201 protein-coding genes, 16 tRNA genes, 3 rRNA genes, 2 other RNA genes, 3 pseudogenes and 1 other annotated feature (1 of these 226 only partly in view) are annotated in these 230,686 nt (G+C 47.4%); of the genes and pseudogenes, 75 read left to right on the top strand and 150 right to left on the bottom strand.

What is annotated here, in order from left to right; genetic code table 11:
* From AC3AP5_RS03290 to AC3AP5_RS03225, 14 genes and pseudogenes are all read right to left on the bottom strand, one after another.
* Positions 1-2,014, bottom strand: a pseudogene (locus tag AC3AP5_RS03290) (DEAD/DEAH box helicase) (its annotated part extends 974 nt beyond the left edge of the window); the annotation flags it as partial.
* A complete protein-coding gene (locus tag AC3AP5_RS03285; RefSeq protein ID WP_487326986.1) occupies positions 2,014-3,444 on the bottom strand; it encodes an EH signature domain-containing protein in 1,431 nt (476 codons plus the stop codon). The pseudogene AC3AP5_RS03290 and the gene AC3AP5_RS03285, both read right to left, overlap by 1 nt.
* A gap of 26 nt (positions 3,445-3,470) precedes the next feature.
* On the bottom strand, positions 3,471-4,202 hold the full coding sequence (locus tag AC3AP5_RS03280) for an OmpA/MotB family protein (RefSeq protein ID WP_487326985.1): 732 nt from the start codon (positions 4,200-4,202) through the stop codon (positions 3,471-3,473).
* 3 nt (positions 4,203-4,205) lie between these two features.
* Positions 4,206-6,284, bottom strand: a complete 2,079-nt coding sequence (gene zorA / locus AC3AP5_RS03275) for an anti-phage ZorAB system protein ZorA (RefSeq protein WP_487326984.1) — start codon at positions 6,282-6,284, stop codon at positions 4,206-4,208.
* 356 nt (positions 6,285-6,640) lie between these two features.
* Entirely contained in the window at positions 6,641-6,868 is a 228-nt protein-coding gene (locus tag AC3AP5_RS03270) for a cold shock domain-containing protein (RefSeq protein WP_487326983.1), read from the bottom strand.
* 1 nt (position 6,869) lies between these two features.
* Positions 6,870-8,054, bottom strand: a complete 1,185-nt coding sequence (locus tag AC3AP5_RS03265; RefSeq protein ID WP_487326982.1) for a reverse transcriptase family protein — start codon at positions 8,052-8,054, stop codon at positions 6,870-6,872.
* A 562-nt stretch (positions 8,055-8,616) separates the two neighbouring features.
* Complete coding sequence (locus AC3AP5_RS03260; RefSeq protein ID WP_487326981.1) at positions 8,617-9,699, bottom strand: tyrosine-type recombinase/integrase; 1,083 nt, start codon at positions 9,697-9,699, stop codon at positions 8,617-8,619.
* A gap of 8 nt (positions 9,700-9,707) precedes the next feature.
* Complete coding sequence (xisR, locus tag AC3AP5_RS03255) at positions 9,708-9,890, bottom strand: excisionase family protein (protein ID WP_071462441.1); 183 nt, start codon at positions 9,888-9,890, stop codon at positions 9,708-9,710.
* Positions 9,887-10,231: a hypothetical protein gene (locus AC3AP5_RS03250; RefSeq protein WP_290486161.1), complete on the bottom strand. Its 345-nt coding sequence runs from the start codon at positions 10,229-10,231 to the stop codon at positions 9,887-9,889. Before AC3AP5_RS03250 ends, xisR begins: the two co-directional genes overlap by 4 nt.
* Positions 10,232-10,316: 85 nt before the next feature.
* Positions 10,317-10,568 (bottom strand): hypothetical protein, encoded by a 252-nt coding sequence (locus AC3AP5_RS03245; protein ID WP_071462439.1) that lies wholly within the window; start codon positions 10,566-10,568, stop codon positions 10,317-10,319.
* Between the two features lie 21 nt (positions 10,569-10,589).
* Complete coding sequence (locus AC3AP5_RS03240) at positions 10,590-12,071, bottom strand: replication endonuclease (RefSeq protein WP_487326980.1); 1,482 nt, start codon at positions 12,069-12,071, stop codon at positions 10,590-10,592.
* Between the two features lie 203 nt (positions 12,072-12,274).
* Positions 12,275-12,634, bottom strand: a transfer-messenger RNA (tmRNA) gene (ssrA, locus tag AC3AP5_RS03235).
* Between the two features lie 104 nt (positions 12,635-12,738).
* A complete protein-coding gene (gene elbB, locus AC3AP5_RS03230) occupies positions 12,739-13,392 on the bottom strand; it encodes an isoprenoid biosynthesis glyoxalase ElbB (RefSeq protein ID WP_272978616.1) in 654 nt (217 codons plus the stop codon).
* A gap of 9 nt (positions 13,393-13,401) precedes the next feature.
* Positions 13,402-14,514: an NADH:flavin oxidoreductase gene (locus tag AC3AP5_RS03225; RefSeq protein WP_006955690.1), complete on the bottom strand. Its 1,113-nt coding sequence runs from the start codon at positions 14,512-14,514 to the stop codon at positions 13,402-13,404.
* 203 nt (positions 14,515-14,717) lie between these two features.
* On the opposite strand from AC3AP5_RS03225, the gene AC3AP5_RS03220 reads away from it, so the two are divergent.
* The gene (locus AC3AP5_RS03220; RefSeq protein WP_487326979.1) at positions 14,718-16,538 is read left to right on the top strand and encodes a choice-of-anchor I family protein; all 1,821 of its coding nucleotides are present in this window, start codon (positions 14,718-14,720) and stop codon (positions 16,536-16,538) included.
* On the opposite strand, the gene AC3AP5_RS03215 is transcribed toward AC3AP5_RS03220, so the two are convergent.
* Entirely contained in the window at positions 16,535-17,668 is a 1,134-nt protein-coding gene (locus tag AC3AP5_RS03215; protein ID WP_487326978.1) for a peptidase C39 family protein, read from the bottom strand. The two genes, AC3AP5_RS03220 and AC3AP5_RS03215, sit on opposite strands and share 4 nt — an antisense overlap.
* Before the next feature lie 146 nt (positions 17,669-17,814).
* Between AC3AP5_RS03215 and AC3AP5_RS03210 the strand changes: the two genes are divergently transcribed.
* The 3 genes from AC3AP5_RS03210 (at position 17,815) to purN (ending at position 21,066) form a co-directional block, all read left to right on the top strand.
* Entirely contained in the window at positions 17,815-19,266 is a 1,452-nt protein-coding gene (locus tag AC3AP5_RS03210; protein ID WP_487326977.1) for a TrkH family potassium uptake protein, read from the top strand.
* A 92-nt stretch (positions 19,267-19,358) separates the two neighbouring features.
* The gene (gene purM / locus AC3AP5_RS03205; RefSeq protein ID WP_071462434.1) at positions 19,359-20,414 is read left to right on the top strand and encodes a phosphoribosylformylglycinamidine cyclo-ligase; all 1,056 of its coding nucleotides are present in this window, start codon (positions 19,359-19,361) and stop codon (positions 20,412-20,414) included.
* Positions 20,415-20,424: 10 nt separating this feature from the next.
* Entirely contained in the window at positions 20,425-21,066 is a 642-nt protein-coding gene (gene purN, locus AC3AP5_RS03200; protein ID WP_286682698.1) for a phosphoribosylglycinamide formyltransferase, read from the top strand.
* Here purN and AC3AP5_RS03195 read toward each other — a convergent pair.
* A complete protein-coding gene (locus AC3AP5_RS03195; protein WP_286682699.1) occupies positions 21,063-21,797 on the bottom strand; it encodes a DUF3108 domain-containing protein in 735 nt (244 codons plus the stop codon). The genes purN and AC3AP5_RS03195 overlap by 4 nt on opposite strands.
* A gap of 174 nt (positions 21,798-21,971) precedes the next feature.
* Between AC3AP5_RS03195 and fadE the strand changes: the two genes are divergently transcribed.
* Entirely contained in the window at positions 21,972-24,434 is a 2,463-nt protein-coding gene (gene fadE / locus AC3AP5_RS03190) for an acyl-CoA dehydrogenase FadE (protein ID WP_487326976.1), read from the top strand.
* Between the two features lie 73 nt (positions 24,435-24,507).
* Here fadE and AC3AP5_RS03185 read toward each other — a convergent pair whose 3' ends face one another.
* From AC3AP5_RS03185 to rnhB, 4 genes are all read right to left on the bottom strand, one after another.
* The gene (locus tag AC3AP5_RS03185) at positions 24,508-25,728 is read right to left on the bottom strand and encodes a multidrug effflux MFS transporter (RefSeq protein ID WP_487326975.1); all 1,221 of its coding nucleotides are present in this window, start codon (positions 25,726-25,728) and stop codon (positions 24,508-24,510) included.
* 10 nt (positions 25,729-25,738) lie between these two features.
* Positions 25,739-27,514, bottom strand: coding sequence for a bifunctional metallophosphatase/5'-nucleotidase (locus AC3AP5_RS03180; protein ID WP_272978211.1), 1,776 nt, complete (start codon positions 27,512-27,514; stop codon positions 25,739-25,741).
* Positions 27,511-28,455: an isopenicillin N synthase family dioxygenase gene (locus AC3AP5_RS03175; protein ID WP_006955700.1), complete on the bottom strand. Its 945-nt coding sequence runs from the start codon at positions 28,453-28,455 to the stop codon at positions 27,511-27,513. The genes AC3AP5_RS03180 and AC3AP5_RS03175 overlap by 4 nt, the downstream gene beginning before the upstream one ends.
* 66 nt (positions 28,456-28,521) lie before the next feature.
* Positions 28,522-29,088: a ribonuclease HII gene (gene rnhB, locus AC3AP5_RS03170; RefSeq protein WP_286682702.1), complete on the bottom strand. Its 567-nt coding sequence runs from the start codon at positions 29,086-29,088 to the stop codon at positions 28,522-28,524.
* Between the two features lie 92 nt (positions 29,089-29,180).
* On the opposite strand from rnhB, the gene AC3AP5_RS03165 reads away from it, so the two are divergent.
* A complete protein-coding gene (locus tag AC3AP5_RS03165; protein ID WP_083404995.1) occupies positions 29,181-30,752 on the top strand; it encodes an AbgT family transporter in 1,572 nt (523 codons plus the stop codon).
* Here AC3AP5_RS03165 and AC3AP5_RS03160 read toward each other — a convergent pair.
* From AC3AP5_RS03160 to AC3AP5_RS03150, 3 genes and pseudogenes are all read right to left on the bottom strand, one after another.
* A pseudogene (locus AC3AP5_RS03160) lies at positions 30,749-31,126 on the bottom strand (methyl-accepting chemotaxis protein); the annotation flags it as partial. The gene AC3AP5_RS03165 and the pseudogene AC3AP5_RS03160 overlap by 4 nt on opposite strands.
* A 162-nt stretch (positions 31,127-31,288) precedes the next feature.
* Positions 31,289-32,053, bottom strand: a pseudogene (locus AC3AP5_RS03155) (PAS domain-containing protein); the annotation flags it as partial.
* A 79-nt stretch (positions 32,054-32,132) separates the two neighbouring features.
* Positions 32,133-32,549, bottom strand: a complete 417-nt coding sequence (locus AC3AP5_RS03150) for a VOC family protein (RefSeq protein WP_272978545.1) — start codon at positions 32,547-32,549, stop codon at positions 32,133-32,135.
* A 97-nt stretch (positions 32,550-32,646) separates the two neighbouring features.
* Here AC3AP5_RS03150 and AC3AP5_RS03145 point away from each other — a divergent pair, with 97 nt between their 5' ends.
* Positions 32,647-33,540, top strand: coding sequence for a DMT family transporter (locus AC3AP5_RS03145; RefSeq protein ID WP_006955706.1), 894 nt, complete (start codon positions 32,647-32,649; stop codon positions 33,538-33,540).
* Positions 33,541-33,591: 51 nt separating this feature from the next.
* On the opposite strand, the gene AC3AP5_RS03140 is transcribed toward AC3AP5_RS03145, so the two are convergent.
* From AC3AP5_RS03140 to AC3AP5_RS03105, 8 genes are all read right to left on the bottom strand, one after another.
* Entirely contained in the window at positions 33,592-35,139 is a 1,548-nt protein-coding gene (locus tag AC3AP5_RS03140) for a dihydrolipoyllysine-residue acetyltransferase (protein WP_286682564.1), read from the bottom strand.
* 11 nt (positions 35,140-35,150) lie between these two features.
* Complete coding sequence (locus AC3AP5_RS03135; protein ID WP_006955708.1) at positions 35,151-36,128, bottom strand: alpha-ketoacid dehydrogenase subunit beta; 978 nt, start codon at positions 36,126-36,128, stop codon at positions 35,151-35,153.
* The gene (locus tag AC3AP5_RS03130; protein ID WP_006955709.1) at positions 36,128-37,315 is read right to left on the bottom strand and encodes a thiamine pyrophosphate-dependent dehydrogenase E1 component subunit alpha; all 1,188 of its coding nucleotides are present in this window, start codon (positions 37,313-37,315) and stop codon (positions 36,128-36,130) included. The genes AC3AP5_RS03135 and AC3AP5_RS03130 overlap by 1 nt, the downstream gene beginning before the upstream one ends.
* 145 nt (positions 37,316-37,460) lie before the next feature.
* Positions 37,461-38,492, bottom strand: a complete 1,032-nt coding sequence (gene astE, locus AC3AP5_RS03125; RefSeq protein WP_487327293.1) for a succinylglutamate desuccinylase — start codon at positions 38,490-38,492, stop codon at positions 37,461-37,463.
* Between the two features lie 4 nt (positions 38,493-38,496).
* Positions 38,497-39,216 carry a DUF599 domain-containing protein gene (locus tag AC3AP5_RS03120; RefSeq protein ID WP_006955711.1) on the bottom strand — a complete coding sequence of 240 codons (720 nt, stop codon included), beginning with the start codon at positions 39,214-39,216 and terminating at the stop codon, positions 38,497-38,499.
* A gap of 158 nt (positions 39,217-39,374) precedes the next feature.
* Positions 39,375-42,554 (bottom strand): efflux RND transporter permease subunit, encoded by a 3,180-nt coding sequence (locus AC3AP5_RS03115; protein ID WP_272978541.1) that lies wholly within the window; start codon positions 42,552-42,554, stop codon positions 39,375-39,377.
* Positions 42,555-42,566: 12 nt separating this feature from the next.
* Positions 42,567-43,832: an efflux RND transporter periplasmic adaptor subunit gene (locus AC3AP5_RS03110; protein ID WP_286682565.1), complete on the bottom strand. Its 1,266-nt coding sequence runs from the start codon at positions 43,830-43,832 to the stop codon at positions 42,567-42,569.
* Positions 43,833-43,982: 150 nt separating this feature from the next.
* Complete coding sequence (locus tag AC3AP5_RS03105) at positions 43,983-45,947, bottom strand: monovalent cation:proton antiporter family protein (RefSeq protein WP_272978538.1); 1,965 nt, start codon at positions 45,945-45,947, stop codon at positions 43,983-43,985.
* Between the two features lie 197 nt (positions 45,948-46,144).
* Here AC3AP5_RS03105 and AC3AP5_RS03100 point away from each other — a divergent pair, with 197 nt between their 5' ends.
* The gene (locus tag AC3AP5_RS03100) at positions 46,145-47,032 is read left to right on the top strand and encodes a GGDEF domain-containing protein (RefSeq protein ID WP_487326974.1); all 888 of its coding nucleotides are present in this window, start codon (positions 46,145-46,147) and stop codon (positions 47,030-47,032) included.
* Here the strand turns inward: AC3AP5_RS03100 and tilS are convergent.
* From tilS to dnaQ, 9 genes are all read right to left on the bottom strand, one after another.
* Positions 47,004-48,347: a tRNA lysidine(34) synthetase TilS gene (gene tilS / locus AC3AP5_RS03095; RefSeq protein WP_487326973.1), complete on the bottom strand. Its 1,344-nt coding sequence runs from the start codon at positions 48,345-48,347 to the stop codon at positions 47,004-47,006. The genes AC3AP5_RS03100 and tilS overlap by 29 nt on opposite strands.
* 9 nt (positions 48,348-48,356) lie before the next feature.
* On the bottom strand, positions 48,357-49,313 hold the full coding sequence (gene accA, locus AC3AP5_RS03090) for an acetyl-CoA carboxylase carboxyl transferase subunit alpha (protein ID WP_272978534.1): 957 nt from the start codon (positions 49,311-49,313) through the stop codon (positions 48,357-48,359).
* 15 nt (positions 49,314-49,328) lie between these two features.
* On the bottom strand, positions 49,329-52,808 hold the full coding sequence (gene dnaE, locus AC3AP5_RS03085; RefSeq protein ID WP_272978533.1) for a DNA polymerase III subunit alpha: 3,480 nt from the start codon (positions 52,806-52,808) through the stop codon (positions 49,329-49,331).
* A gap of 75 nt (positions 52,809-52,883) precedes the next feature.
* Entirely contained in the window at positions 52,884-54,176 is a 1,293-nt protein-coding gene (locus tag AC3AP5_RS03080) for an NAD(P)/FAD-dependent oxidoreductase (RefSeq protein WP_006956674.1), read from the bottom strand.
* A gap of 99 nt (positions 54,177-54,275) precedes the next feature.
* Positions 54,276-56,465, bottom strand: a complete 2,190-nt coding sequence (locus tag AC3AP5_RS03075; RefSeq protein ID WP_006956676.1) for a M3 family metallopeptidase — start codon at positions 56,463-56,465, stop codon at positions 54,276-54,278.
* Between the two features lie 170 nt (positions 56,466-56,635).
* Positions 56,636-56,712: transfer RNA gene (locus tag AC3AP5_RS03070), tRNA-Asp, on the bottom strand.
* Between the two features lie 26 nt (positions 56,713-56,738).
* Positions 56,739-56,815 (bottom strand) — tRNA-Asp (locus AC3AP5_RS03065).
* A 139-nt stretch (positions 56,816-56,954) separates the two neighbouring features.
* The gene (locus AC3AP5_RS03060; RefSeq protein WP_487326972.1) at positions 56,955-58,262 is read right to left on the bottom strand and encodes a TIGR03503 family protein; all 1,308 of its coding nucleotides are present in this window, start codon (positions 58,260-58,262) and stop codon (positions 56,955-56,957) included.
* The gene (gene dnaQ / locus AC3AP5_RS03055) at positions 58,247-58,957 is read right to left on the bottom strand and encodes a DNA polymerase III subunit epsilon (RefSeq protein ID WP_487326971.1); all 711 of its coding nucleotides are present in this window, start codon (positions 58,955-58,957) and stop codon (positions 58,247-58,249) included. The genes AC3AP5_RS03060 and dnaQ overlap by 16 nt, the downstream gene beginning before the upstream one ends.
* Positions 58,958-59,010: 53 nt before the next feature.
* Between dnaQ and rnhA the strand changes: the two genes are divergently transcribed.
* Positions 59,011-59,475, top strand: coding sequence for a ribonuclease HI (gene rnhA / locus AC3AP5_RS03050; protein WP_006956683.1), 465 nt, complete (start codon positions 59,011-59,013; stop codon positions 59,473-59,475).
* A 9-nt stretch (positions 59,476-59,484) separates the two neighbouring features.
* On the opposite strand, the gene AC3AP5_RS03045 is transcribed toward rnhA, so the two are convergent.
* Together AC3AP5_RS03045 and AC3AP5_RS03040 are read right to left on the bottom strand one after the other, a co-directional pair.
* On the bottom strand, positions 59,485-59,880 hold the full coding sequence (locus tag AC3AP5_RS03045) for a rhodanese-like domain-containing protein (RefSeq protein ID WP_006956686.1): 396 nt from the start codon (positions 59,878-59,880) through the stop codon (positions 59,485-59,487).
* Between the two features lie 2 nt (positions 59,881-59,882).
* On the bottom strand, positions 59,883-60,653 hold the full coding sequence (locus tag AC3AP5_RS03040) for a class I SAM-dependent methyltransferase (protein ID WP_487326970.1): 771 nt from the start codon (positions 60,651-60,653) through the stop codon (positions 59,883-59,885).
* 59 nt (positions 60,654-60,712) lie between these two features.
* On the opposite strand from AC3AP5_RS03040, the gene gloB reads away from it, so the two are divergent.
* From gloB to AC3AP5_RS03025, 3 genes are all read left to right on the top strand, one after another.
* Positions 60,713-61,471, top strand: coding sequence for a hydroxyacylglutathione hydrolase (gene gloB / locus AC3AP5_RS03035; protein ID WP_006956690.1), 759 nt, complete (start codon positions 60,713-60,715; stop codon positions 61,469-61,471).
* A gap of 49 nt (positions 61,472-61,520) precedes the next feature.
* A complete protein-coding gene (locus AC3AP5_RS03030) occupies positions 61,521-63,143 on the top strand; it encodes a LysM peptidoglycan-binding domain-containing protein (protein WP_487326969.1) in 1,623 nt (540 codons plus the stop codon).
* A gap of 114 nt (positions 63,144-63,257) precedes the next feature.
* Positions 63,258-63,779, top strand: a complete 522-nt coding sequence (locus tag AC3AP5_RS03025) for a hypothetical protein (RefSeq protein ID WP_287830293.1) — start codon at positions 63,258-63,260, stop codon at positions 63,777-63,779.
* Positions 63,780-63,803: 24 nt separating this feature from the next.
* Here AC3AP5_RS03025 and ligA read toward each other — a convergent pair whose 3' ends face one another.
* The 3 genes from ligA to smc are packed head-to-tail and all read right to left on the bottom strand — an operon-like array spanning position 63,804 to position 70,232.
* Positions 63,804-65,831: an NAD-dependent DNA ligase LigA gene (gene ligA, locus AC3AP5_RS03020; protein WP_487326968.1), complete on the bottom strand. Its 2,028-nt coding sequence runs from the start codon at positions 65,829-65,831 to the stop codon at positions 63,804-63,806.
* 18 nt (positions 65,832-65,849) lie between these two features.
* On the bottom strand, positions 65,850-66,728 hold the full coding sequence (gene zipA / locus AC3AP5_RS03015; RefSeq protein ID WP_006956665.1) for a cell division protein ZipA: 879 nt from the start codon (positions 66,726-66,728) through the stop codon (positions 65,850-65,852).
* An 18-nt stretch (positions 66,729-66,746) separates the two neighbouring features.
* Positions 66,747-70,232: a chromosome segregation protein SMC gene (gene smc, locus AC3AP5_RS03010; RefSeq protein WP_487326967.1), complete on the bottom strand. Its 3,486-nt coding sequence runs from the start codon at positions 70,230-70,232 to the stop codon at positions 66,747-66,749.
* 152 nt (positions 70,233-70,384) lie between these two features.
* Between smc and cysZ the strand changes: the two genes are divergently transcribed.
* On the top strand, positions 70,385-71,134 hold the full coding sequence (gene cysZ / locus AC3AP5_RS03005) for a sulfate transporter CysZ (protein WP_006956662.1): 750 nt from the start codon (positions 70,385-70,387) through the stop codon (positions 71,132-71,134).
* Between the two features lie 373 nt (positions 71,135-71,507).
* On the opposite strand, the gene rmuC is transcribed toward cysZ, so the two are convergent.
* A complete protein-coding gene (gene rmuC, locus AC3AP5_RS03000; RefSeq protein WP_479723787.1) occupies positions 71,508-72,794 on the bottom strand; it encodes a DNA recombination protein RmuC in 1,287 nt (428 codons plus the stop codon).
* A 24-nt stretch (positions 72,795-72,818) separates the two neighbouring features.
* Positions 72,819-74,342 carry a fumarate hydratase gene (locus tag AC3AP5_RS02995; RefSeq protein ID WP_487326966.1) on the bottom strand — a complete coding sequence of 508 codons (1,524 nt, stop codon included), beginning with the start codon at positions 74,340-74,342 and terminating at the stop codon, positions 72,819-72,821.
* A gap of 181 nt (positions 74,343-74,523) precedes the next feature.
* On the opposite strand from AC3AP5_RS02995, the gene pabB reads away from it, so the two are divergent.
* From pabB to AC3AP5_RS02980, 3 genes are all read left to right on the top strand, one after another.
* Positions 74,524-75,951: an aminodeoxychorismate synthase component I gene (gene pabB / locus AC3AP5_RS02990; RefSeq protein ID WP_287830297.1), complete on the top strand. Its 1,428-nt coding sequence runs from the start codon at positions 74,524-74,526 to the stop codon at positions 75,949-75,951.
* Entirely contained in the window at positions 75,944-76,555 is a 612-nt protein-coding gene (locus tag AC3AP5_RS02985) for a CoA pyrophosphatase (RefSeq protein WP_272977367.1), read from the top strand. The genes pabB and AC3AP5_RS02985 overlap by 8 nt, the downstream gene beginning before the upstream one ends.
* A 127-nt stretch (positions 76,556-76,682) precedes the next feature.
* A complete protein-coding gene (locus AC3AP5_RS02980) occupies positions 76,683-78,056 on the top strand; it encodes an L-serine ammonia-lyase (RefSeq protein WP_071462400.1) in 1,374 nt (457 codons plus the stop codon).
* Positions 78,057-78,081: 25 nt separating this feature from the next.
* Here the strand turns inward: AC3AP5_RS02980 and cysB are convergent, their stop codons facing one another.
* Positions 78,082-79,056, bottom strand: coding sequence for an HTH-type transcriptional regulator CysB (gene cysB / locus AC3AP5_RS02975; RefSeq protein WP_006956652.1), 975 nt, complete (start codon positions 79,054-79,056; stop codon positions 78,082-78,084).
* Between the two features lie 99 nt (positions 79,057-79,155).
* Here cysB and AC3AP5_RS02970 point away from each other — a divergent pair, with 99 nt between their 5' ends.
* Genes AC3AP5_RS02970 through yciH form a run of 3 tightly spaced genes read left to right on the top strand, consistent with a single transcriptional unit; the run spans position 79,156 to position 80,965 of the window.
* The gene (locus AC3AP5_RS02970; protein WP_006956651.1) at positions 79,156-79,836 is read left to right on the top strand and encodes a sensor histidine kinase; all 681 of its coding nucleotides are present in this window, start codon (positions 79,156-79,158) and stop codon (positions 79,834-79,836) included.
* A gap of 31 nt (positions 79,837-79,867) precedes the next feature.
* The gene (locus AC3AP5_RS02965; RefSeq protein WP_040488138.1) at positions 79,868-80,623 is read left to right on the top strand and encodes a hypothetical protein; all 756 of its coding nucleotides are present in this window, start codon (positions 79,868-79,870) and stop codon (positions 80,621-80,623) included.
* A gap of 6 nt (positions 80,624-80,629) precedes the next feature.
* Positions 80,630-80,965 (top strand): stress response translation initiation inhibitor YciH, encoded by a 336-nt coding sequence (gene yciH / locus AC3AP5_RS02960; RefSeq protein WP_006956643.1) that lies wholly within the window; start codon positions 80,630-80,632, stop codon positions 80,963-80,965.
* Here the strand turns inward: yciH and AC3AP5_RS02955 are convergent.
* Positions 80,946-82,628 (bottom strand): PP2C family protein-serine/threonine phosphatase, encoded by a 1,683-nt coding sequence (locus tag AC3AP5_RS02955; RefSeq protein WP_006956641.1) that lies wholly within the window; start codon positions 82,626-82,628, stop codon positions 80,946-80,948. The two genes, yciH and AC3AP5_RS02955, sit on opposite strands and share 20 nt — an antisense overlap.
* The gene (locus tag AC3AP5_RS02950) at positions 82,628-82,933 is read right to left on the bottom strand and encodes an STAS domain-containing protein (RefSeq protein WP_006956639.1); all 306 of its coding nucleotides are present in this window, start codon (positions 82,931-82,933) and stop codon (positions 82,628-82,630) included. The genes AC3AP5_RS02955 and AC3AP5_RS02950 overlap by 1 nt, the downstream gene beginning before the upstream one ends.
* 103 nt (positions 82,934-83,036) lie before the next feature.
* Between AC3AP5_RS02950 and AC3AP5_RS02945 the strand changes: the two genes are divergently transcribed.
* Positions 83,037-83,831, top strand: a complete 795-nt coding sequence (locus AC3AP5_RS02945; RefSeq protein ID WP_006956637.1) for a response regulator — start codon at positions 83,037-83,039, stop codon at positions 83,829-83,831.
* A 48-nt stretch (positions 83,832-83,879) separates the two neighbouring features.
* Here AC3AP5_RS02945 and AC3AP5_RS02940 read toward each other — a convergent pair whose 3' ends face one another.
* Both AC3AP5_RS02940 and AC3AP5_RS02935 read right to left on the bottom strand, forming a co-directional pair.
* A complete protein-coding gene (locus AC3AP5_RS02940) occupies positions 83,880-85,187 on the bottom strand; it encodes an amidohydrolase family protein (RefSeq protein WP_348671216.1) in 1,308 nt (435 codons plus the stop codon).
* A gap of 2 nt (positions 85,188-85,189) precedes the next feature.
* A complete protein-coding gene (locus tag AC3AP5_RS02935; protein WP_287830302.1) occupies positions 85,190-88,267 on the bottom strand; it encodes an amidohydrolase family protein in 3,078 nt (1,025 codons plus the stop codon).
* Positions 88,268-88,408: 141 nt separating this feature from the next.
* On the opposite strand from AC3AP5_RS02935, the gene AC3AP5_RS02930 reads away from it, so the two are divergent.
* A complete protein-coding gene (locus AC3AP5_RS02930; RefSeq protein ID WP_006956621.1) occupies positions 88,409-88,879 on the top strand; it encodes a c-type cytochrome in 471 nt (156 codons plus the stop codon).
* A 19-nt stretch (positions 88,880-88,898) separates the two neighbouring features.
* Here the strand turns inward: AC3AP5_RS02930 and AC3AP5_RS02925 are convergent, their stop codons facing one another.
* Entirely contained in the window at positions 88,899-89,543 is a 645-nt protein-coding gene (locus tag AC3AP5_RS02925; RefSeq protein ID WP_006956620.1) for a cytochrome b/b6 domain-containing protein, read from the bottom strand.
* Positions 89,544-89,631: 88 nt separating this feature from the next.
* On the opposite strand from AC3AP5_RS02925, the gene AC3AP5_RS02920 reads away from it, so the two are divergent.
* Positions 89,632-89,997, top strand: a complete 366-nt coding sequence (locus AC3AP5_RS02920; protein WP_006956619.1) for a response regulator — start codon at positions 89,632-89,634, stop codon at positions 89,995-89,997.
* Here AC3AP5_RS02920 and tyrA read toward each other — a convergent pair.
* The 7 genes from tyrA to ffh all read right to left on the bottom strand — a co-directional run bounded on the left by tyrA (position 89,987) and on the right by ffh (position 95,299).
* Positions 89,987-91,135: a bifunctional chorismate mutase/prephenate dehydrogenase gene (tyrA, locus tag AC3AP5_RS02915; RefSeq protein WP_006956618.1), complete on the bottom strand. Its 1,149-nt coding sequence runs from the start codon at positions 91,133-91,135 to the stop codon at positions 89,987-89,989. The two genes, AC3AP5_RS02920 and tyrA, sit on opposite strands and share 11 nt — an antisense overlap.
* A 21-nt stretch (positions 91,136-91,156) precedes the next feature.
* Positions 91,157-91,756 (bottom strand): DNA-J related domain-containing protein, encoded by a 600-nt coding sequence (locus AC3AP5_RS02910; RefSeq protein WP_006956617.1) that lies wholly within the window; start codon positions 91,754-91,756, stop codon positions 91,157-91,159.
* Between the two features lie 72 nt (positions 91,757-91,828).
* Positions 91,829-92,185 carry a 50S ribosomal protein L19 gene (gene rplS / locus AC3AP5_RS02905; protein WP_006956616.1) on the bottom strand — a complete coding sequence of 119 codons (357 nt, stop codon included), beginning with the start codon at positions 92,183-92,185 and terminating at the stop codon, positions 91,829-91,831.
* Between the two features lie 31 nt (positions 92,186-92,216).
* Complete coding sequence (gene trmD, locus AC3AP5_RS02900; RefSeq protein ID WP_272977658.1) at positions 92,217-92,963, bottom strand: tRNA (guanosine(37)-N1)-methyltransferase TrmD; 747 nt, start codon at positions 92,961-92,963, stop codon at positions 92,217-92,219.
* 8 nt (positions 92,964-92,971) lie between these two features.
* Entirely contained in the window at positions 92,972-93,517 is a 546-nt protein-coding gene (rimM, locus tag AC3AP5_RS02895; RefSeq protein WP_272977659.1) for a ribosome maturation factor RimM, read from the bottom strand.
* Positions 93,518-93,543: 26 nt separating this feature from the next.
* The gene (rpsP, locus tag AC3AP5_RS02890; RefSeq protein WP_006956612.1) at positions 93,544-93,792 is read right to left on the bottom strand and encodes a 30S ribosomal protein S16; all 249 of its coding nucleotides are present in this window, start codon (positions 93,790-93,792) and stop codon (positions 93,544-93,546) included.
* Positions 93,793-93,934: 142 nt separating this feature from the next.
* Complete coding sequence (gene ffh, locus AC3AP5_RS02885) at positions 93,935-95,299, bottom strand: signal recognition particle protein (RefSeq protein ID WP_006956611.1); 1,365 nt, start codon at positions 95,297-95,299, stop codon at positions 93,935-93,937.
* 157 nt (positions 95,300-95,456) lie between these two features.
* On the opposite strand from ffh, the gene AC3AP5_RS02880 reads away from it, so the two are divergent.
* Both AC3AP5_RS02880 and AC3AP5_RS02875 read left to right on the top strand, forming a co-directional pair.
* Positions 95,457-96,254 (top strand): cytochrome C assembly family protein, encoded by a 798-nt coding sequence (locus tag AC3AP5_RS02880; RefSeq protein ID WP_006956610.1) that lies wholly within the window; start codon positions 95,457-95,459, stop codon positions 96,252-96,254.
* 69 nt (positions 96,255-96,323) lie between these two features.
* Positions 96,324-97,622 (top strand): HlyC/CorC family transporter, encoded by a 1,299-nt coding sequence (locus AC3AP5_RS02875; protein WP_040488136.1) that lies wholly within the window; start codon positions 96,324-96,326, stop codon positions 97,620-97,622.
* Between the two features lie 23 nt (positions 97,623-97,645).
* On the opposite strand, the gene AC3AP5_RS02870 is transcribed toward AC3AP5_RS02875, so the two are convergent.
* Entirely contained in the window at positions 97,646-98,281 is a 636-nt protein-coding gene (locus AC3AP5_RS02870; protein ID WP_006956606.1) for a transglycosylase SLT domain-containing protein, read from the bottom strand.
* 128 nt (positions 98,282-98,409) lie between these two features.
* On the bottom strand, positions 98,410-100,017 hold the full coding sequence (gene gshA, locus AC3AP5_RS02865; protein ID WP_272977949.1) for a glutamate--cysteine ligase: 1,608 nt from the start codon (positions 100,015-100,017) through the stop codon (positions 98,410-98,412).
* Between the two features lie 155 nt (positions 100,018-100,172).
* On the opposite strand from gshA, the gene AC3AP5_RS02860 reads away from it, so the two are divergent.
* Entirely contained in the window at positions 100,173-102,779 is a 2,607-nt protein-coding gene (locus AC3AP5_RS02860; RefSeq protein WP_006956602.1) for a response regulator, read from the top strand.
* A complete protein-coding gene (locus tag AC3AP5_RS02855) occupies positions 102,776-102,958 on the top strand; it encodes a hypothetical protein (protein ID WP_006956601.1) in 183 nt (60 codons plus the stop codon). The genes AC3AP5_RS02860 and AC3AP5_RS02855 overlap by 4 nt, the downstream gene beginning before the upstream one ends.
* A gap of 19 nt (positions 102,959-102,977) precedes the next feature.
* On the opposite strand, the gene AC3AP5_RS02850 is transcribed toward AC3AP5_RS02855, so the two are convergent.
* The 9 genes from AC3AP5_RS02850 to AC3AP5_RS02810 all read right to left on the bottom strand — a co-directional run bounded on the left by AC3AP5_RS02850 (position 102,978) and on the right by AC3AP5_RS02810 (position 110,358).
* Positions 102,978-104,105, bottom strand: coding sequence for a sodium ion-translocating decarboxylase subunit beta (locus AC3AP5_RS02850; protein WP_006956596.1), 1,128 nt, complete (start codon positions 104,103-104,105; stop codon positions 102,978-102,980).
* Positions 104,106-104,108: 3 nt separating this feature from the next.
* Positions 104,109-105,911: a sodium-extruding oxaloacetate decarboxylase subunit alpha gene (gene oadA / locus AC3AP5_RS02845; protein WP_006956595.1), complete on the bottom strand. Its 1,803-nt coding sequence runs from the start codon at positions 105,909-105,911 to the stop codon at positions 104,109-104,111.
* A gap of 24 nt (positions 105,912-105,935) precedes the next feature.
* Positions 105,936-106,181, bottom strand: a complete 246-nt coding sequence (locus AC3AP5_RS02840) for an OadG family protein (protein WP_006956593.1) — start codon at positions 106,179-106,181, stop codon at positions 105,936-105,938.
* Positions 106,182-106,406: 225 nt separating this feature from the next.
* A tRNA-Arg gene (locus AC3AP5_RS02835) sits at positions 106,407-106,483 on the bottom strand.
* 29 nt (positions 106,484-106,512) lie between these two features.
* A tRNA-Arg gene (locus tag AC3AP5_RS02830) sits at positions 106,513-106,589 on the bottom strand.
* Between the two features lie 29 nt (positions 106,590-106,618).
* Positions 106,619-106,711, bottom strand: a tRNA-Ser gene (locus AC3AP5_RS02825).
* Positions 106,712-106,889: 178 nt separating this feature from the next.
* On the bottom strand, positions 106,890-107,081 hold the full coding sequence (gene csrA / locus AC3AP5_RS02820; protein WP_006956592.1) for a carbon storage regulator CsrA: 192 nt from the start codon (positions 107,079-107,081) through the stop codon (positions 106,890-106,892).
* A gap of 132 nt (positions 107,082-107,213) precedes the next feature.
* A complete protein-coding gene (gene alaS, locus AC3AP5_RS02815; RefSeq protein ID WP_348671374.1) occupies positions 107,214-109,817 on the bottom strand; it encodes an alanine--tRNA ligase in 2,604 nt (867 codons plus the stop codon).
* A 73-nt stretch (positions 109,818-109,890) separates the two neighbouring features.
* Positions 109,891-110,358 (bottom strand): regulatory protein RecX, encoded by a 468-nt coding sequence (locus AC3AP5_RS02810; RefSeq protein WP_487326965.1) that lies wholly within the window; start codon positions 110,356-110,358, stop codon positions 109,891-109,893.
* Between the two features lie 46 nt (positions 110,359-110,404).
* Here AC3AP5_RS02810 and AC3AP5_RS02805 point away from each other — a divergent pair, with 46 nt between their 5' ends.
* Entirely contained in the window at positions 110,405-111,109 is a 705-nt protein-coding gene (locus tag AC3AP5_RS02805) for an SIMPL domain-containing protein (RefSeq protein WP_006956582.1), read from the top strand.
* On the opposite strand, the gene AC3AP5_RS02800 is transcribed toward AC3AP5_RS02805, so the two are convergent.
* Genes AC3AP5_RS02800 through AC3AP5_RS02770 form a run of 7 tightly spaced genes read right to left on the bottom strand, consistent with a single transcriptional unit; the run spans position 111,102 to position 117,843 of the window.
* Complete coding sequence (locus tag AC3AP5_RS02800) at positions 111,102-112,091, bottom strand: agmatine deiminase family protein (protein ID WP_040488135.1); 990 nt, start codon at positions 112,089-112,091, stop codon at positions 111,102-111,104. The two genes, AC3AP5_RS02805 and AC3AP5_RS02800, sit on opposite strands and share 8 nt — an antisense overlap.
* 8 nt (positions 112,092-112,099) lie before the next feature.
* Positions 112,100-112,975, bottom strand: a complete 876-nt coding sequence (gene rluB, locus AC3AP5_RS02795) for a 23S rRNA pseudouridine(2605) synthase RluB (RefSeq protein ID WP_006956577.1) — start codon at positions 112,973-112,975, stop codon at positions 112,100-112,102.
* Positions 112,968-113,534 (bottom strand): SMC-Scp complex subunit ScpB, encoded by a 567-nt coding sequence (scpB, locus tag AC3AP5_RS02790; RefSeq protein WP_006956576.1) that lies wholly within the window; start codon positions 113,532-113,534, stop codon positions 112,968-112,970. The genes rluB and scpB overlap by 8 nt, the downstream gene beginning before the upstream one ends.
* On the bottom strand, positions 113,503-114,327 hold the full coding sequence (locus AC3AP5_RS02785; protein WP_006956575.1) for a segregation and condensation protein A: 825 nt from the start codon (positions 114,325-114,327) through the stop codon (positions 113,503-113,505). The genes scpB and AC3AP5_RS02785 overlap by 32 nt, the downstream gene beginning before the upstream one ends.
* 18 nt (positions 114,328-114,345) lie before the next feature.
* Entirely contained in the window at positions 114,346-114,969 is a 624-nt protein-coding gene (locus AC3AP5_RS02780) for an L-threonylcarbamoyladenylate synthase (protein ID WP_006956574.1), read from the bottom strand.
* Between the two features lie 26 nt (positions 114,970-114,995).
* The gene (locus AC3AP5_RS02775; RefSeq protein ID WP_286681993.1) at positions 114,996-115,811 is read right to left on the bottom strand and encodes a PHP domain-containing protein; all 816 of its coding nucleotides are present in this window, start codon (positions 115,809-115,811) and stop codon (positions 114,996-114,998) included.
* Position 115,812: 1 nt separating this feature from the next.
* Positions 115,813-117,843 (bottom strand): NADPH-dependent 2,4-dienoyl-CoA reductase, encoded by a 2,031-nt coding sequence (locus tag AC3AP5_RS02770; protein ID WP_006956566.1) that lies wholly within the window; start codon positions 117,841-117,843, stop codon positions 115,813-115,815.
* 173 nt (positions 117,844-118,016) lie between these two features.
* On the opposite strand from AC3AP5_RS02770, the gene AC3AP5_RS02765 reads away from it, so the two are divergent.
* From AC3AP5_RS02765 to AC3AP5_RS02720, 10 genes are all read left to right on the top strand, one after another.
* On the top strand, positions 118,017-119,570 hold the full coding sequence (locus AC3AP5_RS02765) for a S10 family peptidase (protein ID WP_006956565.1): 1,554 nt from the start codon (positions 118,017-118,019) through the stop codon (positions 119,568-119,570).
* 111 nt (positions 119,571-119,681) lie between these two features.
* Positions 119,682-119,784 (top strand) — a sequence feature (Trp leader region).
* A gap of 33 nt (positions 119,785-119,817) precedes the next feature.
* Positions 119,818-121,416: an anthranilate synthase component 1 gene (locus tag AC3AP5_RS02760; RefSeq protein WP_290486192.1), complete on the top strand. Its 1,599-nt coding sequence runs from the start codon at positions 119,818-119,820 to the stop codon at positions 121,414-121,416.
* A complete protein-coding gene (locus AC3AP5_RS02755) occupies positions 121,413-122,042 on the top strand; it encodes an anthranilate synthase component II (protein WP_487326964.1) in 630 nt (209 codons plus the stop codon). Before AC3AP5_RS02760 ends, AC3AP5_RS02755 begins: the two co-directional genes overlap by 4 nt.
* Positions 122,035-123,051, top strand: coding sequence for an anthranilate phosphoribosyltransferase (trpD, locus tag AC3AP5_RS02750; protein ID WP_006956561.1), 1,017 nt, complete (start codon positions 122,035-122,037; stop codon positions 123,049-123,051). Before AC3AP5_RS02755 ends, trpD begins: the two co-directional genes overlap by 8 nt.
* A complete protein-coding gene (gene trpCF / locus AC3AP5_RS02745) occupies positions 123,041-124,477 on the top strand; it encodes a bifunctional indole-3-glycerol-phosphate synthase TrpC/phosphoribosylanthranilate isomerase TrpF (protein WP_272977864.1) in 1,437 nt (478 codons plus the stop codon). The genes trpD and trpCF overlap by 11 nt, the downstream gene beginning before the upstream one ends.
* A complete protein-coding gene (gene trpB / locus AC3AP5_RS02740; protein WP_272977865.1) occupies positions 124,474-125,670 on the top strand; it encodes a tryptophan synthase subunit beta in 1,197 nt (398 codons plus the stop codon). The genes trpCF and trpB overlap by 4 nt, the downstream gene beginning before the upstream one ends.
* Before the next feature lie 11 nt (positions 125,671-125,681).
* Positions 125,682-126,485 (top strand): tryptophan synthase subunit alpha, encoded by an 804-nt coding sequence (gene trpA, locus AC3AP5_RS02735; protein WP_272977866.1) that lies wholly within the window; start codon positions 125,682-125,684, stop codon positions 126,483-126,485.
* Positions 126,486-126,496: 11 nt separating this feature from the next.
* Positions 126,497-127,039, top strand: coding sequence for an inner membrane-spanning protein YciB (locus tag AC3AP5_RS02730; protein ID WP_006956557.1), 543 nt, complete (start codon positions 126,497-126,499; stop codon positions 127,037-127,039).
* A 3-nt stretch (positions 127,040-127,042) separates the two neighbouring features.
* Positions 127,043-127,342: a YciI family protein gene (locus AC3AP5_RS02725; RefSeq protein ID WP_006956556.1), complete on the top strand. Its 300-nt coding sequence runs from the start codon at positions 127,043-127,045 to the stop codon at positions 127,340-127,342.
* A 6-nt stretch (positions 127,343-127,348) separates the two neighbouring features.
* Entirely contained in the window at positions 127,349-128,221 is an 873-nt protein-coding gene (locus AC3AP5_RS02720) for an alpha/beta hydrolase family protein (protein ID WP_272977867.1), read from the top strand.
* Here the strand turns inward: AC3AP5_RS02720 and AC3AP5_RS02715 are convergent.
* Genes AC3AP5_RS02715 through AC3AP5_RS02705 form a run of 3 tightly spaced genes read right to left on the bottom strand, consistent with a single transcriptional unit; the run spans position 128,178 to position 132,259 of the window.
* A complete protein-coding gene (locus AC3AP5_RS02715; RefSeq protein ID WP_272977868.1) occupies positions 128,178-129,068 on the bottom strand; it encodes a TIGR01777 family oxidoreductase in 891 nt (296 codons plus the stop codon). The two genes, AC3AP5_RS02720 and AC3AP5_RS02715, sit on opposite strands and share 44 nt — an antisense overlap.
* 13 nt (positions 129,069-129,081) lie before the next feature.
* Positions 129,082-131,589, bottom strand: a complete 2,508-nt coding sequence (locus tag AC3AP5_RS02710; RefSeq protein ID WP_487326963.1) for an ABC transporter permease — start codon at positions 131,587-131,589, stop codon at positions 129,082-129,084.
* Positions 131,579-132,259, bottom strand: a complete 681-nt coding sequence (locus AC3AP5_RS02705; RefSeq protein WP_287831517.1) for an ABC transporter ATP-binding protein — start codon at positions 132,257-132,259, stop codon at positions 131,579-131,581. Before AC3AP5_RS02705 ends, AC3AP5_RS02710 begins: the two co-directional genes overlap by 11 nt.
* A 3-nt stretch (positions 132,260-132,262) precedes the next feature.
* Here AC3AP5_RS02705 and AC3AP5_RS02700 point away from each other — a divergent pair, with 3 nt between their 5' ends.
* Positions 132,263-132,898 carry an arylesterase gene (locus tag AC3AP5_RS02700; RefSeq protein ID WP_487326962.1) on the top strand — a complete coding sequence of 212 codons (636 nt, stop codon included), beginning with the start codon at positions 132,263-132,265 and terminating at the stop codon, positions 132,896-132,898.
* A gap of 51 nt (positions 132,899-132,949) precedes the next feature.
* Here AC3AP5_RS02700 and AC3AP5_RS02695 read toward each other — a convergent pair.
* From AC3AP5_RS02695 to gltX, 5 genes are all read right to left on the bottom strand, one after another.
* Positions 132,950-133,025: transfer RNA gene (locus AC3AP5_RS02695), tRNA-Glu, on the bottom strand.
* Between the two features lie 27 nt (positions 133,026-133,052).
* Positions 133,053-133,128, bottom strand: a tRNA-Glu gene (locus tag AC3AP5_RS02690).
* A gap of 30 nt (positions 133,129-133,158) precedes the next feature.
* A tRNA-Glu gene (locus tag AC3AP5_RS02685) sits at positions 133,159-133,234 on the bottom strand.
* Between the two features lie 32 nt (positions 133,235-133,266).
* Positions 133,267-133,342, bottom strand: a tRNA-Ala gene (locus AC3AP5_RS02680).
* Between the two features lie 140 nt (positions 133,343-133,482).
* On the bottom strand, positions 133,483-134,892 hold the full coding sequence (gene gltX / locus AC3AP5_RS02675) for a glutamate--tRNA ligase (protein WP_487326961.1): 1,410 nt from the start codon (positions 134,890-134,892) through the stop codon (positions 133,483-133,485).
* 192 nt (positions 134,893-135,084) lie between these two features.
* Between gltX and AC3AP5_RS02670 the strand changes: the two genes are divergently transcribed.
* Positions 135,085-135,160 (top strand) — tRNA-Val (locus tag AC3AP5_RS02670).
* A 31-nt stretch (positions 135,161-135,191) separates the two neighbouring features.
* Positions 135,192-135,267 (top strand) — tRNA-Val (locus tag AC3AP5_RS02665).
* Between the two features lie 42 nt (positions 135,268-135,309).
* On the opposite strand, the gene AC3AP5_RS02660 is transcribed toward AC3AP5_RS02665, so the two are convergent.
* The gene (locus AC3AP5_RS02660; protein ID WP_006956549.1) at positions 135,310-136,188 is read right to left on the bottom strand and encodes a LysR family transcriptional regulator; all 879 of its coding nucleotides are present in this window, start codon (positions 136,186-136,188) and stop codon (positions 135,310-135,312) included.
* Positions 136,189-136,311: 123 nt separating this feature from the next.
* On the opposite strand from AC3AP5_RS02660, the gene AC3AP5_RS02655 reads away from it, so the two are divergent.
* Entirely contained in the window at positions 136,312-137,430 is a 1,119-nt protein-coding gene (locus AC3AP5_RS02655; RefSeq protein WP_487326960.1) for an S-(hydroxymethyl)glutathione dehydrogenase/class III alcohol dehydrogenase, read from the top strand.
* Positions 137,431-137,448: 18 nt separating this feature from the next.
* Positions 137,449-138,276: an S-formylglutathione hydrolase gene (gene fghA / locus AC3AP5_RS02650; RefSeq protein WP_272977334.1), complete on the top strand. Its 828-nt coding sequence runs from the start codon at positions 137,449-137,451 to the stop codon at positions 138,274-138,276.
* Between the two features lie 11 nt (positions 138,277-138,287).
* On the opposite strand, the gene AC3AP5_RS02645 is transcribed toward fghA, so the two are convergent.
* The 4 genes from AC3AP5_RS02645 to AC3AP5_RS02630 all read right to left on the bottom strand — a co-directional run bounded on the left by AC3AP5_RS02645 (position 138,288) and on the right by AC3AP5_RS02630 (position 142,407).
* Positions 138,288-138,818 carry a DUF2919 family protein gene (locus AC3AP5_RS02645; RefSeq protein WP_487326959.1) on the bottom strand — a complete coding sequence of 177 codons (531 nt, stop codon included), beginning with the start codon at positions 138,816-138,818 and terminating at the stop codon, positions 138,288-138,290.
* Entirely contained in the window at positions 138,763-138,957 is a 195-nt protein-coding gene (locus tag AC3AP5_RS02640; RefSeq protein ID WP_083404989.1) for a DUF2061 domain-containing protein, read from the bottom strand. The genes AC3AP5_RS02645 and AC3AP5_RS02640 overlap by 56 nt, the downstream gene beginning before the upstream one ends.
* Positions 138,958-139,025: 68 nt before the next feature.
* Positions 139,026-141,056: an excinuclease ABC subunit UvrB gene (uvrB, locus tag AC3AP5_RS02635; RefSeq protein ID WP_487326958.1), complete on the bottom strand. Its 2,031-nt coding sequence runs from the start codon at positions 141,054-141,056 to the stop codon at positions 139,026-139,028.
* The gene (locus tag AC3AP5_RS02630) at positions 141,049-142,407 is read right to left on the bottom strand and encodes an MATE family efflux transporter (RefSeq protein ID WP_487326957.1); all 1,359 of its coding nucleotides are present in this window, start codon (positions 142,405-142,407) and stop codon (positions 141,049-141,051) included. Before AC3AP5_RS02630 ends, uvrB begins: the two co-directional genes overlap by 8 nt.
* A gap of 135 nt (positions 142,408-142,542) precedes the next feature.
* Between AC3AP5_RS02630 and AC3AP5_RS02625 the strand changes: the two genes are divergently transcribed.
* The 3 genes from AC3AP5_RS02625 (at position 142,543) to AC3AP5_RS02615 (ending at position 144,638) form a co-directional block, all read left to right on the top strand.
* On the top strand, positions 142,543-143,733 hold the full coding sequence (locus AC3AP5_RS02625; RefSeq protein ID WP_272977333.1) for a pyridoxal phosphate-dependent aminotransferase: 1,191 nt from the start codon (positions 142,543-142,545) through the stop codon (positions 143,731-143,733).
* 727 nt (positions 143,734-144,460) lie between these two features.
* Positions 144,461-144,537 (top strand) — tRNA-Asn (locus AC3AP5_RS02620).
* Between the two features lie 24 nt (positions 144,538-144,561).
* Positions 144,562-144,638 (top strand) — tRNA-Asn (locus tag AC3AP5_RS02615).
* Between the two features lie 20 nt (positions 144,639-144,658).
* Here the strand turns inward: AC3AP5_RS02615 and AC3AP5_RS02610 are convergent.
* Positions 144,659-145,684 (bottom strand): glycosyltransferase family protein, encoded by a 1,026-nt coding sequence (locus tag AC3AP5_RS02610; RefSeq protein WP_487326956.1) that lies wholly within the window; start codon positions 145,682-145,684, stop codon positions 144,659-144,661.
* A gap of 8 nt (positions 145,685-145,692) precedes the next feature.
* Complete coding sequence (locus tag AC3AP5_RS02605; protein ID WP_487326955.1) at positions 145,693-146,229, bottom strand: phosphatase PAP2 family protein; 537 nt, start codon at positions 146,227-146,229, stop codon at positions 145,693-145,695.
* A gap of 189 nt (positions 146,230-146,418) precedes the next feature.
* Between AC3AP5_RS02605 and rsxA the strand changes: the two genes are divergently transcribed.
* From rsxA to nth, 7 genes are read left to right on the top strand one after another with little or no spacing between them, the layout of a single operon-like run.
* On the top strand, positions 146,419-147,000 hold the full coding sequence (rsxA, locus tag AC3AP5_RS02600; protein ID WP_006956531.1) for an electron transport complex subunit RsxA: 582 nt from the start codon (positions 146,419-146,421) through the stop codon (positions 146,998-147,000).
* A complete protein-coding gene (rsxB, locus tag AC3AP5_RS02595) occupies positions 147,000-147,584 on the top strand; it encodes an electron transport complex subunit RsxB (protein WP_006956532.1) in 585 nt (194 codons plus the stop codon). Before rsxA ends, rsxB begins: the two co-directional genes overlap by 1 nt.
* A gap of 4 nt (positions 147,585-147,588) precedes the next feature.
* The gene (gene rsxC / locus AC3AP5_RS02590) at positions 147,589-149,463 is read left to right on the top strand and encodes an electron transport complex subunit RsxC (protein ID WP_006956533.1); all 1,875 of its coding nucleotides are present in this window, start codon (positions 147,589-147,591) and stop codon (positions 149,461-149,463) included.
* Complete coding sequence (rsxD, locus tag AC3AP5_RS02585) at positions 149,463-150,536, top strand: electron transport complex subunit RsxD (protein ID WP_487326954.1); 1,074 nt, start codon at positions 149,463-149,465, stop codon at positions 150,534-150,536. The genes rsxC and rsxD overlap by 1 nt, the downstream gene beginning before the upstream one ends.
* Positions 150,523-151,176 carry an electron transport complex subunit RsxG gene (gene rsxG, locus AC3AP5_RS02580; protein ID WP_006956535.1) on the top strand — a complete coding sequence of 218 codons (654 nt, stop codon included), beginning with the start codon at positions 150,523-150,525 and terminating at the stop codon, positions 151,174-151,176. The genes rsxD and rsxG overlap by 14 nt, the downstream gene beginning before the upstream one ends.
* A complete protein-coding gene (locus AC3AP5_RS02575) occupies positions 151,169-151,858 on the top strand; it encodes an electron transport complex subunit E (protein WP_286681983.1) in 690 nt (229 codons plus the stop codon). Before rsxG ends, AC3AP5_RS02575 begins: the two co-directional genes overlap by 8 nt.
* 5 nt (positions 151,859-151,863) lie before the next feature.
* The gene (nth, locus tag AC3AP5_RS02570; protein ID WP_006956537.1) at positions 151,864-152,499 is read left to right on the top strand and encodes an endonuclease III; all 636 of its coding nucleotides are present in this window, start codon (positions 151,864-151,866) and stop codon (positions 152,497-152,499) included.
* Positions 152,500-152,504: 5 nt separating this feature from the next.
* On the opposite strand, the gene AC3AP5_RS02565 is transcribed toward nth, so the two are convergent.
* Complete coding sequence (locus AC3AP5_RS02565) at positions 152,505-153,416, bottom strand: flagellar protein MotY (protein ID WP_487326953.1); 912 nt, start codon at positions 153,414-153,416, stop codon at positions 152,505-152,507.
* A gap of 128 nt (positions 153,417-153,544) precedes the next feature.
* Between AC3AP5_RS02565 and rnt the strand changes: the two genes are divergently transcribed.
* A complete protein-coding gene (rnt, locus tag AC3AP5_RS02560) occupies positions 153,545-154,177 on the top strand; it encodes a ribonuclease T (RefSeq protein WP_040488155.1) in 633 nt (210 codons plus the stop codon).
* Positions 154,178-154,234: 57 nt separating this feature from the next.
* Here rnt and AC3AP5_RS02555 read toward each other — a convergent pair whose 3' ends face one another.
* Together AC3AP5_RS02555 and AC3AP5_RS02550 are read right to left on the bottom strand one after the other, a co-directional pair.
* Positions 154,235-154,840, bottom strand: a complete 606-nt coding sequence (locus tag AC3AP5_RS02555) for a peroxiredoxin (protein WP_006956540.1) — start codon at positions 154,838-154,840, stop codon at positions 154,235-154,237.
* Between the two features lie 106 nt (positions 154,841-154,946).
* Complete coding sequence (locus tag AC3AP5_RS02550) at positions 154,947-155,291, bottom strand: Grx4 family monothiol glutaredoxin (protein ID WP_272977324.1); 345 nt, start codon at positions 155,289-155,291, stop codon at positions 154,947-154,949.
* 235 nt (positions 155,292-155,526) lie between these two features.
* Here AC3AP5_RS02550 and AC3AP5_RS02545 point away from each other — a divergent pair, with 235 nt between their 5' ends.
* Entirely contained in the window at positions 155,527-156,108 is a 582-nt protein-coding gene (locus AC3AP5_RS02545; protein ID WP_272977323.1) for a superoxide dismutase, read from the top strand.
* Between the two features lie 84 nt (positions 156,109-156,192).
* On the opposite strand, the gene fadR is transcribed toward AC3AP5_RS02545, so the two are convergent.
* Positions 156,193-156,903: a fatty acid metabolism transcriptional regulator FadR gene (gene fadR, locus AC3AP5_RS02540; protein WP_272977322.1), complete on the bottom strand. Its 711-nt coding sequence runs from the start codon at positions 156,901-156,903 to the stop codon at positions 156,193-156,195.
* A gap of 137 nt (positions 156,904-157,040) precedes the next feature.
* On the opposite strand from fadR, the gene dsbB reads away from it, so the two are divergent.
* Entirely contained in the window at positions 157,041-157,556 is a 516-nt protein-coding gene (dsbB, locus tag AC3AP5_RS02535; protein ID WP_050750008.1) for a disulfide bond formation protein DsbB, read from the top strand.
* On the opposite strand, the gene AC3AP5_RS02530 is transcribed toward dsbB, so the two are convergent.
* From AC3AP5_RS02530 to AC3AP5_RS02480, 11 genes are all read right to left on the bottom strand, one after another.
* Positions 157,553-157,981, bottom strand: coding sequence for a YcgN family cysteine cluster protein (locus AC3AP5_RS02530; protein ID WP_006956526.1), 429 nt, complete (start codon positions 157,979-157,981; stop codon positions 157,553-157,555). The genes dsbB and AC3AP5_RS02530 overlap by 4 nt on opposite strands.
* Entirely contained in the window at positions 157,978-159,009 is a 1,032-nt protein-coding gene (locus AC3AP5_RS02525; RefSeq protein ID WP_006956525.1) for a lytic murein transglycosylase, read from the bottom strand. The genes AC3AP5_RS02530 and AC3AP5_RS02525 overlap by 4 nt, the downstream gene beginning before the upstream one ends.
* The gene (locus AC3AP5_RS02520) at positions 159,006-159,251 is read right to left on the bottom strand and encodes a YcgL domain-containing protein (protein WP_006956524.1); all 246 of its coding nucleotides are present in this window, start codon (positions 159,249-159,251) and stop codon (positions 159,006-159,008) included. Before AC3AP5_RS02520 ends, AC3AP5_RS02525 begins: the two co-directional genes overlap by 4 nt.
* A gap of 15 nt (positions 159,252-159,266) precedes the next feature.
* Positions 159,267-160,424, bottom strand: coding sequence for a ribonuclease D (rnd, locus tag AC3AP5_RS02515; RefSeq protein WP_272977320.1), 1,158 nt, complete (start codon positions 160,422-160,424; stop codon positions 159,267-159,269).
* Positions 160,421-162,088 carry a long-chain-fatty-acid--CoA ligase FadD gene (gene fadD / locus AC3AP5_RS02510; protein ID WP_006956522.1) on the bottom strand — a complete coding sequence of 556 codons (1,668 nt, stop codon included), beginning with the start codon at positions 162,086-162,088 and terminating at the stop codon, positions 160,421-160,423. The genes rnd and fadD overlap by 4 nt, the downstream gene beginning before the upstream one ends.
* A 98-nt stretch (positions 162,089-162,186) precedes the next feature.
* Positions 162,187-163,062 (bottom strand): alpha/beta fold hydrolase, encoded by an 876-nt coding sequence (locus AC3AP5_RS02505; protein ID WP_272977319.1) that lies wholly within the window; start codon positions 163,060-163,062, stop codon positions 162,187-162,189.
* 1 nt (position 163,063) lies between these two features.
* Positions 163,064-163,648, bottom strand: coding sequence for a Slp family lipoprotein (locus tag AC3AP5_RS02500; protein WP_272977318.1), 585 nt, complete (start codon positions 163,646-163,648; stop codon positions 163,064-163,066).
* A gap of 9 nt (positions 163,649-163,657) precedes the next feature.
* Complete coding sequence (locus AC3AP5_RS02495) at positions 163,658-163,963, bottom strand: hypothetical protein (RefSeq protein ID WP_006956519.1); 306 nt, start codon at positions 163,961-163,963, stop codon at positions 163,658-163,660.
* Positions 163,964-164,025: 62 nt separating this feature from the next.
* Positions 164,026-164,736, bottom strand: coding sequence for a tRNA (adenosine(37)-N6)-threonylcarbamoyltransferase complex dimerization subunit type 1 TsaB (gene tsaB, locus AC3AP5_RS02490; RefSeq protein WP_272977317.1), 711 nt, complete (start codon positions 164,734-164,736; stop codon positions 164,026-164,028).
* Entirely contained in the window at positions 164,711-166,648 is a 1,938-nt protein-coding gene (gene yoaA, locus AC3AP5_RS02485) for a DNA repair helicase YoaA (protein WP_487326952.1), read from the bottom strand. Before yoaA ends, tsaB begins: the two co-directional genes overlap by 26 nt.
* Before the next feature lie 133 nt (positions 166,649-166,781).
* Positions 166,782-167,051: a hypothetical protein gene (locus tag AC3AP5_RS02480; protein ID WP_006956516.1), complete on the bottom strand. Its 270-nt coding sequence runs from the start codon at positions 167,049-167,051 to the stop codon at positions 166,782-166,784.
* Between the two features lie 307 nt (positions 167,052-167,358).
* On the opposite strand from AC3AP5_RS02480, the gene hisG reads away from it, so the two are divergent.
* Genes hisG through hisIE form a run of 8 tightly spaced genes read left to right on the top strand, consistent with a single transcriptional unit; the run spans position 167,359 to position 174,424 of the window.
* Positions 167,359-168,252 carry an ATP phosphoribosyltransferase gene (gene hisG / locus AC3AP5_RS02475; RefSeq protein WP_006956515.1) on the top strand — a complete coding sequence of 298 codons (894 nt, stop codon included), beginning with the start codon at positions 167,359-167,361 and terminating at the stop codon, positions 168,250-168,252.
* A gap of 5 nt (positions 168,253-168,257) precedes the next feature.
* Positions 168,258-169,583, top strand: coding sequence for a histidinol dehydrogenase (gene hisD / locus AC3AP5_RS02470; RefSeq protein WP_272977315.1), 1,326 nt, complete (start codon positions 168,258-168,260; stop codon positions 169,581-169,583).
* Positions 169,580-170,647, top strand: a complete 1,068-nt coding sequence (gene hisC / locus AC3AP5_RS02465; RefSeq protein ID WP_006956513.1) for a histidinol-phosphate transaminase — start codon at positions 169,580-169,582, stop codon at positions 170,645-170,647. The genes hisD and hisC overlap by 4 nt, the downstream gene beginning before the upstream one ends.
* On the top strand, positions 170,644-171,720 hold the full coding sequence (gene hisB, locus AC3AP5_RS02460; RefSeq protein WP_287830648.1) for a bifunctional histidinol-phosphatase/imidazoleglycerol-phosphate dehydratase HisB: 1,077 nt from the start codon (positions 170,644-170,646) through the stop codon (positions 171,718-171,720). The genes hisC and hisB overlap by 4 nt, the downstream gene beginning before the upstream one ends.
* On the top strand, positions 171,717-172,307 hold the full coding sequence (hisH, locus tag AC3AP5_RS02455) for an imidazole glycerol phosphate synthase subunit HisH (protein WP_286681970.1): 591 nt from the start codon (positions 171,717-171,719) through the stop codon (positions 172,305-172,307). Before hisB ends, hisH begins: the two co-directional genes overlap by 4 nt.
* Positions 172,304-173,053, top strand: a complete 750-nt coding sequence (gene hisA / locus AC3AP5_RS02450; RefSeq protein ID WP_287830647.1) for a 1-(5-phosphoribosyl)-5-[(5-phosphoribosylamino)methylideneamino]imidazole-4-carboxamide isomerase — start codon at positions 172,304-172,306, stop codon at positions 173,051-173,053. Before hisH ends, hisA begins: the two co-directional genes overlap by 4 nt.
* The gene (hisF, locus tag AC3AP5_RS02445) at positions 173,023-173,814 is read left to right on the top strand and encodes an imidazole glycerol phosphate synthase subunit HisF (protein ID WP_071462318.1); all 792 of its coding nucleotides are present in this window, start codon (positions 173,023-173,025) and stop codon (positions 173,812-173,814) included. The genes hisA and hisF overlap by 31 nt, the downstream gene beginning before the upstream one ends.
* Before the next feature lies 1 nt (position 173,815).
* Positions 173,816-174,424: a bifunctional phosphoribosyl-AMP cyclohydrolase/phosphoribosyl-ATP diphosphatase HisIE gene (gene hisIE, locus AC3AP5_RS02440; protein ID WP_006956508.1), complete on the top strand. Its 609-nt coding sequence runs from the start codon at positions 173,816-173,818 to the stop codon at positions 174,422-174,424.
* On the opposite strand, the gene AC3AP5_RS02435 is transcribed toward hisIE, so the two are convergent.
* From AC3AP5_RS02435 to AC3AP5_RS02360, 16 genes are all read right to left on the bottom strand, one after another.
* Entirely contained in the window at positions 174,421-175,800 is a 1,380-nt protein-coding gene (locus AC3AP5_RS02435; RefSeq protein ID WP_272977458.1) for an MATE family efflux transporter, read from the bottom strand. The genes hisIE and AC3AP5_RS02435 overlap by 4 nt on opposite strands.
* A gap of 13 nt (positions 175,801-175,813) precedes the next feature.
* Positions 175,814-176,596 (bottom strand): alpha/beta fold hydrolase, encoded by a 783-nt coding sequence (locus AC3AP5_RS02430; RefSeq protein ID WP_272977459.1) that lies wholly within the window; start codon positions 176,594-176,596, stop codon positions 175,814-175,816.
* Between the two features lie 11 nt (positions 176,597-176,607).
* Positions 176,608-177,006, bottom strand: a complete 399-nt coding sequence (locus AC3AP5_RS02425) for an MAPEG family protein (protein ID WP_006956505.1) — start codon at positions 177,004-177,006, stop codon at positions 176,608-176,610.
* An 87-nt stretch (positions 177,007-177,093) separates the two neighbouring features.
* Complete coding sequence (gene adk, locus AC3AP5_RS02420; RefSeq protein WP_006956504.1) at positions 177,094-177,738, bottom strand: adenylate kinase; 645 nt, start codon at positions 177,736-177,738, stop codon at positions 177,094-177,096.
* Positions 177,739-177,855: 117 nt separating this feature from the next.
* Complete coding sequence (htpG, locus tag AC3AP5_RS02415; protein WP_006956503.1) at positions 177,856-179,772, bottom strand: molecular chaperone HtpG; 1,917 nt, start codon at positions 179,770-179,772, stop codon at positions 177,856-177,858.
* Between the two features lie 68 nt (positions 179,773-179,840).
* Positions 179,841-180,449 carry a recombination mediator RecR gene (recR, locus tag AC3AP5_RS02410; RefSeq protein WP_006956502.1) on the bottom strand — a complete coding sequence of 203 codons (609 nt, stop codon included), beginning with the start codon at positions 180,447-180,449 and terminating at the stop codon, positions 179,841-179,843.
* Positions 180,450-180,458: 9 nt separating this feature from the next.
* Positions 180,459-180,785, bottom strand: coding sequence for a YbaB/EbfC family nucleoid-associated protein (locus AC3AP5_RS02405; protein ID WP_006956501.1), 327 nt, complete (start codon positions 180,783-180,785; stop codon positions 180,459-180,461).
* 24 nt (positions 180,786-180,809) lie between these two features.
* Positions 180,810-182,732, bottom strand: a complete 1,923-nt coding sequence (dnaX, locus tag AC3AP5_RS02400; RefSeq protein ID WP_487326951.1) for a DNA polymerase III subunit gamma/tau — start codon at positions 182,730-182,732, stop codon at positions 180,810-180,812.
* Between the two features lie 18 nt (positions 182,733-182,750).
* A complete protein-coding gene (locus AC3AP5_RS02395; protein WP_006956499.1) occupies positions 182,751-183,281 on the bottom strand; it encodes an adenine phosphoribosyltransferase in 531 nt (176 codons plus the stop codon).
* Between the two features lie 8 nt (positions 183,282-183,289).
* On the bottom strand, positions 183,290-183,667 hold the full coding sequence (locus AC3AP5_RS02390) for a response regulator (protein ID WP_006956498.1): 378 nt from the start codon (positions 183,665-183,667) through the stop codon (positions 183,290-183,292).
* A 284-nt stretch (positions 183,668-183,951) separates the two neighbouring features.
* Positions 183,952-185,232, bottom strand: a complete 1,281-nt coding sequence (locus tag AC3AP5_RS02385) for a tetratricopeptide repeat protein (protein WP_006956496.1) — start codon at positions 185,230-185,232, stop codon at positions 183,952-183,954.
* Between the two features lie 15 nt (positions 185,233-185,247).
* Complete coding sequence (locus tag AC3AP5_RS02380) at positions 185,248-185,862, bottom strand: energy transducer TonB (protein WP_006956495.1); 615 nt, start codon at positions 185,860-185,862, stop codon at positions 185,248-185,250.
* A 1-nt stretch (position 185,863) separates the two neighbouring features.
* Entirely contained in the window at positions 185,864-186,265 is a 402-nt protein-coding gene (locus tag AC3AP5_RS02375; protein WP_006956494.1) for an ExbD/TolR family protein, read from the bottom strand.
* Positions 186,266-186,277: 12 nt separating this feature from the next.
* Complete coding sequence (locus AC3AP5_RS02370; protein ID WP_006956493.1) at positions 186,278-186,802, bottom strand: MotA/TolQ/ExbB proton channel family protein; 525 nt, start codon at positions 186,800-186,802, stop codon at positions 186,278-186,280.
* Positions 186,803-186,806: 4 nt separating this feature from the next.
* Positions 186,807-188,177 (bottom strand): MotA/TolQ/ExbB proton channel family protein, encoded by a 1,371-nt coding sequence (locus tag AC3AP5_RS02365; RefSeq protein ID WP_006956492.1) that lies wholly within the window; start codon positions 188,175-188,177, stop codon positions 186,807-186,809.
* Positions 188,174-188,962 (bottom strand): DUF3450 domain-containing protein, encoded by a 789-nt coding sequence (locus tag AC3AP5_RS02360; RefSeq protein WP_006956491.1) that lies wholly within the window; start codon positions 188,960-188,962, stop codon positions 188,174-188,176. Before AC3AP5_RS02360 ends, AC3AP5_RS02365 begins: the two co-directional genes overlap by 4 nt.
* 470 nt (positions 188,963-189,432) lie before the next feature.
* Between AC3AP5_RS02360 and priC the strand changes: the two genes are divergently transcribed.
* Positions 189,433-189,945, top strand: coding sequence for a primosomal replication protein PriC (priC, locus tag AC3AP5_RS02355; RefSeq protein ID WP_287830290.1), 513 nt, complete (start codon positions 189,433-189,435; stop codon positions 189,943-189,945).
* Entirely contained in the window at positions 189,945-190,853 is a 909-nt protein-coding gene (locus AC3AP5_RS02350; RefSeq protein ID WP_487326950.1) for a histone deacetylase family protein, read from the top strand. The genes priC and AC3AP5_RS02350 overlap by 1 nt, the downstream gene beginning before the upstream one ends.
* Positions 190,854-190,875: 22 nt before the next feature.
* Here AC3AP5_RS02350 and ffs read toward each other — a convergent pair.
* The 3 genes from ffs to AC3AP5_RS02335 form a co-directional block, all read right to left on the bottom strand.
* Positions 190,876-190,972, bottom strand: an RNA gene (gene ffs, locus AC3AP5_RS02345) — signal recognition particle sRNA small type.
* A gap of 73 nt (positions 190,973-191,045) precedes the next feature.
* Positions 191,046-191,795 carry an enoyl-CoA hydratase-related protein gene (locus tag AC3AP5_RS02340; RefSeq protein WP_272978383.1) on the bottom strand — a complete coding sequence of 250 codons (750 nt, stop codon included), beginning with the start codon at positions 191,793-191,795 and terminating at the stop codon, positions 191,046-191,048.
* Positions 191,796-191,885: 90 nt separating this feature from the next.
* Entirely contained in the window at positions 191,886-192,974 is a 1,089-nt protein-coding gene (locus AC3AP5_RS02335) for a ketoacyl-ACP synthase III (RefSeq protein ID WP_287830288.1), read from the bottom strand.
* 144 nt (positions 192,975-193,118) lie between these two features.
* On the opposite strand from AC3AP5_RS02335, the gene AC3AP5_RS02330 reads away from it, so the two are divergent.
* From AC3AP5_RS02330 to AC3AP5_RS02315, 4 genes are read left to right on the top strand one after another with little or no spacing between them, the layout of a single operon-like run.
* Positions 193,119-193,679 carry a YajG family lipoprotein gene (locus AC3AP5_RS02330; RefSeq protein WP_006956486.1) on the top strand — a complete coding sequence of 187 codons (561 nt, stop codon included), beginning with the start codon at positions 193,119-193,121 and terminating at the stop codon, positions 193,677-193,679.
* Position 193,680: 1 nt separating this feature from the next.
* The gene (locus AC3AP5_RS02325; protein ID WP_006956485.1) at positions 193,681-194,268 is read left to right on the top strand and encodes a peptidylprolyl isomerase; all 588 of its coding nucleotides are present in this window, start codon (positions 193,681-193,683) and stop codon (positions 194,266-194,268) included.
* Positions 194,265-195,587 carry an AmpG family muropeptide MFS transporter gene (locus AC3AP5_RS02320; protein WP_487326949.1) on the top strand — a complete coding sequence of 441 codons (1,323 nt, stop codon included), beginning with the start codon at positions 194,265-194,267 and terminating at the stop codon, positions 195,585-195,587. Before AC3AP5_RS02325 ends, AC3AP5_RS02320 begins: the two co-directional genes overlap by 4 nt.
* Positions 195,580-196,470, top strand: coding sequence for a ketopantoate reductase family protein (locus tag AC3AP5_RS02315; RefSeq protein WP_287830286.1), 891 nt, complete (start codon positions 195,580-195,582; stop codon positions 196,468-196,470). Before AC3AP5_RS02320 ends, AC3AP5_RS02315 begins: the two co-directional genes overlap by 8 nt.
* Here AC3AP5_RS02315 and ribBA read toward each other — a convergent pair.
* The 4 genes from ribBA to glyA are packed head-to-tail and all read right to left on the bottom strand — an operon-like array spanning position 196,448 to position 200,415.
* On the bottom strand, positions 196,448-197,566 hold the full coding sequence (ribBA, locus tag AC3AP5_RS02310) for a bifunctional 3,4-dihydroxy-2-butanone-4-phosphate synthase/GTP cyclohydrolase II (protein WP_006956482.1): 1,119 nt from the start codon (positions 197,564-197,566) through the stop codon (positions 196,448-196,450). The genes AC3AP5_RS02315 and ribBA overlap by 23 nt on opposite strands.
* An 8-nt stretch (positions 197,567-197,574) precedes the next feature.
* Positions 197,575-198,696 (bottom strand): bifunctional diaminohydroxyphosphoribosylaminopyrimidine deaminase/5-amino-6-(5-phosphoribosylamino)uracil reductase RibD, encoded by a 1,122-nt coding sequence (gene ribD / locus AC3AP5_RS02305; protein ID WP_287830285.1) that lies wholly within the window; start codon positions 198,694-198,696, stop codon positions 197,575-197,577.
* A complete protein-coding gene (gene nrdR / locus AC3AP5_RS02300) occupies positions 198,689-199,138 on the bottom strand; it encodes a transcriptional regulator NrdR (RefSeq protein ID WP_006956480.1) in 450 nt (149 codons plus the stop codon). The genes ribD and nrdR overlap by 8 nt, the downstream gene beginning before the upstream one ends.
* 20 nt (positions 199,139-199,158) lie before the next feature.
* Complete coding sequence (gene glyA, locus AC3AP5_RS02295; protein WP_006956479.1) at positions 199,159-200,415, bottom strand: serine hydroxymethyltransferase; 1,257 nt, start codon at positions 200,413-200,415, stop codon at positions 199,159-199,161.
* 183 nt (positions 200,416-200,598) lie between these two features.
* Between glyA and ettA the strand changes: the two genes are divergently transcribed.
* Positions 200,599-202,263, top strand: coding sequence for an energy-dependent translational throttle protein EttA (gene ettA, locus AC3AP5_RS02290; RefSeq protein WP_006956478.1), 1,665 nt, complete (start codon positions 200,599-200,601; stop codon positions 202,261-202,263).
* On the opposite strand, the gene AC3AP5_RS02285 is transcribed toward ettA, so the two are convergent.
* Genes AC3AP5_RS02285 through radA form a run of 4 tightly spaced genes read right to left on the bottom strand, consistent with a single transcriptional unit; the run spans position 202,260 to position 206,088 of the window.
* Complete coding sequence (locus AC3AP5_RS02285; RefSeq protein ID WP_006956477.1) at positions 202,260-203,006, bottom strand: ABC transporter ATP-binding protein; 747 nt, start codon at positions 203,004-203,006, stop codon at positions 202,260-202,262. The genes ettA and AC3AP5_RS02285 overlap by 4 nt on opposite strands.
* Complete coding sequence (locus tag AC3AP5_RS02280; RefSeq protein WP_287830282.1) at positions 202,999-203,970, bottom strand: FecCD family ABC transporter permease; 972 nt, start codon at positions 203,968-203,970, stop codon at positions 202,999-203,001. Before AC3AP5_RS02280 ends, AC3AP5_RS02285 begins: the two co-directional genes overlap by 8 nt.
* Positions 203,967-204,734: an ABC transporter substrate-binding protein gene (locus AC3AP5_RS02275; protein ID WP_006956475.1), complete on the bottom strand. Its 768-nt coding sequence runs from the start codon at positions 204,732-204,734 to the stop codon at positions 203,967-203,969. The genes AC3AP5_RS02280 and AC3AP5_RS02275 overlap by 4 nt, the downstream gene beginning before the upstream one ends.
* Positions 204,724-206,088 carry a DNA repair protein RadA gene (radA, locus tag AC3AP5_RS02270; protein ID WP_287830279.1) on the bottom strand — a complete coding sequence of 455 codons (1,365 nt, stop codon included), beginning with the start codon at positions 206,086-206,088 and terminating at the stop codon, positions 204,724-204,726. Before radA ends, AC3AP5_RS02275 begins: the two co-directional genes overlap by 11 nt.
* A 63-nt stretch (positions 206,089-206,151) precedes the next feature.
* Between radA and AC3AP5_RS02265 the strand changes: the two genes are divergently transcribed.
* Positions 206,152-208,626 carry a PilZ domain-containing protein gene (locus AC3AP5_RS02265; RefSeq protein ID WP_272977782.1) on the top strand — a complete coding sequence of 825 codons (2,475 nt, stop codon included), beginning with the start codon at positions 206,152-206,154 and terminating at the stop codon, positions 208,624-208,626.
* Here the strand turns inward: AC3AP5_RS02265 and serB are convergent.
* Positions 208,623-209,264: a phosphoserine phosphatase SerB gene (gene serB / locus AC3AP5_RS02260; protein WP_272977783.1), complete on the bottom strand. Its 642-nt coding sequence runs from the start codon at positions 209,262-209,264 to the stop codon at positions 208,623-208,625. The genes AC3AP5_RS02265 and serB overlap by 4 nt on opposite strands.
* A gap of 35 nt (positions 209,265-209,299) precedes the next feature.
* Here serB and AC3AP5_RS02255 point away from each other — a divergent pair, with 35 nt between their 5' ends.
* Positions 209,300-209,947: a hypothetical protein gene (locus AC3AP5_RS02255; protein WP_272977784.1), complete on the top strand. Its 648-nt coding sequence runs from the start codon at positions 209,300-209,302 to the stop codon at positions 209,945-209,947.
* Here AC3AP5_RS02255 and AC3AP5_RS02250 read toward each other — a convergent pair.
* Complete coding sequence (locus AC3AP5_RS02250; protein ID WP_272977785.1) at positions 209,940-210,713, bottom strand: TatD family hydrolase; 774 nt, start codon at positions 210,711-210,713, stop codon at positions 209,940-209,942. The genes AC3AP5_RS02255 and AC3AP5_RS02250 overlap by 8 nt on opposite strands.
* 5 nt (positions 210,714-210,718) lie before the next feature.
* On the bottom strand, positions 210,719-212,317 hold the full coding sequence (gene prfC / locus AC3AP5_RS02245; RefSeq protein ID WP_006956469.1) for a peptide chain release factor 3: 1,599 nt from the start codon (positions 212,315-212,317) through the stop codon (positions 210,719-210,721).
* Between the two features lie 184 nt (positions 212,318-212,501).
* On the opposite strand from prfC, the gene AC3AP5_RS02240 reads away from it, so the two are divergent.
* Complete coding sequence (locus AC3AP5_RS02240; RefSeq protein WP_006956468.1) at positions 212,502-214,193, top strand: methyl-accepting chemotaxis protein; 1,692 nt, start codon at positions 212,502-212,504, stop codon at positions 214,191-214,193.
* Here AC3AP5_RS02240 and AC3AP5_RS02235 read toward each other — a convergent pair.
* From AC3AP5_RS02235 to AC3AP5_RS02205, 7 genes are all read right to left on the bottom strand, one after another.
* Entirely contained in the window at positions 214,190-215,386 is a 1,197-nt protein-coding gene (locus AC3AP5_RS02235) for a phosphopentomutase (RefSeq protein WP_006956467.1), read from the bottom strand. The two genes, AC3AP5_RS02240 and AC3AP5_RS02235, sit on opposite strands and share 4 nt — an antisense overlap.
* A 5-nt stretch (positions 215,387-215,391) precedes the next feature.
* Positions 215,392-216,714, bottom strand: a complete 1,323-nt coding sequence (gene deoA, locus AC3AP5_RS02230) for a thymidine phosphorylase (protein ID WP_487326948.1) — start codon at positions 216,712-216,714, stop codon at positions 215,392-215,394.
* A 9-nt stretch (positions 216,715-216,723) separates the two neighbouring features.
* Entirely contained in the window at positions 216,724-217,452 is a 729-nt protein-coding gene (gene deoC / locus AC3AP5_RS02225) for a deoxyribose-phosphate aldolase (protein WP_487326947.1), read from the bottom strand.
* Positions 217,453-217,461: 9 nt separating this feature from the next.
* Positions 217,462-217,902, bottom strand: coding sequence for a ribosomal protein S18-alanine N-acetyltransferase (gene rimI, locus AC3AP5_RS02220; RefSeq protein WP_006956464.1), 441 nt, complete (start codon positions 217,900-217,902; stop codon positions 217,462-217,464).
* The gene (locus tag AC3AP5_RS02215) at positions 217,890-218,219 is read right to left on the bottom strand and encodes a hypothetical protein (RefSeq protein WP_006956463.1); all 330 of its coding nucleotides are present in this window, start codon (positions 218,217-218,219) and stop codon (positions 217,890-217,892) included. Before AC3AP5_RS02215 ends, rimI begins: the two co-directional genes overlap by 13 nt.
* A gap of 75 nt (positions 218,220-218,294) precedes the next feature.
* Positions 218,295-218,371: transfer RNA gene (locus tag AC3AP5_RS02210), tRNA-Trp, on the bottom strand.
* Positions 218,372-218,449: 78 nt separating this feature from the next.
* Positions 218,450-219,307 (bottom strand): HDOD domain-containing protein, encoded by an 858-nt coding sequence (locus AC3AP5_RS02205; RefSeq protein ID WP_006956462.1) that lies wholly within the window; start codon positions 219,305-219,307, stop codon positions 218,450-218,452.
* A 70-nt stretch (positions 219,308-219,377) separates the two neighbouring features.
* On the opposite strand from AC3AP5_RS02205, the gene AC3AP5_RS02200 reads away from it, so the two are divergent.
* Positions 219,378-221,135 (top strand): autotransporter assembly complex protein TamA, encoded by a 1,758-nt coding sequence (locus AC3AP5_RS02200; RefSeq protein ID WP_287831644.1) that lies wholly within the window; start codon positions 219,378-219,380, stop codon positions 221,133-221,135.
* Positions 221,136-221,137: 2 nt separating this feature from the next.
* Complete coding sequence (locus AC3AP5_RS02195; RefSeq protein WP_487326946.1) at positions 221,138-224,686, top strand: translocation/assembly module TamB domain-containing protein; 3,549 nt, start codon at positions 221,138-221,140, stop codon at positions 224,684-224,686.
* 279 nt (positions 224,687-224,965) lie between these two features.
* On the opposite strand, the gene rrf is transcribed toward AC3AP5_RS02195, so the two are convergent.
* The 5 genes from rrf to AC3AP5_RS02170 all read right to left on the bottom strand — a co-directional run bounded on the left by rrf (position 224,966) and on the right by AC3AP5_RS02170 (position 230,327).
* Positions 224,966-225,081, bottom strand: a 5S ribosomal RNA gene (rrf, locus tag AC3AP5_RS02190).
* 103 nt (positions 225,082-225,184) lie between these two features.
* Positions 225,185-228,155 (bottom strand): 23S ribosomal RNA (locus AC3AP5_RS02185).
* Positions 228,156-228,397: 242 nt separating this feature from the next.
* Positions 228,398-228,473 (bottom strand) — tRNA-Ala (locus AC3AP5_RS02180).
* A 127-nt stretch (positions 228,474-228,600) separates the two neighbouring features.
* Positions 228,601-228,677 (bottom strand) — tRNA-Ile (locus tag AC3AP5_RS02175).
* Positions 228,678-228,785: 108 nt separating this feature from the next.
* Positions 228,786-230,327: ribosomal RNA gene (locus tag AC3AP5_RS02170) — 16S ribosomal RNA — on the bottom strand.
* Together the 16S, 23S and 5S rRNA genes with 2 tRNA genes alongside form the textbook arrangement of a ribosomal RNA operon.
* Between the last annotated feature and the right edge of the window lie 359 nt (positions 230,328-230,686).

Here is a 230,686-nt window from a genome sequence, read left to right as displayed (position 1 = left end):
ACCAAAAGTCAGCAAGACTATTTTCTACTGGTGTACCGGTGGCTAATAACTTGAACTTTGCTTTTAAGCCTTTTGCGGCTCGAGTTTGAAGTGCATTTGGATTTTTTATATTTTGTGCTTCATCAAATACCGCCAATCCCCAGTCAATCTGAGAGAGTGAAAACTGATAATCACGAAGTGTTTGATAGGTAGTGATTACAAGCCTCTTGGGCAAATCTAAACGTTCAGGTCCGTGCGTTTCTCCAAACTTTAGAGAGTATCGAGGCTCGAAGGTTTCTGCATCAAAGTTAGACGCGTTGGTTTCTGTACTGCCATCACGGAAACGGTTTAAATCTCCGTCTGACTGCAGGATAACAATATCTCGAAAAGGGGACTCATAAAAGGTTTCAGTAACCTCATCTTTCCAATTTTCCAAAAGACCCAATGGCGCAACAATCAATGTGGGTCGACAAGTTTCTTCACTTGCTTGGCAAAGTCGGTAGTAATGCTCTACCGCAGAAAGCGACATAAAGGTTTTTCCTAAACCCATATCGTCAGCTAATAACGCGCCATTGACTAACTCTTTGTTTCGCGCCATTTCTTCGAGTCCAAGAATCCACTTAACGCCGGTCAACTGGTGCGGAAATGGCTCTCTTTTGTGGTTACTCCAGTCGAGTTCCTCATCGTATAGTACATCGTTAAGTGCTTCTTCAACCAGTTTTGATGGGCTATCCAATTCGTCGTCATTAAGTGCGATATCTATAACTATAGGACCATCATCATGATGTTCCTCGTTCTCATGATTTTTGTTTTCAGCAGGATCTTCGTTCTCTTCCTGTTCATCACTACCCTGCCGCTGAAATTTTTCCTCTAATCGAGTCAGTACTTCTTGAGTCCCTGATTCACTGCCTATATCGTAAATTTTTCCCTGATATTCGATTTCAGTCGCTCTGGTGACTTTGGCGTCGCTAATTAATTGCGATAGCTGCTTATAGTCTTCCTCTGTTTTAACCGTCTTAGTTATAGCATTTATGGAAAGTATTTGCCCCGATGAAGCACTTTGCCCAAACCAATCAATGCCGGATTCATCCGTTTCACCAAAATATGCATGCTTGAATCTCGTCGCCCCACGCACTCTGAGAGCAAATCCGACATCTAAATCAACCAAAGATGCATCCAAAAATGCTGAAGGAGCTTTTAAGAACTGTTCAACCTGCGCCTTGGGAATAGCGCGGTGGCTTATAATCTCTTTGGCGGCACGTGCTGTCTTCTCGTTGAACAAGATGATTTCGTTGCCTACTTTTAGTGTACGTCCATTTTTGGACTCCAGCTGCCCCAAAACTTGTTGGATTTTATCGTGATCCGCTTTTTGCCCCATACTTGGAGTGAGAGTAAGGTTGCCAAAATCATCCAACACAGCCTCTACAGCTATTTTATCTGGCACATGAATATCAAGTTTATCAAAATGGCTAAGAGCTAATTTTGCCCCTGCCTGTTGAGCTTTTTGTAAGGCATAAAGCAAAAGTAAATTGTCAGACTCACTTTTTGCAGACTTCTTGTGTTCGCTTAAAGCTGAAAACACATCATACATTGCTTTTGAGATAGTAAACTTAGAGTTTCCGAACGCAAGAATACTGCCTGTTACACTATATGCTGCCGTCATGCGATTAGCGGGCGACTCAACGCTAACCTCTAGTCTAAATGATGAGCCTCCCGTTGTGCCCTTGATATCAACGCTAGCGTTGCCATCCCACCGTTCTGGCAGTCTAAGCAATTGGTGGACATCTTCGTCCAAGGCAGCCACAACTTCATGAGGGACAATAAAGCCATTGGGGATTAATTCGGCATTACCTTCTTCAGCAAGCATCTGTAATGCAACGTATTGAGCTGTAAGGTACTCATCCGAGTTACCACTTTTAATGTTATGAAATAGGTAATCTTTACAGTAAAAATCGATACTATCTTTGCTAATATCGAAATCAAAGTTGGCACCAGCCTCCTCTATACTGAATAAAGATGAAATCCATTTTTTCATTAACCTACTCCATACAAACGCTTATAGACACTGTAATCCTCTTCGCCAAGAACATCAGAAGCCCTGATTTTAACGCCCATCTCTTGCAAAGTATTAACTGCTTTATTTTGCCATCCGAAAGTATCATTAGAATGATGAGCAAAGAAATCGTATGCCTCACAGCCATAATTAGACATTTTGTGATTGAGCCCACCGGTCAACTCACGATAGGTGACACTTTGCTTTCCAAAATGAAGAACTGGGGCTGACTCATGTAACTTTTTATAGAACCATATTTTACAGTTATGACTCCCTTCAACCATATGACCGTTCGGTAGCTCAGCATAAATTACTGATATATCACCGCTTTCAACAATTGAGTAGTCTGGAATGTGATCCTTTCTGTAGTTACTTCTAATGTATTGATCGGCCTTTTTCGATAAATACAGCTTTGTATGTAAGATAACGCCAGCTTCTTGCATTCCTTCTAGAAAGTTTTTTCTCGCAGGGAACATGCGCATCATGTCATCATTCCAGTGGCTTTGTGAGTAATCTTCCAGTGCCTCTAGGAACAACTTGAGATCCAATTTAGACAACCAGCCCTGTACTTTCTTTTGTTGCAGCTCAGTTAACTGGCTCCACCATTTAATAAAGCGACGATGATTTTTTGGAACACGCGGGTCACCAGCAATAGCAATAACAGCATTTTGCCAACTTTCATGAACATCCCTCACAGGTGCTCTATCGATGAGAATTTTTAATGCGACATGACCAATCAGATCGTTACTATCATAACGAGTGTTTGCGACTTCTTCCTTGCTGATTTCATCGAGTAACTCATGCGGTTCATTCACCGGAATATTCTGAAGCTGCTCTACAAAGTAGATCGACTGAGAGCGTTTCACAAAATCACCCGTAGCGTAATGATCAAGCCCCCAATGTTTAAGCTGCTGATGAAATTTTACTTTACGGTCTATTGCCTGCTTTGCCAAAAAAGTAGGTCCATCGATACACAATATTTTTTCTTCTTCATCATGGCTTAATCCCTTGCGCTTTCGCTCTTTGAATAGCCAATCACCGATTTCATTCGGCTCGTCTATCGAATCAAAGTCACTCAGGAAAAATTGAAATAGTGACTCAATAAAGAGGTTGCTTCCGTTCGGCAAAACTGTTTCTACGGAAGCGAGTAAGTCGCTGCTGATAAAAACCCGATTTCTCAGGTTTTTGCCGGCAGTTAAAGCTATAGATAAAGCTCTAATATCAAACCTGGTTTCGATTTTAAATAAATCGAATCTATTACGGTTGATAAGTTCACAAAGCTTAATCCAGGCTACTTCGAACTTAGGATTATCCGTACCGGCCTTACGAGCAATTAATCTTTGCTCCTCTGTTAACTGCTTCAATACTTTTATATTACTACGGTATGTCTCATCACTTAAAAAAAACCTCATCACTAGCTCCACACACTCAGCGCACTCTAAACATCTTTCGCCTTTTCATAATCCTCGAGTTTAGGTTTTTTGACCGTAAAGCGTATATCAATACGTCTATTTTTAGCTCGTTCTTCTTCGGTGTATTCATTTAAATCAACCCGACGAGTATCCGCATAACCACTGACTGAAAATAATAATTGACCATTGAAGTTTTTTAACGCGTTTAAGCTGGGCTCTACTGGGATTTCTGTTTGCCACAGTTTCCAGATCGATACAGCTCTATCGGTCGATAATCCCCAGTTACCCTTCCCTCTGTACCAGATTCCATCGCTATCGGTATGCCCTTCCACAAATACTGTATCCAAATACTTCCATCTTTCATCGGTCGTTATGGCTTTATGCAGCGCCATACCTATTGCGCGTACTTCCTTTTGCGTTTGTTCATCTTCTGGTAAAGTATCCTTTCCTGATTCAAATGAAAGCGTACTGTCAGGTATTCGCAATACGGTATCGTTTTCCACGATTTCGACATGAATATTTTGCTTAGCCAACTCTTCCTTTATATCTGTCAAAATGTTTTCACGTGTTTCCTGAGCTTTCTTAAGTTCTTCGATACTTGCGTCGATTTTTTCTGACTTTTGAGTTAGCTCAATAATTAGTGCGACTGCTGCGAGTATAAAAATAACTAGTAATCCTGACATCAAGTCTGAAAACGACATCCAATAGGGATTTTCCTCGTCAACCTTGCTTCGCTTCCTTATAAATAAACTATCCATGGATTATCCCAGCTTCACTTGAATCTCATCAACAACACTAGATAAAGCTTTTACCGCATTATTCATCTGTGCAGAGTAATCAGTAACAGACTGAGACCAGACCTTAAGGTGTTCTGTTGTCTGACTATTCGCCTGAGAGGCGTAGTCCTCAAGCATTTGCGTCATGTTATTACTAAGATCTTCGACTTCGCCTTTTAGGTCCCCGATAAACTCTCTCTGCGCAGTTTTAAGCTCGCTAAATGTAGAGCCAGCACTTTCTATCAATCCGTTAAGTTGATTTGTCAGTTCGCTGAATCGTCCAACATCCGACATTAAGTCTTCTCGCATTTTCTCCATTCTTTGAGCGGTAGTTTGGTTTTGACCTGCCAAATCAGCAGTGCTATCCACAGCTTCTTTAATAGCCCCTGACAACTTATTACCCGCCTCATTTACATGAGAGCTCAGTACTTTCATATGGTCAGCGGAAGTGCGCAACTCTGTCGATGATTCACGCATAGCTTGCGTTGCCTGTGCGCTGGCCTCCACCGACGAATTAATACTGTTTTGTAAGGTTTGGCCTTGTGCGATAAGCTGTTTGACCGTGCTCACCTGCTCAGAAACAGACTGTTCGACTGAGCGGAGGATTTCATTAGATAGATTTGAAATAGCGTGAGTTTGCTTTTCAATTCTCTGATTACGCTCTGTTTCCAGAGCTGCAGAACGTTGTTCACGCTCGTCGAACGACTTAGTGAGACCTTTAAGTTGTGATTCAACGTAATTGCTGAGGGTTTTCCCTTGTTCTCGAGAGTTAACAACTAACTCGTCAACTTGTTTCCTAATTGTGTCGACTAAATCAGCGTCACGTTGAGCTGATGCTTCCTCTCTAATTTTCATTTGAGAAGAAAGTTCACCTATTTGCTTTTCAACAAATGAAGTAAGCTTTTGATTAATTTCTTCAGACTGAGAGGAAAGATTATTAACTTGGTTAGATATATCGGCAATTAGCGCTTTTTCTCGCTCACCTGATTCAGCTTGAGACTTCTGTAGCTGTTCCACAAAACCACTCATTGTGGACTGCATTGCTTCAACTGAGGCATTAACTTTCGAGGATACATCATCTAAAGCCTGACGCTGTTGATTTCCAGCTTGACCAAACCCTTCCATGAAATTCTCAAGAAGGCCCTCTAGAGCCTTTTGATTACCCTCAGATGTTTCATCAACGAGTTTATTTATCGCGGGAGCCATTATTTCAGAAAGACTAGTTTCAAGACTTGTCTGTATTCCCTGAGTCGCTGTAACGAGAGCTTCTTGCATTTTCTCGCCTATTTTTTCAGCTAAGCCTTGCAAAGTATCACGAGATTCAGAGCTATTGTCTGAAATTATCTGCAACTGTTCTTCAGGACGAATCCGCGGAAACAGCCAATCCACTGTATACTCGATTTTACGAATTTTACGTCGTGTTTTTTGCTCTAACCATTTTTCGCCAAAATTAAAAAAAACGCTAAGAGCAACGCCCCAAACAGAGGTCAAAAACGCGACCTTTGCACCATCTACAACACCAGCGACGCCGTCTTGCATCTGATTTACGTTTACTCCTGCGCCTAACTCAAGCTGACCTAAACCTAACTGAAGACCAATAAACGTACCTATAACACCAAGTGCTGTTAAAAAGCCTGGAACTGCCGCCACCAATCGGTTTTCGGTAACGCCGCTAGCTAATGTGTGGGAATTAAAAAAATGCGCGGCATCTAGAGTGTTTCGGACTTGAACAGTATCCCCTTGCTTAATCTCGACAAGAGTTTCATCAAACTCCATCCACAAGAAACCGATGTCTTTATCCCTTAGCTTGGCCTCTTCCAATAAGTCTGTTCGCTTGGCTGCGATCTTTTGTCTATCCAAGTCTTTAAGGAGCCCCAACAGCCAGTTTAGTCTATGTTTTGTTCTGAAAAACTTGACGAGAAATATTGTAGTAGCGACAAAAGTTACTAACCACAGAAAAACAACAAAGAGGCTACTCAATTCCAATCCTGTCTCGGGAGGGACTCTTAATTGCGTAAGATCAGGAAGTAACCAAGAAAACTCCATTTGTTTTTCATCCATCATCTTTTAGTCCTTTATAAGATTCATAACTTCGATGCCAAATTATCAACAAATCATACTATGAGGTTTCTAATATTTAAATTGATTTTTTAAGATACAAATTTAATATTACAAACACGATCAGACCCCTTCCTCGCGCCAAAGGCGGGAGCTACCCAAAGGCGCGAGAATCCAAAAGCGCGAGAGCCCCAAAGGCGGGAGATTCCGAAAAGCGGTGAGATACCCGGAATCAGAACATGCCCAAAGCACGCGAGGCCAACGAGTGGGCATAAAAAAAGCCGCTCAAGTGAGCGGCTTTTTATGGAATTGGTGGAGCTGGCGGGAGTTGAAAAATTCATATTTATTTATACCTCATAAACTTACAGGTTAGTTGGTAAATCGCTTTCTGGCCGACAATTTAATGCACGTGGCCCTTTATCTGTATTTTCAACTTCAAAACTTAAAACTACGCCCTCGACTAAACTTAAATCATCACCTTCGAAGTTGTCAAAAAATAAGAATACGTCTTTTCCTTTTTCCCTGCGAATAAAACCGTACCCTTTCGCAATGTCATAGACTTTTAATATACCAAACTCTCTAATAGCCATTTCACACCCACAATTCAGACTTTATACTCACTTTTTTTCGGACACTATTCATTTGCTTCATCAGAGACTTAGCTATGCTTTTATCACTTCTAGTAGCAATGTTTATCTGATACATCAATTTATTAAAATTCTTTGTCTTAGCTGGCTCACTTCTGAGTTTGTTTTTATCAACCTTGCTAACAAACCTTTTCACATTGTACGTCAGTGTTTCTATTTGATCCTTATTGTACTCAGGTAATACCTTTCGTAGCCTTTCTCTCATTTGTTTAGACTGACTATGATTGAGTCTTTTCATTTTGGCAACTTTACCTGATGTTTTATTCCAAAGTTCATGATAAGCAACGCTACTAGGATTTTTTTCATATTCTTTTTCACAGATATAAACGAGTTGTCGAATATGTCGACGCTCTTTCTTTCTCAGACGCGGAGTCTTGTGCCCAACCCACAATCCAGTTACTTTGAAGTCTTTATGGCTATGATATCGTCGATTTTGTATCCGCTTTTTACTTTCGTTACTCTGTAAATCAAACTTCTTAAAAAGTCCTTTAACTTGCTCCACACAGAGAGTCAGTTCTTTTTCAGATAACTTATTCTTAGAAGATAAAGTTACGTCATCTAATAACCTTGTGTAATTAACTCCAAAGCGATTTCTTAGACGAGAAACTACTCGGTATTCAGAATTAAAAAAGACAAGGTTGGCAACATAACTAGATGTACATGCACCTTGAGGAACTCTGCCCTTGTAAGTCACAAGCTGTGTAAGGATTCGAGAGACATCGACAGGAAAATCACACAATTGAGTGAAAATTTCACGAACATATTCTTCTTTTATATTATCGTAAAACCCTGTGATATCGAGGCTAATCAAATCGCAAGCAGCAGAGTGTGACTTAGCATTCTGCACGAAATCTCTAGTATTTTCCTCGTCTCTTATAGAGCCTTGCAGATAGCTTGGAAAAACAAAGTGTTCAAAAATTTGGTGGTTTATTCGCTTTTGGATTTTCTTTAAATGATATTTGGGTTCGTAAACCTGACGTTCTTTATTACCGCTAGCTATTAAAAGGGGTGTGTAGGAATCTTTAACTTTAGCAGCGAGATTTTCAAGTGCGCTTTGATTGACACCCAGAGTTTTAGCAAGGGCATCAATGCTACCAATAGATTTTTTTGGGTACTGGGGTTTATCCATAAGCTCATTCTACTTTCCCTGAGGTAATAATGAAGAACTTATTTTATCCTGTTAGAAGCTTTAACACTCCATCCAGGACGGACATTCCAAGAAGAATCAACCCTATCGGGATATTTCCTCCTTTTGGTTTGTCCCTCTCTCCTTCGCGTTTATATTCACCTTCACTATCTCTAGTTAGGATGTCATTTCTTTTCTTACTGCAACAAATAGCTAAGTCTATTTTCAAGTTAAAATGCACGATGCACCTCCATTTTGGTTATACCCGACGTGGGCGCTAGACCAAATGGTTACTTTCTTTAGAGCATACACACAGAGAGAGTAAGTTCTTCATTTTTATGCTAGACAACTGTCGCATCTTATGCGGCAGCTTGTCGGGCGCGCGACGCGTGCCTTTGAGGAGCGCACAGCTGTTGGTTGCCCGGTCAAGATCCTCACGGATCGCTTACTAAAAAGTAAGCATCGACCTCTAAATAACTTAACTACTTGTTTTAAAAGAACTACGCGCGGGCGAAATACACCCGTGTAAACAAGAAATTAACAGTAAATATTGAGTAAAGCAAGCCTAAATATTTATCCACCTGCCATAAACCTGCCTAATCATTCCCCAATCTTTGTGCCCAAGCTGGACCGCCACCCACATAGGATTGGCTCCTTCTGATAACATCGTAGATGCATAAGTGTGCCTACAACTATACGGTTTTGAGTACCTCACACTAGTTTTGCTTAAGGCTTTAATCCAAAACCTTTCTCGAGGAACTCCCTCATAACTCCACCTTTCAAGCGTGCGGGGATCAAGAAAAACAAATTCGGACTCATGTCCATAGCCCTTTATTCGTTCTAGAACCTCTTGGGCTCGTTTTGAAAGCTCATGATTTCGGTTACTTCCTTTAGTCTTTGTACCAGCCCTACGCCCTTTCACTATAGATTCGCGAATGAAAATGACTTTTCGTTCAAGATCTACATTTTCCCAGCGCAAACCTATCTGCTCTCCAGTGCGTAGCCCTGTCCAAAACGCAAATTCATAAAAATCTCTTGCGTAACCCTCAGGCAATGCAGACAGTATTTTTGCGCGTTCTTCGGGTGTAAATGGCTGAACTTCTTTTGTTCGGTGTTTTAAGCGTTTAACCCGCTTCATTGGGTTCTGGTCGATAATGTCATCGAAAACAAGGAAGTCGAATCCCTGACTCAAGAGCGAATGAACCTCATTGACTGTTTTAGCACTAATCGTTGCTGTTCGTTGCCATTCTCTAAAAATCGAGGGTGTGAAGTCATCTACAATTACTTTTCCAAAATTTGGGATAATATGGTTATCCATCCGACCTCGATTGGCTTTCTCAGTACTGAACGCCCAATATCTGTAACTTTGTTCATACCATCGAGTCATCATTTGCTTTATGGTCATGTGAGCCGCTTTGTTGTCACTGAGCTGAAAAGCCTGCTTCGACTCTGGAAACTCTTTTATGTAGTCGAACTCACCGAATTGGATCATGATTTTGACCCGCTCCAACTTCTGATGGATGCGCTTTAAATTGTCCAGTGTCGGCTTGACACGTAACGTTTCACGGCAACGCTGATGGCGATACATAAATTCCATACGTACTGCATTTTTGCCAGCATAAATACCTTTATATTGAGTCTTTTCCATAACGAATTTTAACCGTTAGTTTCTATCCAGCGTTCGTATGCTTCAAGGTTAATAAAGTAGCGACCATTCACCTTTTTATATTCTCGTGACAGCATCCAGCGCCCTTTTTGAATCAGCGCATAAACAGCTTTTTGAGTAAATCCAGTTAGCTCACAGAAGTGACCGAGTAATACCCATCGTGGTTGATTCATGATTGAGTCTCCTCTTCATCCAGCTCAGCCTTCCGCTCAACTTTGTGACGACCCATCACGATATCCCAATATTTACCAATCACCTTAGATGCTCTGTAACCCACATTTCGTGTACTTAGCTCTGTTTCCTCTGGACAGATTTCCTCATAAGACAAGCCGATAGCCTTTTCATATTTCTTCATCGTATTAGAGCTATGAACCATTCTAAGTACGCGCCAGCCATACCGCTGACCAATAACGATAGCTCCAATAGCTGTTTCGATTGTGCTCACATGCCCTTTAAATTCAGCTATTGAACTCTGTAAGCGAGCGTTTTGTTCATCCGTCAGAAAGTCGAACATAATAGTTAACCTCATATTTGATTTAACTTGATATTAACTATATAACCTCAAATTAAATTACTGTCAAACATGAGATTAAAATTTTCTACTCTGGAATGTGCTCTTCTACGTATGAGCCACCTAGCTCTCTACGTGTAAATTGACGTAAACCATCGTGAAACTTGACGACAACTTCAATTTCGTCGTTCATCGCCAATACACCTACTATCAGTCCAATGTCCTCAAACTTAGGTTGTTCGATACCTGCACGATGGATCGCCATGTGTATTAGTGAGGTTGCTTCTTCTAAGTCAAATTCTAGTTTTTGAGTATCGTTTAAAACTGGTTTTTGCTTCATTTTGATGTTCCGTACAGTTATTTACACAAGTCCAAGGTGACCACCGTTTCCTCTGCATGCCGCCCTGGCGGGCGGCGATGCATCGGACTGCGGTGGTGACGCAATAATTGTCCAGAGCTTAGTGCGCGTCTTTCTCACTTTTCCCGCATAAGCTAAGCCCTTAACCACCTTGCTTTTGGGCTCTCCGTAGCGGTTTACGTTTTCTGACTGTCCAGCTTCGATGATTTCACCTGTCGAGCGATTAAAGGACTCTGACTGCTCATAGTAAGGTTTAATCGTTTGCGTTCTGCTTGAAACACTAACGCCGCCCACCGCTTCACAATAAGTTGCCCAGTTGGATGCATCAGCCGCTAACCTTGCGGGTTCTATAAGAGGATCGAGAGTTTCATCACGAAGTCTTCTAAGCTCTCGGTAAACAGTGACACTTGCTCCACCAAATTGCTGGAATTGTCTAATGCTATGAGCACTTGCCCAAGCTCGGGCGCAGTCGGTGGCATGTCTGCTCACACGCCTGCATCCCTCGCCCTCTGTATCTAAGCCAATCATATTTTTAGCGAGATACTTGGCTAGGTAGGATGCAGATGAACCTTTAGCGCGATCGATATCGATAAAATCAACTCTGCGCTCTAGTGCGCCGCGCTCGTTCGGTGACTCTTGCAGAGCGTAATGTTTAATGATCCGTTTTACTTGCTTTAGCTCAGGCTCTTCACAATGAACGATTAAATGCCAATGCGGCGTTCCGTCGTGGTGCGGTTCAACAACCCGCATGCCGTATATATTTACGTTGTCTCGTTTAAGTTTTGCCCTAACTCGTCTCCAAACCGTATTGAGGTGCCTTTGACACTCTCTTACCGTTTGACCATTATATTTTTGGTTCAAGCTCCCAGAGCGCGAGTGAGTTGCGTGCATATAGGCTGGACAGGTTAACGTTACCATCATCGATGCGTGACCATAACGCTCGGCTAGTTCATCAAACCCTTTAACCCTTGTAATCCATTCGTAGAACAGGATCTGTTTGTTGGTCGTGTTATGTTCAGAAATTTCTTTTAGTGAAACGCGCTCGCCGTCTAAACTCTGAATAAAGTGCCGCTCTAAAAATTCGTTGGATTTTTGTTCAGACTCTCTGAAACGACCGTATGTAAGATCGCCGCAATACTTCGCTCTTCGATTAGAGACTAAGCCAATGCACCGTTCCAATTCGGATAGTAGCTCTTTACTACGTTTTCTGATTTGGCTTTTCCAGAAACGCTTATCACGCAGTCTCGTTTTAATTTCGTTCTCGTTGTAGTGGGATAAATCGAAACCATATCGTTTTGCTTTCGTGTACGAAGTTGACACGGTGAGGTAACGAAATTGAGTTACTAGCGTTTCGGCAAGTGATTCGTGTTGGCGTTCGTCGAGCAAGTCGAAATCAAGAAGTGACGAAGCCTGTTTAATTGAGCGAAGAAAGTTTTCTGCCGATATGGCATCGAAGTAATCGAAATTACGTAAGATGCGATTCAAAAAATGAGTTGAGTATGGTGTTGCGAGTTCACCAAAATGCTCACCAAAGTTGTCACCCCGTTGGCAAAAGTTGGCATCAGGTTGGCAAAATGGAGCGTATTTGAGAGCAGTCGAGCGTAATTTACGAACAGAACGTGTGACGCTGGAAAGCTTGCCACGCTTGGGATAGGGAGAAGCGGCGCGCGATGCGCCGCTATATAATGTGGTGGAGCTGGCGGGAGTTGAACCCGCGTCCGCAATACCTACATCCTCGGTCCTACATGCTTATTCAGTCTTTTTATTAACCAGCATGACGCCGACTGACAGGCTTCAACTACTGGCGAGTCCGATTAAGTTTAACGCTTCAGCTCCGGACAAAGCATCCACGCGAGTCTACCTTAGGTCGAGCCATCCTGATCCAGTCTCGTAGACAAAGCGCTGGGGGACGGGCTTAGCGGGTTATTAAGCCGCTAGAGCGTAGTTGTCGTCGTTTGCAACTATAACGTTGAGGCTTTTTACGAGGCCAGCCTCACCTCGGCATGCACCTTGGGTTTCGTGTATCCCGTCGAATCCAGATCAGCCCCAAAGCAAAGTACATTGTACCTGATTCGCGCGTGTTGCGCTATCTCTTAGACAGCGCAACCGCCGAAATATTAAGCACTTAACAAATTTATTTTACAGTTCCGCGTTATGCGGCCATAAACAATACTTTTTCAACCAGCTTTTTGATACCTTCATCGGCATCGAGCAGGCATTCTGCCAACATGTATGCCGGTGTGGTGACCACGCGGTGAGCGTCATCAACGACGATATCACGCACGCTGCAGTCCACATGTTCGCCACCCATCTGGTTATATGCGTTGGCGGTATCGGCATCGGTGCCAATGGTACCTTTTACGCCTTTACCGTAAACGTGTGGCAGCAATACCGGTGCAATGCACATGTAGCCTGCGGGTTTCTTAGCGTCTTTAAAGGCTTTACCCACCGCAAGTACTTCGGCGTTAACGGTTGAGTCGGCGCCTTTCTCGGCAAAGTTACATAGGTTTTTCGCAACGCCAAACCCACCTGGCAGAATCAACGCGTCAAAGTTCGCCGCGTTTAGCTCTGAAAGTGGCTTAATGTCGCCGCGCGCAATGCGAGCAGACTCGGTCAATACGTTGCGTTGCTCGCCACTGGCTTCACCTTTTAGGTGGTCGACAACATGCATTTGTTGCACATCGGGTGCAAATATTGAATATTTAGCGCCCTGCTTCTCTAAGTGCAACAATGTCAGTACGGCTTCGTTGACTTCGGCGCCATCAAAGACACCGCAACCTGATAAGATAACCGCTACGTGTTTCATCATTTCTCCTTACTTGACGTGCTTATCGTGCTCGTCGCGCCATTTCCATTCGTTTTCGAGTGTTGCAATGGGTTGCAACATGGCAAAGTCGAGATCCTCGATGGTTTCCCCTTTCTTTAACCGATGCGGTAAATCGGGGTTGGCGAGCGCTTTTTTACCAATAGCGAGCAAACCGTTTTCGTAATGCGCTGCAATGTGTTCGTAATTGCTTTCATCAATACCACCGTTGACGATAACCGGAATGTCGCTAAAGTCTTGCACGACTTCTGCAAGCGTATTGTTACTGCCGTCTTTAAACGGTTTACGGTCAACGCTGGTGTCTGTGGTATGTATATAGTCGACGCCGGCTTCTTTCAAGCCTTTCACGATACGGATCATACCGTCTTCGCCTTCTGGCCACTGGTAATCGGGATCGGTCACAGTAATTTGACCCACACGAATGCCCACGATGAAGTCGTCATCGACCGCTGATTTTGCGGCTTTGACGACCATCTCGACGAACTTCAGGCGTTTTGCCATGCCACCACCCCATTGATCCTCGCGCTGGTTAAAGTGGTCGCTTAAAAACTCGTTGAGTAGGTAGCCATTAGCCGCATGCAACTCGATACCATCGAAACCGGCTTCTTTAGCTCGGTTAACGGCACCGATGATACCTTGCATGGCAGCATCAAATTCGGTTTCACCCATCGCTTTGGGCTCTTTCCAGCCATCACTTTCACCGTAAAGACTGAGCGGTTCGCCTTTCGGCTTCACTGCGCTCGGTGCGATAGGTTCATCGGTGTATTCATTGTGCTGCATTTGCGCACCCGCGTGCATCAATTGAGCGATGAACAAACAGTCATGTTTGTGTACACGCTCTACAACCTCTTTCCATGCGTCGGTTTGAGGTGCATCGGTCAGTCCAGGTTGGTTTTCATAGCCCTGACTGGCTTGCTGGTCGGTGTAGATACCTTCGGTGATGACCACGCCCCAGCCGCCTTTGGCAAAGCGCTCATAATAATCACCCATCAGCTCGGTGGGCTTACCTTTTTTATCCGCACTGGTGCGGGTCATAGGTGCGACAACAAAACGATTTTCGAGTTTGTGTCCTTTCAGTTCAAAATCATCAAATGCAGAGCTCATTAGACCTTCCTTATACCAGTGTTTGTTTCTTATCTAGTTAAGGGCTACGCATCTATAAAGTAAAACCGATCAGTTTGAACTTCAATTTAACCTTGTCTTAACTGTTCGCCAAACTGTCATCAAAGCGTCGCACGAGTGCAGTTAAGAGGTCACATAACACGCTTAGCGTAAGAAAGCTTTTTAACCATTGCTAGGAACATTGTATGAAGACAATTAAAACAAAATATACATTACTTGCCAGCTGTTTAGTCATCGCGCTTTCGGGATGTGCGCTCGAGGGTGACGACGGCGATACCGGTGCGACAGGCGCTCAAGGTCCTCAAGGACCTGCAGGCGAGGATGGTCAAAACGCAGCTAACGGAATCTCACTGAGTTTAGTTGCACGTACTGTATTAAATCCGAATGATCCCGCAGGTGCGGCTGAGATCGTGCAATATGATAGCGCGCGCCAGCAGTTTCTTGCGATTAACAGCGCCGCCGCCACGCCGACGGTTGAAATCATGGATGCCGCAGAGCTTCCGACGACGGCAAGCGACACCCCACTTACACTCGATAATCTCACCAGCACCGCATTAACGCTAGAAACCGACGTTAATGGTAAAACGTTGCAGGGTGCCAATAGTATCGCCGTCCATGGCGATTGGTTGGCGGTCGCGATGGAGGCGGATCATGGCGTACGTGGCGAAATCTTGTTCTATGAGCTAGCACAAGGTACGGCTACGTACAGCGGCTCAATCGAGGCGGGCTTTTTACCCGATATGGTCACTTTTACTCCGGATGGTACCCGCGTCCTCGTTGCTAATGAGGGTGAGCCTAATGGCGACTACTCAGTCGACCCCGAGGGTTCAATCACTGTGATCACACTTGCAGGCTCAGGAATCGAGAATGCCACCGTCGCGCAGTTAAATTTTCAGGGTTTTAATGGCCAGCAGGCGGATCTCGCAGCGCTGGGTATGCACTTCCCTAACCCGTCGGGTCGCACCATCAATGGTAACCTTATCGAAACCACGGTCGCGCAAGATTTAGAACCCGAATATATTACTGCGACCAATGACCGTGCCTATGTGACCTTACAAGAAAACAACGGTCTCGCGGTGGTTGATTTATCCGATAATTCAATTGAGATTGTCGGCTTGGGCTTTAAGGATTGGAGCTCGTATCAGATTGACACCATGGAAGATGGCACCGTGAGTTTTGGGCAATACGATAACTTAAAAGGCATCTATATGCCGGACTCGATCGCTCATTATCAATGGAACAATGCCACGTTTTTAGTCACCGCTAACGAGGGCGATGCACGCGAGTACTTTTTTGAGGTCGAAGACGAAGCGGCCTGTATTGCAGCAGGTGGAGAAGACTATGACAGTGACGATGGCTGTCTAGCCTACACTGATGAAGCCCAGGCGCGTGATTTAGATTATGCAGCCGGCAGCGAACTCGAAACGTTAGCCGGTGATGACCCTAAAGACGTAGACTTTACAGCCTTTCCTTTGGGTCGCCTTACAGTGACTAAAGCCCTTGGGGATACCGACAACGATGGCGAATATGAAACGCTATATGCCTATGGCTCACGCTCGTTTACTATTTGGGATCAAAATGGTTTGCCGGTATTTGACAGCGGTGACGATTTTGAACGGATCACGGCTTCAGTGCATGGCAACGCATTTAACAATAACGATGACGAGAACGAAGGTGACTCGCGTTCTTCAAACAAAGGGCCTGAACCAGAAGCGTTAACCTTAGGTCAAATCGGTTCTCGTACCTATGCGTTTATCGGCTTGGAGCGTATGGGCGGCATCATGGTTTATGATGTAACTAACCCTTACAACGCCCAGTTCGTTGATTATGTTATCAACCGTGACTTAACGGAAGGCTTATCAGTGGATGACGGTATCGGTGATCTCGCGCCTGAGGGTATGGTCTTTGTACCTGCCGCCGACAGCGCGACAGGCAAACCGCTGTTGGTGGTCGGTAACGAAGTCAGTGGCAGTGTGTCGGTTTGGCAAATTAGTAGCGTCGACTAATCGACGCGCCCCACAATCACGGCGGCCTTTTGTTTACGGCCGCCGAATCCAAACGCCTTGTTAAAGGTCGCTATTGGAATCGGCAAATACTGACGTTCGGTCGGTGACTCCCAGGGTAAGGTGTCGTAGTCCGGATCATTGATATAAATAAAGTCATCGTCCGCGGCGCAGATCAACACCCAATGCGGCGCACGTATACCATCAAAATGATAGGTTGAGATGAGCGCGAGTACGAGCCACCCCTCGCCCAAATCAGCTTTCAGCTCAGCAACACCGTAGTCGCACACATCAATAGCAACGCCGTGACGGTTCAGGTAATCGATATCGGCTTGTTGGATCCGTTGCATGACTTCTTTCTTTTGCTCTTGCCGCACCGAGTCAATAAACAGTGCATCGTCGGTATTCACCGCAACGCGTACTGATAACCCGCGCTTGAACGCTGCTCGCGCAAGTCCGTGCGGCCCACAGCCACCATGACCTGAGGTCATATAAATGGTGGTCGCTTCGCGCCAAATTTCGAGCTCTTCTTGTGAGGCGTCCGCAGTCGGACGTCCAAAGTAATCCAGCGCCATCAATAAACTCGCTGGCCCGCAAGTGAACTCCGTCGACTGTGTCATCATGGGCACGTAGCGCTCGGTTGCGCCGACGCTGTTATCCTCTCCCAGCTCATAGCGCGGTAATAGCTTTTGCAGTATCAGCGCATCCTGCGATTGACTGGCACTCGGTGGGAAGTAAGCCTCGCGTAGCTCAACTGCACGAAAACCGGCATTAATAAATAACTGTTGTGCGAGTTGGTTAGACGTTGCAACTTCGGTTCGCAAGAATAAGCTGTGTCGCAGATCGGCTCGATCTTCGGCATGTTGAAGTAACTGTTTTCCGAAACCGTTACCACGAAATTGTGGACTTAATACCAGCGCATACAGCCGCGCGAGATTGGTGTTGTTGCGGAACAACACCACGTAATAGCCCACCACGCGTTTATCGTTGAGCATGACAAAAAAGTCCGCCGTGTTCGACTCGATAAACCGGCGAAAGCTACGCTTGCTGATGGCATCGTCTGGAAAAGTTGCCTTTTCTAATTGCACAACACTATCAAGATGGGTGACATTTGCAGGGACAAGGTTCATCATACCTGTCTGTGGGTATCCTTAACCGGTGTGGGCGTCGGCCCAGAAGAATGCAACAGCGCATCGGCTCTTGACTATTATCGTACGATCTTTACCCGTTTGAAATGATTATTTGTGTATTTTTTAGCGTCTCTACAAAGGGTTAACCATTGAATATACATGCAACCTTGCGGCTATTGGCGTGGCCGTTTCTTTGGATAGGTAGTATTCAACTCGTGTTCGCATTGCTGTCGATGCTGGTCTTTAGGGATAAAACCTTTAGTCAGTTTTTAGATGGTTCCCTTATTTGTTTTGCACTGTCGTTGTTGGTTTATTTGCGCTACCGCAAGGGCAATATGGCGCGTTTGTATTATCGCGAGGCACTCGCCTTTGCCACCATGACATGGTTTTTAATGGGCGTTTTAGGTGCCCTGCCGATCATGTTCATTACTGGCGTCAGCTTTACCGACTCGGTATTTGAGTCGGTCAGCGCGATGACCACCACAGGTGCTACGATCTTGACCGGGCTCGATCATATGCCCAAAAGCTTCCTACTGTATCGACAGTTTCTGCAATGGATGGGGGGGTTGGGTATCGTGATTTTCGTGGTCGCTATTTTGCCCATGCTCAACGTCGGTGGTATGCGCTTGCTTAAGGCGGAAACCCCCGGGCCGATTAAAGACGATAAAATTGCCCCTCGTGTCGCCAAAACCAGTCGCTATTTATGGCTGGTTTATTTGTGTTTAACCCTCGCCTGTGCCTTGAGCTATTGGCTTGCCGGTATGAATGCGTTTGATGCCATTGCTCATTCGTTTTCTACTGTATCTACGGGTGGCTTCTCGCCTTATGACGCCAGTATGGGTCATTTCAATAGTCATACGATTTTGGGCGTTGCCGATGTGTTTATGGCGCTCGGTGCCATCAGTTTTGCACTGCATCACAAAAACTTTACCGTACGCTCACTTAAAGGCTACTGGCAGGATGAGGAAACACGCTACTTTATCTTAGCGATCCTCACGATTTCCGCTATTTTGACGGCGATGGCGGTGCTCAATCATACCCATCCTTCATTTTGGGTGTCGGTCTCGCAGGCGGTGTTTCACGTCATTTCGTTTATGACCAGTACCGGCTTTGGCGCCGACGATCTATCCGCGTGGCCTGCCGCTACCGCGGGCTTTTTGATTATTGCGAGTTATTTAGGTGGCTGTGCCGGCTCGACCGCGGGCGGCAACAAATTCATCCGTAACATTCTTACTTTCCGTGCGATAAAGCATCATATGTTGCAGGCAATTCACCCCAGTGCGGTGATTCATGTGCGCTATCAACATAAAGTGGTTCGTACGCCGGTACTCGCCGCGGTCACCAGTTTCATGTTGTTAGTTGCCATTTGCACCATGGTGCTCACGGTTTTACTGATGATGACTGGACTCGACTTTTTTAGTGCCTTTAGTGCTGTCGCTGCATGCATTAACGTACTCGGTCCAGGCTTTGGCGAAGTGTCGAGCAACTTTATTCCCGTTACCGACACGGGGACCTGGCTACTGACCTTTGCCATGATCTTGGGTCGTTTGGAGTACTTTACCGTACTGACCTTGCTATTACCTAAGTTCTGGCGAGACTAGTTTTCCGCGTAAAACCGCCGATTGGGAGTACCTATTCGGTGGTTTTTCGTGCTAAACTTGCGCGCAAATTTTTTGCCGCTTAGGAACTGCTCGTGAGTAACAATAAACCCTCTTTAAGCTACAAAGACGCAGGCGTTGATATCGACGCTGGCAACGCGCTTGTTGATCGTATTAAAGGTGTCACCAAACGGACCAGCCGCCCCGAAGTGATGGGCAATATTGGTGGTTTCGGTGCATTGTGCGAGATTCCTGAAGGCTACAAAAAGCCGGTATTAGTTTCAGGTACCGATGGCGTAGGCACTAAGCTGCGCTTAGCAATTGATTTAAAACAACACCGCGGCGTGGGCATTGACCTGGTCGCGATGTGTGTCAACGACCTCATTGTACAGGGTGCTGAGCCGCTGTTCTTCCTCGACTATTATGCAACTGGCAAACTCGACGTTGATGTGGCTGCGGACGTGGTGACCGGTATTGGCGATGGCTGCGAGCAGTCAGGTTGTGCATTGATTGGCGGCGAAACGGCAGAAATGCCTGGCATGTATGAGCATGGTGATTTTGATTTAGCGGGTTTCTGTGTTGGTGTCGTCGAAAAAGATGACATCATCGATGGCACTAAAGTCGCCGAGGGTGACGCGCTGATTGCCCTGGCCTCAAGCGGTCCTCACTCCAATGGCTATTCGTTAATCCGCAAGATTATTGAAGTCAGCGAAGCGGATTTGGAATCTCACCTCGAGAACCGTACGCTCGCTGAACACCTACTCGAGCCGACACGCATTTACGTGAAGTCAGTGTTAGAACTGATTAAGCAAGTGCCTGTACACGCGTTGTCGCATATCACCGGGGGTGGTTTCTGGGAAAACATTCCACGCGTACTGCCAAAAGGCGCTAAAGCCGTTATCGATGGTAACAGCTGGGAATGGCCGGTGATCTTTGACTGGTTAAAAGAAAACGGCAATGTCAGCATGCGCGAAATGTACCGCACCTTCAACTGCGGTGTGGGCATGGTCATCGCGGTACCACACGCTGAAGCAGAGCGTGCTGTTGAACTACTTAACCAGCTCGGCGAAGATGCTTGGGTGATTGGTCGTATCGCAGATGCCGCCGAAAATGACGAGCAAGTTGAGATTTTAGCTGACGAAACCCGCTAGTGGACGGCTCATGAAACGTATTGTAGTGCTGATTTCGGGCACCGGCTCGAACATGCAAGCCATCGTAGATGCTTGCGAAAAACAACAAATTAACGGCGAAGTTGTCGCCGTTATCGCTAACAAAGACACCGCAAAAGGCCTCGAAAAAGCCGCTGAACGCGGTATCGCTACTCATGCGTTATCGCATAAGGCGTTTGATAGCCGTGAAGCATACGATGCCGAGTTACAGTCGTTAATTGATACGTATCAACCCGACTTGGTGATCTTAGCGGGCTTCATGCGTATTTTGACCGCGGAGTTCACTCGTCACTTTGCCGGTCGCATGTTGAATATTCATCCCTCTTTATTACCTAAGTACAAAGGCGTCAATACTCATCAACGCGCATTAGATGCCGGCGATAAGGAGCACGGTGTTAGTGTTCACTTTGTCACTGAAGAGCTTGATGGCGGCCCGGTAATACTCCAGGCAAAAGTACCGGTCTTTGACGGTGACACGGCCGATGACTTGCAGGCGCGGGTGCACGAGCAGGAGCATCGTATTTACCCGTTAGTGGTCAAATGGTTTTGTGATGACCGCCTTGCACTCGGTGCACAAGGCGTTGAACTCGATAATCAGCCGCTCGGGCCGCACGGTTACGCGAGCGAGGATTAATCCTCGCTCGACTTCGGATAAGTCACGCCGGTTAATGCCATCGTGGCTTGCTCGTCACCTTCTTTAAACTGCTGTAATTGCACCAGTAAGTAGTTCATTTCAGGCGCGAACCAATAATAGGTCTCGCGCTTGTTATTATCCCGCACACGTTCAACTTTAATGGTGTCTAACTGACCATAAGGCGTGCTAATAGTCTCTTCACCAATCCGTTGAAAGCGATACGTTTTACTATGGCCCTCTTCATCAATCACTGCATAGCTAAGCGGTTCACGTTCAGCGGCAACATCTAAACGGAGCTTCTCGGCGACCGAGCCCTCATCGTATAAAGCACCTTGCCAGTTAATGTCTATTGGCTTACCCGATTCCACATTCACTGCTTGGTGGGTTTCGGCATCGAAGCTGGCATGAAACGCTCGATCTGAGCCTGTCCCCTCGCGTTTATATTGGAAGTCGATGGGAATAAAGCCTTGTTCTTCATTCACACGGAACACCGATTCCGTCGTGCGCTCATCGGATAGTATAAACCACGAAATATCGGTATGACCGTACAACTGCCACTCGCCCGCGTTGGTTTGGGTTAAATAGCGCTGTCCGTCTCCATAGTCGCTTCCACCCCGAGTGATACTGTATTCTGCCTTATAAGGCGCAAGCTCGACGGGCTCTGCCCAAACTGCCATACTGGCAAACGATGCAGTGGCTAATACCATTGCGGTCACTAATTTTTTCGTCATCGGAGACTCCTTTTAGCCGTTACTCCGTATCTATATAACCGCCCTACTGGCAGCTTGCCTGTACACTCTATGACAAAAGATTCAAACAGGTGTTCAAATTTTTCTTGAAAAACATAGCCGTCTGATCTAATTTGCACATATTACTGGTCAGACCTCTAACTTGGAGTGATTTATATGAGTGTCGCACTTTGGATCATCGCAACCCTCTTGGTTGTCGGTGTATTAACCTACAAACGCGCCAGCTTGGTTGCCTTTAGCGGAGGCCTTGTGGCGATGTTTGCGGTTGGCAGCATAGCCGGCATTGTTGGCCCTGTACTTTGGGTCATTCTTGCCGTTATTTTGGTGCCTTTGAATATTACATCAATCCGTCAGAGCTTACTTACTAAGCCTATTCTAACGGCATTTCGCAAAGTAATGCCAGAAATGTCAGACACTGAGCGTGATGCGCTTGAAGCGGGTACCGTTTGGTGGGAAGGCGAAGTATTCGGTGGTGACCCTGATTGGAGCAAGCTACACAACATTCCAAAGGCTGAGTTAAGCGCAGAAGAGAAGGCGTTTTTGGACGGCCCTTGTGAAGAAGTCTGCAAAATGCTCGACGACTGGCAGGTCACGCATGAGCTGACTGACATGCCTGAGCATGTGTGGCAGTACCTGAAAGACAACAAGTTCTTTGCCATGATCATCAAAAAAGAATACGGTGGTCTTGAGTTTTCTGCGTATGCGCAGTCACGCGTTTTACAGAAACTAGCTGGCGTCAGTACGGTATTGGCATCGACCGTGGGTGTACCTAACTCATTAGGTCCAGGCGAATTGTTGCAGCATTATGGTACTAAAGAACAGCAAGATCATTACTTGCCACGCCTTGCAAAAGGCGACGAGATCCCTTGCTTTGGCTTGACCAGTCCTGAAGCGGGTTCTGATGCCGGTGCGATTCCTGACTCAGGTGTTATTTGTAAAGGTGAGTGGAACGGCGAAGAGATCGTCGGTATTAAGCTCAACTTCAACAAACGCTATATCACCCTCGCCCCTGTTGCGACTGTGATCGGTCTTGCCTTTAAAATGTACGACCCAGACGGTTTACTGGGCGACAAGAAAGAACTGGGTATTACCTGTGCGTTGATTCCACGTGATACCGACGGTGTTGAAATCGGTCGTCGTCACTTCCCGCTTAACGTACCGTTCCAAAACGGTCCGATTCGCGGCACCGATGTATTCGTACCGCTTGATTACATCATCGGTGGCGCGAAAAACGCAGGTAAAGGCTGGCGTATGCTGGTTGAGTGTTTGTCCGTGGGACGTTGTATTACTCTACCTTCGAACAGTGCTGGTGGTATTAAACAAATGGCATTGGCAACCGGTGCATACTCACGCATTCGTCGTCAGTTCAAACTGCCTATCGGTAAAATGGAAGGTGTTGAAGAGCCGATGGCACGCATTGGTGGTAACGCCTACTTAATGGATTCGGTAACAACCTTAGCGACTGCGGGTATCGATTTAGGTGAGAAACCATCGGTTATCTCGGCTATCGCGAAATACCACATGACAGAGAAGCTACGCGCGTGTATGGATGACGCGATGGATATCCACGGTGGTAAAGGTATCTGCTTAGGTCCAAACAACTATTTGGGTCGTGGTTACCAAGGCGTACCTGTTGCGATTACCGTTGAGGGTGCCAACATTCTTACCCGTAGCATGATGATTTATGGTCAGGGCGCAATCCGTTGCCATCCTTATGTCCTTGAGGAAATGAACGCATCAGCTGAAAGCGGTCCAGAAGCGTTAAACAAATTTGATAAAGCGCTGTTTGGTCACATTGGCTTTGCCGCAAGCAACTTTGTCCGTTCACTATTCTACGGCTTTGGCGGTCACCGCTTAAGCTCAGTGCCCGCGAGCGACTCAAGCAAGCAGTACTATCAACAAATGAACCGCTTCAGCGCTAACTTAGCCTTGTTGTCGGACGTTGCAATGGGTATGTACGGCGGTAACCTAAAACGTAAAGAGCGTATCTCTGCACGTTTAGGTGACATGCTGAGTTACTTGTTCATTGGCTCTGCTGTACTTAAACGCTTCCATGACCAAGGTCGCTTAAAAGAAGATTTACCACTCATGCATTGGGCGATGCAAGATACCTTGTATAAGCTACAAGAAGCGCAAATCGAACTGTTGCGTAACATGGGTGGCGTGGGTACTGCGATGCGCGTAGTCATGTTCCCATTCGGTCGTATTGCACATCGTCCAAGCGATAAGGCCGATCATAAAGTGGCACGCATCCTGATGGAGCCAAACGATGTACGTACCCGTTTAGGTGAAGGTCAGTTCTTAAGCCCAGAAGGTCACTTTGGGTTCTTAGAAGAAACCTTAGTCAACATGATTAAGTGCGAGCCATTGCACGCGAAGATCTGTAAAGCGGCTGGCGAACGCTTTAGCTTTACCCAGCTCGACGCATTGGCAGAGCGCGGTCTTGAATTAGGCGTGATTAACGAGGAAGAAGCTGAGTTAATGAAGCGCACTGAGGAAGGTCGATTGCGCACCATTAACGTAGATGACTTTGACCCAGCAGACTTGTTGGCAGGTCAGGCAGCGTTTGATTACGCATTGAAAAACCTGACGGATAAGAAACAAGGTGAAGCTGCTTAAGCAGAGACTCACCGGTTCCTTGTTCGTAAAAAGGCGCTCAATTGAGCGCCTTTTTTTATGCCCTTAATCGCGATTAGGCCGCTGACTTCGGCTCTTCGTAACGCATCAACCGGTACGTAACGACAGCAATAATGCCAGTAGAGCCAATTACCCATGCCATTGCATAGTCGGTTAAGCCGCTGACTGAATTAACGCCCATAGAAACTAAGCCTGCAATTAAAAACTGTAAACTCCCCGTCACCGCTGAGGCAGAGCCTGCACGCTCTTGTTGGTTAGCCAGTGCCCCTGCCATGGCATTGGGGAAAACGAGGCCCAGCGTGGAGATGTAGGCGAATAACGGCACTAAAATGCCCCATACCGGTGCTTTTACATAGGCAGCAACCGCCATCCCTACTGAAACGACCGCTAAAATAGGCAAAGATACGTTAAGAATTTTACGTGCCGGGTAATACTTTAATAGCCACCCGTTAAGCTGCGAAAAACCGATGATACCCACCGCATTTGCGCCAAACAGCCAGCTATAAGCTGATGGTGTAAAGTCAAAAAGCTCGATGAACATCAATGGAGAGCCTGTGATGTAAGCAAACAAGCCTGCTTGTGCGATGCCACCTGTCAGTGAGTAGCGCAGAAAACTGCGATCTTTTAATACGTCCCAATAGGTTCGGCCGCTATGTCGCATACGCACGTCATAGCGACGCCCGCGGGTTTCAGGCAATACGAGATGAATAACAAAGGCGCAAGCGACGCCGAGCACGCTGACAATCCAAAAAATCGCCCGCCAACCAAACCATTCGGTTACATAGTTACCAAACAGTGGTGCCAAAATAGGCGCCACCCCCATCACCAAAATCAAAAAGGAAAACACGCGCGCAGAAGCCTGCGGTGTGTAGAGATCTCGCACCACAGCACGGGCAATGACAATACCGGCACAGGCGCCAATCGCTTGGAAAAAGCGCAGCACGATTAACCATTCAATGTCAGGCGCCCAAGCACAGGCAATGGAAGTCACAACATAGATGGCGAGGCCAATATACAGCGGCTTTTTACGACCAAATTTATCGGTCGCGGTGCCGTAGAGTAACTGACCAATGAACAAGCCAAAAAAGAACGCGCTGAGCGAGAGCTCAACGCGATGTGTATCGGTTTGATAGTCTGCCGCAATTGCCGTAAATGCCGGCAAATACATGTCGATGGAAAGCGGCGCGAAAGCTGTCAGCAACGCAAGAATAATAACTACAAAATCGAATCGTGCTGAATCAGATACGGTAAAGGAATCGCGCTGCGTTCCACTCATGTGTTCACTCCTATTCTTTTACGGGTACAAACTCCTGCGTAGCAAACTGTGTTGGTCGCTTGAGTTGATCAAATTGGCGCACATAGTCGGCGAAGGCTTGTGCATAGTCGATACCGGTATTGTGGGCTCGACCTCGGTCAGACAAAGTTAAAAAGGTTTTATAGCCACTTTGTCCACCAGCAATGTAACTATTAGTCACCACGCGATAGGTATCCCGTGGTCGTACGGCTTTCCAAGTTTGCTGCTCGTCATCCCACACTTTGATGTCGGAAATACGGTCGCCAAAGCCTTGCTGTAAGTTAATTGAGTACTGAATGTTCGCACCGTAAGGATAGGCACCGATATTATCGTCACCCGTTACGGCAAAATTCAGAGCCTCTTCCAAGACTTGCTTTAACTCAGAACCACTGATCTCGATCGTCATCAACGTATTGCCGTACGGTAATAACTTGTATGCATCACCTACGGTAAAGGTGCCTGGCTCGATATCGCCACGTGACCCATCACCGTTTTGAATCGCAAAATCAGCGTCAGGCGCTGCGGCTAAGAAAGATTCGGCAATTAAACGTTGCAAGCCTGAACTTTGTTGCTGCCCACACTCGGCACGACGTGGTGTGCCAATGGGTTGCGTACAAATGCGCTGTGGCACCTTAGCTAAGACTTCATTTGCAAACGCGTCAATCTGTTGTTGGTACGTATCCAACCACGCTTGCTGCTGTGTATCGGGTTCTATGCGCGTAAAAACGCCCGATTGGTCCAACGCATCAAGTACCGGCTGTACGGTCGTTACTGCGCCCGCCTTGGGCTGTACATCAGAGCCAATCAAATAGTGCGGACGCCCCGAGCAACTTGCCACCCGATCACCATCAAAGGTGACGTGTAGCTCACCGACTACCTGACTGTATTTATACGCATGTGCGATACAAACCGGATCGCCTTCCGCGTTGGTCACCTGCGTTGGGTAAGCACCGTCGGCATCGATACCGAACGCGCTAAAATCCCCGAGCAAAGTGTGCGAATCACCACCAATAATAACATCCACGCCCGGCAACTTGCCGGCGAAGTCGATATCATTTTGGTATTGCACATGCGTTAATAGAATAATCTTTTCAATACCCTGCGCCTGCAGTGCCGCAACGCTACGCTGAGCAGCGGCTAATTCATCGGTTAACCGTGTGGTTTTATCCGGGTGCGAGGTTTGCATGGTGCGCTGGGCGATCGTTAAACCAACCAGCCCAAGCGACTGCCCATTACGCTGAATAATCGTATAAGGCTGAAAAGAATCCGTTGCCGTTTGCGGTGTTAACGGCGAAACACCAATTTCGGGTTCAATATTGGCGGACAACTTGACGGTATTACAGCGCGTCGTTCCAAGCTGATCTAAAAAGGTTTTTAATCCAACATCCCCGGTATCAAATTCATGATTCCCAATGGTGAACGCATCAAAGCAGGTATCGTTCATAAAGCGCGCATCGGCGGCGCTGCCCAAGCGTTTGAAAAACACGCTACCGGTAATCGCATCGCCCGCATGTAATGTCAGGACGTTTTGATTGTTCTGTCTAATCTGGTCAATCATCGCCGTCATACGCGGGAAGCCACCCGCTTCGACTTGCCACGCCTGCCCTGCCCAATCAAAGGTTAATTCGCTCGGAGCCAGGTGCGAGTGATGATCGTTAATATGTGCGATAGTCAATTCAAAAGGCTTCGGCGCCGCGGGTTGTTGCGGCGTAGAAGCGCAAGCACCCAACAAGCTGAGTGCCAGCGACGAAATTACAACCTGTTTCATTTTACCAAACCTATTTCGCGTAACCGTTCCATCAGATAGTCATCAGCAGTAATAGGTTCATCTTTTTGTGGATTTTCTTCAGAAATACATGATTCCAACGGTGTAATCATCACATCTGGATTAAAATGCAAAAAGAATGGAATCGAATAACGCGATTTAGCACTGTAAGGCATCGGAGGGTTCACCACGCGGTGAGTTGTTGACGGCAACTGGTGGTTAGTGAGTCGTTGCAGCATATCACCCACGTTACAAATAATAGCACCTTCAATAATGGTGACCGGCACCCAGGTACCGTCCTTCGCCAATACTTCAAGCCCAGGTTCACGCGAGCCCACCAACAACGTCAGTACGTTGATATCCTCATGCGCGCCAGCGCGCACCGACGGTGTCCCTTCATCGATAATCGGTGGGTAATGCAGCGGACGTAAGATTGAGTTACCCAAGTTGACTTTGTCGCGGAAGAAATCTCGCGGTTGGTCTAAAAACACCGCCAACGCATCTAATACCTTGTTGCCTAGTTTATCAAGTTCTTGATAGATTAAGGTCATATCGCGCTTAAACTCTGGCAGTTCCTCGGGCCAGACGTTGGGGAGCAATTGTGGATACGGCGGCTCGCCTTCGAGCTCACGCCCAACATGCCAGAACTCTTTTAAATCGACATGTTTCGCATCTTTTGCAATCTCGGTACCAAACGGTGTATAACCCCGTGCACCACCTTCTCCCGGACGGTGATATTTCATTTTCACATCTTCGGGCAGTGCGAATAGTTCACGGCAGGTATCCAAAGCTCGTTCAATCAACTGTGTATCAACACCATGATTTGTCAGCGCAATAAATCCATATTCTTCGTAGCCGTTACCGACATCCTTGGTAAATGCTTGAAAATCTTCGTCGTAGCGACGCATATCCACGTGGGGAATCGAGTGATTAGTTGATTGCATGGGTACATCCGTAAATTGTCGAAAAACAGCAAAACAAAAGGCTGTATAGTTTAAAAAGAAACCGCTTTAATCACAAGCGTTGAGGGCTTCACGTACCGGTCTAAAACTGCGTCGATGAATGACACACGGACCATGTAGCTTCAATAATTCAAGGTGACGCGCGGTGCCGTAGGCTTTATGGCGATCGAACTCATACTGTGGGTAGGTTTGGTGCCACTCCAGCATTTGTCGATCCCGCTCGACTTTGGCAAGTATCGATGCCGCAGCGATGGTCGGTTCACTGGCATCACCACCCACGACAGCGCGCGCTGGCACGACGAGATCGGGTACACGATTGCCGTCCACGAGCACTTCACTCGGGGCTTCCGGCAGCGCTTCCACCGCACGTTTCATTGCCAGCATTGACGCCCATAAAATATTGAGCTGATCAATTTCATCGACATCACTTTGCGCAATACTCCAGTAAAGCGCTTTTGCTTTTATCTCTTCACTCAAGCGCTCGCGCTTTTTTGCACTCAGCTTTTTCGAGTCATTGAGTCCCTCGATCGGCTGCTCAGGGTCCAAAATAACAGCAGCGGCTACAACCGGTCCCGCGATTGGGCCACGCCCCGCTTCATCTACTCCACAAATCATCGCGTAAAGTCTCTACCTTCGTTTATTAACACTGCGATAACATTTTTCACAGCATTTTAATTTAATCATTCTAACTTTAATAAGAGGATACCATGAGCGATTCTGAAACGCCTACGCCTACGGCAAAACAGTCGCCGAATACCTTGCTGAATCGGTTCCTAGATGGCATCGAAAAAGTCGGTAATAAGTTACCGGACCCGGCAGTGATGTTTTTTGGCCTACTGATTATTGTCGCCTTTGTTTCGTGGGGACTTTCGTATGTCGACTTTGCCGAACGCCACCCCGTCACCGGTGATGCGATCACCATCACCAATCTATTAGCGAGCGATCAACTGACGTCATTCCTCACGGGGATGGTCAATACCTTTATGACCTTTGCGCCACTCGGTGTGGTCTTAGTTGCCATGCTAGGTGTCGGGGTAGCAGAACGTTCGGGTTTTATTAACGTGGGTATCAAATTGATGCTGCGTGTTACACCCAAAATGCTGTTAACCCCCATGCTTATTTTGGTTGCAATCGTCAGTCACACTGCTGTAGATGCGGGTTATGTGCTCGTTATCCCGTTAGGCGGTGTTATTTTCTACGCAGCAGGACGTCATCCACTAGCGGGTATCGCAGCCGCATTTGCCGGTGTCTCAGGAGGCTTTAGTGCGAACTTTGTGCCCTCGGCGATTGACCCCTTACTACAAGGCTTTACCGAGAGCGCTGCACAGATTATTGACCCTTCAGTACAACTGAACCCTCTTAACAACTATGCATTCACAGCGGTGTCTTCATTGGTGGTGGTGGCCATTGGTTGGTTTTTAACGGACAAAGTCATTGAACCACGCCTTAAAAACGTGCCCATTGATGGCGACCAAGAGGATATGCCGCAGCTTGATGATGTCACACCACAAGATAAAAAAGCGTTTAAGACAGCGGTGATGACCATGCTCGCGGGTGCCGCCCTGCTGACCTATCTTGCAGTCATAGACCAGTCACCACTCGCCGACAGCGAGGGCAATCTTGCCAGTGTGACGGCGCCCATATTTGGAATGATTGTACCGCTGATTTTCTTATTCTTCGTGGTACCAGGCATTGTGCACGGCTTTGTCGCGAAAACCTTTACTAACTCACAGGATGTCATCAAAGCGATGTCGACCGCGATGGAAGGTATGGCGTACTACATTGTCATGGCATTCTTCTGCGCACTGTTTATTAAGGCATTCGGGGATTCACAGCTAGGCACGTTACTATCCGTCAAAGGTGCCACCTTCCTCGCTTCATTGGAGTTGTCTGGTGGGGTGACCATGGTGGGTATTGTTTTTCTAGTGGCGTTCATCAACCTGTTTGTTGGCTCATCATCCGCTAAATGGGCGCTTATTTCGCCGATCTTAGTACCGATGTTGATGCAACTCGGTTACTCGCCTGATTTGACGCAGGCCGCCTATCGAGTCGGGGATTCGAGCAGTAATATTATTACGCCGTTATTGCCCTACTTCCCACTGATCGTGTTGTACTGTCAGCGCTATGTTAAGAGTACGGGCATTGGTACCTTAGTCTCCATGATGCTACCGTACTCGATTGCGTTACTGGTTATTTGGTCTATTTTCTTGGTTCTTTACTGGACACTCGGCATTCCGCTGGGCTTTGGCTCAAGCTACGCTTACCCAGCAGCCGGCTAATGACCCACGTTCAAGCGGGCGACAGCGTTCACCACGTTGTTCGCCCCTTGATCAATTTCTTCCATAATGGCGCGAATCTCCTGCATCTGTTCTTCGCCGGTTTGCGCGACCTGCTGGATCGCCGCCATATTTTCAGAAATTCGGGCAGAAACGCCCTCACTCATGGTCATTACTTGACTGATTTCAGCGGTTGCCTGCGTTGTCCGATTGGCCAACTGTCGTACTTCATCCGCCACCACAGCAAAGCCTCGCCCATGTTCACCGGCACGCGCTGCCTCAATCGCCGCATTCAGTGCTAACAGGTTGGTTTGATCAGCAAGACCATTAATGGTCTTTACCGTTTCACTGATTTTAACCGACTGCGACTTGAGTTCTCGCACTACTGCATCCGCTTGCTCGCTCCGTTTGACGATATCAGCAGCCGTGTTCGTATTACGTTGAATACCCTTCATCGCATCTTTAACAATATGCGCCGTTTGTAGCGAAGTACTCTGAGCGATTTCAGCCGCTTCCTCAGCCTGCTGCGAAGCAACGGCTTGCTCGGTTATATCGGTCGCAAACTTAATAATCGATCGCACTGTGCCGGTCTCATCTTTAATCGGATTATAGGTCGCTTCTAAATAAATATTCTCGCCATTTTTGCGATTACGTTTAAACTGACCGGCTTCAAACTGACCTTGGCTCAACTTTTGCCAAAAATCAGGATGCTTTTGATAGAAACTATCATCACAGAATATTCGATGATGCTTACCCTGAATATCCTCGAGTCGATAACCCATAGTTCGGCAAAAGTTATCATTTGCCCACAACACGTGACCTTGGGTATCAAACTCAATAGCTGCCATCGAGCGGCTAATCGCTTCGGTAATCGAACGTTGTCGATTAAGCTGCGCCACCTCGGCGGTGACATCCGAAGCAATTTTCATAATACGATTCACACGCCCCTGAGCATCGCGCACGGGAAAGTAGGTCGCCTCTAACCACAGTTCTTCACCTGTCGGCCGTCGACGCTTAAACCGACCTTTTTTCGCAATACCCTGGGCGAGATCACGCCAAAACTGGCGATAGTCGTCCGAGGCGGCAAGCTCACTATCACAGAATTGCCGATGATGGCGCCCGACGATATCCTCTAATGAACACTGCATCGCGCCTAAAAACACACTGTTAGCATCAATGACGTCACCTGCTGGGGTGAAGTCGATGCGTGCGACGTGGTCATCAATTGCGTCAAACGTCGACTGTAGCTGTGAAGCGACTTGCTGTGTCGTCTCGAGTTGTTGCTTTATTTGCCGATTAAACATACTTTCCTCCGGCATTTTAGAGTATGCACTCTAAAATTTGTGACTAACGATCCTTGCAACTAAGCGATGAACTTATCTCTTAAGCTTTGGATGGATTAAAGGTGATTTCCCACAAGTGGCCATCAGGGTCTTTAAAGTAGGCACCATAGCAATGCCAAGGCTGCCAATGAGGCGGCTTGATAGACTCTGCAAAGGCATGCATAGCGCGATCAAATAAAGCTTCAACCGCGGATTCCGATTCTAAATTAAGACTTTGCATGGTGGTACCCATGCAAGGCGAATGTACGCTATTGATCTCTAATTGGCGATTAAAACTTTCGCGTGGCCAAAGCGCAATTTTGACGCTCCCTTGCGGGGAAAAGAATGCCACCTGCGTGTCATCTTCTCGATTACCTTGCAAACCTTTATTAGGCCAATTAAATACTTGGTTGTAAAACTCAAAACTTCGATTGAGGTCATCGACAACCAAAGTGATGACACTTAGATATCCACTCATACGACCTTTTAAACTCCATTTAAACTAAGCTAGGCACTCACCCCAAAGTGCGCTATTCTCCGCGCCAATCAATTGATTTCCACTAAAGGGGGGGATAATGGAAAACGACAAAAAGGCGTTTCTTTATGCACTTTCCGCTGTGTTGCTATGGTCTACGGTAGCAACCGCCTTCAAGATCACGCTTAACTACCTCTCCCCCCTGCAAATGGTGACCGCTGCGAGTGCCGTTTCATGCCTCGTGCTGACCTTGGTGGCATTTATTCAAGGTAAGCAAGCGCAACTTTTGCTTGAGCTGCGCCGGATGCCTCTTTACTACCTTTTAATTGGTGTGCTCAACCCCACGGTATACTACTTAGTGTTGTTCGAGGCCTACTCGTTGCTTCCCGCATCGGAGGCTCAACCGCTCAATTATACCTGGGCCATTGCGCTCACATTTATGGCAGCGGTATTACTTAAACAAAAAATTCGTAAGCGGGATTGGTTTGCCAGCGCTCTGGGCTATTTAGGCGTGCTGGTGATTGCGACGCGTGGCGATATTATAGGACTTTCATTCAGTAATCTAGAGGGCGTTTTATGGGCACTACTATCGACCTTTCTTTGGGCCTTATACTGGATTATCAATACCAAACGTAACGCTGATTCGGTCGTACAGTTAGTGCTTGCTTTCGGTTTATCGCTTCCGTTCTTGTGGGTAGCATCAGTATGGTTTGACGATTGGAGCGGGATCCCATGGCAAGGATGGCTGGCAGTGAGCTATGTCGGCTTATTTGAAATGGGTATTACCTTTTTGCTGTGGATGAGCGCAATGAAAACCGCAACCAATACATCACTTATTAGTAATTTGATATTTTTATCGCCGTTTATTTCGCTGATTTTACTCAACCAGATCATTGGCGAAACGATTCACATGAGCACTATCGCTGGCTTAGTACTGATTATCACCGGGTTAGTCTTTCAGCGCATTCGCATTAAAAAGAAATCCCTTGGTTAATGACCATTAAAAAAGGCGCTCTGTGGAGCGCCTTTTTTCTAGTCAGTCCCGTTAGACCATATTCACCAGCATGCTGGTAGGATCTTCAAGAAACTCTTGCCAACGCTTATTAAAGCGCGCGATGGTGCCGCCATCGATAATACGGTGGTCGCCTGACCAGCTCACCGTCATCATCTTACGTGCAACCACTTGACCATTCGCATCAAAACGTGGCAACTCTTGTACTTTTCCTAAAGCGACAATCGCTGCTTCGGGCTTATTAATGATCGGCGTTGCCACCGTGCCGCCAATAACACCGATGTTTGAAATGCTGATGGTACCGCCTTTCATATCGGCTTGTGGTACTTTGCCCTCGCGTGCCGCTTGGGTCAGACGTGTCACTTCATTTGCCACATCGATAATACTCTTGTTTTGTACCTGTTTTACATTAGGTACCAACAAGCCGATTTTGGTATCAACCGCCATGCCGATATTGTGGTCGTCAAAATAAGTGACTTCCGTGCAATCATCGTTGACCTGCGCGTTCATGATCGGAAACTCTTTCAGCGCCAATGACAGCGCCTTAATAAAGAACGGCATGACCGTAAGGCGAACACCTTGTTCTTTATATTGCTCTTTGAGTTTTTCACGCAATGCAATCAAGTTCGTCAGGTCAAACTCGTCCGAGTAAGTGAAGTGCGGAATGGTACTGACAGAGTTCATCATCTGCTTCGCCATCGCCGCTTTCACACCACGGATTGCTTCGGTACGCGTACCACCGCTCTGCTGTGCAGGAGTCGTCGTTTGCTGTTGTGTACTCGCTTGTGGTGCTGACTTATCACCTGCGACAAAGTCTTTAATGTCTTGTTTTAACACTCGACCTTTTTTACCCGAACCTGGCACATCCGCGATGTTAATGCTATTTTCACGCGCTAAACGACGCACCGCAGGACTCGCAACGGCCTTACCTTGACGCGCTGGTTGCGCAGGCTCTGCCCCGCCATCAGCCGACTGACTTGGCGTGTTCTTCTGCTGCGCTTGTGCTGAATCTTTAGTCTGCTTGCTTGGCTCAACGCCACCGGCGGGTTGCAGTGCGAATAACGGTTTGTGAACCTCAGCGATATCACCTTTCTTGTGATAAAGCTTAACCACTTTGCCGTCTTCTTTAGCCGGGATTTCAACTGTCGCTTTGTCGGTCATGACTTCGACAACGGGCTGATCTTCTTTGACCTCATCGCCTTCGCTGACGAGCCACTCAACGATTTCGCATTCCACGATACCCTCACCGATATCCGGCAGAATGAAATCAGTGGTTTCAGCATCATCCGAAGAAGCAGGTGCAGCATCGTCAGATGCCGGCGCAGCATCATCAGAAGCATCACCTTCGGCGTTGATGCGGAATAACGGCTCGTGAACTTTTGCGATATCACCTTTCTGGTAATACAGCTTCTCAACAACGCCATCATCCTTCGCAGGAATTTCAACCATCGCCTTGTCGGTCATTACTTCAACAACCGGCTGGTCTTCTTTTACGGTATCGCCTTCGGCTACAAGCCATTCAACAATTTCACACTCGACGATGCCTTCACCAATATCCGGCAGAATAAAATCTTTACTCATGACATTGACCCTTAGTAGTTCATCGTGCGTTTAATGGCTTCGTAGATCTTCAGATGATCCGCCATATATTCTTTCTCATGGCACAATGGATAAGGAACATCCAAACCACACACGCGCGCAATCGGCGATTCAAGATACAAGAAGCATTTATCCTGTACTGTCGCTGCGATTTCACTCGCAAAGCCGCTGGTTATCGGCGCTTCTTGGCTGATAACTAAACGTCCCGTTTTCAACACCGACTCAGTGACGGTTTTTACGTCCCACGGCAAAATCGTGCGCAGATCGATTATTTCACATGAAACACCGTCTTTCTCAGCAAGTTCAGCCGCTTTTTCAGTCATTTCCATTTGTGCGCCCCACGCGAGTAGCGTGATGTCAGCGCCTTCTTTAACCACCTCAGCTTGACCGAGAGGAATCGTGTACTCTTCCTCTGGTACATCACCGGTTGAAGCACGGTATAAGCGCTTAGGCTCCATGAACAGAACCGGGTTGGGATCAAAGATACTGCTCAGCAATAACCCTTTGGCTTCGTATGGGTTACGTGGCATGACGATTTTTAGGCCCGGCGTATGTGCAAAATAGGCTTCCGGAGATTGCGAGTGATAGTGACCACCTGCAATGCCACCGCCATACGGCGTGCGAATCGTTAAACCACCGACGTTAAACTCGTTACCTGAGCGATAGCGGAATTTAGCTGATTCGTTAACGATTTGGTCAAACGCTGGGAAGATATAATCGCCAAACTGTATTTCTGCGACGGCGTAGCTGCCTTGTGATGCCAAGCCATTCGCGAAACCAATAATGCCCTGCTCAACGAGCGGCGTATTAAAGTTACGGTGTTTACCATATTTCTCAGTTAAGCCTGAGGTCGCGCGGAATACACCACCGAAGCCACCAGTGTCTTCACCGAAGCTGTATACGTTGTCGTGCTTAGCCATCGCCAGGTCTAAGGCGCTGTTGATGGCTTGTAGTAAATTCATTTTAGCCATTAGTCCAGTCTCCCCGACGTTTTCGGATAGGCATCCGGATATTTGCGAATGTGTTCTTTAAGTTCTTCAAGCTGTTCTTTAAGCAACTCATTCGGTTGGTCATAAACGTCATTGATAAGTTCATCAATGTGAGGAGCTGGCACTTTCTCGGCCTCTTTCAGTGCTGCTAAAACGCTGGCTTTAACTTTCTCATGCTGACTGGTGATGTGCTCTTCGGTCAACCAACCTTCGTTCAGCATCCACTTTTGCAGACGTTCAAGCGGATCTTTCACTTTCCACTCGTCTTCTTCATCACGCGTACGGTAGCCGGTCGGATCGTCTGAGGTTGAGTGACCCGACATACGATAAGACATCGCCTCGATTAATACAGGCTCGTCTTCTTCAACGGCGAGACGACGTGCTTCTTGGGTTGCTTTCAACACAGCAAACACATCATTACCGTCGACACGGATAGTTTTGATGCCGTAACCAATACCACGGGGTGCGATACCATCACCGCCGTATTGCTCACCTTGAGACGGTGTAGAAATCGCATAACCGTTATTTCGACAGAAGAAGATTACCGGCACTTTATAAACTGATGCCATGTTTAGTGCAGCGTGGAAGTCACCTTCAGATGCCGCACCTTCACCGAAGTAGCAAATAGTACATTTGCCGGTTTTATCCATTTTTTGGCCAAACGCGTAACCGGTCGCCTGTGGAATCTGAGTACCCAGAGGTGAACTGATGGTCATGAAGTTAAGCTCACGACATCCGTAGTGAACCGGCATCTGACGCCCTTTACCGAGATCTTGTTCGTTTGAGAACAACTGGTTCATGAACTGTTCAACGGTAAATCCACGATAAGCCAGCGCGCCTTGCTCACGGTATTGACCCATGATCATGTCGCCTTGGTCTAACGCCGCGGCTGAAGCCACACTTTCAGCTTCTTCGCCACGCGAAGCCAGGTAGAAACTAATACGACCTTGGCGTTGTGCGGCAATCATGCGTTCATCCAAGGTACGGATGAACAGCATAGTGTCATGAATTTTAACGATGAGATCCTTGTCGTACTCTGGCATCTCAACGCCTTTATGTAAGCTGCCGTCTTCTTTAAGAAGCTGCAACATGGGAATAGTTACTGAGTCACTGTCAAACCACTGTGACTGGGTCACTATCTCTGTATTGTGTTTTTTATCCTTGGCCATAACCTTCTCTTTCGGTTTTAAGCAGGGTGTAAATTTGCCGCTACTTTACCTTTACGTAAAGTGTCATGCAAACAGCCCACGGGAGAATATCCAGTGGGCCTAGTGTAAATGGAAACGAACAGTTTTAACAAATATTATGCGGAGATTAGACCAGCTCGAGTGATTCTGTCGGTACTCGGATTACGGTCAACAAAGCGCGTTGCCCTAATGCCACCTGCGCATTGGGGAAAATAATATGTTCGCCATCATGCTGTGCGTAAATATTTTCGCCACCATCTATCGCTAATAGATCGCCTTTATCAAAAGCGGTGAAGTTAGCTACGTCATCGGCGAAATTAAGTTCAAATTCTTCGTGTTGACGATTAATCGTTTGCGCTTCAGCAAACATAAAGTGCTGTTCTGGTTCAAACTCAGGGAAACTAAGCGCTTGCTCACCCACTAGCCGACGCAGCGTATCTTCGGCCGCTTGGAAATCCGCACGATTATTCTCGCCAAATTTTTTCACTTTACCCAGCTCAACGGTAAATGCCTGAGCTCCGAAGGTGTTGTATGAAAAATAAGAAAACGTTGTGGTCGGCTGTTGATTTAATAAAATAGTATCAACACCGCACGCGAGTAAAAACTGCAATTGCTCACGATGATATGGCTTACCGTCGGTAAACGGATGAACGGCAAATTTTTCGCGCTTCGAGTCGCGAATAGCGGTATGTAAATCATAGTGATAACGGCGACGTTCTCCCTGTGGCGCCGATGTGTAAAAACGCTCGCAATAGCCTTCAATTTTTTTCGCACGCTCGCGTTCTTTATTCTGTTGATCACCTTGACTATGCGCACCGCTAAATAGACGGTTCATATTTTCTTCAACAAACCGCTGTTCAATATTAATTGAAGCCGGGTTTGCAATTAGAAACAGAACGCGATGAGCGACTGTCTGCTTACCCGAAATAATGTCTTGAATAATATCGCTGCAAATTTCAATGGGGGCGGTTTCGTTGCCATGAACAGCACACGATAAAATAATATCTTTGTCGCCGGTATGCTTCGGTTCAACAACCAGCACGCCACTGTCCCAAACCGTTAATTGAGTACCGTTATCTAGTGTTTTCTGAAATTGTTCGGGGTAGCCCCACTCATGTTCTCGAGTCCAGTTAAGAAAATTGCTAAACACTTGGTCCACCATCTTACTCCTTCACTTTTTTCCCGGGGACAAACCCTTTGGTCGCAAGCAAATCACGTAATACCCGTGATTTATATTCACGCCGGTACAGTACCCAGACGACGATGGCGCTTGAGATCACCAGCATCACCGGATGCAAAAACCATGACATGTACGCGAGTGCAAAATAATACGTTCTTAAGCCTTTATTATATTCATGACCGGATTGGTCCAATACTTTCGCAGCATGACGAGCAAACTCTTCCCGTTCTTCTTCTGGGCGCTGATTTTGCTGATAATTTACGCTGACACCGAGTAACACTGACACGAAACCAAACTGCCGTATAGCCCAAGTAAATTTGAAAAAGGCGTAGATAAATATAAGCGCTAGCACAGCAAGCTTAAACTGCACCATATTCACATGAGCGGTGGGTGTTAGCGGTAGTTCGTTGAGTACATTTACAAGCTGGTCGGCATGCGCAAGTACGGTAATTACACCCGCCAACACCAGAATGGTCGAAGATGCGAAAAACGTCACTGTACGTTCGACGTTACCGATAAGTGATGCATCGGCAATTTGATTATCTTTGTGCATCACGTTACGCATCCAATCAATACGCAGCTCACACAAAATACTGGACAAACAGTGTGTGGTTTTAGCGCGCTTACGCGCGAACAGAGAATAACCTATCCAGCAAACAAAAAAGAACAACAAAACAATGATGTCGATCATTGATAGCAGCATAGCGTCCCCACACCTGATAATTGTGCCCACATTAATCGGCTTATGTTAACAGTTTATGACAACTTTGATGAGCGCAATTTAAATTTAAACCGTAATGCTACCTCAACCAGACACAAAAAAGCCGAGCACGGAGGCTCGGCCTTTTGCAGCGCATTAAATTAATAATCTTTTAATGCTTCTTCCGTAGTTTCTTCTTTGGGCTTAGGTGGTTTCGCCAAACCATACCAAGACAACATCGTTTGCGTGTTGCGTTTTGCATCATCCAAAATCAGGTAGAGACATGGAATCAGCAACAAGGTAATAATCGTTGCGAAAATAATACCAAATGCCAAGGATATCGCCATTGGAATAACGATCTTCGCCTGTAATGACTTCTCTAGCACGATTGGTAGTAAGCCGAAGAACGTCGTTAACGACGTCAGCGTAATCGCTCGGAAGCGTCGACAGCCCGCATCTAACACCGCATGACGCAATTGCGTACCCTCTTCACGCGCTCGGTTGACATAGTCGACCATTACCAAAGAGTCATTTACCACGACCCCGGCTAAAGCAATGATGCCGAACAAACTCAGGATGCTTACCGGCATACCCAAAATCCAGTGGCCAATAATCGCACCAATAATACCGAACGGAATTACTGACATTATGATAAGCGGCTGGCTGTATGAGCGCAGTGGCACAGCCATCAGCGCGTATACCGCAAACATAGCTAATACGCCACCAATGGCCAATGAACTAGTCGCTTCCGCCTCATCTTGAGTCGCGCCTTGCAAACCAAACCCAACACTTGGATGACCCTCCAAGATCTCAGGTAATTTCACGTTGCGGATCTCTTGCACGATACTAGAGGGCTCAACTTCATCCTTGTTCACGCGAGCTCTCACGTTTACTGAACGCTGACGATCGATACGCGTAATGGTGTCATAACCTTGCGAGTGTTCAATCTCAGCCAACTCGGTAAACGGAATCTCGCCGCCATCCGCTGTACGTAACTTCATATCTTGCAAGTTACCCACCGATTGACGTTGAGATTCAGGGTAGCGCACCATGACTTTAATTTCTTCGTCGCCACGCTGAATACGTTGCGCCTCAGCTCCATAGAAGGCATAACGCACTTGCGTAGCCAACTCGCCAAGATCAATACCCATGGCTTCTGCGAGTGGTTTGGTTTTGAGCAAAATCTCATCTTTGCCGTCACCGAATGTATCTTCGATATCAAACACACCATCGTAAGTCGACATGACTTGCTTCAGCTCGTCCGCTGCAGATTTAAGCTCATTGAGATTTTGTCCCGTCAACTGGAACTCGATATCGAAGCCACTGCCACCGCCAATACCACCCTGGAAGTTAACGGTACGTACACCGGCTAATTCTGGCACGTTTTCGCGCCATTTATTAACAATCGCATAGCCGTCGATCTCACGTTCTTCGCCTTTTTTCAACTCAGCAAAGATAGTGCCGCCGGTATTACCGTTCATCCAAATATTGGTATGACGAACAACACCTGAGCCTTCTTCTTCAGCGATAGTGTCATCGACCGACTTAAGCCCGTTCTCGACCGCTTTTAAGACTTCAATAGTGCGCTCTTCCGACGTTCCTGGCTGCATTTCAATGTTTGCCTGAATAAAGTCACTCGGGATATCTGGGAAAAAGACCCAGCGCACAATCCCACCATTGATTAAGCCAATCATCAAAATCAGCATCCCCACAAAGGTTGCGAGCGTGGTGTAACGATAATGCAAACACTTTTTAAGGAACGGCCGATAATAGCCAGTTACGAAGCGCTGAACAGCGTCGGCAAACCGGTTACGGAAGCGCTGAAAAGCATTCGGTTTATCTTTGCCATCTTTTGAGTACTTCATATGAGCGATATGCGCAGGCAATATCAACTTAGACTCAATTAACGAGAACATTAAGCAAAGGATGACGACCCAAGCAATAGACTCCCAAATCGCGCCCATACCGCCATCCACCATCAGCATAGGCACGAACGCCACCATGGTGGTCAGAACACCGAACGTCGCTGGCATCGCAACCCGCTTAGCGCCACGAACGACGTTGTCTATCGACTTCCCTTTTTCCTCAATCTCGGTATAGGCACTTTCACCTATCACAATGGCATCGTCCACGACGATACCGAGCACTAATATGAAACCAAACAAGGAAATCATATTAATGGATACATCAAACATCGGCAGCGGCATAAGCGCTATGGTGCCTAAGAAACACACAGGAATACCGATCATGACCCAGAATGCCAATCGCAGTTGCAAGAACAACGACAGCATGAGGAAAACTAACAGCCCCCCCATCCACATGTTGTTTAACATGAGGTCGAGACGACCTTGCAGGTAATATGACGAATCCCCCCAATACGCGACTTTTACTTCATCAGGGAGTGAAGCATTTTTACGTTCCGCATAGTTTTTCACCACTTCAGCGATTTTAAGATCGTTCTGATCGCCTACCGAGTTAACCCGCACAAAAGTCGCTGGCTTACCATCGAAACGAGTGAACGCTTCCGTCTCGACGAATCCATCAGTAACTTGAGCGATATCACCTAAGGTTAATCGCGTACCATCAGGACGACTGATCAGAACGATTTTCTCGAACTCATCTCCGACATACGCCTGATTATTAGCTCGTAATAAAATATCGCCGTTGGGCGTTTTGATAGAACCACCGGCGACATCAAGCGATGTACCACGCACTGCATTAACAATTTGCTGGAAGCTCAAGCCATAGCGTTCAAGGTCTTCTTGCGAGATTTCGACCGCAATTTCGTAGTTACGCGCACCGACCACTTCGACTTTGGTGATACCGCCCACTTGCTTAAGATCATCTCGGACTTCTTTAGCTAACTCTTTGCGTTGCCGCTCCGTCACATCACCGTACACAGTCATCCAGATCACGTTGCGGTTAGGTCGCACGCGATAGATGTTGGGCTTTTCAATTTGTTGTGGGAAGTTCGGGATGGCGTCCACCAGCATTTTAACTTCGTCCATCACCACTTGAACATCGTAATCGGGTTCGACTTCGATAGTGACCGAGCCAAGACCCTCTTGAGATCGCGATGTCATCTCCTCAACACCATCGACATCTTCAAGCGCATCTTCGATTAACATGATGACGCCTTGCTCAACTTCCTGAGGCGCAGCACCTGGAAATGGCACCTGAATACTGATTACGTTCAGTGAAATTTCCGGAAACATTTGCTTGCGGACACTGAATATAGACATCGCGCCCGCAACTACAATTAGGAATAATAGCAGGTTAGCGGCAACCGAATTACGCGCGAACCATGCAATAATGCCCTTATTGGTATCTTCTGTACTCATTGTCATGACCTCTTAGCGGTTCGCGTTGCTCGCCGTTTGTTCGTTGCCGGCTTCGCCACTATCCGACTCTGCTGATGGCTGGTTATCGCCTTCTTGTTGTTCTTTTTGTGCAGTCGACTCCATCTGTGACGGGAGCGGATCACCCTCTAAACGAACAGGTGTGCCAGGCAACGGATTAGCTAACTGTGTTAACACGACCTTGTCACCACGCTCCAGTCCGCCACTGATGATTGAATCATTACTCTGGGTGCGAATGACTTGTACGGTACGATGCTTAAGAACACGTTCCTCATCGACAATCCAAACTGAGCTATCTTCGTTGATCGCATAAGTCGGTACACTCATGACATTCGATACCGATTGACCTTCAATCTTAGCATCGACAAAACGACCGAAGCGTAGCGGTGCATTGTGTGTGTTGCCATCAAGGTTGTATGGGTCTTTAACTTCCACAACGCCATAAACAACGCGGCTATTTTCATCTAACACGCCTTCGGTACGCACCAAGCGCCCTTGCCAATCAGTACTGATACCGTTCACCATGGACTGAAGGTGTACCATCGGCTGTTTACCTTCGCTCGGCATATCAAGATACGTCGTATCTAAATCGCTCAGTGGCAGGCGAACTTCGGCGGTACCGGTGCCATATAACATAGCAACTTGACTGCCTGAGCCGACAAACTGACCTAAGTCAGCTTGCTTCGACCGCAAAATAGCATCAAAAGGCGCACGGATTGTCGTACGTTCTAAGTTGCGTTTTGCCATTGCTAAATTAGCTTCAGCTGATTCAACCGCAGAAAGTGCGCTGGCAAGCTGAGGTTTACGTAAACCTAATGCAGGCGCTTCACCGTCTTTAAACATCGCCCACTCTTCTTCAGCGACACGAGCGCGTGCTTTTTCTTCCTCAAGTGCAGACTGCGCTTGTAGCAACTGTGCTTTTGCTTGTTGAACAGCGACCTTGTAATCACTTGGGTCAATCTGCAACAACATGTCGCCTTTGCTGAAAAAGCCACCGGCATTAAAGTTATCAGCGATGTCTATGATCTGACCGCTTACCTCAGAAAGTAACTGAGTGCTGTGCTTAGGTCTTACAGTTCCCTGTGAATCAACAATAAATGTCATATTCTCAGGCTGGACCTCTTTCACCTCGACCATTGGGGCCGGTTTTACGTTTTGTTTTTTCTCGGGAGGTTTACCCATCATACTCGCCAACACGGCGAGTCCGATAAATAGAAGTATAATGACGGGTGGGATAAAGGCTCTTTTCTTAATCTTCATAATTGTCGCTCAGTCAATTGGTTAAGAATATTTTGTTATAGCCTTATTATCGCCGTAATAAATGTAAATTGTTAGCACAGATGTGTTGCTATTTATGAGTTTCGCCCCCTAAGTTGTAACGGACTATTACAAACTCAGCTGAAACCCTTGTTACCCCTCAAGTAACCACCGCTCTGCCGCTTCCACCGCAGCCGGTTTACCACTTAACAACACAACATCATCGACTGCTAACTCAATTTGATCTGTTAAATCAGTCACTTCGACATCATCACGGCGAATAGCTTTAAGCTCTACATTACGTTTAGACCAGTCTAAATCTTCGACCGACTTACCAACCGCCCATGCGTGTTGAGGTAGCGGCACGGCGTGTAAAAATTGTAGTTTCTCTAACCGTTCGGGATCCATATCCGTATGCGAGCCTGGGAAAAAGCCATGCATATCGCCATAGTGGTTACGTCGCTCTTGTTCTAGGCGCGTGAGAATGCGACGAATAGGCACGCCGGAGCGGTTCAGCACGTGCGATATCAACATCAGACTCGCTTCTAGCGTATCCGGCACAACCTGTGAAGCGCCGGCTTCTTGCAACGCAGTCAGACGGCTATCATCGCGGCTTCGCACTAAAATAAAAGCGTCTTCGTTCATGGCACGGATTTCTTTTAGCGTTTTTATCGCATAGGTATCATCGGCATAACTAATCACGATTAATGGCGCATGTTGTGCCCCAACGGCACGCAAGATATCGCGCTTAGCGCTATCACCAAAATAGACTTTCGCGCCCCCTGCCACCGCTTCTTGCACACGCATCGGGTCATTGTCGATCGCGACATGTTTAATACCTTCGGCTTCCAAGAATCGTGATACGGTCTGCCCGACCCGTCCGAAACCACAAATAAGTGCCGGAGCCGCTTGTTCCTCTTCGGATTGATCCGAGTGGATACCTGATGAATCACCTTCATCGTGTGCCAAGAACGCTACCAAAGGTTGTAGTTTTTGAATGACTAGTGGGGTAATCGCCATACTTAACACACCCACACCAATCAGAATGGAACTGATCCGAGGCTCTAAAAGCCCGTAAGACGCCGCCAAAGAGACAAGTACGAAGCCAAATTCACCCATCTGAAACAGCGAAACCGCGGCAGCCCATGCATCACGTCGGTGTTCACCCATCATGCGCGCTACACCTTGAATCAACAATACCTTAATTAGCGCCATAACCAGCAAAGTGGCGACTATCCAGTGAAACTCAAATACCACAGCATGCAGAGACAGTTGCATACCGACGGTGGTAAAAAATAGTCCCATTAAAATGTCACGGAAAGGACGAATATCGGCTTCGAGTTGATGTTTGTACTTACTTTCGCCAAGCATCATACCGGCTAAAAAGGCTCCAAGCGCCATCGACAGACCAAATAAATGCGTCAAACCGCCAGCGACCAACGCCACTAAAAGCGTTGCTAAGACGAATAATTCGTCAGTGCGCTGCCGGGCGATTTCTCTAAATAGGAACGGCAACACCCACTTGCCAATTAATAGGAGTACAGTAATCACGGCAGCGCCTTTTAATAGCGCAAGCAATAGGCTGTAAGCGATATTCTCGCCGCCTTGACCAGCTAACAAAGGAATAGCTATTAATAGCGGAACGACCGCGATATCTTGGAATAACAATACGGCAACGGTCATTTGTCCGCGTCGCGTTGCCGTTTGCGAGCTTTCACTGAGCTGTTTTATCACCACTGCGGTTGAGGAAAGCGCCAGCGCTCCAGCTACAGCGAGTGCGGCTGTTGGGCTATCAAGCAACCAAAGCCCTAGGCCCATGAATAAGGCCAGTGAAACAAGCACTTGAGCCGAACCTAAGCCAAATACCCAACGCCGCATAGCGAGCATTTTCGGTAGCGAGAATTCAAGACCTAACGAGAACAGCAACAGTACAATACCCAGTTCAGCAATCAGGTGATACTCGTTTGGATCGGCTATCCAACCCATTACATCGGGTCCTGCAATCACACCCGCGGTAAGATACGCCAAAATAGCGGGTAGCTTTATGCGCCGAAATGCCCAAACCAGAACCACGGCCACTGCAAGTAACATCAGTAAACTGGCAAATGTACCGTACATAGGCTGCTCCTTATCGTTATTTTCATTCTGTCAAAATAATAACACTGTTTGGATGACAATCGTTTTACTAATTTAACTTTTTGATACTATTACGCTTTTATCTAAGTGGCATAGGTTTTGCTTAAATCTATTTTTATTTCAGTTAAGTCGTCGTCATGTTGAATAAAATAACGATAAAACGAAACGCCCAATGCTGCATGCCACAGAAATTATCGAGTCATCTGTCACGTCGTGAAGATTGGCAACGGTCGCGTTCCCTCTCCGAGCGACTACAAACGACCTTGAACGTTGATGAGTTCTTTATAATCTATGGTTCGCATTTGCATAAGCGTGTGCCTATCCATTCCATCCGCTTCGAGAGCCCATCTCTACAGCACGCTATTGCCCTTTGGCAGGGTCAACCAAAATACCAACATGCGGTGTTGGTTTACGCTGATGATCAGTTACTCGGACAGATGACTTACACGTTCTCACAACCGCTTTCGTTTCTTCAAAAAATGCGGTTAAAAAAAATACACTCACATCTCGTCTTTCCACTTAAGAATTTATTAGCGTTTCACAAAGTGAGTCAACTCGCCGCTCGTGATCCACTGACACAACTATTCAATCGAACTATCGTGCGGTCGCGTATCATCGAGCTCATTCATTCCGCTGAGCAGCATGAGCATACGTTAATGATGATTGATTTAGACAACTTTAAGCAAGTCAATGACAGCGAAGGTCATGATGTTGGTGACGCTATTTTACAACAAATTGCCGCAATCATCGGCGATGAAATTGATCAACATCACACCGCGATAAGGTATGGCGGTGATGAGTTTCTGCTTATATTACCGCACACCTCATTACGTGCCGCTCACGACACGTTTAAACGAATGCAACAACGATTATGCGAACACAGATTGATAAACCGATATGATATTAAACTCAGTGCTGGATCGGTCTGTATTCAACCTTATTTGAGCGCTGAACAGGTGTTAGCGCAAGTTGATGAAAATATGTATGCGGCGAAACATGCAGGTGGCGCACGTCATTTTTATGAAGGACGTAGCGATGTTAGTCCTCATCGCCCTGCTGCATGCTAATGATGAGCGGAGGTTGCTCACCACTTACTTCATTCAGCCATCCGACTCCGGGTAACCACAACCAACTCCCGTAACGAATAATCGGTAATTCTTCTCGTAACCACCACGGAATGCGCGCTTGCTTTAACCACGCCCGAATGGGTTTACCGCCGTCGCGCTCGGGCTGGTATAGTTTGATTGATTTCAATTCCGCAGACAGATCGGTGAGACGGGCTAACACAGGTGAGTTTTCATCTACACGCGCGCCGTTTAATTGCCAAACGAGCTCGCCATAAGGGTGCGGTAACTCCACACGGTGACCTGACATGTGCATCTCTTGGTCAGCGTGTTCAAACCACCACAGCGCATTAGCAAACCTATATACACAGCCGGAGGCCAGGTTAACGGCGACTTTTGCATCATTTGCAGCGCTCAGTGCTTGTTGACAAATTTGATGCAATTGAGCTTGCGACGGCATGCGTTCACATCCCGTCTGGTGTGTCAGCCAATAGCGTATCGCAGCGCGCTGTAGTGGTTCAGAAAAATGAGCAAGTTCCGTTAAACTTAAACCTGTATTTAGCCATGCATGAGAGCACCACGCGTTGTTAAGTTTGTCGGCTAGCAACTCATCGAGTAAAGCATCTTGTTCTGCACATAACGCGGCTGAACGCAGCACACTTTGCCCGAATTGTGGCCAGCGCTGCTCTAATTGAGGTATTACTTTGTGCCTCAGATAATTCCTCTCGATGCGCGTATCGTAATTGGTATTATCTTCTATCCAAGTTAGCTGGTGCTCATGCGCGTACTTCAGGATAGCTTGTTTACTGACTTCGAGTAACGGTCGTACCAGTTTCCGTCGACCAACAAATGGCTGGACCTCAGCCATCGATGCGAGACCTCGGGGCCCACTGCCTCGTTTCAATTGCAATAAAAAGGTTTCAATTTGGTCGTTTCGATGCTGTCCTAGCAAAATGATGGCATTATCTGCCGTGAGTTCTGCTAAACGCTGATAACGCCGCTCACGCCCCATGGCCTCTTTCGATACTCGGTTTTTCTCTATAAAGGTGAGGTCTTCAAAGTGAGACGCCATACCATAACTCTCGACACTTCCTTTAATCGTTTTTGCCCAAGCCGGAGATTGAGGATGAAAATGGTGATCGAGATGGATAGCGAGATATTCGTATTGCGGGTTCGCTTGTCTGAACCGGTTCAAACAGTCGAGTACGGTTTGTGAATCGGCACCACCACCCAAGGCAACAACGAGTTGTTGCCCGGGCACTAGATGTAAGCGCTGTAAACTTTGCTGGAATTTAGAATACAGCGTATCGCTCTTCATAATGGCTGATTAGCAATAACCGAAAGACATCAACTTCTGATAGCGCTGATCGAGTAATTGTTGTTTCTCTAGACCCACTAAGTCATTAAGGTCACTGTTTAGTTGCGCCTTTAATCGGTCCGCCATTTCGTCCATGTTGCGATGCGCACCGCCCAGAGGTTCTGGAATAATCGTATCTATTAAGCCTAATGACTTACTTTTATCTGCGGTAACCCCCATCGCTTCTGCTGCAAGCGGGGCTTTTGATGCGCTTTTCCATAGGATAGACGCACAGCCTTCTGGCGAGATAACAGAGTACGTGCTGTATTGCAGCATGTTCACGCGATCACCGACACCAATCGCTAAGGCACCACCGGAGCCACCTTCGCCAATTACGGTGCAAACGATAGGTACAGTAAGACGCGCCATGACTTTCAGGTTACGCGCAATCGCTTCACTCTGGCCACGCTCTTCTGCGCCAATCCCGGGATACGCGCCCGGTGTATCGATAAAAGTGATGATGGGCATATTAAAACGCTCAGCCGTCTCCATTAAGCGCAACGCCTTTCGGTAGCCTTCAGGTTTTGGCATACCAAAGTTTCGACGTATCTTATCTTTGGTTTCGCGCCCTTTTTGCTGACCAATAACCATCACGGGTCTGCCATCAAGTCGCGCTACACCACCGATAATCGCTTCATCGTTTGCGTAAGCACGATCGCCTGCCATTTCATCAAACTCAGTAAAAATGCGCTTGATGTAATCCAGTGTATAAGGACGCAGAGGATGACGCGCTAACTGCGCAACCTGCCAAGCGCCTAACTCAGAGAAAATTTTCTCGGTCAGCTCTTTGCTCTTTTGCTTAAGCCGTTGGAGCTCTTCTTCGATATTTATATCAAGCTCACCACGTTCGCCAACATTCTTTAATTCTTCAATTTGGGCTTCGAGTTCGGCTATCGGTTGTTCAAAATCCAAAAAGTTTAGGCTCATTATTTAATGTTTCCTCTAAAACTCGAGCGTGACCCACTGTTCACCCAGTAGATCGTGTAAATGATGTATTAGTTCGTCAGTCGGCTCAACATACCACTGAGCCCCAACGTTCATCGAGGCCAACGCGCGTTCGCCTCGGTAATGAATTTTTACTGGGCAGGTGCCTTGTGCAAAGGGTCGCATTGTCTCAGCGAGACGCTTAGTCATACCCTTTTCAATTTGTTCACCGGTCACCGTGATCGCCAAATGTTTAACAAAACTGGCACGCGCCTGCTCAATTGTCATTACTTCTCTGGCGACCATTCTATTACTGCCAGAGAAGTTATCAAATCGTACCTCACCTTTTGCCCACAAAATTCTGTCTTTTTCGAGCACGTGTTGGTAACTATCGTATTCATTACTATACAGCATCACATCCATACGTGCGCTTTTATCGTCTAATGTAACAATCGCAAAGCGTTGCCCACGTTTGTTGGTAATCACACGAACGTCAATTACCAAGCCGGCTACTCCCACGTATTCGTTTTTACGGGTCTCATTAACATTAGCAAGCTGCCCGACAACGTAATGCTGTAATTCTGCTCGAAAGCGGTTAATAGGATGTCCAGTCAAGTACAGACCTAGGGTCTCTCTCTCTCCTTCGAGCCATACCGCTTCAGGCCAAGGTTTTACTTTTTCAAATTCGTGCTCAACGGCTTCAGGCTCTGTCGTGAGCACGCCAAACATATCAGCTTGTCCAATGCTTTCAGCCTGACGGTGTTGCACAGCTTGCCGCATTGCCTTTTCAAGGGAAGCCATCAAACTGGCACGATGCGGACCTAAGCTATCCATCGCACCGGCACGAATCAAACGCTCTAAAACACGTTTGTTGAGTTTCTTGAGATCGACACGACAGCAAAAATCGAATAAGTCCGTAAATGGACCCCCTTCATTACGTGCCTCTAAAATGGCCTCAATCGGTGCTTCACCCACGCCTTTAATTGCGCCAATACCGTAAACGACGCGTTGTTCATCATCGACGGTAAACTTGTACACCCCTTTATTAACATCCGGTGGAAGCAACACTAAGCCCATGCGTTCGCATTCATCCGCTAGGGTGACGATTTTATCGGTGTTATCCATATCCGCCGACATGACCGCTGCCATGAATTCAGCAGGATAGTGCGTTTTCATCCACAAAGTTTGGTAAGAAACTAACGCGTACGCGGCCGAGTGAGATTTATTAAACCCGTAGCCGGCAAACTTCTCTACCAAGTCGAAGATCTTCATCGCCAACTCGGGATCGATATTATTGTTGTGCGCGCCCTCGCGGAATACCTCTCGCTGCTTCGCCATCTCTTCCGGTTTCTTCTTACCCATCGCACGACGCAACAAGTCGGCACCACCGAGCGAGTAGCCTGCCATCACCTGGGCAACCTGCATCACCTGCTCTTGGTATAGAATAACGCCATAAGTTGGCTCGAGTATCGGCTCAAGACACTCGTGTTGATACGTTTCATCGGGATAAGATACTTTTTCTCGCCCGTGCTTACGATCAATGAAGTTATCAACCATACCTGATTCGAGAGGGCCCGGTCGGAACAGCGCTACCAACGCGATGATGTCCTCAAAACTATCCGGCAGCAGTCGCAAAATCAGCTTCTTCATTCCAGCTGATTCGAGCTGAAAAACGGCTGTTGTTTCAGCGCGTTTGAGCACATCAAAACACTGTTTGTCATTTAAGCTAATTGCGTTGATATCAATGAGCGGTTCGCCCGCCTCTTTCTTGCGTGCATTAACCATATCCAATGCCCATTGAATGATGGTCAATGTCCGTAGCCCTAAAAAGTCAAACTTTACGAGTCCCGCCGATTCCACATCGTTCTTGTCAAACTGAGTAACCGGGTTTTTACCCTCGTCATCACAATAGAGTGCGGCAAAGTCAGTAATAGTGGTCGGCGAAATGACCACGCCGCCCGCATGTTTACCTGCGTTACGTGTCACGCCCTCTAAGATACGAGCGAAATCTATCAATTCTTTGACTTCTTCGTCGGCATCGTACCGTTCGCCCAATTCGGGCACTTGCTCAAAGGCTTTTGCCAACGTCATGCCTGGATCGCCAGGCACCAATTTAGAGATGCCATCAACAAAGCCGTAAGGGTGACCCAGCACACGCCCTACGTCTCGAATCGAGGCTTTAGCGGCCATCGTACCGAAGGTAATAATCTGTGATACCGCGTCGCGCCCATACAGTTCTGCGACATGGTCAATCACTTCGTCGCGTCGATCCATACAAAAATCGACATCAAAGTCTGGCATTGAAACACGTTCTGGATTCAAGAAACGTTCGAATAGTAAGTCAAATTCGAGCGGGTCGAGATCGGTGATTTTTAACGCGTAAGCGACTAGCGAGCCTGCACCTGAACCACGACCCGGCCCCACAGGAATATTGTTATCCTTACTCCACTGAATAAACTCCATGACGATAAGGAAATAGCCCGGGAACCCCATCTGGTTAATGACATCGAGTTCGGTTTGCAAGCGCTCATCGTAAGGAGGACGTTTTGCTTGACGTTCTGCCTCGTCGGGAAATAAAAATTCTAGTCGTTCTTCTAAACCTTCGCGCGAAACCTTAACGAGGTAGTCACCTTCCGTTAAATCACCCGTGGGAAACGCCGGGAGGAAATATTCACCTAAACGAATGGTGACATTACAACGTTTTGCGATTTCAACGGTGTTTTCCAACGCTTCGGGTAAATCGGCAAACAGCTCGTGCATTTCTTCAGCACTGCGCAAGTACTGTTGTGGTGAGTATTTTTTGGGACGTCGTTTATCACCGAGTTGATAGCCATCATGAATAGCGACTCGAATTTCGTGTGCTTCGAAGTTCTCTTCTTCGAGGAATACCACTTCGTTCGTCGCGACTACCGGCAAATCATGCTCTGCCGCGAGTTGAACCGCACTATGCAGATACGCCTCTTCCTCTGCGCGACCGGTACGAATAAGCTCGAGATAAAATCGCTCAGGAAAGTATTGCTTATAGAACGCCAGGCTCTCTTGCAAAGGTTCCTGATGACCTTTCAACAACGCTCGGCCAATATCCCCTTCGCGCGCGCCCGAGAGCAGAATGATGCCGTCATTATGCTGCGCCAGCCAGGCTTTATCAATCACCGGTTTGCCCTGCACGTGACCGCGCAAATAGGCTTTTGAAATGAGTTGGATAATCTGCTGATATCCATCATTGTTCATTGCCAATGCGGTCAGGCGAAAAATCTCACCTTCGGGGTAGTCACCCCATACCCATAAGTCAGCCCCGATAAGCGGCTTGAGACCTTGGCTGTGAGCTGCGCCATAATATTGCACCAGACCACAAAAGTTCATTTGATCGGTAAGCGCCATAGCGGGCATATTCATGTCCGCCACACGCTGACAAATGGGCTTCACTTTAGTAAGCCCATCCACCATTGAAAAGTCACTGTGAATTCTTAAATGAACAAAAGAAGTATCTGCTGCCATTAAAAACCTAATTGGTAAACTGCATGCTGAATATTAAGCCGATATTCTGCCTTATCGGGCTATTCAAGTACATGCTTAGTGCAGTTTTAAACGGGGTTTAACCGCGTGGTTCAGCTTATCCACAGCAATAACGAGCAGCATCTTCCACCAGCCGTGTAACGCTCGTTGATGCATGCGGTAGAGACTCGCATAAGCATAACGCGCCAACGTGCCCTCGATAGACATCGATAAGCTCTTACTTTGCATTAAGTTCCCTACGGCCGAAAATCGGCTGAGCGATACCAATGAGCCACGGTCTTTGTACTTAAATGCTTTGGGCGCTTTGCCTTTTTGCATGCGACGGATATTTTTATAAAGACAGTCAGCCATTTGATGAGCCGACTGCGCACGCGGTGGGACAAAGCGGTTTTCGTCAATGGCACAGGCGGCACAATCGCCCAATGCATAAATTGAATCGGCACCTTTTGCTTGTAAGAACGAGTCAACTTCGATCTGATTATTTTTCCGCGTTGGCAGACCCAATTCCGTCAAGAAATCAGGTGCTCGAACCCCGGCTGCCCACACCATTAGATCGCCTTTGATACTTTGTCCATCATTAAGTACCAACTGACCTTTTTGGGCTTCCTTGGCGGGGTTACCAAGCAGCACTTTTACTCCGAGTTTATTAAGCTTTTTATGCACCGATTGTGATAAACGCTCGGGCAATGCGGGTAATAAGCGCTTACCTGCTTCAACTAACGTGATATTCAGTCGATCGCGAGTGAGGTGGCCTAAACCGTAGATTGACAGCAGAGACACGGAATGTACTAGTTCAGCAGCAAGTTCAACACCGGTGGCACCGCCGCCTACAATAGCGACGTCTAGGGTGACATCATGACCATCTTCGAGTGCCTGGTTAACACGCAAGAATTCGTTCAAAAGATGATGGTGAAAAGCATCGGCTTGCGCCGTTGAGTCGAGGAAGTAGCAATGTTCAGCGACGCCTGGCGTACCAAAATCAGCAGTGACGCTACCGACGGATAGAATAAGCTTGTCATAATTTAAAGTGCGCGGTGCCAGCACTTCCTCGCCTTCCTCCTCTATCGCCGCTAACGTAATGGTTTTATTGTCTTTATCAACGGCTTCCAGCGTGCCCACGATAAACCGAAAGCCAGAACGAGCTCCTTGTCCTCGGTAATCAAGTTCTGCGAGTCGCGAGTCAAGCGCACCTGATGCAACCTCATGCAGTAACGGTTTCCAAACGTGCGTGCTATTTCTATCAACTAATAACACTTCTGCCTTACCGGAGCGCCCTAAACTTCTTCCTAATTGGGTCGCCAACTCTAAACCACCTGCACCGCCTCCAACCACGACAATTTTTTCTGTCATTGCTTGTAATATCCCTGCCGATAAATGAAAAAGCCACTGGCGATCATAACGCCAGTGGCTTTTATTTACAGCACTATATTACAGATTTACTAAATGTTTTTAGTCAACTTTTGGTTCCGTCAAACCACGACGCTCAAGCAGGGCTTCAACAGTCGGTTTTTGACCACGCCAATCGATGTACTGCTGCATCGGATCTTTACTGCTACCCTGCGATAAGATATCGCGACGGAATGCTTGACCATTTTCTAGCGTCAAACCACCATTTTGGTTCATATACTTAAATGCATCTGCTGCAAGCACCTCGCTCCACATATAAGCGTAATAGCCAGCAGAGTAGCCGCCTGCAAAGACATGTGCGAAATAGGTCGAACGATAACGCGGTGGCACCGCTTCAACCGCTACACCATTTTCTTCAAGGGCTTTTTGCTCGAACTCGCCCACATCACCAATATCTTCTCCCGCCGGTACTGTGTGGTATTCCAGATCGAGCAATGCCGCCGCAACGTACTCTAAGGTGTCAAAACCTTGGTTGAAATTACGTGCCGCAAGTACTTTATCAAGCAACTCTTGTGGAATCTGCTCACCGGTTTCATAGTGTTTAGCATAGTGAGCGATTACTTTAGGATTCAAAGTCCAGTCTTCTTGGAACGTAGATGGGAACTCGACATAATCGCGCGGTACGTTAGTACCCGCTTGTGACGGATATTTCACATCAGAGAACATACCGTGTAACGCGTGACCCATCTCGTGGAACATCGTGGATACTTCATCAAAGCTCAATAAGGTCGGCTCACCTTCTGGTGCTTTTGTGATGTTCATGTTATTGAGAATAACAGGCTTTTGATTAAGCAGTTCTGATTGGCTGCGGAATGAACTCATCCAAGCACCACCACGCTTGCTCTCGCGCGCATAGTAATCGGCATAGAACAGGCCTAAGCTTGAGCCATCAACATCAAACACTTCATAGACTTCAACGTCAGGATGATAAACTGGAATATCATCACGTTCTTTAAATGTGATGCCAAACAGCTGGTTCATCGCATAGAACACACCATCTTTTAACACACGGTTGAATTCAAAGTATTGTTTAACTTGTTCGCCATCGATTGCGTATTTAGCTTCACGCACTTTCTCGGCGTAGTAGAACCAATCCCACGGCTTCAGTTCGAAGTTTTTACCGTCTGCATCGATAGCTGCTTGAATTTCTTGCGCTTCGCGCTCAACGTTCGATACAACCGCCGGAACCAAGTCACGTAGCATGTCTTGTGCGGCCTCTGGGTTACCTGCCATATTGGTTTCTAAGGTGTAATCTCCCCAGCTATCGTAGCCTAATAAACTCGCCTTCTGAGCACGTAACTCAACGAGTTTCTTAACTAGAGGACGTTGGTCTGTTTTCGTGTTCCCAGTGCCACGGTTAGCTGAAGCTTCCCATACACGCTGGCGTAACTCACGGTTTTCGAGCTCTGCTAGAATCGACTGGCGCGTGGTATTAGTTAATACAATGGCGTACTCACCTTTATGGTCGCGACTCTCAGCAGCACTAGCTAACGAGCGAATACGGCTATCACTCAAACCTGCCAGCTCCGCTTTATCCTTAACGTAGATAACATTTTCTTGTGTCAGGTTCATCAAGTTGTTGCGAAACTCGGTAGTGAGACTTGATAGCTGCTCATTGATATCACGGATTTTTTGTTTATCCGCATCACTGAGTTGTGCACCTGAACGTACAAAGCTTTTGTAAGTATCTTCAAGCAAACGTAAAGAAGCCGTATCTAGATCCAGTGATTCACGCTTGTCATATAAAGTTTTAATGCGTGCAAACAAGTCTGCGTTGAGCGAGATATTATCGCTATGCGCTGACATTTTCGGCGCTAACTTGACTTGCAAATCACGAATTTGATCGTCGCTGTTTGAAGATGAAAGGTTATAAAACACAGCGCTTACACGATTCAGGATCTGGCCTGATTTTTCCATCGCAACGATGGTGTTCTCAAAGGTAGGCGCTTCTGAGTTTGAAGCAATTGCTTCAATCTCTTCCATGTGCTCTTTCATGCCGCGCTCAAATGCAGGTTCGAAATGTTCGAATTTGATCGCATCGAAATCAGGTGCTTGATACTGCAGTGGGCTAGGCTCAAAAAATGGATTTTGTTGAGCAACGTCTTTACTCGCTTGTTCCGCTTGCGCGGTTTCAGCTTGTTGTGAAGTTTGTTGGTTCTGTTGTTCAGCATCGCTACATGCGGCGAGCGATAGCGCTGTACCAATAGCAACGGCTACGAGCGTTTTACGCATAGTTATCTCCTAACTTGTTATTGTGATATTTAATTTCTTTACTTTATGGTTATATTGTAACAGTGGCAAGCGCGTAACGCTCAAACGGCGTTTTTTTTCGACTAGTGCTAGGAAGGCATGAATTACAGGCAAAAAAAAAGCCCCAACGTGGGACTTTAATTTTTGAGAAGTGGCGGAGCGGACGGGACTCGAACCCGCGACCTCCGGCGTGACAGGCCGGCATTCTAACCAACTGAACTACCGCTCCACATTCTCAGAGTGTGCGTGACTTAATGGCGGAGCGGACGGGACTCGAACCCGCGACCTCCGGCGTGACAGGCCGGCATTCTAACCAACTGAACTACCGCTCCACTAAGTCACTGTGTTGGGGGTTACCCCCTCAACGCGGCGTGAATATTACGAGTGACCACCGATTCAGTCAACCCTTTTTTTAAAGATTTTTATATTTTCCCGTTCGTTTGACTGTTAAATGTCCAGATGAGACGTTTTTTAATCATTTTTCTCATGACTATCCGTTGCTGCCGACTTAGTTCGTCTCTTTCGAAACCAAATTGCACTCACTCCGAGTAGTACCAAGATCACATTAATCGCCACAATAATAATTAAATTCACCACCGCTTGCGACTCTTGCTCCTCAATTTGCCGTTGCTTTTCTATCCGCTGCTGTTCTAACGCGGCTCGTTTAGCTGCAAATTGCTCCGCTTTCGTTAAGGTATTCTTGTCAGGACGTTTCGAAATAAAGCTATAGTCATCGATCACTAACTCAAACTCTCGACCTTGCTTATTTGTCGCAAAAATCGTCATATCGATGAGATGGCGGCCAAAATCGAGGTTTGCAATAGGAATATTAACGGTGTTTGCTTCTATTTCCGTTAATGAAAAGTCGCGCTTTTCACCATTAGGAAAATCCACCGTTCCATTAATCGCCATGCTGCTCAATTCAACACGATCGTCATCAATAGTTAGAATTAGTTGATGATCCTGCTCAGCTCGATTCGCTTGCTTAACACTCAAGGTTATTGGACTTGGCTCAACCACTACAGCAGAAGTTTCGTACGAGCGATCATAAAGTGGCGTGGTTAATTCGTACGTTGGCATGTATTCGCCTGGCGGAATAGTTAGTTTGAACCGACTGGTAAACACCCCGTCTCCCGCTTGTTCATCATATCCTTTGCCATCATCTGAAAACTGACCCACACGCTTAGGTGCAACGCCAAAATTGTCGAAACTCGAATTGTTGGTGCTAATAAATAACACATCAAGTAATACCGTCTCATGGAAGCGAGCAGTCTCAACAGGAACATCCCCGTTGTACAGCGTGCCCTCGACCTTTATTTGTTCATTTTCATAAAGTGGGGAAGGTAACGGTTTTGCTTTAAATTTAATATCTGAGACGATAACCGCTTCATTTTGCTCGTCGACTCGTCCTGCGACTTGCCAAGGTCCAGGCATCGGATCCTTAATGCGGATCATGTCGAAGTTTTCGTTAGTATACCAAGTGACTTGTTCGATAGGATGGCGTGTTTCATACCATTTACTGCCATCGGGTTTTATTAGTATGAGCGGCGCACTGCCGCGCTCTCGGAAGAACAGCAACGTAATCTGTTTGATTTTGTCATCAATTCGAAATCGCTGTCCCTCAATGGGCAAGCGGTTTGCCATCGGATCATTAATTACGTCAAGCTTAGCCGGTGGTTCGCTATTGTTTTGCGCGTTGCCTTGATCCGACTGTGCGAGTAGTTGGCTACTATAAGTTAATAAAAGTCCCAGTAATACCGTTGTTACGAATCGAGCCACAGGCACGCACCACCTTCAGATTTTACTATCGCTAAGCGCTGTTGATGTTGTTCCTCTTCATCGGCTGTTGCGCGTAAAACCTTTAGCTGTGGACGATTTTTTATTGCTTGATGCGCAATGGCGCCCGGTTCTCGGTTCTCATTGTCTTGATTTTGGCTGTGCAAACTCAACGCTGTTTGCCCGCCCGTCATCGCCAAATAAACATCCGCGAGGATCTCGGCATCGAGCAGAGCGCCATGTAATTCACGAGCAGAATTATCGACGTAAAAAGCTTTGCATAATGCGTCCAAACTATTGCGTTGGCCCGGGCGCATTTCACGTGCTAATTGAAGTGAATCGAGTACATCGCAGTAGTCGTACGTCTTGCCGTACATCTTGCCGAGCCGCTTAAACTCAGCGTCCATGTGGCCGACGTCGAACGGCGCATTATGGATTACAAGCTGGCTACCTTTGATGAAATCAATAAATGCATCAACCACTTGTGCAAAAACGGGCTTATCGGCGAGGTATTCGTTCGTAATACCGTGCACCGCAATGGCTTCATCCTCAACCACGCGCTCCGGATTAATATAAACGTGAAAGTGGTTTCCAGTCGGCTTTCTATCTATTAACTCAACACACCCGATTTCAATGATACGATGTCCGTCATCGGGATTAATGCCTGTAGTTTCGGTGTCTAAAACGATCTGACGCATGGTGTTTGATTCCTGATATACTCGCGGTTTCAGTTTATTTTACAGTGAGTCGCATGGCTAAAGTACATATTTTTACAGACGGTTCATGCCTGGGCAACCCGGGTCCTGGTGGTTACGGTGTCGTACTCGAGTACGGTCAACATCATAAGGAGCTCAGTGGCGGTTACCAGTGCACGACCAACAACCGTATGGAGCTTCTTGCTTGCATTAAGGGCCTTCAAGTCCTTAACAGAGCCTGCGATGTCATTCTGACCACCGATAGTCAATATGTAAAGCAAGGCATTGAGCAATGGATTCATAACTGGAAACGCAATGGTTGGCGTACATCAAATAAAAAAGCCGTTAAAAATGTCGACTTGTGGCAACAGTTAGACCAAGCCATTGCTGCTCACAAAGTGACATGGGAGTGGGTGAAAGGTCACGCAGGGCATCCGCAAAACGAGCGCTGCGACGAGCTTGCGCGCGCCGCAGCTGAACAAAACCCGACCCAGGTCGATACGGGTTTTAGCACCGAATAACCTCGGTGCTTATTCGACACCCGCAACAACGGGTCTTTTCTCTTCTTGCCATGCGTTCATGCCACCATCCACGCTATACACTTGCGTGAACCCCATCCGTTGTAAGCTTTCAGCTGCGAGCGCAGAACGTCCGCCTGAACGGCAGATTAAGTACAACGGCTTTTCGGCAATACGATCAAGCGCGTCATCATAACCCGCAACATCGGGATGCTGATTAAGCTGCATCTCAAGGACACCACGAGGCATATTAATAGCTTCACGAATATGCCCTTGAGTAAATTCAGCCGGTTCCCGCACATCAATAATTCGCGCGCCGTCCCGCAATGCATGCTGAAGTTGCTCAGTGGTTACTTCGTTTACGTTGTTTTTTGCCGTCTGACAAAGCTTTTTAGCATCAATTACCATAATTACCTCTCTTCAAAATGCCAATTTGCAGATTGTTTTACTCTCGCCGCAGGTAACGCTTGTGTCAAGCTTAAACGCTCTTTTCTCGATTTGTTGACCTGTGGTTTTATATAACATGATTTTTTTACAACTAACCAGTAACCCGCACTTAACCACGAACAGCGTTGACATAGCCACTCGCTGTAGCCACCGAACTCGGCATCCTGCTTTGCAAGAAAATGCCCAATAAAATAGCGTTGCCGCTCCACTCGGAGTCCCAGCAACGACAGCCAGTCTTTAACGCGTGCTTGGCTGAAATAGCGTCCTTGCCACGGGAATGACCATCGCTGACTGCGCCAGAGCCCGCTCAATATAGCAGGGCTCAACGGGTTAAAGCCCGCTAATATCAGAGTACCGTCATCCGCTAATACGCGTAGCGCTTCTCTCAATACTTGGTGTGGATCGGCCGAAAAATCTAATACAAACGGACAAACCAAGGTGTCCACCGATTCATTTTTAATCGGCAACTGAGTATAGTGCGCGCGAACCCCATGACATTTTTCTGCTGGTTTCTGAATTTGACAGATATGTATCGGTCGACCCAGCGTAAAGCCACTGACATCCAGTTGTTGAGCCAAGTTACCAAGCGTAACCGTAGTGCCGTTAAGGCAATGCTTGCGAGAGTCGTCCAGTTGTTGTTGTACACAGGACTGGATCATCTGTCCGTTCGCAAGTTGGTCCCAGTCATCGGGTTCCTGCATTTTCGTACGACGATACGCGGGTTGAATAAACAAGGGCCGACCTTTGTGTTAGGCTAGAGTCTACGCATAATCATAGCGAGGAAACCCAGAGTATGCGAGTACATCCTGTTAAAGCCTTTGATGATAATTATATTTGGTTAATCGAATCCACTCAGGATCGTGTTGTCGTTGTCGACCCGGGTGATGACAAGCCGGTCATTGAATGGTTAAAAGCGAATAAAAAGGACATCGCTGGTTACCTCATTACACACCATCATCATGATCATACGGGTGGGCTTGAAGCACTCAAAGCGCGCTTCCCAGCGACTTCTTACGGTCCTGACAATCCCGCTATTAAGGGCATTGACTACGCTGTAATGGAGGGCGATACAGTTCAGATCGCTGGCTTACGGTTTGACGTTTTAGCCACGCCGGGTCACACCCTAGACCATATTAGCTTCTATGGTGACACAGCACTTTTTTGTGGTGACACGCTGTTCTCTGGCGGCTGCGGCCGTATGTTTGAGGGCACCCCCGAGTTGTTCGTTTCGTCACTTGATAAACTGCGTCGCCTACCGGGCGAAACGCGTGTTTTTTGCGCACATGAGTATACGCAAGCGAACTTAACCTTCGCCTCTCTTGTCGAACCCGACAATGCAGTTTTAAAAAGTTACTTAGAAAAAATAAAGCTCATGCGTCAAAACGATCAGATCACGTTGCCATCGACGCTCCAATTGGAGCTGGCAATTAATCCGTTTTTACGGTTTGACCAGTCAGCAGTTCGCCAAGCGGCGAGTGATTATGCTGAACAGACACTAAGTTCCTCAGAAGACGTGTTCGGCATCATTAGAGAGTGGAAAGATAACGCGTAGTCACGTAGTATATCCACGTTATAATATAACACTATTAAAGAAGTTAATCATGAATGTACGTTATAACTTTTTAACGAGCTCGTTGCTGTGCGCCTCTTTACTAACATTGTCGGGTTGCCAAATGACGTCTATTTTACATCCAAGTGAAGATGTAAGCGTCAATGAAAAAGCGCTCGAACCAGTGACCGATACGGCTCTCAATCTTGACGAGTTACAACCGGTTCCCGTCGAAGCTAGCTCGACCGAACATGAGAGCAAAGACGCTAAACCAGTGCCAATAGACGACTTATGGCAACGAATTCGCATGAAATTCGCGCTGGATGTACCCGACAATGCTCGAGTGAATTCACAGCGAAATTGGTATGTCAGTCACCCCGAGTATCTTGAACGCGTCGGTAAGCGAGCCGAACCCTTTCTGCACTTAATCGTTGAGGAAATTGATCGGCGCGGGATGCCGATGGAATTTGCCCTACTACCGATTGTTGAAAGTGCATTTGACCCTTTCGCATACAGTCATGGTAGTGCATCGGGGGTTTGGCAATTTATTCCGTCTACGGCGCGCCATTACGGTCTTAAAATTGATTGGTGGTATGATGGCCGCCGTGATGTTTACGCGGCGACTAAAGCTGCACTCGACTACCTCGAAGCACTGCATGATTACTTTGATGGTAATTGGCTACATGCGCTCGCTGCCTATAACTCGGGTGAAGGTCGCGTAGCAGCTGCGATCCGACGCAACAAGCGTAAGGGCGAACCAACTGATTTTTGGCACTTAGATTTGCCGCGAGAAACGCGCGCTTACGTGCCCAAGCTGCTTGCTCTTGCTGATATTTTGGCAAACACAGACAAGTACGGTATCGTTTGGTATCCCATAGAAAACCAGCCGCAACTCAACGTTATTGAGGTACCAGGACAAATCGATCTTGCCCGCGCTGCCGAAATGTCTGAGTTACCGCTCGAAACGCTACACCGCTATAATTCAGCTTATAATCGCTGGGCTACGGCTCCCGATGGACCTCATCGTCTGCTGCTACCACAACCGAATGCGAGTATCTTCGAAAGCGCCATTAAAAAAACCGATCCTAAAGATTGGCTCAGCTGGAAGCGCCATAAAATTCGTACCGGCGAAAGCCTTCTGACGATAGCTAAAAAGTACAACACCTCTGTTGATGTAATTCAGAGTGTCAACGACATAAACGGAGCCTTGATTCGCGCGGGCGATTACTTGTTAATTCCAGTTGCGACAAAAGACCTTGAACAGTACACCTTATCTTCTAATCAGCGCCGTTTAGCAAAACAAGATAAGCAATATGGTCAGTCAAAGATAAACTATGACGTTCGCTCTGGTGATACGTTATGGGATATTTCTCGCGCATTTAATGTTGGCGTTAGAGAGTTAGCTAGTTGGAACTCGATGGCACCCGGCGACTATCTGAGACCAGGACAGCAGCTAGTCATTTGGCAAAAAGGCGATAGCTCACCTAAATCGACGGGTATCTTACGCACCATCGTATATCAGGTGCGTAGCGGCGACTCGTTAGCACGCATCGCTAATCGCTTTAATGTTACTATCTCTCAAATTGAGCAATGGAATAATATAAGCCGTAACCGGTACCTGCAGCCTGGGCAACATCTCACGCTTAAGGTTGATGTTGTCAACGTCAATTCGTGACATGCTGCGTATTGAGTGAATATCCACACTCGTAGCCGTCAATTTGACCACTTGATCACGTTTTAAAATCGTTCAATACTAGACCTTTAATTAATTCTTAAAGGTCTAGTATTGATGATGCGCTACTTGCTCCCGCTATTACTTATACCCACACTGCTCTTCGCAGCAATGCCTCATAATGCGGTTGCAGCAGACTGGCGCGTAGAAGGTAAAGGTGAGCTGACCTATCCTTCGGGCCGTAAAGAAGCGATTAACTTTGGCTTTTCTTATACCAAACACTTTGATACCCACATATTTAAAGCCGGCCAATCTCAAATACGAACCGATTCCGTACCGCCCAATTATATTCTTAATGTAATTATTAATGATGAGGGGTTAATTTACGTAGCGGAATTCGCTAATGGCTTTTTCACATCATTCGACCTGTCGATCGGCAGCCACCAGGTCAGTGTTTATACGCGCGGTGAGTTTGAACCGGAAAAGCCCTATCGACATATCGTCATTGAAATAGACGATCGTAGCTATTTAATCGACACGACGCATCCTAATTTGAGATTTGAATTTGATCAGAATGGTATCAGTGATATTAATGGCAGTGGCTTAATTAAAGATTTGCGTTTGCGGAGAAGCGGTTAGTTCTCCGCAAACACACGCTCGGGGTTACTCGTTTCCGTTAATTAGATTAATCAAATCGCGTTCTGTTTTCACCGGAACGCCTAAACTTTCAGCTTTTGCTAACTTCGAACCCGCATTATCACCTGCAAAAACAGCAGATGTTTTTTTCGAAACAGAACCGCTGACTTTCGCACCTAAAGCTTCCAATGCCTTTTTAGCCTCATCACGGGTCATTTCGGTTAATGTGCCGGTAAGTACAAAGGTCTGCCCAGCAAGTTCATCACTCTTAGGTCCAACCGCTTTACCCTCCGGAAAACTAATCCACTCACGTAGTTTAGCCACAACCACCTGATTATGAGGCTCACGGAAGAAAGCAATAATGTGCTTCGCAACCACTTGACCCACATCATCGACCTCTTGCAGCGCCTCTAGGTCTGCCTTTTGTACGTCCTCAAATGTACCAAAATGACGAGCCAAGTTATTTGCGGTAGCCTCCCCTACTTCGCGGATTCCCAACGCATAAATAAAGCGCGGTAATGTCGTTCCGCGCGTATTGGCTATCGCATCCACTAGATTTTGGGCGGACTTCATCCCCATGCGAGGCAAAGAAGCGACGACAGGTGCTTTTAGTTCGTATAGATCTGCAGGCGATTTAACCCAGTCTTTGTCGACCAACTGCTCAACTAATTTATCTCCAAGCCCGTCGACATCCATCGCTTTGCGCGAAGCAAAGTGCTTTATCGCCTCTTTTCGTTGGGCGGCGCAAATGAGTCCACCACTGCATCGCGCAACCGCTTCTCCCTCAATGCGTTCTACCTCAGAATCACAGACCGGACAATGACTTGGAAACTCAATCGCTTGGGCATCTTCAGGACGCTCGCTTTCTAATACGCTGACGACCTGAGGAATGACGTCTCCCGCCCGGCGAATACTCACAGTGTCACCAATCATGACGCCCAAACGAGCAACCTCGTCAGCGTTGTGCAAAGTCGCGTTTGATACAGTTACACCGCCGACTGAAACGGGCTCTAAACGAGCCACTGGGGTAATTGCCCCGGTGCGACCCACCTGAAAATCAACGCCAGTAATACGCGTTAGTTGTTCTTGTGCAGGAAATTTCCGTGCAATCGCCCAGCGTGGCGCACGCGCAACAAAGCCCAGCTCATTCTGCATACGAATCGAATCAACCTTATAGACAATACCGTCAATTTCGTAACGCAGTCTGTCGCGCTTTTCTAACATGGCTTGATAGTACGTCTCGCACGCCTCAACCGATTCAACTCGTTTTACTTCATCATTAATCGGTAGACCCCAAGCACTTAACTGCTGCAAGCGTTCATAGTGCGAGTCAGCCAACTGTTCTTGATCTTGTTCGCTTACCACGCCCAAGCTGTAAGCGTAGAAGTGCAATGGCCGTTTTGCCGTAATTCGAGAGTCGAGCTGACGCAGACTCCCTGCTGCGGCATTACGAGGGTTGGCAAATACTTTCTCATCGCGCTTTCGAGCATTGTCATTAAAGCGTTCAAATGCGTCCGTCATCATGAATACTTCCCCTCGCACTTCTAAACGCTCGGGCGCATCATCACTTAACTGCAGGGGCACGTTCTTTATCGTCTTAACATTGGCTGTTATATCTTCACCCGAATAACCGTCACCACGAGTCGCAGCTCTCACCAACTGCCCATTTTCGTATAAAATACTGACAGCCAAACCATCAAGTTTAGGCTCGCAGCAAAACGCCCACGCCACCGAACTATCCACCCGCTGCTGAATTCGCTCAGCGAACGCAGAAAACTCCTCGCTAGAAAACGCATTGTCTAACGACAACATCGGCAGCTCATGAGTGACAGAAGTGAACGCATCAAGTGGCTTACTACCTACTTTTTCAGTCGGCGAGTGCTGACTTTTTAACTCCGGATTATTGGCTTCAAGTGTTTGCAGTTCGCGAAATAATTTGTCGTATTCGCTATCCGGTATCGTCGGCTCATCTAGCTCATAATACTCTTTATTGTAGCGTGTTAGCTGTTGCTCTAGCTCACGCATGCGTTGCTCTACAGTCGATGAACGGCTCATATCGTTGTGTATATCTCTTTAAGACGTGGATTCGTATTGGCGTACTTTTTGATGGGCTTGCTGAATCGATTGACGCGTTAGCAGTTGACGAGAACCATCGAGTACTTGCCCCTGTGGAATTTCAGTCGCCAGTTTCTTCGCTGCATTGAGCATCATGTTGAAGGCTTGCTGCCCATCGTAATTGATAGGTAACGTCATAAACAATGCAACACCATCGGTTTCAAATTGTTCTATGTTATCAAGATCAAAGGTACCTGGATTAAACATATTGGCCACAGAGAAGATCAAGGTTCCAGTACCGTTAGTATTTTCGTAGCGATGGAAAATTCCCATTTCACCAAATTTACAGCCTAACTCGGTCATCATTTGCAATAATAGCGCACCTTGCACGTTACCTTTTACAAACAACGAGATGACATCCTGCGGCGGTTGAGGTTTTTCTTCGGCTTTCGTTGCAGAAGTAGCTTCAGGTGCCGCTTCGAACGCTGGTTGACGTTCTGTTTCTAGCTCAGGCTCATCCAGGTTTTCATCCTCTGTAGGTTCGGTTTCAGTTTCAGCTTCTTCAACCGGTGCAGGCTCTTCATCTTTATCGACCCGCATCGATGGTAATGGTGTTTCCTCGTCGTCCGTCTCTAAATCAAGATCCATCGACATTTGTGTAGCTTCGTTTGACGTTGTATTGGGTTCATCACGTGTTGCTTTAATCGTTTTTACCGCACCAATACCGTCCGCATCAAAGTCATCATCGGATTGCTGTTGGTGACGCTTTTCAGCGACTTCGCTCTGCGCTTGTTTATAAATACTATTGTTGCGCCGCATCGTCCACAAGCCATGGGCAATAATGCCAGCAATCAGCAATACTCCAATAATACTGAGTGTTATCTGTAAATTGCTCATCTCATACTTCCTTTATTATTATGCTTCGGTCATTGCCACAGCTTGTTCAATATCGACAGCGACGAGTCGTGATACGCCGGCTTCCTGCATCGTCACTCCAGCCAAGTGTGTTGCCATTTCCATAGCCACTTTATTATGACTGATATAGATAAACTGTACTGTTTCAGACATTTCTTTTACTAAACGGCAAAATCGGCCGACGTTGGCATCATCAAGCGGTGCGTCTACCTCATCAAGAAGACAAAACGGCGCCGGATTGAGTCTAAAAATAGCAAAGACTAATGATAAAGCGGTCAACGCTTTTTCTCCACCGCTGAGTAAATGGATCGTACTATTCTTTTTCCCTGGCGGTTGCGCCATGATAGTTACACCGGTTTCAAGCAAATCACTATCTGTAAGCTCGAGGGATGCCGAGCCGCCACCAAATACTTTCGGGAACAATGCTTGTAAATCACCGTTTACCGCATCAAATGTCGCTTTAAATCGTTGTCGTGTCTCACGGTCAATTTTTTGTATGGCTGCCTCAAGTGTTTCTAGTGCGGACGATAAGTCATCATATTGTTCGTCGAGGTAATCTTTACGTTGTTTTTGCGTTTCGGCTTCTTCAATTGCCGCCAAATTAATAGCACCTAACCGACCGACTTGTTGTGTAGTACGTTCAAGTTGTTGCGAATACGTTTGCTCAAGCTGGCTCATGGTCGCCCCTTCATCCACCGCTTCATGCAAACGTGGCAAGATATCCTTGAGTGTTTTTTGAGTTTGCGAGAGTTGCTCAAGTACACCTTGTGTCCGTTCATCCAGTTTAGCGTACTCAATATCGAGACCTTGCAGTGCCTGCTGAGTGCGATCGATTTTAAGCTGCAATTGAGAACGGCCTTGACTGAGCTCATGAATGTCTAATTCCACCTGCGCGAGCGCATCGCGCGCTTGTTGTAACGCTTCACTGCGTTCCTCGCGCTGTGCTAACAGGTCTTCGAGTCGTGCCTGCTGTGGCTCTTCGCTTTCACCCTTCTGTGCCGCTAATTCATTCAACTCAAGCTCAATCGCCTGCAAACGTTGACTTTGTCGTTCGGACATACGTTGAAGCTGAGCGTGTTGTTCTTGTGTACTCGTCAGCTGTAAACGGTGTTGGTCGAGTTGTGTGCGAACACTCTGTGCTTGTTGTTCGCACTCGCGCTGATGTTGTTCGACACTTTCGCGTTGAGATTGATTGAGTTCAATTTGTAGCTGTTCAAACCGCTGCTCTAGCTCGTCCGCGGTGGATTCACACACTGCCGCCTGCTGCTCCGCACTCTCTAATTTAGACTTAATTTGCGCCTCTTTTTCGGCAAGCTGTGACAAGGTGCTTTCAAATCGCTGATGTTGTTGCTGCGCATTCTCTAATTGCTGCTGCGCACGGACCCACTCCTCTCGCAGTGTATTGTGAGCTTGCTCGACTCGGTGTTGAGCCGTTTTAGCTTCATCTAGTTGCTTCGCTAAACGATCGCACGCTTCAGCTGTTTGGTTTATCTTTGTTTCAATCGCGTGCTGGTTTTGCTCTAATTGCGCCAGCTCTGCTTGCTTGTGCAATAACCCCTGCTTGTTATCCTCTCCCGCGCGATGCACCAACCCGGGCAATATAACATCCCCTGCCTTGGTCAATGCCGCGATGGCTTCCGGACACTGCCGTAATAAACGTTGTCCATCGTCTACTGTTTCAGCGATTAAGCAACGTTGAATTAACGGCCAATCACCCACAGAGCCTGATACCACATCAGCCAATCCCGTTACGCCTTGCGGCAAGATCATAGGTTGGCCAGGGCTTGATAGCATGGCTCCCTTCGGGAGCGAATCAGTCAATGCGTTATCTTCGCTCCAGTAACTATTGAGCCACGGCGACAACCAGACCTCCACCGCATCTCGCCACGCCGGTTCAACATCGAGCATTTCCGGCACGCTGCGCAAGTCGTTATCCTGCGCCCATTGTCGGACATACTCATTGACGCTGCCATCCTCGCCTGCAAGCCACTCTCGTAACAGTTCAGCACGCGTTTGCTGACTGTGCTGTTCGCGCTGCAAGCCTTGTAATTGTTCTCGGTGCGCTTGCAAAGCGTGTTGTGCTGCTTCATAAGATTGCGTCGCGGTCGCTAAGTCTGACTCACTCTGATTCAGTTGCGTACGGATATCGGCTAATTTTTCTTGCTGTTCCGCAATACCAATGGCTTGTATTTGTTGAGTCACTTGCACGCGTTGTTCGTCAAGGTCTGTTAAAGCTTCACGACTGTGGCTTTTGGTGTGTTCAGATTGTTGCAAAGCCAATTCATTGCGCTGCCTTTGCTGCTCAACTTCACGCATTTGACGTCGCGTTTGTTCTTCATCATGTTCGACGCGCTGAAGTTGCTCACGGGCTTCGTCGTGGCGTGTTGTGGCCATTTCCAATTGCGCTTCAAGTTGCTCTAAGCCGGGCTCAAGCTCCGCGATTTTCTGCGCCAAGCGTTCGGCACTTTGGCTGTCTTCTGCATCATGTTCGGTCAATTGTTCACGTTCTTGCTTTAACTGCGCAACACGTGCTTCCCGCTGCTGTTCAAGTTGGCGTTGATGTTGCATCGCCTGTTCAATGCGCATGATCTGATGATTACATTCATACACTGCCTGTTGTGCCTGTTCGACTCGCTGTTTAAGCTCCTCAGCGTGTTCACGTAGCGAAATGACGCCTTTTTCATCGCCCGTTTGCTCGGTTTGCCAGCGATCGAGCTCCAAACGATAATGGCTGCGTTGCTCTCGCAATTGGTTTTGCTTTTCGTTTAACTGCCACCAGCGACTACTTAAAAGCAGTGCTCGTAAATCGCGCTCTTGTGCTTTAAGTTCTTTATAGCGCTGCGCGGCGGCGGCTTGACGTTGCAATTTTTGCAATTGCTGACCGAGTTCTTCGCGCACATCGCTGATCCGCTCGAGATTTTCTCGAGTGTGTAACATGCGATTTTCGGTTTCCTTACGGCGCTCTTTGTATTTTGAAATACCTGCCGCTTCCTCGATAAAGATACGAAGCTCTTGCGGTTTCGACTCGATGAGTCGAGAGATCATGCCCTGTTCAATAATCGCATAACTGCGTGGACCCAAGCCGGTACCAAGAAATAAATCCGTGATATCTCGTCGCCGACATTTGCTGTTGTTCAGGAAGTAATTTGACTGACCATCACGCGTCACTTGTCGCTTTACCGAAATCTCATTATAGGAAGCGAACTCGCCTTGAATGCGACCACTGGTATTATCAAAGACCAGCTCAACACTCGCTTGAGAGACAGGCTTCCGCGCTTGCGAACCGTTAAAAATCACGTCGGTCATCGCATCACCGCGCAAGTTTTTAGCGGAGCTCTCGCCCAGGACCCAACGCACCGCATCAATCACGTTTGATTTGCCGCAGCCATTGGGGCCGACAACACACGTCATTTGATCGGGAAAAGGGACTTTGGTGGCATCGACAAACGATTTAAATCCAGCCAGTTTTATATGTTTCAGGCGCATCTTGTTATCGTTATATCCATCGCGCGAGTTCGTTTAAAGATGAGCTAGAAACTCTAGCAGATTCATTTGAGTTTTGTAACAATTTAGCCACTGCAAAACAGGCGTTTTAGCATTATCCTATAACTATACATCAACTCAACAAAGGTTACTCAATGCAAAAAGCAGTGTTCAGCGATTCGGGCTTCGCCTATTTGCTTCGTGGGTTTCAATTAATGACCACCAAAGGTCTTAAACGCTTCGTGCTGGGTCCAATCTTGATTAACTTCGTGTTATTTGCGGCCGCGTTTAGTTGGCTCATGAGTCGCACCAGTGATTGGATTGATCAGTTAATGGCGTGGCTCCCAAGCTACTTCCAGTGGCTAGAGTATCTTATTTGGCCACTGACTGTTCTTTTTATACTGGGCTTATTTGCGTTTATTTTTACCGCTATTACGAATATCATCGCCGCGCCTTTTAATGGCCTACTCGCCGAAAAGGTTGAACAATATGAGTCCGGTCAGCCATTAGGGGACGATGGCGTGATGGGATTAGTTAAGGATATTCCACGCACGGTTGGTCGTGAGTTCCAAAAACTCGCCTACTATCTGCCACGCGCCATTGGATTCTTTTTACTCTCACTGTTTGTACCGGTCATCGGTCAGGTCATCTGGTTTTTATGGGTATGCTGGATGCTTGCAATTCAGTATATGGATTATGCGTTTGACAATCATAAGCTCGATTTTGGTCGCATGCGCTTTGAGTTGCGTGCACAAAAGTTCCGTTCTCTGAGCTTTGGCATGGCGATCACAATCATTACCATGTTGCCGTTTATCAACTTGATCATCATGCCTGTCGCAATTGCTGGAGCGACGTCCATGTGGGTCGATCACTACCGGGTTAAAGCGTTAAATTCAGACGTGTGATAGCACGTTTTGCGTCTGTTTTGCAGATTGCGGCTTCGCCAAAATAGCTAACACGTTATTACGGAGTCGCAATCTATGAACAGCAATACTTTATATGCATATCTGTACCTGCCCGAAAACAATATCATGCTAATAAGCACATCACTGTCCTCACTATCAACGCGTAAAAGTCGGGCGAAAATTGCCGATGCGCAAAAATGGCTACGTCAATTCGAGGTCACTGACCAACAGCGTTTCAAATGCGCTATTGAGTTACTTAAAAACAGCTCAACTCCTCATGGAATATGTTTGCGCTTGCAATTAAATGGCTTACAACACGTCTTAATGCCCGTCGTTTTGCAGCGCCAATTATGGATTTGTGGGCAGGTCAGTATTAATCATCCCCGTCCGCCTCACTTTCAACGGATTTGTGCAGCGTCGTTGCACTGAGTTGTTTGCTTGTTTGCACCCCCATCGTGCGAAATTTTTCAACCCGAGTGAGTAGGTTGCCACGCCCTTGACTGAGCTTTTTCATCGCATCTTGATAGCGTTGTTCAAGGGTTTGAATTCCTGCTCCTATCTTGTCTAAATCCTCAACAAAGCCAACGAATTTATCGTATAGCTTGCCAGCCTCCGCAGCGATATGCTGAGCGTTTTGGTTTTGGTGTTCGTACTGCCAGATATTGTGAATAGTACGTAAAGCAACGAGTAAATTAGTTGGACTCACCAACATAATTTGTTCATCAAGCGCCAGCTTAATTAATTCAGGATCTTTGTCCACGGCAAGCAAAAATGCTGGCTCAATCGGCACGAATAGCAATACATAATCGAGCGTTTTGATACCTTGTAGCTGCTGATAATTTTTTTTGCCCAATTGCTTAATATGCTGTCTTAGGGACTGAACGTGTTCATTAAGCGCGCTCTTACGTACCGCTTCATCATCACTATTAAAATAGCGCTCATAAGCCGATAAACTGACCTTTGAGTCAATGACCACATCGCGCTCATTGGGTAAGTGAACGATGACATCAGGGCGAAACCGTTTGCCGTCATCATCAGCCAATGATGACTGCGTATCGTACTCGTGACCTTCCCTTAATCCTGACTGCTGAAGAATACGTTCAAGTACCACCTCACCCCAGTTACCTTGATGTTTATTATCACCTTTTAGAGCTCGCGTTAACGCATCGGCCTCTTGCGCCATTTGTTGATTCAAGGTCTTGAGCGACAATAATTCACTGCGTAATGCGGCTCGTTCTTTAGTTTCATCGCTATGCTGTTGTTGCACCTGCTGTTTAAAGCTTTCTAGCTGCTGCTTAAAAGGCGCTAAAGTCGCTTGTAAACTTTGCTGATGCTGTTGCTGCATTTGATTAGAACGTTGTTCGAATATACGGTTCGCGAGGTTCTCAAACTGCTGCGACATACGTTGCTCAGCCGCTTCGAGTGTGCGTAACTTATCCTCGCTCGCACGACGCTCTTGTGCAGCGGTCGCTCTTAAGGTTTGCCATTGCGACTCGGTATAGTGTAGGCGTTCGCGAAGTTGCTCAAGTTGCTCTATCTGATTATCCACCGTCTGCTGCAATGACTCAACACGCCTCGCATGGGTGCGCCAGAGTACAGCAAATGTGACACTGGTTAAGGTGGCTACAAACAAAAGCACCACCCAAATGGTGGTGCTCATAGTCATCATGTCGTTCAACACGATTTATGCTCCTAGCTTTTCATCAAGCTCTGCAATTTTAACCTTCCAAATCGCAGGACCCTGCTCGTGCGCATTGTGACCGTCACTATCGACCGCCACTGTCACAGGCATATCCTCGACTTCAAATTCATAGATCGCTTCCATACCTAAATCTTCAAAGCCTACAACACGCGCTTTCTTGATCGCTTTAGCCACCAAGTATGCAGCACCACCGACAGCCATAAGATAAACCGCTTTATGCTTGCGTATACTTTCAACCGCTTCGGGACCACGCTCCGCTTTACCGATCATTCCAATAATACCGGCCTCTTCGAGCATCATATCGGTAAACTTATCCATTCGAGTTGATGTCGTTGGACCCGCCGGACCGACAACCTCTTCACCAACAGGATCAACAGGACCAACGTAGTAAATAAAGCGATTGTTAAAGTCGACGGGCAGTTCTTCGCCATTGGCCAGCATCTCTTTAATGCGCTTATGAGCAGCATCACGTCCGGTCAAGAGTTTACCCGACAACAAGACCGTCTCCCCCATTTTCCACTCTTGGATGTCTTCCTTTGTGACCTCATCCAAATTCACACGGCGCGCATCATCACCCAGTTCGAACGTCACTTGCGGCCAGTCTTCTAATTTTGGTGGCGTTAAGTCCGCAGGACCCGAGCCATCAAGCGTAAAGTGCGCATGACGTGTGGCAGCACAGTTTGGAATTAAAGTGACAGGTTTGGATGCTGCGTGAGTTGGCAGTGATTTGATTTTCACATCCAATACTGTGGTCACACCACCCAAACCCTGTGCGCCAATACCTAATGCGTTAACTCGATTAAAAATCTCTAAACGTAGCTCTTCCTCAGCGTTCTGTGGACCACGTTCGATAAGCTCATGGATATCTACCGGATCCATCAGTGACTCTTTTGCTAGCACCGCTGATTTCTCCGCGGTACCGCCGACGCCGATACCCAGCATCCCCGGTGGACACCAACCCGCGCCTAGCTTTGGTAAGGTTTCAACAACCCAATCAGCAATCGAATCGCTCGGATTAAGCATCGCCATTTTCGACTTATTCTCTGAACCGCCACCTTTGGCTGCAATCATCACTTCGATTTTATCACCTGGCACCATATCTAAGTGCACTACCGCAGGCGTGTTGTCACCTGTATTTTTGCGCGTACCGGCGGGATCGGCAACGATGGATGCACGTAACGGGTTTTCAGGATTCGTGTAAGCACGGCGAGTTCCCTCATCAACCATTTGCTGCACGGTCATATCGGTCTTATCCCATTGAACACCCATTCCGACTTTGACAAAACAGGTCACGATACCGGTATCTTGGCAAATCGGGCGGTGCCCTTGCGCAGACATACGCGAGTTCGTCAGCACTTGCGCGATGGCGTTTTTCGCCGCCTCACTCTTCTCACGCTGATACGCTTCATCAAGCGCTTGAATAAAGTCGATAGGATGGTAATAGGAAATGTACTGCAATGAGTCTGCAATACTGTCGATAAAATCATTTTGACGAATGATGGCCATTCACTGCACCTCAGCTTAGCTATGATATTAATACCGCCGCAAACAGGCATTTACACGGCAGAATAGTGCCGTTCATAATAGCGTTTTCAAATCGCCATGACTAGAGATGATTGGGTTAATGCCTATGGTATACTGCGTCTAAAACGACGATAAGCCGTAAACTTTTGGGGTAAACGACACTGTGCAACTGACACTTCGTGAACTAATTGATCATCGGGTCCCAAGCCAATCTTCTCGAGCAGAGGACTGGGACTTTTGGGTACAACAACGCTTTGCTTCGATACAGCACCAAGAGTATAGTCTTTGGCTAGATTCCGCTGCTTTTGACCACCCCAATAGTCGTTATCATATTCTCCTCAAGCAGCCCGAGTACGTCTTAACAGCACGAGGTCAGGCTACAACGTTAACTCGAACATCTGAGCAGAGCCCTTTGGATCTGAGCTGCTCGGCAGACAACTTTATTTCTGCCGCCAGTCAAATTCATGATCAGTTGGGTAGGCAAATACAACTTGATGGCGACGCCGATAGACTCCCCTTTTGCGGAGGTCTTGCTGGTTTGATGGGTTACGACCTTGGCCGTCAATTAGAACGGCTGCCTGACGTTAATCCAGATGAGTATGAGACTAACGATGCTGTATTTGGTATTTATCTCAATGCCCTAATCATCGATAAGCTGGAAAAACGCGTGTTTCTTCTAGCCCCTACAAACACCTTTAATGAACGCCAATCGCAATGGTTAGAGCAGTCAGCGTGCTCAACTGAGCCATTTAAGCTTACCAGCGAATGGCAAAGCAATATGTCTGCCGACGATTACCTCAGCCGGTTTAATGCAGTGAAAAACTATCTTGCGGCCGGAGACTGTTATCAGATTAATCTCGCACAACGCTTCAGCGCTCATTACCAAGGTGCGGAGTGGCTCGCCTACCTTAAATTGAGAGCAAGCAACCGCGCACCATTCAGTGCATTCATGCGCTTACCGACAAGCTGTTTACTGAGTGTGTCGCCTGAGCGATTTATTTCTGTTTCAGCACAAGGTCAAGTCGAGACTAAGCCCATCAAAGGTACGCGTCCACGGAGTCATTTAGCAGAGCAAGATGAAGCCAATCGCTTAGCGCTGATTAACGCTGAAAAAGATCGTGCTGAAAATCTGATGATTGTCGACCTACTGCGAAATGACCTGAGTAAACATTGCCAACCTCATTCAGTCGATGTGCCAAAGTTGTTTGCCGTCGAGAGCTTTCCTGCCGTCCATCACCTAGTCTCTACCGTGGTCGGTCAGTTAAACCCGCACAGCGACACCTTCCATTTATGGGGCGGCGCTTTTCCAGGGGGCTCGATCACCGGCGCGCCCAAAGTTCGCGCAATGGAGATCATCGAAGAGCTTGAACCTAATCGTCGAAATGCGTATTGCGGTTCCATTGGATTCGTATCAGTAAACGGTAACAGCGATAGTAGTATTACCATTCGGACCTTAGTTGCTGAACGCGGTATCATACATTGCTGGGCGGGCGGCGGGCTCGTGTACGATTCGAAGGGAGAGGAAGAGTACCAAGAAACATTTGATAAAGTTGCGCGCATTTTGCCAACGTTGGAGACGACCGATGATTAAAACGCGCGCCGAATTCTTGCGTCGCTTCAACTTACAACCGTCCCCTAAGATCGAGCGTCGAGTAGATAACGTGCTGAAGCAAAAGCTACGTCCTGCTGCTGTGATGATTGTATTAGTTGAACGACCTCATGGCTTATCGTTGCTACTCACGCAGCGTGCCAAAACGTTACGTAAACACGCCGGCCAGATTAGTTTTCCCGGTGGACGTTTCGATCAGTCGGATCGTAACTTACTCGAAACGGCACTACGCGAAACTGAAGAGGAAATTGGTTTAAATCGGAGTGACATCGAAGTTATTGGTCGTTTACAAGATTATCCGGTACTGAGTTATTACAATATTCGTCCTTTCATCGGGTTTGCTCGCATCCACCACGAGCTCAAGCGGCAACCCAGTGAAGTGGCCGAAATTTTTGAAGTCCCACTTGCCGACATCCTCGATCCCTATAATCATTATGCTTATCGTATTCGGAAGTTTATCTACGACCGTATTTACTTTATTCCATGGCAACATCGCAATATATGGGGCGCCACTGCGGGCATTCTTCGTGAACTCGCCGAGCACTTGCAACCTGAACTGAAACAACAGGTAAGTCCACTCAATTAGCGATTAACCAAAGTAGTTACGCTATACTCGCGAAATCTATATTATTCCGCAATTTTACTTGCCATACCGGGTGGCAAGCATGCGACAATAGGTATAATTTCTCGAATTAACCAAATGGGTCAGATGTATGATCAGTGTTTTTGATATCTATAAAATAGGAATCGGTCCATCGAGCTCTCACACGGTAGGGCCGATGAAAGCTGCCTATTATTTTTTAGAAGCAGCCAAGGAAAAAGGCGTTCTTGCTGACGCTGACGGTATTGAAGTTGAGCTATTTGGCTCGTTAGGCCAAACCGGTAAAGGCCATGGTACAGGTAAAGCCGTCATCTTAGGCTTAGCAGGTGAGCTGCCCGAGACTGTGGATACCGATAATGTCGAAAACTTTCTCGCGCAGACCCGAGATACGGAAAAGCTGGTGCTACTGAAAGAGAAAGAAGTCGACTTTCCAAAAGAAGGCGCCATCGTTTTCCATCGTCGTAAAACCATGCCTAAGCATGCGAATGCAATGGAGCTCAGACTCCTCAAACAAGGTGAGGTTATTTACAAAGATCTTTACTACTCGATCGGTGGCGGGTTCATCGTACGTGACGAAGACTTTGACGAGACGCTTGAAGAGGCGATTGAGCAGTCGGATAAGCCAATCCCCTACCCGTTCGACACTGCGGCTGAATTACTTCAACATACTAAAGATACCGGTATGCGCATCAGCTCGCTGATGATGGCCAATGAGAAAGTATTTAGAACAGAAGACGAGATTCGTTCGGGTCTAATGAAAATTTGGCGCACGATGCAACAAAGCATCGAGAACGGTATTAACACCGAGGGTATTCTACCAGGCGGCTTAAAAGTGAGACGTCGGGCCTCTTGTTTGTATCAACGTTTGAAAAAAGAGAAATCAACCGAACCCATGCAGTTTATGGATTGGGTAGATCTATTTGCGCTGGCGGTAAACGAGGAAAATGCGGCAGGTGGTCGTATTGTAACAGCCCCGACCAATGGCGCTGCGGGTATCGTTCCGGCAGTAATGAGTTATGCCGATAAGTTCATCGAAACCCTAGATGAAGATTCTGTCGTTCGATTTTTGTTGACATCAGCTGCGATTGGCATTTTATACAAGAAAAACGCCTCGATCTCGGGTGCCGAAGTCGGCTGCCAAGGTGAAGTCGGAGTCGCCTGTTCAATGGCTGCAGCAGGTCTTGCAGAATACATGGGGGGCTCTGCCCTAACCGTCGAAAATGCTGCGGAAATTGGCATGGAGCATAATTTAGGACTGACCTGTGACCCTGTTGGAGGTTTAGTGCAAGTGCCGTGCATCGAACGTAATGCGATGGGCGCGATTAAAGCAATCAATGCTGCTCGTCTTGCAATGCGCGGTACCGGTGATCACAAGGTCTCGCTCGATAAAGTCATCAAGACGATGTGGGAAACGGGCAACGACATGAAAACGAAGTATAAAGAAACTGCTCGTGGTGGCTTAGCGGTTAACATCATCGAATGCTAACCGCGCTGGCTATCGAGTTACCGGCTTATAAGGTCGGTAACTCGATATCCGAAAATAACTTCTCAATTTCCTCATGACTGCGTAACTGCATTGCTTCCTCAACCCTTGATTTGGTCAAATGCGGCGCAAAGTTCTCAATAAAGTCAAACATATAAGTCCGCAAAAACGATCCTCGGCGGAACCCAATCTTGGTTGTGCTCGGCTCAAATAAATGAGCTGCTGGTAACGCGACGAGATCAGTATCTTCTTCAGCGTCATACGCCATAGTCGCCACCACACCAATACCGATTCCCATGCGTACGTACGTTTTTATCACATCAGCATCTGTGGCAGTGAAAACAATCTGTGGCTCTTCTCCTGCCGCATTAAATGCTTTATCAAGCTCTGAACGGCCAGTAAACCCATGCACGTAAGTCACGATAGGATGCTGCGCAATATCTTGAATCGACAACTTATCAATCTGAACCAGCGGGTGGTCTTTGGGCACGATGATGGAGCGATTCCAATGATAACAAGGCAACATGATCAAATCTTGATAGAGATGCAGTGCTTCGGTCGCGATGGCAAAATCGGCTTTTCCTTTAGCCGCTGCTTCACTGATTTGAGTAGGTGAGCCTTGGTGCATATGCAATGATACTTTCGGATATTGCTCAATAAACCGCTTAATAACCTTAGGCAGTGCATACCGGGCTTGGGTATGCGTCGTCGCAATATTTAATTTACCGCAATCAGGTTGCGTATGTTCAGCGGCCACGGCTTTGATTGCCTGCACTTGCTCGAGCACCTGCTGAGCAATATGTATCACCTCTTGACCTGCGGGCGTCACATGGGTCAGGTGTTTACCGGTGCGGCCAAAAATCTGTACGCCTAATTCATCCTCAAGCATTCTTACTTGCTTACTGATACCTGGCTGTGAGGTAAACAGACTTTCCGCCGTCGATGAGACATTCAGATTGTGATTGAGAACTTCGACAATATAACGTAATTGCTGTAACTTCATATAAGCAGACCTTATTTGCTGCCGTTTAATATGAAAAAATCATATATTAAATTTGAATCCTATGCCAAATGCATTCTGCAATAATCGATAGAGGCTAACATGTCTAAACCGTCCATTGATTTTTCCACGCTGCTAGCCGTTTCCGTGCATGACATGAAAAACTCATTAGGACTACTTGTACAACAACTGCAAGATATCTCCTACAAGGTGAACGATGCAGCGACACAGAACGAATTGGCGCATATGCATTACGAGGCACAACGCATCAATACCAATCTCGTTCACTTACTGGCTTTATATCGTCAGCAAGATGCTTGGCATATCGAAAGCGAACAAGTCTACGTAGACGAAATTATCGAAGAACTGGTCATGAATAATCGTTTTTATAGCCAACACAAAGCAATCGAGGTCGACGTTAAATTACCTGAGGATATTTACTTTTATGGCGATCGAAGCTTGATTACGCAGGTTCTGAATGATGTTGTCATTAATGCTATGCGCTACACCGCCGATAAGCTTATTATAAAGGCGCAACGTGTTGCAGAACGTGGCTGTTCTATTACGATAGAGGACAATGGTCCGGGATACCCGGAATCTTTGCTAGTACTGAACGAACTATCGGCACGTTATTTAGACATGGAAGGAAGTCGCACAGGACTCGGACTCTATTTCGCTAGGCTTATCGCCCAGGCACACGAGTACAAAGGACAGCAAGGATATATTAAACTAGAAAACTCTAGCTCGTTAGGCGGCAGCCGTTTTACCTTACACCTGCCCTAGCAGTATTAAATGGTAGCGACAGACTCAAATTATGGTTTACACAATAATAATATCGTTGATCATTCTACTCGTACTGATGGCCATTATGATCAGTGCTGTACAGCAGTATCGACAAAAACAAAATTTAGAACGCAGACAGCGTTATGCCAAGTTTCGCGCAATACTTGATCAGGTTGAAGATCTCATCAACATCACGGGTTATTTCCCGGTTGGGCGTTCCGTCTATGCGCTATTGAATTCGCGCGCCAAAGATTTACTCGTCAACATGAACGAAGTCATGCCGTCCGATGCTTTGAAAGACCGTATCCACGAATACGAAAACCGCATACAGGGTCTTGATGTTAATGACACATCGGTCATCTCTGATGATTTTGAATTGCCGCACAATGACAAGCAAATTATTGCCATGATCAATGCGCTTAAGCGCCTAAGAAGCGCATTACGCAGTGAACACGCAAAAGGCCGTGTTGACACACAAGTGTATAATATTGAGGATCAGCGCCTACAAAAGCTGCAATTAAAAATCAGTGTCGAGACGCTAATCAAGCGTGGTGAGAATGCTTATAATAGCAGTATGCTCGGTTCCGCACGGCAATATTACGAGAAGGCACTACGCACCATAGATGAGCATACTTACAGCGATGAGTACACTGAGCACCGCCACCAGCAAATTGAGGCGTCACTAGAACAAATCACCAACGAGTTGCGCGTCACCAATAAAAATGATGCTCGCAAACGAAAAAGCGACGAGCTCGAGGAATTATTTCAACCCAAGAAAAAGTGGTAATTCAGTATGTCAGATTGGAAAGACCAATTGTCACAAATGGTTTATAGCACCGATCAAGGCCGCATTAGTCCGGAGCCAGAAGCAGAAGAAGTGCCCGAAGGTGATGGAATTGTGCGTTTGCGACGCGAAACCAAAGGACGTAAGGGCAAGGGTGTCACACTGGTGACGGGTTTAGCTTTACCGCAGAATGAACTCAAACAAATGGCAAAAAAGCTAAAGCAACAGTGTGGCGTTGGTGGCTCAGTGAAAGAGTACGTTATTGAGCTTCAGGGTGACCAGCGTGATATCATTGAAAAATGGCTGACTAAACAAGGTTACCGTGTTAAACAAGCGGGCGGCTGAGCGAGTAGCTAACGTAAAGCAGCGTGCCGCCGTCACGCCACTCAACTTTGTCGGCGACTTGATTAATAAGGTTAATCCCGCGACCATAAGTGTCATCGTTTTCAATCGTTGTCGACCTATCACAGCGACCATCAAAACGATGTTCGCTGTTTGACGACAACGTAAAGGCAAGCCTATTTAAGTTGGGCTCATAATTGATGTCAAAATAAATTTCTAGCCCCTGTAACTGCTCAATACGTGACTGCCGCTCTTCGTAGTATCTCTCAAAGCCTTCTTCGTGTTTTAACTCAGACTGCATCCCTAAGACTGAGTGTTCCAGTAAATTGTTGAAGCTTTCAGCAAACAATAAGTAAAGCGATGTTTTATGAGGCTGTAAAGCATCGAGTTTAGCGAGCGAATCCACCATACTTTGCATGGGGTCGCGATCACGGACATCGTACTCGGTCAGCGTGACGCGAAGAGAAAACGGCAGGTGGTACCCCTTTATTGATCTTGCTTGAGGCTCTAGACCCGTTGGCTGACATTGGAGACAGACCAAAGATAAGTCATCGTTCAGTGATGCGTTGCCTGTGAAGTCGTCTATACGTTGCACGATGGCATTAAATTGAACTTCCGAGCAGTCGCTATCCAGCATTTCGGTAACCCAGTTCGCAAATCGCTCTTCACCTATCATTTGATTCTTGTGATTGCAGGCCTCCACTACACCATCACTGAACATGACCAATCGCTGACCGGGGCTTAGGAAATAATGTTCTAACTGACTATTAAACTCGCTGCGAGAAAGGATACCCAGTGCCATATGCTGGGGTTTAATACGATGCGCCAAGCGCCCTTGCGCATCAAGAAGAAGTGCGTCCGGCATGCCACCATTCCAGCAACTTATTCGGTCACCATTTGCCGACATTTCTACCACTATAGCTGCACAAAACATATCGTCCGGCAACACTTTGTAGAGTCGATTATTAAATTCGGTCGCCATATCGCCAACCGATAGGCCACGTTCAGCCATGCTAAAAAATGCCTGAGCAACGGGTAACGCGCCGGTGGCCGGCGCTAAACCATGGCCAGTAAAGTCGCCCAAGAAGATATAATAGTTTCCAAACGGACCCTTACGTCCTAAACACACATCGCCGTTAAAATCACTGGTGGCACGCAGATAACTTTTAACGAACGAATAGTTGAGTTGATTATCCGCCAGTGCGTTTTCAAGCATGTGTTGTACCACATTTTGCTCGCGCTCCATACGCGCTGTGTGCCATGCTAACGCGCGGTTCTTCTCAACAATGGAATAACTTAGCTCTCGCACCCGTGCATGGGCATTCACTTTAGCTTGAAGCACTACAGGCTCAAACGGGATACTTAAAAAGTCATCACCGCCCACTTTTAGGCATTCTAAAAGTGTATCTTGGGAATCTAGAGCGGTGAGAAAAATGATCGGCAAGTGCACGTTACCAGACATGGCTTTGAGCCTCGGGGCTGTTTCAAAGCCGTCCATCTCTGGCATCATCACGTCAAGCAATATAAGTTGAGGCTGAACCTGCTCAAATAAGCCTAACGCCTCACGACCATTGCTAGCACATACCACTTCATGTCCGAACGACGTCAACAACCCCGTTAACATGATTTGGTTCGCCTTTTGGTCGTCGACAACAAGGATCTTCATTACGCAATCGTAAACATTTTCTCGAAACGTGAAATATCTAAAATGCGTTTTACTTCTGGCCGAGCATTGATTAGGTGTATTCCTTTGACCGTCGAACCAAGCGACTTTCTCATATTCAGGAGCATACCTAGTGCAGAGCTATCCAAGTACTCCGTTTCTCGCAAATCAATAATAACCAAAGGCTCGCTGTCGCCAATATGACTATAGGCCTGTCTAAACTCTTGCACCAAACCAAAGTCGAATTTACCCTTTATAGTGATAATCAACTGCTTTTGGTCCGCTGAAAACTCACGAGTGACGCTCATAACTTCCCCTTTTTAATTATTATTGCTCCTAGCATAACGTTTTTTAATTGAGTTTGCCGACTAAATCAAATACTCTTTTTAAAAATCTTAATAATAAATAAGTATGTCTCTTTCAATTAACGAACTTCGCATCCTTCTAGTCGAACCATCAGATGTCCAGAGAAAAGTTATCGGTCAGCACTTAATGCAAGCTCAATTAACGGAAACTCGAGGGGCGTCAACCATCGCAGAAGCAAAAACGTTAATTCGTGAATGGCAGCCTGATATTGTCACCAGTGCCATGTACTTTGAAGATGGTACAGCACATCAGCTAATTGATTTTATTCACGCATCGAACTTAGAAGATACGGTTCATTTCATGTTGGTTTCAAGTGAACACCGCCCCGATCAGTTAGAGCAATTCAAGCAAGCAGGTATCGTTGCTATTTTACCTAAACCATTTAGCAGCCAACAACTGCAACGCGCAATTCGCGCTACTGTTGATTTAATAGAACCAGAATCCGTTGAGCTCAATTTATTTGACGTAGAAGACCTTCGTGTTTTACTTGTCGATGACAGCATGACTTCTCTACACGCGTTACGCCGTGTTTTTGAAAATATGGGCGTTGAACATATTGTAGAATCAAACAACGGCGTCACTGCTATTGAAATTCTCAATCAACAGTCGTTTGATTTAATAGTTACCGATTTTAATATGCCCGAAATGAGTGGAAGCGAATTTGCTCAACACGTTCGCCAAGACCCGTCTCATGCACACACCCCTATACTGATGGTGACTGCGCAAGCTAACGAGCTGCAAGTAACCAATATCAAGCAAAGCGGTGTCGATGCGCTAACAGATAAACCCTTTGAACCCGCAACGCTTAAAAAGCTGTTAATCAATTTATTAGATCAATAAAAAAGCCACTTCGGAAAGTGGCTTTTTATATCGAATAATATTCAAGGATTATTCGCTACGAGCCGGCTTTTGCTGATACTTGTTATACAGTTCAGTGTGACGACTTTCTAAGCTCACCGCACGGCCATTGATAAACATGTGCGTCAACGATTGTCCCATCGGATCAAGTAAATCCCCTTTCGAAACAACAATCGACGCCTGCTTACCTTCTTCGAGTGAACCCAGCTTATCGGCAACGCCCATAAACTCAGCAGGCTTAAGTGTAATCGCTTTAAGCGCTTGCTGTGCATCTAAGCCATAGGCAACCGCATTACCGGCCGCAAACGGTAAATTACGAACATCCCAGTAACCTGGATACGCAATCGCAAAGTTCACCCCAGCTTCGGCAAGACGAGCGGGGGTAGAAAATGCTTGGTCGTAGCCATCATCTTCACGCATCGGCAAACCAAACGGTGAGCCGAAAACAACCGGGATTTGCAATTCAGCCAGTTTGTCCGCGATGCGCCACGCATCGTAAGCCCCCACTAGGACGAGATCAAAACCATAGCTTTGGCTGACTTCAATAGCTTGCTCAAGCTGACGCTTATCTTGTGCGTGCACATATAAACGCTTGCTGTCGTCAAACAAGCCAATCATCGCTTCCCAACGCTGGTCCTCGGGAATATCGCGACCTGCACGTTTGGCATCATAATAGGCTTTAGCGTCAGCAAATACTTGCTTAAGCTTTTGCAAGGCTTCAGCATTGGCTTTACGTTGCTCTTCTGCTGAGCGGCGCTCCCACCATGTATCTACCACATAAGTACGTGGCCAATTAATGTGTACGCCCTCTTCTGCCGCGACTAACGCATCTTGCCAGTTCCAACCATCGAGCTGCATGAGAGATGATTGCCCACTCACCATACCGCCTTCTGGCACCACTTGCGCATACGCCACTCCATTGTAGCGAACCGTCGGGATCACTTCGGAGTCAGCGTTAAAGGCAATGTGCCCCGCCACTTCCGGTGTTACATCACCGACTTCATCAGCATCACGAGTGGCCCTCACCGCCTCGATCTCGTTCAAACCTAACGTCGTGTCCATGGCAATTACACCCGGATACACATGTTGCCCGCTGATATCGATTGCTTGCGCGTCGGCGGGTACCGCCAGATCTTGACCTATTGCGACGATCTTACCATCAGCAAACAATAAGTCGGTTTGACTTAAAACGCCTTTAGTCACCGTGTGTAAAGTACCGTTCTGCAACACGATGGGCTGTGCTTGTTTCTTACCTGGCACCTCGTCGTGCGCTACCGATTGCGTCACTGCGCATGCGCTAAGCAAAGCCGCGGTCAGTGCTTTATTAAGTAATTTCATGATTAATGTCCTCCATGGCTATGCGACTTGGCAGCGAAATGATCGAGCCAAAAGTCATGCTGAGTTTCGCAGTGCCACTCGGGTTGCTCTTTTTTATACGCGTCTTGTTCGCCTTGCTTCGCGGCATCGCCCGCTGCAAGAACTTTTTGAATAAGCGCTTGCTTCTCTTGTTTCACTTGGGCTTGACGTTGTTTATCAAGTTCACGGTCAAAGAACTTACGACCGTTAATCCAAGTCTGTTGCGCCTGCGCGTAGCTGCTCAATGGATAGTGGTTCCAAAGCACAAAGTCCGCGTCTTTACCTTTCTCGATACTGCCTACGTACTGATCGACCTTGAGCTGCTTCGCTGGATTAATGGTGATCATTTTCAGCGCTTCGTGCGGTTCCATCCCGCAATAACGCACCGACTTGGCCGCCTCGGTATTCAAGCGACGTTGCAGATCTTCACTATCCGAGTTAATGCTAGTGAGTACACCGCGATCATGCATTAAGCAGGCGTTTTGTGGAATCGCATCATAGACCTCAAACTTGTATGCCCACCAGTCGGCAAAGGTCGAACCTGACGCCCCGTGCGCGGCCATCTCATCAGCCACCTTGTAGCCTTCGAGAATATGGGTGAAGGTATCTAAGGTAAAGCCAAAGTCCTCGGCGACCTGCATCAGCATCAAAATCTCCGATGCCACGTAGGAATGCGCGTGAACAAAACGCTCAGAATTCATGATTTCAATCAGTGCATCTAAACGGTAATCAGGACGTGGCGGTGCGGCTTTACGTTTCTCCGCAGCACTCAAGCGATCGTATTCACGTTTACGCTCTTGGTATTCCAGTGCGGCTTGGAAGCCATCGCGAATGATAGTTTCAACGCCCATCCGTGTTTGCGGATAACGAATCGTCATATCATCGCCCCAGTTGCTCTGCTTCACGTTTTCACCCAAAGCGAACTTGATAGAGGCGGGTGCTGCGTCAAACTTCATCACATCACCTGTGGCGCCCCAACGCAATTTAATGACTTGCGCTTGACCACCAATCGGGTTAGCAGAGCCGTGTAGTAGCTGTGCCATCGTGGTACCACCAGCAAGCGAACGATAAATATGAATATCATCAGAATTTATCACATCACCAATGCGTACTTCTGAAGTCACTGCTTCTGAACCTTCGTTCACCCCTTGGTCGATGGCAATGTGCGAATGTTCGTCAATGATACCCGGGGTTAGATGCATACCGGTGCCATCGATTTCACGAACACCACTTGGCGTGCTGAGGTTTTTGCCGATTGCAGCAAAGTTGCCGTCACGAACCAACACATCGGTATTTTCTAATATGCCTTGATCGGTTGCGGTCCAGACAGTTGCATTTTTAATTAATACATCTTCACGCTCTGGTAGGCCTTTTTGCCCATAGGCAACGTTCGGGAACGTTAATTCGCTGACGAACGTCGGCTCTGCTTGTTCTGCGGCCTGTTCATCTTTGTTCGTTGCTTGATAGTTCAACGCTAACCGTTGTTCGCTACCGCTTGGCGCCACAGCCACTAACTCAGCTGCATTCTGCGCTGTCTGCATCAACTTAAAGCGCCACGTACCTGACTCACCAGCGACATCCAGATCAGCCACAAAAGATAGTTGATCAATGCCGGAATCAAGATGACGTAACTGACTACTCTGATCGCCTAACTTAACGTCGCCCGAGAAGCTTGGTTGTGCCGTCACGTTGAGCGTTAAAGAATTACCCGACCAGTCAGTCGTATATTCACCCGCAAAATCCACTTGTTCACGAGGAATCAAATCAATTTCTTGACCTTGTGTCCAAACCGACTGGATCACGCCGTCTTTGAACAAATCACCTTTAGCCATAACAAAGTCGGCCATGTAGCCTTGTTGCAGCTTACCTGCTTTATCTTCGATTCCCGCGATTTTGGCAGGGATGGTAGTCAGTGCGGCTAAGGCTTGGCGTTCGGTTAAGCCGTTTTCCATGGCTTTCTTTACATTAGGCCAAAATTGATCGGCTTTATCTAAACCGTACAGCGTTAATGCAAAGTCAACGCCTGCGTTGGCGAGCATACCGGGGTTAGCAGGTGCGCGTTCCCAGTGGCGGAGTTTCGCAAGATCAACATCAAGGTAAGCATCTACGCCTGAGACGTCTGGGGCTGCGGGGAAGTTGACCGGCACAATTAGATCAGCATCCGTTGCTTTCACTTGTTCTAAACGCGCGTATTCGTAGCCTGAGGCTAGGTAGATCGCAGGCACATTAAATTGATCAAATACTTTATCAGCGCGTAATAGCGATTTTTCATCTTCTATTTTGAAAACGATACCGGTTTGCTCAATGTCCTTTAATGCATCAAGTGCCGCATTAAATTCGACCGGTCCGTTATATGCTTCCTTACCGTAGGCTTTTTCGTACCACTGTGCGTCTGATAGCGTTTGTCGTATGAGCGCAATACTCCCCATTAACGAAGTGGGATATTGTTGTTGCGACGTTCCCTTATCGAACGAGCCAAATTGACGCGTCGAGGGTTGGTAGATCGTCTCATTCGCAATTTTGTCAGCTAACGAAACGGTGGCTCCGTAACCTTGCAAAATACCATCTAAACGTGCTGTTTGAACGCTAGTGAAGCCGCTAGCTATCCATTTTTTAGCCGCATCGGGCGTGTTTTCGAACGTTGTGTACCAGTGCTGCTGCGCGTGGATGGCGTCGTTGGCTGCGTTGCCACCTTCACGGTGGTTGTTGTAAATGGGCGTTTCAGACCAATCTGGTTGAGACGCTTGCTCAACACCATAATCGGTGTAAGCATCGATGAAGCCTGGATAGATATGATATCCCGTACCATCAATCACTTTTGCGCCTGCTGGTACTTTACCGTTCTTAGCGACAGAAACGATCTTACCGTTATTGATCACTAAGGTCGCATTAACAATAGATTGCCCAGGCTCCGTGGTAATGGTGGCATTCTGAATAGCAACGAGCGATGGTGTATTGTCGCGCATGCCATTGACGCGTGTCGTTTGATCGGCACTCACGGACGTTGCGAAAACGCTCGTAACCGCCAAAGCCAACGCGCTCAGCTGGTGCTTCGCATTCATGGTTGTTCCCCAGTAGTTATTATTTTCATGTAAAGAGTTAGACAAAATTGTAAATTAAAGCGTATGTAACATACGTAACAAGACATAACAGATAGAATGTGCAATATTATCGTTAAATAATCTAGCGCAGAGGATATAAAAATGAAAAATACAACAGTTTCAGCTGTATTGGCTGGTGTCATGTGTTTAGGCGTGTCGACTTTCGCACATGCGGACAAACATGCATTCAACGATGCTGAGTCAGCGGTGAAATACCGTCAAAGTGCATTGTCCATTATGCGAGATAACTTTGCCGCAATGGCCGCGATGGTGAAGGGTGAAGAGCAATACGATGCCGCAGTGTTTAGCAACCGCGCTAGCGACTTCGCTCGCCTGACTCATATCCCATGGGATGGTTTTGCTGTTGAAGGCGCAATGCCTGGTGACGATACCGATGCATTACCGGCTATTTGGGACAATTGGGAAGATTTTGAGTCGCGCGCAAATCAACTCATCACAGATGCGGATAGCCTCGTTGACGCAGCCGCTTCGGGCTCGATGGATGAGATTAAGCCTGCATTTATGGCCGCGGCGAAAAACTGTAAAGGTTGCCACGACCAATATAAAGATTAAGTTGTTGCGGGTGATGCTGTTAAAGCAGCATCACCAATATAAACCAAACCGCAAGCGCGATTACCAAGCCTTGCCAACCCGATTTTAGTCTCGGCACTTGACTAGCCGTGTATCGATACCCGGTAATCATGGCTGCCAGCAGCCGGTAGCCGAGTATGCGATAAAGTAAAATCGCCAAAATATGTAATGCTACCAACCCCAAAATGACGTTAAATTGCGTTTTATGCCAGTCGGTCAAAAAGTCCGCTACATCAGGCGATACCCAGTCATTGAGTGGACCGGAAAACAGTATTCCATCAGTCGCAAAAAGTCCGGTGCCTATTTGAATCATCAATATCAGCAACAATAGTAAAACCGAATAAGCGCCTGCTGGGCTATGTGTATTGCCTGACTCATAGCGTTTGCTAAATAGCGCACCTAAATGACTCAGAACCCGTTTGGGTGAGGTGACAAACGCGCTAAAACGAACGTTTTCACTACCGAAAAAACCCCAACCAACACGGGTGATTAATAGAGCTGCAAGGGCAATCGCAATATCCTGATGCAGATCCATTCGTCCTTCTTCACCGGTCCACCACAGCCCAGCAACGGCCGCGACCATTAACCAATGATAAATACGGATGAAACTATCCCAGATTTTTATGCGCTGAAACTTCTCGTTCACAGATTATCTCCTGACTAGGCAAATCTTACGTTCAGTGCTAGGGTAAAACGAAATGCTCAAGAACGGTAGTATCATAAGGACGTATATCATGAATATCTTAATTGCTGATGATGACTTTATCAGCACGGAAGTATTAAAGGCGATGCTGGCACAGTATGCGGGAACACTATATCACGCCGAGAATGGTGCTCAGGCTTTGCAAGTGGCGCAACAAAACACGATTGATATTTTCTTTATCGACTACGAAATGCCGGACATGAATGGCGATGAAGTCGCGCGACGTCTACGCGCAGAACCTCACTACACCGAAACACCGATTATTGCCATCACCAGTCATCAAAGTGCGACTGAAATGGAAGCCTGCCGAGATGCAGGAATGGACGCAACACTGCATAAACCTGCTTCTCCAGACGCACTTGCCGAACTGATGAGTCAATATCAAGTTAGCCGGTAGCCGCCCCTCTAAAGCGCTGGTCATCCGATAACTGGACGAGCGCTTCACTTTCTTGCAGAAACTGTTCTGCAAACTCGCCAAAATACCCATTCACTTGTTGAAATGTTTCGACGAAGTTCGCTTTGTCACCCCGCTCTAACACATCCAAAGTATGTTGAAAACGCGCTAAATAACGTTTGATAACATCGAATTGTTCAGGATGGGACTGAATGATATCAGCATACAAATCGGCATTTTGGGCAAAGAGACGTCCAACCATCATTAATTCCATCCGATAAATCGGCGAACTTAATTGTAAAAGCTGCGCTATGTCCGCCTGTTCTTCGGCCATATGTGCACCGTACACAAAGGTGCTCAAATGCCGCATCACTTGAATCCAGCCCATACTCGAATCATGTGCCTGAGAGTCAACCCACTCTACATGTGCACCCCAATTAGTGAATTGCGCGATAAGCCACTGGTACGCTTCCGCTTTACGTCCCTCACATGCAACCACAAGCTGTTTAGCGAGGTTAGGTACTGAGGGACCAAACATCGGATGCAGTCCTACGACAGGACCTTCATGTTGCGCTAACATCTGCTGCAGAGGTTGATGCTTAATACTGGTTAAATCAGCTAAGACACAGTCATCGGGTAACTTAGGAAGTTCGCTGATAACCTGTGCTGTGATATTAACCGGCACAGCGATAACAACCAGTTGGGGGTGATGCTCGGTAATATCACTCAATGCATCACCTTTATCAATCACTTTGACCGTGTAACCGGTTTGTTTAAACAAACGACAAAACAGCGTGCCTAGACGACCACGTCCACCGACAATAACGACTCGTCGTTCCAAATCAGACGAGGTAGGTGTCGCTTGCGCGGTTTGTGTACGATAGGACTCACGAATAATACGGCGCAATACATCCTCGATTAGATCGGGGCTGAGTTCCATCTGCTCAGCTTGCTGACGCCGCGCAGAAATCATCTGCTGTTCACGTTCAGGAACATAGAGCGGTGCTTGAAGGTGCCGTTTCACATCACCCACTTGTTTAGTTAACTCAGAGCGTTGCTTGATTAACTCAATCAATTGGGAGTCGGTGTTATCAATCGCTTGACGCAATTGTTCTAGTTGCTGCTTAGCATCGTTATTCATGCGCGTTTCTCACTTCCCCGGCTACGACTTTATAATACGCTGGTATGCGACCTGTATTGCTTGCATCTCGCTCACTGATCCCCCTTTATCGGGATGGCATTGATGTACCCGCTTGCGATACTGGCGTTTGACTTCGCTCATATCCGAAGTGGGCGCTAGCTCAAGCTGTTGCCAGGCTTCATCAAGTGCCATACTTTGACGCTTAGGCGTCGAACCAGTCATACGAGACCAAAAATCATTTAATAGTTGTTCCACATCCTGTTGTGTTGTTTCAGTAAAGTTGGACCAATCTAAGTAATAGTCCGCTAGCGGATCGTTTGCTTTCAAAGAAGTCATGCCGCCGGCTTTATCTAAGTTCGTCGAGCTTGGCCTTGCTTGTATTTCGAGCGTGTGAATCTCGAGAGCCGTATGTCCGAACCATTCTTGGCGAATCAAATACAGGCAATGAAACAGAATAAAGTGCGTTTCGAATAGTGCCTGAGTATCTGACAGTGCTTGACCGTCAAAAATAACGTAAGGCTCGGCTTTGAGCGCTTGGATTAACTCGTACTCGGTCCAACGTGACTGTTTATTAAGCAGTTCTTCTAACGCTGCTTTTAGTATTTGAATCGATGCTTGCATGGAACCAGTCTAGCACAAACAAAAAAAAGCCCGGCAACTGAATTGCCGGGCTTTTTCTGCATCGAATGCTGCTTACAGCTTCTCGCGGATACGTGCAGACTTGCCCGAACGCTCGCGTAGATAGTAAAGCTTCGCACGACGTACTGCACCACGACGCTTAACAGTGATGCTGTCGACCAGTGGGCTGTGCGTTTGGAAAGTACGCTCTACGCCTTCACCGCTAGATACTTTACGAACGGTGAATGCAGAGTGCAAACCACGGTTACGAACACGGATAACAACGCCTTCAAACGCCTGAAGACGCTCACGGTTACCCTCAACTACTTTTACATTTACACTAACCGTATCGCCTGGAGCGAATGCCGGTAAATCTTTCTTCATTTGCTCTTCTTCAAGAGCCTTAATGATGTTCTGGCTTACTTTTGCCATGGTATATCTCCTTTCCTAGATAAACTGTACGTTAGTCTTCGGACTCTTGTTGTTGAATAAACTCATTCAGCAACTGTTCCTGCTCGTCAGTCAGAGCTAGGCGATTAATTAACTCTTTGCGTTGCAACCAGGTTTTACCCAGAGCTTGTTGCAAGCGCCACTGTCGAATTTTTTCGTGGTTCCCGCTCAAAAGAACAGTCGGAACCTGCTGACCATTATAAGTCTCGGGCCGCGTGTAATGTGGGCAATCCAGTAACCCATTGGCGAACGAATCTTCGGCTGCCGAATCTTGGTGACCGAGGACACCAGGTACCATTCGAGCCACCGCATCGATAAGCACCATTGCTGGTAACTCACCGCCACTGAGAACGTAATCACCTATTGACCATTCTGCATCGACATATTGGTCAATCACACGCTGATCAATGCCTTCATAACGACCAGCGATCAGTATCATGCGATCATTTTGCGCTAATTGCGTCACGCCACCATGATCAAGTGTTTGCCCTTGCGGTGATAAGTAGATAACCGGTGTATCTTCACCCAACGCGGCTTTAGCTGCATTAATCGCATCGACTAAAGGTTTCACCATCATTAACATTCCGGGACCACCGCCGTATGGGCGATCATCAACCGTGCGATGTTTATCATGAGTAAAATCGCGAGGGTTCCATACCGAAACCGTTAGCAAATCTTCCTTGATAGCCCGACGTGTCACACCATGTTCAGTGATCGCCGAAAACATATCTGGAAACAAACTAATGACACCAATGTGCATTGTTTGCCTCAAAAATCTGCGGGCCAGTCCACCTGAATTTGCTGCTTCTCGTTGTCCACGTCCAGTACATACTGGCTTTGCACAAACGGAATCAGTCGCTCAGACTTTCCAAACGCATCATTTGAGTTTGCCGTCACGACCAATACATCATTGGCTGCGGTCGGCATGATTTGCTCTACTACACCCATATCGTAGCCTTGCTTATTTACCACACGTAATCCGATAAGGTCACGCCAGTAAAATTCGTCATCAGCTAACTCAGGCAATTTCTCTGCGTTAATGCAAATGCTCAAACCGGTTTTTGTCGCTGCTAATTCGCGGTCGTTGATGCCTTCTAACTGAGCAATAAGCCCATTGTTATGACGACGCCACTGAACCACATTAACGACTTCTTCCGTCGTTTGGCGAGCTGCATTCCCCTGCAGAGTCCAAGGGGTATAATCAAAGATATCTTCAGGGTTCTCTGTAAATGACTGAATTTTCAACCATCCTTTGACACCGTAGACGGCACCGATGTGGCCGACGACTAATGCGTCTGATGTTTGTTTCGTCATTACTTCGCTCCCTACTGCCTAGTTAATTACGCCGCTGCGCGCGCGTCTTTAACCAAACGTGCAACACGCTCAGAAAGCGATGCACCTTGAGATACCCAGTGTTCGATACGATCTAAGTCAACACGAAGGCGCTCTTCTTGACCACGAGCTACCGGGTTAAAGAAGCCTACGTTCTCGATGAAACGACCGTCGCGAGCGTTGCGACTGTCTGCGACTACCATTTGGTAGAAGGGGCGTTTTTTAGCGCCACCACGTTGTAAACGAATGGTTACCATTGCGTTCCTCAATTTTTCTGTGTAAATGTAAAACGTAATTGCTATAAACAGCAAAGCCCTCCGATAGGTTCGGAAGGCTCGGCAATTCTACTGATTTTTACAACAAATGCAAGCTTATCGGGCGATAAAGGCGAGGTTGGGATTAACGGCCTCCAAACATCCCAGGCGGTAGTTTGCCGCCCATGCCACGCATCATTTTTTGCATGCCACCACCTTTCATCTTCTTCATCATTTTTTGCATTTGCTGAAATTGTTTCAACAGCTTGTTGACGTCTTGCACTTGGGTGCCAGAACCCGCCGCAATTCGACGCTTGCGCGATCCCTTGATGACGTCTGGATGTTGACGCTCTTTAGGTGTCATCGAGTTAATGATGGCTTCCATGCGTAGGGTCATTTTGTCATCCATTTGCCCCTTGATTTGGTCGGTCATTTTGCCCATACCGGGCATTTTTGACATCAACCCCATCATTCCGCCCATTTCACGCATCTGAGCTAACTGATCACGAAAGTCTTCCAGCGAAAACTGACCCTTCTTCATAACCTTGCGAGCAACCTTTTCGGCTTTCTCGCGGTCAACTTTTTGCTCGACCTCTTCCACCAGCGACAAGATGTCGCCCATACCAAGAATACGCGACGCTACACGGTCTGGGTGGAACGGTTCAAGGGCATCGGTCTTTTCGCCAACACCTAAAAACTTGATGGGCTTACCCGTTATATGACGAATCGATAACGCAGCACCACCCCGCGCATCACCGTCGGTTTTGGTCAAGATAACCCCGGTCAATGGCAGTGCTTCGTTAAATGCTTTCGCCGTATTCGCAGCGTCTTGACCTGTCATTGAGTCAACAACGAAGAGTGTCTCAACCGGCTTGATCTCGGTGTGCAGGTGTTGAATTTCCTGCATCATATCTTCGTCGATCGTTAAGCGACCGGCAGTATCCACGAGCACCACATCAACAAACTGCTTTTTAGCTTCCGCAATCGCGCCTTGAGCAATTTCAACCGGGCTCTGTGCTGTTGTCGATGGGAAAAACGATACATCCACTTGTTCGGCCAAGGTCTCGAGCTGTTTAATCGCCGCCGGACGATAGATGTCCGCACTGACCACCATGACTTTTTTCTTCTGGCGCTCTTTAAGGTATTTTGCCAACTTACCAACTGATGTTGTTTTACCCGCACCTTGCAAACCCGCCATCAAAATCACCGCAGGCGGTTGCGTGCTTAAATCAAGCGGTACGTTAGCTTCGCCCATCGCGGCTTCAAGCTCTGATTGGACGATTTTAACAAACACTTGGCCTGGCGTTAGGCTCTTGTTGACCTCGGTGCCTACCGCACGCTCTTTTACTTTGCCAATAAATTCCTTCACGACAGGCAAGGCAACGTCAGCCTCAAGTAACGCCATACGCACTTCGCGCAACGTTGACTTGATATTGTCTTCTGTCAGACGACCTTTGCCGCCAATGCTTCGCAACGTCTGGGTGAGACGTTCGCTTAAATTCTCAAACATAACCGCGATCTCTTCTGTTGTCGCAAAACGAGCTAATTTATATTATGGGGATAGTATATCTGAAAACCAACAAAGTTTCGCCCTTAGAGCGCTTGGGTTTAATTAATCAAGGGCGTATACTCATTCGTACTTTAGTTAAACTAGGGAAGCAACCGCAGTGCTTATTTCCGCATTACTCAGTGCGACACTCGTGCTTTATGTCGCCAGTGCGCTATTTATGCTGCAACAGGTTTTCAGACCACGTTCTCCGCTCACTATCGTTAGTTGGGTATCAGCTATTTTGGCATTAATCTGCCATGGCGGCTTAATTTACATGCGCTTAGCCAGCGATGAATTCGATCACCTAAACGTATCTTCTAGTTTATCGATTGTTGCTTGGCTGATTGCGTTGTTGTCGCTGTTCCGTGTCAAACAATCCAATAGTTTGTTACTTAAACCCGTTATCTATTTGTTTGCGGCCCTTTCAGCCCTGTTGCTCGTACTAACACCAGCGGATCTTGGCGCTTATATTGGTTTTGGGCATGGACTGGTTATTCACATTGTCCTTTCATTAGTCGCGTATGGGGTACTCGCCCTAGCCACGTTGTACGCGATTCAAGCCAGCTATATTAACTATTTACTTAAAACCAAAAAAACCAGTGGCCTGTTTAAACAGCTTCCACCGTTAATGAATATCGAACGCTATTTCTTTAGGTTGCTGTCCGCGGGAACTCTATTATTGATTCTCGCAATTGCATCAGGCTTTGCTTTTCTAGACGATATGTTCGCACAAAACCAAGCCCATAAAACGATTCTTGCGATGGCTGCAGCGCTCGTTTATATCGTAACTTATGTGGCGCATAAGGCGACAGGATTACGAGGCAAACCAGTGATGGTATTAAGTATTTTAGGAACAGTCCTACTTACATTAGGGTATTTTGGCAGTCGCTTTGTCAAAGATATCATTCTCAGTTAAGTCTAAGCTTGACTTAATGGCTGAAAACACTAAATTGTCAGATTCGCAACGACTAAGAGGGTAGTAAGTTTGGACGATATATCGACGAGTATGTTACTCGTAATACTCGTAGTTCTCATCGCTCTTTCTGCATATTTTTCCGGCTCGGAAACGGGCATGATGTCGATCAACCGCTATCGGTTAAGGCATCTGGTGCAAAACAATCATCATGGCGCACGTCGAGTGCAGTTCCTGCTGGAGCGCCCTGACCGGTTAATCGGCCTGATCCTGATTGGTAATAACTTGGTGAATATCGCGGCTTCCTCCATTGCCACTATTTTATGTATTCGTTGGTTTGGGGATGCAGGTATTGTCATCGCAACGCTTGCACTTACGCTGATCATATTAATTTTTGCGGAAGTGACACCAAAAACTATTGCAGCTTTACATCCTGAACGAATCGCATTCCCCAGCTCTCTGATTTTGCGACCGCTACTTATTGGCATGTATCCTTTCGTGACCAGTGTAAACTTTATTACCAACACATTTATGCGAATATTAGGCGTTGACCCTAAACGCGCACAAGTTGGTGATGCACTCAACTCCGAGGAGCTTCGTGCGGTGGTGAACGAGGCAGGAAACATGATTCCAGCATCTCACCAAGAGATGCTTTTGAGCATCTTAGACTTGGAAAAGGTAACCGTCGAAGATGTCATGATTCCACGCAACGAAATCGTTGGTATTGACATCAACGATGACTGGTCTCGGATCATTAAGAAAATCGAGCATGCGCAACACACCCGAGTACTGCTATACCGCAACGATATCGATGATGCCGTGGGATTTTTACACGCACGCGATGTCATGCGTCTCATGACCAAAAACCAATTTGAAGCCGATAAAGCGACACTCGTTCGTGCAGCACGGGATATTTACTTTATTCCCGAAGGCACACCGCTTAACGTACAGCTACTTAAGTTTCAGCACCGCAAAGAACGTATTGGCTTGGTCGTTGACGAGTATGGCGATATTCAAGGACTCGTTACTCTCGAAGATATTCTGGAAGAGATTGTCGGTGACTTTACCACATCGATGGCACCGCAACCGAGCGAAACAGCCGTTGCCCAGCCTGACGGTAGCTATCTAGTTGAGGGAGCTGCGAACCTTCGTGAGCTTAACAAAGAAATGAATTGGCACTTTCCTACGGATGGCCCGAAAACGCTCAGTGGATTGGTGATAGAACAGTTCGGAGACATTCCCCATGCACGACTGAGTCTACGACTAGGCGGTTACCCGGTGGAACTCATTGAAGTCGGTGACACGATGATTAAACAAGTGCGCGTTTTACCTCAGCACTTTAAAGAACCTAGTTCGGCCAGCGGTGAATAATGCCGCTGGCTAGTATGTGACGCTTACCAGTCAAAAAACAAGTTATACAGCCAACCATGTTTCAGATCGTCCTCACAGGTTTTGAGTTGCGTAGCGTATCGCAGTGAACGACTTTTCACTTGTTTTGATACTTTCACGAGCCAAGGCTTACTGAGGTAGGTTTTACGAGCATATCCCCCCCACCCCTCGTGGTAATTCAAATACTGCGCATAAGCATCCCACTTCGACACGCCGTTGATTTCATAGCTCTTATAGATAAACCATCCCATAAAATCGACTGCATCCTCAAAGTCGCTTCTGCTCGCCCAACCGTTTCCCGTTTCGCGTTGGTAATCTTCCCACGTCATATCCTTGGCTTGCGAGTAACCATATGCCGAGCTCACCCGACCCCAGGGTATAAAGCCAAGAAAATAGTACCGCGGTGGCACAGCATCATGTTTAAAGGAGCTTTCTTGGTACATCATCGCCATGGGAACATGGATGGGCACTCCCCAACGTTCGCGGGCATCAGCGGCCGCGTGATACCAGTCGTTGTGCTCCTCAAAAATATCACAGATGTTTTCAGGTGACTGAGGCGGGGGTGTCGCGCAACCTGTTAACGCAGCCGTTAAGACGACAGAGGCTATCAATGAGCTACGTTGATAAAATTTTTTTTGCATGATTTTGAACTTTTTAATGACACACGTATCAGAGTAAACGTTATGTTGTGTTCACCCCTGAACTGTTTGGCGCAGCGGCTTTCCGTTGCGCCTTTTTCTATTATGCATTACTAAGACTCAGTAGTTCACTAACGCCCTGAACACTTCGCTTTTTCGAAATAGTCACGCAAGAACGTATCAAAATCAACTACATTATCCGACGCTTTACGCTCCGCAAACTTTTTCTCCGAGCTTTGCTTCCATTGTAAAAAGTCGTTTTTAGTAAAAAATTCATACGAGGCTTCACTGAACATCCGCTTATATTTAAGCGCTAGCTCTTTTCCAAGTCGACTTGCGTCCCAATTGTTGCTACGCAATATCTCCAGTACTTGCCCCGACAAAGTAAGCTCAGGATTCAGGACACAGGGATATAGCGACTCGATAGCTTCAACATACCCAGACTCAGAGTGCGGAGACAAATCCATCGTACGCGCTAAAGCAGCAAGTTCGGCAAAGAGTTCTTCAAGCCAATCAGTCATCAGGCGATCATGCCCATTTTGCCTCAAACTCAGCGATGGATTACGTCCTTGCATCACTACTTTGTTAAAGTTCTGGTCTGTTTCTTGTTGGGCATCCCAATCCATTGGCGCGCTTTCTGACAGCAGACAGTAGAGCAGCAACAGATCCAAGAATTTTATTTGTTGCGCGGTAATACCCACTTCACTAAATGGGTTTACATCCAATGCGCGAACTTCAATATACTCGACCCCACCGCGCTCAAGTGCTTGTGTCGGCGTTTCACCACCTTTTGCCGTGCGCTTTGGTCGAATAGGCGAGTAAAACTCATTTTCAATTTGCAAAATATTACTGTTCAACTGACGGTACTCACCCGCCTCTTTAACACCAATGGATTTAAAGTTTTGCGATGGTGTTGTAATAGCACGACGTAAGCCTGCAACATACTCGTCTAAGTTGTTGTAGGTGATTTTTAAACTGGCTTGCTCTTTATTGGTGTAACCCAGATCACTCATGCGCAGCGAAGTGCCGTAAGGCAAATAGCAGGTACCTTTACCCAGTTTAGCGAAGTCCCATTCGGTTAACTTACTCTCTGTTTGGGTCTGTGTAAAAAAGGACTCGCAGAGTGCCGGTGAAGCACCGAACAAAAATGGGATAACCCACGATAAACGTTTATAGTTTCGAATCAATGCAAAGTACTTTTCCGAACGAAATGCGGCGTTATCTTCAATCTGTTCATCTTTAGCGATTGCTGTCCACAATGCTTCTGGCACAGAGAAGTTAAAATGCACGCCAGAAATAATCTGCATGGTTGCACCGTAGCGGTGGGTCAAGCCCACGCGGTATAAAGACTTCATCCGTCCAGAATGTGAATCGCCAAATTTGGCAACCCTAATATCTTTATCCGAGCCAACATAACACGGCATACTCAACGGCCACAGCAACTCATCACCGAGCGACTGAAAGGTATGAGTATGAATGTCCTTAAGTTGCGACAAAGTCGTGCGAATAGATTCAGCAACGGGTGTGATAAACTCCAATAGATTTTCTGAGTAATCCGTCGTAATGGTGTCGTGCGTGAGCGTTTTACCGAGTGCTTCTGGATGATCCGTGGGTGCCAGCGTACCATTTTCTAATACGCGTAAAGCTTCACGCTCGATGCCACGATGAATACCTTCCCAAATAGCAGATGAGTGGTTTTCTGTGAGCTCGGTGATTTTTCGTTCGAATTGAGTTTGCAAAAGGGACTCCGATACTACCTTTTTTGACGCATGCGGTTAGCTTACTTAGATTTACTTCACACGTCCATGATTGGCTTAATAAACTTGGCGTTAAGGCGATGTCATGGCACACTTAACAAGCACCTTTTTATTTCACAGCGTTTGGCAAGTGGCGAATGACAACATTCTGGACACGGTTTCAAATAGGCTTTATTGCCTTTCAACTCATTAGCATCATTAGCTATCTGATTTTACCCGCACCGTTTAGTGATTACGTATTACTGACTTCGGTTGTTGTTGGATTAATAGCTGGCACCGTCATCTACACTTGGACGCGTCAGACATCGCTGACATCACCGCTGCGCCAACCCTTTCTAACTGCAAGTTCACAACAACTTTTGCAACAGGTGTTTAACGATCTACCAACGCGTGTCTATTGGCGCAATAGCGATTTAGAGTTTCTTGGTGGTAATGATGCTTTTCTGCGCGATATTCAATGCAGCACTGAAGCGCTTGAAGGTAAGCGTGATGACCAATTAGCATGGTTGGCGAAAAACCCCATACTGCAGGAGCGTGACCGTCTCACGCTCGAGCACGGCCTAGCGTCATGCAATGCGGAAATTGAATTGAATTTAGCAAATAACACACGCTATATAGAGCACTCCAGCGTCCCTCTCTATGACGACCAAAAAAATGTCATCGGCATCATCGGTAGTTACTACGATATTTCGTCAATTAAGTCGGTTGCAGAGCAAATGGAGCAAGCGAAGGAGTCAGCAGAGCAAGCGAATGTTGCCAAAGGCGAGTTTCTTGCCAACATGAGCCATGAAATTAGAACGCCCATTAACGCCATTGTAGGCATGGCCAACCTTTGCCTAAAAACGCAGTTATCAGAAAAGCAAAAGCGCTATATAAAAGTAATCGACTCATCGTCGCAAGCGCTGCTTGGTGTGATCAACGATATTTTAGATTTCTCAAAAATTGACGCAGGCAAGCTCAGTATCGAACGTATTCCTTTTGATCTACAAGACGTTCTGACCTCTTTAGCGGACATGTTTGCCTACAAAGCATATGACAAGGATCTTGAGTTTATCATCAACCTACCCGCCAATATTCCGACCCGACTATTTGGCGACCCTTTGCGCTTGAATCAGGTATTAGTCAATTTAGTTAGCAACGCTATTAAATTCACCGAAGATGGCGAGATCAATGTTGCCGTTACGTTGCTCGATAAAAATACCGATAAAGTCTGGTTACGCATATCCGTTACCGATACAGGTATTGGGATGGACGAAGAACAACGCGCAAACCTGTTTAAAGCGTTCACGCAAGCGGACTCCTCAACGACGCGCAAATACGGTGGTACGGGGCTGGGTTTAGCGATTTCACGCCGGTTAATCCAACTCATGGGTGGCGATATTGGCGTTACTAGCGGTGTAGGTCAAGGCTCCACCTTTTATATTGAGTTAACCTTGCCGATGCAACCTGAGCAAGACGACTCACACCACCAATACTTGATCCAAAAGTTACGTGGCAAGCGAGTACTCGCCATTGATGACAACCTAAGCACGCGTGAAATGATTCAAGAAATGCTGCGCAGCTACCAAGTCGATGTCCGTGTTTGCAGAACAGCCGAACAGGCGCTCGATATTCTACGCGAAGATCTAGAACCCTACGATGTACTATTGGTGGATTGGCGTCTGCCAGGAATGGACGGTCTATCGTTGTGCCAACGTGTGTATCAATCACTCGCTAGCGAGGCGCCTAAGATGATTCTGGCGACCGGATATTATGCTGAAGAGATGAGTGAGCAGGCAGCCGCAGCTGGAATATCCGATATTCTCTCGAAGCCTTTTACAGCAACCACACTCGGTCATAGTCTCGCCACCACGTTATATAAACGAGACGATAGCATATCATCAAAAGACGCTCCGGCGACCAACCTACCCGATGCGATTCAAGGCGCCCCTATCCTACTGGTTGAGGATAATGAGATTAACCAGCAGGTGGCGCTTGAGCTACTGAAAAGCCAAGGTTTTAAAGTTGATATCGCCGAACATGGACAGGCAGCATTAGACGCCATCGAACAAAAACAGTACGCATTGGTGTTAATGGATATTCAGATGCCGGTCATGGATGGCCTTACTGCCGCCAAAAAAATACGCTCTTACTATGACTACAAACAGCTCCCGATCCTCGCGATGACAGCTAACGCCATGAGTGGTGACGAAGAGCGTTCACTCTCTGCGGGCATGCAAGGGCACATTGCTAAGCCGATCGATGAAAAGCAATTAATTAAGGCAATTATTAAGTGGTGTGTGCCCGGTCATTATGAAGATGAGCCGACACAACCAGCCGATTTAGAAGAAGCATCAGAACACGCCCAAGCAGATGAAAAGCGAATTCGTTATCCGCAGGTAAAAGGTATTCAGTTCGAACAAGCACTTGCTCGATTACAGCACAATGTTCCCTTATACCTTCGTCTTGTTGAGCAATTGTTTAATGAGTATCAGAACAGCGCCATGAAAGTGTCTGATTTCATTACACGCGGACAACATGAAAGCGCTCGTCGCTATTTTCACTCGCTAAAAGGTGCTGCCGCCAACTTAGGATTAGAAGCGTTGCAGACGCGAGCTGCGGACCTAGAAAAGCATATGGCAGCGGGTAATATAGATAAAGTTGCCGACACTATTACTGGGTTAGAAAAATCATTAAACCATGCGCACCAAGCAGCCAATGATCTAGCGGCGATTTATCAACATCAACAACAGGAGCAATCATGATTCGCTTTATGTTCATCATTCCGCTTGTTTTGAGTTTGCTTTGGTTGGTTTACTTAAAGGCTCACGGTTGGACTTTAAAACAAGGACAGAAAGGATTCATTTATATTGTCGTTGTTAGCGCAGTGATTGCAGTGTTTTACACAGTCATGATGTGGCTTACGGGTCGAGGTAACCTGTAAGCCACATCAACCTCAGACGTTAGACCAATGCAAGTAAAATACCCGCCGCAACAGCAGAGCCTAACACGCCTGCGACATTAGGTCCCATCGCGTGCATCAGCAGAAAGTTACTTTGGTTTGAGTCTAATCCAACTTTATTGACAACGCGGGCAGCCATTGGAACCGCCGACACCCCTGCAGCCCCAATTAATGGGTTGATGGGCTCTTTACTGAATTTCCCCATCAGTTTTGCCATTAAAATGCCGCTGGCGGTACCTATCGCAAATGCAATTGCACCAAGTATTAGAATGCCTAATGTTTGGAAGCTCAAGAACTGTTCGGCTTGCAACTTCGATCCAACTGCTAAGCCCAAGAAAATCGTCACAATGTTGATGAGATCGTTCTGCGTGGTCTTTGTTAAACGTTCAACGACGCCCGACTCTCGCATCAGATTACCTAAACAGAACATGCCGACCAACGGTGTTGCACTTGGCAATAATAATAACGTCAATAAAATAACGGCTAAAGGGAAGAAAATCTTCTCGCGACGTCCGACCGGCCGTAGTTGCTTCATCTTAATCTGTCGTTCGGATTCTGATGTGAGTAAACGCATGATCGGCGGTTGTATAATAGGCACTAGTGCCATATATGAATACGCCGCAACAGCAATGGCTCCGAGTAAGTCGGGCGCGAGTCGTGATGCCAAGAAAATAGCTGTCGGTCCATCGGCGCCACCGATAATGGATATTGCCGCAGCATCGGCCATCGAAAATTCAATGCCAGGCACAAAGTTTAGTGCAATCGCACCGAACAAAGTTGCAAAGATACCAAACTGCGCAGCACCACCCAGTAGCATCATTTTTGGATTAGCAAGCAGTGGACCAAAGTCGGTCAAAGCCCCCACCCCCATGAAGATAATGAGCGGGAACATGCCGGTATCAATACCTACTTTGTAGACGTAGTAAAGTACGCCCCCCGCCTCGGTAAAACCAGCAAGAGGGATATTGGCTAATATCGCACCAAAGCCGATAGGCAATAACAGCAGCGGCTCAAACTTTTTAGCAATGGCCAAGAACAGCAGGATACCGCCGACGATAATCATCGCAGTTTGCCCTACGGTAATCGCTGATAATCCGGTGGTTTGCCATAACAACGTAAGCTTATCCATGGATTACCCCAGCGTTACCAATTCATCGTCGACCGACACGGCATCGCCTTCCTTAACATGGACACTGCTGACAGTACCACCCTGCTCGGCTTTGATGTCGGTTTCCATTTTCATCGCTTCCATGACGATAAGCACATCACCCGCACTGACCTCATCGCCCTCACTGACATTGACCTTGAAGATATTACCGGCCAAAGGCGCAGCGACAGTCGTACCTTCTCCCGTCGGAGCGTTGTCATCGGAGCTGGATTGCGGCGCAGGTTGAACAGCTTCAAGCTCACCTGCAGCACTGACCGATACTTGGTAAGTCTTGCCATTGACCGCTACATCATAATGCTCGGTACCGCCCTGCGCTGGGCTGCTGGCACTTGCGCTCGAAGCACTCTGCTTGGGCTTTTCAGCGGCTTTAGGTTCATCCGCGGATGGCGCAGGTTCAAACGCATCGGGATTATCACGGTTCTGTAAAAACTTCAGACCGATTTGCGGAAATAAAGCATAGGTCAGCACGTCATCGACGACGTTATCTGCCAGCCGAATACCATCTGCTTTCGCTTTTTCATTCAGCTCTTGAGTCAGCTTTTCGAGCTCATCATCAATTTGATCGGCAGGACGGCAAGTAATCGCCTCGCCGCCTTCAAGCACACGTTGTTGCAACTCCTTGTTGACTGGTGCGGCAGTGGCTCCGTATTCGCCTTTTAATACCGCCGCAGTCTCCTTTGATATATTGGCATAACGCTCTTTACCTAGCACATTGAGCACCGCTTGCGTACCGACAATTTGCGAAGTGGGCGTAACCAATGGGATGAAGCCCAGATCCTCGCGTACTTTCGGGATCTCTTCTAATACTTGATCAAACTTATCCAGCGCGTTCTGCTCTTTAAGTTGGTTTTCCATATTCGTGAGCATACCGCCAGGTACTTGCGCCAATAAGATACGCGCGTCGACTCCTTTTAGAGAGCCTTCAAATTGAGCATATTTTTTCCGCACATCACGGAAATAACTGGCTATGTCCTCAAGCTCAGTAAGTGATAAACCGGTATCTCGATCAGAGCCTTCCGTCATCGCCACCAGCGTTTCTGTCGGCGAGTGCCCGTAGGTCATACTCATCGGCGATATAGCCGTATCCAGCATATCAATACCGGCATCAATGGATTTTTGGTAAGTCGCGACACTAAGACCGGTTGTCGCATGACACTGCATTGCGATTGGTAAATTGGTCTTTTCTTTTAACGCTGACACCAGTTCGAATGCATCATTGGGACGCAATAGACCTGCCATATCTTTGATACATAACGAATCACAGCCAAGGTCTTCGAGTTCCTGTGCCATCTCCACCCATTTTTCCAACGTGTGCACCGGTGACACCGTGTAAGACATGGTTCCTTGTGCATGGCCATCCACGTCTTTTGCCGCTTTAATTGCAGTCTTCAAATTCCGCACGTCGTTCATTGCATCAAAAATACGGAACACGTCGACACCGTTTTCGCGCGCGCGCTCTACGAAGCGACGCACGACATCATCAGCGTAATGGCGATAACCCAAGAGATTCTGACCACGCAATAACATCTGCTGGCGGGTATTGGGCATCGCTTCTTTAAGTTTTCGAATGCGTTCCCAAGGATCTTCACCTAAATACCGAATACACGCGTCGAACGTGGCACCGCCCCACGACTCTACCGACCAAAATCCAATCTTATCGATTTTGTCAGCGATAGGTAGCATATCCTCGAGCCGGAGCCGCGTAGCTAATAACGACTGATGGGCGTCTCTAAATACAAGCTCTGTTAACTTAAGGGGCTTGCTCATATGGAATTCTCCTCGTTATTCGCGTTATTTTTTGCGTTGGGTACGGTAGGCGTGAACGGCTGCAGAGATGGCTGCCACAGTATCATCAGAAGGTTGGTTGCCTGCTTTAGATTGCTTACGTGCGCTTCGCGGCGTCGGTTCATGGGTTGCACCTTTAGGCAGGTATTTTGCCATCATCGACATGCAAAAAATTAACAGCAATAAAAAGGCGATAACGGATGTCATCCCTACAGCCATAATTTCCGCAGCATTTATAAATAACTCAGACACGACTACTCCTTGCGGATTTCCGTACAATTGTTATAAAAATATTAAATACTATGCTAACAGGCTTAGCAAGCGGATAAAGGGGCATATACTGACTATTCAGAATATAAATGAGTGGAAATATAAAATTATTATTTATAAATCAATAGGATAAAGGATAAGAAATAAAAATCAGCAAATCGACTAGCGGATAACTTAATTAGCGGGATTACATGAAATACTTAGAGATGGCGCGCTCGGGAGGACTCGAACCTCCAACCGCCTGGTTCGTAGCCAGGTACTCTATCCAGTTGAGCTACGAGCGCGTATAATGCAGTGTTTGGTTATTGAAATATGGCGCGCTCGGGAGGACTCGAACCTCCAACCGCCTGGTTCGTAGCCAGGTACTCTATCCAGTTGAGCTACGAGCGCAAACATTATTTCAATCAACGTTAAGTATATGGCGGAGAGGGAGGGATTCGAACCCTCGATAGGGCTACAAACCCTATACTCCCTTAGCAGGGGAGCGCCTTCAGCCACTCGGCCACCTCTCCCTAACGTTGTGGCGTGCATTCTAGCGAGACTGACAATAATGTCAATTGCTTTTTTCCCTTTTTGTAACCAAGCGTGGGATATTTAACCATCTCGACGATTTTTTAGTCAAAACCAGCCAAAAACTAAAAAAGCCAGCATTGAGCTGGCTTTAAGTCTGCGGAACAGTTAGTAGAAAAGTTATTCTTTATCCGGCTTCTCCTCATCCGTCTCTGACTGGATCCGCATATAAATTTCTTCTCGATGCACAGAGACGTCTTTGGGTGCGTTGACGCCGATTCGAACTTGATTACCTTTAACACCTAACACTGTGACCGAGACATCATCTCCTATCATCAGCGTTTCGCCTACACGGCGAGTCAAAATTAACATACCCTACTCCTTAAATACTGTTCCGCGTTCAGCTTGATTAAGAACGGTTCCTTGAACGTAAATAGCTAAATCTACCTTTGAGTGTAACAAGTTATCTTTTCATTACACTATACTGACTATAATAAATTCAAGTTATTTTTTGAATGACTGCTCTAACCAACTAGTAGCCGTAGCTAATGCCTCACTCAAATGTTCCGGGTTAGACCCGCCAGCTTGCGCCATATCGGGACGCCCACCACCTTTACCGCCAACGACATTGGCTGCTTGGTTAACTAAATCACCGGCTTTCACAATCGATGTTAAATCTTTAGTCACGCCCGCTATCAAACTTACTTTTGAGCCTTGCGCAGTTGCTAATAGTACGACGCCAGACCCTAATTGGTTCTTTAAGTCATCCACAATACCACGCAATGCTTTCGCTTCTGTATCCTCAAGCTGAGCAACTATGACTTTATGACCGTTCATTTCAACGGCTTGCTGGACTAAGCCACCGCCAGCTTGCTGAGCGAGTTTCTGTTGTAATTGTTCGGCTTTCCGCTCGAGTTCACGATATTTGCTTTGAAGTTGCTCGACTTTACCGAGCAAACCCGTTTCGTCGGTTTTAAAGTCAGCCGTCAATTGATTGAGTATCGCTTGCTGGTTCGCCATAAATTCGAACGCAGCGGCGCCTGTAACGACTTCTAAGCGACGAACTCCAGACGCAATACCTGTTTCATGAGTAATTCGGAATAACCCAATATCGCCTGTTGCAACCACATGTGTGCCGCCACACAGCTCCATCGAAAATTCACCCATTCGCACGACTCGAACATCGTCATCGTACTTTTCACCAAACAACGCCATCGCACCTGCTTTCTTCGCTTCATCGATATTCATCACTTGCGTTGTTAGTCGAACATTCTTGCGAATCTGTTCATTAACGACACGCTCAAGCTCGGTAATTTGCGCTTTCGTAAGTGGCTCAAAATGAGCAAAGTCAAAACGCATGCGCTCAGCCTCAACAAGCGAGCCCTTCTGTTGTACATGGTCGCCGAGAATGTCTCGTAACGCAGCATGCAACAGGTGAGTCGCCGAGTGATTACGACGAATGTTAGCGCGTCGTTCGGAGTCAATTTCTGCCGTAACAGCATCGCCTAGTTTTATCGTACAGTCCGCCTGACCATGATGCGCAATCGCTTTACCAATATATTGCGTATCCGTGACCTCAAAGCGACCTTGATTTGCTAGCAATACACCGGTATCACCGACTTGGCCACCGCTCTCAGCGTAAAACGGCGTGTTGGCCAGCACCACAACACCCTGCTGGCCCGCTTCAAGTGATTCAACCGCTGTTCCTTCATGAAATAGCTCAACTACAGTCGTTTGCGCTTTGTCTTCAGTATAGCCGTCAAAAACTGACTTCGTGGTCGCTTTTACCTGAGCATTATAGTCGACACCAAACTGTGACGCCTTCTGGGCACGCTCACGCTGCGCTTGCATCGCGGCGTTAAAGCCTTCCTCGTCAATCACCAGTTCGTTCTCGCGCGCGATGTCTGCGGTTAAGTCCATCGGAAAGCCGTACGTATCATAGAGCTTGAACACCACTTCACCATTTAGCGTGTTGTCCGATAGCTGCTTGATCTCGTCATTAAGAATCGCTAAGCCGCGTTCAAGTGTTTTCTCAAACTGCTGCTCTTCACGCTTCAATGCGTCTTCAATAATATGACGTTTTTCAACCAACTCGGGGTAGGCTTCACCCATTAGCTTGACCAGTTCGTCGACCAACTGGTAGAAAAACGTTTGTTTAGCACCCAGTAAATTGCCGTGACGGACTGCTCGACGGATAATACGGCGGAGCACATAACCTCTTCCCTCGTTCGATGGCATGACACCATCGGCGATTAGAAACGAGCAAGAGCGAATATGGTCAGCAATAACACGTAGCGATTTACTGCTTAAGTCACTGACGCCAATAATGTCGGCACTGCGTTTGATGAGTGCTTGGAACGTATCGATTTCATAATTGCTATGCACACCTTGCAGAATAGCGGCAATACGCTCTAATCCCATGCCTGTATCGATCGAGGGGTTGGGTAACGGCTCCATGGTACCGTCCGCTTGGCGGTTATACTGCATGAAGACCAAGTTCCAAATTTCAATATAACGGTCACCGTCCTCTTCAGGCGTTCCAGGAGGCCCGCCCCACACTTCTGGACCATGATCATAAAAGACTTCCGAACAGGGACCGCAAGGACCCGTATCCCCCATCGACCAGAAGTTATCTTTAACGCCTATACGGGAAATGCGATCCTCCGGCACACCGATGTGCTTAGCCCAAATATCGTAAGCTTCATCATCTTCTTCAAATACGGTGACCCACAGTTTTTCGGCCGGAAGTTGTAGCTCTTGGGTTAAAAAGTGCCACGCAAATTCAATGGCTTCGGTCTTAAAGTAGTCACCGAAGCTGAAGTTTCCAAGCATTTCGAAAAAGGTATGATGACGAGCCGTGTACCCGACATTCTCAAGGTCGTTATGTTTACCACCAGCGCGCAAGCAACGTTGTGCAGAGGTCGCTCGGGTGTAGTTTCGCTTATCAGTACCTAAGAACACATCTTTAAAAGGCACCATACCCGCATTAGTAAATAATAATGTGGGGTCATTAGCAGGAATCATTGAGGCGGAGGGTACCCGTTGGTGACCTCTTTGCTCAAAAAACTGAATAAATTTTTCTCGAATTTCAGCGCTTGTAATGCTCATTAAACACCCTGTTTTTTGCACGCATTTGTCATAATTTATGATCCCCTAGATTACCATGTGAAGGTTTTGATCACTAGTCATCATCATGCGCTTGTATTGCAAATTTGATGTGTTCTTGCGAAAAGCCGCGTTGCATCAAAAATCGTGCTCGTTTGGCCCAGTCTTTGCGATCACTCGGTTGTGTCGAGCCAAACTTGCTTAGATAAACCTGCTGACATAGCTCAAACCAGTCCACTTCTAATCGTTGCAAAGCTTGTTCAATAAGTGCTTTATCGACGCCACGCTGTTGCGTTGCCTGTGCCACAATTTTGGTTCGTCCTTGTCGCTGCATGACTTTTTCTCGTGCAAAGCTCTGAGCAAAACGTTCATCGCTTTGCCAGCCCTCTTCTTGCATGCGATCAACAACCTGCTCCACAAGCGGGCGTTCAAAGCCGCGTTGGCTCAGTTTGTAAATTAATTCAAAACGACTATGCTCTCGCTTAGTTAATAGTTTAAAACATTTCTCTCTGAGCACCTGCTCATCATCATGTGAACTTTTCAAACTGTATTTACTCCAACGTACAACTGAATAGCAAAGGATAAGCTCTATGAAACCATTTTTTCCTTCACGGAATATTATCATCGCTACCGCGATAGCAGTACTCGCCAGTGTATCATTCGGCGCTACCGCACAGACTAAAACCGCCGATCAAATTCGAGTGACCGGTGCAGCATCCGCGTCAGCAGTGCCAGATCAAGTCAGTCTTCAGTTTAGCATCGAGCAACGCGGCGATAAATTGAGTGCCATGAAAGGTTTAGTAGACCAAACGACAGAAAAGCTATTGCGCGATCTTGTCAAACGAGATGTCCCGGAGCGCAATATTCGTTCTTACCAGCTGCAGGTGTATCCCCAGTATCAAAATGACGACGGGCAAACTAAACAAGACGGTTTCGTGGTCATGCGCGAAATATCTATCACGCTACCCGACATCGAGCAATATGATCAGATCGTAGATTTAGCGCTCGCTCAAGGTGTCACGCGCGTGAGTCAGGTTCGGTTTGAGGTATCAAATCAAAAAGACTTGTATCAACGCGCTCTAGCAGATGCCTTTGCTGCGGCACGTGACAAAGCAGGTCAATTAGCGGGCGTCGCACAACGCGAATTAGGTTCAGTGTTAGAGATTACAGAGCAATCTTATCCACGCCCCGTCGTTTTCCATATGGCTGAGGCACGAATGGACGCCAAGTCTCCATCGATGCCCGGCGAGCAGCAAATTGAAGCTCGCCTAGAGGTCGTTTTCTCGCTCAAATAACAGGTAAAGCAATATCTGCTGGCACTTGGTGACTAACGCAGTGTAGTCCACCCCCACCCAGTACGAGTTCACGCGCTGGGTGGCTAACCACTTTCCTATTGCCAGCATAGCGTTGAATAACATCCAACGCAGGTTCGTCCGTACTGAGATCAAATTGTGGAACAACAATCACCTTGTCAGTCGCAATGAGATTCGTATAGCTACAACAAATCGGTAAGCTCAGATCGCGTACAAGACTTTGACTATCGCTAATAATGCCAGCTCGATCCTGAGCTAGCGGTTGTTGTGGCTTCGGTAATGGCAGAGGCACTTTGGTGATTTCCGGTGGAAGCTGTTCAATAACCTCTGCTAACTTTTGGCAAGTTAAAAAGTCTGGATGAGTCGGATCTTCAGTTGCACAATATAACAGCACGTCATCAGCTATGAACAAAGCGAGATTATCCATGTGCCCACTCGTTTCGTCAGCGCTCAGCTTGCCATCAAAAAAGTAAACTTCGAGCCCAGCTAAATTTTTCTCGACACGACGTGACAGTTGTTTCACAGTCAATTCGGGTTGTCTTGATTTCAGCGCCGCCAAGCCCATCAAAGCCACTTGGCCATTATGAGTCAGCATGCCCCCCTCGCCAATCAATTTGGATACTGGATACAGCTGTTCAGCAAATAACTGTTCAGGCAACTGGCTGTCTTGCTCTATGGTCTGTTGCACATCCCCCCAACCGTCAAATTCCATCAATAGCCCACGCCATTCGCCTGACTCTTCTTGATACCAAAGCGGCAGAATATCGCGCATCCAAATATCATCGTATGAGACCGTCTGCGGAGTCAGTAAACAAATAGGGTGGTACTGCCGTAACAGCTGCGCGAGCGATTCGATACATTTACGCGCAGGGCGCGCAGACTGTCGCCACACGTCACGACGGTAGGGCTGAGCCAACACAATCTGCTGGCCCGGAGCAAAATCTGGGCGCCAATAAACCATCATCAGCCTGCTTATTTACGCTTATTCTTGTTTACACGTTGTGCTTCGCGTAAGCGGTCCTTGCGCTTAGACGTCGCTTTGCGGATTTTTGCGAACTTACGCTGCTTAGATTCCTGATGACGCGGATCAACGAAGGATTTATCTTCTGGCTGCAATCCCACCTTTGCGCGTAATTCATTAACCTGATCGAGTTCAAGCTCACTCCATCCACCTTGGGGGAGGCCTGACTCAAGCTTGATATCGCCATAACGCACTCGAATCAAACGGCTCACTTGAACTTCTTGGCTTTCCCACAAGCGTCTCACTTCACGATTCCGACCTTCTTTAAGTGTCACGTGGTACCACCGGTTCATGCCTTCACCGCCGCCGACCGCTTTGATGGTATCGAAGTGCGCCAGTCCATCCTCGAGTTGAACCCCCTTTTTGAGGCGATTAATCATCGCGTCGGTCACCTCACCGAATATACGTACGGCGTATTCCCGCTCGACTTCTTGACTCGGGTGCATTAACCGATTAGCAAGCTCGCCATCCGTCGTAAAAAGAAGCAGGCCAGAAGTATTCACATCCAAACGACCGACAGCAACCCACCGTGCTCCACTCATCCGCGGAAGACGCTCATAAACTGTTGGCCGACCTTCGGGATCTTTTCGGGTGCACAATTCGCCTTCTGGCTTGTGATAGGTCAAAACACGGCAGACAACTGAGTTTTCCGACTTAATCACGACCTCATGACCGTCTATACGGACTGACGCATCGGCATCAATTCGCTCACCCACCTGCGCTACCTTGCCATTCACACGGATGCGGCCAGCACCGATCATCGCCTCAATTTCGCGTCGTGAACCATAGCCAGAACGGGCCAATACTTTTTGTAACTTCTCAGTCATGAAGATCGTCTCTCTCAGTTATCGCTGTCTCAGCGGTAGTCTCATCAGAAAAATCAATCGATGGTAATTCTGACAAGTTTGTTAAATTAAAATCATCCAAAAATTGCGCAGTGGTGCCATAAAGCTGCGGTCGTCCAGGCACTTCTTTTTGCCCAACAACCGCGATCCACTGTCGCTCTTGTAATGTTTTAATAATATTCGAACTTACGCTAACACCCCGCACCTGCTCAATTTCACCTCGCGTAATTGGCTGCCGATAAGCAATGAGAGCCAAGGTTTCTAACAAGGCTTGCGAATAACGTGTAGGCCGCTCTTGCCACAAGCCAGCGAGTAACTCGCCAAACTCTGGGCGTGTCTGAAAACGAAAGCCAGATGCTACATTAACTAACTCAATGCCACGGTCATGGTAGTCGTCTTGCAAACTTTTAATGGCGCCTTTCACCCCATTCAATGATACACCTTGCGCCTCAAACAGCTCATACAGCCGCTGTACAGACAGCGGCTGAGGGTGCGCAAACAATGCAGCTTCAATCAGTTGTTTCAATTGCTTCTTGTTCATCAAAAGAGGCTTTTCTGCGTAGATGAATTTCGCTCATGGGTGTTACTTGTGATAATTCTATCATTGATTCCTTCACAAGTTCCAAAATTGCTAAAAAACTTACCACCGCGCCAGCACGACCCTCGCTTTTATTAAATAACTGTCCAAAGCGCAAATACGGTTGCGTTTGTAATCGCTGCAAGATCTGGCTCATGCGCTCGCGAGTCGATAGCTGTTCACGCTGAATATGATGGTGCGCATTTAATTTAATTTGGTTAAGAATACGGCTAAAGGCCAATGTTAAATCTTCGAGGCTCACTTCAGGTGGCGCTGTAGTAACATGATCACGCGCATTGCTGCTCACTTCGGACAACCACATATCACGGCCGATTTGCGGCTGTTCATCAATATACTCGGCACCGTGCCGAATCGCTTCGTACTCACGTAAGCGGCGCACTAACTCAGCCCGGGGATCGTCTTCTTCATCATCCTCTTGCGGGGGTTTAGGTAGCAATAGTCGACTTTTTATTTCAGCCAGCATCGCGGCCATTACAAGATAGTCAGCCGCCAACTCTAATTTCAACTCTTTCATCATCTCGACGTAGTGAACATACTGCCGAGTGATGGTTAACACGGGAATATCAACGACATCAAACTTTTGTCGACGAATTAAATACAACAGCAAGTCCATTGGTCCGGAAAAGGCATCAAGGATAACTTCGAGCGCATCCGGTGGAATATAGAGGTCTTCCGGCTTTTCAATGACCGGCTCTCCACGTACGAAGCCAAGCGGTAAGGATTGCTGTTCTGCCACGTCCTTGCTATGACTCCATTAAAATTCAAACGGCTGAGTATCACCTGAACCGCCACGAATGACCACGGGGGCGCCCTCAGATAAGTCAACCACAGTCGTTGGTTCTTCGCCTTTATGGCCGCCATCGACAATCAGATCGACACGCTTCTCGAGTTGTTCGCGAATTGTCTCAGGATCGGATTCCGCCAATTCATTATTACCGAGAATCAAGCTCGTCGACATTAAAGGTTCATTGAGCTCTTCCAACAAAGCCAGTGCAATACGATTAGTAGGCACGCGGATACCGATTGTTTTACGTTTTGGATTCAATAGCCGCTTAGGTACTTCTTTAGTGCCTTTAAGAATAAAGGTATAAGGTCCAGGCGTGTTATTTTTCAACAATCTGAATGCATCGTTATCGACTCGAGCGTAGGTCGACAACTCAGAGAGATCACGACACATCAAGGTAAAATTGTGTTCCTTGTCAATGTCTCGGATTTGGCAAATACGGTCGACCGCCTTTTTATCGCCAATTTGACAGCCAATTGCATAGCCCGAATCCGTTGGATAAACCACGATACCACCTTGACGAATGATATCGACGGCTTGCTGGATAAGGCGCTTCTGTGGATTCATCGGATGTACTTCAAAATATTGGCTCATAGCCCCTCCATACCCGAGTGTGGTCTTTAACTGAACCAGTCATTCCATACTGGCACACAAGCATCCGGCAGACAAAGATTTTTGCCTAAATCACGCCACTGCGAAGGATAATGAAAATCAGAGCCTTGCGAAGCCTTTAATTGGAAATCCTTAGCAAATTCAGCTAAAGCTGAGCGCTGACCAAAAGTTTGCTGACCGATGCTGACTTCAATACCATCAAGCCCCCAAGTTTTCGCTTCACCGATGAGCTTTCTCAGCCATTTGTTAGACAGTTGATAGGCATGTGGGTGCGCTAACACTGCGCTACCTCCGGCGTCATGTATCGCTTTAATCGCATGCCCAATTGAACACCACTGCGGCCTTACGTAAGCAAAATTACCTTTGCCGATAAATCGATCAAAGGCTTTTTGAACTTGATCAACATAACCGTGCTGAACGAGCTGATCGGCAATATGCTTTCGGGTAGGAATACCGTCGCTATCAATCTCAACATTGATATCACGGGCGGCAAGCTTTTGGATTATCGAATCGATGCGCTCCCGACGGCGATTTTGCTGCGTTTGCAGCAGCCGCTGTAAGCTTTCACTGCGTGTGTCGACATTCAAGCCAACAATGTGAATTTCAAAATTTTCCCACCAACAGGATAACTCAACCCCCGCCACCAACGTCATATCATAATGCGCTTGCTCAATATACTGCTGAGCTTCATCCACGCCGTCAATATTGTCGTGGTCAGTCAGCGCTAACACCGAAACACTGTTATTGTGTGCCCGATCAATCAACTCGGGCACAGTCAGGCTACCGTCAGAATGCGTACTATGGCAATGTAAATCGATTATCAAATTAAATCCTTGCTGCGAGTTCCGCCCCTTGACGAATCGCACGTTTCGCATCGAGTTCAGCGGCTACGTCAGCGCCGCCAATCAGATGCACGGGTTTGCCCTTTTGCTCTAGCGAAGATTGTAACGCGCGTAACGGAACCTGTCCTGCACAAATAATAATGTTATCCACTTCAATCAGTTGCTCTTTACCATCGCGCTCAATCAATAAACCCTCGGCTGTCACTTTCTTGTACGTCACGCCATTCCACATGTGCACTTTTTTACTTTTCAGTTCAGTACGGTGTACCCAGCCCGACGTTTTACCCAAGCCTTTACCCACTTTGCTCTCTTTGCGCTGTAGCAACCAGACTTCGCGAGGACTGGCTTCGGGGTGTTGCTCTTTTAAACCGCCACGCGCTTCATACGATTTATCGATTCCCCAACGCTCGCTCCAAGCCGATTCATCAAGTGTCAGTTGCTCTTCAGTCGTCAGATACTCTGCCACATCAAAACCAATACCGCCTGCACCAATCAGCGCTACACGTTGGCCGACCGCTTTATGATCACGCAAGACATCCAAATAACTCAATACATGGGGCTGATCGATACCTTCAATATCAACTTGGCGAGGTAGTACTCCGGTGGCCAAGATGACTTCGTCAAAACCACCCTCGGTGAGACTTTCAGCCGATTGTTCCGCACCCAAGACGCGTTTCACCCCCGCGTCTTTTAAGCGCTCATCGAAATAACGTAAGGTTTCGAAAAACTCCTCTTTGCCAGGAATTTGCTTCGCGTAATTAAACTGCCCACCGATGTCGCTCGCTTTATCAAACAGTGTTACATCATGCCCACGCTCAGCGGCGAAGCAAGCAAACGCTAACCCCGCAGGACCTGCTCCAACCACCGCGAGCCGTTTTGACTGTTGCGTTGGCTGCATTAATAACTCAGTTTCGTAGCATGCGAGTGGATTAACCAGACATGACGCACGCTTATTCGAGAACACATGATCAAGACACGCCTGATTGCACGCAATACAGGTGTTTATTTTTTCAGGTTGTTGACGTTGCGCCTTGATCACGAGTTCGGGATCGGCCAATAGCGGGCGTGCCATCGATACCATATCCGCTTGCCCACTGGACAATATATGTTCAGCAATTTCAGGCGTATTGATACGGTTAACAGCCACAACGGGTACTGACAGTGACTGCTTCACACGCTCAGTGATCCATGCAAACGCGCCCCGTGGTACCGACGTCACAATCGTTGGCACACGCGCTTCGTGCCAGCCAATACCGGTGTTGATGATGGTCACTCCGGCTTTCTCAAGCGCTTGTCCTAATTCAATCACCTCGTCGAGCGTATGACCGTCTTCAACCAAGTCCAGCATGGACAATCTAAAAATAATAATAAAGTCCTTACCCACTTGCTCTCGCACGCGATTAACGATTGCAAGTGCTAAGCGACTACGTCCGTTAAAATCGCCCCCCCACTCATCCGTGCGCTTATTTGTGCGTGGGCAGAGAAATTGATTAATTAAATAACCTTCCGAGCCCATAATTTCAACACCATCATACCCTGCTTTCTGAGCCAGCTTGGCACAACGCCCGTAGTGACTAATGGTATTGGTGATTTGTCGCTCACTCATCGCTTTGGGGCTAAAAGGCGTGATAGGCGCTTTAATTGCACTCGGAGCAAGAGAGAACGGGTGATAGCTATAACGTCCCGCATGCAAGATCTGCAGGCAAATTTTACTGTCATGCTTATGAACAGCATGCGTAACTTTGCGATGTTTAGCGACGTGCCACGGCTTTGACAGTTCACTCCCCAAAGGCGCCAGTCGACCTCTAAAGTTTGGACTAATACCACCGGTGACAATCAAGCCGACACCGCCCTTAGCACGAGCCTCGTAAAAAGCCGCCAGCTTTTCGAAGCCGTTTTTCTCTTCTTCGAGTCCCGTATGCATTGAACCCATGAGTACGCGGTTTTTTAATTGAGTAAAGCCAAGATCAAGCGGCGTGAAAAGCGTCGGATACTGTTGTGTGTTAGCTACCATCTTCATTATTCTCTATTTTAAACGGGCGTTTAATTTTAGCTCACTCTATACCTTTATAAGTATTTGCTCAAGCCTATCAGTAGTCGTGTTTGTTCGCACGATGGTCGCATTTGTTTTGACCCCTACGGGTAAAAACCTGCTAGTCTGATATGGAAAATTCCAAGGAGAGCGTTATGACTTTAGCAACAAAAACTATCGTAGGCACATTAACTGCGACTTTATTAACAACCGCCTCAGTCATGACATTAGATGCTCAAGCACAGACTCAAGACGTGACAGCGCACCAGCGTTTAATTCCGATTGAATCAAGTAAAACCACTGAGCACAGTGTCGAAATTCGTGGCGAAACTGTTGATTATACGGCAACGGCCGGCACCTTACCGGTATGGAACGACGAAGGTAAACCAACCGCCACGTTGTTCTATACCTATTATAAACGAGAAGACATCGATAACCGTGAAAAACGCCCCATCGTCTATTCATTCAATGGCGGTCCAGGCTCTGCTTCCGTGTGGATGCACTTGGCCTACACGGGTCCTAAAGTCCTCAAGATCAGTGATGAAGGTTACCCTGTACAACCATATGGTGTCGAAGATAACCCGTATTCAATTTTAGACGTCGCTGACATCGTATTTATCAACCCAGTCAACACGGGTTACTCGCGTGTTCTACCCAACGAAGACGGCGAAATGCCCTCACGTGACGCTCAACAAAAAATGTTTTTCGGAGTTAACTCCGACATCCAATATTTAGCCGAGTGGATGAATACCTTCACCTCACGTTATGACCGCTGGCGTTCACCCAAGTTCTTAATTGGTGAAAGTTACGGCACGACACGTGTATCGGGTCTGGCTCACGCTTTACAAAATCAACAATGGATGTACCTCAATGGTGTTGTCCTAGTCTCTCCGACTGAATTGGGTATTGAGCGTAGCGGTCCGGTTGAAGAGGCGAATCGTCTACCCTACTTTGCTGCCGCCGCGTGGTACCACGACGCATTACCAAGCGACCTACAAAAAAAGGATCTGCTAGATGTACTCGACGAAGCGGAGTCATACACACTCAACGAATATCTACCCGCGCTAGCAAAAGGTGCTTCACTGACCCAACAACAACGCGAGCAAATTGCCTCTCAGGTGGCACACTACTCTGGCCTTTCAGAAGAAGCCGTGTTGAGTAATAACTTAGCGCCAAGCACTTGGTATTTCTGGAAAGAACTCTTACGAGACCGCGATCGCACAATTGGTCGTCTGGACTCTCGCTATTTAGGTATCGATGGCAGCCGTTCAGGTGATAGTCCTGACTACAATGCTGAGCTGACTTCATGGTTACACTCGTTCACTCCCGCAATTAACTACTATCTACGCGAAGAGTTAGGTTACAAGACCGATGTGAAATACAATATGTTCGGTCCTGTGCATCCGTGGGATCGCACCAATAACAACACCGGCGAACAACTACGTGAAGCGATGGCAGCGAACCCTTACCTGAATGTGATGGTACAGTCGGGCTATTTTGACGGCGCGACCAATTACTTTGATGCGAAGTATACAACTTGGCAGTTAGACCGTAGTAAACTGATGCAAGATCGCATTAGCTTTAAAGGGTATCGTAGTGGTCACATGATGTATTTGCGCCGACCTGACCTACAAAAAGCAAATGATGATCTTCGTGAGTTCATTATGAACGCGCTTCCAAAAGAAGGTCAGCCAGCACAATACAAGTAATTCATTTTGGGTGTTGACACCGCGCTCTTTGCGCGGTAATTTGTCAACCACTGAATAGCAAACTAAAACGAATTGGACATTATTACGATGCAACTCGCACAATTTTCACTACAAGCTTGGTGGTGGCACTTCCCGAATTAGCGGGTGGTGGTTCTGTGCGCATACGTAAATAAGTACAGTTTCGAAAACCCGCTCAACGAGCGGGTTTTTTTATGCTTGTTGGGCGGTCTCAAAAGGAAGTAGTTAAATGAATTCAAACACTCAACAAGCGCCAGCAGCGGTTACATCGATTCAGGTCGAGTTACCCTATCAAGCCGATACTCAGAGCGTGTACCAACAGGTTTGCCAACCTCATGGTCGTCACGTGCTACTCGATTCAGCCGATATCGGCACTAAACAAGCGCTAAAAAGCCTGTTACTCATCGATGCCGCCCTCGAACTCAAATGCAGCGGCCAGCGCGTTACCGTACAAGCACTAACGAATAACGGTAAGCCACTTAAAGCGCTGTTAGACCAACAGCTCACTGATTATTTGCTGGCGACCTCGGAGTCAACGAGCGAATTCAAATTCCCTGTTTCTAACCGTGATCTCGACGAGATGAGTCGCCTTAAAGAGGTCTCTAACTTCGAGCCATTGCGGCTTATCCAACACACGCTAGAGCGTCGCAACGCAGCTTCAAGCCACGATTTTGCGGTATTCCTTGCAGGCTCATTTGGCTACGACTTACTCGCGAGTTATGAGCAATTACCACAAGTTGAAACCGGCGAAAATCGTGCGCCTGATTATGTGTTCTATGTGTCTGAAACACTGCTAGCGGTCGACCATCAACGCCAGTCGAGTCAATTAATAGCTAGCTTGTTTACGCCCGAAGTGTCATCCGACGCATATGCGCAAATGAGTCAGCGCATCGGAGAGCTCGCAGCACGGTGTCAATTACCGCCACGTCAGCAAACCCAGTACACACCGCTAGCCGCAGACTACCAGAGTATTACAGCAACGCCGTCACAAGCGGTATTTAAGCAACATGTGTCGGAGTTGAAAGAACATATTCTGGATGGCGATATTTTTCAGGTGGTGCCCTCGCGTCGCTTTAGTTTACCGTGCCACGATGCACTTGCCAGCTACGCAGTACTAAAACAGACCAACCCATCACCCTACATGTTTTATTTAAGTCATCCAGATTTCACGCTATTCGGCGCCTCACCTGAGTCCGCTTTAAAGTACACCGCGACGAGCAATCAGGTCGAACTCTATCCGATTGCAGGCACCCGTCCTCGCGGCAAGCAGCCGGACGGCAACCTTGATCACGATCTCGATAGTCGCTTAGAACTCGAGTTACGCATGGATCAAAAAGAATTATCAGAGCATTTGATGCTGGTCGACTTAGCACGAAACGATCTTGCGCGAATATGCCAACCGGGAACACGCAATGTCGCCGACCTGCTCAAAGTTGATCGTTACTCCCACGTAATGCACTTGGTCTCTCGTGTTGTCGGTCAATTACGTGAAGACTGCGATGCGCTTCACGCTTACCGCGCCTGTATGAATATGGGCACATTGATTGGTGCTCCCAAAGTCAGTGCGGCACGGCTCATCCGACAGGTCGAACAGCAAGGGCGTGGTAGCTACGGCGGTGCTGTGGGTTACCTAGCTGGTAATGGTGATATGGATACTTGCATCGTTATACGCTCCGCCTTCGTGAGTGGCGGTCGTGCGGTGGTTCAAGCCGGTGCAGGCGTGGTTCACGACTCTGATCCGCAGGCGGAAGTTGATGAAACGGAAAATAAAGCACGCGCCGTAATCGCCGCAGTGCAGACAGCGAACGCACAAGGAGAGCGCTCATGAAAGGTCGTATTACGCTCATTGATAACCTTGACTCGTTCTCTTACAACTTAGTTGATGAGCTCAGCCAACTTGGTTATGAACTAAAAGTTTATCGCAACACGGTCAGTGCCGAACGCTTGATAAGCGAACTCGATAGTTACTCAGGTCCGCAAGTCGTCTGTCTATCGCCCGGTCCTGGTAGCCCGTCGCAGGCGGGGCATTTAATGGACATGATCGATGCATGCCAAAAACAGTATCCCATGCTCGGTATCTGTTTAGGTTTTCAAGCTCTGGCTGAAAAAAGCGGTGCCCGAGTCGACCGCTGTGGCGAGGTCGTGCATGGCAAAACCGCACAAATGTTGTTTCGCTCTCACCCACTGTTCGCGAGCCAACCGCAACAAAATCATTGCGTCATCGGTCGTTATCATTCGCTCAGTATTTACGACTTACCAGCGACCATTAACGTAATCGGCGAATGTCAAAGCGTCAACGGAATGATTCCGATGGCGGCGGAGTTTACCGAGTTGAATGCTGTGGGTTTTCAATTTCACCCTGAATCTTTATTAACACCGACCGGCAAACTTATGTTGCAGGATGCGGTTCACTACCTTTTTACACAGTTTAGTCAAGGACACAGTCATGAATGAGATCACCACCCTGCTTGAAGGTCGACCTCTGTCCCAGGACGAGAGTCAAAAGCTATTTCGTCACCTGGTAAAAGGTGAGCTCAATGATGCACAAATCAGTGCCGCATTGGTCGCCATGAAATTACGCGGTGAAACGCCAGCGGAATTGGCCGGTGCAGCGCGCGCTGTGCTCGATGTGAGCAAGCCTCTGACCAGCACCAACGGTATACTTGCGGACAGTTGCGGTACCGGTGGTGATGGCTCCAACAGTATTAATCTATCGACCACATCGGCTTTAGTTGCCTCTTCGATGGGTTTACCCATGGCAAAGCACGGTAATCGCAGCGTATCATCGCGCTCAGGATCAGCCGATGTATTAGAGTCTTTGGGTCTGCGCGTTGATCTCGATCCGCGCGAGGCTTCAAAGCAGTTAGCTGATCACGGCTTTTGCTTTCTATTTGCGCCGCATTATCATCCCGGTATCAAACATGCGATGCCCGTGCGCCAAACTCTGAAAACGCGTACCCTTTTTAACCTTATCGGTCCGCTAGTGAATCCAGCACGGCCCAACATTCAGTTATTAGGCGTGTATAGTCCAATTTGGCTACAACCGATGGCCGAAACCTTACAGCGTCTTGGCACTGAGCGAGCTATGGTCGTACATGGCTCTGGCGTTGACGAGTTTGCTTTACACGGCACGACGGAAGTTGTTGAGTTACGTGATAACCAACTTGAACAATACACACTGTCGGTCAGTGACTTTGGCTTGAATGAAGCACCACTGAGCGAGCTAAAAGGCGGCGATGCCGATTTTAATGCCACGGTATTAAAACGTATCTTAGCAGGGCAAGGTTCCCGCGCTCAAAACCATGCCATTGCAATAAACACAGCACCATTGCTAGTGATGGCGGATAAGTTTTCAGACTACAAACAAGCGGCCCAGGCAGTGCTTGAGCATCTTGCGAGCGGCGCAGCCATGACACACTTAGAGGCGATTCAAGCGGTACAAGGAGGCATCTATGTCGAGTAATATTCTGACTGAAATTATTGCCCGCAAACGAGTGCAGAACGAGCAGCAGGAGCAACACTACCCGATGCCGAGTGACAAACACGCGCTATCGCGCAGTGAGCGTAGTTTGTACGATGCGTTGAACCAGCCTCAAGCGGGCTTTATTTTAGAGTGCAAAAAAGCGTCCCCTTCCAAGGGACTTATTCGCCCCCATTTTAATCCAGTGGAGTTGGCAAAAACCTACCAACCCTATGCTGCCGCGATTTCGGTATTAACTGAACCTGAGTATTTTCAAGGCAGCTATGAATACCTTGCGGCTGTCAGTCAACAGGTTAACCTACCGATATTATGCAAGGATTTCTTTATTGATGAACAGCAAGTTTATCGAGCACGCTACTTTGGCGCTGATGCGATCCTACTCATGTTATCGGTACTCGATGATGTGCAGTATCAACATCTACACGCAATCGCGGACAATTTAGGTTTAGATGTACTGACGGAAGTCGCCAATGAGACTGAGATGCGTCGCGCCGCGCAGTTAGGTGCGCGCATTATTGGTATTAATCACCGTGATTTGACCGACCTCAGCATCAACCCGAATCGCAGTCATGAGCTCGCACCTTATGCTCCCGAGGGTGCCTTACTTGTTGCTGAGTCGGGCTTTAGCCAACACAAAGATATTCGCCGCTGCAGTGATGTCGTAAATGGCTTTTTAGTCGGAAGTGCATTAAGTGCTGAAAACGATGTCGACCTGGCTTGCCGTAAGTTATTGTATGGTGAAAACAAAGTCTGTGGACTAACTCGAGCGGAGGACGCCTTAAACGCTCATGCAGCCGGTGCGGTATTTGGCGGACTCATCTTTGCCGAGCGTTCACCTCGATGCATTGAACCAAGCCAGGCCGAGGCGATTATCCGTCAAGTTCAGGGTCTTCAGTATGTCGGCGTATTTGCCGACCAGCCGCTATCCTTTGTTGTTAATACAGCTTTCGAACTGGGTTTACACGCAGTTCAATTGCACGGACATGAAGATATCGACTTTACCGTTGAACTCAAGAACCGCTTTAAGCAAGCCGGTATCGCACACGTACAGATTTGGAAAGCGGTCACCGTTGACGCACCATTCAGACTCAATGAACATCCATTGCGTCACTCAGTTGACCGCTTTGTACTCGATCATGGTCAAGGGGGTACCGGCAAAACCTTTGATTGGCAGTTACTGAACGAATTAGATACCGATGAACGAGGACGTTGTCTCCTCGCTGGTGGCATTAGTCCCGATAATGTTTGCGACGCAATTGAACAAGGCTTCAGTGGTGTCGATGCAAGCTCTAAATTAGAGTGGCAAGCAGGCATCAAAGACGCACGGTTAATTTCTTCTCTTTTTAAACGCATTCGCCACTACGGTGCCAATGCAAACTCAAATCAGTCACAGGAGGCCGCAGCATGAGCCAGTCACTTTCAGCTTATTTTGGTGATTTTGGTGGTCAGTTCGTACCTGAAATCCTTCTACCTGCGCTCGAGCAGCTAGAAAAAGCATTTATCGATGCGCAACAAGATGAGGCGTTTCAGCAGGAGTTTCGTGGGCTGCTGAAAAATTATTTAGGCCGACCAACACCTCTATCACTATGTCGTAACTTGCCACTTGAAAGCCCTAACGGTACAAAAATATATCTCAAACGCGAAGATTTGCTACATGGTGGTGCACATAAAACTAACCAAGTACTCGGGCAAGCCTTGCTTGCCAAGCGTATGGGAAAAACACGAATTATCGCTGAGACCGGTGCGGGACAGCACGGTACAGCGACCGCACTGGCGTGTGCATTGCTCGACCTCGAGTGCATCATCTACATGGGTAAAAAAGACGTCGAACGTCAGCAGCCCAATGTGTTTCGTATGGAGTTGATGGGCGCTAAAGTAGTGCCTGTTGATACCGGTAGCGGTACATTAAAAGACGCGGTGAACGAAGCATTACGTGACTGGACGGCTAGCTACCCAACCACTCATTACTTGCTCGGTACAGCAGCCGGAGCTCACCCCTTCCCAACAATTGTGCGTGAGTTCCACAAAATGATCGGAGAAGAAGCAAAGCAGCAAATTATTGAGCAAGCAGGTCGTTTACCCGATGAAGTCATTGCTTGTGTAGGCGGTGGTTCGAATGCCATTGGCATGTTCACTGATTTTATCGACGAACCTAATGTAGCTCTCGTGGGCGTTGAACCCGCAGGTAAAGGCGTCGATACGCAACACCACGGCGCTACACTCACTGCGGGAAGTCCTGGTATCTTGCACGGCTGCTTGACCTACTTGATGCAAACCGACGAAGGGCAAGTGGAAGAATCCTACTCGGTCTCAGCGGGTTTGGATTACCCGGGCGTAGGACCACAACACGCGCACTTAAAGGCCATTGGTCGTGCACGTTATGAGTCGGTTACAGATGATGAGGCATTGGCGGCATTTCAACTGCTTTCCCGCCATGAGGGCATTATACCTGCGTTAGAATCTGCACATGCGCTTGCCTATGCGCTAAAACGCGCGGCTGAGCCTGATGCTCCAGAAATTCTATTGATCAATTTATCGGGTCGTGGTGACAAAGATATCGATCACGTCCGTCGTATTTTCAATGCTCAAGAACAATCATAGGGTGTCCACACATGAGTCGTTATGAACAACTATTTGCAAACCTAGACAAGCAACATCAAGGTGCTTTTGTGCCTTTTGTGACGCTGGGCGACCCGACTCCTGAGGTCAGCGTTGAGGTGATTAAGCGATTGATCGATGCGGGCGCCGATGCATTGGAGCTGGGTCTTCCATTTTCTGACCCGGTCGCCGACGGTCCCGTCATTCAGCGCGCTAATGTTCGCGCCCTCGAGGGAGGTACACGATTTGAAGACTGTTTATCGATTCTAAAACAGGTCCGCGAATACGCACCTGATATACCGATTGGCTTGCTGGTTTACGCAAACCTGATTTTTGCCAAAGGTATCGATACCTTTTATGAAAAAATGGCCGCTGTCGGTGTCGACTCGGTGCTCGTCGCCGATTTACCAACCAAAGAGGCAATTCGCTTTTCACAACCGGCTATCGATCGTCAAATAGCGCCCGTGTTTATTTGTCCGCCGGATGCTTCAGATTCGTTGATCGAGGCGATCGCCAAACAAAGCCAAGGCTATGTTTACTTGCTTAGTCGCTCTGGGGTTACGGGAACAGAGACACAAATGCAGGTGCCGGCCGAGAAACTCATTTCACAACTGCGTTCAGCCGGCTCAGCTCCGATTATGCTGGGTTTTGGTATCTCTCAACCTGAACATGTAACAGCCACGATTAAGGCGGGCGCTCAGGGCGCTATCAGTGGTTCCGCAGTCGTTGCTATTATCGAAAAAAACATCGACAATACAGCACAAATGCTCGACCAACTTGGGCAATTTGTTGAGTCGATGAAGTCAGCCACATCGTAGTAGGAGTATCCATGGCGCTGGTATTAGAGTATTTACCATTAGTTGTCTTTTTTGTTGTTTATCAGATGGTCGATATTTTCGCGGCAACCTGGGCTTTAATGGGATTAACGATTGTACAGTTAGTCGGTCTTAAGCTGCTTAAGCAACCTATTACTACGCGTCATTGGATCGTGTTAGGTGCCGTGCTGGTTTTTGGCGGCATCACCGTTTTTCTACACGATGATTGGTTTGTTAAAATCAAAGTATCCATTATTTATGTGCTGATTGCCGCATTGTTAGCTGGCACACTTTGGATAAAAAAAACCAGTCCACTAAAAAGCCTATTTGATGCAGACATAAAAATGCCAGATAGCGCTTGGAACCGACTCACATATGCTTGGGTTATTACTTGTTTGGCTATCGCCGCTGTGAATGTTTATGTTGCTCAGTATATGTCACAAGATGCTTGGGTTAATTTTAAAGTCTTTGGCATTATTGGCATTTCGTTGGTGCTTGTCGTTGCTACAGGAATGTATATCTACCGACACGCTGAGGACATGGAAGGAGATAAATAAGCCATGTGGTTTGTGATTTTTGCAGAAGATCATGACGATTCACTCGCCAAGCGTAAGCAAGCGCGTCCAGCGCATATTAAACGCTTAGAGGCGTTAAAAGAGCAAGGACGTTTACTTGTCGCCGGCCCTTGCCCTGCGATTGCAGAGAAGGATCCAGGTATCATGGGCTTCACCGGCTCAGTCGTAATCGCTGAATTCGACACCCTTGAACAAGCAGAGCAGTGGGCGCACGCCGATCCTTACTGGGATGCAGGCGTCTACCGTTCAGCGCAGGTTAAACCGTTCAACCCGGTGCTACCCTAACTCTGTATGCAATCCACACGGCTCAAATATGCTAACCGCGCATTAGCAATTAATTATTTCCCTGCCGCAGGGGCGCAACAACATGTTGTGATTGCGCCAGCCCTTGGCGTAAAACAACGGTTTTATCATCGATTTGCGCAGTGGTTGGCAGAACAGGGTATTGCCGTGACGTGTTTCGATTATTACGGCATTGGCGACTCTATAGATAAGCCGCTCAGTAAAATTGAGACCGATATTATCGACTGGGCGACCTTAGACCTTGATAACGTGCTCACTTGGGCACGGGAGCAGCTTCCCAGCGCCGAGTTAATTTGGCTGGGTCATAGTTTAGGCGGTCAACTTTTGGGATTAATTCCTCACCCCGAGCGTATCGATAGGATAGTCACGGTGGCTTCCGGAACCGGGTACTGGCGACAAGCCAGCTCTCAAGTCAGACGCACATCTTGGCTGTTGTGGTATTTGGCGATACCACTTGCGACACCGATTGCGGGTTATTTTCCAGGTAAGCGGCTCAACATGGTGGGTGACATGCCAGCGCAGGCAATGCGTCAATGGAGCCGTTGGTGTCGCAGCCGCAATTATTTATTCGACCATTTATCGACTGAGCAACTCAAAGGCTATCAACGTTTAACCCAATCGTATCATGCCTTCGCTATTAGTGATGATGAGTTGTTGGTAGAAGATAACGTTCGTGCACTGTTACAACGTTATCCTAATACACAACAAAAGGTGACGCGTTTGACTCCGCAACAGGCGGGTCGCCGCATCGGACACTTTAATATCTTTAAGCCGACCCACCAGCAGACGCTTTGGCAAAAAGCGTTGTTACCTGCCATTAAAGCAGATCAGACAACGCGTCTTGTAACTGAGGAAAGTTAAAGTTAAATCCCGCTTGCTCAAGCTTTTTCGGCACGACCGCTTGCCCCTCTAACAACATCGAAGCCATTTCTCCCAACATTAGGTTCAACGCAAACGCTGGAACGAATAATACATGGGGCCGGTGCAACGTTTTCGCTAAGGTTTGGCTAAACTGTTTATTCGGCGTTGGATTAGGTGCCGTCAAATTAACCGGCCCCGAGATGCTGTCGTCCTGCAGAATAAATTCTATCGCACGGATCATATCCTCAATGTGAATCCACGACATCATTTGTTCCCCTGAGCCCATCGGACCACCTAAACCGAATTTATAGGGCAACGACATGCGTGGCAATGCACCTTGGCTGCTGTCGAGTACGACGCCAGTGCGTAAACATACGACGCGCGTGTGCTCCTTGACTTGTAGCGCAATGGACTCCCATTGCTCGCAAAGTTCGACGGCAAAGTCGTGTCGGTTTGCCGTAGCGGATTCGTCCACCGGCTCGCTGTTTCGCGGACCATAGACACCAATTGCAGAACCACTGAGCAAGATAGGTGGCGCTGGGCACGCGCGTATTCGCTGCACTAGATCTTCAGTGACTTGCCAGCGACTATTTTGCAATTGCTGTTTACGCTCGGCCGACCAGCGCTTATCGGCAATTCCAGCGCCTTGCAGGTTAATCACCGCATCAAACGAGGTGAGCGCCTCAGCAGTTGGCAGTTCACCCACAACATCGACATTACAACCTCGAAATTGCTGCTTGACGCGCTCTACCGAGCGCGTCGTCACCGTAAATGAATGTTGTTGGCTGAAGTAGCGAATAAAGCGAGAGCCGATAAGCCCAGAGCCACCAGTTATAAGAATATTCATACTTCGCCTCCCATTAAATCAATTTACGTATCAATTGTGCCGTGTTGCGGCGAATCAAACGCGAACACGCGAGTCGACCTAACAAAGCAACGACAACCGCGCCTGAAATAGGACCCACCAACCACAAACGCCAATGCCAGGTGGCATCCATGTTAAACACTTGGGTCTGTAAAATGAGCAGCGATAAATCCATCGCAATGGTCGCTATTAGACCACTTATGGCCCCTAACATAAGAAATTCATAGCTGATGCTCCGACTTAGCAACTTACCTGAAGCACCCAAGGTGCGTAGAATAACCAGTTCTTTTTGGCGCTCCTCCATGCTCGCCTGTACTTGCGCTATCAATACCAAGGCGCCTGCAATCATCACCAGAACTAAGACGAAAAGAATCGCAATACTGACCTGCGAGATGACTTCACGGATTTGGTCAATAATCGCGTCCAAATCGATTAAGGAAGCCTCGGGAAACGGTCTAAATAATTGGTATAGCTCATCTTTACGCTCACTGTCTAAGTGAAAGCTGGTTATATAGGTTGCAGGAAAATCAGCGAGTGTGCTGGTATTAAAAATCATGTAAAAGTTGGGCTGAAGCGAGCCCCAATCCGCTTCTCGCAGACTCGTTACCGGCACAGTAAATACTTCGCCGCCGATATTAAAGGTCAGCGTGTCGCCTACTTTGATTTCTAATCGTTCTGCCGCTTGTTTTTCAACGGACACCTGTGGCTCGGCATTATCGCCCCACCACTCGCCGCTCACAATTTCATTGTTGGGCGGTACCGTATCGCGCCATGTCAATGAGAGCTCACGACCAAAACCTTCCTCACGATCACCCTGTTCGACTTCCTCGCGGTTTTCTTTGGTCACTTCATCAATCAGTTCAGTACCGTTATGGTGGGTTACCCGACCGGGGATCAGCGGATATTGATCGGTTGCTTCGATGTCCTCTCGAGCGAACATAGCGCGCAAATCGTCAACTTTCTCTTCAGCGATATTCAGCGCAAAATAATTCGGTGCATCCGCTGGCAGTTGGCGCTGCCAGTCCGCAAGTAAATCATTGCGCATGACGATAACCAACAGCAACAACATAATGGCGGTTGAAAAACTCAACATCTGTACGCTGTTTGCTGACGCGCGTCGTTGTAAGCCGGCCATTGCCAAACGCCAAGCGCTCCCTGCTTGCATGCCTGCTTTTCGACCCGCTCCGATCAGTAGACGACCAATCAACAACAGGATACCCGCAGCAAAAGCCCCACCCACGAACAAGGCTGTCGATAACCACCATTGCTGTGAGTACAGCACCAATAACCCATAAATCGTGCCGCCGCTTAATATCCATTGCAGCCAGCGAACCGCCTGTACACCCACCATTTGACGGTGTAGTACACGTAACGGTGGAATAGAAATCAATCTAAATAGCGGGTAAAGCGTAAACATCACCGCACTAATGAGGCCCGTTGCAATAGCGAGCGCATAAGGTCGCCAACTGGCTGATGGTAGTGAAGCGCCTAACTGTTCAGCGACCCAGTTAATCACGTAGGATTGAATGAGCCACCCTAACAAGATGCCAATACCGACGCTGATTCCCGTAAGCAATAGCAAGTGAAGCACAAAGATCTTACGGATCTGCTGTTTGCCCGCTCCTAAGGTTTTAAATATGGCCACCACGTCATAATTACGCTGGCAGTAGCGTTGGGCGGCTACGGCAACAGCCGTTGCTGCAAGTACTACACCTAACAGACTCGCCAGCATCATAAAGCGTTCAGCGCGATTTAGGGCGCGCGCCAAGGGGCTGTCACCGTCTTCGATACTGCGCCAGCTATGAGTGTCATCATTCAATTGTGGGAGAAGCCAATTCTCGTAGTTATCCAGTTGCGTTGGTGTTCCGGCGAATAAGACGTTGTAACGTACGCGGCTTCCCGGTTGAATCAACCCCGTCTCAGCTAACTGTGAATAACGAATGATGACATTGGGACTGTCGGTGAACACTGAGAAGCCGACATCCGGTTCGTAAGTCACCACCTTAGTCACTTTAAAGCGGCTATTCCCCACTTCAATAAAGTCGCCCATTTCAAGCGATAACGCTTGGAATAGACTCGATGCCACCCAAGCTTCTCCAGCCGGGGGGAGTTTATTGGTGACTTGCCCTTCAACAAAGGGCTTATCGGCTACTTTAAGCTCACCTCGTAGCGGATAACCGTCAGATACCGCCTTGATATCGACGAGCTCAAGCTTATCGTTAGCAAACGCCATTGAGTTAAATATCACTCGCCACGCGCTCTGAATCCCCTCCTCATCCGCTCTATCAAGCCACTCTTGAGGGATATCTCTGCGTGAACTTAATACTCGATCAGCTGCGAGAAATTCACTACTGCGTTCCAGTAATCCGGATTGTAGGCGCTCACTAAATAACGACAGTGATAAAACCGCGGTCACCGATAAAATGATAGCGAGCGCCATGATCGTGAGCTCACCGCGCTTGAGCTCCTGCTTGAGTAAGCGAAACGATATTTTATGCCACATCTTGCGACGCCTCCGCTAGCTGCCCAGCCTCCATGTTTAGGATACGCTGACAGCGTTTCGCTAACGTGGTGTCGTGAGTCACCATTACTAAAGTGGTGCCGTAATCCTTGTTCAAGTCAAATAGCAACTGTTCGACTTTGTCACCGGTTTTACTGTCGAGGTTACCGGTGGGTTCATCAGCAAATAAAATCTTTGGCTGACCAACAAACGCGCGCGCAATAGCGACGCGCTGCTGCTCGCCGCCCGAGAGTTGATTAGGGTAATGGTGCCAGCGGTCAGCGAGCCCGACCTTTTCTAACAGCTCACGAGCTTCCTTTTCAGCGCCTTTGTGGCCAGCAAGCTCTGCCGGTAACATCACGTTTTCTAACGCGCTTAAGCTAGGCACTAGCAAAAACGACTGAAAAATAAAGCCTACTTTATCGGCGCGCAGCTTCGCACGTTGTTCCTCATCCAAATCGCTTAACTTTTCGTTTTCTATAAGAACATCGCCGTGGGTGGCAATGTCTAACCCAGCGAGTAGTGATAGTAGTGTTGATTTACCTGAGCCGGACGCTCCAACAATCGCAACAGTCTCGCCAGCATTGATTGCGAGGTCAATTGGTTGCAAAATCTGTAATGGTCCCTCAGAGGTTTCGACTATCTTTTCGAGTTGTTGAGTTTGAATGAGCATAAAATGAAAAATTTCCTATTAAAGTTAGCTTGTATTACTTTGATTTTTATATCTATACGTAGTGTTGCGGCAAATGTTTCACTTGTTGTATTAGGAGATAGCCTAAGCGCAGGTTATGGTCTTTCGCAACAACAAACTTGGGTAGCAGAATTGCAAAACCGTTGGCAGCAGGCGTACCCGAACATTGAAATAGTCAATACCAGTATCAGTGGTGAAACCACCCGTGGCGGTCTCAATCGTTTACCAGGCATTATTGAGCGCCACCAACCGGATGCTATTTTTATTGAGTTAGGCGGCAATGACGGGTTGCGTGGATTCGATTTAGCGACGGTGGAAACGAACTTGTCTAATATGATCGAGCAGGCACAGGCGAAAGGGATTAAAGTGGCGCTCAGTCAGGTCATCGTACCGCCCAACTATGGTCCGCGCTTCTCAAAGCGATTTCAGGCGGTGTTTACGCGTGTGGCAGAAAAGTATGATGTAACACTGGTGCCATTTTTTATGACAGAGTTAGTAGAGAACCCAGACTTCGTGCAAGATGATGGCATCCACCCCACTGCAGCAGCGCAAGACGCTATTGCGGATTTCCTCTCACCGTACTTGCTTGAGCTGGCTAAAAACGCCGAGGCATCGGGTTAAGCGTTGATAAATTGCAGACACAAAAAAACCACCTCGAAGGTGGTTTAGTGTTGGCGTCCCCTAGGGGATTCGAACCCCTGTTACTGCCGTGAAAGGGCAGTGTCCTAGGCCTCTAGACGAAGGGGACCCAGAAACTGTTTGTGATGCTTTTGAATGGCGTCCCCTAGGGGATTCGAACCCCTGTTACTGCCGTGAAAGGGCAGTGTCCTAGGCCTCTAGACGAAGGGGACGCAATCAAAACTGCATCGTGTTAGTAAAATTGGCGTCCCCTAGGGGATTCGAACCCCTGTTACTGCCGTGAAAGGGCAGTGTCCTAGGCCTCTAGACGAAGGGGACGCAATCACTAACGTTGCTATCAAAATTTCACTTGGTGGAGCTAAGCGGGATCGAACCGCTGACCTCTTGCATGCCATGCAAGCGCTCTCCCAGCTGAGCTATAGCCCCACTGCTTTAGCAGCGAAACTGCCTTGACAGCGGGGCGCATTCTATTGCGAGGAGCGCTTAAGTGTCAACTGTTTTTTGAAAAAATATCGCTAACTGGCGATTTTTATATCAAGTTGACTATTTTACATGCAAATCGCAGATTATGCGTTCGCTTCGCGCTCAGCAATGAACGCAAGCGCCAGATCAATACGCTCGATAACCTTTTGCTGATCCAACTGAGCTAAGGTGACATCCAACGAGGGTGAGTTGCCCCCACCGGTTGCTGCAACGCGCAACGGCATGCCAATTTTGCCCATGCCCACGCCAAGCGCTTCAGCCGTGCCATTAATCGCTTCTTGAATTGATTCAGCAGTCCAGTCCGTTAAGCCTGACAGACTTGCCTTCACCGCTTCTAATGGTTCTTTAGCTACAGGGCGCAAGTGTTTCTTAGCTGCTTTTTCTTCAAACTCAGTCACTGGTTCATAGAAATAACGGCTAATCGCGGCCATTTCTTTCAACGTTTTCACACGATCAGCTTGCAAACCAACAATGGCTGTCAGTGCTGGACCCGTCGACGTATCGACGCCGAGTTGATCAAATTGCCATTTTAGCGCATCAGCCACTTGTTCAGCGGGCAGCGTCTTCATGTAATGCTGGTTTAACCAATTAAGCTTTTCGGTGTTAAACGCAGAAGCCGCTTTATTCACGTCCTCTAGTTTAAACAGTTTAACCAACTCTTCTTTACTGAATATCTCTTGATCACCGTGCGACCAACCTAAGCGTGCCAAATAATTAATGACCGCTTCGGGCAAGTACCCGTCATCGCGATAGTGCATCACACCCACCGCACCATGGCGTTTAGATAATTTTTTACCGTCATCACCCAGAATCATCGATACGTGCGCGTAATAAGGCACCGGCGCGTTTAACGCTTTTAAAATATTAATCTGGCGCGGCGTATTATTAATATGGTCTTCGCCTCGCACCACATGCGTAATACCCATTTCCCAGTCATCCACGACAACACAGAAATTATAAGTTGGCGTACCATCACTGCGAGCAATGATTAAGTCATCAAGTTCTTGGTTTGAAAACTCGATACGACCACGGATCAAGTCATCAAAAATCACGCTACCCTCTTGCGGGTTACGAAAACGAATCACGTAACTATCACCAGACGCATTTGGATTATCACGGCAATGTCCGTCATAACGAGGTTTTTCGCCACGCTCCATTTGCTCTTCGCGCATTTTTTCCAACCGCTCGGTCGAGCAGTAACATTTATAAGCTTTGTCTTCTTCAAGCAATTGATCGACTAATTCTTTATAGCGGTCAAAACGCTTAGTTTGATAGTAAGGACCTCGGTCCCAGTTCAACCCTAACCATTCCATACCTTCTAAGATGGCATCAATCGCCGGCTGCGTTGAACGCTCCCGATCGGTATCTTCAATGCGCAAGACAAACTCACCACATTGGGCCTTTGCGACCAGCCAAGAGTAAAGCGCTGTGCGAGCACCGCCAACATGTAAATAGCCAGTCGGGCTTGGAGCGAAACGCGTAACTACACTCATTACTGTGTTCCTTTATTTGATTCAGTGATTAGACGTGTTGAATTTTACCAGTCCTAGCCCAAAAGCGCATTATTCAATTAAAATGATTAAAAAGTCAGCAAACAGAAAAAACTTTGCATTTTTTGTTTGACACTTTGGCGCGTATCCCTATAATGCCTCCTCGCAACGACGCAGAAGTGCGATGACAAAACTGGATGGTTAGCTCAGTTGGGAGAGCATCGCCCTTACAAGGCGAGGGTCACTGGTTCGAGCCCAGTACCATCCACCACTTCTTCCCCTTCGTTGTTTTCCTTGGCGTTGGATGGTTAGCTCAGTTGGGAGAGCATCGCCCTTACAAGGCGAGGGTCACTGGTTCGAGCCCAGTACCATCCACCACCTTTTTTTACTCTCCGAATTATTCTAAGTAAATCCACGACTTCAACCGTTATCGGTTAGCTTCACCTTCAAAAAGTCTATTAATACTCTGACTTTCGCAATTCGATGTCGCGACTCGGGATACAATGCCCAAATACCATCGTCCGGTTGACGATACTCTGTCATCACTTCCTGTAAGACACCGGCTTCAAGCTCATCAGCGACATAATAATCAGGCAGAATCGCTATCCCCAGGCCTTTACACACCGCATCTTTTATCGCTAAGCCACTATTACAATGAACTAATGCGTTTGGTTGCACTGTCTTTACTTTTCCATCCACCTGAAAGCGCCAACTTTTGAGCGTGCCCGTTAAACAACGGTGATCAGCCAGCGAAGCTAAGTGAGTTGGTTCTCCAAAACGTTCAAAATACGCCGGCGCCCCCACTAGAAAGTGCCGGCGACGACCGAGCGGACTCGCCTTTAAACGCGGCGTGCCCAAATGCCCTAACCGTATCGCTAAGTCATAATGTCCCTCTATCAAGTCGAGCGTGTCGTTGGTGAGGTTAAAGTCGAGTCGACAATCGGGGTACTGATTTAAAAAATCATTTACTAAAGGAGCAATCACGTGTTCGCCGTAAAATACTGGAGCGGTCAGTCTGATTAACCCTTGTGGTTTTTCTGATCGCTGTTGGATAGCCTGATCCGCATCATTGAGACTCGCCACTAAATGTTGGCAATGCGGTAAATAGAGTGAGCCCTCCTCCGTTAAACTCACGCTGCGCGTGGAGCGATAAAGTAATGGTAATTTAAGCCGTTGCTCTAGCGCTGCAATATTACGGCTCACTTGCGCAACGGACAGACCTAACTGCTTCGCTGCACTGGTGAAGCTGGATGTTTGAGCCACCGCAACAAACTCACTGATTCCTTGCCATTGTTTCATTATTACGTATCTGCAAAAGTTATTTGTAAAAAGTTTAGATTACCTTTAAAACAGAAAAAGTTAAACTTGTTCCTGTCATTGACGTATAACTAGCCAATCACATACTAAATAAAGGAAGCTAAGATGGAAACAATTAAGTCGCGTGCAGCCGTGGCGTGGGGCCCCGGCGAACCGTTAAAAATGGAAGAAATCGATGTAGCACCACCTAAAAAAGGTGAAGTGCGCGTCAAAATCATTGCGACAGGCGTGTGTCATACCGATGCTTATACGCTATCTGGCGCTGATCCTGAGGGTATCTTCCCAGCCGTTTTAGGCCACGAAGGCGGCGGTATTGTTGAGTCGGTCGGCGAAGGCGTGACTTCTGTCGAGGTGGGCGACCACGTGATTCCACTTTACACCGCCGAGTGTGGTGAATGTAAATTCTGTACTTCAGGGAAAACTAATTTGTGCCAAGCCGTGCGAGCAACGCAGGGTAAAGGCTTAATGCCGGATGGCACCACCCGTTTCTCAAAAGACGGGGAGCCGATTTATCACTACATGGGAACTTCGACCTTCTCCGAATACACCGTATTGCCAGAGATTTCCGTCGCTAAGATTCCAAAAGAAGCACCGCTTGAAAAAGTCTGCTTACTCGGTTGTGGCGTCACTACCGGCATGGGTGCAGTTAAGAACACAGCTGATGTACAAGAAGGTGATACGGTCGCGGTATTTGGGCTCGGTGGTATCGGTCTAGCCGTCATTATCGGTGCCGTACAAGCGAAAGCGTCACGCATTATTGCGATTGATGTGAACGAAGATAAGTTCGAAATTGCCAAGCAGCTCGGTGCGACTGATTTTGTTAATCCAACAGATTACGACAAGCCTATCCAAGAAGTGATTGTCGATATGACCGACGGCGGTGTCGACTTCTCGTTCGAATGTATTGGTAACGTCGAAGTCATGCGTTCGGCGCTTGAATGCTGCCACAAAGGTTGGGGTGAATCGGTAATTATCGGTGTCGCCGGCGCAGGTGAAGAGATCTCAACCCGCCCATTCCAACTGGTCACCGGTCGCGTATGGCGTGGAAGCGCTTTTGGTGGCGTCAAAGGTCGCAGCCAATTGCCCGACTACGTGCAACAGTACATGGATGGGAAGTTTGATTTAGATACCTTCATTACTCACAACATGTCACTTGAAGAGATCAACGAAGCGTTTGAGCTCATGCACGAAGGTAAGTCGATTCGTTCAGTTATCCACTACTAAGCGACAAAGGTATCCACTATGGAAATCGTAAGCGAAGTACGTACGTTTGGCGGCCGTCAAGTCCGCCTTAAGCACCGCTCTTCGACACTCAACTGCGATATGCAGTTGAGTGTGTTTCTACCGCCCCAAGCAGAGCATCATGCAGTCCCCAGCGTGTACTTTTTATCAGGGCTAACGTGTACTGATGAGAATTTCTCTACTAAAGCAGGTGCACAGCGCGTCGCTGCGCAGCTCGGTATCGCACTAATTATTCCGGACACCAGCCCGCGCGGTGATGAGGTACCTGACGAAGATCGTTATGACTTTGGCAAAGGTGCAGGTTTTTATCTGAATGCGACCGAAACGCCTTGGGCTAAACACTATCAAATGTACGACTACATTCTTGATGAGCTCCCAAAATGCGTAGAGGCACAGTTCCCGCTAACGGATAAACGCTCGATTGCCGGTCACTCCATGGGTGGCCATGGCGCGCTTGTCATTGGTGTGCGGAACCCAGAGCGCTATCAAAGCATTTCGGCATTCTCACCGATCACCCATCCGACTCAATGCCCCTGGGGTGAATATGCGTTTACGCAATATTTGGGAGGCAACCGTGATGCTTGGAAAGACTATGATGCGGTTGAACTTATCAAAGCTTATGGGCAAGTCAGACCGATTCGCGTCGACCAAGGTTTAGCAGACAACTTTCTCGAAGAGCAACTCAAGCCTGAGGCTTTGCAAGCTGTATTCGACGAAACAGATGGACCGGGCGCTATCTATCTGCACGAAGGCTACGATCATAGTTACTACTTTATCAGCAGTTTCATTGAAGAGCAGTTACGCTTCCACGCGCATTATCTGCTCTAACACGCTCGCCCTTATTGTGCTGATTTATCGGTGTCTTCGGACGCCGATAAATCAGGCTTTTCAGCAAGATGACGCCGATAAAAGCGCCATTGCCGCGATTTACTGACGTACCAAAGGCTAATAAACCATGCCAAGATAATACTCGCTTTCCCCCAAGAAAAACTGCCATGCTGATGCATTAACAAACTACTAATTAATATCGCATCTAACACGAGGGAGACCAACATCAGGGGCTGTGCAGCTCGCATCACATGATTAGCCCAGTTGTAGCCATCCTCTTTGGCGAAACTTGTTGCCAACAGAACGAGTAACGCAGGCAAGCCGACCACCAGCATGAGACCAAATTGTTCTGAGCTTTTATAAAATAACGAGAGTAAACGCGTGCGATCTTCATTGAAAGTAAGCGAGACAATACCTGCAAGATAGCCACGGCATAAAAAGAATGTGACCCAAATGAAAAATAGAGGGGTGCTCGCGCGCCCCTCTTTATCCAGATAGCGCGCTCGTTCGACGAACGCCGCTCCGTTGCCAGATCTTTTCATGAAAATAATAACCTACCGTGTTTACCAATGGCTCAATTAATGCCACGGCACCACCCATAACGATATCGCCTGTCATCACCCAAACCACTGTAAAAGCGATTGAGAAATGCATCACGGCAAAACTAGCTGTCTTTATCATAATGCCCTCCATTCCTGTCTAACGAAATGATAGCAATTACGATTTACATTTCTAATTATAAAAACCGATTAAACTGCTCGCTTAAGTTGTTCACGTAATGTTTTGATATCATCACGTAATTGTGCCGCCTTCTCAAACTCAAGATTTTGAGCTGCTTCGTACATTTCTTTTTCTTTTGCTTCGATTTCTTTAATCACCGCATTCGTATCTTTGATCATCACGGTGCGTGGATCATAACCTGACGCCACCTCGGCAACGGCTTTCGCCGCACGGTTTTTACGGTTTGCACCGCCCTGCCCTAAGTCCATCACGTCGGTGACTTTCTTATTCAATTTTTGCGGTGTGATGCCATGCTCTTTGTTAAATGCAATTTGCTTTTCACGACGACGATCCGTCTCTTCAATCGCGCGTTGCATCGAACCGGTAATCCGATCGCCATAAAGAATCGCCTTACCATTCACGTTACGTGCTGCACGACCAATGGTCTGAATCAAAGAACGATCAGAGCGTAAGAAGCCCTCTTTATCAGCATCAAGAATGGCGACTAGGGAAACTTCCGGCATATCAAGACCTTCTCGCAGCAAGTTAATGCCGACTAACACATCAAACTCACCGAGTCGCAAGTCGCGAATAATCTCCATTCGTTCGACCGTATCAATGTCTGAGTGAAGATAGCGTACACGGATGCCGTGCTCATCGAGGTAGTCACTTAAGTCTTCGGCCATCTTTTTGGTCAATGTTGTCGCAAGTACACGTTCTTCTTTTTCCACACGCAAACGGACTTCAGACATTAAATCATCGACCTGCGTCGCTACTGGCCGCACTTCAATAATGGGATCCACTAAACCTGTGGGTCGCACGACCTGCTCAACCACCTCGCCACTACTACGTTCAAGCTCATATTTCCCAGGTGTTGCAGAAACATAAACTGTTTGTGGTGCGATAGCCTCGAATTCATCAAACTTTAACGGTCGGTTATCCAACGCACTCGGCAGTCGAAAGCCATACTCCACCAGATTTTCCTTTCGTGAGCGGTCCCCCTTATACATAGCGCCGACCTGCGATACCGTCACATGAGACTCATCAATGATAAGCAGCGCGTCATCAGGTAAGTAATCCATCAAGGTGGGTGGTGGCTCGCCCGGAGCACGTCCAGACAGATAACGTGAATAGTTTTCGATACCGGAGCAATAGCCAAGCTCCAACATCATTTCAATATCAAACTGAGTGCGCTGATTAATACGTTGCTCTTCAAGCAGTTTATTTTGTTTCAGCAGCACATCTCGACGATCTTTCAACTCATCTTTGATCTTCTCAATCGCTTCAACCAAGACTTCACGAGGTGTCACATAGTGTGTTTTCGGATAAATGGTGGCACGTGCGACATCTGCTTCGGTGACCTGCCCGGTGAGCGGCTCGAAAAAACTGATGCGATCCACCTCGTTATCAAATAGCTCAACGCGCACTGCAAGCTCTTCCGATTCAGCCGGAAAGATGTCAATGACCTCACCACGTACACGATAGGTGCCCCGCTCGAAGGCCGCATCGTTACGCTTATACTGTAGCTGCGCCAAGCGCCGCAAAATATCGCGCTGGTCAATAATATCGCCACGACGCACATGCAGCATCATCTTCATATATGATTCGGGATCACCCAAACCATAAATCGCCGAAACCGAAGCCACCAACACAACATCACGGCGCTCCATCAACGCTTTTGTCGCTGACAGACGCATTTGTTCAATGTGGTCGTTTATCGATGCATCTTTTTCAATAAAAGTATCAGTGGTGGGCACATAGGCTTCGGGCTGATAATAATCGTAATAGGACACGAAATATTCGACAGCATTATTAGGAAAGAATTCTTTCATCTCACCATAGAGCTGTGCTGCCAACGTTTTATTGTGAGCGAGGATAAGCGTCGGGCGTTGCGACTGCTCAATCACGTTAGCCATGGTAAACGTCTTACCCGAGCCTGTGACGCCGAGTAAAGTTTGATGGGCAAGACCCGCGTCTAAATTCTCTAGAATTTTTTCAATCGCCGCAGGCTGATCACCTGCAGGCTGGTAACTCGATATTAATTCAAATGCTTTACTCACCAACCCTCCTCAACGCTCGCGTAAACCATATATAAGCGATAGCCGCTGTGATGATATTAGCCACCACACCGCCAATAAATAAGCCGTGTAGGTCCGCTAGTAGACTACCTAAGTAGGACAAGGGTACGAAAAAAACAAATAAGCGGATGACACTTAAGCCGAGCGCACGCATGGGTTTATGAATGGCATTAAAACTCGAGTTCGAGAGAATGATCCAACCCTGGAAGCCATAACCGATGGGCATTATGTAGATAAACAATTCAACGATACGCGCCACTTCTTGCTCTTTCGCAAATGCCATCGCAATCCACGGTGCCGTTATTGCCATTACCGCATAGATAACCAGTTGAATGGCAAATACCGCTTTTAAGGCTTTGCTATAGGCCTCTCGTACCCGATCAACTCGGTTGGCACCAAAGTTTTGGCTAATCAACGGCGGCAAAGACATGGATAGCGCCAGAATAATGATACTCGCCAGCGACTCGAGTCGAGTGCCAACGCCAAATGCCGCCACTGCCGCCGCACCATAAGATGCAATAATAGCCGTCATGACCGACATCGCGAGCGGAGTCAGAATGTTGGCGCCTGCCGCTGGCAGACCAATTTTCAGAATAGCCCGAGCAGCATCGACCCATTCGCGAAACAACCCGCGTGTCGTTTCGATACGTACCCGAATAAGCTGCTTACGATTAAGTAACCAGAACACCAGAACCACACCACTCAACCAAGAAATCACGCTCGCTAAAGCGGCTCCCTCAATACCCATCGCAGGGATCGGTCCCCAACCAAAAATAAGGATCGGATCAAAAATGGCATTCGCCAAACCGCCCGAGGCCATAATCAATGAGGGTGTTCGTGTGTCGCCCGATGCTCGCAATACCGCATTGCCGACCATTGGCGTGACCAACATGACGCTGCCCGCAAACCATAGCGTCATGTATTCACGGATCAGCGGCAGTAAACGTTGTTGTGCTTGCAGGAGGGTAAAAATACTGTCCATGAAAATATAGCCAACGGCTGACAGCATCAGAACAAGTAAAGCGGAAACCGAGAGTGCAGCAAAACCATCGAAATGAGCTTCTTGGGGTTTATCCCGACCGTACTTACGCGCGATAACAGCGGATGTACCAATACCCAAGCCGATGGTGAGGCTAACAACCGTAAAGGTGATTGGAAAGGTAAAGCTGACGGCAGCAAGTGGGTCAGTACCTAACAGACTAATAAAGAAAGTATCTACGACATTAAAACTTATCAGCGTAGCGACACCAAAGATAACGGGCCACGTCATTTCCCATAGCGTTTTTCCAACCGGCGCGTTGATAAGACTTCGAGATGCGTCGGTTGTAGCCATGAAAATACCTCCTGTTGAATTAACCTCATTAGTGTACAGCAAACATCTATTGTTTGGCTATGTTGATAGACTTTAACGCGACCGATCCGTATAGTAGAGAGCTGTTTACATAAGCAAAATCGGAAGGAATACGTAGTGGACTATCAGCTCTCAAAGCGCGTTAATTCTATCCAACCTTCTCCTACGCTGGCAGTAACGCAAAAAGCCAACGAATTAAGAAGCGCGGGTAAAGATGTGATTGGTTTAGGTGTGGGTGAACCCGACTTTGATACACCCGATTTTGTCAAACAAGCTGCTATTAAAGCCATCGAAGACGGCAAAACCAAGTACACTGCGGTTGATGGTATTGTCGAACTTAAACAAGCAGTTTCCGATAAGTTTAAACGTGATAACCAGTTGGAATACGGTCTTGATGAAATCATCGTCTCGGCAGGCGGTAAACACAGCATTTTTAATTTACTGAGTGCTTGGCTCAACCCGGGTGATGAAGTGGTGATACCGGCGCCTTACTGGGTTTCTTATCCAGATATGGTAAAGCTGGTTGAAGCAGAGCCCGTGATCGTCCATACCGATTTAGAGCAGCGGTTTAAAATCACTCCTGAGCAATTGCGCGACTCATTAACCGAAAAAACCCGTTTAATGTTTATCAACAGTCCATCTAACCCGAGTGGTACAGCCTACTCAGCAGAGGAACTACGCGCACTTGCTGATGTACTGGTTGATTTCCCAAATGTGCTGATCGCGACAGATGATATGTATGAGCATATTTTGTGGGATCGTAGCCAATTCGCTAATATTGTGATGGTTGCGCCTGAATTACGCGACCGCACAGTTATCTTATCCGGTGTTTCGAAAGCCTACGCAATGACCGGCTGGCGTATTGGTTATGCAGCAGGTCCAGCACCTATCATTGCGGCGATGAAAAAGATTCAGTCTCAGAGCACGTCAAATCCAGCCAGCATTAGCCAACATGCGGCAGTAGCCGCTTTAAATGGCGACCAAAGCTGCATCGATACAATGGTCAGTGCGTTTAAGGAGCGCCACGATTACTTGGTGAGTGCACTTAACGAGATAGAGGGTATTGAGTGCGTAAAAGGTGATGGCACCTTCTACACTTTCGCGCGTATCCAAAACCTAATTGAAAAAGCAGGTGTTGCAAACGATGTTGAGTTGTGTGAAAAACTGCTGACCGAAGCTAATGTCGCATTAGTGCCCGGTTCAGCCTTTGGCACTGAAGGCTACTGTCGACTCTCATTTGCAACAAGCCTCGATACACTAAAAAAAGCGGTCGCTCGCATCAATCAATTTGTCAAAGCATTAAAATAAAACATCTATTTATCAGCATTAGAGCCCTATTAGCGTACTAATAGGGCTTTTTTTATATTTTCACCTAAGAAATAAGGCGCGATCCCGCTCTCAAAATCGAGAAACACAAAAGACATTTTTATTACAACAACCCCACTTTTATATGCTTATTTATTACAAAAAAATCAATTTGATGGCTTGACAAATGGGACCTGAAAGCCTTCGACAGACGCTTAAAGCGTGCCTAAAAATCACCCAAATTAAATAAGAAATACACAAGTTGCTGATTCTTCGGGCAATCTTGGGTGCTCACTCAGTCAATTCAGCCATGTTTTTGTTTTGTTTTTATAAGGCATTGTTTTTATTAGATTTTTAATGATTTATGCATTTTCTGAACAATCGCTAACCTTAGCTGAAAACCGCACTAAACGTACTATTTCACATACTTAAACACAGGGTTATCCACAGAATCCGTGGATAAGATCCTGTAGGCTTTAACTGATGCGGATTTCAGCGGTATGTGGATATCCTCAGCGAGCAACAATTTATAACATAAGGCATAACTGGCTTTATGACAGGTACTTGACATTTACATGGACAGCCTTTAGCACACAGTTTTTGGTATAAGGCTACAAAATATACACTCGCACAAGATTTAAGCAGTTAAATGAAAAAACAATAAAAATACCGCATCATTAGTTGACAGGCGCCGCATAGGTCTTTAATATTCGACGCCGTTAAGACGTGTTCCCCAGTAGCTCAGTTGGTTAGAGCGGTGGACTGTTAATCCATGTGTCGTTGGTTCGAATCCAACCTGGGGAGCCAACACGTTTTAATCCTACAATTTGTTCCCCAGTAGCTCAGTTGGTTAGAGCGGTGGACTGTTAATCCATGTGTCGTTGGTTCGAATCCAACCTGGGGAGCCAATCTCAAGCTTCCAAAGTTGTTATCCCCAAAGCGCCGTCAATCTAGTTTTTTCGTTTTCCTGTGCACCCGATTTTATCCATTGCGCGATATTGTCTGCCATATTTGGCCATTCACAATTGAGGGCTGCGCGTTGATGGCCCGCTAACCATGCACGCACATTATCCTCTGAAATTTCATGCATTACGTAAGCAAGCTGACTGTCAGCTAAAAGCTTGCTATTCCAGTGTTGCTCGAACTGACCTCGCAAAGGTTTAACAGCAAACTGTTTATCGCTCTGAAGTGCCTCACACGTGGTTTCAAATCCGGCATTAGCTAATACATACTCCGCAGTTTCGAACTGACATTTAAAGCCCTCACGCGACGGAGGGAAACCCAAAATATGAGGCGCATCTAGGTTGTCCGTTTGCTTTATGCTTGGATGAAAAACTGAAAATTGATACGACTTTAATGGTATGAGGGCATCTACGACTTGCTCTAGATTTTCAAATGGCAAGTAAACCAATACATGACGCTCACTGAGCTCAGTCTCAGATTGCTGTTCACGTACAATCGGTGGAATGCAATTGTCCAATGGTTGCCAATGCATACCCAGCCACCGTGAAGCCGGCGCAAAATAGTCGATGAGGCCGCGCTGAAGCAGACTAAGCTTCGAGTATAGCGAAGGCTCTTTGAATGCGTACTGACGCCCAATGCCAATACACGGCTTGTGTGCCAGCCGCGCAGCCCATGCAGTTACGGGTTCATAATCGGTTAGAATTAAATCATAAGTCGACAGATCGAGCGCTTTTACATCTGACCAAAACTGTTTAAATGAATTTTGTCGATAGGTATTGAAGTAATCAACCCGACCATTCTGAGTCGCAAAGCTCAGACCTTGCCGCCATTGATACTCACCGAAAGCACTCATATCGAATAGCGAGCTTGGCGCTCGTCCAGATATGAGGTAATCAACATCAACCGAGTAGTGATTCAACCACCTTGATAACGTGTGACAACGGCTTAAATGACCATTGCCGGTTCCTTGAACACCGAACAAAATACGCATATTCGACCTTAAAGTGCAAAGTAGATAAGAAAGAAGGTTTCGACAAAAGCAATGCCAAGCAAGGCGCCGACACAGACATCCGACACGTAGTGTGCTCCCACTACGACGCGGGAAACTCCGACAGCACATGCCCACGGCAAAAGACACAGTGCGAAAACGGGGTAGTAGTAAGAGAGACAGGTCACGAAGATAAAGGCGGCGCAAGTATGACCCGAAGGAAAGCTAAACTCATCCTGAGCGACAAACAGTTTTTTAGAAGCCATTAAAGTCGTTGGTCGTGCCCGTTTGAACTTGTTTTTTAGCCACCAATAAAGCGGACGCTCGAATAAAAAAATAGCCGCACATGCGATAAAGAAGGCTTGTCCATCGGCACTGTGTAAAACAAATACTAATCCAGCGAAAAAGTACCAGTAACCGTCCCCCGAACGCGAAAAACATTGCGCAACAGCGGCAATCCAACGATGTTGATTTAAACGATGAATACGAGTGAACCAGCTTAAATCGACTCGTAACGCGGTTTCTTGCAATGCTGTTAACCAGACCATGACAATGCCCCCGTTTATTGGCTTGCCCGTTACATTGCGCTAACAAAATGACAGTCACGCGTCAGTTACGTTAAATAACAGTGACAAAATTCGACGAATCTTGTCCGTTCTATTGACCTCTGTCTGTTGTTTATCAATGTCAAAACACCGATAATAGGCGCCGGTTTAAATCACGTGTGGAAGAATTGAATGACGGATTACTTGCTGCTGCTTATAGGCACCGTACTGGTCAACAATTTTGTATTGGTAAAGTTTTTGGGACTTTGCCCATTCATGGGCGTATCTAACAAGCTAGATACGGCGATTGGCATGTCGGCGGCAACCACATTTGTACTAACCTTAGCATCGGTATGCAGCTACTTAGTGAATCAGTACTTACTCGAGCCCTTAGGGTTGATGGCATTACAAACCTTAAGTTTTATTTTGGTTATCGCGGTGGTGGTACAATTTACTGAAATGGTGGTGCATAAAACAAGTCCTACACTCTATCGCCTGTTGGGTATTTTTCTGCCGCTTATTACCACCAACTGTGCGGTTCTAGGTGTTGCACTTCTGAATATCAATGAACAACATAATTTCGTACAGTCAATCGTTTATGGCTTTGGCGCGGCAGTCGGTTTTTCACTCGTTTTAATTCTATTTTCTGGCATTCGCGAGCGCTTGGCTGCGGCCGATGTACCGAAAGCTTTTAAAGGCTCAGCGATTGCGATGATAACAGCGGGCTTAATGTCACTCGCGTTTATGGGCTTTAGCGGATTGGTGACCCAATAATGAGTTTTGTAGTTGGTTTAATCGCTATCGGTGCGCTTGCGCTGATATTTGGCTTAATCCTCGGTTTCGCAGCTATCAAGTTTAAGGTAGAAAGCGACCCTATCGTTGATCAAATCGATGAGATCCTGCCGCAAACTCAGTGTGGACAATGTGGCTATCCGGGCTGTCGTCCTTATGCAGAGGCGATTGCTAATGGCGACGAGATCAACAAGTGCCCGCCTGGCGGTGAAGCTACGATAAAAAAACTCGCGGACCTGATGGGTGTGGAAGCCAAGCCTCTCGACGCAGCGCATGGTGAAGAGAGTGTCAAAAAAGTCGCCATCATTCGCGAGGATGAGTGTATTGGTTGCACGAAATGCATTCAAGCCTGCCCGGTAGACGCCATTTTAGGTGCCGCAAAACAAATGCATACCGTTATTGAGCATGAATGTACCGGCTGTGATTTATGTGTTGAGCCCTGCCCTGTCGATTGCATTGATATGGTAGAAATCAAAGCTAAACCCGAAACCTGGCAGTGGAATCTCGATAGCGTGAAACAGAATATCCACAAAGCCGATACCATTCCCGTCAAACTGGTGGAGTAAGACGATGCAAGACATCAAGCAGTTCGTTGAGTCAGGTCAAATTGCACGCTTTCCCGGCGGTATACATCCACCAGAGCGCAAACAACCCGCGAGTGAGCAGCCGTTGCGCCGAGTTCCTTATGCTGATGAGCTTATTCTTCCGTTACGTCAACATATCGGCTTATCGGGTCAGTGCACCGTGCGCGTGGGAGAACGTGTACTAAAAGGTCAAGCATTAACTGATGCGGCATTGCATCAAGGCCTGCCACTGCACGCACCCACTTCAGGCACGGTAAAAGCGATTGAACAACGACCTATGTCGCATGCTTCAGGTCTCCCAGAACAAGCTATTGTCATTACACCGGATGGCGAAGATAAGTGGCGAGAACGTCAGCCTTTGCCCGATTATCAGCAACGTGATAAAGCCGAGTTATTAGATATTATTCAGGCAGCCGGAGTTGCAGGGTTAGGAGGAGCGGGCTTCCCTACTTCACAAAAGCTCGCCCAGCAAAAACCGGTCAGTTATCTAATCATTAATGGCGTTGAGTGCGAACCCTATATTTGCGCCGACGATCGCTTAATGCGCGAACATGCTAGAGATATTGTGCTCGGTATGCGAATTCTAGCTTACATCACGGGTACCGATAAAACGTTGCTCGCGATTGAGGATAACAAACCAGAAGCTATCGACAGTATGCGCGCCGCTATAGCGGAATATGATGATATTGAGCTTCGCATCGTGCCGACGAAGTATCCATCAGGAGGAGAGAAGCAACTTATCCAACTGCTCACTGGCCACGAAGTGCCGAGCAAACAACTCCCTATTGAGATGGGTATTATCATGCAAAACGTGGGGACTGCATTTGCTGTAAAAGAGGCGGTAATTGACGATAAGCCGTTAATCGAGCGTGTGGTAACCCTGACAGGTGAATGTATTGAGCAACCAGGCAACGTCTGGTCACCATTAGGAACGCCTGTTGATGCCCTGCTTGAATACGCTGGTTTTAAGCCAGAGCAACAACAGCGAGTTATTATGGGCGGTCCCATGATGGGCTTCACGTTGCCAATTACCGCAGTGCCCGTCATCAAAACCACTAACTGTATTCTCGTGCCGAGTACCCGAGAACTGCCACCACCGGGCGATGAAATGGCGTGTATCCGTTGTGGAGCCTGCGCAGAGGTATGCCCTGCCACTCTTCAACCGCAGCAATTGCAATGGTTGGCAAAAGCCAAAGATTATCCAGCACTCGAAGAAAATAATCTGTTTGATTGTATTGAGTGCGGTGCATGTGCATTTGTTTGTCCAAGTGAAATACCACTTGTGCATTACTACCGTCAGGCAAAATCTCAGATGCGTAACCAAGCGCGCGAACAAGCAAAAGCTGAACTCGCGAAAAAACGTTTCGAAGCGCGTCAAGCGCGTTTAGAGCGTGAAAAAGAAGAACGTTTAGAGCGTCACCGAAAGGCCGCCGAAGCGCGTAAGCAAATGCAGCAACAACAGGCCCAAGAAGCATCTGAACAGCCGTCGGACAACGACGGTAAGTCATCAGCGGTTGCTGCCGCCATTGCTCGTGCGAAAGCCAAAAAAGCAGCGCAAGAGGACGGTAGCTCGACCCCGGCTCAACCTACAGACGCTGAATCCAAGCAAAAGTCGAAGAAATCAGCAGCAGTAGCCGCAGCTATCGAACGTGCTAAGGCAAAGAAAGCGGCCCAGCAAACGGCTCGTGAAAGCGATGTTGAAGCCGAAAGCCCAGCCACTGAACAGCAACGCCCAGCACAAGATAAATCAGCAGCGGTCGCGGCGGCTATTGCTCGCGCTAAAAAGAAAAAGCAAGCACGCGAACAGCAAACATCAGACGATCGAGCCAGCCAAAGCCCTGATCAGGAGGATAAACAATAATGAGCTTTAAAGTGGCCGCCGCTCCGCATGGGCATAGCCAAAAAAAGACGAACCAAGTAATGGCCTGGGTGGTGTTCGCGCTTATTCCTGGCGTGATTATCCAATCATACTTTTTTGGTTGGGGCGTTTGGTTTCAGATTTTGATCGCCGTCACTGTCGCGTACCTATCTGAATCTATTTGTGTTTGGGCGCGTGAACGTAGCGCGCGTCAGGCATTGCGAGATAACACCGCATTGGTGACAGCGGTTTTATTAGCCATTAGCATCCCTCCCTTGGCGCCTTGGTGGATTATTGTAATCGGGACGCTATTTTCGATCGTCGTCGTAAAGCAAGTTTATGGAGGCATGGGACAAAACATATTTAACCCTGCAATGGCGGGCTACGTGTTGTTACTCATTTCTTTTCCTGTCCAAATGACACACTGGCTACCCGCAGCTCCTATTGCCCCCTACGATTTAGGACTGTGGCAAACACTACACACTATTATTTTTGAGTACACACCCACCGGGTACGATGTTGAACAACTACGCACTACCGTTGATGGTATGTCGATGGCGACCCCACTTGACGGTGTTAAAACCGCGCTCGATCAAGGCAAGATCTTAACCGAGGCATATCAGCAACCCATGCTAGGTAGTTTAGCGGGTATTGGCTGGCAATGGCTTAATTTGGGTTTTCTGCTAGGCGGCATTATCTTACTGCAACAACGCATCATCCGTTGGCATATCCCTGTTGGCTTTCTAGCGGGTCTACTTGTACCAAGCTTTTTGGCACACATGTTCGCTCCCAGCATTATATCAGGACCTATCTTTCATGCGCTGAGCGGCGCGACGATGCTGGGTGCGTTTTTTATCGCTACGGATCCAGTCTCGGCAGCAACATCGGATCGCGGGCGGTTATTATTTGGCTTACTCATCGGTTTATTGATATGGGTGATTAGAACTTGGGGCGGTTATCCCGATGCAGTGGCTTTCGCAGTGCTACTGGCGAACCTGTGTGTTCCCATTATTGACCGTTATACTCGCCCAACTGTTTACGGACATCACTCAGGAGCGAAACATGACGCTGAATAGCATGCAGAAAAACGGCTTGTTACTGGGGTTGTTTGCTTTAGTATCGACTGCGTTGGTGCTTGGTGTGGAAGCCGTCACAGAAGATGCCATTGCGGAGCAAAAGCGCACGCAAACACTCGCTTCGCTGAATGAAATCATCCCTCCTGAGCTTCACGACAATGACCTCTATCACTCCTGCGGCCTGTTGTCAGATAACGCACTGAGTGAGCAGCCTGTTCCAATTTACCGCGGTTACCTGAATGGTAAACCCAGCGCTTTAGCTGCTGAGGCCGTAGCTCCTAACGGATACTCAGGAAAAATCCGCTTACTGGTTGCCATCAAACCTGATGGTGAAGTGTTGGGTGTACGAACACTACAACACCAAGAGACGCCGGGCTTGGGTGATAAGATCGAAAAACAAAAGAGTGACTGGATACGATCATTTGCGGGCAAACGCTTGACAGGTGAGGATGACGAACGATGGGCGGTGCAACGAGATGGTGGTATGTTCGATCAATTTACGGGCGCAACGATAACGCCACGCGCAGTAGTGGGTGCAGTAAAATCCGCCACTTGGTATTTACAGCAAAACAGTACCCAACTGTTCCAAGACTCGTTACCGCAATGCAATTCAGCTTCACAAGGTGAATCCCATGAGTGAGTTTAAAACACTGACTAAACAGGGTTTGTGGGAAAATAACCCGGCTTTAGTTCAACTTTTAGGTTTATGCCCGCTACTTGCCGTCACCGCCTCTGTGACCAACGCCTTAGGACTCGGCTTAGCTACGCTATTTGTTTTAATGGGCTCAAACATTACAGTTTCACTGGTTCGCCAATGGGTGCCTCAGGAAATACGTATTCCTGTTTTCGTTATGGTAATAGCCACCTTTGTTACCATTATCCAGTTATTGATGAATGCCTACGTCTATCAGCTTTACCAAACGCTTGGCATTTTCATTCCATTAATCGTAACCAACTGCGCTATCATCGGCCGCGCAGAGGCTTATGCATCCAAAAATAAATGGCACCATGCGGCTATCGATGGCCTGATGATGGGGCTGGGTTTTGCTGCCGTGTTAGTCGTCTTAGGCGGAATACGCGAAGTGCTCGGCAATGGCACGCTATTTGATGGCGCTGAACTATTGCTAGGCGAGTGGGCCAAGCAATTGCGTATCGAACTGTTTAGTCTTGATTATCCATTGCTGTTGGCGATTTTACCTCCAGGTGCTTTCATTGGTATGGGCTTCATTATTGCGATAAAAAACCGTATTGACGCAAAGCGCGCGCAAATCCAATCCTCTGAGAAAACAGTTACACGCGCACGCGTGACAGCCGAAAGCTAATTGATATGAATAAAGATAAACGTTATCAAATTTTAAGTCGTTTGCGTGACAACAATCCTAACCCAACCACTGAGTTAGAGTATGAGTCGCCTTTCCAACTGCTAATTGCCGTATTGTTATCAGCTCAAGCAACCGATGTGGGCGTCAATAAAGCCACACGTAAACTTTTCCCGGCGGCACCTACGGCAGAGACCATGTTAGCGCTTGGCGTAGATGGTATTAAAGAATATATCAAAACCATCGGCCTATTTAATTCAAAAGCAGAAAACGCTTATAAAACCTGTAAGATACTAGTTGAACAATACGATGGCGAAGTCCCAGAAAGCCGAGAAGCTTTGGAAGCTCTACCCGGTGTTGGACGTAAAACGGCTAACGTAGTGCTTAATACAGCATTTGGCTGGCCGACTATTGCTGTAGATACGCATATCTTTAGAGTCTCTAATCGCACTAAACTGGCTCCCGGCAAGAACGTCAATGAGGTTGAACAGAAGCTAATTAAAGTCGTGCCCAAAGAGTTTAAAGTGGATGTCCATCACTGGCTTATTCTACACGGGCGCTACACCTGCGTTGCGCGCAAACCGCGCTGCGGTAGCTGTGTTATTGAAGACCTTTGCGAGTTTAAAGAAAAAACCAGCGATTGATGCAACTATAGCTCAACGTCTGAGGATTTATTTAACTGCACGATAACTCGGCGGTTCTTCTGGCGGCCTATTTCATTATCATTATGGTCGATCGGACGATCCTCGCCGTGAGCGACCGTTTGAATGCGATCCGCTTTTATACCCCGTTCGACAAAAAAAGATTTAATAGCATTGGCGCGTTGCTCTGTTAGCGTCTGATTCGGCTCACGAGCGCCTAGCGAATCCGTGTAGGAATCTATTAATACTAACTTCAAGTCGGCATCTACTTTCAAGTAGTCGCTGATTTGTTTTAGCTTCCGCCGCGAAGGCGCGGTTAGCTCATCACTATCCGCTTTATGGTTCAGTACGGTATATGCAATATCCTCGAATGAGAAAGGCAATAACGCATTAATACAACCTTTAAATGCGTCGTATGCACTGCGAAAGTTCACTGCTGAAATTGCCACAGCAACTTGATCTTTTGGGTTATACCAGTCTTGGTACAAAAATGTTGGGTAACGACCCTTATCGAGTTCAGACAGCAACGTCCATGCTGCTTGCTTTTTAAGCTCGCCATTAAATTGCTTATATAGGTCCATGCTACCAATAGAGTAGCTGTTTTGTCCCGGCTGCCACTGCGGAGGAACCGATTCGATACGTGCCACACTGTAGTTGTCGGGAAGCTGGTTCATATCGAAGGTCATGGTTAAATTGAGTTGCTTACTCGCTTCGCTATGAAACTGTACTTTGCCGAAGCGAGGAATGACGTGCTCCAACTCACAGTTAAGCTGCGTGTTGTTGGCCATATACCAAAGTGAATTATCCAAGTTTGCGCTGTAGTATCTGACCGCGTTTGCTTCTGCGAACGAACTGATACTGACCAACGCGCTACCCAGCACGATTAACGCTGATAGCCGAGTCGTATTATTCACCTGCACACGCACCTCCTTTAATGACTTGTCTTTTATATCGGTCGTGTTGCAATAACCTTTAACCAAATCACAAGCAAAAACGCCCGCTCTTTGGCATAATGGGCATTAGCAATTTAGCAGATACAGGTAATTTCATGTCAGGTTCCGAAGACTCTCTTATGAAGCAACGTTTTCGCGGCTACTTACCCGTAGTCATCGACGTCGAAACGGCGGGCTTTAATGCCTCGACCGATGCCTTGTTAGAGATCGCTGCCGTCATACTGAATTTTGATGAACATGGACAGCTTAAGCCGGTCGAAAGCCATCAGTTTCATGTCGAGCCATTTGAAGGCGCCAATATTGAACAAGCAGCAATTGAATTCAATGGTATCGATCCGCATTCGGAATTACGCGGCGCACTCCCCGAAGACGAGGTACTTAAAGCCTTATTCAAACCGATTCGAAAGGCACAAAAAGCGGCTGGCTGTCAGCGCTCTGTGTTGGTTGGACATAACTCGAATTTTGATCATAGCTTCCTGATGCGAGCAGCTGAACGAGCTAACATTAAGCGCAATCCGTTTCACCCCTTTGTTAGCTTTGACACGACATCTTTAGCGGCGTTGACGTTAGGACAAACTGTACTTATCAAAGCGTGCAAAGCCGCAGGTATCGAGTTTGATCAAAAGCAAGCGCACTCAGCGCTGTATGACACCGAAAAGACAGCCGAACTGTTTTGTTGGATGGTCAACAAATGGAAGGCACTAGGCGGTTGGCCACTCGCTGACTAAAAGCAAAAAAAAAACGCGCCATTTGGCGCGTTTTTTAAGAGTCACTGAAAACTAATATTACAGCTTGTCAGCGTTCTTAGAAAGGTATGCTGCTACGCCTTCAGCGTTTTCCTTCATACCTTCTTTACCTTCTTCCCAACCTGCAGGGCAAACTTCACCGTGTTTCTGGTTAAAGTTCAAAGCATCGACCATACGCAACATCTCGTCAATGTTACGGCCCAATGGTAGGTCGTTAACGACTTGGTGACGCACAACGCCATCTTCATCGATTAAGAACGAACCACGGAATGCAACGCCCGCTTCTGGGTGTTCAACATCGTATGCTTTACAAATGCTGTGACGAACGTCTGCAACAAGTGGGTACTTAACTTGGCCAATACCGCCATCTTCAGTTGCAGTGTTGCGCCATGCGCTGTGAGTGAATTGTGAATCGATTGAGACACCAATTACTTCAACGCCGCGCTTTTTGAACTCGTCCAAACGCTTATCAAATGCGATAAGCTCAGAAGGACATACGAATGTAAAGTCCAGCGGGTAGAAGAACAAGACGGCTTTCTTGCCTTTGATCGCATCAGAAAATTTAAAATCTTCAACGATTTCGCCAGAGCCCATTACCGCTGCTGCGGTAAAGTCAGGTGCTTTACGTCCTACTAAAACTGCCATTGATACTCTCCGTCTTTAGTGAATGTTGGGCTGCCACTTAGCAACCTAAATTAAAAGCTTTTATAAATATGGGGTTCAACCGTAAAAGATCAACCCCAAACGCCGATTATTGCGCGTCGCTTTCAGGCTGAGGATGACGCGCTGCCACCTCGGTAATCAATTCCTGTAACTCGCCTTTTTGGAACATCTCAACGATGATGTCACAACCACCGATGAGCTCGCCCTCAACCCAGAGTTGTGGGAATGTCGGCCAGTCTGCGTATTTAGGCAATTCAGCACGAATATCAGGGTTTTGTAATATATCGACATAAGCGAACGCTTGACCACAACCCATGAGTGCTTGTGAGGCCTGTGAAGAAAAGCCACAGCTCGGCAACTTAGGTGAGCCCTTCATATAAAGAAGGATGGGGTTTTCTTCAATCTGCTGTTTAATCTTGTCGATGGTTTCCATGTCACCTCAAATCACTGTTTACGAATGGAATGGTTGATAAAAATACTCAAGTATTTTAACACATGCAACCCCCGATTGCTCTCTTTGGGTGCTTTACAGCCAGCTGTGGAAATAATAAAAACTTATACTTGAAAAGAGAACCAGTCACCCCTATATATCGTATGAATAACAACAACAGCTTGCACATTCATTTTGTGTAAGACGCTATTTGCACTAAAAACTATGGAGAGAGATTATGGCATTTGAACTTCCCGCTCTTCCTTATGAGAAGAACGCACTCGAGCCGCACATTTCAGAAGAGACACTCGAATACCATTATGGCAAGCACCATGCGACTTACGTAAGCAAGCTAAATGATGCAGTTAAAGGCACCGATTTAGAAAGCAAATCGCTTGAAGACATCATCAAGTCTGAGAAAGGTGGTTTGTTTAACAACGCCGCTCAAGTATGGAACCACACGTTCTACTGGAATTGCTTGAGCCCCAATGGTGGCGGCGCTCCTAGCGGTGCTATCGCAGACGCGATCAACGATAAATGGGGTTCTTTCGAGAAGTTCCAAGAAGAGTTTAACGCGAGCGCGGCGGGCAACTTCGGCTCAGGTTGGACATGGCTGGTTAAGAAGTCTGATGGCTCTGTCGATATCATGAACACGGATGACGCTGACACCCCAGTTGCACACGACGGCGTAACGCCACTACTAACTGTTGATGTGTGGGAACACGCTTATTACATCGACTATCGCAATTCACGTCCTAATTACTTAGAAGCTTTCTGGAAGCTCCTCAACTGGGATTTCGTGAACAAAAACTTTGCGTAATATAGCTAAGTTGCTTATCAAAAAAGCCAGCATATGCTGGCTTTTTTTATGTCTATTTAACCCGTTTCGAAAAAAACGATTGCCTCAATCGACTAAGTTGGACGGGATATCCCCACGCAAGCTATGCCAAATTTCTGCTGATTCATAACCATAGCGACGAACCAAGTTTACTGATTCATTGTAATCGCCCTGCTTCGCCACGCTATTAAGGTTGTAATAGTAATCACGAGCCAACTGGCGAGCCTCTGGCGAAGAGAAATAAAATTGGCCAATACGCGAATATAAACCTTTAAAGCCGTTAAGCACTAGCACATAGATGGGGTTACCCGACGCCATCGCAAGATCATGATTTAACTGATAATCAAAGTCTGCGAAACGCTCGGCATCGTCAGCAAGCTCATCATTCTTAGACAATAGCTCAACTACCTTTTCAGGGTTGTGACGGATCGCAGCTCGAATATAAATCGCGCTAATATTAGTGCGAGCCGACAACAATTGGTCGACCAGTTCTGGCATACCATCTTCGTCTAAACGAGCTAGCGTCTCTAAAATATTAAGCCCAGACGTCTCCCAGAAGTTATTCACCTTGGTTGGCTTGCCATGCTGGATTGTAAGCCAACCATCTCGCGCTAAGCGCTGTAATACTTCCCGTAGCGTCGTACGAGTCACACCAATGAGCTCGGACAGTTCACGCTCTGCAGGAAGGATCGTACCTGGAGCAAAATGACCGTTCCAGATTGATTTAACGATATATTCCTCGGCAAAACCTGCCGGACTCTTTGCTTTAATGATCATTGTTACGCCTGTTTCATTATCAATCGTGTGATTCTACCAGTGTTATATGAGGTCGGACAAGCAAACTGATTGTTATCGACAAGCCATTTACTTTTCGGCTATGTTATAGCGCTTAGATTCAGACACGGATATATCAAATCATGCAAATATACCTTTGGCCAAGTCAACGCAGCGCTTGGTTAGCGCTATTTATCATCTGTTTATCGCTATTGGCTGCTGCCGCGTACTTTCAGTACGGTCTCGGACTTGAACCCTGCGTAAAGTGTGTATATCAACGTATGGCAGTGATAGGCATTGCGTTGTTTGCTTTGCTTGGCTATTTGGGTGCGACACGTCCATTCATACGCTTAGTAGCACTCGCTGGCGTACTTTATTCCGCGCTCGAGGGCTTATTCATCGCTTATGACCACTGGGACCTGCAAACGTCGAAAAATGCTTTCTTTGCAGTCTGTGAAAGTAACCCGAATTTTCCATCTTGGGCTCCACTGCATGAATGGCTACCTAGCTATTTTGCAGCCCCAGGACTCTGTGGTGACATTGACTGGTCGTTTTTAGGTGTCACCATGCCGGCATGGATGACCTTTATCTTTGCAGGAGTAACGATTACTGTTGTGATCGCCAGCCTAAGCCACATTATTTATAAACTACGCTAAAGCGGCCAGGTCACAATACGATCTTCTAACTCACCTCTAAATTCCGCTTCAGTGATACAATGGCCGGCTACATGGTAGCCGGCTTTTTTCATCGCTTGCTGACTGCCATGGTGTCGTAATGGATGCCAGTCAGGAATCGGTTGCCCTTGTGCTCTGAGCCGATACGCACAAGTTTTAGGCATGAAATAAACTGCATCGAGATTTTCGAGTGTCAGTTGAACACAACTGGGGACCCGCTGAGTACGGTTTTCATAGTCACTGCACACTGCATTGTCAGTATCCAATAATCGACACGCGACATCGGTTTGATACAGGTTATCCTCTTCATCTAATAGTTGGTTTAGACAACATTGCCCACAACCATCGCAAAGGGCTTCCCATTCGCGATGATTGAGCGCATGAAGCGGTTTATCATACCAATTCATCGAGGAAAACGGATACGATCAGAAAGGTAGCCGACTGCAGCAACGAAGTAATGTGAGCGATTCCAACGCATCAGCGCATCGTAGTTTGCATAGGCAAGATACACTCGACCTTCCTTATCATCAGGAATTACAACCGAAGCTTCAATATCATCTCGTTGCGGTAACGGGCTTCCGTCCATGCGCGTAATACCAAGCTTTTGCCATTCGGCGAGTCCCTTTTTGGTATCTAGCCCCGCTAACGATGTATCAAACTGTTCAGGTAACTGCACTTGGCGTCCCCACGTCACATCATCTCGCCAACCCACAGAACTCAAGTAGTTTGCGGCTGACGCAAATACATCGCCGTAGCTGTTCCATATATCCTTTTTACCATCACCGTCGTAATCGACCGCATAACTCATAAACGAGCTTGGCATAAATTGCGTCTGACCCATGGCGCCCGCCCATGAACCTTTCATTTGCTCAGGGTCGATATGACCGTCTTGAATAATAGTCAGCGCTTGCCAGAGTTGTTTCTTAAAGAAGGCTTCACGTCGACCATCAAACGCTAAAGTTGTTAATGCTGAAACAACATCAAATCCGCCGGTGTAAGAACCAAAGTTGGTCTCTATACCCCACAATGCAACTATAAATCGTGGTTGTACACCATATTTCTTTCCTATCTCATCGAGTAGCGCTTTATGCTCCTGATACTTTTCAAGCGCTTTTTGAGCTTTCCAATCAGGTACTGCTCTGGGAAGGTAAGTATCTAAAGTAAGTTTGAACTCTGGCTGATTATTATCGAGCTCAACTGCACGTTGGTAATATTTTACCTTGGCAAACGCGCGATCCAGCGTATCTTTCGTGTATCCTTGCTCAAGCGCCTCAGAGCGCAACTTATCAACATAAGTTTGAAACTTCTGCTCGGTACTTTCGCTTTGCTCGCTCATCGAACTCTGCTCAGACTGAGAGGCGTTTACAGGGCCGGTAAATCCCACTGTCGACGCACTTACGATAAGCGCCAAAGTGCTCAGGGTTAACTTTTTCATAGCATTGACTCCTTTTGTGGCGGAAGTTGCAAATAATAGCCAGGTTCCACCAAGTGCTGTTTTAATTCTTCTACGCTAATCCGAGCAAGTTGGTCGCGTTTGTCTAAATTTATTGTCATTATTTTTTGCGGAGTGCCAAAGTGGCTTACTAGCGCTTCTGGCAACTCATCAAATTCACTTCCCAACGGGAGGTATAGATAGGTATCGCTTTTTTTCGAGCTTTTAAATACGTCGCACAGCATGGTCTTAAACTCGCGTTAAATATATTCTTTTAATTCAGATTCTAGCGCTCTCCAGCGCCAGCCCTGTTGCAAATCAGGTCTGGGCAATTCAGCACGGTGGTCATCACTAAACTGCCAGTGATACATCAAAAAGTCATTAATTTGTTTGCGCGAAGTTACCAATGCCGTATCAATACCGAGCAACGAAGCCAAGCCCTGTGCTGCTTTCTTAATACCACTAAACGCCATCTTATAGTTTGGCATGTCGTCGAGTCTTTGCAAAGTTTGCGGCCATTGCGATGGATCCACAGCAAGTGCTAAACCAATCTGCTCAATTATTGCTTCGCCCGAATATTTGCGCGTCATCGGAGCTAAATCTTTAATCTTGTACAGGTCAGACTTAGACTGCGGCATTTTTCTCGCTAACTCCAATAACACGCCGTCCTTAAAAATAAAGCCCAGAGGCATATTTTCACTCATAGCCTTATCCAGACGCCAAGCAGCGAGTGCTTTCATCACTTGTAATTGCTTTTGGTTAAGTTGCCAAGCGTTCCCAACGAACAAATAAAGTAAATGTCTTGGAATAACTTGCGTGCGTTTACTGACCTGCAGTTGACTTTCCTCAACGACAATATCTGCCACATGAGCTTGTGCGACCTGTTCAACTAACCAAGGATACATGCTATTTAGATAGCTCACATCGGCAGCTGCGTAAGTCAGTTGCTCTTCGCTGAGCGGACGCTTTAACCAATCCGTACGTGACTGGCTTTTATCTAGGGTTACACCATCAAATAATTGCTCAACTAGGCTGGCGTAGCCAAGCGACGACCCCATGCCAATAAATCCCGCCGCAATTTGCGTATCAAATACGGCACGCGGTTTCTGTCCATTTGACTGATGGTAAAACAACTCAATGTCTTCGCCACCAGCATGCAAAACCGTAACGACGTCGGGATCGGCTATCAATTGCCAAAGTGCTGTTAAATCAATATCAATGAGTGGATCGATAATAAATGTCTCACCATCGACATTCAGCTGCACGAGCCCCAAATTGGCAAAGTAAGTCTTTCTTCTAACAAATTCAGTATCAATAGCAAATGAGCCCGCTAAGCGGGCTCTTTGACAAAATTCAGTCAGCATCTCAAGGCTACTGATATAACGATATCCACTCTGTGGCTGCATTAACTTAGTCAATCTTTTTTCTCGTCTCTTAGCTCTTTACGCAAGATTTTACCTACGTTTGATTTGGGGAGTTCATCACGAAACTCGACTAACTTAGGTACTTTATACCCCGTTAGATTTTCTCTAGAGAAATCAATAATCTCACGTTCCGTTAAGGATTTATCTTTTTTGACAATAAAGACCTTAACAACCTCACCGGAAGACTCATGTGGCACTCCAACTGCGGCCACTTCAAGCACTTTTGGATGATCGGCTAGGACATCTTCAATCTCATTAGGGTAGACATTAAAACCAGACACCAGGATCATGTCTTTCTTACGATCAACAATCTTAAAGTACCCGCGTTCATCACAGGTTGCCATGTCGCCAGTCGCAAACCAGCCCTCTTTAATCGATTCAGCCGTGGCGTCAGGACGATTTAGATAACCAACCATCACTTGTGGGCCTTTCACGTAAAGTTCACCCGCATCCCCTAGGGCAACTTCCTCGCCACTTTCCGGGTCACAAATTTTAACGTCGGTACTTGGTACAGGTAAGCCGATACTGCCCGTATAATGCTCGATATCGTAAGGGTTGACTGTAACCACAGGTGCACACTCGGTTAAACCGTAGCCTTCTAGCAAGCGAGATTTCGTGACACGTTCCCAATGTTCCGCGACTGATTTTTGCACCGCCATCCCGCCACCAAGAGACACCTTTAGGTTAGAGAAATCGAGATCTTTGAAGCCCTTGGTATTCAATAGTCCATTAAACAACGTATTAACACCCGAGATCATTGAAAACTTAACTTTACCAAGCTCTTTTACAAATCCAGGCATATCACGCGGATTGGTGATTAAAATATTGCGCCCACCGTGCTTAATGAACGTCAAGCAGTTCGCTGTTAGAGCGAAAATATGATACAGCGGTAAGGCGGTAATAATGATTTCTTCACCATCAGACATGATGGGTGTAATGACCGATGAAACCTGCTCTAAATTGGCGACCATGTTGCGATGAGATAACATGGCACCTTTCGCAACGCCCGTTGTGCCGCCTGTATATTGCAAGAATGCGATGTCGTCGCCCGTTAAACCAGGTCGCTGATATGCTTTTTGCTTACCTTTATTGAGCGCCACATTAAAATCGATACGTTGACTGATTGAATGGCTTGGTACCATACGTTTCACGTACTTAACCACGAAATTTACCAACCAACGTTTAGGAGCGGGCAGTAAATCACCAATTTGTGTCGTAATGACTTTTTCTAGTTGTACATCTTTTGCAATCTTCTCATAAGTATTGGCAAAGTTTTCCAGAATCACGAGCGCTTTCGATTGCGAATCGGTCAGTTGGTGTTTTAATTCTCGCGGTGTGTACAAGGGGTTGACGTTAACGACGGTCATACCCGCCGCTAATACCCCGAACAGCGCAACCGGATACTGCAAAAGATTTGGCATCATAATCGCAACTGCATCCCCTTTTTGTAGCCCAATACTCTGCAAATAGGCAGCAAATTGCTTTGCCTTTTCACCCAGCTCGGCAAACGACATTTCGCAATCCATATTAACGAATGCGGTTTTATCACCATACCTCTCAATACTCTCTTCGAGAATCTCGAGCAAAGACGTATAGTGGTCGGGATCAATCGTATCTGGCACTCCCGCTGGGTAATGTTTAAGCCAAATCTTTTCCATACTAGGCTCCAAAATTTATTGCTTTAATTATTATGTATCGTTCACGTCAACGTGAGCTTATCCGACCAGTTTATCTCAATCTCGCCCTTCGGCACAATCTAAGATGATGACACTTCACGGACAATGCCCGCAATATCACTCGGACTTTGCATATGAACATGATGCCCACCACCCAACTCAAGCACGCGTAATTGCGGAACACAGTCTTGCCATCGTGCCAAGGCGTTATCCAGTTGAGCGTAACCATCACGCCCTTTTACTAATACCACGGGCACGCGTAACTGGTTCAAAATTTGTTCAACGGCTTGTGAGGACAACCGATAGGGCGATGTAGACCGAACTTTGGGATCGGCGCGCCAATACCAGTGTCCATCAGCCATTAACTTAATGCCACGCTCAACGATAATTTCGACTAACGCGTCACTAAAATCGGCTGTCTTGGCACGTGCCGCGACTGCTTGTGACTTATCGGTGTATGGACGCCACTGTGCCATCTGCGACTTCTTTCGCGACTGAAAGCCTGCTAACAGCTGCTGGTGAGCGTTCTCCTCGTCACTGGTGAGCAAACCAAAGGCCTCAATCAACACCAAGTGGGATACATGCTTTGGTAACAGCGTCGTAACCATATTGCCGACGAAGCCGCCCATCGAATGTCCAATAATGGTAACGCCAGACCACTCCTGTATCTTAATCAATTGCCAAATATCATAAGCATAATCAGTAAAATGATAGTAGTTACCCGTGGGGCGGTGATCCGAGTAGCCATGACCGGCCCAATCAAGCGCAATGATTCCGTCATCAGGTTCATGTAGTTGCTCAATCAGCGGAAGAAATGAGTGACAATTATCCAGCCAACCATGCAACAGGATATAGCGAGGTTTATCGACATTGCCCCAACCGAGACCTCTGAGGCAGCCCCAGTCAAGAGCGTACTCAAGAGGCTGAGCACGCTCAATTAGTGATTGATACAACACGCTACTGATTGCTAGTCGCGTTAGGTTTTTCTTCCTGAACCCTTACGCGCGTCGGGTACCGATAATAGTAAGGGCGATAAGGGTAAGGGGCATAAAAATTGTGTCTAAACCACAACGGTGAATAGTCAATCCCCGAGTCAGCACGGTCGACTTCTTTCGGCCACAAATAATAGCCCGATGTCTCAATAACGGGGTATATGTAGTTATAGTCGCCTATCTTACCTTCTTGTGCTTCACCGACCTTCCCTAACACAGTCAGACTACGGCCTTGTTGATAGACTTGAGGGTCGACGAAGCCATTAATAACAGCGAGAAAACGCCCTTCTGTGTCATCACTCACCAACGGACGCCCCCAACTTTTCAATGGGAAATGAACCATCTCGATAATCGTGTAGCCTTCATCATTGCGAACATCGGCAATAATTCCACCCCAGCGCGCCGCTTGTCCAACGGTTGCTTCGGTATTGTTTTTCACTTGTGAATAGGATACTAAGGCATCTTCATCTTGCGTTGCGATAGCATCTGGGAATGTACTACAGCCCGCTAACAATAGCGCACCAAGTGCTAAACTCGCGATACGTAACATAGCGCCTCCTCAGGCATACAGATCCAAACTGAACATTGACTCAACTTGCTCTCGTTTCTCGTTAAGCGCGACAGTTTGATAGGCCGATAGTGCTTTTTGTGCAGACTGCGATGGTTGGTCATACACAATGTTCAAATCCTTCCAACGTTGCGCCTGATCAGAGCTTTGCTGTCGACTCGGAATTTCAATCGAAGCGCGAGCCGATTGCGGTTCACTCTCTCCAGCCACGCGATCTCTCGGATCAGGCACGACCCGACGTGCCGGTGACAAATTACCTTGCACACCATTAACATGACTTGACGAAACAGGATTCAACGCTTGCTCCTTTCATTAGTTTGACCTGAGTTATTATGGCGAGTTCCAAAATAATCTACAAGTTAACGACCTGGCAACTTTTTCCAAGTTACCTCATTACGGACGTAAAGTGGCTCCAGTTCATCTGCAGCAACAGCCGGCTCATTATAGAGCTGTGCCCAACGTAACATCGCTTCGGCGGTCGGAAGCACACAATTAAGCGACTGCGGGGTTACCGAGACTGTCGCAGCTAATTGCTCACGATAGGTCTCCCATCCCGTCCCCACATAACCAATTGACTCCGACGCTTGATATCCATGGCGCTCTAACTCAGCTGCCAAATTCAACTGCTCCGGCTTGTCCACTTTTGCGGTAGCACACGCCTGAAGATGCCCATCACGGTGCTGATACACACGCCAATAGACTTCGCCCATTCGCGCATCAATAGCACTAATAATCCAGTCTGTTACTCTATTTTGCGAGCCCTCAAGAGCCATAGCATCAAGACTACTGACACCATTTACTTTTAAGCTTGCACCAAATGCCAAACCTTGTGCAATCGAAACACCGATTCTAACGCCTGTAAAACTACCTGGACCGATGCCAACGATCAGCCCATCAACATCAGACAACTTAGTATCGGCTTCTTCTAACACAGCTTGAACAAAAGGTAACAAACGCTGTGAGTGCTCGCGTGGACTCTCCATTTCGCGGCTAATGACCGTATTATCAACCTGAAGTGCGACCGAGCAGTTCTCCGTCGATGTATCAATGGCTAGCAAGGTTGGTTTCATTATATGTATCCTTTAAAAACAGCATTGCCCGGCTCAGATCACGTGTGCGAGCCATAGGCGGTAAACTTTTGATAAAGCGTGCACCATACTGGCGCGTGACAAGTCGGTCATCACAGACAATCAATACCCCTGAGTCGCGCTGATCGCGTATCAAACGCCCTGCTCCTTGCTTCAGCGCGATAATGGCTTCGGGTAGCTGAATAGTATGGAAGGCATCCACGCCCCGTAACTTAGCGTCCTCTACCCGTGCATTTAGCAACGGGTCGTCGGGCGAAGCAAACGGTAACTTATCAATAATGACACAACGCAACGCAGCGCCACGCACATCGACGCCCTCCCAGAACGACGAAGTGCCTAGTAAAACGGCATTACCTGCATCAGTAAATTTCTGCAAAATACTGCGTTTACTGCCCTCACCTTGAACCAGTACGGGCCTATCTAGTTTTTCGTCCAATAAACTGGCGACGCGCTTTAACATGCTGTGACTGGTAAATAATAAGAACGTGCCGCCTTGGTTGGCCTCGATACACTGTTGCGCCAGCCGCGCGAGTCGCTGATCGCGATTAAATTGGTTCGCAGGTGGCAGATAGCGCGGCAGACACAGCATCGCTTGGTTCTCGAAGTCAAACGGACTCGCTAATACGAGCGTTTCGGCATCCCACAGCCCGAGCCGATTAACAAAGTAGTCAAACTTCTCGTTGACTGAGAGCGTTGCCGAAGTAAACACCCAACCTCGGTCACTGTGCTTGACCAAATTGCCAAAACGCTTGGCGACGCTCAGTGGCGTTTGGTGCAGAACAATATGACGCACCGTTGTTTCATACCAGAAGCTATAACCTGTCTGATCCGTTTGCATCAACTGTTGCCACAAATCATAGGCTTCCTCAGCGCGTTCAATGAGGCTATCCATTTCTTTATGGCGCCCACGCGCTGTTTTGATGACATCGATAAATAAAGTGAGCTTCTCTGCGACACGGCTACACACCTCAATCATGGCAGAGTCATCGCGTTTATCACGCCAATTGCCTCGGCTCGGATCGGATGGAAACTGTAGCCGCCAATCCCGCACTACCTGTGTCAGAATACGGGCCATTTGTGCCGCTTGAGAGAGGTCTTTTAGCTCTGTTAAACACAACCGCTGAACCTCGTCAGCAATTTCTATCAGTTGTCGTGAAGACAATGAGTCACCAAAATATTGACTTGCGATATCTGGTACTTGGTGTGCTTCGTCAAACACCACCGTGTCTGACTCGGGTATGATTTCGCCGAACCCCGTATCTTTGATCGCCAGGTCTGCAAAAAATAAATGGTGATTGACCACCACTACATCAGCTTGCTTAGCTTCGTCACGCGCTTTCACTAAATAACAGTCATCGTAATTCGGGCACTCGCGACCTAAACAATTGTCTTTGGTGCTAGTCACTAAGGCAGTCAACTGAGGATCATCCTGCAGTACCACCAACTCACCAATATCGCCATCCCGGGTCTGAGTTGACCAACGTTTCACTTTAACCAGCTTGGTTTGTGTCTCACTGTTAAACTGACCAGCTTGCAATTGTGCCTGCTCAAGACGATGGGTGCACAGATAATTTGAACGCCCTTTTAATAAAGCGATGACCTTTTCTGGCGCCAGCGCGGCCCGTAAAGTGGGCAAATCTCGATGATAAAGCTGTTCCTGTAGTGCTTTGGTACCCGTGGAGATGATCGCCTTACCTTTGGCTTGAAGCACAGGCGCTAAGTATGCAAAGGTTTTACCGGTACCGGTCTCGGCTTCGACAACCAAAGTACCTTTTTTACGAATGGATTTTTCAATAGCCTGGGCCATGGTAAGCTGAGCATCGCGCGGCTGAAAGCCTTCTATCGCCTTTGCCAGTTGACCCTCGGGCGTAAAAACAGCTGCCACTTTGCTCATTAAATGCCCACACCTAATTCTAATATCGACCGATTAAAGCGCTATAGTATGACATAGTTGCCAGCTCGCTGTTAATCATAAATCCTCTGTCGTCGCGTAGGTTTCCGCTCAATTATTGCGTCCCGATCATGCGCTAAGCGTACGTGTCGATATGACCATCGCTACTTTGCTCATCATCGTCATTGTCTTGCGCACTACTCTGTTCACCCTCATGATGCTGTGCCGCCTGTTGCTGTCCATGCTCGGCGTCGCGATCGCCGACACTATTTTCCTGTTCCTCCTCGACCTCAGCCAGTTTCTGTGCTTTTTCTACCTGTTCAACTTTCAATTGTTCTTCATTGTGAGTTACAGGGATACGCGAATCTTTTGGTATTAAAGGGATCATTGCGTCGAAATTGACCATTGTGGCGGTCTCCAGTGGTTGTTCATCATGAGTTTAGACTATTGTCGACCAATTTTTATACGTCAATAGAGTTGCGTTCAGTGCTTTTTTTATTTATAGTGCTATACAACTTAGCAGTTACATCCATTTTTTTAAGGAAGCGAACAAATGAACCTTAGCCAGCACCACCATCATCACCAATTTAAATTACTGGGCTAGCTACGTTTATTATTCAGGCTAGTCCATATTTTGACTAGCCTTTCGCATGACTATACAACCCTTCGAAAGGCAGCTTTCGAAGGGTTTTTTTATTATCAGGAGTAGATCAATGAGTGAACGACTTACTATTGCGATTCAAAAGTCAGGCCGTTTAAGCAAGGAGTCTTTATCTTTGCTTAATGCATGCGGTGTCAAATTCAGCATTAATGAAGCACGCCTTATCGCCCACAGTACCAGCCACCCTATTGATTTACTCAGAGTACGCGACGATGACATTCCAGGCCTAGTTATGGATGGCGTCGTCGACCTCGGTTTAGTGGGTGAAAACGTATTAGAAGAGGTCGCGCTTGAGCGCTCCGCGGTCAATGAAAATGCAGAGTATAAGGCTCTACGTAGCCTTGACTTTGGCGGTTGCCGCCTGTCCATTGCGGTGCCACGCGAAAGCGACTACAACTCTATCGACGATCTGCAAGGTAAGCGTATCGCAAGTACTTACCCGTACCTACTGCAACGCTACCTAAAAAATAACGGCATTAGCGCAAAGAATGTCGTTCTAACCGGGTCAGTCGAAGTCGCGCCACGCGCTGGGCTTGCCGATGCCATTTGTGATTTAGTCTCGACCGGCGCCACATTAGAAGCTAACGGTCTCGTTGAGAAAGAAGTCATCTTTCGTTCACAGGCGCAGTTGATTCAAAACGCCAATCCATTATCCGCTGAAAAGCAGGCTATGATGGACCAGCTACTACCGCGAATTGACGGTGTGCAAATGGCGAAAGAAAGCAAATACATTATGCTGCACGCACCCAAAAACCGCCTGGATGAAGTCAACGCATTACTTCCTGGCGCCGAAACGCCTACCGTACTGCCACTGAGTCACACTGATGAGCAAGTGGCTGTGCACGTCGTGAGTACAGAAAAGCTGTTCTGGGAAACAATGGAAGATTTAAAAGACCTTGGCTGCAGCTCAATACTCGTATTACCAATTGAAAAAATGATGGGATAATCGGTATGTTAACGCGACAAAGCATTGCCATCACACAATGGTCACAGCTTAGCAATTCAGAGCGACAAGCCACGCTTGCTCGCCCTGAACAGAGCCGCTCACGTGAGCTGAAAGAAACCGTGCGCTCAATCATTGAGCGCATGAAAACTGAAGGTGACGCAGCGTTACTTGACTACACCCGTCAATTTGATTGTGCAGACATCTCGCAATTGGTGTTAAACGGTGAACAGAAGCAAGCGTTACTGGCACATGTTTCCGAGCGAGCTAAAGCGGCGATTGATAAAGCTTATGACAATATTCGTGCCTTTCACCTCGCGCAAACACCTGAAGATATTACGCTGAACACCTCACCAGGTGTGCGCTGCACACTAAAATACACGGCCCTTGAATCGGTCGGTCTTTATATCCCTGGGGGGTCGGCGACCTTACCTTCTACCGCACTCATGTTAGGCGTACCCGCACAGATTGCAGGCTGCAAAACTCGTGTACTCGTGACGCCTCCTAATAAACAAGGTCAGATGTCACCGGAAGTCGTCTACGCTGCAGAAAAATGTGGTATCGATACCTTAGTTATGTGTGGCGGTGCGCAGGCCATCGCAGCGTTGGCGTACGGAACCGAGTCCATACCTAAAGTTGATAAAGTATTTGGCCCGGGCAATGCGTTTGTGACAGAAGCAAAGCAACAATTAAGTCAAAACGATAGCGGCATTAGCATTGATATGCCGGCCGGTCCTTCAGAGCTGTTAGTGCTCGCTGATGACACCGCCAATGCGCGTTTTGTCGCCGCTGATTTATTATCTCAAGCAGAGCACGGTCCAGACTCACAGGTTATTCTAGTCACACCATCAGCTGCGCTTGCCCAAGCGGTGCAGGCTGAGCTTGTTGCGCAATGTAATGCATTACCTCGCGTCGACATCGCGCGGCAAGCACTTGCTTCAAGCCGGTTAATTGTCACTAAAAACTTAGCCGAGGCGGTTGCCGTTACACAAAGTTACGCACCCGAGCACCTTGCTATACAAACCGATGCGGCAGCAGCATTGAGTGAGCAACTAACTACAGCAGGATCGATTTTTGTGGGTCACTATACCCCTGAATCGGGTGGCGACTATGCAACTGGTACAAACCACGTCTTACCGACCTATGGCTACGCTAAAAACTACAGCAGTTTAGGGCTATTAGACTTTTATCGCCGCTACACGTTGCAAGAAGTGACTCGCGATGGTTTAGCTGATCTCGCTGACAGCATTACCACGCTCGCCGAAATCGAAGGCTTAGATGCGCATAAACGCGCCGTGACCATTCGCTTAGAGGCGCAGGAGGACAACGTATGAGCTTAGCCGAACAGTTACAGCGCCCACACCTGAAAACTTTGGTGCCCTACGCATCAGCGCGACGCTCGATGAGTGGCGGTTCAGTATGGCTAAACGCCAACGAGTCACCCTACGCATACGATTACGCGCTGGATTGCTCACAGTTGAACCGGTACCCAGCGTTTCAGTCGCAGCGCCTCAATCAAGCTTACGCGGACTATGCTAATGTTCGCCTTGAACAGGTATTAAGTTGCCGCGGGTCTGACGAAGCAATCGAACTGCTTATCAAAGCGTTTTGCGAACCTAAACAAGACCGTGTGCTTATCTGCCCACCGACCTACGGTATGTATGCAATTTCTGCGCAGACGCATGGAGCTGACGTGGTCTCGGTACCCTTAACTTCGTCTTATCAACTCGATTTAGACGCTATCAAGGCGCGTAGCGCAGACGCTCGTCTCATTTTCTTGTGTTCTCCTTCCAACCCTGTCGGTAATCGGCTTGCACAAGAAGATATCGAGGCAGTGCTTAAGTTCGCGACGACCAGTCTCGTGGTCGTTGACGAGGCTTACATCGAGTTTTGTGCCGAGGCGAGTGTCGTCGATTGGTTAGCGAAATATCCTAACTTGGTGGTGTTGCGTACTTTATCAAAAGCGTTTGCGCTCGCCGGCGCACGCTGTGGTTTTGCGCTCGCCAACGAGGACGTCATTACCGTATTGCAGAAAGTACTGGCGCCTTATCCGCTGCCAGACTTGACCATTCAAATTGCTAGCCAGGCGTTATCGCCTGTGGGCATCGAACGCGTTCAAGCCGACGTAACACGCACCGTCAAACAGCGCCAGCGCATCCGCGATGAATTAGCGGAACTGCCAATGGCGTTGGTTGCCGAGAGTGAAACGAACTTTTTACTGTATCGTGTTGCCGATGCCGATAGCCTCATGCAGACCATGCAGCAGAACGGTATATTAATACGTAATCAATCAGCACAGGTTGGACTCGACAACACAGTACGCATCAGCGTCGGTAATGAACGAGAAAACACACTTGTTATTGATGCACTGAAATGCTTTTTTGGAGATACTCAATGAATCAGCAACGTTGGCTATTTATCGATCGTGACGGCACACTGGTGCTCGAGCCGCCTGTCGACAAACAATTAGACAGCGTCAGTAAGCTCGAATTTGAGCCGAATGTAATCCCTGCCCTGCTTAAGTTACAGCAGGCGGGTTATCGCCTCGTCATGGTGTCCAACCAAGACGGACTGGGGACAGACAGTTTTCCACAAGCCGACTTCGACGCGCCCCATGACTTAATGATGGCTGTCTTTGCAAGTCAAGGCGTGCGCTTTGACGACGTACTGATTTGCCCACATTTTGAGGAAGACAACTGTAGTTGCCGGAAGCCAAAACTCGGCTTGGTGCAGGATTACCTACAAAAAGGCCTTATCGACTTCACCGATAGTTATGTGATTGGCGATCGCGAAACGGACATTAAACTTGCAGAGAGTATGGGTATACGCGGTATTCGATATGACCGTGCCAACCTAGATTGGAACGCTATCGTGCGCGACCTGACCCAACGCTCACGTTCTGCTAAGGTGATCCGTACCACCCATGAGACCGATATTCGTATTGCAGTTGACCTCGATAATGCAACACCGCGCTCATTTTCGACGGGTATTGGCTTCTTTGATCACATGCTAGAGCAAATTGCCACACACGCTGGCATCAGCTTAACCGCCAATGTGACAGGTGATTTACACATTGACGACCACCACACCATTGAAGATACGGCGCTGGCACTAGGTCAGGCACTACGCCAAGCCTTAGGTGACAAACGCGGTATTGGCCGTTTTGGTTTTGCATTGCCGATGGATGAGTGTCGTGCTGAGTGTCTTATCGATCTCTCAGGTCGACCTTACCTCAAGTGGCAGGCGGATTTCACGCGCGACAAAGTGGGCGAATTATCAACCGAAATGGTTGAGCACTTCTTCCGCTCGCTCACCGATGCAATGGCGATTAGTTTGCACTTGTCCACGACTGAGGGCAACACGCACCACCAGGTTGAAAGCTTGTTTAAAGTCTTTGGTCGCGCGCTGCGTCAAGCCGTGGCAAAAACGGGCGACCAACAGTTACCTTCAAGTAAAGGAATGCTCGCGTGAAAATTGTAATTGTCGATACCGAGTGTGCGAATCTCACCTCGGTAAAGTTTGCCATTGAGCGCCTAGGCTATCAGCCTGTAATTACTGACGATGAGGCGATCATCGGCGCCGCTGATCGCGTCATCTTGCCGGGTGTGGGAACAGCAGCTGCAGCGATGCGCAATCTGCAACGTAAACAGTTAATTGAGCCCATCAAAGCGCTCACCCAACCTACATTGGGTATTTGTCTTGGTATGCAACTGATGACAGCACACTCTGAGGAAGGTGACGTGGAGTGCTTAGGATTAATTCCTGCGCAAACTAAACGTATGCAGGTCGGTGATAGACCTTTGCCGCATATGGGCTGGAATAACGTCTGTGCAACCAACACCAATCCGTTGCTCGATAATGACACCGAGCCTTATTGTTATTTTGTTCACAGTTACGCCGTTGCAAAAGATGACTACACCATCGCCACCTGTGATTACGGTGATACCTTCGCGGCCATGATCCGCAAAGATAATTTTATCGGTGCTCAATTTCATCCTGAGCGCTCAGGTGCGGTCGGTCGTGCCATGCTTAAACGTTTCTTGGAGAACGCGTTATGATGATTCCTGCATTAGACTTAATTGGCGGCCGGGTTGTGCGCCTCTATCAAGGTGACTTTAATCAACAAACCACCTTCGACCTTGATGCAGTGGAGCAGGCACAAAGCTACCAAGCTGCGGGGGCAGAATGGCTGCACTTGGTCGATTTAGATGGTGCGAAGAACCCGCAAAATCGCCAACTCGAAACATTGCGTACAATTTGCACAGCGACCACTTTAAACTGTCAAGCGGGTGGCGGTATTCGCAGCACCGAAGATATCGAAGAAATTCTTGCCTGCGGTATTAAACGAGTCGTCATTGGCTCAAAAGCCGTTACCGATCCGGAACAGGTCGAGGCTTGGTTTAAACAATTTGGCGCTGAAAAAATCGTGCTCGCACTTGATGTCAACATTGACGCGGATGGCATTGCGCGTGTTGCGACTCATGGTTGGCAGTCATCCAGTGACGTGACGTTAGACGACATACTCAAACGTTTCTCCGCATTGGGTTGCGCTCATGTATTGTGTACCGACATCAGCCGTGACGGCACTATGCAAGGTAGTAATGTGGGACTATACGAAGCTTATAAAAAGCGTTTCCCAGCCATTCAATGGCAGGCGTCGGGCGGTGTTAATAGTCTTGAAGATATACAACGCTTGAAAGCAGCGAACTGTGACCACGTTATCTTAGGTAAGTCATTACTGACCGGTGCATTTAGTTTAGAGGAGGCGATCCAATGCTGGCAAAACGCATCATCCCCTGCTTAGATGTTCGTGACGGTCAAGTCGTCAAGGGCGTTCAATTTCGTAATCACGAACTGATCGGCGACATCTTGCCCCTAGCAAAACGCTATGCGGAAATAGGTGCTGATGAATTGGTTTTCTACGATATTACGGCATCCTCTGATGGCCGCACGGTAGACAAGAGTTGGGTTGAACGCGTCGCGCGCGAAATCGATATTCCATTTACCGTCGCAGGTGGTATTCGTACGCTGGCTCATGGTCGTGAGCTCCTTTCCATGGGCGCCGATAAGTTATCAATTAACTCGCCTGCGCTGATGAATCCTGAGCTGATCAATGAGATGGTGGATGAGTTCGGTCAGCAATGTGTCGTCATCGGTATTGATAGCTATTTTAATGCAGACAGCGGTGAATACGAGGTGCATCAGTTTACCGGTGACGAGAGCAAATCACGTCGCTCGCAGTGGCAGACCAAAGATTGGGTCAACGAGGTCATCGCGCGCGGTGCCGGTGAGATCGTTCTCAACTGTATGAATCAAGATGGTGTACGAAAAGGCTATGATGTCGAACAACTGGCATCAATACGACGTCACTGTTCAGTGCCGCTGATCGCGTCTGGTGGCGCAGGTGCCATTGACCATTTTACCAATGTATTTAAACAAGCCGATGTTGATGGCGCCTTAGCCGCTTCGGTGTTTCATAAGAATATCATCGCCATGGCGGAGCTGAAGCAACAACTGATTGACGAAGGCATCGCTATTCGTCCAATCGAACAAGGAGTTTTGTAACATGCTAATTACTGAAAGCACGGTAGACCAACTTGCTTGGGAGAAAATGAATCAGCTTGTTCCCTGTATTGTACAGCATGTCCTAACCGGCGAAGTACTTATGCAAGGTTACATGAACCGCGATGCATTGCTACAAACTTTGCAAACCAAAGCAGTGACTTTTTACAGCCGCAGCAAACAGCGGCTTTGGCAAAAAGGTGAGCAGTCGGGTCATGTTTTACAGTTCACTGGCGCTTACCGCGACTGTGACAATGATTCGATTCTTGTCCAAGCAATACCGCAAGGACCGACTTGCCACTTAGGTACGCGTTCATGTTTTGCCGAAGCGCCTGCACCCTTTTTAGTGCAGTTAAACAACATCATTAAAGCGCGTCGCAGCGCCTCACCTGACGAAAGCTACACCGCAAAACTATTAAGCCAACCCATTAAGCGTATCGCTCAGAAGGTGGGTGAGGAAGGTGTTGAGGTTGCGCTTGCCGCCACTGTGCAGGATAAAGATGAATTACTTAATGAAAGTGCCGATTTACTTTATCACCTACTGGTGACTTTAGAAGCGAGTGATTTGAGCCTCGAACAAGTGCTTGAGGTATTACACCAACGCCACCGTTAAGTGGCGTTGTTGACTGTTTGCTCGAACTGCTTGCGCTCGTAATGCTTAGATACGTAGCGCAAGCGGATGGTGAGCATCACCGCGGCGACTGTTAAGCCACTAATAAAGCCAATCCAAAAGCCCGCGGCCCCCATGCGAGGCACCCACCAGTCAGTGCGTCCAAGAATGTAGCCGACTGTTAAGCCGAATGGCCAATACGAGATAAACGCCATGATCATCGGCCATTTGGTGTCTTTGTATCCCCGTAAGGTTCCCATAGCAACGGCTTGAAACGTATCCGACATCGTAAAAATCGCCGCCAATCCCATCAGCGTTGCGGCAAGATTAATAATCGCGGTATCAGGCGTATACAAGCTTGCCAGCCAAGCACCACCTAAATACATGATGATACCGTTAACCGCGGCGAATACCATGCCGAATACCATCGCAATTTTAAAACTCAGCATGGCATTTTTGGGCTCACCAGCGCCTAAAGCAAAACCCACTCGAAGTGTCACAGCCATCGAAATGCTCAATGGCACCATATATACCAACGAGCTGATGTTCAATGCAATTTGGTGAGCAGATACCACTGTTGGACCTAGTGGTGCAATCAATAACGCCACTGCGGCAAATAGGCTGACTTCAAAAAACAGTGACATCGCTATCGGAAAGCCTATTTTTATAATATACGCCACGTCATCGAACTTAGGTGGATACCAGCGTCTGAGTAGGTGAAGCTTCTTATAACGACGACTGGTGAATACATAGATCGCCATCGAAATAGCCATGCCCCAAAACACCAAAGCCGATGCTAAACCACACCCTGCACCACCGAGTTCGGGCGCGCCAAAGTGACCGTAAATAAAGATATAGTTTGCCGGAATATTAATGAGTAACCCAATAAAGCCAATCACTAAGGATGGCATAGTATTGGATAATCCCTCACAGAAGTTTCTTAAAATCACATAAATAACAAAACCGGGTACACCCCACGCAATGTAATTAACGTAATCTAGCGTCACTTGCCGGAAGCGATCCTCCACCTCCATCCAGTCAAGAATGTAGGGCGAAAACTGCAAGACCACCAAAGCTAACACGCCAAAAATAGCACACGCATACAACCCTTGCTGTAGCATGTTCGCCATGCGGCGATACTTCTTTGAGCCGTCAAAGTGCGAAACGATAGGCGCCAACGCGAGTGCAATACCAAACATCAACAAAGTGACCGGTACAAAAATACTGCCACCCACCGAAACGGCTGCCAAATCCACAGCATCTTTACGCCCTGCCATCACTGTATCGACTACGCTCATGAGCATCTGCGTCAGTTGCGCGACTAATATAGGGCCGGTCAGTTTAGCGAGCTTTCTAATTTCGTGCGTGTGTTTGGCCATGACTTACAACATCCTAAATAAAGTCAAGAATAAGTGGGTTAACCTCAGCCGGATGCGTAAGAGGTCCCATGTGTCCAGCTAGGACGGGTTTTACAGTCACTGATGTCAGCGCCGTGGATAATGCTTTAACCACCGCTCGCGCACTGCGACGTGTGTATTCACCTTGTAAAATCAATACAGGCGCTTCAACCTGCTGATAATCTTTAAGCGTTAGTTCATCATTTAATAGTGCGTCGAAATCCAGCGCAACTTTTGCCGCTTGCGCAACCATACCTTGTTGAACACGCTCTGGCAGAGCATCGAAATAACCGGGTTGGTTCCAGTAATCAATAAAGGTGCGCGTGCATTCTACCTCATCTTTCCCGTGCATCGCATCACTCACCTGCCGAATTTCTTGCATGCCAGGAGAATCTTCCTCCAACACATGAAAACTGACTGGCTCATACACAACCACGCGCTCAATATTAAAATGTTTTTGTTGCGCCATTTTTAGCGCAACCGCCCCACCGTAAGAATGACCAATCAAAATTAGCGACTGATTACCCAAGGTTGGCTTGAGTGCTCTTTCGATGCGCGTAATTTCTTGCTGCAAGCGAAAATGCGGCGCAGACTCTACGTCAGGCGCACGTCCGTAGCCCAATAAATCGATCCCTACAACGTTATAGTCATTGCTTAACGTTTGTTGCAGTATTTTCCATTGCGCGTTAGAACTTTGCGAACTGTGAAGCAATACACAGGTGCCTTTGACTTCGCCCTGCGAGGGCAGATAAGAAATTCCGGGTGCTAACTCCTGCACGTCAATGTCTCCTATAGCTGGCCAACAAAGATGCCGATTAAAATGCCCGCTTGCAGTAACAACACGCTGAATGTGCCGAGGACACCGACCGTACGAGGCCAGGACACACCTGCGTTAGAGGATAGACCCGCAGCGTGAGCAATACGGGCGATGGTCAACGCACCACCTAAGCTATAGATCCATGCACTGCCAACCCCACTAAACTCGATAAGAGCAAGCATCAACAACATCAACGGAACGTATTCTATAAAGTTACCGTGCGCGCGCACAGCGCGTTGTAATTCTTCAACTTTATTGGTCCCAATACCTACACGATGACGCCAACGGAGCTGAATAATGCGAACCGAAAGTACAACGTAGATCAATGCCAGAATGCCTGCAAATAAACTCGTTATGGTGAGGGTGGCCATGATGTTCTCCGATAAAGTGGTAACACATAAAATTAAAAAGGCTCACCAGTGGGGTGAGCCTCTATCAAAACCTTTCAGTGCAACTCTTTACTTAAGCAGTGCACCGAGTTCCTTACTTACAGCTTCGACTGGCTGAGTTCCATCAATACGATGATACTCGGTGTCCGTTTCTTTTGCGAGTGATTGATAATATTCAACCAAAGGCTCTGTTTGTTCATGGTAGACCGCTAAGCGTTTGCGTACGGTCTGCTCTTGGTCGTCTGGACGAATAACCAGCTCTTCACCGGTCTCATCGTCTTTGCCCTCTTCTTTAGGTGGGTTGTGTTTAATATGATAAACACGACCTGAACCTGGGTGTACACGACGTCCACTCATACGCTCAACAATCACGTCGTCAGGTACCGCAAACTCAAGTACGTAGTCAACTTCGATACCGTTTTCACGCATGGCGTCAGCTTGTGGAATCGTGCGCGGGAAGCCGTCGAGCAAGAAACCGTTTTGGCAGTCCGGTTCGGCGATACGTTCTTTGACTAGTTCGATGATGATTTCATCAGAAACCAGTTGTCCTGCATCCATCACTTGCTTTGCTTTCTTACCAAGCTCTGAGCCGGACTTGATTGCGGCTCGTAGCATATCACCCGTTGAAATCTGTGGGATACCAAAGGTATTCATCAAAAATTGAGCTTGAGTGCCCTTTCCCGCACCCGGAGCGCCGAGCAAAATAATGCGCATAAACAGCCTCGTTTATATTTGTATTCAAGTGTCTGAGGGGAACTTTACCCCGATGAGGGCGTTTTTACAAGAAAAGAGGCGCACAGCAAGCGTTTGTTGCTGTGCGCTATAGCGTGATTATGCGTTGAGCATTAACTTATTAAGACGAGTCACGAAAGACGCTGGATCCTTAAGGTTTCCGCGCTCTGCGAGCGTAGCTTGATCAAGCAGTACTTGAGCCCACTCGGCAAATTCCTCATCGTTCTTGCCTTGCATTTTTACGACTAAAGGATGATCCGGGTTAACCTCAAAAATGTATTTTGTTTCAGGTACTTTCTGACCCGCAGCTTCCATCAGCTTAGCCATCTGCGTGCTCATATCATTGTCATCGGTAATGATACACGCAGGCGAATTAGTCAAACGGTGCGTTACACGCACTTTTTTAACGCGCTCACCGAGTGCTTTTTCAAACCGTTCTAACTGTTCTTTAAACGCTTCTTCTGACTTTTCTTGCTCGGCCTTGTCATTTTCATCATCTAAGTCGCCTAAGTCTAAATCGCCGCGCGTTACCGACTGCAACGACTTCTCTTTAAACTCAGTTAAATGGCTCATCAACCACTCGTCAATGCGTTCAGAGAGCAATAGTACTTCGATGCCTTTCTTACGGAAGATCTCAAGGGCAGGATTATTCTTCGCAGCCTCAAAACTGTCGGCGACGATATAGAAAATCTTGTCTTGGCCTTCTTTCATGCGTTCAACGTAATCATCTAAACTGACATTTTGAGTTTGCTCATCAGTATGTGTCGACGCAAAACGCAACAGCTCAGCGATGCGTTCCCGATTACCACTGTCTTCCGCAGGACCCTCTTTTAACACATTACCAAAAGTATCCCAGAAGCCTTGGTATTGCTCGGCGTCGTCTTTTGCCAATTTCTTGAGCATCTGCAACACTTTCTTAGTACTACCATTACGCATTGAGCGAGTAATCTTGTTATCTTGCAAGATTTCACGGGATACGTTCAATGGGAGGTCATTAGTATCAATAAGACCTTTAACAAAGCGTAAGTAGGTCGGCATTAATTGCTCAGCGTCATCCATAATAAAGACACGCTTCACATAGAGTTTTACCCCCTGCTGTTGCTCACGATTCCAAAGGTCCCAAGGAGCTCGTTTAGGAATATAAAGAAGGCTGGTGTATTCGTGTGTACCCTCAACCTTGTTATGGCTCCATAACAGCGGATCGTCAAAGTCATGCGCTACAGTCTTATAAAACTCTTTATATTCTTCGTCGCTGATGTCGGCTTTATCGCGCGTCCATAAGGCTTGACCCGAGTTCACAGTTTCCCATTGAGCCTCTTGGGCAGGCGTAATAACTTCGCCGTCATCATTTTTTTGTTCTTCAACCGCTTCTTTCCACATTTGGACGGGGATACTCAAGTGTTCTGAGTATTTGTTAATCACCCCACGAATACGGAAGTCATCTAAAAACTCATCTGCATCTTCTTTCAAATGCAAAATAATATCTGTTCCGCGCTGCGACTTTTGGGTGTCTGCGACTTCAAATTCTCCTTCACCCTTAGAGTGCCACTCGACACCATGTTCCGGTGACTCATAGGCAGAACGCGTACGCACAGTGACTTCGTCGGCGACGATAAATGCTGAGTAAAAACCAACACCGAACTGACCGATTAACTTACTATCTTTCGCCTCATCACCCGATAACTGACCGAAGAACTCGGCCGTACCCGACTTAGCAATGGTGCCTAAGTTAGTCATCACTTCGTCACGCGTCATGCCAATACCGTTGTCGCTTATTGTTAGCGTACGGTTGTCTTTGTCGATCGCGATTCGCACACGAAGCTCGCCATCTTCACCATACAGCGAGTTATCGCTAAGTGCTTTGAAACGCAACTTATCGGCCGCGTCAGACGCATTCGATACCAGTTCACGTAAGAAGATTTCTTTATTTGAATATAGAGAATGGATCATCAGGTTAAGCAATTGCTTAACTTCTGTCTGAAATCCATGTTTTTCGGTTTGAGCGGCTTCCGCCATAATTGTGTTCTCCTACTTCAACCACCTTTTCATGTAAGAAATGGGGGCGATGTAGGCAATTTCAAGCGTCAACCAAATTTTTTACGTCCAGTGAATGCATGTCCAAGGGTAGCCTGATCAACATAGCCTAATTCGCCGCCAACGGGCACACCATGAGCTATTCGAGACGTGTTTACATTCAAGGATTCGGCAATATCGGCGATATAGTGAGCTGTTGCATCGCCTTCTACGGTAGGATTAGTCGCCAATATAATCTCTTCAATCACAGCGCTCTTAAGCTGTGCTTCGAGCTCATCAAGACCAATGTCCTCTGGGCCTATACCATCAAGAGGAGATAGGTGACCCATCAAAACAAAATAACGACCTTTAAATTGCGATGTTTGTTCAATAGCCAATACGTCAGCAGGTGTCTCTACTACACATAACGTACCTTGCTCACTGCGCGCGGGGTTCGCGCAAATACGACATAAAGGCTCTTCAGTCAGTGTGCGGCACTGTTGGCAGTGACCTACGCGCTCAACTGCGTTGTGCAAGGAATCAGCCAAACGTTGCGCCCCCTCTCGGTCACGTTCCAATAAATGGAACGCCATACGTTGCGCCGTTTTTTTACCCACACCTGGTAGACGCTTTAAATCGTCAACCAAGCGATCAATCGCGGGACTGATTCCTTCACTCATAGAATGAACCTAGAACGGCATCTTAAAACCAGGCGGTAGACCCATACCACCAGTGATTTCCGACATGCGTTCTTTGCTCGTCTCCTCTACGCGACGGACTGCATCATTAGTTGCCGCTGCAATCAGATCCTCAAGCATCTCTTTATCATCGTCCATCAGGCTTTCATCAATTTCAACGCGCTTGATGTTGTGGTTGCCTAACATGGTTACTTTAACAAGACCTGCACCGGACTCGCCGGTCACTTCCATTTCAGCGATCTCTTGCTGGGCTTGCTGCATGCGCTCTTGCATTTGCTGCGCCTGCTTCATCATATTTCCCATACCACCTTTAAACATGGTCAAATCCTCTATTGCTAAATTTTATCGTGCGCTGATAGACGTTTCGTCAGTCACCGCGTCAAATGAATTCAATAACTCATTAAATCCCGAGTCATTCTGCAACCATAACTTCGCCTGCTCCAACCGGTAATGATCAATCGCCTGCTGAATCAGCAACGGCGTGCTCATTTGTTGAGAGCCAACCAAAAAGCGATACTCCCCTTGTGCCGACAACACTTCGCATAAGGCCTCTCTGGCAAGGGCTACCGTTTTTTCACTTAATAAACTTTGCTGTTCTTCAGTCACCCAAATACACCACTGCTGATGACCTACTTTTTCCAACACCGAATTTAGCAAGAGTTGTCGAGTCAAGCCTTGTACCGCTGTCGCATCGACCAGCGCAGCCCAGCTGTCTACATCGGCTGCGCGTCGTGTCGACGAATCAAACCGCTGTTGTATGTGACTCAGACTAACTGGAGTCGTTAGCACAGGTTCAGCATGCTGTTTATCGGGCTGTCTACTTGGTAAATGAGGCTGTTCGGGCGACGTTTCAATATCTATTTCAGAATTTTTTTTTTCCGGCTCTTGATGACCAGACAAGTCCTGTCGCATGTTCAACAGTGATGCTAGTCCTTCATCAGGCGCAACCGAGTTATCTTCAGCAACACCCTCTGCTGGTCTCGACATTCTATGTTGAGCGGCTTGCGCTTCAATATCGCGCTGCTGAGCCTCCAGTGCGGACATATCATCAGCTTCGCTCTGTATCGAAGTATCGCCACTGTGCTGACCTGCGTGAGCTGCTTCTTCAGTCTGTTCAAACGGCGTTATTGTGTCTAAATTCGATTCAGGCGGACGTGTTAAAGCCTCCTCGCCTGATTCGGGATTCTCGAACGTAAAAGATAGCAGTCGCAACAATGTCATTTCGACAGCGCTCTGCGGGTCCACCGCATAAGGCGCCTCTTTTTTGCCCTCTATTACGATCCGATAATATAACTGCAGTACTTCTGCGGGTAACTTTCGCAGTAATGCTTCAGTCGTGTTGGTTTTGTCCTCAGCGCCCATCATGGCAGGAATTTGCTGTATTAACGCGATCCGGTGTATAACACGCTGTAATTCGTTAAGAATCATTAACGGATCAGGTACCAAACTTTTTAATTCATCAAATTTTTCGAACACTGAACCACTATCACCGCTCGCGAGCGCATCCAAAAGGGGATGTACATGCGCATCAGCGAGGTGTCCAAGCATACGCTGCACAGATTCAACTTGAACTTTACCCTGCCCTTGCGCTATCGCTTGATCAGTGAGGCTTAATGCATCACGCATACTACCTTTAGCTGATTGCGCCAATAAGGTTAAAGCTTGGGCATCATGAGGTACGTTTTCATTTTCTAGAACATATTCAAGTTGCCCTACAATTTGCTCACGATCGAGCGCACGTAAATTAAATTGCAAACAGCGTGACACCACCGTCACTGGTAGTTTTTGCGGGTCCGTCGTAGCTAAAAGGAACTTAACGTGCTCAGGAGGCTCTTCTAAGGTTTTTAGGAGTGCATTAAAACTATGGCGAGAAAGCATATGTACTTCGTCTATTAAATAGACCTTATACCTTCCACGCGTTGGACGGTATTGTACGTTATCAAGCAACTCTCGCGTATCTTCAACTTTAGTACGCGAAGCTGCATCGACCTCGATAAGATCAACAAACCGACCTTGCTCTATCTCTTCACAACTTGGGCATTCTCCACACGGTCGAGCACTCACCCCACGTTCACAATTCAGCGCCTTCGCTAAAATACGCGCGATGGTGGTTTTACCCACACCGCGTGTGCCGGTGAACAGATAGGCGTGATGCAGTCGTTGCTGTTCAAGTGCATGGAATAAGGGCTCGAGCACGTGCTGTTGACCCACTACTTGATCAAACTGCATCGGGCGCCATTTACGAGCAAGCACTTGATAAGCCATTAACCGCCTCTTAATTGATTAGAATCGACACAAGGTATAGCACGATATGCCAAGATCCTGCAATTTTTGTTCGCCTGGAAGATCATCCAATGTTATGACGAATGCAGCCTCTAACAACTCCGCTTGAGTCCGAGATAAAAGCTTTGCCGCGGCCGCGACTGTACCGCCAGTAGCGAGTAAGTCATCCATCAAAAGAACTCGTTGGGGCTCTTTAAATGCACATTCTTGTATCTCGAGTGCATCCTCGCCATACTCCAACGCATAGGTCTCTTTGACCACAGGCCCAGGTAACTTTCCTGGCTTACGCAACAAAGTCAGCCCACAACCGAGCCGTTGCGCAAGTGCTGCACCAAAAATAAAGCCTCGCGCTTCTACCGCCGCAATTTGGTCAATACCTAGCTCTTGATAGCGTTGTGCAAAAGCCTCGATGGTCGATTTGAACGCATCTTTAGACTGCAACAACGGTGAAATGTCCCTAAAGGTAATTCCTGGCTTAGGGTAATCTGGGATTGCTCGAATACTATCCCGGATAGACTTGATCAAATCCATAGTTATCCTTAAGCAACCGAACGTTTTGTGTAATAGCTCACCACATCACACAAAAACTGTGCCTGTAACGGTTTACTCAAACAGCGCGTAGCACCATGTTTAAGCGCTAAAGGCTCTACCTCTGTCACGTCTTGCGTGGTAACAAACAAAATCGGCGTATGGTGGTATTGGCCAAGCTGACGTAAGTTTTTAAGTAACGTGAGGCCGTCCATTAATGGCATTTTATGATCAATGATCAAGAGGTCAAAACAGCCCTCTTTGGCTTGTTTTAATCCGTCTAAACCATCGTTCGCAAACACCAGGTTGATATCCAAGCTAGACAAACTGCTTCCAATATCAGCTCGTGTATTGGCGTTATCGTCGACCACGAGCGTAGAAATCGTCATAACATTAAGGTCCTTTTCAGGAACGCACGTAGTCTTTACGCACCGATCAATTGAAAAAAGCGCAAAACTAGTGGGAGACATCCTGCGAAAACGAAAAGTAAGACGGCAATCAACAAAAATTTACCGCTTGAAGGATCTTTATAATTGTTACTACCCATGAAAATTCCTCCGAATAAAGTCGGCGCTGATCATACTCTAAATCTAATCGTTATAAAAGTGGCTGACATAGGTGAATATAGGCAAAAAAAAACCCCGCGAATGCGGGGTTTCTATCAACTTAAGCTTTATAAATCGACGCCTTTGCGTTTCGCTGTGGATTGGATATAACCTTTCCAACTGCGCGCACTACGACGCTGATTGCTAAACTTAGCCGCTTCGTTCACATAAGTCAGTGCCTGACGATAATCGCCACCATAGAAGAATGCTTCTGCTAGTGACATGTAGATACGACCTTTATCATCACCCTGTGCATAATCTAATGCATTTTTGAGCGGAGTCGTCGCAGCTACGTACTGCTCGTTTTGCACTAGCAGGTTACCCTGCTTACGCAAATACTCGCCTTTGTTATCACCGTCATCTGCCAACTCAGCGGCTTTACCGTACCATTTTGCTGCTTGTGCAAGCTCTTTAGCGCGGTGAAAGCTATTCGCTGCGGTAGAGTAGTTCTTAGCTGTACCCTCAATATCGCCTGACTGGATGTGTTTTATCATCGTCGTCGCAGCTTTATAAGGGACGCCCTCGTTATCATAGAGTTGAACCAATAACTTAAATTGGTTTTCCTCTTTCAGATAACCCGCTAAATACGCAATTTCCATTGTCTGCAATGCTTTTGCAAGGTTTTCCTTGAGCATATACATTTGTGCAAGTTGCGGCCACCACGAGATCGTCTCAGGCAACACATTTAAGCCTTCCTCGACCGTCGAAATAGCTTTGTCGTACATCTTACGTTCAAAGTAAGAGGCCATCAGTAGCGTATAATAGTCTTTCTTCGGCTCATCCGCATACTTCAGTGCCGCTTCTGCATAAGGTACGATCTTAGCGAATTCCTTTTGTTGATAATAAGCATTAGCAACATAGAACAAGGACTGAGGATCCATCTCACCAGTGAATTCGAACCATTTCTGTAAGTAAGTCACTGACTGCTCGAATTTTTCCTCTTGCAGACTCAGTTGTCCCACTAACTTCAAAACAGCCGCTTGGTCACTCCATCCGAGTACATCTTCGTCAGCCGCGTTTTTCAACATTGGCAATGCTTCATCGGTACGCTCTGCTTGCGCATAGAGTGTACCTAAGAAACGACTTAGATAAGCTCGATCGTAACCCTCTGTATCTGGCAATTCTTCCTCAAGCATAGTGATAGCTGCTTGTAACTGCTCTTGCTCGTACAACTCGAACGCATCCATGATCGCCCGACCAACGCGCTGTGAGGCGACTTGGTTTTTACGAGCTTTCTTCTGCGCTTCAACGGTTTCTTTACTTGGCAAATCAAGACCGAGGTCTTGAGCGGCTACCGGAGCGGTAGCCACAACCAAGCCAAAAGCAAGGGCAGTAACAAATGTCTTCATTACAGTTTTCATTTCTTATTGCCCATCCATGTTGAAGTCGAGCTGAACAGTCATACCTTCTTGACGAACAGGCTTACCGTCTACGACCTTAGGCTTGTACTTCCAACGCAATAACGCGCGGCGTGCCTCTCGGTCGAACACTCGACGAGGTTCTGAGTCAATTACTTCAACGTCGGTAACACCACCTTGTTCGTCGATAGTGAATCTCAACTGTACCCAACCTTCGGTGCCATTACGCGCCGCAGAAGGTGGATACCGAGGTTCAATTCGAACGATTGGCGTAGCATCACCATCTTGGTTCAACAAGTTGCCGGGGCCTGACAAACCAGTGTCAGCGCCACCCACATCGACGTCGAAGCCCATACTCATGTTCATACCACCCGAATCTGAAGTATCTGGTTCAGACTGCGGTGTCTCAGGCGGAGCCTGAGGCGGCGGTGGTGGCGGCGGAGGTGTTCTCCGGCGCTCTTGAACGTCGGACTCTGGCGGCGACGTTACGATGTCAATGACCGGAGTGGGAGGCGGAGCTTCATTACTCTTAGCCCCCCCACCGATTAAGTAAGCCATAAAAGCAAACAGAGCAAACGTAACGGCCGCACCTAGTATTAAAGATACTAAAAAGCGCACCATATTAGTTAGTCTCCGCTGCTATGGATATCTTATCGATACCCGCTTCCTTAACCTGGTCCATGACTTCTACAACACGACCATGCTCAGCTTTCTTGTCTGCCTGAATAACCACTAAGTCAGTAGGTTGCTCAGCAAGCATACGCTCAAGGTTTGCTGCCACGCGTTCTACGTCAACTTGACGCTTATCCATCCAGACTTCACCTGTGTCGCGAATCGCGATAAAGATGTTAGCTGAAGGCTCCTTGTTGGCCTGGTTTGCTTCAGGTTTATTCACCTGAATACCAGCCTCTTTAACGAAAGAGGTTGTTACGATGAAGAAGATCAACATGATGAATACGATGTCCAGCATCGGCGTCATGTCAATCGCTGCATCTTCCTCTTCACGAATACGATTTCTTGCCATAGTAATACTCTCTTAGTGATGTGGCAGACTGTCGACCAAGTTCTGCTTAGCGCGACGAACACGACTCTCGAGTCGGGTCGCAAAGAACATACCGGATAACGCTGCAACCATACCCGCCATAGTAGGGATAGTTGCCATCGAGATACCCGACGCCATTAGACGAGGGTTACCGGTACCTTGCACTGCCATGATCTCGAATACGGTAATCATACCGGTTACTGTACCGAGCAGCCCCACTAAAGGACAAAGTGCAACACAAGTTTTAATCAACAGAATACGTGCATTCAATTTATCGTTCGCTTCGGAAATCCATGCTTCGCGGATTCTATGTGCGTACCATGAGGTGGTATCTTTACGAGCATCCCAACGTGCGATGATATCTTTTCGCAATTTAGGGAAAGCACTCGTTAAGTACCAATAACGCTCAATCATCAGTACCCACATTAGAAAGAGTACCCCCATGACGACGTACAATACGTCGCCACCGGTCGCAATAAAATCCCTGATAGATTCCCATAGTTCCATCAGGTAAAGCATGAACTTACTCCTTCTCCGAGTGAGCGGCTACGATGCCCGCAGCTTGCTCATCCAACAAGTGAATAATTGATTTACTACGTGATGCCACAATACTGTGAGCCAAAATCAATGGAATCGCTGCGATAAGACCCATAGCTGTTGTTACCAACGCCATAGAGATATCACCCGCCATGATTTTCGGGTCACCTGTACCGAACAATGTGATTGATTGGAACGTACCAATCATACCCACAACGGTACCCAAGAGACCAAGTAATGGTGCGATAGCTGCGAAGATTTTCACTACGTTGATGCCGCTTTCGATCTTCGGCGTTTCACGCATGATTGCTTCGTCAAGTTTTAACTCAAGGTTCTCAGCATCAGCATTTTTGTTCTCATGGTAAACCTTCAATACGCGACCCAATGGGTTTTTGTCTGAAGGATTCTCGATGTTTTTAAGCTGCGAACGCATCTTGCCACCTACGACTGTAAGCGTCACAAGCTTGAACAAAGAGATAATCAAACCGATGATTAATACCACGGTGATTACATAACCTACTGTGCCACCTTGGTGATAGCGTTCCATCAACGTCGCTTTCTGAGTCAATAGACCCAAGATTTGGCCTTTTGATGGATCCAAGTAAACACCTGCATAGCCACTGTCAGTGCTAGTGAAGGTATCAGCTTGGCTTGTTACATAACCATCTGGCTGACGACCCAACGGCTGAATTTGTTCAGTCGTGTCGTTATACGTCAGGTATTGGTCATCAGAAATCAGGTTGAAAACACCCACACGAGTTACCGTGCGCTGCTCAGAACCACCCGCTAAGCTGAATACTTCCGCGTCAAACTGAACAACTTTACCTGATTGAACCATTTCGGTTAACAATGCAGTCCAAAGGTCTTCAAGTTCAGACAAAGTAGGAAGCTCTTTAGCTTCAGAAAGGCTTTGAAGAACATCTTCACGACCTGGGTATTGAGCGCTTACGATTGAAGTCGCGATACGACCGATAGTTTCAGTTGCCGCACCACGTACAACACCGAACATCTCACCCAACGTACCTTTAGCATTTTCGAGCTCTTGCTCTTTGTTCGCCAAAGTGATTTCGTTTTCTGAGAATTGGTTTTGTAAACGTTTACCGCGTGCCTGTTCGTCTTTCAGCTGCTGCTTAGCTTTGTTCAACAACGCCTGCTTATCGGCACGTGCTGACATGAACTCTTGCTCACGCTCTTCGCTGATTTGACGAGAAGAAATACGATTTTTTTCAACCAATTGAAGCAATTCGTCTAAGCTCTTTGCTTCTGGCTGATTGTCTTGTGCTTGCGCAGCGAGCGTCGTACCTGCAGAAAGGCTGACTGCTGCTGCAATCATTAACGAACTAACTAATTTTTTCATTCTGCACTCTCCGCTGCGAATACTGGAAGTTTCACCAGATCGTAAGCAGTTTGCTTACGTGACATACGAATCGCTGTGGTAAGAGGATTCAAGAACTCGTCTTCCAACTTAGTCCACTCATTGGTGTCTTTGTTGTATAACCACGCATTTTTCAAGTCTAGTGACTGTGCAGCGAATACAACGCGACCCATGTGGAAAAAGTCTACAGCAACTTCTTCGCCGTCGACGTTAAGGTTACCCTGATAAGCGTTAAGCATTTGACCGTAATCCATCTCCGCTTGGTACGCTTCAATGATTTGACGGAATTGCTCAGAGGTAGATACGTTCGCGTTACCCATGATATCGCGAAGACGTTCAACACGCTCTAGACGCTTCTCTTTGTGGATTGGAATGTCGAGTTTAACGAACTCTTCCAACGCGTCGATCATTTCATACATCAATGGAACCACGCCTTGCTTGGTTTCTTCGATGGTGTCGATCTGACGCTGAAGTGAATCGATGTTGGACTGCTGGTCAGCAACCAAACGAGCCACGTGGTCGTTGTAGACCTTGAGGTTCTCGTATTCAGCAACAACAGAGCGATACTCAATCAACAAATCTTGGCTTTGCTCATACAAAGAATCAATCTTCTTTTGAGATTGCTCTTGCGCATTCAAGATTTGCTGCTCTTCTTTCTGTAGCTTAGCTACATCAACTTGCTGTGCAGCAGCAACGCTGGTGCCAGCAACCGCCATTGCGCCCATTAAGGCTGCGGCGAGTTTGGTTCTCTTGATTACTTTGGTCATAGTTCCCAACCAATTTGAATTAACTTCCGCTCCAACGTTTTACAACGTGAAACACCAGTTTTATTGAGTGACGAAAAGATTAAATTCTATCCGCGTACGCGCCTTAAAAAGTGCGCACATTCACAGGAATAGTCCCACGATGACCATACGCTGTCAACCTGCTGAAACAGCGTTAACTGCGTTATGATAGCCGTGCGACATCAATCCATGTTACCAACGGAATTCATTTCCAACCGCTATTCGCGGTAACTTCCTGTCAATCAAGTGTCCAGTTCTAACTCAACTGCCGAGCAGTTTTGCATAGCTGAACCCTATTTCGCATAGTATCACTTTTTGATCGACGAACAACACTCCGTTACAAATTTCAACGTTATTTAAACAACTGATAACTTAACTATTATCGATTGTTAAAAGGCAAGCTGCTTTTAATTTAGGTAGAATACTCTAAATCCGCAAATTTACGGCAAGCCATGACCCCAACATGTTTACAACAATTTAGTCGAGCATTGGCAGTGTTACGTGAGAAAGCGCAGGTTTTCGACCAACAAAAAGCCAATAAACGCTTTGCCGAGCAATGGTTTGCGGAAAATCTGTTTACTACGCGGTCCCAATTTGCGGTTGCTTACGTAAATGAAACTGAGCAGCTTATTAATAAATTAATAACAAGCGATGATAACGAGAGAAAGCAATATCTTGCCGAAAAAATCAGCGAGCAAGTTCTTTCTCTAAGCGCGTTACTGCAAAACAGTCGTCCGCCCGACGCTGATTTCGATCTGCGCGCCCAGCTCCAAGCGCAGCATGGGCAGCTTCATCGAACGCTAGCCAAGTATCACCAATATGAAATAAGACTCAGAAATAAAGCGGAACTGTTTCAGCAGTCAGGAGATCTTGTTCAGGCGCAGGCTTATCAAAAGCGTCTCAACCGATGCCAACAGGCAATCAGTCAGGTTGAGCGGCAAATTCAAATAATGGACGAAGGCTGATGAAGGTTCCATTTATTTACCATCCAATCTATAGCGAGCTACAGCTACCAGAGCGGCACCGTTATCCAATACATAAATATAAGATGCTATATCAATGGGCATTAGCGCACGGCGCGCGGCCCGATCAGTTTATTCAACCGACACCAATGAACTGGTCCCAAGTAGCGTTAGCTCACAGTTCAAACTACATCAATAAGCTCATCACGAATCAGTTTGACAAAAAGGAATGGCGCAAAGTGGGCTTTCCATGGTCAACGCAACTACTGACCCGCACCCTGACATCGGCTGGAGGTACGTTCGAGACGGTGAAGACAGCACTCGATAAGCGCATTGCTATTCATTTCTCGGGTGGCTACCACCATGCACACCATGATTGGGGCAGCGGCTTCTGCTTGATCAATGACCTCGCGATGAGTGCGGTTTTAGCCACAAAAGCACAACCCAATTTAAAAATTCTGATATTCGACACCGACGTTCACCAGGGTGACGGTACAGCGACGCTTTTAAGAGACCACGAGAATATCTTCACCTGCTCTATTCATGGTGAACGAAACTTCCCTTTTACTAAAGTGGACTCTGACCTCGATGTCGCCTTACCCAAGGGTACCACCGATGGCGCGTACCTCGATGCCGTGAAACATACATTGCACAAGGTAACCAAAGACTTTAAACCCGACTTGATTTTATATGACGCAGGGGTGGACATATATCGTCGCGACGATCTCGGACATCTTGATGTATCTATCGAGGGCATTTTTTCACGTGACTATTTTGTGCTGGACTACGCGAAGCAAAATAATATTAGTTTAGCTGCGGTAATCGGGAGTGGTTATCAACGCAACCTATCGCGCCTAATTCTTGCTCACGCTCAACTACTGCGTGCAAGTCATCAAGTATGGAGTGATTAGGATATAAAGAGACGGGTGGCGACCCTACCAGCCACACCTCGGCGCCCACATCCCCGACTACGGCTGCTCCCTTCCGGGCCTGACCGGGTTTGCCAGTTAGTGTCGCGAGGGGACCCGCAGGGTCACCATAACTCGTGAAAGCGCATTATCGCGCACTCAGCTAAGGTAAACAAGCCCCAGTGCGCTGACTGCCTAGTTTTTCTTCAGTTTGGCCGCTATTGCTTGCTTAGCAGTATCAGAGCTGAGCGCTTTGGCAAAGTAGCCAGCCTCTAGACTAATACGTTCAGATACAGTATCCGACTCTGTTTTGATCAATTTCTTCGAGGTTCTTAAAGCACCGCGCGACTGTTTAACCAGATGTTCGACTACCTCATCAACACGCGTATTAAGTTTGTCGGCCTCCACCACGTCATTTACCAACCCATACTGCTGTGCCTTGTTCGCAGAGAACGAATCACCTAGTAGCAATAATTCGGATGCACGTTGGTGTCCCATGATGCGCGGTAGCAATAAACTTGAGCCCGCCTCTGGAAGTAACCCTAACTGCACAAAAGGTAAAGCGAATACTGCATTATCAGCCGCATAGACAAGATCGCAATGCAACAGCAAGGTTGTACCAATGCCGATAGCTAAGCCATTGACCTTCGCGACCAACGTCACTTTCACTTTATTGAGTAAATGAAGAAACTTAAAAGGAGGAGCCGTTTCATCCAGTGACTCGATGGATAGGAAGTCGTTAAGATCATTACCCGCAGAAAAACTATCACCGCTCCCTTCGAAAACGACCACTTTAATCGTCTCGTCCTCGTCAGCGGCTTTCAGCGCGGCAGTTGCTTCCGAATACATTTGTTGCGTAAAAGCATTCTTCTTAGCAGGCCGATTAAGTCGGATAGTGACTACACTGGCGTTCTTATCAATAATAATGTGCTGTTGTTCTGTCATAAAAAAATCTCGTGAAACTGGTTGTACCACTCTCACGAGATTATCAGTTTTTCACCACAATATCAGTGCTATTTGTACTTTAAAGACGAATTATTTATCTCGCTTTGCCCAAGCCGCCGCCGTCTTCTCGTGCATAGGCACAATCATATCTAAAGCGGTTAAATCGGTGGGTTCCAATTCATAGATCGGAGGGTTAATCGGTGTGACGCGCTGACCCCAACGAATCAAGCCGGCGCCGCAGGTTAGTCCGCCGCCAAACACTGCCGAGACAATGGTATCTCCTGGCTTAACAGTGCCGTTTTCTACCGCTTCACAAAAAGCGATCGGTAAGGTTGCAGAAGATGTATTACCGTAATTCTGAATATTTATCACGGTTTTCTCAGAAGGCACCTTACATAACTTCGCGAGATAATCGATTAAACGTTTATTCGCTTGATGCGGAATAAGCGCATCAACATCTTCGGTACTTAAGCCGGTTTGCTGAAATACTTTCTCAACCGCTGCGTTCATGCCTTTGACCGCACGCTTAAAAATTTCTTGTCCAACAAAATCGAACTGCATAATGCCATCAAAGCCAAAGCGGTCGAAGCTCAAACCAAAATCAAGACTCAACACGTCACGCGCATCAGCATCACAGCTAATATGACTGGCAAGTAGACCTACCTCTTCATCACTCGCTTCCAAAACCATTGCTCCTGCGCCATCGCCAAATAGCACTGCACTCTCACGTTTGGTCCAGTCGAGAATACGCGTCAGGCGCTCGGCACCAATCAACAACACTTTTTTATGAGCGCCTGTTTGAATAGCTTGGGTTGCAACATGCATGGCGTAAAGAAAGCTACTACACGCCGCATTGAGGTCAAACGCTGCTGCATTCGGTGCGCCAATGTTTTGTTGCACTGCTGAAGCGACATTAGGAATGATCTCATCGGCAGTACAGGTACCGACAATAATCAGGTCGATATCATCTGGGTTCAATCCAGCGGCCGCGAGCGCATTCTGTGCGGCAACCGTCGCAAGTTTAGACGTCCCTACATGACTGACTCGTCGCTCTGAAATTCCGGTTCGCGATACAATCCATTCATCCGAGGTATCTAGAAATGTTGCCAAATCATCATTGGTCATGACTGCTGGCGGTAAGCACTTTCCCCATCCTGTAATTTCTGCGTATTTTTTCACGACAAAACCTTTAACTTCATTGACAACGCGTTGCCTTATCACCGTATCGCTTTGCTAGATATCAGTAAAGCATTTTTGCAAGGCACAATTTTACCGTATGATAGCATGAAACTGTGTTACGTGAATGACTAAAACGAGGAAGCCATGCGTCAACTAGTAAAGCTCACAGCCCTCTCCGCCCTGGCACTGCTGTCAATTAGCAGTTGCTCGACAATTGATTCTGATCTGATCGTCGAACCGCCGACGGTAACATCACAACTTTCAGGCAGTGTTTCTCGCTTGATGGTGCAAGATAAACGACCTCACAGCTACCTCTATCGCCACATCGATACAGAGACCCAAAAAGCTAATCAGTTTTCCGCACCATCACAGCCGCTGACAGCGATCGTCAAACAAGCGTTTCAACAGTCAGGGATTGTCAGCGGTCAGGGCGACCTCAATTGGTATGTGTCTATCAATAAGGCGGTGGTCGAGCACACCGAGACAGCATTAAAATATCAACTCGACTATCAATTAAACATTCGCGTCGAAGCGCAAAGAATGAATCGTTCTTATGCACGGACATTCACGGGAACCAGTAAGTCGGAGGGAGTTTCTAACCCCGATGAAGCAACTATCGAGCGTGAGTTTAAGCGTCTGCTACAGCAGGTACTCAACGATATTGCTAACGATCCCCAGCTACGTCTTACGGAAACGCGAGGTTAAAATGAAAACAATTATCGCACTATTAACATGTTTTATTGTCTTAGCAAGCCCATATTCGCAAGCACAAGTGCAGCCCGACAATCCCTTTCCAACCGTCGTTTTTGTTACCTCTGAAGGCAATTTGACTGTCGAGCTTAACCGCGAAGCAGCGCCTATCACCGTCGCTAACTTTCTCCGCTACGTTGCTAAGGCGCAATACAACAACACTATCTTCCATCGTCTAGTACCTGGCTTTGTTATTCAGGGCGGCGGCTACGATGCTGAATTCTCTGATAAGCCGAGCTATGAAACGATCGTAAACGAATCGGGCAACGGCCTGTTAAACACCTACGGTACCATCGCTATGGCTCGCGAACGTGAGCCTCACACAGCAACTCGCCAGTTCTTTTTTAATTTAAACGACAATACCTCACTCAACCCCGACGACGGTGACTGGGGCTACGCCGTATTTGGACGTATCACTAAAGGTTTAGACGTGCTCGAAAAATTAGCCGCTCTTGAATCCTTGCCATTTGACGAAAAAACCGGTTGGCGCGATGTTCCTGCTAACCCGCCCGTGCTTAAACGAATTGAAATCGTGCCGCAATGACAGCGCAGCATACGTTAAAGACCGATCTTAACGTTTACCGTCAACCACGTGTGATAGCGCTCTTTTTCTTAGCGCTTTCCAGCGGTTTTCCTTGGGTGATGATTGGCTCAGCATTGTCAGCATGGTTGCAAGAAGAAGGCTTAAGCCGATCAGTTATCGGTTATTTCGGTGCCGTATTCGCGGTCTACTCAATCAATTTTCTTTGGTCTCCTCTTGTCGATAGCGTTAAACTTCCAGTATTGAATCGCTGGTTAGGACAACGTCGTAGTTGGATCTTACTCTGTCAACTTCTTATAGCCGCGCTCTGTATCTTTATATCGACTTTAACCATCGCTGATAATTTACATCTAGTCGGTATCGCCGCCCTGCTCATTGCCATTAGCTCTGCGACCCAGGATATTGCCATTGACGCTTATCGCATTGAGACATTCTCTGAATCGGAAGGACGCATGCAAAGTGCTGGAGCCGCCATGGCCACATCAGGTTGGTGGAGCGGCTACGCGGGTCTCGGCGCAATTCCGTTTCTGTTAGTCGACGGTACCCGTTGGCAATGGCAGGATGCCTATATCGTGCTCGCCGCGCTTATGCTTTCGTTGGCTTTGGTCACTCTATTTATAAAGCCTGCACGTTACACACAGGTCAAAGCAACTACCATAGCGACCCTATCCTTATTAAAACGGATCAGTACTGTCGTCATTGAGCCCATTAGTTCTTTCTTCTCACGCAACGGTGCGAAACTGGCAATACAAATTTTGCTGTTTGTGTTTCTTTTTAAAATAGGCGAAGCCTTTTTAGGTCGAATGTCGATTGTATTTTATAAAGAGATCGGCTTTTCAAATGAGCAAATCGGCACTTACTCTAAACTCGTGACTTGGTGGATAACTATCTTCTTTTCACTAGTCGGAGGCGTGGTAACTCTGCGTATTGGTCAATTCAAAGGTCTTCTGATTGCAGGCATCGCTATGGCGGGCTCAAATCTAATGTTCGCTTGGATTGCTAACGTTGGACCCAGTGAGAACCTGTTTCTTGCGGCCGTGCTAGTCGATGGCTTTACGAGTGCTTGGTCGACTGTAGCTTTTGTAGGTTTTATCAGCTTTTTATGTGACCGAACCTTTACCGCGACTCAGTATGCGTTACTCGCGTCACTGAGCACCTTTGGCCGAACCACTTTATCCGCCTACAGCGGTGTACTGGTTGATAAGCTCGATGGCAATTGGAGTCTGTTCTTTGTGCTTACCAGTTTAGCAATCCTGCCAAGCTTGCTATTACTTAGCTATCTAAAACGAAGCTATCAGGCACACTGGGGTTCAAATGAGTGAACATCCTAAACAGTTACTACTCGTCGGCGCGGGTGCGATAGGTCAGCTTATTGCCCATCAATGGCAATGTGCCAAGCTGCCTATCGTTACATTGCCTCGCTCACCTAGTCCACACGCAGATTTTTTTGATTATCACTTTAGAGATTATCAGTCAGCGCGTACTGAGCTTTGCCGAATTCCTATCATCAACGATAGCGACTTCAGCTCAATACAAGCGGTTTTTATAGCCGTTAAGGCCTATGATCTTGAGAGTGTATTTCGACGTCTAGATACACTGGGTGTACCTCACGATCGACCTATTATCTGCGCGCATAACGGCCTTGTAGACTTAACCACATCACGCCCCTGTTATACATGGATAACCACTCATGGCGTGACGCGCAGTAACCGAGTGACCGAGCACAAAGGATTGGGTTCAGACTGGATCGATGCGCGCATACAGCATCATCAACAACTAACCGAACAGTTGCATACCGCCTTTCCAAAACTGCACTTTGATGCAGATATCAAAGCACGACAATGGCAAAAATTTTGCCTTAATTGTGTAATTAATCCATTAACAGCGGTGAACCAGTGTCTCAATGGTGAACTGCTCAAAGCACAATACCATGAACAGCGACGTATGCTGGTTTCTGAGTTGGTCAGTCTAAGTCAAGCGCTTGGCTATCGTTTAAATACTGCGGATTTGCTCGTATTAGTCGAACAGGTATGCGAGGCGACCGCCGAAAACCAATCTTCAATGCTGTCGGATATAAAAGCTAACCGAAAAACAGAAATTAAGGCCCTGACTGGCTACGCGCTAAAAAAGGCCGCTGAGTTAGGCGTTAATCTACCTACTCATGCGGCACTCTATCATCAATTCAGTCAGCTTTATCTTCGATGAAGTCAACAACTTCAAGTCCGAATCCCGACAATGCCGAATAACGCTTCGGTGAACTGAGCAGATGCATTTGGTGGATGCCTAGATCAGCAAGAATTTGCGAACCGACCCCCACATTTCGTGAAGCATTTGACGCCGACGCAGTCGGTTTGTGCTGTCCTTGATCCTGTGCCTCAAATTCTTTCACTTGTGCAATGATATCCTCAGGCGTTTGCTGACGACCAATAAGCACTAAAACACCATCGTTTTCGGCAATATATTGCATCGCCTTGGCAATCGGCCAGCTACGCTTCGCCGCGCGTTCAGTTGATAAAGTATCGTGCAAACTATCTTGCAAATGCACGCGCACGTTAGTTACCTTTTCGGCATTAATTTCGCCATGCACTAACGCATGATGAACTTGTTGATCGATTGAGTCTTGATACGTGATCATATTGAATTTGCCAAAACTGGTCGGCAACTGACACTGGGCTACACGGCGAATGGTTTTCTCGCGCACTGAGCGATACTCGATCAAGTCAGCAATAGTACCCACTTTAATATCGTGTGCTTCGGCAAACTTTTCTAGGTCCGCTCGGCGCGCCATGGTGCCGTCTTCATTAAGCACTTCGACAATCACTGCAGCAGGCTCATAGCCGGCTAGGCGCGCGAGATCACAACCGGCTTCCGTGTGCCCCGCACGGTTGAGTACACCGCCCTGCTTAGCTTTCAGCGGAAATATATGACCCGGCATTACCAAGTCTTCCGGCTGAGCATTACGTGCTACGGCTGCTTTCACTGTTTGTGCGCGGTCAGCTGCCGAAATACCTGTAGTCACACCCTCGGCGGCCTCAATGGATACCGTAAACGCAGTCGAGTATGGCGCATTGTTGCGATCAACCATCAACGGCAGGTTAAGTTGCTTACAACGTTCCTCGCTGAGGGTCAGGCAGATCAGTCCCCGACCATAGCGCGCCATGAAATTTATCGCTTCAGGGGTCACGCAGTCTGCTGCAAGAATAAGATCGCCCTCATTCTCGCGGTCCTCGTCATCCATTAGAATGACCATCTTACCTTGCTTGATATCTTCAATAATCTCTTCTGTCGAATGCAATGACATAATAGTTCCTACTTCATTGGCTGAGCGATCACGCGAATATCCTCGCCGACCATTCTGCGCTCAAGCACGTTAAATGAGAGCGCGTCATCGAGTTGAGTCAGTTCCTGCAACGCAATCATACTGCGTGCGTCACTGCCTAATACTTTGTTGGCTTGATAATAGACCAGTTCATTCACTAACTGAGCGTTAAAAAGAGCACCCGCTAACTGAGTTCCACACTCGGTCCATACCAAATTAATCTCACGCAATGCGAGTTCTTTCAGTGCGTCATGTAAGTCTACGCGACCCTGGCTATCTGCTTTAACAATAATCTCGTGACAATGGCGATGTCGAGAAGCAGGAGCTTCCGTAGTGCGGACGACAAATACAGGCGTTTCAACCTCAAATAGTCGCAAATCATCATGAATGCGGTTTTTCCCGTCAATAATCACACGCACGGGCTGCTTGAAAAATAATGGTTTTTCGATCCCGTCAGGCCACTGTTCAGGGCGTACATTCAGTCTCGGGTTATCCACCAGCACCGTATCCGCGCCAGTTAATATTGCGTCGGCTTGTGCACGCCATACCTGAACGTCAGCACGCGCTGCAGCACCGGTAATCCATTGACTCACTCCATTACTCAACGCCGTACGCCCATCAAGCGAGCTCGCGAGCTTAACCCGCACATAGGGTAATTGAGTCTGCATACGATGAATAAAACCAGGATTAAGCGCTCGCGCTGCAGTTTCAAATAAACCAACACGAACTTCGATATCAGCATCGTGTAATTTATGAATGCCACGACCTGATACAATCGGATTGGGATCTTGCATCGCGATAACCACGCGAGCTACTTCCGCATTAATCAATGCATCAACACAGGGCGGTGTGCGACCTTGGTGACTGCATGGCTCAAGCGTAACATAGGCGGTTGCATGTTTGGCTTGTGTGCCAGCCTGGCGTAACGCAAAGACCTCGGCGTGGGGTTCGCCCGCCTTCTGATGCCAACCTTCGCCAACGATACTGGCGTCTTTTACGATGACACAACCGACGGCAGGATTAGGTCCAGTCGTAAAGCGCCCTTTTCTTGCCAATTCCAAGGCGCGATGCATATAAAGATGGTCGCGCTTATCTTGTGCCAAACTAATCATTGAGCCGCGCGATCTCCTCGCCGAACTCTTTGATATCCTCAAAAGAGCGATAGACCGAAGCAAAACGAACGTATGCGACTTTATCGATTTGCTTAAGGTTATCCATCACCAGATTGCCAATAAAGTTAGAGGTAATCTCTCGCTCGCCGGTTGCACGGATACTGGATTTGATTTTATTGACCGCTTGTTCCATTTTTTCGAGACTGACCGGACGTTTTTCAAGCGCACGTAATAGCCCACTGCGAAGCTTATCTTCATTAAAAGGTTCACGCCCACCGTCTGTTTTAATTACACGGGGCATTACCAGTTCAGCAGTCTCAAATGTTGTAAAGCGCTCGCGACAATGGCTACATTCTCGGCGCCTGCGCACCGATGCACCGTCCCCTACTAACCGCGAATCGATGACCTTGGTATCTTGTGTTCCGCAGAATGGACAGTGCATAGCGCGCTCCTTTTCAAACGTTATTTATAAACTGGAAACTCGGCACATAACGTTTTGACATCGTTACGAACGCGATCAATCGTCTCTTCGTTATTAATGTCATCTAATACATCGCAAATCCAATTAGCTACTTGCTCAGCTTCTGCTTCCTTGAAGCCGCGACGCGTAATTGCAGGTGTACCTAGACGAAGACCGGAAGTAACGAACGGCGAACGCGGGTCATTCGGTACCGCATTTTTGTTGACCGTAATGTATGCACGACCTAATGCAGCATCGGCATCTTTACCCGTGATGTCTTTGTCGATTAAATCAACGAGGAACAAATGGTTCTGCGTGCCATTCGATACGATTTTATAACCACGTGCTTGCAGAGCTTTAACCATCGCATTAGCGTTCTTTAGCACTTGTTCTTGATACGCTTTAAATTCAGGCTCAAGGGCTTCTTTAAACGCCACCGCTTTCGCTGCGATAACGTGCATCAACGGACCACCTTGATTACCTGGGAATACCGCACTATTTAATTTCTTGTGCAGTTTCTCATCATCTTTGCCAGACAAGATCAGACCACTACGCGGACCTGCGAGGGTTTTATGTGTTGTCGTTGTTACTACGTCTGCGTAAGGAATTGGACTTGGGTATACACCTGCAGCAACCAGACCCGCTACGTGCGCCATATCTACCAACAAATAAGCACCCACTTCGTCAGCAATTTGTCTGAAACGCTGCCAATCAACAATACCCGAGTATGCAGAGAAACCAGCAACGATAACCTTCGGCTGATGCTCTTTAGCTAACTCTTCAACTTGGTTGTAATCGATTTCACCGGTTTCTTCTGAAATACCATATTGTACGGCATTGTAAAGCTTGCCCGAGAAGTTAACACCCGCACCGTGAGTCAGATGGCCACCGTGTGCCAAACTCATTCCCAAGAAGGTATCACCGGCTTCCATAAGTGCCATGAATGCAGCGGTGTTGGCTTGTGAGCCTGAATGCGGTTGTACGTTCGCGTATTTAGCACCAAACAATTCTTTAGCACGTGCAATCGCGAGGTCTTCAACTACGTCCACATATTCACAGCCGCCATAGTAACGCTTATGAGGATAACCCTCGGCGTATTTATTAGTTAACTGTGAGCCTTGTGCCTCTAGCACACGTGGGCTGGTATAGTTTTCTGAAGCAATCAGCTCAATGTGTTGTTCTTGACGCTCAACTTCCTGATTCATTGCTTGCCATAACTCCGCGTCAAACGCGGCAATTGTCTGATCTTTTTTCTGCATCTCGGACATCCATCAATTTCATTAGCCAAATTATGACGTGCAGTTTACCGCAAAATACCCCAAACTGCCTAGCAAACCGTCACATGCCGTTAAGAAAAAATTCGGCAACAAATTTGGGCATTTGCTGTATTTACCAGTAAACTAGGTCCTATTTTCAATCCAACAGTAGGAATGTTCGTCGCTATGGCGCAATATATCTATTCAATGTCGCGGGTGAGCAAAGTTGTTCCACCCAAAAAAACTATCTTAAAAGATATCTCATTATCGTTTTTCCCAGGCGCTAAGATCGGTGTTTTAGGTCTTAATGGTGCCGGTAAATCGACCTTGCTTCGCATTATGGCGGGTGTTGATACTGAATATGAGGGAGAAGCGCGTCCCTTAGCAGGAATTAACATTGGCTACCTTCCGCAGGAGCCACAGCTCGATGAAGAAAAGACCGTTAAGGAAACGGTGGAAGAAGCCGTCGCTGACGTTAAAGAGGCCTTTACTCGCTTAGATGAAGTCTATGCGGCCTACGCCGATGAGAATGCTGATTTTGATGCGTTGGCAAAAGAACAAGCTCAACTCGAGGCGCTGATTCAGGCCAAAGATGGTCACAACATCGAAAATATCCTTGACCGCGCCGCTGATGCACTGCGTTTGCCACAGTGGGACGCTAAAATCGGTAACCTATCAGGCGGTGAACGTCGCCGTGTTGCTATTTGTCGTCTGTTACTTTCCAAGCCCGACATGTTGCTGCTCGATGAGCCCACCAACCACTTGGATGCAGAGTCAGTCGCATGGCTAGAGCGCTTCTTACATGATTACACAGGCACCGTCGTTGCTATTACCCACGACCGTTATTTCTTAGACAACGTAGCAGGCTGGATCCTTGAACTTGACCGTGGTTATGGTATTCCATGGGAAGGCAACTACTCTTCTTGGTTGGAGCAAAAAGAGAAGCGTCTTGCACAAGAAGAACGTCAAGAGAAAGCTCGTCAACGCACCATCAAACAAGAACTTGAGTGGGTACGTACTAATCCGAAAGGTCGTCAGGCGAAAAGCAAAGCGCGTATGGCTCGCTTTGAAGAATTACAAAGTAGCGACTATCAAAAACGTAATGAAACCAATGAGCTATTTATTCCACCAGGTCCGCGCTTGGGTGATAAGGTCATTGAGGTTAACGGGATTAGCAAAGCCTACGAAGGGCGCCAGCTTATTGATAACTTGAGCTTTAGTGTCCCTAAAGGTGCTATCGTCGGTATCATTGGTCCGAACGGCGCGGGTAAATCCACCTTATTCCGTATGATCAGTGGCCAAGAACAGCCCGACAGTGGCTCAATTGAACTCGGTGATACCGTTGAATTAGCGAGCGTTGATCAGTTCCGCGACAGCATGGATGATAGCAAAACCGTATTCCAAGAAATTACCGATGGTAACGATATCCTGCGCATTGGTAACTTTGAGGTTCAAGGGCGCGCTTACGTCGGTCGCTTTAACTTTAAAGGCACCGACCAACAAAAACGTATCGGTGAGCTGTCGGGCGGTGAACGCAACCGCGTGCACCTTGCGAAACTGCTTAAAGCGGGCGGCAACGTCTTATTATTAGATGAACCCACCAACGATCTCGATGTTGAGACGTTACGAGCACTGGAAGAAGCCATCCTCGAGTTCCCAGGTTCAGCTTTGGTTATCTCGCACGACCGTTGGTTCTTAGACCGGATCGCCACCCATATTCTTGATTATCGCGATGAAGCTGAAGTGGTCTTCTACGAAGGTAACTACAGCGATTACGAAGCTTATATGAAAGAGAAGTTTGGCGAACAGGCAATGGAGCCACACCGCATTAAATATAAACCGATCGGTTAATCTTTTACTGCTTGCAACGGCGTTGGTATCCAACCAACGCCGTTATCTTTACAAAACCACTCGGCTTGTACACCAAAACAGTGAGCTAAGTTTTTTTCAGTCAACACCTCAAACGGCTCCCCGCTCTGCACTAATTCCCCATTGTGCATTAACAGTAAACTGTCACAAAAACGTGCTGCTAGCGCTAGATCGTGAATCGCCGCCAAAACCAGACCGTGCGTGCGAGCGTGATTATGCAACTGCTGCATAATGGTTAATTGATGCGCCACATCGAGACCACTGACGGGTTCATCACAAATAAGCAATTGTGGCTCCGACAACGTTGCCCGAGCTAGTAATGCGCGCTGTCGTTCCCCTCCCGATACTTGTGAAACTCGACGTTCCTTTAAAGTCAGTAGCGCATACTTTTCTAAATGCTTCATTAATTGTGAATGCGTGACCTGCGCCGACAGATTGACCAGCTCATCAATACGAATATCCCATTCAGGCGCTTCTGTCTGAGGCAAATACCCCAAGTACTTTTGTCGCTGACGATGCGATAAGCGCAACCAGTCCTGATGTTTTAATCGAATATGGCCCTTTAGTTGAGGTTCAACTGCGGCTATTCCGCGCAATAATGAGCTTTTTCCCGCACCATTAGCGCCAATAACACCAATCAGCTGATTGCTTGTTAGCTTCAGATTGATATGTTGCAAGCGTGGCCGAGAAATCCCGGCAAGATAAAGATCGTCAAGCTCAAGCATGGCTGTTTCGCTCTCGAACCAGTAGCACAATAAGCAGTGGCGCGCCGACTAACGCCGCTAATATGCCCACGGGTAATTCACGCGCGGTGCTCATTAGCTGTACTAGCGTATCAAAACTAATGAGTAAAAGAATTGCGGTCACTGGAGACAGCCACAGTACGTACTTCGGATGGTTAAATCCTAACAATCGTACTGCATGAGGTGCTAATAAACCAACAAATCCAATCACACCAACGGCTACGACCGATGCGGTCGTCAGTAGCGCCACAGCTAACAACATCCAATTGCGGTAGCGCGCCACATTGAACCCCATCGTCGCGACGGTCTCTTCAGACAATGTTAGCGCGTATAAAAAGCGACGTCCCAACCATACGATAGGAAACGCGAGCACAATGCCCGGTAGCGCCAGCATCACTGAGTGCCAACTTTTATTTGCCAAGCTTCCCATATGCCAAAAGGCCCATTCTTGGAATGCAAACGGATTCGGTGCGAGATAAAGCAACAATCCCATCGCTGCGCTACTCATGGTTGCAATCGCAACCCCTGCTAAAATCACTCGCGTAGGCGAGGCCCGTCGTCCAGCAAGCACCATCAGCAACGAGACACCGAGCAAACCGCCAACTAAAGCCAATGCCGGCAGCCCAAAGGAAAAGGCGGGTAACCAGCCAAAGTAAAGACACGCAATAGTCACTAAAGCAGCGCACCCGGATACACCCGTGATGCCCGGCTCAGCCAATGGGTTTCTAAGTAATAGCTGCATCACTGCGCCAGCAAGCCCAAGAGCACTAGCAATCAACCAGGTTAACAACGTTCGTGGAACACGGATATCCCAGATGATATCTTTCTCTAGTGCATTCGGCATCCACCAATTAATTGAGCTTCCCCCCACGGTGAGCTGTAGAGCGCTAAGTAAAATAACAATGGCAAACAGGATAATAAAACACTGTCTCTGATTCAGTTTCATAATTTTCCTTGAATAGCCTTCAAATAATCATCAGCAAACACCACTGGGCACGAGGAAAGTCGTGGAGGAATTTGTTGAGTCGGTGTTTTTTCTAAGTGTTCTTGCAGTAAGGGGTGGTAGAGCCACTCATTTGCAAGAGCGTAATGAGCCCGGCTAAACCCCTCTAGCAAATAACGATCCGGCGTAAGCTTTATCACTTCTTCTAGGGTTAAGGAGACCAGGTTGTCTCCAAAAGGCGCGGCTAAGTTTTTCCAGTGCATCGCACTAATTAATTCATCAGCCCAACTCGCCGTTCCCCAACTAAACTGATTGGGCATCAATATAATAACCTTCTGTGCAACCTGTTGTGCTTGCTTAATCGCTTGTTCTAACTGCTGTTGATGAGCACGTGCATGAGGGGCTAACTGAGCATATTGGCTCAGTTGTGTCACCCACTCATCATATCGCGCAAGACTGGAAGGCTGGGGCAAAACCTCGACTTCAGTATACTGACGTAATAACCGAATCAATTTAGGATTATTGTACTCTGTTGCAAACACGCGATCGGGCTGTAACCTTAAAATATTCTCTAAACGCCCAAAGTGGGCACGGTGCTTCTCATTGATTAATGTCTCATCGAGCCCCGTAATCCCAACCACCTGCTCGGGTGCCCAGTCGATTAGCAAATAATCGAGGCACTGATTTAAACTGACCCAGCGAGAAGAAGCCTCCGCCGCAACCGAGAACACGAGAAACAGGCATGCGACCAGCCCTTTAAATCGCATCGAGCGCTTCCTGCAGGTTCTTAACGGGTGTCACTTGCATCCCTTCAATCGCCTGCTTAGGGGCATTACCATGTGGGACGATTGCACGTTTAAAACCGTGCTTTGCCGCTTCATTCAAACGCTCTTGTCCGTTCGGCACCGGTCGTATTTCACCGGCGAGCCCAACCTCTCCCAGAATAATTAACTCGCGTGCTAAAGGTTCGCCTTTAAAACTCGATACGATGGCAAGCATCAGCGCCAAGTCAGCCGATGTCTCAGACACTTTTACCCCACCAACCACATTAACAAACACATCTTGATCAGAGACATGCAGTCCGCCGTGCCGGTGTAATACAGCTAATAGCAAAGCAAGTCGAGTCGCTTCTAAACCCACGGCTACGCGGCGCGGGTTAGCTAATGCGGAGTAATCTACCAAAGCTTGAATTTCGACGAGTAATGGTCGAGTCCCTTCCCAAATAACCGTTACTACCGAACCATTGCCTTGCTCTTCACCGCGCTGCAGGAAAATGGCTGATGGGTTAGAAACTTCTTTTAACCCACTGCCTGTCATGGCAAAGACGCCCAACTCATTCACCGCGCCAAAACGATTTTTAGTACCGCGTAACGTACGGTAACGGCTATCTGACGAGCCATCTAAAATGACCGAGCAATCAATACAATGTTCCAGAACCTTAGGTCCTGCCAACGAACCATCTTTGGTAACATGCCCTACCATAATAATGGCAACACCTTTCTGTTTAGCATACCGCGTTAAAAACGCCGCTGACTCGCGTACCTGTGACACGCTGCCCGGCGCAGACGCAATGTCATCTAAATGCATGACCTGTATTGAGTCAATCACCATCAACTGAGGCTTTTCTTGGTCGGCAAGCTGACAAATCGTTTCGACCGACGTTTCGGCAAGCATTCTTAACTTATCCATAGGCAAGCCAAGTCGTTTTGCCCGCATAGCGACCTGCTGCAACGACTCCTCACCGGTGACGTATAAGGCCTTCATTCCCCCCGCCAGGCGGCATAGGGTTTGCAATAGCAAGGTACTCTTTCCCGCTCCCGGAGAACCACCGATCAATATGGCCGATCCCGGTACGACACCACCTCCCAAGACGCGGTCAAACTCCTTAAAAGTAGAACTAAAGCGCGGAACCTCTTCCAAAGAAACTTCATTTAACGTCGTAACCTTAGCTTGAGTGACTCCCGCGAATCCACTGCGTGTTGCAGAGACAGCTCCTTTAGTATTGCCCAAACGCACCTCGGATACGGTATTCCATGCTTTACATTCACTGCACTGACCTACCCACCGGGGGAAGTCAGCACCGCATTCGGTACACACGTACGCTGTTTTTGTCTTTGCCATGTCACTGCTCTCGTTCTATGATGCTCTCAGTTAAGCTCATCATTATAAATATAAAAGAGAAGAATGCCGAACCTACAATTATCACCGCTAATCGACCAACTTAAACTTGTTGCTTTGGATGACGACTTTGAGAAACACTTTAATTTGCTGACGTCAACGTTGGACGGACCTAGTAAATTCAAAGTAAGAGCGGAAGTACGTCGTTTAACGCGAGCATGCCCACGCACGGTCGATTTACGCAAACGGGTGGATGGCGATTGTAGGCGCATAGAACACCGCGGACGGGTGCATTACTTAGATGAGGTTGCTCGAGACATTTTTGAGCGAGGTCTTAGAGACTACAATGGTGTTTTTACGCAAGACACCTATGAACGAATCATGCAGGCCGAGAATAACTATCGTGTTATGTATGAGCAACAAAAAGCCGCGCAAGCTGAGAGTGCTGAAGACGATACGTTTGACGATGAAAGCGCATTTGAATTATTCAAGTTAGGCTTTTATCCCTATCGCGATGAAGAGCGCATGAATTATACGGTGGAGGTTCATATTGAGCTGGAAGGCGCTTCCGCTTGCCGCGCCATTACCAACAACATTTCTCAAGGTGGCTTAAGAATTCGAGTCGATCGCAGCCAGATGCAATTGCAAGTGGGACAACAGGCAAACATCTATTTCACTGGATTTGCGAAAGAGTTCACCATTGATCCGCAATTACCGATTCGTTACGAAATAGCACGAATAAGCGAAGAAAACCAACGTACGTACATCTCCCTTAAGCGCGCCGACGGCGACTTAAATAAGGACTTTGACGCATTCATTACTCGATTCATTAGTGGCTATAAACGCCGTTATCGGGTTAACACCGACAATACTGAAATTGCACTTCTCAATAAAGCTCATGAACAGTTCTACTTGCCTCGCATGCGACGTCTAACACTGTATTTGCAGCGCCACTCAAAAGAGCTTTCATGTAAGTATGTACTGACAACCTACAATAACGAAAGTACCCTAGCTCATTGGTATAACGAAACCAACGAACTCGCAATTGGACCGATATTCAACAAACGCCGTAGCCAATACATGATTAAAAAGCTCGAGCGTAACGAGTCCTGTGAACTGACGCTACTTACGTTTAATATTGTCGCTAAGGGCAAGGTCTACTTTTATTCTGCGCTGGTCGAAGAACTCAAGAAAATAGAATTGTGGGACACATTTGCTAGTTTTGCCGTACAAAAATCATCTTTTCAGGCGTTTCGGCTTAGTCTTTCCCCAGTCAATCACAAGCAGGCGTGGCGACCTCAGGCTGTGCCACAACATATCAATTTGCCCTCAAGGGAGCAGCCATTCACCGAATCCGTGCAACACGCTTTATCAGAAATAGACTATGTCGCAACTCTTGATGATGTCACTGATCTCATCAAGCCCTTTTGCGGACTCAGCTACAATAAAGATGAACTCGCCAAATTACGTGCATTTGTTCATCCCCCATCTCCACCACAACGTTCTCAAGCTATCAAACTAGAATTCGTTAACCTCCGCAGTGAACAGCGCTACCATTTGCGCAGTCGCTGTCGTGTTCGCAGCGGTTCATTTAGTCGAGACGGGTTGGTGCTAGATATTTCCGCACACGGTTTACGCATCCAAGTCGACGAGCCTATCCCAGGTGCAAATCGCTCAGAAATGCAGGTGAGTTTTACGCAGCTCTTGCAACACCATAAAAACGAACCACTCACAGACGTTCAGTATCAGATAGTCAATGTTGATAAGTCACGAACCGCATTTAACCTAAAGCTGTCCGAGCAACCTGCATCTCAAGCAGCCGCTCAGTTTCTTACTCGATTCATACAGCAAAGAGAAGAACGGCTTCCGAAAATATATGAAAATAACTCGTTAAAAGGTTTTGAGCTAGGCTTGCGAAACCTTTACTGCGACGCTGCCAGCGCTGTTCCTTTGTTTTTTTATCAAACGAAAACTAACGAGGACTTTCTTGGACGCATTGGTGTACCACCTGTGATTTCAGATTGGAGTCGCTTGCTGCAGATGCCTAATTCGCTATTACCCAAGGCGACATTGCCCACATTGCTAAACACCAGTGGATTATTAGATAAATGGAAATCATGGTTGATGAGCGCAGATAAAAGCGAACGTCCCATGAACCAGTTGCTACTTTTTCAACTCGGTTGGGATGACCAAAATAAACGCACCGTATCTGTATTAGCCTTCGATGTTGAAACTGTGACACTAGATGATATTGAGCATCACGTGATTCAAGCGTTACTCAACGATACCATCATCGCCGTAAACCTCGAATTAAGCCGCACGGGACGTCCCGATCGACAATTCATTGAAGCAGAAATGCAGTATTTATCGGCGTACGCACAATATAAAGTTGATCGCGTCGAGCGCCAGCTAGATAGTGTACTCGGCGTTGCCGATAGCTTTAGCGTTACGCCATTATTGACTCAAAGTTTGGAACTGTCCGAGTCGCTACAAGCCGTCGCTGCTAAGCGGTTAGAACAGTGGCTGTCAGCGACAAATTAAAATCTTTTTTCCAGTTCCGGAATAATGAGTGCTAAATCTGGCTGATCAATGGTGACATCAGCTATCTCTTGAAGTAACGGTTTGGCGCAAAATGCGATACCGAGGTCGGCAGCACGTAACATCCATTGATCGTTTGCGCCGTCACCAACGGCAACCACCGGCACATCTTCTGGCAATTGCTGACGCAACATTTGCAATATCTCAGCCTTTTTTTGGCCATCGACGATAGCGCCTAATACGCGGCCCGTTAGCCTGTTATCGCTCATTTCAAGTTCATTAGCAATGTGTAAATCCAACCCTAATTCACCGGCAACTTTTGCAGAGAACCAAGTAAAACCGCCTGAGACTACAACACAGTACCAGTTTTTTAGTTTACAGAAATCAATCAGCTGTTGTGCTCCTTGAGTTAAAGGGATCGGATTAAATAGCGAGTCAAACAACGAAACATCCACTCCCTCCAATAGGGAAACACGCTGCTTCAAGCTTGCCGCGAAATCAATCTCACCCCGCATAGCTTGTTCAGTAATTGCCGCAACAGCATCACGCTGCCCTAGCAAATGAGCTATTTCATCGATACACTCAATTGAAATCAGGGTCGAGTCCATATCAAAGACAATCAACCCAGAATGGTTTAGCATAAGGTTTCCTTATCCGCACGCATAGGTAACTCAGAGTGAAGCAAAACGCACTGCCCAAATACACCTTAAACGAGCTAATTAACCGTGTTTCAACGGCTAAATTACAACGTTTAACTCGGGTCGCATTCAAGCGCCTACTGCGCTTTATGGCAGCTGCTGCGCTTCTCACACTCATGTACAGTATCTGGAATATTGCCACGAACCAGGCACAACAACAACTTGAACAAAATACACGAGAGCACTTAAATTGGGTGCTGAGTCAGACCGCGGCTGGCAGTCAAGTTTTTCTAACTAATGGCAACCAAGAAGGTTTGCAGCAACTTATCATTCGTCTCAACGAACAGCCCGGAGTGCTGGCAGTAACGCTACGTGATGCTGCCGGCATCAATCAGTTCAGCGTGGGTCAAACTAGCTCTATTATTGACTACCCGAGCACGCTACCTGAACCCTGGGTACTTATTCATCCCATCGGCGATGAGTTTGATGATCAAGGCTATTTACAGGTGACTTTTGACAAGAATCAGATCTTACATGCTAACGAAAAAACGCTATTAGGACTCACCTCACAAGGCAAGACATTACTTTTGCTGGCTCTTATTACGGGCGGATTAATCGTGCTTGGATTTAATCGAATACGCGATAGACGCTGGGTTAAAAAACAGAAACAAAAACACTTCAGTTAAACAGTGCGGTGCTATTTTTCCAGAGCACTGGCGATATCGCCTCAGTGGAGGTTTCTAATAGCTTAGCCAAACTCTCTAGCACCTGCGCGACCCTTTTAGGTTCGTTGCGCCGACCTTGATATCCGCACAAAGGCATATCGGGCGCATCCGTTTCGAGCACTAAATGCTCCACGCCAATACGTTGAATAGCATCTCGAGTCTTCTTGGCTCTCTCATAGGTAATCGTACCGCCGATGCCGAGTTTAAACCCTTGATCCACCCACGCCGCAGCTTGTTCATAACTGCCAGAAAAAGCATGTACCACGCCGTGCTCAACCCGTTTCTCTCGAACGGATTTAAGCAGCTCATCTAAAGTTTTTCGATGATGCAATATAACCGGAAGTTGGTAGTTTTTTGCTAATACGAGTTGCTGATCTAACAACGCTTTTTGTAATTTTGGCTGTTCACAGGTGGCATCTAACCCAATTTCACCAATCGCCTGGCATCGCGCACGAGCGGAGTCTGATAAAGACTCAAAACAACTCGCCAGTGCGTTGATATGAGTCGATTGATGCTGATGGATAAAGTAAGGATGTAACCCAAGAGAGAAACGAAATGCAGGTGAGAAGTCATCACATAGTTTGATTAAGTTCGACCATTGTTGCTCGGTTATACCGAGCAACATAAAACGCTCAACTCCCACCCTTTGAGCCCCAGCGACAACCTGAGAACGATCCTTATCAAAAGCAGAAAAGTCCAAGTGGCAATGGGTGTCGTACAAACGCATGTTCGTTAATGCTCTCGCGTGTGACTAAAGGTGATATCCGGATAACGCTCTTCCGCTAAGCTCAAGTTGACCATGGTCGGCGCGATGTACGTTAAATTATCACCGCCATCAAGCGCCAAGTTAGCCTCGGCTTTGCGGCGAAATTCGTCTACTTTTCGCTCATCACCTGACACCCAGCGTGCTGTAGCAACATTAATGTTTTCGTACATCGCATCCACTTTATACTCAGTTTTAAGTCGATGTACAACAACATCAAATTGCAGAACACCCACCGCACCGACGATAAGATCATTGCTGATTAAGGGGCGAAATACCTGTACCGCACCTTCTTCCGATAGTTGTACCAAACCTTTTAACAACTGCTTCTGTTTGAGCGGATCTTTTAATCGAATACGACGGAACAACTCTGGAGCAAAGTTTGGAATACCACTAAATTTAAAATCAGAACCACTCGTGAACGTATCACCAATCTGAATCGTGCCATGGTTATGCAGACCAATGATATCGCCGGGATAAGCCTCCTCGACATGAGCACGGTCACCGGCTAAAAATGTAAGCGCATCACTGATACGCACATCTTTACCTGTACGTACCTGCTTCATCTTCATGCCTTTTTCATACTTACCCGAGACAATTCGCAAGAAAGCGACACGATCTCGATGGCGAGGATCCATATTCGCCTGAATTTTAAATACAAATCCAGAGAAATTTGCGTTATCAGCCGTCACGGCTTCGCCTTCATCTGTTTCGCGAGCCTGCGGTTTGGGAGCCCACTCCACCAATCCATCTAACATATGGTCAACACCAAAATTACCAAGCGCTGTACCAAAGAATACAGGGGTGAGCTCTCCTGCTAAAAACATTTCTTTATCAAACGGGTTCGACGCACCATTCACTAACTCAATTTGCTCGCGTAACTCGTCTGCCCATACACCTAAACGCTTGTCGAGCTCTGGATTATCAATACCTTTAATAATATCAACATCTTGAATGGTGTGGCCCTGTCCCGTTTTATATAGGATCGTTTCATCTCGCAATAAATGATAAACGCCTTTAAAGTTCTTACCTGAGCCAATGGGCCATGTAATCGGCGCGCACATAATCTTAAGAACGTCCTCGACCTCATCTAATAATTCCAAGGGATCGCGAATATCACGGTCAAGTTTGTTCATAAAAGTAATAATCGGCGTATCACGTAATCGAGTAACTTCCATTAACTTGATAGTACGATCCTCGACACCTTTAGCCCCGTCTATCACCATCAAGCAGGAATCAACGGCGGTGAGCGTCCGATAAGTATCCTCTGAAAAGTCCTCGTGACCTGGTGTATCCAACAAATTTACCAGTGAGTCGTTGTATGGAAACTGCATAACGGACGTGGTCACGGAAATGCCGCGCTCCTGTTCCATTTCCATCCAGTCAGATTTCGCGTGCTGACCCGATTTCTTACCTTTCACAGTGCCTGCTTTTTGGATCTGTTGACCATGCAAGAGCACTTTTTCTGTGATGGTGGTTTTACCAGCATCCGGGTGAGAAATAATGGCAAAGGTACGACGTTTATCTACCTCTTGCTTAATTTGTTTCGCGACACTCACATCTGACATTTAACTTTCTCGCATATCGGCCGATTTAAAGGGAGTATTTTCGCTGATTTAAGCGTTAGAAACAATGCCGAGAGGCGACTCAGAGTTTACAGTTTTTTCACTAAGCCAAGACAAATGTCTTAGTGAGGCGCTTAATCGTCTGTTATAGAATTTTAAAAGTCATTCCAAATAAAGTGAAACGCCCATGAGATTCAATATTCGCGCTAAAGTATTTATTTTGGCACTCGTACCACCCGCATTGATTGCCATCTTCCTAACTTGGTTTAACTTTCAGCAATCGAATAACATCGGCGACGCTGCGGTTGATCAATTTACCGAACAAATGCAAAAAGACGCGCGTAATTCATTGTCAAACTATCTCGCCTTAGCTCGCTCCTCCATAAAACACTTAGTTAATGATCCATCCCTAGGCACATTGGCAGAACGACAAGCGCGGGCCAAGCAAATTATCGAGCAACTGCGCTTTGATGACTCGGGTGATACCGGGTATCTATTCGTCTATGACTCGGACGGAATCAATGTAGTACACGGCGTTAACCCATCACTGAATGGACGCGATTTGTATGACTTTCAGGATCCAAATGGCGTTTACCTTATTCGTGACTTAATTAAAGCAGCGAAAAACGGAGGAGGCTATGTCGCTTACGATTGGCAGAATAACAGTAAGCGTGTAGCGCCTAAGCTCGGCTACGCGGAGTACATTGAAGCTTGGGATTGGGTTATCGGAACAGGATTCTGGGTTGAAGGTCTACAGCAACGCGCAGCAGCACTCGAGGGTAATGTTCAGAAATCTATCGCTGAGGCGCTTTGGCAAACCTTGTTAGCTAGCATTATTGCACTATTAATTACCGCGTTTATCGCCCTGGCCGTAGTCCGTAGTATCACCCGACCACTCGCCAAAGCATTGGCAGCGATGGATGAAATAGCCACAGGTGATGGTGACTTAACACGTCGCTTAGCAACGGATAGCCATGATGAGCTCGCTGATCTAGGCGCTGCATTTAATCGTTTCGGTGATCAAGTCTCTGATTTAATAGTGCGCGTCCGCGAATCTGCGTCCATGGTGAATGACTCGACACAACAATTATCAAGTGTGCTTCAACAAGCTCAGGACGGTGTTGGCGAACAACAGTTAGAAAGTGAACAGGTGGCGACCGCTATCAATGAGCTCGCCGCCGCCTCTCAGCAAGTTGCGGCAAGCGCATCTGAAGCATCTGGAGCGGCTGAAAACGCAGAAAAACTCGTTTACGACGCCTCAAGCTTGTTAAAGCAAGCCGTCAACGTTATTCACGGATTGGCGGATAAAGTCGAACGCGGCAGTCATTCGGTAGACAATCTTGCAAATCAGTCGGCTCAAATTGGCGGTGTGCTCGATGTGATCCGCTCCATAGCCGATCAAACCAATTTATTGGCACTCAACGCCGCTATCGAATCGGCTCGCGCAGGCGAAGCTGGAAGGGGTTTTGCTGTGGTCGCGGATGAAGTAAGAACACTGGCTAAACGTACCCAAGACAGTACTCACGAAATTGAGCAGATGATTGATCAACTGCAATTAAGCAGTGACGAAGTGTCTGATGTCATGGGGGCGATACGAGAAGGCAGCAGTCAAAGCGTTGAGCGCGCGGGCGAAGTAGAACAATCGCTTAAACAAGTGTTAGACGCGGTGAACACCATCAACTCACAGAACGCTCAAATCGCTACGGCCGCTGAAGAACAAACTTCAGTATCACAAACTATCGACCAAAATATGTCCACGATCGTTGAAATTGCAGAGCGAACCGCAAAAGGTACGCGCGAAGCAGGCGATACCATGGGTGAGCTAACCGATACCGCACAGCGCCTCGAACAATTGGTCAAGCGTTACAAAGTCGATTAAGTAAACATGTTGACGCCACTCTCCGTGGCGTCAACTGCCAACCAATGGGCTAGCGTTTGCCCTAAATCAGCAAAGCTTTGACGCTGACCCAAACAACGGCCCTTCAAACGAGGACTGTAACAGAGCAAAGGCACAAACTCGCGGGTATGATCACTGCCAGGCGATGTCGGATCGCAACCGTGATCCGCTGTCAGTACCAGTAAGTCATCAGGTAGCATCGCCTGTATAAGCTCAGCTAACTTTTTATCAAAATCTTCGAGCTCACGCGCATAGCCTTCAACATCCCGTCGATGACCGTAAAGCGTGTCAAAAGCGACCAGGTTAGTAAAAATTAAGCATTTGTCTTGTTGTTTAGTTTGCATCAATTCCAATGTCTTATCGACTAAACTCGCTGTATCATTGGCTTTATAACTTGCGCTGATACCTCGACCAGCAAAAATATCGCTGATCTTACCCACCCCATGCACTTCACCTCCGTGGGAAATCACGTGATCCAATAAGGTTTTCCCGTGCGGCGGCGTCGCGTAGTCTCTACGATTACTTGTGCGAACGAAACCTTGGTTGGAATCTTCGACAAAGGGGCGCGCTATGACACGACCGATGTTGTATTCATCAACTAAATCGCGAGCAATTTCACACACCTGATATAAACGGTCTAAGCCAAAAAATTCCTCATCAGCTGCGATTTGAAAAACCGAATCAGCTGACGTGTAAACAATCGGCTTTCCAGTGGCCTGATGCGCCTTGCCGAATTGTTCAATGATTTGCGTACCCGAAGCATGGCAATTGCCTAAAACCCCATTCAGTCCAGCGCGTTGACATAATTCAGTTAATAACGTTTCGGGAAAGCTGTGTTCTCGCTTTAAAAAGTAACCCCAGTCATAATTGACAGGTAATCCCATTAGCTCCCAATGACCTGACGGCGTATCTTTCCCAGATGAGCGCTCTGCAGCCCATCCGTAGCAACCCGTGATGTCGCTCTTGAGTTCGACAAGCTGTTTACCTGTTGCACCATAGTGAGCGTGCCAAAGTCCAAGTTTGGCCATATTAGGGACACGCAACGGCCGGTCATTTTTGAAGCAGTGTTCCGCTATATGACCCAGCGTATCCGCGCCCTCATCGCCAAATAGGTGGGCATCAGGAGCCGCACCTAAGCCAAAGGAATCGAGTACCACAACAATTGCTCGTTTCATACAAATTATTCCTGCAAACTCGCATAAATTACCTCGGTCAACTGAGGCTTTTGACTATCAATTTTGATGGTATCTATTACTTGGTTAGCTGCTCGCTGCCAGTCACTTTCATTGGCTGCGTGAACCACAGCTAAAGGCTGTCCCTTTTCAACAGCTGCACCGAGTTCTGCAATTTCTGAAATGCCAACACTATAGTCCAATTTATCAGTGGAAGTTAAGCGTCCCCCACCCAGGCTCACTACGGCATTACCTAAGTCCCGTGCATGAATTTGCGTAATATAACCGTTTTGCTGAGCGAGCACCGGTTTTATCACCTCTGCTTGCGGCAAGTAATCCTCCATACGTTCAATCAAATCATGAGGTCCGCCTAACGTATGTACCATTTTCTCGAATACTTCCAGCGCTTTACCTGACTCTAGCACCCTATTGACACTCTCCTTCGCGCTGTCCGAATTATCTGCAAGGCCCCCAGCTAACAACGCCTCTACCGCAAGCGCCACCGTCACTTGGTGCAAACGGTTGGGGCGATTATTACCTGAGAGGTAATCTATCGCACTTTTGACTTCAATCGCGTTACCGGCGCATGGCGCTAACGGCTGATTCATATCAGTGATTACCGCTCGCGTCGGCACCCCCAACTGCGAGCCAACGCGGACTAGCGTATCAGCTAACTCTCGTGCCTTTTGCTCATTATCCATAAAAGCACCGCTACCCGCTTTTACGTCAAGCACTAAACCATCCAAACCCTCGGCAAGCTTTTTTGATAAAATCGACGCAGTGATAAGGGGAAGCGACTCTACCGTAGACGTAACATCCCGAGTCGCATAAAACCGCTTATCGGCGGGAGCAAGTGACCCTGTTTGACCAATTATGGCGACTCCAACATCGTGGACAGCACGGCGGAAAAGGTCATTGGTCGGATGAGTTTGATAACCAGGTATCGAATCAAACTTATCGAGCGTTCCCCCGGTATGCCCTAACCCGCGCCCCGAAATCATAGGAACATAGCCACCACAAGCGGCGATGATGGGTCCTAACATGAGACTCACGTTGTCACCAACGCCCCCCGTAGAATGCTTATCCAGCACTGGACCATCTAGGTTTAGCGAGTGCCAGTTGAGCACATCCCCAGAATCTCGCATATAGCGCGTGAGAAGGCGGGTTTCACGCTCAGACATACCATTTAAGAAAATCGCCATTGCCATCGCTGCGATCTGTGACTCGCTCACAGTCTCGTCGGTAATACCTTTAATGAACGCGGCAAGTGAGGCTTCATCGAGCTCACCTCCATCACGCTTAACGCGAATAATTTCTCGTGTAAGCGACATCGTTATCTCCTAGCTGTGTTCGATCAAATCTGTAAGTAGACTACTGGCTCCCAAGCGAAAGAATTTAGGGCATAGATATTCAGAGCCTAAAATACTTTCAGCTAGCGCAAAATATTCAACAGCGTCAGCCAGTGTGCGGATCCCCCCCGCGGCTTTAAATCCACATGCAGGATTATCCGTTGCTATGACGTGAAGCATTTCCTTAGCCGCCATTAGCGTCGCGTTGATAGGCACTTTCCCTGTCGATGTTTTGATAAAATCAGCACCATTAGCAATGCTCAACTGGCTTGCAAGGCGTATTTGCGCTGCGGTTTGTAGTTCACCGCTTTCAATAATAACCTTGAGTAAGGTAGTATCACCGCACGCGTCTTTCACGCTACCAACAAGCTGTTCGCACACTTTTTTATCACCCGCCAACAACGCGTGATACGGCAGTACAACATCAATCTCATCAGCACCTGCAGCAAGCGCTCGTTGGGTTTCTTCAACCGCTCGTACAACGTCAGTACTCCCTTGAGGGAAATTGGTTACAGTAGCAACCGGTACGGTCGGTCCGACTTGAGCATTCAACGCTCGTTTTGCAGTCGTGACGTGCTCAGGAAAAACACAAATAGCTGCCACTTGATGCTCGTGATACCGCGCTTTTGCACATAGTGCTTCAATCATTTCAGGCGTATCTTGATTGCCCAATGACGTTAAATCCATGCACCGAAATGCCAACGCTGCCTGCTGATTCATAATAACCTCTTAGCTTATTTCTCTACGCATTACCAAGGCATCCTCTCGCCCCGAATCTGATGCGTAATAATTAGGTCGACGACCTACAATCGAAAAACCCGCCTGCTGATAAACATGTATCGCCGACGCATTCGATTCTCTAACTTCTAAAAACATCAATGCGTTATGTTTATCGGCATAATTTAGAATATCGTTCAGTAAAAACTTACCAAAACCTCTTCCTTGGTACCTCGGATCGATAGCGATGTTATGCAATGTCAGTTCATCTGCGACTAACTGTGTATTTGCAAATCCCACAATGCGCTTGTCCACCGAGATCGACCACCAAAGTGTGCCTGCACTCAAGGGCTGAAAAAATACAATTTCCGACCATGGGTAAGCGTGTGCTCGTTTTTCAATGTCAAACAGCACCGAGGAGGGTTCAGTGAGCGTTACCTCTATTTTTGACATTGTTGAATCGTGCGCCAGAGTGCCTTTTTTGCCGCGGGCGTCCTAATTTTTGAATTGACCTCATCTACGGAAATGACTAAATCAGCTTGTAGCGGAGGCTTTACTGCGGTGGGTCGCGTATCAAATAAAATTATTAGGTCTCGCAGCCATCTTGGCAATTGTACTGGAAGTGGTTGTGCGGAATTCAAGTATAATGAGCCAACGCGATACCAATGTATTCGCTCGTCGCTTGGTACCCGAGCTGACTGTGGCTTCAGCGTCCAGCGAGGGATCCCCATTTTATCGAGCACTTGAGACTGTTGTTTTGATAATTTCATCAGCTTTAGTTCCGCATAATTTACTACGCAGTTTAAAGCAGAGCGCTTAGATATGCTAGGTAAGAAAGGAAGCAGTGGCAGGGGCGGAGGGATTCGAACCCCCAACCGTCGGTTTTGGAGACCGCTGTTCTACCAATTGGAACTACGCCCCTACTGCAAGCGAGAATTATACTGACCTTATTGAAGGTAGCAAGCATAAACTGCCATCATAGCCACCGATCGCTGTTTATTTAATCAGATGACAAATCAAAGACCTTTTCTACCGTGTCCTCGACCAGTCTCGATACGTCGCGCTCAGACAGTTTAAAAGTCATCATTACGTTTTCTCTGAATACTTTCCAGTCTCTATCGCCGGCAATACTGCGGGTTTGCTTATCAATCGCATAACGCGCCAATCGATGAATCGCCATCAACTCGTCAATCGTCGATTTATGGCCGTCAAATTCAGTTAAAGCATCCGGCTCATAATAAAAATAGAACATCTTCACTAAGGTAGCGGGTAGTTGCCAATACTGAGCCAGCACGGCACTGGCAACAGCATGAGAAACGTTCAATGATGCTTCTTCCTTTACTGCGATCTCGCGCCAACCTAATCGGTCAGATTGTTTAACAAACGCGTCGTAGCCATCAAAATTTAAATATAACAGGGGTACTCCCGCGCCTTGGAATAAGCCAAACTGATAAGCATAATGTGCGAGTGATTCCCGCTTTAATAACCGAGCAACCACCATACATGCTTGCGCAGTCCATTCGTTGTAGCGCCAATAGTCTGCCAAAAAACCATGACTAATTAAGGATGCTTTAAGTGAAGCGGCCCTAATCAGTGGCATTAACTGGTTGATGCCGAGTATCATGACGGCATGCTTAATCGATTCCACTTTATGAACGGGTCGATAAGCAGATGAGTTAACGACGCTTAAAACTTGGGCAGAAAGACTAATATCTTTTGTTATCAGCTCTGCCATCTTCTCAATACTAGGTTCGTCTTGCTCAACTTCTCGCTTCAACGCGGCAAGGGTTTCAGAACGCGGCGGAAGCGTCATGCGCATAATTTGCTGTCTTTGCTCAGAACTTAAAGCAACCGGCATTTAATAAATCTCCTCAACAAGAGTTTACTTTGCAGAGATCAACGTGCGATTATTTTTCGTAGTTAACCGCATGAAAAAAAACATTATGTCCACCCGCATCAAGAAACAATTTAAATATCTCTTAGCACTGTGCGCCCTGCTTATTTGTACTCATCTTCAAGCGAAGGTGGATGTGGCGTTCGACGGTGTCGAAGGCAGGCTGCTAGACAATATCAAAAGTTACGTGCAAATTGCCAACTTAAATCAAGATAAAGACTATCGTGCTTTTCAAATTCGCTTTCTGTTTAAGCGGGCAGAAGACGAAATTCGCACCGCTCTTGAGCCATTCGGTTATTATAACGTAGAAATAAAGAGTCAGCTCGACTCAACTGAATCGGGCTGGCAAGCGCGCTACTCGATAGCCTTAAATGATCCTGTTCGTATCGCTAGGGTTAACTGGAAACTTAAAGGGGATGCTGAAGACGATAAAGTATTTCGTTCGATGTTGTCACAATCACCGTTAAAACAGGGGGCTGTATTTGAACATGCACCTTACGAACAAATAAAGACCCAATTACTCAGTCTCGCGGCACAACGAGGTTATCGCGATGCCGAATGGGAAAAAGCCAATGTACGAGTTGATATCGAGACTAATACGGCTGTCATTGATGCCATTTTTAGCAGCGGCGAACGCTATCACTTTGGCGATATTGAGTTCAACTCGGAGTACATCAGTGAGGACTTACTTCAGCGCTACCCTCGGTTTGAAAAAAGCGAAGCATTCAATACAAGTAGCTTGAGTGATTTACAAGTTAATCTATCTGAAAGCGGCTATTTTGAAACAGTGCAAGTAAATGCATTATGGGATCAAGCTGCCAAAAACCAGGTTCCAATTCAAGTCGATACGATACCCAACCAACGCAGTCATTATCGCTTTGGTTTAGGGTATGGTACGGATACCGGCGCGCGTATCAGTGCAGGCTTTGATCGTCGCTGGATTAATTCCAGAGGACACCTATTTAAAAGCCAACTACAGCTGTCACAATTTGAAAGTCGGCTTACTGCGTTATATCAGATTCCAGGACCGCGCCCGCAAACGGACTCCTATCAATTCCGCTCTCAGCTCGCTGACAAGACAACAGATAGCCAAGAAAGCCAGCTTATTAAAATTGGCGCAGCAGAAATTCGAGCGTTCAACCACTGGCAATACGATATCGGCGCGTTCTGGTTGAACGAAGATTTTGAGATTGGTGAGCAACGAGGGAATGCTCAGCTCCTTGTTCCTACTGTTGAGTGGCGATTTCTCTCGGCTGATGAGCGAATTAATATTAACCGAGGTTGGCGAGCTAATTTCAGTATTCAGACAGCTTCACGTGACTTACTTTCGGAAGCAGATTTGATTCGTGGACGATTTGAACTTAAATCCGTGGTTCCTTTACTCGATGGTTGGCGTTTGTTAGCCCGCGCCGAAGTTGGCGCGATGTACACCGATAGCTTTGAAGCGATTCCCCCTTCCTTACGCTTCTTTGCGGGTGGCGATCAAAGTGTACGAGGTTATGCTTATGAACAACTCGGACCGGAAGACGGTTCTGGCGATGTTATCGGTGGGCGCTACTTAGCCGTAGCCAGTGCTGAGATTGACTATCGCTTTGCAGAAAACTGGCGGATCGCAGCATTTACCGATATTGGTAATGCGATGTTAGAGCCCAATCAACCACTTAAGCAAAGTGTGGGTATTGGTTTTCGTTGGATTTCGCCTATCGGCTCAGTTCGTATCGATTTTGCTCAGGCAATTGATGAACCTAATAAGCCGTGGCGCATCCACTTAACCATTGGACCGGATCTATAACTATGTACAAACGACTTGCAAAAGGCTTCTTGTTAGGATTAGCAAGCCTAATTCTGCTTCTGACAGTGTTGATTTACTCCGTATTAGGCACACAAACAGGAAGTCATTACTTGGTTAATAAGTTAAGTGAGTACTTACCAGACCAACTATCTTTCAGCCGTTATAAAGGCACATTACTCAATCAATTCGAATTTCACGGTTTAAAGTTAGATAGTCCAGCCTTTAGTTTGCACAGTGAACAGGTAACGGTTGACTGGTCGCCAAGCGACTTGTTAAGAGGCACAGCGCGCATTAATTCGGTGACTTTCAAAAACGCTGAAGCCTGGATCCGCACGAGCACATCGTCTACCGAAAGCACCAACGAAGGACCGAAATGGCCGAGAGTCAGCTTACCTATCGACGCAGTATTATCAAATATAACTATCAACGATGTGATACTACATCTACCGAATCAACCTGCACAAGAGCTGTCTGTCACCGGCGGTTTAGCAATGCAACAGAATGGTGAACTGCAGGTTGAAGGCTTGAAGCTAACCCACCGTTACGCTGAAGTACGTGTTGATGCTGGCATTCAATTGAATAGCAGTGAGTCGATTAAAATCGATTCTACGATGAATATGCATGTGCCGGACTTACCTCAGACAAGTATGACACTCAAAACTCAGGGCGATATCCAAACACTTAACGGAAGCATAGTGACAAACGGCTCAATAGAGAGTGTGACTAAATTTACGGTGACCGAGCTTCTGGATCAGTTAAATTTTAAAACGCGTACAGAGGTGGCCGAGACAGATTTGGTGCCATGGGTAAAGAGTTTTGCAATAGCTGGCATTCAGAGCGCGAGTATTGAAGGCGATATTAATACGCAAGGAAGCCTCAATGAAATCGACATAACACCAAGCCTTAACTTATCTGTTAACGACCAAGCCGGTGAATTCGACGGTTACGTTCTATATCAAAAGCAACATATTCGGTTCACGCCACTCAACGTCTCGCTAAACGGTCAAGTAGCTGCTGATCTCGCTATCGAGGGTGCTATCGCACTCGACTCCGTGCCTCAATTTGACCTTGAAGTCACCAGTAAGCAACTTAACACGGAGCGACTTCGAGGTACTTCGATTAGTGATCTCAGGCTACTCGTTGAGGGGACTTTACGTGAGCTTTCTGTCTTACCTGAGTTCAAGATCAAAACAAATGCTCAACCAGAAATAGAGGTCGCTGCTGATATCGACGTCACGGATGAGCAACTGAACGTTACACAGTTGACGGTTGTACAAAACAATAACCAAATAACGGGTACGCTACATGCAAACCTCGCAAACCAACAGTTTGAGACAAACTTGCAAGGCGAGTGGCAAAATGACCCCATACAATTAAACGCGAATGTCCGCTATGACTCACCCTACATTTTTATTAATCGCTTTGCGTTAAATTGGCGCAGCAACACAGTAACCGCTAGTGGTGACTTACGCCCTGGCTCAGCTTTAAAATTTGATGTCGATATAACTGACTTAGCTGCACTACCCGTTCCAAACCTCGATTTGTCAGGAAGCCTAAATGCGAAAGGTAACCTCTCTGGCTCTATCAACGATCCTCAGGTTACCGCGCATGTTCAGTCGCCACACATTAACATCGGCGAAAGACGACTTAACGACATCAATTTAAATTTCGACGGTGATTTGTCTGAACAGACGACAAAGCTCAAACTCAGCTATCAAGATATTGCACTAGCCTTTGCGACAGATACAACAATCACTGAGAAAGAGCTGACAGCAAACATAACAGCCTTCAGTATTGAGCAGCCGGATATTGGTCGTTTTGCCTTACGAGAAGTGAGCAAGCTTGAATATCAATTTAACCCCCAACAAGTAAAACTCACTGAACTATGTGTAAGTCAAAAAGACGAGCACGTCTGTGTGAGTGCGACGACGAACGACCGTCGATTAACCAGTTCATTATCTGTTTCAGACCTTCCTATAAGCTTAGTTGAGCCATTTTTGCCTCTAAATAATCTTGCATTAAGCGGTTCTCTTTCAGGCGAACTCACGAACGAAGTCGACTTAGTCGATGCTCTCTCGGTAAATCAAATGGATGGTCGATTTAATGTTACCGATATGCGGATCGAACAAAATGAACAACATATTGACTTCGAGAAAGCTGAATTACGGATAGCAAAAGGCGCGGATGAAAAACGCATATCAACACGACTCAATTTACTGAGTGAAGATGCAGGCGCCGAAATTACAGCTGACCTAACACTTCCATCGCTGTTAAAGGCTCCTTCACTAGAAGGAACGATTGAAGCCCAACTGGACGACTTGAGTATTGTACAAACTTTTACCAACCAAGTTGCTCAAGTAAATGGCTCTTTAGATGCCGCAGTCACCATTGAAACTCGGGATGAACAAATACTGCTAACTCCAACGGCACGGGTTAATATCGCCAATGCCTTAGTCACTCGAACAGGTACATCAATTTCCGACACGACCGTCAACGTTTCCGGCAACACAGGTTCTCCGCAGCTAACGTTGTCTGGTGAAGGAAAAGTAGGTGATGGAGACTTTACCTTGAGCGGTGAATTCAACTTAAAGGATTTGACCGGCACCTTGGACCTCAAAGGCACCGACCTTGTTGTCATGGATTCACCCAGAATTCGTATCACTGCCACCCCTAATCTCAAGCTTAATCTGACAAAAGATATTATTGCACTGAACGGTGAAGTAAAGATACCAGAAGCAAACATTACACCTCCTAACCTATCGTCCACGATCACTCCTTCTCCGGACGTGACAGTTATACAACGCGAACGGGTAAAAGAGCAGTCTCGAACGATTAAAACTGACCTAAAGATAACGCTCGGTGACAATGTGCGGGTAGATGCCTATGGCTTTAATGGCCGATTAGAAGGCGCTCTGAATCTCGCGCAAACCGGGCAGTCTGTGCCTATCGGTAATGGCACAATATCGGTGGCCAAGGGCGATTATGAAATTTACGGTCAAGAGCTCTCCATTGACCGTGGCCAATTCATTTTTAACGGCGGTCCGCTATCAAATCCCGCGTTAAATTTACGAGTAACACGCTCACTATCGGAAGTTACAGACGGACCCAATACAGTGGGTGCAAGAGTGATGGGTACCCTTAACCGACCCGAGTTAGATTTGTTCTCTGATCCCGCTATGCCAGACGCGAGTGTGCTTTCGTACTTGCTTTTTGGTCGCGGTCCATCCTCTAATAGCGAAAGTCAAAACCTAGAGCTACAAGCTGCTTTATTAGTCGGTGGTAAAACGACTGGCGCGCTTACTCAGTCATTAAAAGACACATTCAGTCTGGATGAAGTAGCCATCGATTCAGAAACATCAGACGTCAACGACACGTCGCTTTATATTGGGAAATACCTTTCGCCGAACCTATATATCAAATATGGCATAGGGTTAATTGAATCAACTTCAAGCTTTTATCTTCGTTATCGCTTTACCGATAACCTATGGTTCGAATCCACATCATCAACAGAAAGCCAAGGCGCAGATATCATCTACAGCATCGAACGGTAGCGTGCGCCTTGGGCGCACGGGGCGATATGGATTGTCGCGCACAATGCGCGACGTACGCGGCGCGGTGGTAGCGTGCGCATTCTGCGCACGGCGCGGTGTGGGTTGTCGCGCAAGATGCGCGACGTACAGGGCGCGGACGTAGCGTGCGCCTTGGGCGCACGGGGCGATATGGATTGTCGCGCACAATGCGCGACGTACGCGGTGCGGTGGCGACGTGCGTCTGGCGAGCAGGCATAAAAAAATCCCCCGTGCTTGCGCACGAGGGATTGTTTATTTGAAGTCTGGCGGTGTCCTACTCTCACATGGGGAGACCCCACACTACCATCGGCGCTGGTATGTTTCACTTCTGGGTTCGGAATGGAGCCAGGTGGTGCCATACCGCTATGGCCGCCAGACATAAACTGTCACAACATGGATTCGGCTGATTGTTTCGCCACTCTCTTATTCAATTCGATAAAGCGTCTTACGTGCTCAACAAGCAAACACCTTGGGTGTTGTATGGTTAAGTCTCACGGGCAATTAGTACGGGTTAGCTCAACGCCTTACAACGCTTCCACACCCCGCCTATCAACGTCGTCGTCTGCAACGACCCTTCAGAGCACTTAATGTGCTAGTGAGAGCTTATCTCGAGGCTCGCTTCCCGCTTAGATGCTTTCAGCGGTTATCGATTCCGAACTTAGCTACCCGGCAGTGCCACTGGCGTGACAACCGGAACACCAGAGGTTCGTCCACTCCGGTCCTCTCGTACTAGGAGCAGCTCCTCTCAACTCTCAAACGCCCACGGCAGATAGGGACCGAACTGTCTCACGACGTTCTAAACCCAGCTCGCGTACCACTTTAAATGGCGAACAGCCATACCCTTGGGACCGACTTCAGCCCCAGGATGTGATGAGCCGACATCGAGGTGCCAAACACCGCCGTCGATATGAACTCTTGGGCGGTATCAGCCTGTTATCCCCGGAGTACCTTTTATCCGTTGAGCGATGGCCCTTCCATTCAGAACCACCGGATCACTATGACCTACTTTCGTATCTGCTCGACGTGTCTGTCTCGCAGTTAAGCTGGCTTCTGCCATTACACTAACCGTACGATGTCCGACCGTACTTAGCCAACCTTCGTGCTCCTCCGTTACTCTTTGGGAGGAGACCGCCCCAGTCAAACTACCCACCAGGCACTGTCCCCACACCCGATTAGGGTGCTAGGTTAGAACATCAAACATACAAGGGTGGTATTTCAAGGATGGCTCCACACCAACTAGCGCCAGTGCTTCTAAGCCTCCCACCTATCCTACACATGTAGGTTCAATGTTCAGTGCCAAGCTGTAGTAAAGGTTCACGGGGTCTTTCCGTCTAGCCGCGGGTACACTGCATCTTCACAGCGATTTCAATTTCACTGAGTCTCGGGTGGAGACAGCGTGGCCATGGTTACACCATTCGTGCAGGTCGGAACTTACCCGACAAGGAATTTCGCTACCTTAGGACCGTTATAGTTACGGCCGCCGTTTACCGGGGCTTCGATCAAGAGCTTCGCTTACGCTAACCCCATCAATTAACCTTCCGGCACCGGGCAGGTGTCACACCCTATACGTCCTCTTTCGAGTTAGCAGAGTGCTGTGTTTTTAATAAACAGTCCCAGCCACCTGGTCACTGCGACCACCTTCAGCTTACGACGCGAAGTCTTCACCAAAGGTGGCGTACCTTCTCCCGAAGTTACGGTACTATTTTGCCTAGTTCCTTCACCCGAGTTCTCTCAAGCGCCTTAGTATTCTCTACCTGACCACCTGTGTCGGTTTCGGGTACGGTCAACATGTACCTGAAGCTTAGAGGCTTTTCCCGGAAGCAGGGCATCAATGGCTTCGCACCCGTAGGTGCTCGTCTCGTTTCTCGGCCTTAAGGGTCCGGATTTGCCTAAACCCTCAGCCTACTAACTTTCACCAGGACTACCAACGCCTGGCCCACCTAGCCTTCTCCGTCCCCCCATCGCAGTACATGTCGGTACAGGAATATTAACCTGTTTCCCATCGACTACGCGTTTCCGCCTCGCCTTAGGGGCCGACTTACCCTACCCTGATTAGCATGGGATAGGAAACCTTGGTCTTCCGGCGTGCGGGTTTTTCACCCGCATTATCGTTACTCATGTCAGCATTCGCACTTCTGATACGTCCAGCATGCTTCTCAACACACCTTCATCCGCTTACAGAACGCTCCCCTACCCAGTGTATGTATCCCGCAAACTACTCCGTTATCCGCAACTAGTGTTGGGACGCTTTCGCACATGCTGTGCGTAAGCGGAATAGCCTGTGGTGATACATACACTGCCGCAGCTTCGGTGTATGGCTTAGCCCCGTTACATCTTCCGCGCAGGCCGACTCGACTAGTGAGCTATTACGCTTTCTTTAAAGGGTGGCTGCTTCTAAGCCAACCTCCTAGCTGTCTATGCCTTCCCACATCGTTTCCCACTGAGCCATAACTTGGGGACCTTAGCTGGCGGTCTGGGTTGTTTCCCTCTCCACGACGGACGTTAGCACCCGCCGTGTGTCTCCCGGATAGTACTCTACGGTATTCGGAGTTTGCATGGGGTTGGTAAGTCGGGATGACCCCCTAGCCCAAACAGTGCTCTACCCCCGTAGGTATTCATCCGAGGCTCTACCTAAATAGATTTCGGGGAGAACCAGCTATCTCCGGGCTTGATTAGCCTTTCACTCCTAACCACAAGTCATCCCCTAATTTTTCAACATTAGTGGGTTCGGTCCTCCAATTGATGTTACTCAATCTTCAACCTGCTCATGGCTAGATCGCCCGGTTTCGGGTCTATACCTTGCAACTCGACGCCCAGTTAAGACTCGGTTTCCCTACGGCTCCCCTATTCGGTTAACCTTGCTACAAAATATAAGTCGCTGACCCATTATACAAAAGGTACGCAGTCACCCCACAAGGAGGCTCCTACTGCTTGTACGTACACGGTTTCAGGTTCTATTTCACTCCCCTCGCCGGGGTTCTTTTCGCCTTTCCCTCACGGTACTGGTTCACTATCGGTCAGTTGGGAGTATTTAGCCTTGGAGGATGGTCCCCCCATATTCAGTCAAGATAACACGTGTCCCGACCTACTCGTTTTCACTCACTATGCGCCGTCACATACCGGGCTATCACCGTCTATGGCTCTGCTTCCCAACAGATTCTGTTAACGCATTGTCAGCTTAAGGGCTGCTTCCCGTTCGCTCGCCGCTACTAGGGAAATCTCGGTTGATTTCTTTTCCTCCGGGTACTTAGATGTTTCAGTTCTCCGGGTTTGCCTCCAAGCACCTATATATTCAGTGCCGGATACTCTGTAAACAGAGTGGGTTGCCCCATTCGGAAATCCATGACTGATAACGACTCTTACTGTCTCGTCATGGCTTATCGCAAGTTAGTACGTCCTTCATCGCCTCCAACTGCCTAGGCATCCACCGTGTACGCTTAGTCACTTAACCATACAACACCTAAGATGTCTGCTATGCAGAACCTCGTGCATTGTATTGCAACTAAGATTGTTTGTTCTCGCTGTACACTTGTAAGATACGCCTCTACCAATTTGAATAAGGTTCAAGTAGAGTGGCATTTCATTACTTTATTACAATCAGCTTGTCCATGTTGTTAAAGAGCATGTAACGCAAAGTTACCGGTAAACATTCAGCTTTGAACGCTTAACGCTAACATCGCTATAGAGAAGAAGTGGTGGAGCCAAGCGGGATCGAACCGCTGACCTCCTGCGTGCAAGGCAGGCGCTCTCCCAGCTGAGCTATGGCCCCACAGACCCCAGGTCTGTCGGCACATCCAACAAAACCCGAAAAGGGAATTTCAAGCTGTGGCAAGGCCGCAAGGAGGACGCATGCACCAGCATGCGACGACGCAGCAACGCAGTTCACAGCGCAGAAATGGTGGGTCTGAGTAGACTTGAACTACCGACCTCACCCTTATCAGGGGTGCGCTCTAACCAGCTGAGCTACAGACCCAGTATAATTTAAGGCTTTATCTTGTGCCAAAGGCACAAGCTACCCCAATTCTTCTCTATTCATCAAACCAAGCAATCTGTGTGGACACTTACATCCATAAGCGAAGTGTAAGGAGGTGATCCAGCCGCAGGTTCCCCTACGGCTACCTTGTTACGACTTCACCCCAGTCATGAACCACACCGTGGTGATCGTTCTCCCGAAGGTTAAACTAACCACTTCTGGTGCAGCCCACTCCCATGGTGTGACGGGCGGTGTGTACAAGGCCCGGGAACGTATTCACCGTGGCATTCTGATCCACGATTACTAGCGATTCCGACTTCATGGAGTCGAGTTGCAGACTCCAATCCGGACTACGACGCGCTTTATGAGATTCGCTTACCCTCGCAGGTTCGCTGCCCTTTGTACGCGCCATTGTAGCACGTGTGTAGCCCATCCCGTAAGGGCCATGATGACTTGACGTCGTCCCCACCTTCCTCCGGTTTATCACCGGCAGTCTCCCCAGAGTTCCCGACCGAATCGCTGGCAACTAAGGATAAGGGTTGCGCTCGTTGCGGGACTTAACCCAACATCTCACAACACGAGCTGACGACAGCCATGCAGCACCTGTCTCAGTGTTCCCGAAGGCACCAATCTATCTCTAGAAAGTTCACTGGATGTCAAGGGATGGTAAGGTTCTTCGCGTTGCATCGAATTAAACCACATGCTCCACCGCTTGTGCGGGCCCCCGTCAATTCATTTGAGTTTTAACCTTGCGGCCGTACTCCCCAGGCGGTCAACTTAGTGCGTTAGCTGCGTTACTCACGTCTTAGTGACACGAACAACTAGTTGACATCGTTTACGGCGTGGACTACCAGGGTATCTAATCCTGTTTGCTCCCCACGCTTTCGTACCTCAGCGTCAGTCTCTGACCAGGTGGCCGCCTTCGCCACTGGTATTCCTTCCAATATCTACGCATTTCACCGCTACACTGGAAATTCTACCACCCTCTTCAGGACTCTAGCGTGCCAGTTCAAAATGCAATTCCCAGGTTGAGCCCGGGGCTTTCACATCTTGCTTAACACACCGCCTACGTACGCTTTACGCCCAGTAATTCCGATTAACGCTTGCACCCTCCGTATTACCGCGGCTGCTGGCACGGAGTTAGCCGGTGCTTCTTCTGTGGCTAACGTCAATTCAGCAAGCTATTAACTTACTGACCTTCCTCACCACTGAAAGTGCTTTACAACCCGAAGGCCTTCTTCACACACGCGGCATGGCTGCATCAGGCTTGCGCCCATTGTGCAATATTCCCCACTGCTGCCTCCCGTAGGAGTCTGGGCCGTGTCTCAGTCCCAGTGTGGCTGATCATCCTCTCAGAACAGCTAGGGATCGTCGCCTTGGTGAGCCTTTACCTCACCAACTAGCTAATCCCGCTTGGGCCCATCTCTAGGTGTGAGGCCCGAAGGTCCCCCACTTTGGTCCGTAGACATTATGCGGTATTAGCCACCGTTTCCAGTGGTTGTCCCCCGCCTAGAGGCAAGTTCCCAAGTATTACTCACCCGTCCGCCGCTCGTCAGCAAAGAAGCAAGCTTCTCTCTGTTACCGCTCGACTTGCATGTGTTAGGCCTGCCGCCAGCGTTCAATCTGAGCCATGATCAAACTCTTCAATTAAAAAGTTCAATCAACTCAATGAATTACGTGTGCTTGCTACCTCAGTAGCTAGACACTCATTCAAAAGTTGCAATATTTTTTGTTGCTTACTTTTGCAAGTGCCCACACAGTTTGCTTGGCTTGATATATTGTTAAAGAGCGTTGCTTCGTTCCCGAAGCAGGGATGCGTATTCTACATCCCTTTCTCGTCGCGTCAAGTACTTTTTTCTACTCTTTTCGACGACCGTGTCACACTGCGCTTCCGCGTCTTTCTCTGTGACAACGGCGGCGAATTATAGAGATCCTATTCACACTTGCAAGCACTTTTTTGAAATTAATTTTAAACGACCACTTTTTGAACCTATTTGTTGCTTTATTGT

The organism is Idiomarina sp. D18, assembly GCF_057748155.1.
The sequence above is the reverse complement of the archived record's forward strand: the minus strand, read 5'-3'. Positions and strand labels throughout refer to the sequence as shown.

Bases quoted from the DNA above. Each gene is read 5' to 3' on its own strand.
- AC3AP5_RS03150 (WP_272978545.1), bottom strand. From the start codon at position 32,549: ATGAGTGGATATCTAAGTGTCATCACTTTGGTTGTCGATGACCTCAAT.
- AC3AP5_RS02800 (WP_040488135.1), bottom strand. From the start codon at position 112,091: ATGATGGTTTATTGGCGCCCAGATTTTGCTCCGGGCCAGCAGATTGTG.
- AC3AP5_RS02200 (WP_287831644.1), top strand. From the start codon at position 219,378: ATGAAAAAAAACATTATGTCCACCCGCATCAAGAAACAATTTAAATAT.
- AC3AP5_RS03245 (WP_071462439.1), bottom strand. From the start codon at position 10,568: ATGAAGCAAAAACCAGTTTTAAACGATACTCAAAAACTAGAATTTGAC.
- adk (WP_006956504.1), bottom strand. From the start codon at position 177,738: ATGCGCATTATTTTGCTCGGCGCTCCGGGTGCGGGAAAGGGCACTCAA.
- AC3AP5_RS02710 (WP_487326963.1), bottom strand. From the start codon at position 131,589: ATGTGGCATAAAATATCGTTTCGCTTACTCAAGCAGGAGCTCAAGCGC.
- AC3AP5_RS02425 (WP_006956505.1), bottom strand. From the start codon at position 177,006: ATGGCCACCCTCACCATAACGAGTTTATTTGCAGGCATTCTGGCATTG.
- AC3AP5_RS02385 (WP_006956496.1), bottom strand. From the start codon at position 185,232: ATGAAGACATTTGTTACTGCCCTTGCTTTTGGCTTGGTTGTGGCTACC.
- AC3AP5_RS02280 (WP_287830282.1), bottom strand. From the start codon at position 203,970: ATGAAACTGAATCAGAGACAGTGTTTTATTATCCTGTTTGCCATTGTT.
- AC3AP5_RS02480 (WP_006956516.1), bottom strand. From the start codon at position 167,051: ATGGTCAATTTCGACGCAATGATCCCTTTAATACCAAAAGATTCGCGT.
- AC3AP5_RS02980 (WP_071462400.1), top strand. From the start codon at position 76,683: ATGATCAGTGTTTTTGATATCTATAAAATAGGAATCGGTCCATCGAGC.
- xisR (WP_071462441.1), bottom strand. From the start codon at position 9,890: ATGAATCAACCACGATGGGTATTACTCGGTCACTTCTGTGAGCTAACT.
- AC3AP5_RS03075 (WP_006956676.1), bottom strand. From the start codon at position 56,465: ATGCGTAAAACGCTCGTAGCCGTTGCTATTGGTACAGCGCTATCGCTC.
- AC3AP5_RS03145 (WP_006955706.1), top strand. From the start codon at position 32,647: ATGGAAAACGACAAAAAGGCGTTTCTTTATGCACTTTCCGCTGTGTTG.
- hisB (WP_287830648.1), top strand. From the start codon at position 170,644: ATGAATCAGCAACGTTGGCTATTTATCGATCGTGACGGCACACTGGTG.
- rnhA (WP_006956683.1), top strand. From the start codon at position 59,011: ATGGCTAAAGTACATATTTTTACAGACGGTTCATGCCTGGGCAACCCG.
- AC3AP5_RS03080 (WP_006956674.1), bottom strand. From the start codon at position 54,176: ATGACAGAAAAAATTGTCGTGGTTGGAGGCGGTGCAGGTGGTTTAGAG.
- rsxA (WP_006956531.1), top strand. From the start codon at position 146,419: ATGACGGATTACTTGCTGCTGCTTATAGGCACCGTACTGGTCAACAAT.
- AC3AP5_RS03260 (WP_487326981.1), bottom strand. From the start codon at position 9,699: ATGGAAAAGACTCAATATAAAGGTATTTATGCTGGCAAAAATGCAGTA.
- AC3AP5_RS02965 (WP_040488138.1), top strand. From the start codon at position 79,868: ATGGTTTACACAATAATAATATCGTTGATCATTCTACTCGTACTGATG.
- dnaX (WP_487326951.1), bottom strand. From the start codon at position 182,732: ATGGCTTATCAAGTGCTTGCTCGTAAATGGCGCCCGATGCAGTTTGAT.
- AC3AP5_RS02240 (WP_006956468.1), top strand. From the start codon at position 212,502: ATGAGATTCAATATTCGCGCTAAAGTATTTATTTTGGCACTCGTACCA.
- elbB (WP_272978616.1), bottom strand. From the start codon at position 13,392: ATGAAACACGTAGCGGTTATCTTATCAGGTTGCGGTGTCTTTGATGGC.
- AC3AP5_RS03140 (WP_286682564.1), bottom strand. From the start codon at position 35,139: ATGAGTAAAGATTTTATTCTGCCGGATATTGGTGAAGGCATCGTCGAG.
- prfC (WP_006956469.1), bottom strand. From the start codon at position 212,317: ATGTCAGATGTGAGTGTCGCGAAACAAATTAAGCAAGAGGTAGATAAA.
- AC3AP5_RS02205 (WP_006956462.1), bottom strand. From the start codon at position 219,307: ATGCCGGTTGCTTTAAGTTCTGAGCAAAGACAGCAAATTATGCGCATG.
- glyA (WP_006956479.1), bottom strand. From the start codon at position 200,415: ATGCAGAAAAAAGATCAGACAATTGCCGCGTTTGACGCGGAGTTATGG.
- AC3AP5_RS03115 (WP_272978541.1), bottom strand. From the start codon at position 42,554: ATGAGTACAGAAGATACCAATAAGGGCATTATTGCATGGTTCGCGCGT.
- trmD (WP_272977658.1), bottom strand. From the start codon at position 92,963: ATGCACATTGGTGTCATTAGTTTGTTTCCAGATATGTTTTCGGCGATC.
- rsxB (WP_006956532.1), top strand. From the start codon at position 147,000: ATGAGTTTTGTAGTTGGTTTAATCGCTATCGGTGCGCTTGCGCTGATA.
- tilS (WP_487326973.1), bottom strand. From the start codon at position 48,347: ATGAAGAGCGATACGCTGTATTCTAAATTCCAGCAAAGTTTACAGCGC.
- AC3AP5_RS03195 (WP_286682699.1), bottom strand. From the start codon at position 21,797: ATGACGAAAAAATTAGTGACCGCAATGGTATTAGCCACTGCATCGTTT.
- AC3AP5_RS02805 (WP_006956582.1), top strand. From the start codon at position 110,405: ATGAAACCATTTTTTCCTTCACGGAATATTATCATCGCTACCGCGATA.
- AC3AP5_RS02660 (WP_006956549.1), bottom strand. From the start codon at position 136,188: ATGAAACAATGGCAAGGAATCAGTGAGTTTGTTGCGGTGGCTCAAACA.
- rsxC (WP_006956533.1), top strand. From the start codon at position 147,589: ATGCAAGACATCAAGCAGTTCGTTGAGTCAGGTCAAATTGCACGCTTT.
- yoaA (WP_487326952.1), bottom strand. From the start codon at position 166,648: ATGAGCAAAGTGGCAGCTGTTTTTACGCCCGAGGGTCAACTGGCAAAG.
- AC3AP5_RS03110 (WP_286682565.1), bottom strand. From the start codon at position 43,832: ATGAAGATTAAGAAAAGAGCCTTTATCCCACCCGTCATTATACTTCTA.
- AC3AP5_RS03285 (WP_487326986.1), bottom strand. From the start codon at position 3,444: ATGAGGTTTTTTTTAAGTGATGAGACATACCGTAGTAATATAAAAGTA.
- smc (WP_487326967.1), bottom strand. From the start codon at position 70,232: ATGCGCCTGAAACATATAAAACTGGCTGGATTTAAATCGTTTGTCGAT.
- AC3AP5_RS02995 (WP_487326966.1), bottom strand. From the start codon at position 74,342: ATGGCCATCATTCGTCAAAATGATTTTATCGACAGTATTGCAGACTCA.
- gloB (WP_006956690.1), top strand. From the start codon at position 60,713: ATGCGAGTACATCCTGTTAAAGCCTTTGATGATAATTATATTTGGTTA.
- AC3AP5_RS02910 (WP_006956617.1), bottom strand. From the start codon at position 91,756: ATGCAAGCATCGATTCAAATACTAAAAGCAGCGTTAGAAGAACTGCTT.
- alaS (WP_348671374.1), bottom strand. From the start codon at position 109,817: ATGAGCATTACAAGCGCTGAAATTCGAGAAAAATTTATTCAGTTTTTT.
- rimM (WP_272977659.1), bottom strand. From the start codon at position 93,517: ATGACGAAACAAACATCAGACGCATTAGTCGTCGGCCACATCGGTGCC.
- AC3AP5_RS02655 (WP_487326960.1), top strand. From the start codon at position 136,312: ATGGAAACAATTAAGTCGCGTGCAGCCGTGGCGTGGGGCCCCGGCGAA.
- AC3AP5_RS02700 (WP_487326962.1), top strand. From the start codon at position 132,263: ATGAAAAATTTCCTATTAAAGTTAGCTTGTATTACTTTGATTTTTATA.
- deoA (WP_487326948.1), bottom strand. From the start codon at position 216,714: ATGTCGCTTACACGAGAAATTATTCGCGTTAAGCGTGATGGAGGTGAG.
- AC3AP5_RS02390 (WP_006956498.1), bottom strand. From the start codon at position 183,667: ATGACGATTTCTACGCTCGTGGTCGACGATAACGCCAATACACGAGCT.
- recR (WP_006956502.1), bottom strand. From the start codon at position 180,449: ATGAGTGAAGGAATCAGTCCCGCGATTGATCGCTTGGTTGACGATTTA.
- dnaE (WP_272978533.1), bottom strand. From the start codon at position 52,808: ATGGCAGCAGATACTTCTTTTGTTCATTTAAGAATTCACAGTGACTTT.
- AC3AP5_RS02940 (WP_348671216.1), bottom strand. From the start codon at position 85,187: ATGAAATTACTTAATAAAGCACTGACCGCGGCTTTGCTTAGCGCATGC.
- zorA (WP_487326984.1), bottom strand. From the start codon at position 6,284: ATGATGGATGAAAAACAAATGGAGTTTTCTTGGTTACTTCCTGATCTT.
- AC3AP5_RS02725 (WP_006956556.1), top strand. From the start codon at position 127,043: ATGTGGTTTGTGATTTTTGCAGAAGATCATGACGATTCACTCGCCAAG.
- AC3AP5_RS02530 (WP_006956526.1), bottom strand. From the start codon at position 157,981: ATGAATTGGTATGATAAACCGCTTCATGCGCTCAATCATCGCGAATGG.
- AC3AP5_RS03045 (WP_006956686.1), bottom strand. From the start codon at position 59,880: ATGGTAATTGATGCTAAAAAGCTTTGTCAGACGGCAAAAAACAACGTA.
- hisIE (WP_006956508.1), top strand. From the start codon at position 173,816: ATGCTAATTACTGAAAGCACGGTAGACCAACTTGCTTGGGAGAAAATG.
- AC3AP5_RS02945 (WP_006956637.1), top strand. From the start codon at position 83,037: ATGTCTCTTTCAATTAACGAACTTCGCATCCTTCTAGTCGAACCATCA.
- AC3AP5_RS02360 (WP_006956491.1), bottom strand. From the start codon at position 188,962: ATGACCAAAGTAATCAAGAGAACCAAACTCGCCGCAGCCTTAATGGGC.
- hisG (WP_006956515.1), top strand. From the start codon at position 167,359: ATGAGTGAACGACTTACTATTGCGATTCAAAAGTCAGGCCGTTTAAGC.
- AC3AP5_RS03105 (WP_272978538.1), bottom strand. From the start codon at position 45,947: ATGTACGGTACATTTGCCAGTTTACTGATGTTACTTGCAGTGGCCGTG.
- htpG (WP_006956503.1), bottom strand. From the start codon at position 179,772: ATGGCGGAAGCCGCTCAAACCGAAAAACATGGATTTCAGACAGAAGTT.
- nth (WP_006956537.1), top strand. From the start codon at position 151,864: ATGAATAAAGATAAACGTTATCAAATTTTAAGTCGTTTGCGTGACAAC.
- AC3AP5_RS02250 (WP_272977785.1), bottom strand. From the start codon at position 210,713: ATGCGTTTGTACGACACCCATTGCCACTTGGACTTTTCTGCTTTTGAT.
- AC3AP5_RS02770 (WP_006956566.1), bottom strand. From the start codon at position 117,843: ATGGTAGCTAACACACAACAGTATCCGACGCTTTTCACGCCGCTTGAT.
- AC3AP5_RS02370 (WP_006956493.1), bottom strand. From the start codon at position 186,802: ATGCTTTACCTGATGGAACTATGGGAATCTATCAGGGATTTTATTGCG.
- gltX (WP_487326961.1), bottom strand. From the start codon at position 134,892: ATGAGTGTAGTTACGCGTTTCGCTCCAAGCCCGACTGGCTATTTACAT.
- AC3AP5_RS02605 (WP_487326955.1), bottom strand. From the start codon at position 146,229: ATGGTCTGGTTAACAGCATTGCAAGAAACCGCGTTACGAGTCGATTTA.
- AC3AP5_RS03135 (WP_006955708.1), bottom strand. From the start codon at position 36,128: ATGGCTAAAATGAATTTACTACAAGCCATCAACAGCGCCTTAGACCTG.
- ribBA (WP_006956482.1), bottom strand. From the start codon at position 197,566: ATGTCATTGCATTCGACAGAAGAGATTATTGAAGATATCAAGCAAGGT.
- dnaQ (WP_487326971.1), bottom strand. From the start codon at position 58,957: ATGCGTCAGATCGTTTTAGACACCGAAACTACAGGCATTAATCCCGAT.
- rmuC (WP_479723787.1), bottom strand. From the start codon at position 72,794: ATGAGCACCACCATTTGGGTGGTGCTTTTGTTTGTAGCCACCTTAACC.
- AC3AP5_RS02315 (WP_287830286.1), top strand. From the start codon at position 195,580: ATGAGTGAACATCCTAAACAGTTACTACTCGTCGGCGCGGGTGCGATA.
- rsxG (WP_006956535.1), top strand. From the start codon at position 150,523: ATGACGCTGAATAGCATGCAGAAAAACGGCTTGTTACTGGGGTTGTTT.
- AC3AP5_RS02860 (WP_006956602.1), top strand. From the start codon at position 100,173: ATGACAACATTCTGGACACGGTTTCAAATAGGCTTTATTGCCTTTCAA.
- cysZ (WP_006956662.1), top strand. From the start codon at position 70,385: ATGCAAAAAGCAGTGTTCAGCGATTCGGGCTTCGCCTATTTGCTTCGT.
- AC3AP5_RS03165 (WP_083404995.1), top strand. From the start codon at position 29,181: ATGAGCGATTCTGAAACGCCTACGCCTACGGCAAAACAGTCGCCGAAT.
- fadE (WP_487326976.1), top strand. From the start codon at position 21,972: ATGAGTGTCGCACTTTGGATCATCGCAACCCTCTTGGTTGTCGGTGTA.
- rimI (WP_006956464.1), bottom strand. From the start codon at position 217,902: ATGTCAAAAATAGAGGTAACGCTCACTGAACCCTCCTCGGTGCTGTTT.
- hisF (WP_071462318.1), top strand. From the start codon at position 173,023: ATGCTGGCAAAACGCATCATCCCCTGCTTAGATGTTCGTGACGGTCAA.
- AC3AP5_RS03025 (WP_287830293.1), top strand. From the start codon at position 63,258: ATGATGCGCTACTTGCTCCCGCTATTACTTATACCCACACTGCTCTTC.
- AC3AP5_RS02930 (WP_006956621.1), top strand. From the start codon at position 88,409: ATGAAAAATACAACAGTTTCAGCTGTATTGGCTGGTGTCATGTGTTTA.
- ligA (WP_487326968.1), bottom strand. From the start codon at position 65,831: ATGAGCCGTTCATCGACTGTAGAGCAACGCATGCGTGAGCTAGAGCAA.
- rplS (WP_006956616.1), bottom strand. From the start codon at position 92,185: ATGGCAAAAGTAAGCCAGAACATCATTAAGGCTCTTGAAGAAGAGCAA.
- trpCF (WP_272977864.1), top strand. From the start codon at position 123,041: ATGTCGAGTAATATTCTGACTGAAATTATTGCCCGCAAACGAGTGCAG.
- AC3AP5_RS03250 (WP_290486161.1), bottom strand. From the start codon at position 10,231: ATGTTCGACTTTCTGACGGATGAACAAAACGCTCGCTTACAGAGTTCA.
- trpB (WP_272977865.1), top strand. From the start codon at position 124,474: ATGAGCCAGTCACTTTCAGCTTATTTTGGTGATTTTGGTGGTCAGTTC.
- tsaB (WP_272977317.1), bottom strand. From the start codon at position 164,736: ATGAAACCAACCTTGCTAGCCATTGATACATCGACGGAGAACTGCTCG.
- AC3AP5_RS02545 (WP_272977323.1), top strand. From the start codon at position 155,527: ATGGCATTTGAACTTCCCGCTCTTCCTTATGAGAAGAACGCACTCGAG.
- fghA (WP_272977334.1), top strand. From the start codon at position 137,449: ATGGAAATCGTAAGCGAAGTACGTACGTTTGGCGGCCGTCAAGTCCGC.
- rsxD (WP_487326954.1), top strand. From the start codon at position 149,463: ATGAGCTTTAAAGTGGCCGCCGCTCCGCATGGGCATAGCCAAAAAAAG.
- AC3AP5_RS02285 (WP_006956477.1), bottom strand. From the start codon at position 203,006: ATGCTTGAGCTTGACGATCTTTATCTTGCCGGGATTTCTCGGCCACGC.
- AC3AP5_RS02970 (WP_006956651.1), top strand. From the start codon at position 79,156: ATGTCTAAACCGTCCATTGATTTTTCCACGCTGCTAGCCGTTTCCGTG.
- rpsP (WP_006956612.1), bottom strand. From the start codon at position 93,792: ATGGTAACCATTCGTTTACAACGTGGTGGCGCTAAAAAACGCCCCTTC.
- AC3AP5_RS02525 (WP_006956525.1), bottom strand. From the start codon at position 159,009: ATGAAAAAGTTAACCCTGAGCACTTTGGCGCTTATCGTAAGTGCGTCG.
- AC3AP5_RS02985 (WP_272977367.1), top strand. From the start codon at position 75,944: ATGATTAAAACGCGCGCCGAATTCTTGCGTCGCTTCAACTTACAACCG.
- AC3AP5_RS02730 (WP_006956557.1), top strand. From the start codon at position 126,497: ATGGCGCTGGTATTAGAGTATTTACCATTAGTTGTCTTTTTTGTTGTT.
- AC3AP5_RS02780 (WP_006956574.1), bottom strand. From the start codon at position 114,969: ATGAGCCAATATTTTGAAGTACATCCGATGAATCCACAGAAGCGCCTT.
- AC3AP5_RS02330 (WP_006956486.1), top strand. From the start codon at position 193,119: ATGCGTCAACTAGTAAAGCTCACAGCCCTCTCCGCCCTGGCACTGCTG.
- csrA (WP_006956592.1), bottom strand. From the start codon at position 107,081: ATGTTAATTTTGACTCGCCGTGTAGGCGAAACGCTGATGATAGGAGAT.
- AC3AP5_RS02920 (WP_006956619.1), top strand. From the start codon at position 89,632: ATGAATATCTTAATTGCTGATGATGACTTTATCAGCACGGAAGTATTA.
- deoC (WP_487326947.1), bottom strand. From the start codon at position 217,452: ATGAATCAGCAGGCAGCGTTGGCATTTCGGTGCATGGATTTAACGTCA.
- AC3AP5_RS02550 (WP_272977324.1), bottom strand. From the start codon at position 155,291: ATGGAAACCATCGACAAGATTAAACAGCAGATTGAAGAAAACCCCATC.
- AC3AP5_RS02395 (WP_006956499.1), bottom strand. From the start codon at position 183,281: ATGGATTTGATCAAGTCTATCCGGGATAGTATTCGAGCAATCCCAGAT.
- AC3AP5_RS02935 (WP_287830302.1), bottom strand. From the start codon at position 88,267: ATGAATGCGAAGCACCAGCTGAGCGCGTTGGCTTTGGCGGTTACGAGC.
- AC3AP5_RS02320 (WP_487326949.1), top strand. From the start codon at position 194,265: ATGACAGCGCAGCATACGTTAAAGACCGATCTTAACGTTTACCGTCAA.
- AC3AP5_RS02350 (WP_487326950.1), top strand. From the start codon at position 189,945: ATGAAGGTTCCATTTATTTACCATCCAATCTATAGCGAGCTACAGCTA.
- hisC (WP_006956513.1), top strand. From the start codon at position 169,580: ATGAGCTTAGCCGAACAGTTACAGCGCCCACACCTGAAAACTTTGGTG.
- AC3AP5_RS02765 (WP_006956565.1), top strand. From the start codon at position 118,017: ATGACTTTAGCAACAAAAACTATCGTAGGCACATTAACTGCGACTTTA.
- hisA (WP_287830647.1), top strand. From the start codon at position 172,304: ATGATGATTCCTGCATTAGACTTAATTGGCGGCCGGGTTGTGCGCCTC.
- AC3AP5_RS02870 (WP_006956606.1), bottom strand. From the start codon at position 98,281: ATGCAAAAAAAATTTTATCAACGTAGCTCATTGATAGCCTCTGTCGTC.
- AC3AP5_RS02405 (WP_006956501.1), bottom strand. From the start codon at position 180,785: ATGTTTAAAGGTGGTATGGGAAATATGATGAAGCAGGCGCAGCAAATG.
- AC3AP5_RS03270 (WP_487326983.1), bottom strand. From the start codon at position 6,868: ATGGCTATTAGAGAGTTTGGTATATTAAAAGTCTATGACATTGCGAAA.
- radA (WP_287830279.1), bottom strand. From the start codon at position 206,088: ATGGCAAAGACAAAAACAGCGTACGTGTGTACCGAATGCGGTGCTGAC.
- AC3AP5_RS02555 (WP_006956540.1), bottom strand. From the start codon at position 154,840: ATGGCAGTTTTAGTAGGACGTAAAGCACCTGACTTTACCGCAGCAGCG.
- AC3AP5_RS03130 (WP_006955709.1), bottom strand. From the start codon at position 37,315: ATGGCCAAGGATAAAAAACACAATACAGAGATAGTGACCCAGTCACAG.
- AC3AP5_RS02640 (WP_083404989.1), bottom strand. From the start codon at position 138,957: ATGATAAAGACAGCTAGTTTTGCCGTGATGCATTTCTCAATCGCTTTT.
- ettA (WP_006956478.1), top strand. From the start codon at position 200,599: ATGGCGCAATATATCTATTCAATGTCGCGGGTGAGCAAAGTTGTTCCA.
- AC3AP5_RS03180 (WP_272978211.1), bottom strand. From the start codon at position 27,514: ATGAAACAGGTTGTAATTTCGTCGCTGGCACTCAGCTTGTTGGGTGCT.
- ffh (WP_006956611.1), bottom strand. From the start codon at position 95,299: ATGTTTGAGAATTTAAGCGAACGTCTCACCCAGACGTTGCGAAGCATT.
- zipA (WP_006956665.1), bottom strand. From the start codon at position 66,728: ATGAGCAATTTACAGATAACACTCAGTATTATTGGAGTATTGCTGATT.
- AC3AP5_RS02520 (WP_006956524.1), bottom strand. From the start codon at position 159,251: ATGCTGTGCGACGTATTTAAAAGCTCGAAAAAAAGCGATACCTATCTA.
- AC3AP5_RS02855 (WP_006956601.1), top strand. From the start codon at position 102,776: ATGATTCGCTTTATGTTCATCATTCCGCTTGTTTTGAGTTTGCTTTGG.
- ribD (WP_287830285.1), bottom strand. From the start codon at position 198,696: ATGATTAGTTTGGCACAAGATAAGCGCGACCATCTTTATATGCATCGC.
- AC3AP5_RS02755 (WP_487326964.1), top strand. From the start codon at position 121,413: ATGAAAGGTCGTATTACGCTCATTGATAACCTTGACTCGTTCTCTTAC.
- AC3AP5_RS02340 (WP_272978383.1), bottom strand. From the start codon at position 191,795: ATGACAGAACAACAGCACATTATTATTGATAAGAACGCCAGTGTAGTC.
- trpD (WP_006956561.1), top strand. From the start codon at position 122,035: ATGAATGAGATCACCACCCTGCTTGAAGGTCGACCTCTGTCCCAGGAC.
- AC3AP5_RS03225 (WP_006955690.1), bottom strand. From the start codon at position 14,514: ATGAGCTCTGCATTTGATGATTTTGAACTGAAAGGACACAAACTCGAA.
- scpB (WP_006956576.1), bottom strand. From the start codon at position 113,534: ATGAACAAGAAGCAATTGAAACAACTGATTGAAGCTGCATTGTTTGCG.
- AC3AP5_RS02215 (WP_006956463.1), bottom strand. From the start codon at position 218,219: ATGAAATTATCAAAACAACAGTCTCAAGTGCTCGATAAAATGGGGATC.
- AC3AP5_RS02575 (WP_286681983.1), top strand. From the start codon at position 151,169: ATGAGTGAGTTTAAAACACTGACTAAACAGGGTTTGTGGGAAAATAAC.
- AC3AP5_RS03030 (WP_487326969.1), top strand. From the start codon at position 61,521: ATGAATGTACGTTATAACTTTTTAACGAGCTCGTTGCTGTGCGCCTCT.
- tyrA (WP_006956618.1), bottom strand. From the start codon at position 91,135: ATGAATAACGATGCTAAGCAGCAACTAGAACAATTGCGTCAAGCGATT.
- nrdR (WP_006956480.1), bottom strand. From the start codon at position 199,138: ATGCACTGTCCATTCTGCGGAACACAAGATACCAAGGTCATCGATTCG.
- AC3AP5_RS02645 (WP_487326959.1), bottom strand. From the start codon at position 138,818: ATGAAAAGATCTGGCAACGGAGCGGCGTTCGTCGAACGAGCGCGCTAT.
- AC3AP5_RS02610 (WP_487326956.1), bottom strand. From the start codon at position 145,684: ATGCGTATTTTGTTCGGTGTTCAAGGAACCGGCAATGGTCATTTAAGC.
- cysB (WP_006956652.1), bottom strand. From the start codon at position 79,056: ATGAAGTTACAGCAATTACGTTATATTGTCGAAGTTCTCAATCACAAT.
- AC3AP5_RS02375 (WP_006956494.1), bottom strand. From the start codon at position 186,265: ATGGCAAGAAATCGTATTCGTGAAGAGGAAGATGCAGCGATTGACATG.
- AC3AP5_RS02365 (WP_006956492.1), bottom strand. From the start codon at position 188,177: ATGAAAAAATTAGTTAGTTCGTTAATGATTGCAGCAGCAGTCAGCCTT.
- AC3AP5_RS03220 (WP_487326979.1), top strand. From the start codon at position 14,718: ATGAAGACAATTAAAACAAAATATACATTACTTGCCAGCTGTTTAGTC.
- AC3AP5_RS02380 (WP_006956495.1), bottom strand. From the start codon at position 185,862: ATGGTGCGCTTTTTAGTATCTTTAATACTAGGTGCGGCCGTTACGTTT.
- priC (WP_287830290.1), top strand. From the start codon at position 189,433: ATGACCCCAACATGTTTACAACAATTTAGTCGAGCATTGGCAGTGTTA.
- trpA (WP_272977866.1), top strand. From the start codon at position 125,682: ATGAGTCGTTATGAACAACTATTTGCAAACCTAGACAAGCAACATCAA.
- AC3AP5_RS03100 (WP_487326974.1), top strand. From the start codon at position 46,145: ATGCCACAGAAATTATCGAGTCATCTGTCACGTCGTGAAGATTGGCAA.
- AC3AP5_RS02850 (WP_006956596.1), bottom strand. From the start codon at position 104,105: ATGGATAAGCTTACGTTGTTATGGCAAACCACCGGATTATCAGCGATT.
- hisD (WP_272977315.1), top strand. From the start codon at position 168,258: ATGTTAACGCGACAAAGCATTGCCATCACACAATGGTCACAGCTTAGC.
- AC3AP5_RS02760 (WP_290486192.1), top strand. From the start codon at position 119,818: ATGAATTCAAACACTCAACAAGCGCCAGCAGCGGTTACATCGATTCAG.
- AC3AP5_RS02265 (WP_272977782.1), top strand. From the start codon at position 206,152: ATGCCGAACCTACAATTATCACCGCTAATCGACCAACTTAAACTTGTT.
- AC3AP5_RS02500 (WP_272977318.1), bottom strand. From the start codon at position 163,648: ATGTTACGTATCGCGAGTTTAGCACTTGGTGCGCTATTGTTAGCGGGC.
- AC3AP5_RS02705 (WP_287831517.1), bottom strand. From the start codon at position 132,259: ATGCTCATTCAAACTCAACAACTCGAAAAGATAGTCGAAACCTCTGAG.
- AC3AP5_RS03120 (WP_006955711.1), bottom strand. From the start codon at position 39,216: ATGCTGCTATCAATGATCGACATCATTGTTTTGTTGTTCTTTTTTGTT.
- rnt (WP_040488155.1), top strand. From the start codon at position 153,545: ATGTCAGGTTCCGAAGACTCTCTTATGAAGCAACGTTTTCGCGGCTAC.
- AC3AP5_RS03265 (WP_487326982.1), bottom strand. From the start codon at position 8,054: ATGGATAAACCCCAGTACCCAAAAAAATCTATTGGTAGCATTGATGCC.
- AC3AP5_RS02630 (WP_487326957.1), bottom strand. From the start codon at position 142,407: ATGGCTACAACCGACGCATCTCGAAGTCTTATCAACGCGCCGGTTGGA.
- AC3AP5_RS02950 (WP_006956639.1), bottom strand. From the start codon at position 82,933: ATGAGCGTCACTCGTGAGTTTTCAGCGGACCAAAAGCAGTTGATTATC.
- accA (WP_272978534.1), bottom strand. From the start codon at position 49,313: ATGAGCCTAAACTTTTTGGATTTTGAACAACCGATAGCCGAACTCGAA.
- serB (WP_272977783.1), bottom strand. From the start codon at position 209,264: ATGCTAAACCATTCTGGGTTGATTGTCTTTGATATGGACTCGACCCTG.
- AC3AP5_RS02195 (WP_487326946.1), top strand. From the start codon at position 221,138: ATGTACAAACGACTTGCAAAAGGCTTCTTGTTAGGATTAGCAAGCCTA.
- AC3AP5_RS02435 (WP_272977458.1), bottom strand. From the start codon at position 175,800: ATGGCCAAACACACGCACGAAATTAGAAAGCTCGCTAAACTGACCGGC.
- fadR (WP_272977322.1), bottom strand. From the start codon at position 156,903: ATGATCATTAAAGCAAAGAGTCCGGCAGGTTTTGCCGAGGAATATATC.
- rnhB (WP_286682702.1), bottom strand. From the start codon at position 29,088: ATGATTTGTGGAGTAGATGAAGCGGGGCGTGGCCCAATCGCGGGACCG.
- yciH (WP_006956643.1), top strand. From the start codon at position 80,630: ATGTCAGATTGGAAAGACCAATTGTCACAAATGGTTTATAGCACCGAT.
- AC3AP5_RS02715 (WP_272977868.1), bottom strand. From the start codon at position 129,068: ATGAATATTCTTATAACTGGTGGCTCTGGGCTTATCGGCTCTCGCTTT.
- oadA (WP_006956595.1), bottom strand. From the start codon at position 105,911: ATGAGCAAGCCCCTTAAGTTAACAGAGCTTGTATTTAGAGACGCCCAT.
- AC3AP5_RS02325 (WP_006956485.1), top strand. From the start codon at position 193,681: ATGAAAACAATTATCGCACTATTAACATGTTTTATTGTCTTAGCAAGC.
- AC3AP5_RS02955 (WP_006956641.1), bottom strand. From the start codon at position 82,628: ATGAAGATCCTTGTTGTCGACGACCAAAAGGCGAACCAAATCATGTTA.
- purN (WP_286682698.1), top strand. From the start codon at position 20,425: ATGAAACGTATTGTAGTGCTGATTTCGGGCACCGGCTCGAACATGCAA.
- AC3AP5_RS02275 (WP_006956475.1), bottom strand. From the start codon at position 204,734: ATGCGATTTAAAGGGCTGGTCGCATGCCTGTTTCTCGTGTTCTCGGTT.
- AC3AP5_RS03280 (WP_487326985.1), bottom strand. From the start codon at position 4,202: ATGGATAGTTTATTTATAAGGAAGCGAAGCAAGGTTGACGAGGAAAAT.
- AC3AP5_RS03215 (WP_487326978.1), bottom strand. From the start codon at position 17,668: ATGATGAACCTTGTCCCTGCAAATGTCACCCATCTTGATAGTGTTGTG.
- AC3AP5_RS02720 (WP_272977867.1), top strand. From the start codon at position 127,349: ATGCAATCCACACGGCTCAAATATGCTAACCGCGCATTAGCAATTAAT.
- AC3AP5_RS03175 (WP_006955700.1), bottom strand. From the start codon at position 28,455: ATGCAATCAACTAATCACTCGATTCCCCACGTGGATATGCGTCGCTAC.
- rluB (WP_006956577.1), bottom strand. From the start codon at position 112,975: ATGACTGAGAAGTTACAAAAAGTATTGGCCCGTTCTGGCTATGGTTCA.
- AC3AP5_RS02235 (WP_006956467.1), bottom strand. From the start codon at position 215,386: ATGAAACGAGCAATTGTTGTGGTACTCGATTCCTTTGGCTTAGGTGCG.
- fadD (WP_006956522.1), bottom strand. From the start codon at position 162,088: ATGGAAAAGATTTGGCTTAAACATTACCCAGCGGGAGTGCCAGATACG.
- AC3AP5_RS03185 (WP_487326975.1), bottom strand. From the start codon at position 25,728: ATGAGTGGAACGCAGCGCGATTCCTTTACCGTATCTGATTCAGCACGA.